Consider the following 230,686-nt stretch of genomic DNA (forward strand, 5'->3'; position numbering starts at 1 on the left):
AAACGCAAACCCGACCTCGGCGCCACGGGCGCGGATCATTTCGCGGTTCTTCTGGGATTGCTCGGGGGTCGAGCCGTATTTTTCGCTGATGTGTTCGGTGATGTTCTGCCCTTCGGGGCCCATCTTCGGGTTCAGCTCGAATGGCTGGAAGCGGATCTCGGCCTGGACCTCATCGCGCAAAATTTCCAGCGCCCGGGTCAGGCCGTACAGGCCGACAACGCACCAGGGGCAGGACACGTCGCTGACGAAATCAATTTTCAAAGGGGTACTCATCACACACCTCGCTGGCTGGATCGCGCGGGAAAGCTGGAACGATACACCCGACAGGCCCACGGTGGCAGCCATACCACAATCCCCTGTGGGAGCGGGCTTGCTCGCGAAGGCGTCGTGTCAGTCAACATCTGCTTTGACTGATACACCGCCTTCGCGAGCAAGCCCGCTCCCACACTAGATCTGCGGTGTTTTTGGGGGCGTGTTTAGTTCTGTTTAAGGTTACTTCCTGAAAGCTACAGTGCCTTGCGCCATCGCCTACAACCACGTCAGAATCCGCCGGCTTGTGCGCCTGGAGGCCCGTCGGTAACTTGGTCCTGTCACTGATTTCCAGTGATCGGGTTTAGTAGCCCGGGTAGGTTTTATCGGATGCACAAGTGTCATTCAGTCAGGTATCCGCCTGCACTTGATGGTGGCTGTGCGCTTGGCGCCCTCGGGCGCGCCGGTTTGATTCCTCCCGGTCTACTAACCTGCGCACAGCCGCCACCCATTCCGTTTAGTAGCGAGAGGGTTGCGGCTCTACTAGAGGAATGCACTTATGTTCAAAGTTACGCCGAACCCACCGGAAACCGACGACGTTTCCCCCTACGAAACCCCAGAGTCCAAAAAGCTCAACAAAGCCGCCGACCGCGCCCTCGATTACTACCTCAAACCGGTCATCCCCAAAGACACTCCGCGCAAACCCAGCACCATCTACTTCGTCGCCCCCGACACTGATCACGAAACCCTGTTGGTCAACGCCAGTGAGACGTTGGCGTCAGCGAGTGTGATGTTGAGTGATTTCGCGGGGCAGTTGAACGGCACACAGCGTCACACGCTGCTGGGGATTCAGCACTCCGTCATGCTCGGCGAACTGGCGGTGAACCGGATGCTGGATAACGTCGTCCCGACGTAATCCCCAAGCTGTAGGAACACCTAAAACCTGTGGGAGCGAGCCTGCTCGCGAAGAGGCCATCACATTCAACAGTGATGTTGACTGACAGGCCTCTTTCGCGAGCAGGCTCGCTCCCACATTGGGTTTTGAGGGTTACAGAAGATTCGGGGACGGCACCGGATCGATCTGCGCCCAATGCGAAGTGTCTTCGCGATGGGCCTGCAAGTACGGCAGCACTGCCGACAGCAACGGTGCCTTGAACGCTTCCTGGAAGCGATGCGCCAAGCCCGGGATCAGCACCAACTGACTGCCACGAATGTGCGCCGCCAGATGCACACCATGCATCACCGGCAACAACGGATCGGCCGTGCCGTGCACCACCAGCGTCGGCACGCGTAACTGGTTGAGCAAATCCACACGACTGCGCTCGGCGAGGATCGCCATGATCTGGCGCTTCACGCCTTCGGGGTTGAACGCCCGGTCGTAGGACTGCGCCGCTTGATGCAGCAACGCCTGCCGATCATCCGTCACCGATGGGCTGCCCAAGGCTGCCAACAAATCCGCCTGTTGTTCCAGCGCCACTTCGCGATTCGGCGCGCCACGACGCGACAGCAATTGCACCAGCGCCGCACTTGGCGCCGGCAAGCCTTCGGCCCCGGAACTGGTCATGATCAGCGTCAGGCTTTCCACCCGCTGCGGCGCCATCGCCGCCATGTGCTGGGCAATCATCCCGCCCATGCTCGCGCCCAATACGTGGAATTGCTCGACGTGCAAGGCGTCCATCAGGCCCAACGCATCGTCGGCCATGTCGGTCAGGGTGTACGGCGCCGACACCGGCAAGCCGAGTTTGTAGCGCAAGGCTTCGAACGTCAGGTTGGCCTCGGCCGGGGTTTGCCGCCAGGTGGACAGGCCGACATCACGATTGTCGTAACGAATCACCCGGAAACCCTGCTGACACAGCGCCACCACCACCTCGTCCGGCCAGTGAATCAACTGCCCGCCCAGGCCCATCACCAGCAACAAGGCAGGGTCCGACGCACGGCCGATGCTCTGGTACGCCAGGCTCACCTGCGCCAGATCGACGTGTTCGGTTGGAACGTTGATATCACAACGAGACGCCGCAAAGGACGGTAGGCCAAACAACAACGCGGCCAGAAAGGCCGCTGTTGATAAAAATCGTGCACGCATGAAAAACACCGAAACGCAGAACCCCAGTAGAGCGCGAGTCTGATGAAGTTTGTTCAAGCGCGCTGCCACAGTTGCGTGACAGTTTCGTGAATCTCGCCCAATGGTCGATGCGATAACTATGTAGTGCCATGGACCGTGGCAGATTTCTTTTAATGCAGCGCTTCAAGAGCGGATACGCCGCTCCCTGCACAGAGCCACGTTGCCATGAAAGAAAGCGCGTTCAGTCCCCTGCCTGTCTCCCCGCCAATCACGATGGCGACCCATCCGCCCCTGAAGAACAACCCCGATGAAAGCCTGTTACTCAGCGCTACGGCACGCTGGCGCGACAGCAGCCAGGGCCTGCAAGCGATGTTCACCGCCGCGCCGTTGCGAACCCGACTCACTGACCCCTCGCTCAACCAACGCTGGACGGCCTATTGGGACGCCCGGGCACCCGGTACGCCGGTGTCGCGACGCGAGCGGGCGGCTCAGTTGTACCGCAGCCATTTCGAGGCCTGCGCTCAAGTGGCCTTCGCGCGCAGAACCCTGACGGCAGAGCAGTTGCAGACGCTATTGTTGATCCCTTCCCCTCCCGATTCCGGTCTGCGCCTGAACGATCAACCCCTCCACATCGAGCAGTTGACCCTGATACTGAGCGACAGCGGCACGCTGAAACTCCCGGCGGCCTGGGTCATCAGCGTGGGCGAACGCCAACCCGTCACGCAGTGGCTGTATTTGCCGAGCCGGGCTGTTCCCGTTCAGGTCTTCAACCAGCGCAGTGACATGGAAGACTGGTTGTCTGAACAATCTCTCGTCCCGCAGGGCCTGCCCGATGATGACGTGCGGTTTGAATACGCCGCGAAAGATCAGCCTCTGACGGTCGGCATCACTGAGCAGCTGTTACGCCCGCAGTACGCGAACGCCATCGTTTTCGCTTTACCTCCAGACCTTGAAACCCTGCTGCCAGACAACCCTGTTGGGGAGGATGAACAGTCGCTGTTCGACAGTCTGTTTGCCGATATCCCCTGGCCCCAGCGCCAGGCCTCGCTGAACCGGCAGCGCGATGCACTCGAGACGCTGCTGGGCGATGAACTCGAAAGCGATCGTCAACAAACATTCAAAGAGGCATTGAAGACGCTGGAGACGGCAGAGCAAGTCGCCGATACGGCCGCGTCCGCCCTGCTTTACAGGGCGCGCACCCTCGACTTCGTGACCATCAATCGCGAGTTCAGTGCGCTCTATCAGGCGCACAAGGATGGCCTGCGTGCCGAGGCCCAGCTTCAACTGGCGCTCAAACAGCTCGACAGCGATGAATTCAGCCTGGTTGAAGCGGTGTTGGACTCGCCGCTCGCGGCCGATCGTGACGCGGCCATTACCGTCGCCAGCGTGACGCTGTCGATGACTGAGGCAAACACCGGCGTCAAAACCGAAGCACTCATCGGCCCTTTCGTCATCTCCCGAGCGCCGCTCGATGCCCCATCGACGCACAGTCTGTTGCTGTACTGGCCCGGCGCCGGCGGCGGTTTGCAACGGTTCGCCAATTGCGCAGAACTGGAACGGCAGGTGTTCAGGATTCAGGACGGGGACACGGTTCTGGCCTTGAGAATGAGCAAAATCGAGACCGATCCGCTGCAGTACAGCCTCAATAAACAAACGAGCCATTTCGAAGAACAAGCAGCGCACATACGCCAACAGTTTCCTGATGCAGCCCAGGCCCGGCAGCGTGCAGATGAACTGGAAAAGCTGCGCAAAAAAACGCTGGCCGCCTTGCAAGTCCCGGTGCCGGCCGCCAGGAGCCTGGCCTTCTCGCACCTGCTGGAACAAAGCCGTAGCGCGACCCTTTTTTCTTTGCTGCCCAGCTGGCTGGCCAGGTTATCGGGCGCCGAACGCGTTGAGCTCAAGGGTTTGTTCCAGGGCTACATTCTGGCAATGCGCCGTAGTCATGAACAGCTGGAGATCGCCCTTCCCTCCCGTGACGATTTCACCCGCCAGCAGGTGCAAGCCCGTCTGCGCAAAGACTTCTCGCTCAATGGGCATTTTGTCGTGCAATTGGATCTGCCCGACTCGGTGACGCTGCAAAAACAATTATCCGATGGCGCGGCCCCTGGAACCCCGCAGAAACTCGTCGCAGTGCCCAGTGCAAGCCGCAGCAAAATGTCACTCGAAGAACTTGTCCAGCTCAACGTCGACCCTACGCCCTCGATGCAGCTGGAACCCCTGTCACTGCGATTGGGATTTATGCGACTTGAAGTCACGGCGACGGATGAAACCGAACGCCAGGCGTTGGCAAGGGGTATCACCCAGCCTTGGTTGCGCAAGACGCTGCCCGAGCTGGACTTGTCCCAAGCCTACGAAAACCTGATTCGCGACGCCTTCATGGGCTCGGCCAGCGAGACCGCTTTCGTGAAAGAGTACCGGCGTGAATGCCTGATCGAGCCCTGGCGCCTGATGCTGCAATTGCAGGGGACCTGCGCACGCCTGCAAAAGCTGATCAATCAACACGAATGGCAGATTTTGAACATCGCCATTGATGCCGACACCCCGCAGGCCTGGAACGTTGAAAGCAAGCGCATTGTGCTCCTGCCGGCGTACCTGAGCGCCGGTGGCAAGGACACGCCGAACGAGGGCCCCACCACGTTGTCGGGGGTGACGTTCATTCAAGAGCAAGTCAGCGGGACAACCCTGCTGTATCTGCCGGACAGCCCCGACGGCCAGTGCCTGCGTCGCTACGACAATCTTGAGACGGCTCGCCGGGCCTTGTTCAATGCGTGCCTGCGCAGCGAGATGGTCAGTTACCTGGCAGGACGCGCCTTGCATGGCACAGTGAGAGCTCATGAAAGCCGCATCAACCAGGCCGTGCTCAAGCATTTCAACGCGATGATCGGGATTGGCCTGCCCTGGCCGAAAACCACCTCACTGTCGGCCCATTTGCTCAATGCGCACATGGGGCGACTGATCGAAGCGCATCGCGCAACCTCCCGCTCCAACAATGCCTTGTACCTGGAACGCTACGCGCTCAGCGGTCCGAGGGCGTTCAACTACATGAAAATGGCCTTGGGCATGGTGCCCTTTGTCGGCGCGGGCATTGCTCTCTACGATGCCTGGCACAGCGCCAACCAAGCCGTCGCGGCCCTGTTGCGTGGTGAGGCAGGCGACGGCCTGACGGAGATTGAATCGGCGGTGCTGTCACTGATCGATGCCGCCATGGACCTACTTCCTGGCGCGTCCGCAGGATCCCGGTCAGCCAAGGGCGCACGTTCACTGACCCGGCTTCGTCAACTCAACGCATTGGGCAAAAGCGCGGGGGCGCTGCAAGGGAAGTCAAGGCGCCAGGCGCGGCATGGCTTCAATCGCTTCGCCGGTTACGATTACCAAAAGCCGATCTCTCTTGCCGGCTTGCAACCGGCCACCCACGGGATCTACCGCAACATTTACCGGCACGCAGACGGCGACTTTATCGTGCGCCAGGGGCGCATCTTCCAGGTTGAACGCAGTACGGATTCACGTAACTGGCGACTGACCGGCACTCATCAAAAAACCTATAAACAACCCATCGGCCTTGATGAGGCGGGCCGTTGGGACACTTACTTCGGTGTCTACGGAGTGACCTTTGAGGGTGGCGGACTGGGCGGCGGTGGGGTGCTCGGGCACCTGGCGGACGGGCTGGACCCGCTCTGGCCGGCGGCCATTCGCGCACGCCTGCCACGCTGGTGGGCCGATCATGCCTTTCGCCGCCATCACCAATTGACCGAAGCCGCCGATGACTTCGCCCCGAAACTCGACACCCAAGTCCCGCGGACCAATGCCCTGATCGAAGAGTACAACGCCAGTACCGAAGCTCATCGCCCGACGCTGATGCCCGCGATAGAAGCCGCGTGTATCGGCGACATCGAACTGGCCGGCAGGCGCTACCAGACGCTGGTTGAACTTTCGCCCCTCACTCACGGCAACAAAAAACGCGTGCTGCGGGACATGCAGAGCCATGACGCCTTGTTGATCGCTGACCGGTACAAACAACGGGTGTACTTTGCCAACCGTCGGACAAACCCGCTGATCGACAGCATCGACGCGCTTGTCGAGCACCTTGATGAACTGCCGGACGACGCGCTCAGTGAGCGTTTCCAGATGCTGCGAGACATCCGCAAGTTACGTGTGGATTTTGTACGCGAGCTGGATCAAGTCGATGCAGGTATGCGCAATCTCAACCTGTGGTACGAACGCATAACGGTCAGCAGCCACAAGGCACAACTGACCGGCGAAGTCATGATGTTGAACAAGCGGCTCAGCGAGACCAACCTGCTCTACTTGAGAACCGGCCACCTGCTGGAAATCGTCAAACGCTTTGACACCACCCCGGATATCTCCTGGTTCTATCTGCAAGGACAGGCGGAGAATCTGCGGGCCAAAGTCGATCGCGCGTTGTTCACCCAATACAGCCTGCCGGAAGTCACCGCCACCAGAGCCCAGCGCAACCAGATATTGCAGGAGTGCCTGGATCTGTATGGGCAGTTTCGCCGCGACATGAATGCCTGGACCGCGAGCTATCCGCAGCACTTCCATCTGGACGCCGTCGCCCCACTGCTGGAGGGTATCGAGAAAATGGCCGAACGAGCGCGCAGGGCCATCGATCAGCCGGCCCCTCCTTCCCCCGGCGGGCAACGCAGTAAAAAAGTTTTCACCACCGAAGATGATCATTTGCTGATCGGGGTGGAGCATTGGGAGTCGACTACCCAGACGCACCGATACACGGTGACAGGTCGGGGCGGATACGAGGAAATCTGGGAACTGGGCGCCAACGGCAAGTCTCGCCTGCTGAACCCGCAGACACAGACGTCTGGAGCGCCACAAAGAAACCTTCAGGCCTTGGTCGAAGATGCCAATAACCGTCTGCGATCCCAGGAAACCTACAAGGCCAGGGTTCAAGCCTATGCGGCTCAGGACATGCTTGGGGTCGATCTGGAGCACGTGATGGTCAGCGAGGCCAGCGAGCTGAACCGTCGCGCCCTCACTATCGAAGAACTTGCCCCGCACAATCCCCTCATTGAGCAACTGCGCGACAAGGCCACTGAACTCACGGCTACCGGGCGTCAAATGCGTACCCTCCAGTCGATACGAACGCAAAAACCTACCGATGGCATGCTCGACGACCTGGTCAGCCAAAACGCGGTGCAGATCCGTAAAACGGCGCCGATGAAAAATCTCGGCAAACGCCCTGGCGGACGGATCGATTACCTGCAGGAGTACCAAGTGTGGGACCTGACGGCCACGCCGCCCAAGGTGCTGTGGTACGCCCACTTCCACTACGGCAAGCCCGCACCGGCATTCGCCGAATTCGAGAAAGCCCACTTGAAACTGCCCGAGCACCGGTATCTGACCCACGCCGACAACGCGGCCCTTCCCTACGCCGATATCGGCAAAAGATCAGTCGCGCTAAAGCACTTCGAGCCGCTGTAGAGCGCAAAACGGGAGCGGTTTGGCCGCTCCCGTTTTGGGCTTTTTTTAGGCCAACTGGCTGCGCAGTTGTCGCGCCGCCGCCACCATATTGACCAACGCCGCCTCTGTCTCCGGCCACGCCCGGGTTTTCAATCCACAATCGGGGTTCACCCACAGGCGCTCGGCCGGAATCCGCTTTACGGCTTTGCTCATCAACTTGACCATTTCCGCGGTGTCCGGTACCCGTGGCGAGTGGATGTCGTAGACGCCCGGGCCGATGTCGTTCGGGTAGTCAAAGGCTTCGAACGCTTCCAGCAACTCCATGTCCGAACGCGAGGTTTCGAGGGTGATCACGTCGGCATCCATGTCTGCGATGGCCTTGATCACGTCGTTGAATTCGCTGTAGCACATGTGGGTGTGGATCTGGGTTTCATCCCGTACACCGCTGGCACTCAAGCGGAAGGCGTGTACCGCCCAATCTAGGTATTCCTGCCACTGCGCCTGGCGCAACGGCAAGCCTTCGCGGAACGCTGCTTCATCGATCTGGACGATTTTGATGCCGGCGTTTTCCAGGTCCACCACTTCGTCACGCAGGGCCAGCGCCAACTGCTGCGCCTGGATTTTGCGCGACACGTCTTCACGGGGAAACGACCACATCAGCATGGTCACGGGACCGGTGAGCATGCCTTTCATGACCTTGTCGGTCAGGCCCTGTGCATAAGTGATCCAGACGACGGTCATGGCCTTCGGGCGGCTGAGGTCGCCGTAGATGATCGCCGGTTTCACACAGCGCGAGCCGTAGCTCTGCACCCAGCCGAAACGGGTGAACAGGTAGCCGTCGAGTTGCTCGGCGAAGTATTCGACCATGTCGTTGCGTTCGGCTTCACCGTGCACCAGCACGTCCAGCCCAAGGCGTTCCTGTATTTCAACGGCATGGCGGATTTCGCTGTGCATGGCGTCGGTGTAATCGTTGGCCGACAGCTTGCCTTGCTTGAACGCCTGACGCGCCAGACGGATCGAACCGGTCTGTGGGAACGAACCGATGGTGGTGGTCGGGAATGCCGGTAATTTCAGGCGAGCGCGCTGCTGTTCGATGCGTTGGGCAAACGGCGAATGGCGTTGGCTGTCCGCTGCGCCGATGGCGTTGATGCGCGCCTGCACGGCGGCTTTATGGATACGCGGCGACTCGGCGCGACTGACCTGAATCGCTCGGCTTTCGGCCAGCGCGGCGCGTACGTTGGGCGATTGCGGATCGTTGAGGGCGTCGCGCAGCACGGCGATTTCGCCACACTTCTGCACGGCAAACGCCAGCCAGCTTTTCAGCTCCGGGTCGAGTTTGTCTTCGCGCTCCAGGTCCACCGGGCTGTGCAGCAGCGAGCAAGAACTGCTGACCCACAGGTTGTCGCCAAAACGTTCCTGGGCCGGTTGCAGTTGCGCCAACACTTGCTCCAGTTCACAGCGCCAGACGTTGCGACCGTTGACCAGCCCGACCGAGAGAATCTTGTAGGTCGGCAGACGATCGAGCACCTGGCCCAGTTGATCCGGCGCACGCACGGCGTCGATGTGCAGGCCTTGCACCGGCAGGCCGACGGCCAGGCCAAGGTTGTCTTCCAGGCCGCTGAAGTAGGTCGCCACCAGTTTTTTCAGCGGCGAATACTGAAGGATGTGATAAGCGCGTTCGAACGCATTTTTCCACGCTTGCGGCAGGTCGAGGGTCAGGATCGGTTCGTCGATCTGCACCCATTCCACGCCTTGCGCGGCGAGGCGCCCGAGGATTTCGTTGTACACCGGCAGCAGACGTTCCAGCAGGTCGAGTTTGTCGAAGTCGTTGCCACCGCCCTTGGATTTGCCCTTGCCCAGCCACAGGTAAGTCAAAGGGCCGATGATCACCGGTTTGACGTTGTGACCGAGGGCCTTGGCTTCGTCGACTTCATCGAACAGTTGCTCCCAACTCAGCTTGAATTGCTGGTCAGCGCTGAATTCCGGGACCAGGTAGTGGTAGTTGGTGTCGAACCACTTGGTCAGTTCCTGGGCGTATTGCGCGGTGCCGTGGTCGCCGTCGCAGCAGCTCGCGGTGGCGCCTCGGGCCATGGCGAACAGGGTGTCGAGGGTCGACTGGCCGCTGGCATCCCTGGCGCTGTCGAAACGCTCGGGGATCACGCCGAAGGTCAGGGAATGGGTCAGCACCTGGTCGTACCAGGCGAAGTCGCCGACCGGCAACAGGTCGATGCCGGCGTCTTTCTGCAATTGCCAGTGGGTGGCGCGCAGTTGCCGACCGACACGGTTCAGCGCGTCCTGATCGAGGTCGCCCTTCCAGTAGGATTCGAGGGCTTTTTTCAGTTCGCGGTCAGCGCCGATGCGTGGGAAACCGAGGGTGTGGGCCAGCGCCATGGTGAATTGCTCCTGTAAAAGATGGCGCTATTGTCGACAGCCAAGCCAACATGAGACAAACTCAACCTTTTCGTGTTGATCACAAGTTTTCCTCATGGAGCCATCCGGTGCTTGAAATCCGCCACCTCAAGACCCTGCACGCCTTGCGCGAAGCCGACAGCCTGGTCGATGCCGCTGACCGTTTGCACCTGACGCAATCGGCCCTGTCCCACCAGTTCAAGGAACTGGAGGAGCGCATGGGCATGCCGCTGTTCGTGCGCAAGACCAAACCGGTGCGCTTCACCAGTGCCGGCCTGCGCCTGCTGCAACTGGCCGACGCCACCCTACCGCTGCTGCGTGGCGCCGAGCGTGACATCGCGCGATTGGCGGGCGGCACGGCCGGACGGCTGCACATGGCGATCGAGTGCCACAGCTGCTTCCAGTGGCTGATGCCGACCATCGACCAGTTCCGCGATGCGTGGCCGGAAGTCGAACTGGACCTGGCGTCGGGCTTCTCCTTTGCCCCGCTGCCGGCGCTGGCCCGTGGCGATCTGGACCTGGTGGTGACTTCCGATCCGCTGGACATCGCCGGGATCACCTACGTGCCGTTGTTCACCTATGAAGCCATGTTGGCGGTGGCCAACCAGCACCGTCTGGCGAACAAGGCGTATATCGTCCCCGAAGACTTGCTCACGGAAACCTTGATCACTTATCCGGTGGAACGTGATCGACTGGACATCTTCACCCGTTTCCTCGAACCGGCCGACATCGAACCGGCACAGGTCCGCACTTCGGAACTGACGGTGATGATGATGCAACTGGTGGCCAGCGGTCGCGGCGTGTGCGGCATGCCGCATTGGGCGCTGCATGAATACAGCTCACGGGGTTATGTGAAGGCCAAGCGGCTGGGCGAGAAGGGATTGTTTGCGACGTTGTACGCGGGGATCCGCGCGGACATGCTGGATGCGCCGTACATGCGTGATTTCTTGCTGACGGCGAAGGATACGTCGTTCTCGACACTGGATGGTGTTAGCGCTGTTCGCTGATCAATTTTTCTGACAGCCCCCATTTACTGTGGCGAGGGGGCTTGCCCCCGTTCGGCTGCGCAGCAGTCGTAAATCTGGGGAATGCGGTTTACTTGAGGAAATCGGTGGATGGTTTTAGGGCTGCTTCGCAGCCCAACGGGGGCAAGCCCCCTCGCCACAGTAGCGTTTACACTTCAGGTTCCGCAGAGATCTCACGCCACATGTGGATCTTGTCGAAGTAGTCCTCGCCCACCCGCACCGCCAGCGGTTCCAGGCCGAACTGGATGAAGCCGCAGCGCTGGTACAGGTTGAACGCCGCGTCATTACCGGCGGTGACGGTCAGCTGAATCACCTTCAGCGCCGGATGCTGCTGCGCCTCGGCCAACGCTGCCTGCACCAACTGATACCCCAACCCGCGCTGACGAACCGTGCCGGACACGTACATGCCAAACAGGGTCGCCTTGTGCCGGGCCTTTTCCCGAGGTTCGAAGGCGAGACCGACGATGCCAACCAACCTGCCCTCCTCGAATGCGCCGAACACCACATCCAGCTTGCTGGTCAACCGCCCCTCCCACCAGCTCAACGGCATGGCGGCACGTTCGCGCACACTCGACGTAAACGCCTGCGGATGCCGGTCATAGGCTTCGAGCATCAGTTCCCGGTAAGGCAGCGCATGACTGGCGTCCAGCCGCTCAATCCACATGATCAAGCCGTCCTGCGTTGCTCAAGCATCAGCCGCACCGCCAGCGCCGCCAACACAAAACCCATGACATAACGCTGCACCGCCAGCCAGGTCGGGTTCCTGACGAACCACGAGGCGATGCCCGCCGCGAACAATGCGATCAGCAGGTTGACGCAGAAGCTGACGCTGATCTGGGTCAGGCCCAGAATGATGCTTTGGCTGAACACCGAGCCGTGTTCGGGGTTGATGAACTGCGGAAACACCGACAGGTAAAACACCGCAATCTTCGGGTTCAGCGCGCTGGTGAGAAAACCCATGGTGATCAGTTTGCGCGACGAGTCCGGCGGCAACTGCTGCGCTTCGAATGGCGACCGGGCACCGGGTTTGACCGCCTGCCAGGCCAGCCACAGCAAGTACAACGCCCCCGCCCATTTCAACACCTCATAGGCCATTGGCACCGCCAGGAACACCGCGGTCAAACCGGCCGCCGCAGCGAACAAATGCACGAAGAAGCCCGCGACCACGCCCAGCAAAGATGTCACGCCGGCCTTGCGCCCCTGACAGATCGAACGGGAGATCAGGTAGATCATGTTCGGCCCCGGCGTCAGCACCATCAGCAACGCGGCGGCGGCGAAAATCAGCAGGTCTTGAAGCGGGATCATGGGCAATCCTTCGTCCGGAAATGATCAGGCAGGCTCAGTCAGCGATGCTCGATAAAACGGCAGGATCAGGTCCCGTGTCAAGGGTGCCAGCGTGACACCGCCGTCGGTGGCCGGGTCGATCCAGATCACTTCTTCGATCTCGGCAGCCGGGGTGACGTCGACATCGATGGTCAGCAAAAACAGCTCGGCCTGTACGACAAAACCCGGCTCATTGGCCGCCGGTGCCGAGAATTGCCCAAGGTAGCTGACGTGCGCGGGGTCGATGATCAATCCCAGCTCTTCTTCCAGCTCGCGGGCCAGGGCGTGAACCGGTTGCTCATGGGCTTCGATCTTGCCGCCCGGTTGCATGAAGGCTTGGGTGCCGCGCTTGCGCACCAGCAATGTACGGCCGTCGGGGCCGATCAACAGGGCGGCGGCGATGCGGATGATGCGTGGCGAATCAGTAGATGGAAGGGTCATGGATCAGCAATGGCCTTGAATGCAAAGGGGCCAAGGATCACATGAGTATCGGTGCGTCGTCACGCCGAAAAACCCGTTCAAAGCACCGCCCGCCCCTTGCAGGAGCGAGCTTGCTGGCGATGAACCTGAGAACCTAACCTGCTTCGAGAATCGCGCCAGCGTCTTCTTCCGGGACTTTTACGAAAATGCTGTATTTCGCGCCTTCCATGGCTTCGAAGGCGATCAGCTTTTCCACCAGGGGGCCGTTCAGCACCTTACCGGCGTTGAGCAGCAGCATGCCATTGTCGGCGTTGAGGTTACGCGCCAGGATCATCCCCGCCGCCAATTCTCGTGTGGTCAGCACCTTGACCGTCGGGTCGGCCAGGGAGACATCGCTCAAGTACGCGGCGCAGACCTGAATGAAATCCTCCACCAGCCCGGGGTCGTAAAGTCGACCGGCGTAGCTGCGGATATAGACCAGCGCTTCACCGCTGTTCATCTGGCGCTCCAGGATCAGCCCGCGCTGCAATTCGATGAAATCCACCGCCAGTTTCAACAGCCGCGACCCGAGCGGGATCGCCTCGCCTTTGAGCTTGTCGGGAAAACCGCTGCCGTCCCAGCGCTCCTGATGGTGAAGTATCAGACGGGCGGCATCCTTCATTGGATCGAGCGTCATCAACAGCGATTCGCTCTGCTTTGGATAACTGCGATAGCGCTCGCGATCGTTGTGGTGCAGCAGGTCCGAAGGCGCAGTCATCATGCTGTCGGTCCAGCTCAACTTGCCGATGTTGTAGAGCGCCGCGGCCATGCTCAAGTCGCGGCTGGTGCCTTCATCCAGGCCATGCAGTTTGCAGTACACCCGCACCAGTTCGATGATCTGGCGGTTGGTCTGCTTGGCCGGCGGCAGACGCAAGTTGGCCAGCAACGAGAACACCTCGGTGCCGGTGACGTAGCTGCGCTTGAGTTCTTCGTAGGCCAGGTCGAGCATGTCGGCGGTCTGCTGGAGCTCAGCGGTGCGGGCCGCGACGTGTTTTTCCAGGGTGGTATTGAGCGATTTCAGCTGGTCGTTCTGCTGCCGCGTCAACTGCAACAGGCGTTGGCGTTCGCGCTCGGAATGCTGATGAGCCAAGGCCTGGCGCAAAGTCAGGAGCATTTCCTCGTCGTTCCAGGGTTTGCTGATATAGCGGTGGATCTGCCCTTCATTGATCGCTTTGACAATCGTCGGCAGATCGGCGTAACCGGTGAGCAGGATGCGGGTGGTTTGAGGGTGGTGCTGGTGGATATGCGCCAGCAGCGTGGCGCCGTCCATGTTGGGCATGCGTGCGTCGCTCATCACCAGGTCGATGGGTTGTTGCGCCATGATTTCCAGCGCCTGGGCACCACTGGTGGCCAGCAGCACGTCGTAGGACTGGCCACGTAACAGGCGGCGCAGGCTGTTGAGGATCGACTCCTCATCATCGACCAGCAGCACCTTGGGTTTTTCGATCAACGGTGTGTGGGTTTGCTCTTCCATGGCATGACCTCAAGTGAAACGGTACAGCAACGTGAAAAGCGCCGGGCAAACATCCCCTATTGCCCGAACCTGACCTACAGGCTAGATGATTTCTCGTCCCTCAACGAAATGATTCGTCTCAGCCAGCCCCACGAAGTCGTGGTCAGACGACTATGCTCAGTTCACTCGGATCCATTATCTGTACCCGTTCGGCCAGGTGATCAGGGAAAGGATGCCCAATGAAAACACCGCACAAAACCATTCTCGACTCCCACGCATGTCGATGAATACGCTGCTGGCGCGGGCCAACCGCCGGATTCTTATCGTCGACGACACGACTTCGATCCATGAGGACTTCATCAAGATCCTCAGCCCGCCATCGTTCTGTGACGACAGCCTGACCAGCGCTGAACACGCCCTGTTCGGCACGGCTGCGGCGATATCGTTGCAAAGCTTTGTGCTCGACTCGGCGTTTCAGGGCCTCGAAGCCCTGGACAAGGTCGAGACGGCGCTGGCCAACGACCTGCCCTACGCGATGGCCTTCATCGACATGCGCATGCCACCGGGCTGGGACGGCCTGGAGACCATCGAACGGCTGTGGCAGGTCGATCCCAAACTGCAAGTGGCTCTCTGCACGGCCTATTCCGACTATTCCTGGGAAGACATCGACGAGCGCCTGGAACTGGGCGATCGCCTGCTGATTCTAAAGAAGCCCTTCGATGCCATCGAAATCCGTCAGATGGCCAGCACGCTGACCGCCAAGTGGCAAATGACCGAAGACGCGGCGCTGAAAATGTCACTGCTGGAACAAGCGGTCGAGGAACGCACCCGGGAGCTGTCCGATGCCAACATTATTGTGCAGAACAGCCCGACCATACTGTATCGGCTGCGGGGCGAGCCATCGTTTCCGCTGATGTATATCTCGCACAACATCACCAAATACGGTCACATCGCGGCAAACCTCGTGGCGTCGGCCAACTGGGCCCAGGAGCTCATTCATCCCGACGATCAATCCAAGGTCGACACTGCCATGGCCCGGGTGCTGGACCGCCATGCGGCAGGTGCTTCCATCGAATTTCGGATGCGCACCGCAGACGGAGCCTGGCGCTGGGTCGAAAACCGCTATATCCCGGTGCGCGACGATGAAGGCCGCCTGCTGGAAGTCGAAGGCATCATCATCGACGTCACCGAGCGCAAGCTGGCCGAGGAGAAAATCGCCCTGCTGGCGCGCACCGACGGGCTGACCGGGCTGGCCAACCGCGCGACACTGATCGAGCGACTTCACCAGGCTTTCGCTGCTGCGCGTCGGGGCGCGTCACCGTTCGCCATGTTTTACCTGGACCTGGACCACTTCAAACGCATCAACGACACCCTCGGTCACCCGGTAGGGGACTCGTTGCTGCAGGAAGTCTCCCGGCGGATCAAGGCCTGTGTGCGCGAAAACGATGTGGTCGCCCGCCTCGGTGGCGACGAGTTTGCGATATTGCAACTGGACGTCAGCGACCCGACCCACTCCGCAGCCCTGGCCACCAAGGTCCGCGATGCACTGGTGCTGCCCTACTCCCTGGCCGGCAACGATGTGCGGGTCTCCGTCAGCATCGGCATCAGCAGTTACAGCCCGGCCAGCACTAGCGCCGACGGCCTGTTGACCCAGGCGGACATGGCGCTTTATCGCTCCAAGGAAAAGGGCCGCAACCAGTACCACTTCCACTCCGAGGAGATCAATCAGGAGGTGGTCGAACGTATGGCCATCGCCAGCGACTTGAGAGCGGCCATCGAACACGAAGAACTTGAACTGCATTACTGGCCGGAAGTGGACCTGGCGACCGGTAAAATCCTCGGCATGGAGGTGGTGGTGAGCTGGAACCACCCCGAACGTGGTTTGCTGGAAGCCCCGGCGTTCCTCCCGGCCGCCGAAAAGACCGGCACGATCATCGCCCTCGGTCATTGGGTCCTGGATCGAGCCTGCCGGCAAATGCGCCAGTGGCGTGATGAAGGCGTCGCGCCACCGGTGATTGCGATCAAGCTGTCGTTGGCTCAGCTCAAGAGTGGTCCGGAACTGATCTATGACGTGCTGCGCACCACCGCACGCTGGGAGCTCTGCGCCTGGGACCTGCGTTTCGACGTCACCGAAGCGACGCTGGCCCAGACCAAATGGACCCACAACGATGTGCTGCCGCGCTTGCGTGAACTGGGGGTGAAGATCGCCATCGACGACTTCGGCACCGAATATTCATCGTTCGACTACCTCAAGACCTACCAGGTCAATCACCTGAAACTCGCTCAGGCCTTCATCGACACCGCCGCCCGCGACCCGGCCAGCGCCAACACCCTGCGCGCCATCATCAACTTCGCCCGGGATGTCGGCATCGGCATCATCGCCGAAGGCATCGAAACCCAGGAACAACGCAGTTCGCTGATGGCCACCGGCTCACCCATGAACGCGCAGGGTTACTACTTCAGCAAAGCCGTCAGCAGCCAGCAGGCCGTCGAGTTGCTGAAGGCCGGCAGCATCGTACCGCCGAGCCACGACATCGGGCCGATCCGGGACAACCCGCAACGGTCCACGGAGGACAAAGGATGAAAGCGCCTTTCGTGCGGACCAACCGGCGCGTTCTGATCGTCGACGACACGCCTTCGATTCATGATGATTTTCGCAAGATCCTCGGCCCCGAGACCGAAGATGAACAGACCCTGGCCGGCACTGAAGAAGCCCTGTTCGGCACGCAACAACCGGACAGGCTGACGTTCCAGCTCGACTCGGCCTATCAGGGTCAGGAAGCCCTCGAACTGGTCAAGCTCGCACTGGCCGAAGGACGCCCCTACGCCCTGGTGTTCACCGACATGCGCATGCCGCCGGGCTGGGATGGGCTGGAAACCATCGAACAACTGTGGAAGGCCGACCCGCACCTGCAAATTGCGCTGTGCACGGCGTATTCGGATTACTCGTGGGAGGCCATGGCCGAGCGGCTGGAGTTCGGCGATCAGTTGCTGGTGCTGAAAAAGCCCTTCGACAGTCTGGAAATCCGCCAGATGGCCAGCGCCTTGACCTGGAAGTGGCAGATGACGCAGGACGAGGCGATGAAGGTGCTGAGCCTGGAGCAAACCATCGAGGCCCGGGTTCACGAATTGCTCAAGGTGTCGCACCTGTTGCAGTACGACGTATTGACCGAACTGCCCAACAGCACCTTGCTCGGTGACCGGTTGAACCAGTCACTGGCCCTGTCCCGACGCCATGACAAACAGCTGGCGGTGATGTTTCTGGGGCTCGATCGCTTCAAGCGCATCAACAATGCCCTGGGCCATCCGGCCGGTGACGAAATCCTCAAACGGGTCGGGAGAAACCTGGTGGCCACGGTGCGCGAGTCCGATTCGGTGTTTCGCTACGGTTCCGACGAATTCGTGGTGATCCTCGCCGACATCCGCCATCCGCAGCAGACCAAGGGCATCGCTGAAAAGCTCTTGAATGCCATCCGTACGCCCCAGCACATCGCCGGCCACGATCTGAGCGTGACCGCCAGCCTGGGCATCAGCATTTACCCCGAAGACGGTTTCGATGCCATCGCACTGATCAAGAAAGCCGAAACCGCGATGCGCAACATCAAGGAAATCGGCCCGAACGATTTCAGTTTTTTCATCGACGAAATGAACCAGCGCGCACGGGATCAGCAAAGCATTGAAACGGGCATTCGCCTGGGGCTGGAAAGGAAGGAATTTGTCCTGCATTACCAACCCAAACTGGACCTGGTCAGCGGCCAGGTGGTGGGTGCCGAGGCCTTGATCCGTTGGCAAAAACCGGGCGTCGGCCTGGTCTACCCGTCGGAGTTCATCGGTGTGGCCGAAGACAGCGGGTTGATCGTGCCGTTGAGCAAATGGGTGCTCGCCGAGGCCTGCCGACAAGCCTGTGCCTGGCAGGCAGACGGGCTGCCGAAAATCTGCATGTCGGTGAATATGTCGGCCATCGATTTCCGTCAACGGGACTTTGTCGACGGTATCGAACAGACCCTCGAACAAACCGGTCTGGAGCCCGCCTTGCTGGAGCTGGAAATCACCGAAGGCGTGTTAATGCAAAACATCGATGCCACCGTCACCTCCCTGAATCGGCTCAAGGCATTGGGGGTGCGGCTGGCCATCGATGACTTCGGCACGGGTTACTCCAGCCTGAGTTACCTGCGCCGGTTTCCCATCGATGTGCTGAAGATCGATCAGTCGTTCATTCGTGGTTTGAGCAACGACAGCAATGACGCCGCCCTCGTCAGCACCATCATCAGTATGGGCCGCAGCCTCAACCTGACCATCATCGCCGAAGGGGTGGAGACCCTTGAGCAATTGGACTTCCTAAAGGCGCATCAATGCGAGGAAGGCCAGGGTTACTACTTCAGCAAAGCCGTGGAGCCGAGTGCCTTCGTCCAGTATCTGAGGTCGTTAAACCCGCCACCACCCACCGTCTCGTGAACGATACGCAACGATACTCAGGCCGTCAGCCAAGGAATCACCCGATGTCGCTCTCCTTCCACCGCCTGCTCCTGGTGCCGCTGATCGGGCTTTGTCTGAACGCCGTCGGCGCGCCGCTGGATGAACCGCTCAAACCGCTGCCGGCGGTGCCACCGCTAGATCCGCAGCGGGTCGAACTCGGTCGCCAGTTGTTCAACGAACCCCGCTTGTCGGTCAACGGCAGCCTGTCCTGCGCCAGTTGTCATCGACTGGAAAACGGTGGCGCCGACAACAAGGCGTTTTCCATCGGCTTCGCCGGCCTCCCGGTGACGGTCAACACCCCCAGCGTGTTCAACGCCAGTCTGAACTTCCGGCAATTCTGGAACGGTCGCTCCGACACCCTGGAAAACCAGGTCCACGAAGTGGTACAGAGCCCCGGCGAGATGGGCAGCAACTGGGAACATGTGGTGCAGACGCTGTCTGCCGATCCGGCTTATCAGACCTCATTCGGCCACGCCTACCCGGACGGCGTGACCATGAGCAACGTGCAAAACGCCCTCGCGAGCTATGAACGCACGCTGATCAGCGCCAACTCGCGTTTCGACCAATACCTGCAAGGCAACACCGAGATTCTCACGACCGACGAAAAGTACGGTTATCAACGCTTCAAGGAGTACGGCTGCATCGCCTGCCATCAGGGGGTGAACATCGGCGGCAACATGTACCAGAAGTTCGGTGTGATAGGCGACTACTTCCAGGCCAGGGGCCACCCGACCGAATCGGACCTTGGACGTTACCTGGTGACCAAGGATGAAGAGGATCGCTATGTGTTCAAGGTTCCGAGCTTGCGCAACGTCGCCGTGACCGCGCCGTACTTTCACGACGGCTCGGCCAACACCCTGGAAGACGCGGTGGACGTGATGTTCAAGTTCCAGCTCGGGCGTGTCCCGACGGACGAGGACAAGACCCTGATCGTCAAATTCCTCAAGACCCTGACCGGTGAATGGGAAGGCAAACCGTTATGAAAATGTCCCGCCGCCGCAGCCTTGCGCTGCTGAGTGTCGTGGCCCTGATGCTGGCCTCGACGCTGCTGTTCCTGTACCTCAAGTCCAACTCGAACCAGACAACCAGCTATACCGAATCCCGAGACCTGATCGGGCGCATCAAACAGTTGAACGCGCAATGGGAAACCGAGATCCTCAAGGCCCGGATCGCCGCCCAATACAACTACGATTCGCTGGTCACGCCCCAGACGGAGATAACGCAGCTGTGGGAGCGGTTCACCCGCCTCGAATCGCACCACGGCCGCAACGAGTCACCCGTCTGGCAAGACAGCCATGAAGCGTACCTGACAGCCATCCAGGAAAAGACCCGGTTGGTGGAACAGTTCAAGTCGCACAACGCGGTGCTGCGCAACTCCCTGGCCTACCTGCCAAATGTCGAAGACGACATCCAGCAGCAATTGGCCCAGTTGGTGGATGGCGACAAACTGCAGTTGCAAAATATCGCCACCGACACCTACGATTTGTTGCTCAGCAGTCTGGAATTTTCACAGCTCACTTCTGACGACAGGGCGGCCGATATCCTGTTGGGCCTGAACAAACTCGGGGTGAACAAGCAGCGATTGCCGGAGCCGTTCCACGCGCCGATCGATGTGCTGAGCAACCACATCGCGTTGATCCTGCGTGAACAACCGGTGGTGAATCGCTTGCTGGAAAACATCGAGGCCATCCCCGTGGCCGAACGCCTGGACGACATAACCCGACTGCTGAACACCGACCAGCAGCAAGTCGTCGCGGTCGACCAGCGCTATCACTTTTATATGCTGGTGTTTTCAACGTTGTTGGTGCTGTTGCTGGTGTATCTGGCCATTCACCTGATGCGCAGTTTCACGGTGATCAATCGCGTCAATAAAGCCCTGCACACCGCCAATGACGACCTTGAGCTACGCGTTGAAGAGCGCACCCGTGAACTCAGGGATACACAGAGCGAACTGCTCGACTCCGCGCGCCAGGCGGGCATGGCCGAGATCGCCACCAATGTGCTGCACAACGTCGGCAACGTGCTCAACAGCGTCAACATCTCGGCCGACCTGGTGAGCCGCAAACTGCGCGCGAGCAAGGCGCAGGGCCTGCGCAAGGCCATGCAGTTGATCAACGAGCATCCCGATGACCTCGGTGCCTTTCTGACTCAGGACCAGAAAGGCAAGTTGCTGCCCGGCTACCTCAATCAACTGGTGGAGGCCATTGCCCTGGAACAACAGGGCATGACCGACGAACTCGCCCAACTGAGCAAAAGCGTCGACCACATCAAGGACATTGTGGCCACTCAGCAATCCTACGCGGGCGCCAACAGCCTGCTGGAACCGCTGCACATCAGCGAACTGCTGGAGGACGCCCTGCGCATGAACTCCGGGGCACTCACCCGTCATCACGTCAGGGTGATCAAGGAGTACGGCGAGGTGCCGCTGTTCATGGGCGACAAGCACCGCTTGCTGCTGATTTTGATCAACCTGATCAGCAACGCCAAATACGCCATGTCCGGCCTCAGCAACCGTCCGCGACAAATGACCCTCGGGGTCAAGATCGTCGACGACACGACCCTGCAAATCAGCGTCAAGGACGACGGCGAAGGTATCGCCGAGGAAAACATGACGCGCATCTTTGCCCACGGTTTTACCACCCGCAAGGAAGGCCACGGCTTTGGCCTGCACAGCTGCGCCCTGGCCGCCATCGAGATGAATGGCCACCTCACCGCCCACAGCGACGGGCCGGGCAAGGGGGCGCAGTTCACGTTGCAGATCCCGTTGAAAACCGTCATGGAGCAAGCATGAGCGAGCTTTCCAACCGACGCATTTTGCTGATCGACGATTCCCCATCCATTCACGAGGATTTTCGCAAGATCCTCACGCCCACGCCGGCCCGGCACGTCGAACTGGATGTGATGGAGGCCGCGCTGTTCGGCGCAGAAGCAAAATCTGCCAGTGTCCTGTTCGAGCTGGATTCGGCGTATGGCGGCCGGGAGGGGCTGGGCAAACTTAACCAGGCCTTACAGGACAAGCAGCCCTATGCCATGGCCTTCGTCGACATGCGCATGCCTGACGGCTGGGACGGCGCGCAGACCATCGAACACTTGTGGCAGGAGGACCCGCGCCTGCAAGTGGTGGTGTGTACCGCCTACTCTGACTATTCCTGGGATGAACTGCTGGACCGTTTGCAGGCGCATGACCGGCTGCTGATTCTGAAAAAACCGTTCGACAACATTGAAGTCCAGCAAATGGCCAACACCTTGCTGACCAAATGGGACATGACCGAACGGGCCTGTGTGCAGATGAGCCATCTGGAGCAGATGGTGGACCAGCGAACGACTCAATTCAAACAGGCCAGCGAGGCGCTGCAACGGGAAATCGACGAGCGCAAACAGCTTGAATCCCAATTGGTGCAATCGGAAAAACTCGCTTCACTGGGGCAATTGGCGGCCGGCGTCGCCCATGAAATCAACAACCCCATCGGCTTCATTTCCTCCAACCTCGGCACCCTCGAGGGCTATTTCAAACAGCTGCAGGAAATGCTCGATGCCTATCGGGAAGCAGAAGAGGCGATTGGCTCCAGCGAGCTCCTGGTGCGTCTGCGTGACTTGCGTGACCGGGTCGAACTGGAATTCCTGCGCGAAGACATTCCGCTGCTGATCAAGGAATCCAAGGAAGGCATCAGCCGGGTCGGGCAAATCGTCAAAGACCTGAAGGACTTCTCGCGGGTGGACTCGAACCAGGAATGGCAGTGGGCCAATCTGCAGCAAGGCATCGAATCGACGCTGAACATCGTTGCCAATGAACTGAAGTACAAGGCCGATGTGGTGAAGGATTATCAGGACCTGCCCGACATCGAATGCCTGCCTTCGCAAATCAACCAGGTGATCATGAACCTCATCGTCAACGCGTCACAGGCCATCGGCCCGGATCGCGGCACCCTCACCCTGCGCACAGGGCTTGAAAATGAAACCGTGTGGATCGAGGTCGCCGACACCGGCGCCGGCATCCCGCCGGGTAGCCTGCAGAAAATTTTCGACCCGTTCTTCACCACCAAACCGGTGGGCCAGGGGACAGGGCTGGGGTTGTCCCTGTCCTATGGCATCGTGAAGAAACACCGGGGAAATATTTCGGTGGTGAGTGAAGTCGGGGTGGGCAGCACGTTTCGCGTCGAACTGCCGATTCACCAGACAAAACCAGCCGCCTGAACACCAGCGCATCCCTGTGGGAGCTGGCTTGCCAGCGAAAGCAATCTCAAGAGCAATGCAACTCTCCAGGCTCCTACAAGGGGTTCGGCCTGCCTTAGATGGCTTCCTGAAAATCCATTTCCGGTGGCTGGCGACGGAAACCGCCGGTCAGCACCGCCAGGTACACCACGCCAATCGCCAGCCAGCTCAGGCCCAGGTAAATCGCCAGGTGATCGAGGCTGACCATCAGCCACAAATCCGCCACCAGGCCGATGAACGGGAACACCAGGAACAACAGCAGCTCACGCGGGCCTTTTTTCTCGCCGCCGATCCAGTAGTGAAAGATCACCGACAGGTTGACCAGGCTGAAGGCGAGGAACGCGCCGAAGTTGATGAACGAGGTCGAGGTGGTGACGTCCAGTTTCAGCGCCAGCAACGCGACGACGGCGCACAACAGGATGCTGTTGACCGGCGTGCCAAAGCGTTCGTGCAAGGTGCCGAAGAACGATTTCGGCAGCACACCGTCGCGGCCCATGGCGAACAGCAGACGCGAACCACTGGCCTGCGCCGACAGACCCGAGGCGAACTGGCCGACGATCAGGCCGATCAGGAAGATCGACACGAACAGGTCGCCACCGATGTTGCGGGCGATTTCATAGGCCGCCGAGTCGACGTTGTCGAACTGGAACGACGGGTGCGCGATCTGCACGAAGTAGGAGACGCTGACGAAGATCAGCCCGCCGATCAGGGTGATCAGCATGATTGCCCGCGGGATGGTGCGGCGCGGGTCGCGGGTTTCTTCGGTCAGGGTGCTGACCGCGTCGAAGCCGAGGAACGAGTAACAGGCGATGGCCGCGCCGCTCATGATCAGCGGCATCTGCATGTCGCCGTTGAAGAACGGTTTGATCGACCACAATGGCGTGCTCGCATCGCCGCCGACGTAGTGGATGCACAGCACCACGAAAGCGATCAGCACCAGGGCTTGCACCAGCATCAGCAAGGCGTTGATGCCGTTGGCCAGTTTCAGGCCGACGATGTTGATTGCGCTGGTGATGCCGATGAACGCCAGCACCCACAGCCATTGCGGCACGGCCGGGAACGCGGAGTTGAGGTAAGCGGCGCCGATCAGCCAGATCGCCATCGGCAGGAACAGGTAATCGAGCAACACCGCCCAACCGGCGATGAAGCCGAGTCTCGGGCTGATGGCTTTGCGCACGTAGCTGTAGGCAGAGCCCGCGACGGGGAACGCCGAGGCCATTCGGCCGTAGCTCATGGCGGTGAAAAACATTGCCACCAGCGCCGCGAGGTACGCGGCCGGCACCATGCCGGCGGTGGATTGAGCGAGGATGCCAAAGGTGCCGAGCACAATGATCGGCGTCATGTAGGCAATGCCAAACAGCACCACCGAACCCAATGACAGGGTGCGTTGCAAACGAGCCATGAGCGACTACTCCGAATTTATTAGATTTATGGCAGAGCCGAGTTCGGCGCTAAATTTCGGGGGTTACTTTGTTGTTTTTGGTTCAAGGGACAAACAGGTGTGTCGTCTGTCAGGGCCTCATCGCGGGCAAGCCCGCTCCCACAGGGATCCTTGTGGATACAGATTTTGTGAACGACATAAATCCTGTGGGAGCGGGCTTGCCCGCGAAGGCGTCAGTCCCGACAACACAGAATCCGGATCAACGCGAAGGAATCAGCAGCTCCCGAACCCCGCAAGCCCGCTCAATAATTTCCCCCGGCAACTTCAGCCGTTGATCATCCAGGTACCGGTAGTCCTTGCGTGCCGCCTCCAACCGGTTGAAATCCAGCTCAACCGTAAATTGCCCTTCATCGCGCCCCGCTTCGAACACCAGCGTGCCCAGCGGATCCACCAGCGCGCTGCCGCCGGCGAACATCAAGCCGTCATCGCCCGGTTCCACTCGATTGACCATCAGCGCAAACGCCTGGTTTTCCTGGGCACGGGCCATGATCGCGGTGCGATGCGTCGGGCCGTAGGGGTCCATGTTGCCGTTGGTGACGATCAGCAATTCGGCACCCAGTTGCGCCAGGGCGCGGGCGGTTTCCGGGAATTCGATGTCGTAGCAGATCAGCAGGCCGACCCGCACACCGTTCCACTCGCAAGTGGCGTATCGGTCGCCGGGCTCGAACACGCCGCGATCCGAGGCCCACAAATGCGTCTTGCGATACTTCAGCGCGATGCCTTCGGGGGTGATCAGCAGCGTGGTGTTGTAGAAGCGGCCGTTGTCGTTCTCGGCCATGCCGATCACTACGGCGATGTTGCGCTCGCGGGCGGCGGCGAGCACTGCGCTGACGGTCGGGCCGTCCAGTGGCTCGGCGGTTTGCGCCACGGTGTCTGCGGTCGGGAAGCCCATCAAGTGGGTTTCCGGGAAGACGATCAGTTGCGTGTCGGCGGCGCAGGCCGCAATCGCCGCCAGGGCGCGTTCGAGGTTGTACGCGGTGCCGTTGTCACGGCCCGCCAACTGGGCGAGTTCGACTTTCATCGGTATTCCTTGTTCTTGGGGACGCCGGGCGGCAGAAAGATTGCCCGGCCGGTTTCTGTGCGCCAGTATGCGCAGCAAGCCAGCGGCCGGGGAATCACGCCGCTGGGGTAACCCGATAGGGGTAGAGGCATGACACTTTCGCTGGACGACATCGCTTGGCACCGCTCGGTCGGGCAACTGATCGACGCACTGGACAAGCCCAATTTCTGGACGCAGCTGGTGCGTCTGCTGGATCAGTACGTGACCTTCGACAGTTGGGTGGCCCTGCTTTTCAGTGCCGACCAGCACCCGCACGTGTTCGCCGAATGCCCGGGCGAGGACGGCAGCCCGGATCAGTTGTTTCAGGATTACCTGCGCGGTTTGTACCTGCTGGACCCGTTCTACATCGCCTGCCGCGAGCAATCGCGCACCGGCCTCTATCGCCTGTCGGAAGTGGCGCCCGAGCACTTCGAGCTGACCGAGTATTACCAGCGCTACTTTCGTCTGAATGTGGTCGCCGATGAAATCCAGTTCAATTGCCAGCTCGAAGGCGACCGCACGTTGTGCCTGTCATTGGGCAGCAAGCAGCGTTTCAGTGGCCAGCAGATTGCCTTGCTGTCGCTGATCCAGCCGTGGGTGCTGGGCCTGTTGCGCCAGCGCCTGCCCTACGAAATCAACGAAGTCGTGGCCCTCGCGCCGTCGCCGCCGCAACCTGACTGGCGCGTGCAGCTGGAAGCGTCGGTGCAGCAACTCAAAGGCGCGCAACTGACCGCTCGGGAACTGGATGTCGGGCGGTTGATGCTCAGCGGTTGCTCCAGTAAAGAAATCGCCCGTAAGCTGGAAATCTCCGTGGAAACCGTGAAAGTCCATAAGAAACACATGTACAGCAAGCTGGGGATCAAATCCCAGTCCGAACTGTTTTCGATTTTTCTCCAGGCGCAGAATGCCTGACTGAAACGTGGAGTGCTTTTTACTGTGGGAGCGAGCCTGCTCGCGAAAGCGGTCCGTCATTCAGCATTGATGTCGACTGGACCACCGTCTTCGCGAGCAGGCTCGCTCCCACAGGGATCTGTGTGCATCCAAACACCTGCTGCGTTGAAATTATTGAGTTCGAACCCAAGGAAACCGTATGAGCCTGTCACTCCTGAGCCGCTACGCCTTCTTTGCCGCTTGCGTGATTTTCACCCTCGCCAGCCTGCCTTTCCTCGAATACGACTGGCTCTGGCCTATCACCGCCGTTACCGGCGTACTCAGCCTGATCGGCCTGTTCGATCTGCTGCAAAGCCCGCACGCGGTGCGCCGCAATTACCCGATCCTGGGCAACATTCGTTATCTGGTGGAAGGCATTCGCCCGGAAATCCGCCAGTACCTGCTCGAATCCGACAGCGATGCCCTGCCCTTCTCCCGGGCCCAGCGTTCGCTGGTCTATTCGCGGGCCAAGAACGAAAGTGCCGACAAGCCCTTCGGCACACTGATCGATGTGTATCAGTCGGGTTTCGAGTTCATCGGCCACTCGATGCGTCCGGCGCCGTTGAGCGATCCGAGCGCCTTTCGCGTGATCGTCGGCGGTCCGCAGTGCACCCAGCCGTACTCAGCCTCGGTGTTCAACATCTCGGCCATGAGTTTTGGCTCGCTCAGCGCCAACGCGATTCGGGCGTTGAACCAGGGCGCCAAGCTCGGCAACTTCGCCCATGACACCGGCGAAGGCAGCATCAGCGCTTACCACCGGGAAAACGGCGGCGACCTGACCTGGGAACTCGGCAGCGGCTACTTCGGCTGCCGAACCGCCGACGGCCGCTTCGACCCGGAGCGCTTTGCCGCCCAAGCGCAAACCCCGCAAGTGCGCATGATTGAAATCAAGATGAGCCAAGGCGCCAAACCCGGCCACGGCGGGATTTTGCCCAAGCACAAAGTCACCAAGGAAATCGCCGAAACCCGCGGCATCATGATGGGCGAAGACTGCATCTCGCCATCACGCCACAGCGCGTTTTCCACACCGATCGAGCTGATGCACTTCATCAAGCAACTGCGAGAACTGTCCGGCGGCAAACCGGTGGGTTTCAAGTTCTGCCTCGGTCACCCATGGGAATTCATGGGCATCGCCAAGGCCATGCTGGAAACCGGCATTCTCCCGGACTTCATCGTCGTCGACGGCAAGGAGGGCGGCACCGGCGCCGCGCCGGTGGAGTTCACCGACCACATCGGCGTGCCGATGCGCGAAGGGTTGTTGTTCGTGCACAACACGCTGGTCGGCCTGAACCTGCGAGACAAAATCAAACTCGGTGCCAGCGGCAAGATCGTCAGCGCCTTCGACATCGCCAGCGTCCTGGCCATCGGCGCCGACTGGGCCAACTCGGCTCGCGGCTTCATGTTCGCCATCGGTTGCATCCAGTCGCAAAGCTGCCACACCAACAAATGCCCGACCGGCGTCGCCACCCAAGACACCTTGCGCCAGCGCGCACTGGTGGTCCCGGACAAGGCCCAGCGGGTGTTCAACTTCCACCGCAACACACTCAAGGCCCTGGCCGAAATGCTCGCGGCAGCCGGTCTCGATCACCCGTCACAACTGTCGGCCAAGCATCTGGTACGGCGCATGTCGGCGACCGAGATCAAGCTGTTCTCGCAGTTGCATGTGTTCCTGAAACCGGGGGAGTTGCTCACTGGTGAAGTGAATGGCGAGTTTTACTCGCGGATGTGGCAGATGGCGCGGGCGGACAGTTTTGAGCCTAATGAAGTGGCGGCTGCGTAAGAGCGGCTCCGTATGCCGGCCTCACGGGGAGGCTGGCATTCTTCACGCCTCGCGCTCGTGGAACAGGATAAATCTCGAAAAGATAATGCCGCAGATCAGACTCAAGGCCGAAAACGAAGCGACGGTCACTAGTCCGTGGAGTTTCCAGATATCGGCGAAATGCCCGACGACGAAACTCATTACGCCCATGAAGAAGATGTACAACAGATAACGAAGCACCGACGCCCCGGCTTCAAATGTGTACAGCGAATGCACGTAGAAAGAGAACATCGCCGCCACACTGAACCCCATCACATTACTGGCCGCCTGACTAAATCCGGCAGCAGTGTTCAGTACATAAAAAAGCTGCCAATGAATGACCGTATTGGCCACGCCTACCACCGCAAAGGTGGAAAACTCTTTCCATAAGACTTTCATGTCCGTTCCCTGGTTGACTGCTGTGTCAGGCGTCAACCTAAAGTCAGCGCCAGGGATGCGTCTACTGTCAGAACTATCAGGTTACGCCGCCTTCCAGACCAACGGTCAATTACCACTGCAGCGTAGTGAACCGGGACGGTTCTTTCATGACGATAAAGCCGTAATCCCCCAGCAGATAAATGCGATAGAACAGGCTGTCCACCAGCGGTGGATAACCCTGGTATCCCACCCGCGTGGCGTTGCGCCGTTCCTTTTCCCTGACCACGTTGGTGATGCCGGTTTTCGGCAGGTTTTCCGCGAGCATGTAGAAGTCGATGTTCAACAGGTAGTGCAACACTGGCATTTGCCTGAATGACCCGGCGGCCGCCACCAGCCAGTGATCCGAATAACTGATCGACAGGTAAATGCGCTTGGCGTTGCGCAATGCCGGGCGGGAGGCGATGTCGGCACTCAAGGCATACAGCGCGTTGGTCGTGAAGGTCTTTTGCAAGGTCAGTACGCGACCATAGGCGAAGGACAACGAGAGGGTTGCCAACAGCGGGATCAACAACAGCAATGGCAGCTTTCCATGCAATGACGCCAGCACCCGATGACTCAGGTAAAACAGCAAAACCAGGACGACGCCAAAGCCCATCAAGGTTCGGGCGCCTTCATTGAAGTCGCGGAAAAACAACGAGGCGCCGGGCACCAGCAACAGCAAAACCGGCAGGATTAAAAGACACGCGATACCGATCACCGCTTTGTGCAGGCCTGAGTCCCACCGCGCCAGCACACCCCGCCCCACGCACACCCCACCGGCGATGGCGCACAACAACAGCGCCCCGAACACCCAGGCAAACCCACCATGAAACAGCAGCATGATGTTTTCCAGGACCCGGCCGGCATTGATTTCAACTTGCAGCAGCGGTGCCGCCGCGCCGTTCAACATCGAGGTACGGGTTTGACTCATGAAAGCAAAAGCCGTGGCGAAATAGATCAAGCCTGCCAGCAGCAACTGCGCGACTTTCCAGCCAAGCAATCGGCACCACGCGGGCCACGCTAATCGGTCGTTGGCACCCCGCAGCAGCTCCAGGCAACAGAGCCCGAGAAACACATTGATGCTGACCTGATAAAGGCCGATGGCCAATGCGATCAGCAGCGCCGGAACGATGAGTTGCTGGACGCGAGAAAGGCTGCGAAAGGTGATTGCGTAGATCACCGCCACCACGCTCAGCGCCATGGTCGGCCCGTCGTATTGGTACGACAGGTTTTGCAGGAAAAACGGGTTGTACCAAAGTGGCAGCAACACCAGGCAATGGCCGAATGTCGGTTCGGGAAAATAGTGGAACGTCAGGCGTGTCAGGGCAGCGCTCATGGCCAGCGTGGCGATCAGCAGTGGCAACGGGAAAATATTGGGCGCGGCACCGCTGAAGGTCAGCAGGTAATAGAACCACTGCGCGAACAGGCGGCCCTCCTCCGTCCACGCCGTACCGGCGGCGAGGGAACGCCAGTTGTCGTCGATGTAGGGGTAATCCGCAAGGATCATCGGCAGGACGTACAGCAGCGTCGCGAGAAGAAACAGCAACCAGACCTGGCGGCCTGCGAGTTCTTTGTCGAGCCAATCGCTGATCTTCATGCCGGCGCCTCATGGGAATTCCGCCTTCAATCGATAAAGCTTTGATCCCGACGGTGGTCAGAGATCGTGTGGCTGCCGGGCTTTTAGACCAGCGGTTGTCCTTTGGCAACGTTTGAGACATTCCGTAATACCCACGTTTTGCAATTGCCAGCGAATCCCTGCACCCTGCGCGCCGCCGATGAGCGGCGTACAACCCTTGGTGATGCCGCTCGCTCCTGTTTCAAAACCGTTCAAGAGCCCGCTGCCATGACGACTGAACGCGATCACCGAATCGACTTTTTCCGTGGCTTGGCACTGATCTTCATTTTCTGGGATCACGTGCCCCACAACCCCTTGGGTCAAATCACCCTGCGTAATTTCGGCTTCAGCGATGCGGCGGAAATCTTCGTGTTTCTGGCCGGTTATGCGGCGGTCCTGGCCTACGGCAAGATCCTCGCGCGCGACGGTTATCTGATCGCCTGCGTGAAGATCCTGCGTCGCGCGTGGGTGCTGTACGTGGTGCATATTTTCCTGTTGGCGATGCTGATGGGCATCGTGTTTTTCGCCAACAGCCACGTGGAAACGCGGGATCTGGTCGAGGAAATGGGCTTGCGCCACTTCATCACCAACCCGCAGCAGGCGTTGACGGATGAGTTGCTGCTGCGCTTCAAACCGAACCTGATGGACCCGTTGCCGCTGTACATCGTGCTGCTGGCCGGGTTGCCGCTGGTGCTGCCGATGCTGGTGCGCAAGGCGTGGGCGGTGGTGGCGGTGTCGTTGACCGTTTACCTGCTGGCGCCTTCCTTTGGCTGGAACCTGGCCGCGATAAAGGACGGCGTCTGGTACTTCAACCCGGTCACCTGGCAACTGCTGTTTGTGCTCGGTGGCGCGGCGGCGATTCACGGGCAGAAGCCCCGGTCGGCCGAGACGCGTCCGCTACTGCGCCAGCCGTTGTTTGTCAGTGCCGCGATTTATGCGGTGCTGGCCGGAGTGATTACCGTGTCCTGGCGCTGGCCGCAAATACATGACGCGCTGATGCCCTCCCAACTGAGCAACCTGCTGTACCCGATCAGCAAGACCGACCTGTCGCCGGTACGCCTGCTGCACTTTCTGGCGCTGGCGTATGTCACGGCGAAACTGTTGCCGGACACGGGCTGGACGCAACACTGGCTGGCCCGGCAATGCTCGCGCATGGGGCGTTACTCGCTGGAGGTGTTCTGTCTCGGCGTGTTGCTGGCGCCGTTGGCGGACATGGTCAATGCCCTGACCGACGATGCGTTTGCCATGCAGGTTTTCACTGCGCTGGTGGGCGCCGGGTTGATGGGGTTGTTGGCGGTCTGGCTGGAGTTCAATAAACGCCTCAACTCACCGAACTTTTGTGGCGAGCGAGCTCGCTCGCCACAGTAGATTTCGCCAGCCAATAAAAAGCCCCGGTCAATGGACCGGGGCTTTTTGCATTTCAAGCGTTACGTCTTAAGAAGCCGAACGCACCGCACCGTGCGACACATTGGTCGGTTGCAACTTGAACACATAGAACAACACCGTCAGCAGCACCAGGAACGCCGGGCCGACATACAGCGCCACGCGGGTGTCCGGGAAGTACGCCATCAGGCCGACCACCAGCACCAGGAACGCCAGCGCCAGGTACGAGCTGACCGGGTACAGCCACATCTTGTATTTGAGCCCGGCACGTTCGCTGGCGCTCAGGCCTTGGCGGAATTTGAGCTGGGCCAGCAGGATCATCACCCAGGTCCAGATCGCGCCGAAGGTGGCAATCGCGGTGACCCAGACGAAGACTTTTTCAGGCACCAGGTAGTTGAGCAACACGCCGAGCAGCAACGCCCCCATCGACAGCAGCAAGGCACGACGCGGTACGCCGTTGCTCGAGGTCTTGGCGAAACCGGCCGGGGCCTGGCCGTTCTGCGCCAGGCTGTAGAGCATGCGCCCGGTGCTGAAGATGCCGCCGTTGCAGGACGACAGCGCGGCGGTGATCACCACGAAGTTGATGATGCCGGCGGCGGTCTTGATGCCCAGACGCTCGAACGTCATCACGAACGGACTGCCCTGGGTGCCGATTTCGTTCCACGGGTAGATCGACAGAATCACGAACAGTGCACCGACGTAGAACAGCAGGATCCGCCAGAACACCGAGCCGATGGCATCCGGGATGGTCTTCTGCGGGTTCTTGGCTTCACCGGCGGTCAGGCCAATCATCTCGACGCCAAGGTAGGCGAACATGACCATTTGCAGCGACATCAACACGCCTTGCACGCCATTAGGCATGAAACCGCCGTGGGCCCAGAGATTGGAAACCCCCAGCGCCACACCGTCGTTACCAAAGCCGAACGCGATCACACCGATGCCGCCGACCACCATCGCAATGATGGTGACGATCTTGATCAGGGCGAACCAGAACTCGAATTCACCGAAGGCTTTGACCGCGATCAGGTTGATGGTGCCCATGCTGATCAACGCCGACAGCGCCCAGATCCAGCGCGGCACATCGGGGAACCAGACGCCCATGTACACCGCCACGGCAGTGATTTCCGCGACGCAGGTCACCAGCCACAGGAACCAGTAGTTCCAGCCAGTCAGGAAGCCCGCCAAGGGGCCGAGGTAGTCTTGGGCGTAACGGCTGAACGAGCCGGCGACCGGGTTGTGCACGGCCATCTCGCCGAGGGCGCGCATGATTACCAGAATCGCCAGACCACCGATGATGTACGAGAGCATGATCGCCGGGCCGGCCATTTCGATGGCCTTGGCCGAACCCAGGAACAGGCCGACGCCGATACAGGCACCGAGTGCCATCAAGCGAATATGCCGTTCGCCGAGTTCGCGTTTAAGCGGGCCGCCCTGAGCGGTCTCGCCGTGGGGCAGGTGATTGCCAGCAGGCATAGGGACATCCTCGTCTTGTTATTGGATATAGCCACCGAGTGTCGAAGCGCTGACGGATAAGCCATTGCTTGCCTGAAACCGGCCTTACTTCGTGAGCAGGACCGTCCTGTAGGACAAAACCTCGAGGATCAGCGGGACGTGCAGTATAAAAAGCATTGCTCAGGTGTTTTCACTCTATAAACCACAAATTACAGCCACAACTCTCGGTAAAAGACGGATTTATGGAGAGGCTTTAACTGGCTAAAAGTGATTTCACCCGTTGCAGAAAACGGCGCCGAGTATTGCACAGCATTGGTGCATCGTCATGCCCAGACCTTCTCCGAATTTACCCGACCAGGTGTCTAGTACAGCTATTTCAGACCACAGAAACTGTTCCTTCAGTTGTTTCAGACATTTCACTCATAAGTTGAAGCCACGCAGAAACGAAGGCATGGCTAAGGTGAATTGGACTATCAGCTCAAGGACGCAAAGGAATGCATCCACGCCCAAATTCGCACCTGCTGCGCCATGGACGCTGTTCGGAGCCCGACAGGGCCTATCTCATCACTGCAGTTACTCATCAGCGCCGTTGCATCTTCACCGACTGGCAAATGGGCCGTTTGTTGGTCGCCGAGCTCAGGCGAGCCCACGAAGAGAAATGGGTCAATTCGATAGCCTGGGTTGTCATGCCGGATCATTTCCATTGGCTGGTGCAACTCAAACAACGCACCCTGGCGCAACTCATGCAAGCCATCAAATCACGCAGCACACTCACCATTAACCAGGCATCAAATTGTCGAGGAGCCTTCTGGCAAACCGGCTATCACGACCGTGCAATCCGCGATGGCGAGGAACTCCTGCCGTTCGCCCGATACATAGTTGCCAACCCGTTGCGTGCAGGACTAGTGGAAAAAATGGGTGATTACCCGCTATGGGATACCTGCTGGTTGTAACACCTACCAAAGGTCACCTAACCCCCTGTGGCGAGGGAGCTTGCTCCCGCTCGGCTGCGCAGCAGTCGTAAAACCTGCGACCCCATTTGCCTGAAAAACCACGATTGCCTGGGTTAGGGCCGCTTCGCAGCCCAGCGGGAGCAAGCTCCCTCGCCACAAAAAACAAAAAAGATTGAAAAATTATGCACTCACAATTTTTTCACCATCGCCAACCACCGTCTAAGCTTCAGACAAGTCAGATCAATCTGCGTGAATGGATCAATCGACTATGGGCGCTTTGTGGCAAACCGATACGAGTAAAACTGTGGTCCCGACTGAACGTGTGGATGAAGCGCCATCACCTGAAAAACCTCGCACCAGTCGTGTCAAACACGGCTGGAAGGCGTTCTGGTTGTTGCTGCTGATTATCGCGATTGTCGTGGGATTGGCGGCCGCCAAGGAAATGCGCACCTCGAAATTTCAATCCCGCGAAGTCAGCAAATTTGCCGCATCCCTGAGCTACAAATTGGAGCCAGGCCCCAGCGACGCCATTCGTTACCCTGGCGCCGGGCCTTTTGATTTGCGTCTGGGCTACAGCTCACTGGATGAGTTCCTGCCCCGGTTGCTCAAGCGCGATTATGTGATTTCAGCCCAAACCCGTTTTTCCCAAAAGTTGATGGATTACAGCGGCAAGGGCCTTTTCGTGCCCTACTCCGAGAAAATCCAGGCCGGCCTGTCGATCACCGACTGCCGTGCCTTGCCGCTGTACCAGTTCAAATACCCACAACAGCTTTATTCAAGCTTTGATGCGATCCCGCCAGTGGTGGTCAGCAGCCTGTTGTTCATCGAGAACCGCTTCCTGCTCGACCCCAAGCAACCCCTGGCCAACCCCGCCGTGGACTGGCCGCGCTTCGGCATGGCCGCATGGTCGCAGGTGGCCAAGTTGATTCACCTGCCGGGCCAGTCGGCGGGCGGCAGTACTCTGGCGACACAGCTTGAAAAGTATCGGCATTCGCCCGATGGCCTGACCGTGTCGGGCGCGGAAAAGATCCGGCAGATGATTTCCGCCACCGTGCGCGCCTATCAGGCCGGTCCGGAAACCCTCGACGCCCGGAAAAATGTGGTGCGCGACTACCTCAACAGCGTGCCGCTGTCCGCCGTGCCCGGCCACGGTGAAGTGCATGGCATGGCCGAAGGGTTGCGCGTCTGGTATGGCGCCGACTTCGACAAGGCCAACGAGACGCTGAACAGCCCTGACACCGACCCAAAGACCATGGCCGCCAAAGGCCTGGCCCTGCGTGAAATGCTCTCATTGATGATTGCCCAGCGCCGCCCTTCCCACTACCTGACCAAGGGCCGTGATGAACTGGCCGATCTCACCGACAGCCACATTCGCCTGCTGGCCCAGAACAACGTGATCGATGCGCCTTTCGCGGCGGCGGCGTTGGCCAGCAAGGTCACGTATCGCGACTGGCAAACCCAGCCGACCATTCAACCGATCGAAACCAACAAAGGCATCAGCGTGGCGCGCAGTCGCCTGGGCGGGTTGCTCAATCGTCCGCTGTACGACCTTGATCGCCTCGACCTGTCCGCCACCAGCACCCTGCAAGGCGACCTGCAAACCAAGGCCACCGAGTACCTCAAGCATCTGGCCGACCCGGCGTTTGCCACGCAGATCGGCTTGATGGGCGAACGCCTTCTCACCCCCACCAGCACCACTCAGGTGCGCTACAGCTTCACCCTGTTTGAACTGACGCCGGACGGCGCGCGCGTACGCATCCAGACCGACAGCACCGACCAGCCGTTCGATATCAACGAAGGCAGCAAGCTGGAACTGGGCTCCACGGCGAAAATGCGCGTACTCACCACCTACCTGCAAATCATCGCCGAGCTGCACGATAAATATGCCGGGATGACCGTCCCTGAACTGAAAAAACTCGACGTCCCCGACCAGGACCGCCTGAGCCGCTGGGCCGTCGACTACCTGATCGAGAACAAAGACCGCAACCTGCCGGCGATGCTCGGCGCGGCGCTGGATCGCAAATACTCGGCCAGCCCTGGCGAAGCGTTTTTCACCGGGGGCGGCTTGCACGTGTTCCATAACTTCCGCAAGGAAGATAACGGCCGCATACCGACCTTGCGCGATGCCCTGCGCGAATCCATCAACCTGCCGTTCATCCGGCTGATGCGCGACCTGGTGCGCTACACCACCTATTCCGGCCCCAACAGCAGCGCCGAACTGCTCAAGGACGACCGAGACCCACGGCGTCAGGAGTACCTGGCCAACTTCGCCGACCGCGAAGGCACCTCGTTCCTGCTGAAATTCTGGAAAAAGTACAAAAACAAGGACACCCAGGCACGGCTCGACACCTTCCTCGACGGAATGCGCCCGACGCCGATCCGCATGGCAGCGGTGCACCGGTATCTGCGGCCACAGGCCAGCCAGGAAAGCTTCAACACCTTTGTGCGCTCGCACCTCAAAGGCGCCAAGCTCACCGAAAAACTCACTGACGAACGCCTGCAACGGCTGTACGAAAGTTACAGCCCTGGCGCCTACGACTTGCCGGACCAGGGCTTCATCGCCAAGGTTCACCCACTGGACCTGTGGCTGATGGGCTATCTGCTGAACAACCCTGACGCCAAGTGGAGCCAGATCGTAAAAGCCAGTCAATTCGAACGTCAGGAAGTCTATAGCTGGCTGTTCAAAAGCCGGCACAAGGGCGCCCGCGACAGCCGTATCCGCACCATGCTCGAGATCGAAGCCTTCCTCGACATCCACCAGCGCTGGCAGAAAGTCGGCTATCCGTTCGATCACCTGGTGCCGTCGCTGGCCACGGCCATCGGCAGCTCCGGCGACCGTCCGGCAGCGTTGGGCGAGTTGATCGGCACCATTCTCAACGATGGCGTGCGCATGCCGACACTGCGCATCGACACGCTGCATTTCGCGGCTGATACGCCGTATGAAACCAAACTGATCAATGACCCGGTCGCGGGCAAACGGGTGATGCCGTCCGAAGTCGCCGCCGCCATGCGCGAAGCCCTGTCGCAAGTGGTAGACGCCGGTACAGCGAAACGTGTGTCCGGCAGTTTCACCCTGCCCGATGGCAAACCGTTGGCAATGGGCGGCAAGACCGGCACCGGCGACAACCGCATTTCAGCCATCGGTTCCGGCGGGCAGGTCATCAGTTCGAAATCCCTGAACCGCACGGCGACCTTCGTGTTCTACATCGGCGATCACCATTTCGGCACCCTCACCGCTTTCGTACCGGGTCGTTCGGCCGAAACGTTCACCTTCACCTCGGCGTTGCCGGTGCAGGTACTCAAGGGCATGGCGCCGATTCTGACGCCTTACCTGCAACCCGCCAGCAACACCGGTTGCCTGCCCGTTGAAGTCGTACGGCGTTAACAGAACCGGCTGTGTTTGAAGGGGTGGTAATTAATTATTTTCGGCATTGATAATTCCAATGTCTTGAAGGGACAAACACTGACTTAACAGCAGTAATTCAAACTTTTACTTTGAGCCTCGGGCGTTAGGCTGGTCACTCCACTTAACGCTCAAGGTTCATTAAAAGCATGACTGACTTACACGGACGTATATCAGCGCTACCGATACCGGGGGCCGATGACGATAAAGGTCGCCACTACGCGTTTATCAAGAGCCGTATCCATCCCGCGTTCAAGGACGCTTCAGTGCGACGGATTCGGGAACTGAGCCTCACACAAACGGCTTCAGGGTATTGGGTACAGGCCACCAGGGATTTCGATCACACGCCGTTACAAGAAGCCAACCTCAAACTCTGGGCCGCTCAAAACACCGTCGACCGGGTGTTGGACAAGGTGCAAGGCGTTTACGAATTCGCAGAACCGTTGCTGACCGAGGCGTTGCTGAAACAGTACGGTGTCGACGTCGATGTAAAGACCACTTACCTGCACCTTTATCTACCCAAAGCGCTTCCCTGGTATGCCAGCAACATCAACGGTGTAGTGACCCGAACCGTTTCACTGCTGGACGCGGCCCTGCATAATTTCTCGAGCAAGGAAACCTGCGAGGTCGACTCGAACTTCATCAGCCAGCCCGATGCCCGCGGGCATTTCGACATCCTGCCGATCAAACGTAAAATGTCCATCGCCCGGTTTCAGGCTCTGTGCCGCGAGCTGGACATTGGTGCGCGGTACACGAAATACCTCGAAGAGCAGTTGCGGCCCAGGGATGGCCTCGCCCAGTTTGTTTTGAAACACAAGATTGTCGAGAGCGAGAAATCCGCGTTTAAAGCGGCCGCCAGACTGGCTGTCCTGAAGGGCGACATCGACGCCGATGCCGGTGACCTGATCCTGATGATGCTCGACGGCCAGCGCAACCTCACCCGCAAAGGCCGAATCATGCAATTCGCCAACCTGTCGATTCTCGACAGCGTGCTGACCGGGATCGTATTGATTACCCCGGATCTGGACCGGGCCCGTGAGGTTGTGCCGATATTCGCTTACGTCCCGCAAGACCCTGAGCACCCACTGAAAGAGTACCCCTCGACCGTCGCTTTCATGGATGAAATGACACGTCAGCTGCGCGACAACAACGTCATATCGTCCACCGGCATGACCTACCAGCAATATTTCAGCCGGTTCGTCGATCAATCCGATCGAGGGCACTTTTTCGGCGGGCTGCAACAACGTCTGTTCGAAGTGAAATGGCATCAGAAAGAACCGCTGGACCAGAGACCGAGCTGGCGGGAAGTGGCCGTCACTGACCCTCATCTGCATTTCAGTATCGCACCGTTCACCGGTGAGCTCTGGGAGTACTTGTTTGAGCAAAAGCTCAACAAGGTCCTCAATGACGCCCGGCACATCGCCGTGTCCACCGCCGATGCCGATACCAAAGCCCGATGGGCCTGGTGGGAGAATTTCAAGAAAATCGTCTCGGACATCTTCAACATCGCTCTGATGGTCGTAACGCCGTTCGTTCCCGGACTCGGTGAGCTGATGATGGGCTACATGGCTTATCAGATGGCCAGCGACACCATCGAAGGTATCGTCGACATGACCCTGGGGCTGTGGACCGAAGCCACCGAACACATCGTCGGCGTGGCCACGGATTTTCTTCAGCTCGCAGCATTTGCCGCCGGCGCGCAGATCGGCGCGCTGGTACGCCTGAAACTGTCGCCGCTGATCGAAGGCATGAAACCGGTCACGCTGCCCAACGGCGAACCCCGGCTATGGAACCCCGACCTCAAACCTTATGAGTGGCCCGATGTGCAGTTATCGCAGGACTCCAGACCCGACGCGCAGGGGCTGCATGCCCACGAAGGCGAGGATGTTCTGCCACTAAATGGCAAACACTACGCCGTGCAAAAGGATCCGCAAACCGGCAACTACCGCGTCAAACACCCGCATCGCGACAATGCTTATCTGCCCGAGCTGAAACACAACGGCCTCGGCGCGTGGACTCATGAAGCCGAGAACCCGCGAACCTGGGATCGCCCGACGTTGATGCGCCGTCTCGGCCACGCCGTGAAGGGCTTCAGTGACGCGCAGCTCGAAGACGTTCGCATCGCCAGCGGCACCGACGACGGTGCGCTGCGCCGGATGTACGTCGACAACACGGCCCCGCCACCGTTACTGGACGACAGCCTCACCCGTTTGAACATCCAGCGCCAGGCCCGCCAGGCCATCGAAAGGATTCGATCGGGTCAGCCCCTGGATCCTTCCTCCTACTGGTTTGAACCGCTGGTGACTTACCTGGACGGCTGGCCTGCGGATAAAGCCCTGAAGGTCTACGAAAACGCTGACAGGAGCGGCCGGTTCCGTCAGTACGGCAATGCCGATGCGACCGACGAGCAAACGCTGTCCACCAGTTTGTCCAACCTCATGAGCGACCGATTTGCGCCAGGTCTTGTCGAGTTTCTCAGCGAAGAAGAGCTGCAAGCCATGCTCGGCCGGTCCACCGCCAAACGTGAACGGGTGCAAGCATTGCGTAATCGACTGGCGGATGAAGCCAGTCGAATGGACGCTGACATCGTCAATCAGCTTTACCAAGGGGCTCAGGCGTCCAACGATCCGCAGCTAAGACTCATACGCCAGACCTTTCCCGAGCTGCCGTCCCGCGCGGCAGAATCGCTGCTGAACAGTGCCGACGCTGCCGACCTCAAGCGCATGGCCCAAGAGCAGCAACTGCCGTTGAGCCTCAAGAGCCGCGCCCGTGAGGCGGCATTCGAAGCCCGGACCAATCACGCCTACGAAGGATTCCACGACGGCGCGCAGTGGGTGGCGGAAACCGAAAGCCTGGTGCTGAACGCCTTGAGGATTCATACCGACACGTTCGCGCAATTGCGCATCGAGGTTCGCGAAGGCAACGATGCCGGCCCCTTGCGCAGCCGTGTGGGTGTCGAGAACGCATCGATGGTCCGGGTGCTGGTCAAGGATGATGTCAACCGGTTCGAAGTCTGGGACGGCGACAACCACAAACTGCACGACGCCACTGATTTTTACGAAGCCGTCCTCAACGCCATGCCGAAAAACAAACAGGCGCAGCTGGGCTATCGGCCCGGCCAGGGCGCCTTTTTCAAGCAATGGGTGATGGCCAAGACCGAGACACCGGCGCAGCGCCGCACCGCGCTCGCCGCACCACCGATCCGTCCGATGGCTGACCGTGAAGACATGATGCTGTTGCGCGGCCCCGGTTTCTCCACCGTCGCCCGCACGCTCACCGAACGGGTGCAGGATATCTACCCCCACTTCAACGAACGCGAGGTCAATACCTTCGTTCGATCCCTCGGTTCGCAGGAGCAAGGGCACCAGACCCTGACCCGCCTGGACCGCGAACTGGAGGATTTGCGTGTGCTGTTCAATCGCTGGCGCTACCAGCAGCCGGATACCTGGGGCCCGGATCAACGCGGGTTCGTCAACAGCGGCGGTTTGCACATTGCCGAACGCCTCATCGATTGTTTCAAACGCAAGCCCACGGTCTTTGGCGAGCGCAGCATCACGGCGGACGGCGGTTATGCGCTGGATCTGTCCACAGAATTTGAGGTGCTCGACCTCGAACGCTGGTGGAAGGAGCTGCCGGATATCAAACGCTACCTCGATCAGATCAGCACTTTGAACCTGGACCGCACGAGCTTTTCCGAATCCGCCTCTGGCCTGTTGGGTGACTTCCCTCATCTGCGGCAACTGAGCGCCCGCAGCTGCGGCTTGACGCGACTCCCCGACCCCATCGGCAAGATGCACCACCTGCGCACGTTGCGACTGATGAACAACGACATCACATTGACGCCGTCGGCCGTCGAGCAACTGCGAAACCTGACGCGCATGGAAACCCTCAGGCTCGATGACAACACGCACCTGGGCCGACTCCCGGACGTCGGGCGCATGCCCAGACTTAGAATCCTGAGCTTAAGCAACACGGGAGCCACCACCTGGCCCGATGGCCTGTTCGGTCCCTTCAACAAACGTCGACCGCGCGGCTTCTTTCTGGATTTGCAGGAAAACCCGATCAGCGTCATTCCGAAAGTCGTACCCGGCTCGGAAGATGCCTTTCTCCTGGCGCGGACCCGTTTGTACGAAAAGCAACTCTCGGACGCCAACCTGGTGACTTTCAAAGAGTATCGACGATCCGTCGGCATCTCACCCAAGCAGGTCTACGCCGACGCGGCACGAGACGCGTCGAACCAGTGGCCAATGAACGACGACTCGGTATGGTGGAGTGCCGAAGTCTCAGGGTTGGGTACTTTCCGGGAGGAAGCCTGGCACGATTTGATGACCGAGCCCGGCTCTGAAGATTTTTTTGCCCTGATCCAGAAACAGACCCGCTCGGCCGATTACAAGGCCGGTGGTGATTTGCGTCGACAGCTCAGCAGCCGGGTATGGCGCATGGTCGAAGCCATCGACATGGACACAGGGTTGCGCAAGGATCTGTTCGAAATGGCCAAGGCCCCTACCACCTGCGCCGATGCCGGGGCCCAGGTGTTCAACCACATGGGCATCAAGGTGCTCGCCTCCGAAGCCTATGCCTTGTCGACGTCCAACGCCGTCCTTGAAAGCAAACTGGTGAACCTGGCCAGGGGTGCCGCTCGCCTCGCCCGCGTGGATGACATTGCCCGCGCCGATTTCGGCAGCCGGCCGGGCAATCCCGATGAGGTCGAGGTGTACCTCGCCTACGAAACCGGCCTGGCTCAACGCCTGGGTTTACCGTGGCAATCGGAGTCGATGCTGTTTCGCACCATGGCCGGCGTGAACGCCAAAACCCTCGACACCGCCTTCGATACAGTGATGTCCATGGAGGCCGGCGATGGCTTGATCAACGACATGATCGAACAGCCGTTCTGGCAGAAATACCTGCAGGAAACGTACCCGAACGAGTTCAGGCGCAATGCCAGGTTTTACGAAACCAAGAGCGAATTGCTGGATGAGTTACGCGAAGTTCAACACGCCTGGGCCAGTTCCAAAGGCCAGCAAATTGCACAACGACGAGCACTCAAACAACGTCTGCAAGACCTCGCCCGGCGGCTGAATGTCGATGAAAAGGTGGTGTTGACCGATCAAGACATGACCGATGAGGTCTACGGCGGATTGCTTCACGACATGGGTTACGAAGAAAAAGAGCTGAGCAGGAAGCTGACCCGCGCAGCGCTGCAAAAAGACGCACAGCCGTAATCGGCAAACCCTGATGCATCGGATGATGCATCAGGGTTCAACCCTTAGCCCACTTCCGAATCCCAAATCACCGATACAGTGCCCGAGTACGATCTGGCGGCACCCGGATTGATCATTTCTTCGACCTCGTCCTGCGCAATCTCGAAATGCAACGTTCCCGGTTTGCGATCGACATAAAAGCGTGGCTGGAATAGCTCGGTACCACTGCCGTCGCGCCGCAACGGCCGGCGACTGACGGGTTGACCGGCGGCATCCACCAGACCAGTGGGCAGGGTCAGGCTGACGTCGAGCGGCACGACGTGACCCGAAGCCTGATCGCGCACCGAGCAGCGATTGCCATCGGTGCTGTACTGGCAGTCCAGGCTCATCTTGAAGCGACTCGACGAAGAGAGATTGAACGTTTGATCACGAAACAACCGCGTCGGCTTGCGCCCCTGTGTCAGCCAGGCTTGCCAGCCGCCCTGCGGGACCAGTTCAACGCGATTGCCGCCGGGAGGAATGTCGACCTTGAGGGTGTGCCGAACATCCAGGGAGAAGTTGAGGGTCAGTTGGTTGTCGTCGGGAATCATGACATCGCCCATGTCGAAGTCCTGATGAGGGCCGACCGAGTAGGTAATGGAGCCTTTGTATTTTCCCGCGACCATGTTCAACGGATCGGGTGTGCGCAGTTCATAGGCGAAAACGAAATACAGATACCGGAAGGACATCGGAATGTCGAAAAGCGCCTTTTTGCTGCACACGCCCGCACCGATCGGAACTCTCCAGAAACTGTTGTAGCCTTGGGCGCCATGGGAATACCAACCAACACCCTGGCAAGGACTCGGGGCATAAACCCAGCCCCCTCCTTCCCAAAGCTGATCCCAATATCCACCCCCGGTCAACTCGGTAACGGGGCGTGGAACTCTTGCTTCGTGACCAATGCCTCCGATCCGAATGGAAAGCACTTTTGAATCACCCGATTCATGCGTAACACGGACCTCTCTCCACTCTGAGGGAACCCTGGTCATACCGCCCTGGCGAGGATCCGCATGATTGGCAAGGATCGGTGCGTTGGCCTCAAAGGCGATGCGCGGGCCGAGGCTGAAAAGTCCGTAGGGTTCACAGGCTTGAGGTACCTGGCGGCAAAACCCCTCGGACGGTGTCATGTTGACGAACACGTTCTTATTCGGCTTCGAAGAGTCCGGCTCGAACACTGCTTCGATCTCCAGGACAGCTGCCTGTACGGGCAGGGCAAACACAGCACACATCAGGCTGGCCAATGCAAATCCATTCAATGTCCGGACTGATTGCTTATTCAATAAACTCGTCATTTCGGCAACACCGCGTTGAAGACCATGTTGACGCTGCCAAAATAGCTGCCGGGCTTATAAACCCCATCAGCAGGTGGGAAAGGCAGCACTTCCAGTAAAACCCGCTTGCCGTGCGCCGCGTCGATCAGAGAAACCACCTCGCGGCTTTCCCCCTCGCTCAACAACTTATCGTTGAACAGCACACGCAAACCAATGTCATGGGCATCCGTCCCGTTGGACAAATACGGCCTGCCCTCGAGGCGCGCTTCGATGGAGCCGGCTTCATTCTTCACATCGAAATACTTGCGCAAGCCGCCCAGGGTCGAGGTCGCCAGATTCCACGGCAGTTGCTGTTCGCGGTGAATCCAGCCGGGGTCTGCGGGAATGACATAAAACGCCTGGCTCGGGATCGTTACGAACACTTCGAAGTGCTGCACTTCGCGGGCGGCATACGCTGAATGGCAGGCCATTGCGAACATCATCAGGACCGTCAGTTTTCTGAACATAGTCATCAGCCTTTCACATCGAGTTTCTTGCGGCTCTCGCCTTCAATCAACGTGAAGCGGTACTCGCGGCCAGCCTGTTTCTCGAACTCGAAGTTGCGGCCGGCCAGAATGTGATGCTTGGTGGTCGGCTGGCAGTCCTGGTCGTTCTTGACCGAGCAATCCTTGAACTCGTCGATCACCACCACGGTGTTGCCGGTATTGCGGACCCGGTACCTGGCCGCCTCGTTTTCGATCACGCTGGCGTAACGCGGGTCCTTGGGGCGGACGAAAAACACAGCGCCATAACCGGCCAGCACCGTGACCCCGGCGGACAGCGTTTTCTTGTACGCCTCACGCTCTTCAACGGAGACCGCGAACTCGTCTTCTTTCTCAGGCACCACCGGCACGAAGCGCACGCGGAAATAGCGCTCTTTATCGCGCTCGCCCATGTACAGCAATCGCGTGCCTTGCATGCCACTGGCGGGCACGATCAGCCTGGCCGGGCTGGCCATCAAGCCATCCCTTGAATGGCCGTCGGCATTCGATTTGAGTGGCACTTCCTGCGATTTTCCGTCGGCGTCGTAAAGGATTTCCAGGATGTTGACCTTGACGAAAGCGGTGCTGTCGCCGCCGTTGTAGACGCGTTTCAAAAAGGTACTTTTGTCGCCGTCCAGGTAGTCGTAGACCGTGCCGATATTGATGCTCGGTCCGGCATGCGCCGTCTGGGTGAACAAACAAAAACCAATCAGTGCCAACCGACGTTTCATCGTCATTTACCTCATAAAAAAGTGCGGGGTGCCGGGCATCAGCCTGCCGTCGGCGTCTCAAGCGTCAGGTCCGCCAATGTGTCTGGCGTGCAGCGCAGATCGCCGATCATCAGCACGTTGTTTTCCGTGCGCCCGCTGCTCGGGTCCAGGCGGAACTGGCACAGCAGCTGGTTGCCGTGGCGCACTTCCAGGGTCGGTGAACCGGCGTTCATTTCCATGGAGAAGAAGCCGTCCACCTCACTCACCCCGCGACTGGCGTGGTTGATGATGTGATGGCCCTTGAGCGGGTTGCCCTGGGGGTCGATCAGGCGGCCGAGGACGGTGAGGGTTCGCATCACGCGAATCTGCCGATAATCCACGCCGCCCTTGTTCAGGTGATAACTGGAACGGGCCGGCTGGATGGTCGCGGCCGGCACGTGGTTGCCTTCGAAATCGAAACTGACGGAGCTGCTTTTGTAGGCCGTGATCGGCACAAAATTGCGCCCGGGCTTGAGAACTGCGCTGCCGCCACTGAGATCGTCGGCACGCAGGGCGATGTCCTCGATGTCCGACTCCACATCGATGATCATGCCCGCGCCGTTGCGATGGTATTGGCTGGTCACGACCATTTTCCGTGCGCCGACGGCCACGGTGCTGTCCAGGTTCAGGCCACCGGTAAAGTTGTTGTTGAAGGACGAGCGTTGAATGAAACCATCGGCATTGACCAGGTCCGATTGCATCGTTGCCATGGTGTTCAGACCGATGCCGTAGGTGTCCGTGATGGCCGTGGCGGACACGTTTTGCAGAATGTGATCCTGCAGGTCTTTGCGGTAAGTGATCGAGGCGTTGTTATCCCGGCCACCGTCGCGGGCCGTGCGGGTGCCGAGGCTGCCGGAGATCTGTTCACCGGGGCCGCCCAGGGCAATGCTGACGCTCAAATCGACACCCCGGTTGCGGTCGTTATCGGAACTGATGCTGCCCGGCCGATCGAACAGTGACAGGCGCCAATTGGCGTCGCTGCCAAACAACGTTGTGCGCTGGGCCCACCCCAGGTCCACACCCGTGCCATTGGTGTTGCCCTCGCTGTGGGACACCCGCGCATTGATCGAGCTTTTGCTGGTCAGTCGATGGTTGATCGACAACGAAGAGTTGCTGGTTTGCCCGATAAAGACGTTGGGCTGGCGCACCCGCGTGCCATCGGGCAGGGTGTCATACAGTTTTGTGGTGTCGAGCCAGCTGCGGTTATAGCTGGCGACGAGGCTGCCGCTGGCGTAGGAATACAGGCCCTGCACGTCGAGACCGGTGCCGTAGTCTTCGGTCTGGTAGACGTTGGCATACAGGCTGGCGTTATTGACGATGGCCCAGTCGACCGACGTACCGAGTTGCAGGCTATCGCTCACTTGTCGACCGCTCAGGCCGAGAATCACTCGCGGGTGCAGCAAGTAGTTGAGCGACGCGCCGGCGGTCATATCGCCATCGTCGGGTTGATCCCAGTTGCTGAGCAAGCCCGATTCACGGCCGGCGAACAGGTTGTAGCGCCAGAGCTCGTCATGATTGCGCCAGTTGTTCGGCTTGTAGACCAGCTCCTGAGTGCTGGAGGTGATCTGGCCGTCCTCGATCAGGCGCACTTCCACTTCATAAATGCCCCCCGGCAGTGGGCGGGTATCGAGGGTCTGCAAACCGGCAGGCATCGCCTGGGTATTGATCAGCAGACCGTCGCGATAAACCTCCACCGCCCCCTGGCGATTGGCGGTGACATAAATCGGATAAACCGCCGGCTTCGGGTTGTTGATGGCCAAACTGTCGGAGCTGCCATACATCACACCCAGCGCCGTATCGGGACTGGTACCAAAGGTGCGCGGTTGGCGAGTCAGGCCTTCGGATGAGGGGGTGAAATAGCCCAGGCGCAGAAAATTGCCCTCCAGTTCACGCTGGGTATAAAGCTCATTCACCGCGTGGTAGAGCTGGTCATCCATGCCGCCCAGTCGCGACAGCTGAATGTTGACCGCTTGGGTCCAGTTGCCGAGGCTGCTGCTGGCTTCCAGACCGTAGCGCCCACCGAGGTCCTGGTCCTGGCCGCCGTTGAGGTTCAACTGGTTGCGCACGATCAATCCGGTGCTGCCCCCCTCAGGCAGGTTGTAATAGCGTTGCACCTGATCGTCACGCTCAGCATTTTGCGTGAGAATCGAGACCAAGGAGTTTTCGAGGCTGTAGTGCACGGCCAGCAATTGCTCGGGGCAGTTGGCTTTGCAGGCGCCGAGGTTCACGCCCTGCTTCAGATAGCTCGACCAAATGTCGCGCTCACTGGGCTTGATCTGGCTGTCGCTAATATCAGTGAAGTCAACGAGGGTAATGCGATCATCGCGCGTTAACACGACCATCGCCTCACCGAGAAACTGTTTATCAAGTTCCACGCGCACCGCCAACGGCACATCAAAGAAGTGCTCTTCGAACTCGGTCGGCAAACCCTTGGCCTGGGCCAACAGACTTCGAGGGGTGTACGCATTATCTGCAGGCGCGGCCAAAGCGGTTGCGCAACAAAGCAGGGCAAGCGCCGTCGCGATGGGGGACATCGGGAACATGAACGAAATACTCTGAATACAAGTACGTTAAAACCCGATCGACAGGCAGAAGTTTCCTGTCGACCGGCAAGTGTTATCTAAATAAGAACGAGCCTTACTTCATAACCGTATTACTGGACGCGCGGAACGGCATCGAAGACCACGACCGGATTGGCCGTGTAAAAACCCGTCTGAGCAGCGGTCGGTTTGGCGGCGGCAATCACCAGATCAGCCCGCATCCCCCCATTGGATTCGGTATCGCCGACCACTTCCTGGGACGCGCCAGTCAAGGTTACGCCGTTGAAAGAGTAGGTCAGCGCGATGTTGTTGGTACCGTTGAACAGGGGTTGCGGACCACCTTCTACGTAAGCGTTGACCGAACCGTTGGTGTGGCGAATATCGTAAGTCGCACGCAGCGGGCTCAAGGTGCCAGCCACCAGGTTGTAGGCCATTTTTTCATCTTTACCGAAGTCAGGATCCACCGGTTGGGCATGGAATACCTGGGTGGGGATCGTGGCGCTGATATTGATGGAGGTGCGTGCTTCTTCTGCAGCGAACGCCACCGAAGAGCTGAGCGCCAAGAGGGTCATCGGGACGGCGATTGCAAACTTATTGAGCATTGTTGAGTACCTGTCTTTTCAAAGGATTGGGCCGAAAAATCTGAACAAGCCAGTGCGAATCATCGTGTGCCGGCTTAACTTTCGACGCCGGAGCATGATCGACCAATCACCAAAGAAAGTAAGTACGTAAGTTCCGAAGAACATGTAGTAACAACGGCCTTCGAACAACAGGAAAAAAGACAGAAATAAACTAATTGCGCTGTATGACCCTCAGAGAAGTACTACACACAGCCTTGACTAAAAAACCACACAGACGACAACTAATTAAACTTCCGTAAGATCAATACTACTAACACACTAATAAGCCCTTGATAAGCTTCAAACTCGCCGGATTAGTTTTATTACTCTAAAAGAGCAGGATTTCTGCCAGCCCGGTCCTTGCACGCGCCTCCCTCACCATGACCGTTCGTCCTGCGACCTTGCTCTCGCCATAAGATATATCTTACGTTATATCTAAACACGACGAGAGAAGACGCAAAATGAGAGACCATCATTCCCATCGAGAACACGGCGATAGCCGCGACGGCTTCGAAAAACGCCCCGGCCCCGGCCGTGAACGCGGCGGACGCGGGCCACGGGTGTTCGCCCCCGGAGATCTGAAATTACTGCTGTTGGCGCTGATCGCCGAGCAGCCCTGCCACGGCTATGACCTGATCCGCCAGATCGAAAGCATGTTCGACGGCGCGTACAGCCCCAGCCCCGGCGTGATCTATCCGACCCTGACGTTCCTGGAAGAAAGCGAAATGATCCTGGGCGACGCCGAGGGCGGTAAAAAACGCTACAGCATCACCGACGCCGGACGTCTATCACTGACGGACCAAGCAGTTGCGCTGGACGGCGTGCGGATGCGCATCGACGTCAGCAAGCGTTCGCTGCGCGGCCACGACCGCCCGGCCGAGATCCACGAGGCCGTGCACAACTTGCGTCACGCCTTGCAGATGCACCACGGCCGCTGGAGCCCCGAAGAAATCCTGCGGGTGCGTGACCTGCTCAACAATACCGCCAAGGCCATCGTCGACGGCCCTGCCGTTTCACCCGTTCAGGAGAACGCCGAATGACTGAAGTGATCGTGCAATCCATCCACCGCGTCATGCATGAAATCAAACGCCGTCGTCTGCAAGTGTTGCGCGTGGTCGACCTGACGCCGCGCATGCGCCGGATTACCTTGGGCGGGCCGGAGCTGGCCGGCTTCGTCAGCCTCGGCACCGACGACCACGTCAAACTGCTGTTCCCGCAGAACGCAGCAGAACAAGCGGCACTGGAAACGTTGGTGCTCGGCGCAGGCAAGGACAACGGGCCGATGCCGGCGATGCGCGACTACACGCCTCGTCGCTACGACCTCGACACGCTGGAGCTGGACATCGATTTCGTGCTGCACGGCGACGGCCCTGCCTCGACCTGGGCCGAGCAAGCCAAACCCGGCCAGTTCCTGCACATCGGCGGGCCACGCGGTTCGATGATCGTGCCGGACATGTTCGACAGTTACTTGCTGATCGGCGACGAAACCGCCCTGCCCGCCATCGCCCGTCGCCTCGAAGGCCTGGCGGCCAATCGCCGTGCGCTGGTGGTTGTGGAAGTGGAGAACGGCGCTGAACAACAACGTCTGGAAAGCGCAGCGCAGGTCGATGTGATTTGGGTGCTGCGTGAAGGGGGTAAAGACAATCTGCTGACCACCGTGAAGCAACTGCAAGTGCCGAGCGGCGATCTGTATGCGTGGGTGGCGACCGAGACCAAAGTGTCGCGGCAGATACGGCGGGTGTTGCTGGATGAGCATGGGCTGAATGAGCAAATGGTCAAAGCGGTCGGCTACTGGCGATTGGATGCAAACGACGATGAATAACTAAAAGTTGCCAACCTTCCTGTGGCGAGGGGGCTTGCCCCCGTTGGAGTGCGCAGCGCTCCCGGACTTTGGGGCCGCTTCGCAGCCCAACGGGGGCAAGCCCCCTCGCCACAAAAGCCCCCTCGCCACAGTTCAGGTTCGCTTTCGGGCCTGCCATCTGTCCAGCCCGATCACCATCAGCGCAACCGCCACAAACCCCACCAACAATCCCCCCGCATTCACAAACACCTGTGGATAACCCAACTTATCCACATCAATGAACGGATACGGATAAACCGCCAGCAGATGCCCGCGCCACAACGCATAGGCGAAATACCCCAGCGGATAAATCACCCACAGGCCAATGTGCCGCAGCCGTAACGTGCCTTTGGGCACGCACCACCACCAATAGGCCAGAAACAGCATCGGCATGATGTCGTGGAGCAATTCATCCGCCAGGAACTGCCAGCCTTCGGGGTGCCACAAATGCCGCAGTAGCACGCTGTACACCAATCCCACCACGGCGATGCTCACGGCAATCGCGCTGCTCACCCACGGTTGTAAAAACCAGCGTCGAGCCGCGGACTCACGGGACGTCCATTCGCAAGTCAGTACCGTCGCCACCAGCGTGTTGGTCAGCACCGTGAAATAGCTGAAAAAACTCACCAGACCGCCGATCAACCGGGCGTCCAGCGTCCAGCGTGAATACAGGATCAGGTACAGCTGAATGGCCAGTCCGGCCCAGCCCAGTACCGCCGCAGTGGCTACAAAACGACGCCTCGCGACCGAGCCTGGCATGTTCAGACCGGTCGCTTGGTGCGCATCAACTTCACGTACAGACGCTCGACCTTCTCCCGGGCCCACGGGGTTTTGCGCAGGAACGTCAGGCTCGACTTGATGCTCGGGTCGCTCTTGAAGCAGCGGATATCAATGCGCTCGGCCAGCCCTGACCATTCGTAATGTTCAACCAGGGCGTTGAGGATCTGTTCCAGCGTCACGCCATGCAGCGGGTTGTTGTTCTGTTCGGTCATGCCGGGCCTTCGAGCGATGTAAGGAGTGGGAAGCCGCGCACCTTAGCCGAGGGTGTGATCGGGTGGAAGCGCTCTGTGCGCTATCAATCAATGTAGGTGACGTTGAAGGTCGCCGCCCGGCACTGTTACCAAATCTGAAACGATCCATGTCCATAAAAGCCCTTTCTCTATTTGTAACAGAACATTATCCTTGCGCCGCCAAGCTGAAACGCTTCTGCAAACGGCTTCTTGCCCTGCTGCACTCCGTATCTTCCCTAGAAAAAGACCCAGAATTTCTTCTCTATGCCTTACTTTCAAACTTCGCGAGACAGCGCTGTCTGCACAGCTATCGCCAGCCGAAAAGCCCTGAACCTGATCGGTGGATTCACCGCACTGGGCTTCGCCACCTGCACCCAGGCGGCGCCCGCCTTCGATAGCGACTCACCGTGGATGCTCGGCGACTGGAACGGCACGCGCACCGAACTTGCGGGAAAAGGCTACGACTTCAAAGTCGATTACACCGGCGAAATGGGCAGCAACCTGCACGGCGGCTACGACCATGACCGCACCGCGCGCTACAGCGACCAGTTCGGTCTCGGCACGCACCTGGACCTGCAGAAAATCCTCGGTTGGGACGACGCCGAATTTCAGCTGACCATCACCGAGCGCAACGGCAACAACATCAGCAACGACCGCATCAATGATCCGCGGGTGGGCGGCTTTACCTCGGCCCAGGAAGTCTGGGGCCGTGGGCAAACCTGGCGCCTGACGCAGATGTGGTATCAGCAGAAATTCTTCGACCAGAAACTCGACATCAAGGCCGGTCGTTTCGGCGAAGGCGAAGACTTCAACAGCTTCCCCTGCGACTTCCAGAACCTGGCGTTCTGCGGCTCGCAGGTCGGCAACTGGGTTGGCGACATCTGGTACAACTGGCCAGTCAGCCAATGGGCGTTGCGCGTTAAATACCACCTCACGCCGCAGCTGTACGCGCAGGTCGGTGCCTACGAGCAAAACCCGTCGAACCTGGATCGCGACAACGGCTTCAAGCTCAGTGGCAGCGGCACCCAGGGCGCGATTTTGCCGGTGGAGCTGGTGTGGACGCCGAAGCTCAACGGTCTGCCGGGCGAATACCGCGCCGGTTATTACTACAGCAGCGCCAACGCCACCGACGTCTATAAGGACAGTAATGGTCATCCAGCGGCCCTGAGTGGCGAAGCGTATCGCAGTGCATCGAGCAAACACGGTGTGTGGCTCGGCATTCAGCAGCAGATCACCAGCGTCGCCAGCGATAACAGTCGTGGCTTGAACGTGTTCGCCAACGGCACGATGCACGACAAGAAGACCAACGCCATCGACAACTACGTCCAGGCTGGCGTGGTCTACAAAGGCTTGTTCGATGCGCGCGCCAAAGACGACATCGGCTTCGCCCTGGCCCGGGTTCACGTCAACCCGGCCTACCGCAAAAACGCCGAGGCGACCAATCAGGCCCGCGCCGTCTTCAACTACGACGACCCGACGTTCCTGCCGCCGCAAGACACCGAATACAGCGCCGAGCTCTATTACGGCGTGCATGTGACGAACTGGCTGACCGTGCGCCCGAACCTGCAATACATCCGCCATCCCGGTGGCGTGGACCAGGTCGATGACGCCCTGATTGGCGGGATCAAGATCACTTCATCCTTCTAAAACACACACAGAACCTGTGGGAGCGGGCTTGCTCGCGAAGGGGCCGTCAGCCTCAACATCACTGTTGACTGACACATCGCATTCGCGAGCAAGCCCGCTCCCACAAGGGAATGCATCAACCGAACAGATTTCAACTGAACCATGCCCACGCCTGATCGTCATCTACAGTGAACTTGCGCGGGACTACTTAAAACGTCACGGAGAACCACACTATGAGCACTGATGGTGCTTTGAGTCGAAGCCGTCTGTTGCCGAGCCTGCTCGGCATCCTGCTTCTGCTAATGGGCCTGGCCATGCTGGCCGGCGGGATCAAGCTGAGCATGCTCGGCGGCTCGCTGTATTACCTGCTGGCCGGTATCGGCCTGACGCTGACCGGCGTGCTGCTGCTCCTGGCCCGCCGCGCTGCGCTGGGCCTGTACGCACTGGTGCTGTTCGCCAGTACCATTTGGGCATTGTGGGAAGTTGGCCTCGACTGGTGGCAACTGGTGCCGCGCCTGGCGCTGTGGTTTGCGCTGGGTATCGTCATGCTGCTGCCCTGGTTCCGTCGCCCGCTGCTGCGCGAAGGCGCTGCACCGATGGGCACCGGCGCCCTGAGCGTCGCCGTGGTCGTGGCAGGCGTGGCCGCATTGGCCAGCCAATTCACCAACCCGGGTGAAATCAAGGGTCAACTGGACCGCGACAGCGTGCCCGGCATGACCAACACCGCGCCGGCCATGCCCGACGGTGACTGGAATTCCTACGGCCGCAGCGCCCACGGTGATCGTTACTCGCCGCTGGCGCAGATCACCCCGCAAAACGCGCACAAACTGGTCCCGGCGTGGACTTACCGCACCGGCGACCTGCCGGGCCCGAACGATCCGGGCGAGACCACCGCTGAAAACACCCCGCTGAAAGTCAACGGCATGCTCTATGTGTGCACGCCGCACAGCAAGGTGATCGCGCTGGACCCGGACACCGGCAAGGAAATCTGGCGTTTCGACCCTAAGCTCTCCACGCAAAACGCGGCGAATTTCAAGGGTTGGGCGCACATGACCTGCCGTGGCGTGTCGTATCACGATGACGCCGTCTACGCCTCCGAGCAGAGCCCGACCGGCAGCGCCAGCGCCGCCGTGACCAATGCCTGCCCACGCCGGATCTTCCTGCCGACCGCCGACACCCGTCTGATCGCCCTCAACGCCGACACCGGCAAGATGTGCGAAGACTTCGGCGACAAGGGCCAGGTTGACCTGCGCGCCAACATCGGCGGCTTCACTGCCGGCGGTTACTACTCCACCTCGCCTCCAGCGGTCACCAAAGACCTGGTAGTGATTGGCGGCCACGTGACTGACAACGTCTCCACCGACGAGCCAAGCGGCGTGATCCGCGCGTTCGACGTGCACACCGGCAAACTGGTGTGGAACTGGGACAGCGGCAAACCGGACGACACCACGCCGATTGCCGAAGGCCAGACCTACACCCGCAACTCGCCGAACATGTGGTCCATGTTCGCGGTCGACGAAAAACTCGGCATGCTTTACCTGCCGATGGGCAACCAGACCCCGGACCAGTTCGGTGGCGCTCGCACTCCAGAATCGGAACTGCACGCCGCCGGCCTGACCGCACTGGACATCGCCACCGGCAAAGTGCGCTGGCACTTCCAGTTCACCCACCATGACCTGTGGGACATGGACGTCGGCGGCCAGCCAACCCTGATGGACCTGAAAACCGCTGACGGCGTGAAGCCGGCGGTGCTCGCGTCCACCAAGCAAGGCAGCATCTACGTGCTGGATCGCAGCACCGGCAAGGCCATCGTGCCGATCAACGAAGTGCCGGTGCCGCAAGGCGCTGTCGCCGGTGATCACACCTCGCCGACCCAACCCAAGTCCGACCTCAACTTCATGCCGCCGCCGTTGAAAGAACGCGACATGTGGGGTGTGACGCCGTTCGACCAACTGGTCTGCCGGATCACCTTCAAGTCCCTGCGCTACGACGGCCCGTTCACCCCGCCATCGCTACAAGGTTCGATCGTTTATCCGGGTAACTTCGGCGTGTTCGACTGGGGCGGTGTCTCGGTGGATCCGGTGCGTCAGATCCTGTTCGTGAACCCGGACTGGATGGCCTTCAAATCGAAAATGATCCCGGCGGCGGAAATCGCCGCCCAAGGCCCGCGCAAAAGCGAAACCGAAGGCGTGCAGCCAAACAAAGGCGCGCCGTACGGCGTGGTCCTCGAACCCCTGCTGTCGCCAATGGGCCTGCCGTGCCAGGCACCGGCGTGGGGCTACGTGGCCGCAGTCGATTTGACCACCCATGAAAAAATCTGGATGCACAAGAACGGCACCGTGCGCGACAGCTCACCGGTTCCAATCCCATTGAGCATGGGCGTTCCAAGCCTGGGCGGCACCTTCGTCACTGCTGGCGGCGTTGGTTTCCTGAGCGGCACCCTCGACCAGTACCTGCGCGCCTATGACGTGAAAAACGGCAAGCAACTGTGGGAAGGCCGCCTGCCAGCAGGCGCGCAAACCACACCGATGACCTACACCGGCAAGGACGGGAAGCAATACGTGCTGGTCGTTGCGGGCGGTCACGGGTCGCTGGGCACCAAGCAAGGTGACTATGTGATGGCGTACAAACTGTCCGAGTAAGGTTTAGCGGCGGTTAAAGCGAAGGCGACTCCTGTGAGGGGGTCGCCTTTTTTGTGGCCGCGATTTTCACTACAACACCAATCAAATGTGGGAGCGGGCTTGCTCGCGAAAGCGGTGTTTCAGTCGATAAAAATGTTGAATGTTAAACAGCCTTCGCGAGCAAGCCCGCTCCCACATTTCGATTGTGATCAGTCTGAAAACTTTGCGCTGGTCCTACAGCCGAGGCGGTTTTTGAGGGGGATTCCGACAGGCTGTGTCGGTTGTCGTGTCGGAAGTCATGGGGATAGGATCTGCCCGTCGCTGCAAATTCAGCGACCGGGTTTGGTCGCCCAGGTTTAGAATGACGCACTTTTCGTGCTTGCTTCATGGCGAGCTGTGCGTGGGAGGGCTTCGGCCCTGCCGGGTCCATTCCCTGGTCGACCAACCTGCGTACGGTTTGCCACCCAACTGCTTGGTCGCAGTCGTGGCGAACTCCCTATTTTCGAATGGAGCTTCACCATGATCAAAGAAACACCAAATCCCCCGGAAACCGACGACGTTTCCCCCTACGAATCCGTCGATTCCAAAAAATTCCACGACGCTGCTGAACGCGCGCTGAATCACTACCTCAACCCCGCAGCCCTGAAATCACCACCCACCCGCAAACCCAGCACCATGTTCATGCTTGCACCGGACCTCAAAGACGAAGACCTGCTGGCCCACACCTGTGAAACCCTGGCCCAGGCCAGCGTCATGGCCGGCGATTTTGCCGCCTACCTGGAAGGCCCGCACCGCAACACCGCCATGGCCATCCAGCAAATCGTCATGCTCGCCGAACTGGCCGCGAACCGGATGATGGACAACCTCGAACTGCCCAAACCGGCGCCACACCGCTAATCCCCCAGTAAGCTCGCTCCCACAGTTTGATCTGGGTACATCTGATGGAGATTGGTCGGCTGTGAGGCCGTCTTCGCGAGCAAGCCCGCTCCCACATTGAATCGGCCTACAGCCGTTGCTTCTCACCACTCAACAGGCCGAGCGTTAGCTCGCCTGCAGCTCTTGATCTGCCCGCCCCTTCGGGAGGCTGAGTGGAGGTGTTCATCCGGGGAGTGGCGCGTAGCGCCGTTCGACGCAGTCGAACACGCTGCATGTAGGTCGTAGCGAAGCAGACCGGAGGGCAGTGTCCCCGGATGGATACCGGAGCGAAGGAACGCCGAGCCCTGGCGAGGGGCCGGACGCTCGGGGCGAGCCTTTTTTTGCTTACTTTTTTTTGGCGTTTGAAAAAAATAGTGAGTCGCCGTAAGGGCGAAACCCTAAGCAGCCGTTACCGCAGCAACGGATATGTACACCAAAAACAACAACATGGTCGGCCCAGAGGCCGCCACGTCACCAGCACCTGTCCAAACCCTGAACACACAACTTGAAATATCCCGTGCCATTGAAACCACCCCCCACCTGCCCCATCTAACACCCATACCCCATTGCGCAGGTGCCCCATGAGCGACCAGCAAGAATTCCCCGAAGACCCGAGCGAGTACGACGAAGCAGAGCAAATCGAACACCACGCCACCGGCAAAGGCCTCGCCCTGCCCGGCCAGAACCTACCGGACAAGGTCTACATCATCCCCATCCACAACCGCCCGTTCTTCCCGGCCCAAGTCCTGCCGGTCATCGTCAACGAAGAACCGTGGGCCGAAACCCTCGACCTGGTCAGCAAAGCCGATCACCACTCCCTGGCCCTGTTCTACATGGACACGCCCCAGGAAGACCCGCGCCATTTCAACACCGGCGCACTCCCCGAGTACGGCACGCTGGTCAAGGTTCACCACGCCAGCCGTGAAAACGGCAAACTGCAATTCGTCGCCCAGGGCCTGACCCGGGTGCGCATCAAGACCTGGCTCAAGCACCATCGCCCACCGTACCTGGTGGAAGTCGAATACCCGCACCAGCCCACCGAGCCGACCGACGAGGTCAAGGCCTACGGCATGGCGCTGATCAATGCGATCAAGGAACTGCTGCCGCTCAACCCGCTGTACAGCGAAGAGCTGAAAAACTACCTCAACCGCTTCAGCCCCAACGACCCGTCGCCGCTGACCGACTTCGCCGCCGCCCTGACCTCCGCCACCGGTGGCGAGTTGCAAGAAGTGCTCGACTGCGTGCCCATGCTCAAGCGCATGGAAAAAGTCCTGCCGATGCTGCGCAAGGAAGTCGAGGTTGCGCGCCTGCAAAAAGAGATTTCTGCCGAAGTTAACCGCAAGATCGGCGAGCATCAGCGCGAGTTCTTCCTCAAGGAACAACTCAAGGTCATTCAGCAAGAGCTGGGCCTGACCAAGGATGATCGCAGCGCCGACATCGAGCAGTTCGAGCAACGCCTGACCGGCAAAGTGCTCTCGCCGCAAGCGCAGAAACGCATCGAAGAGGAAATGAACAAGCTGTCGATCCTCGAGACCGGCTCCCCGGAGTACGCGGTCACCCGCAACTATCTCGACTGGGCGACCTCGGTGCCGTGGGGCGTGTACGGCGAAGACAAACTCGACCTCAAGCACGCGCGCAAGGTGCTCGACAAGCACCACGCCGGCCTTGACGACATCAAGGACCGCATCCTCGAATTCCTCGCGGTCGGTGCCTACAAAGGCGAGATCAGCGGCTCCATCGTGTTGCTGGTCGGCCCGCCGGGCGTAGGTAAAACCAGCGTCGGCAAGTCCATCGCCGAATCCCTCGGCCGGCCGTTCTACCGCTTCAGCCTCGGCGGCATGCGCGATGAAGCCGAGATCAAGGGCCACCGCCGCACTTACATCGGCGCGCAACCGGGCAAACTCGTGCAGGCGTTGAAAGACGTCGAAGTGATGAACCCGGTGATCATGCTCGACGAGATCGACAAGATGGGCCAAAGCTACCAGGGCGACCCGGCCTCGGCGCTGCTGGAAACCCTCGATCCGGAACAGAACGTCGAATTCCTCGACCATTACCTGGACCTGCGCCTGGACCTGTCGAAAGTGCTGTTCGTATGCACCGCCAACACCCTGGACTCGATCCCCGGCCCGTTGCTTGACCGGATGGAAGTGATTCGCCTGTCGGGTTACATCACCGAAGAAAAAATCGCCATCGCCAAGCGTCACCTGTGGCCCAAGCAGCTGGAAAAGGCCGGCGTGTCCAAAGGCAGCCTGAGCATCAGCGACAGCGCCCTCAAAGCGTTGATCGACGGGTACGCCCGCGAAGCCGGCGTGCGTCAGTTGGAAAAACAACTGGGCAAACTGGTGCGCAAAGCCGTGGTGAAATTGATCGACGAACCGAAAGCGGTGATCAAAATTGCTCCGAAAGACCTTGAAGCCTCACTCGGTCATCCGGTCTTCCGCAACGAGCAAGTGCTGTCCGGCACCGGCGTTATCACCGGTCTGGCCTGGACCAGCATGGGCGGCGCGACCTTGCCGATTGAAGCGACGCGGATCCACACGCTGAACCGTGGTTTCAAACTCACCGGGCAACTGGGTGATGTGATGAAAGAGTCGGCGGAAATCGCCTACAGCTACGTCAGCTCAAATCTGAAGTCGTTTGGCGGTGATCCGAAGTTCTTCGACGAAGCCTTCGTCCACCTCCACGTCCCGGAAGGCGCCACCCCGAAAGACGGCCCGAGCGCCGGCGTGACCATGGCCAGCGCCCTGCTCTCGCTCGCACGCAACCAGCCGCCGAAAAAAGGTGTGGCCATGACGGGTGAACTGACGTTGACCGGGCATGTACTGCCGATTGGCGGGGTCCGCGAGAAGGTGATTGCGGCGCGGCGGCAGAAGATCTTTGAATTGATCTTGCCGGAACCTAACCGTGGCAGCTTTGAGGAACTGCCGGATTACCTGAAGGAAGGGATTACCGTGCATTTCGCCAAGCGTTTTGCGGATGTGGCGAAGATTTTGTTCTGACAGCCCTGTAACGCCGGTACTACCGCCATCGCGAGCAGGCTCGCTCCCACAGGGATCGAGTGTGGTCACACATTTGTGATCACCTCAAAACCTGTGGGAGCGAGCCTGCTCGCGATAGCGTCGGCACTGACAACGACGGCCCCGCCGCTGTCACACTTTGTCTCATCTTCAGTTATGCTCGCCGTTCGTCGTGAACGCCGGAGCCGCTGACCTTATGTCCCCCACTCGCTTGTTTGTCCCCCTCGCCCTTTCCTTGCTGGCCGCCTGCGCCACGCAGCCGAAACAGAACGTGACCGTGGAAAAACAAAGCCAATGTCCGGTGAAACTCAACAGCGGGCAAAACCTGATCCTGACCCTGCCAAGCAACCCAAGCACGGGTTACCGCTGGGCGATCCAGGATTCGGCAGGTGGTGTCCTGCATGCGCTCAGCCCTGAGGTGTACAGCAATCCGGAAGATGCCGGCATCGTCGGCAGCGCCGGTATTTCGACCTGGCGCTTTCAGGCCTTTACCGCCGGTACCGGGCGCTTGCGCTTGACCTCGCAACAACCCTGGGCCCCGGAAGTGTTGCCGGTGGAAACTTTCGACTGCGCAATCTCGGTTAACTGATCGTGGGCTGGCTGATTCTGGCGCTGATGGGTGCCGTGACCTTCCTGTATGGCGTGAGCGTGCACGCGACGTTGCTTTGTCTGTTGGTCAAACCATTGCCCGTACTGGCCCTGCTCGGCTGGTTGCACGACGCGCCGCCCAGCGACTATCGGCGCTGGATCAGCCTTGGCCTGATTTTCTCGCTGCTCGGCGACGTGCTGCTGGCGTGGCCGGGGGATCTGTTTGTGTTTGGTCTCGGGGCGTTTCTGGTCGCGCATCTGGCTTATCTCAAAGCCTATTTGAGCGATTGCCGGCGGTTGGCGGCGTTGCCCTTGGTGATTGCCCTGGGCGTCGGCGCGGTGTTGTTGGGGATTCTGATTTCCCACGGCCTCGGCCCGTTGCTGATCCCGGTGATCGTTTATGGCATGGCCATCAGCGCAATGCTCTGGCGGGCACTGGCTCGCTTGGGCACGGATGTGCCGAAACGCTCGGCGGTGCTGGCGGCGGCAGGTGCGCTGGCGTTTGTGTTCTCCGACAGCGTGATTGGCATCAGCCGCTTTGTCGCGCCGTTTGATGCAGCGCCTTATGTGATCATCCTTAGTTACTGGCTGGGGCAATGGGGAATTACGGCGTCGGCGTTCACCCAGAAACCGCGCTGAATCTGTGGTGAGGGGGCTTGCTCCCGCTCGGCTGCGCAGCAGTCGTGAAGTCGGTGAGTGCGGTGAGTGCGGTGAGCCTGAAGGAATACACGGGAGCGCTTCGCACTCCAGCGGGAGCAAGCTCCCTCGCCACAACAGCCCTTTCATCTTTCAAACTGCATGAACCCAGCGGTTTATCAGACAACCCGCGCATCCCCCCGTCAATTTGGCTAAAATGCCGGCCTTTTCCACCCATGCCGCTGGAACCGCCGTGAGCAAAGAATCCGATCGCCTTTTCGCCCAGCCTTTGGCCCAGGTGCCTGACTTCGCCTTTAACGAGGACGTGGTGCGGGTGTTCCCGGACATGATCAAGCGCTCGGTGCCGGGTTATCCGACCATCGTGGAAAACCTCGGCGTGCTCGCCGCGCAATTCGCCCAGCCCAACAGTGTGCTCTACGACCTTGGTTCGTCCCTGGGCGCTGTGACGCAGGCGCTGCGCCGGCACGTGCGCACCGACGGTTGCCGCGTCATCGCGGTGGATAACTCTGCGGCGATGGTCGAGCGCTGCCGCGAATACCTCAACGGTCAGGACTCGATGTTCCAGGAGTTGCTGCCGGTGGAAGTGATCGAGGGCGATATCCTCGCCCTTGAGTTTCAGCCGGCCTCGGTGGTGGCGCTGAACTTCACCCTGCAATTCATCGCCCCGGAGCAGCGCACTGCATTGCTGTCGCGCATCCGCCAGTCGTTGTTGCCGGGCGGCGCGCTGATCCTGTCGGAGAAGCTGCGTTTCAATGACCCTGGAGAACACGCGTTGCTCACCGACCTGCACGTCGCCTTCAAACGCGCCAACGGCTACAGCGAACTGGAAATCGCCCAGAAGCGCAGCGCCATCGAAAACGTCATGAAGCCCGACAGCCTCGAAGAACACCGCGACCGCCTGCTGGCCGCCGGGTTCTCGAAAGTCGTGCCGTGGTTCCAGTGTCTAAACTTTGCCTCGTTGATTGCCTTGCCATGATTGATCTGTCCCCCCTCGCCCGCCGTCTGGCCGGTACACCACTGGCCGCTTGGGCCAACACCCTGCAAGCGCAACTCGACAAAAAAATGGAGAAGGGTCACGGCGACCTTGAGCGCTGGCAAAGTGCGCTGGATGCATTGCCGAAGATCCAGCCGAGCGACGTCGACTTGCTCAATGGCCTGATACTGGACACCGAGTGCGACGACGAAACCCGTGCGCAGATGCGTACCGCGCTGATGGGGTTGTCGCCATGGCGCAAAGGTCCGTTTGATTTGTTTGGCGTACACGTCGACACCGAATGGCGTTCGGACTGGAAGTGGTCGCGCGTTGCACCGCACCTGGATCTGAAGGGCAAACGCATCCTCGATGTCGGCTGCGGCAACGGCTACTACATGTGGCGCATGCTCGGCGCCGGTGCCGATAGCGTGATCGGCGTTGACCCGAACTGGCTGTTCTTCTGCCAGTTTCAGGCGGTGCAGCGTTACCTGTCCGAACCGAATGCCTGGCACCTGCCATTCCCGTTCGAAGACCTGCCGCCGGAGCTGGAAGGCTTCGACACGGTTTTTTCCATGGGCGTGTTCTACCATCGTCGTTCGCCGATCGAGCATTTGCTGGCGCTGAAGGATTGCCTGGTCAAGGGCGGTGAACTGGTGCTGGAGACGCTGGTGATTGAAGGCGATCAGCAGCAAGTGCTGGTGCCGGAAGACCGCTACGCACAGATGCGCAACGTATGGTTCCTGCCGTCGGTGCCGGCGTTGGAGCTGTGGTTACGGCGTGCCGGGTTCACCGATGTGCGGTGCGTGGACGTGAGCGTAACCACGGTCGAGGAACAGCGCGGTACGGAGTGGATGAAGTATCAATCGCTGAGCGACTTCCTCGATCCGGACGATCACAGCAAGACGATTGAAGGGCTGCCGGCGCCGATGCGTGCGGTGATCGTCGCCCGAAAGTAAGTCGAAGCTTTCAGCAACAACGAAGATCAAATGTGGGAGCGGGCTTGCTCGCGAAAGCGGTGGTTCAGTCAACATTTTAGTTGAATGATATTCCGCATTCGCGAGCAAGCCCGCTCCCACATTGGTTCGGTGTTCAGTCTGTAGGTTTTGCGCGTCTAGCCTTGAAGAACTCGCTAAGCACCGCCCCGCACTCCTGCGCCAACACCCCGCCTTCAAACAACACCCGGTGATTCAAAAACCCTTGGGTGAAGAACTGCCCCTGACTCTGCACAATCCCCGCCTTGGGCTCCAGCGCGCCATACACCACACGCGCAATCCGCGAATGCACGATCAGGCCGGCGCACATGCTGCACGGCTCCAGCGTCACGTACAGCGTGCTGCCCGGCAGGCGATAGTTGCTCACGGCCAGGGATGCGGCGCGGATCGCGACCATCTCGGCATGGGCGCTCGGGTCGTTGCCGCTGATCGGGCAATTGAAGCCGCGACCGATGATTTCGCCGTCCTGCACCAGCACCGCGCCCACGGGCACTTCGCCCAGCGCGGCACCTTGAGCCGCCAGGGCCAGGGCTTCGCGCATGAAGTCGCGATCACGGCTGCGGTCGATGATGGCAGCGGGACGAATCTGACGCATCACGCCACCTCGATGGCGGCCATCAGGCCGGTTTCCATGTGATCGATCACATGGCAGTGGAACATCCAGATGCCCGGGTTATCCGCCACCAACGCCACTTGCGCACGCTCGTTCTTGCCCAACAGATACGTGTCGGTGAAATACGGAATGACCTTGTGCCGGTTCGAGGCGATGACCTTGAAACTCATGCCGTGCAAGTGAATCGGGTGCTGATACTGAGTCATGTTCTTCAATTCGAAAATGTAGCTCTTGCCCTTCTCAAGCTTGGCAATCGGGCGATCGGCGCAGGTCTTGTCCGTGATGTCCCAGGCCTTGCCGTTGATTTGCCACAGGCTCGGTGGTTTGCCGTTGTCGACGTTCACCGACACCGAACCCACCCATTCGAAATTGAAGTTGAGTTTCTCGGCATTGGCCAGGTCCGGCTCGGCGATCGGGTTGGCCGGCAGCGCCGGCGGCCATGGTGTCGGTGCGTCGGTATTCGCCACTGAACGCAAGGTTCCCAGGCGAACCGGGCCGTTGCGCAGGGACAATTCCTCACCGGCCGGCGGCGCCTTGATCGCCAGGCAAATACGCATGCCGGGGCCCAGCCAGTATTCCTTGCCCAGCGGGCGCGGCTCGATGGGATTGCCGTCCAGTGCGTAGATCTGCGCTTCGACACCGGGGATGTTGAGTCGATAGGTCAGCGTGTTATCGAGGTTGAGCACGCGCACTCGGGTGATCTGCCCGGCGGGCAACTCGATCACCGCTTGCGAGACGCCATTGATGGTCGACAAGCGTCCCGCCGTACCGCCGCGCGCGGCTTCACGAGGAATGCTGAACGCGACGAAAGCGCCTTCTTCATCGACGTGCCAGCTCTTGAGGCTCAGGGTTTTCTCGTACTTGAAACCGGTCGGCTCACGCTCTTCGATGATCAGCGGGCCGACCAGCCCGCGACCGAGCTCTTCGCTGCTGTTCACATGCGGGTGATACCAGTAGCTGCCCGCATCGGGCACGCGGAATTTGTAATCGAAGTATTCACCCGGCAGCACCGGCAGTTGCGAAACGTAAGGCACGCCATCCATCTCCAGCGGCAGGCGGATGCCGTGCCAGTGAATGGTGGTCGCGACCGGCAGGTGGTTGATGAAACGCACTCGCAGCCAGTCGCCCTGGCGAACCCGCAACTCGGTGCCCGGCGCCGACGGGCCGAACGCCCAGGCTTCGGTCTTGTGCCCGGCCACCAGTTCGACGTCCAGCGGTGCTGCGATCAGCTCGTAGTCGTGACCTGCGTCAGCGTCGGCCATCTTGCCCAACCAGTAACGCGACGCGCCCCCCGCTCCGACACCAACGACAACAAGACCGGCCAGGCCACCGAGGATTTGGCGACGGGTAAACGACATGAACTTGACTACCTCACGTATCAGCGACAGGCACGAGGGCCTGCAAAAGGCGAATACGATACACCTGCGGTTGAGAAACAGTAAGGGTGGGCCGGTGGATGGTCGCAGCAGATGCGATCGTCGCGTGACCCTACACGGTCACGAAAGGCATGTGGGCATAACTATGTAGTGCACTTGCCTTGAGCAAACGGGTCATCCTCACGGCCCATTTCTCAAGGAGCGAGAGCATGCCTGTTGATAAGAATACCGAAGCGTTACCCAATGCTGCCGACAAGGAGAAGCTGAAAACGATTGCCCCCGTCGTTGTGACAGCCTGCCCGGGTTTGAAGGAAGAAGCCCACGCGGTCGCCAGCGAAATCCTGAACAAACACGGCATCACTGGCATGGACCCGGATGAGGTCTGGTGGCATCGGTTCGACAACGTCTCGGCCAGCAGCACCACAGCCTTTCTGAGTTGGGAGCACGCCCCCAAACCCTGTGAATCATTGACCCTGACGCAACTGGTGATCCAGGGATACCGCGTGACCGATCAAGACGACGCCCTCGAACTGAACAGTAACGGCGGGTTTTACACTGAGGATGCAAGCGCCAGCATTTTCAATGAAACCAATGAAGTGCGGATGTACCCCAGCAAGGTTCTCGCGGACCTGTGGGAGATGAACCTCAGTGAACGCTATCTGAATAAACTGAACGCGTTCTGGGCGACTCATTTCGATGACTTCCGGACCCTGGCCAAATCCAACTACCTCAGCAAAGCCGTTGAAGCGCGGCAAAACGGTCAACTGGAAGAGGAGGATTTTCAGACCGTCGTCAGGGCCGTCGTCGGTGATGCGACCTGGCCGATCACCCTGGCAACCCTGCAGTCCCAAACCAATCCGCCTGCAGATCTTCGTGTTTGCGCATTGGATGTCGCAGGGCATGTCGCCACCGACATCCTGCGCATCGTTGACCGCAACGGTCGGCAGATCACTTACGTTCCCGGCGCCGCACCGGCTTTCCACGTGCACCCGACACTGACGGACATGCACTGGTGGACCTTGCTGCACATGAATGAAGAGCAGCCGCGCACCGAGTTCATGACCCATTTCCCGCTGTCGGTACGCAAGGAAGTCCACGACAACATCACCCCGCTGATGAACCAGTTGGTCGGCACCTGGGGAAAATACGACCACCATTTGATCAATCAGAAAAACATCACCATCAGCGGCGATCCCTTCACCTGGCAGAGCCGGGCGGTCCAGAGCACGATGCTGGAAGAGGCGGATCTGACGCTGGTGACCCACGGACAAATGCGCGAACAGCTTTGGCTGGGTTACCTGACTGCCGGGCTGCATGTGTTTGGCCCCTTGGCGGTGATGGGCTGGCCAATCGCGTTGCCGGTGATCGGGGCCAGCATCGCCGCGATGGGCTTGAACATCGACAAGGCGGTTAATGGCAAAACGGCGGCGCAACGCAAGGCTGGCGTCATCGGCGCGGTGCTCGATGGCATCAATGCCCTGTTCAATATCCCGATGCTCAAGGAAGCCAGTGTTCTGGAAGAAGTCGGGGCTTCTGTGGATGCCGCCGAAGCCGCCGAAATGGCTTCGCTGAGAGAGTCGGACAGTGCCGCTGAATCTACCGTAACGGAAGATCCGCGTGAGCCCGACAGCGCAGAGTCGAGTCACCCTCAACCCGACGGGTCACCTGTATCGCCGATAGAACCGGTTGTAGTGCCTGAACAATGGCAATGCCATGAGCCGCTGGAAAGCGAAATGCTGTCTGCCCAGAGCGGAAAATTTCAGGGGATCTATTCGCTCAATTCCAACCCTGCGAACGCGATCAGGATGAACGACGCAGCCTATTACGTGCGCTTCGAAGCCGACGCCAACGGTGGCGGCAAATGGGCAATTATTGATCCAGAAAACCCCGACGCTTTCTCGGGCTCGCTTCCCGTTCGCCTGAACGCTGACGGTCAGTGGGAACTGATGCCCCGGACGGGACTGAAGGGCGGAATGCAATCGCCGCCCACCAGCCAGTCGGGTGAGTCCTCTCTACCCCAAGACGGGGCATGGGCGCAGGAACCCGGCACTTATGTAAAAAAACTGCGAACTCCCCGCATGAGGGAATGGGCCCTGGGCGGTCCGGATGAGTTTATTACGGTTATTGAGGAAGAAGGACAGGAAGTACGGACCAGTCGATTTGCCTGGCATCAGCGCATTGCACGTAACCGGCTGATACACGACGCCGAAGTCCACTACGAAGCTCATCCACCGCTGACGCCCGTGCAAACTTCTTCCCCCCCTCCGTTCAAAACGGCGACAGAGCTGTTTCAAACAGTATCCGAACAAAAGTCCGGGTTGGTCCTGGGTCAGACGCCGGGCAGCATCGCCGGTAGAAAATTTTTGATCGAATATATGCCAACAATGGCGAAACTTGGGTTCAAGAGGCTCTATCTGCAAGAGCTGCTGACCAACGCCAATCAAATGGATCTGGACACTTTCGCTCGCACCGGGGAAATGCCCGCAGAGCTCGAAGACTACCTGCAGAAACTCGATCTCAAGACGGGTCAGGACCCGGAGGGCAAGTTCACTTCCCTGGAACTCGTGAAGGCCGCCAATGCGCAGCATATCCGCGTTCAAGCCGTCGACTGCGCGATTACTTACAACATCAATGGTCATGTCAGCCTTGAGCCGCAACAACAAATGGCACGAAGTTTTTTTGCCAGCGAAGTCATTCAACTGAATGAGCAAGCGCACGGATCAGCCAGTTGGGTGGCGTTGGTCAATCGGGAAAACATGAGCACCTTCAGGAGTTATCAAGGCATCAGTGAACAGGTGGGCGCTGTGAGTGTGCGCATCGATGAGGTGAGCCCCGGACTCGCGGAGCCCATTGCAGCCGATCCCGGAGCAGCGGTGGTGTATGAGGACTCTCCGGACACGCCTGTCTATGATCTTCAGGAAGCCCCCTTTGAGGGCTCGAACACCGTAACGTCATCCATCAAAGGCGATTGGCGGTTGCAAGTGGAAAACCCGTGGACCTATAGATCCTCTACAAACCTCAAAGCCCTGTTGCCGGAGTCAGGCATGTACACCTTTCAGCGTTCGGACAGTGCCGTGCTTCTGGTCTATCGCAATGGCAACAAGCAGATAGAAGAAACCATTATCAAAACGATGCCCGGCGGATACATCGAACTCGATTCCCCTATATGGCCGGACTTCGTCTTCAAGCCTTTCAATAATCTTGAAGCGTTGAAGAATGCACTGGCCGCAAAGGGTTTGAGACTCATGGGTTGGCCTGCTCAACCGTCCGAAGCGATGGATACCGTTGAACAAGCCGTAACCCAGAACATAACCTCCGAGGCATCAGGGACAAGCGAGGTGCTCGAAAAGCTCATTCCGACTCTGCCTGATATCGAGCCACAGACCTCGGTGCCGGAGCACTGGCAGAGTAATGAAATTCTGGAAAGCCAGGCCCTTCTGGCCACCGACGGAAAATTCAAGGGCATTTATTCGCTGAACTCAAACCCGTCCACCGCGATCCTCATGAACGATCAGGCTTACTACGTTCGCTACGAAGCCGATATCAATGGCGGCGGCACGTGGGCCATCATCGACCCGGCTAACCCGCATGCCTCCACGGGGTCAATGCCCGTGCGATTGAATGGCGAGGGCGAATGGGAGCTGGCGCCAACTGCCAAATTAACGGGTGGCGGCAAGGGCCTTGTCGACCCCGTTCCCGGATCCTCCACAGGGACCACCCACGCCCGCCCACCGGCCAAGTTTTTCAGACACTTGACTAAATACGACGCCCCCAATGGTCGTTCCTTGAACTTCCTGGCACTGGGAAAAAAAGAAACGCACATCAAAATTGTCAACCTGCCCGATGGAACCCTGAAAGGGGTGACGTCTTACGAGGAGTTCATCGCCGAACGGCGTACTTCACTGGTGAGAGATGCGCGCGCATTCCATTCCCCAAAAAACTTCTTCGCCTCATTGCCCGCGCGTCCGGTACAGCCTGTTATCACGCCGTCCATGACGCCCTCGGAACTCATTGAGAAAATATTCGATGCTGCACCCGGGTTAGTCGTCGGTGAAAGTCAGGATCGCATTGCCAGCATGCGGTTCCTCATCGAGTACATGCAGACACTGGCAAAGCATGGCGTCAAGACGATCTACATGCACCGTCTGCTAAACGACTTCATTCAGGTCGACCTGAATATTTTTGCTGAAACAGGGCAAATGGATGGCATGCTGGAACTCTATTTGAAACAGCTCCAGACCGATCCTGCCGGTCAGTTCACCCCCCTTGAGGTTGTCCGAACTGCGCGTCAGTACGGTATTCGAATCCAGGCCACTGATTGCTTCGCAAGCTATCGGTATGAAGGCGCTTCCTTTGGCGCCACATCACAACAATCCATCAAAAATTACCTCACTCATACGATCATCCAGGCCAACGAAGCCTACAGTCCTGGGAAGTGGGTAGTGCTGACCGGCCAGGAAAACACCAACACGTTCAGGGGCATTGCCGGCATCAGCGAAACAGAGGGAGGGATCGGTTTGCGGATTGAAGAGGTACGTCCTGATCAGAGTCTGCGCATCGAGATAGACCATGGAATCGAGGTGGGCCGTGACGTTCCGCAGGCACAACCGCAAATGAGCGGAGACTTTGATACTTTATATGCCGACGTCAGCCTGGAGATGCCCACTCCTGCAATTCAACGAACCCAGGAAGCAATCCTTCGACTCCTTTACCGTGCAGGCATGTTCACCATCGAGCGATCAGAAGATACCTGGACGTTGATCCATCGCAGCAGGACCGGTGAGATTGTACGCACGATGATTGAGCGAACGGAGGGTGGCGGCTTTCTGATCAACCGTCCTGCCTGGACCGATATGCATCAAGTCAGCTACCAAAATATTGGCCTACTTGTGCGAGCGCTCAACCGCATGGGTATGACGCTTGAAGGGCGTCTGCCCGTGTAACCAAGCAAAACCTGATACGCAAAAGGCCCCGTGAACTTAAGCTCACGGGGCCTTTCAAGTGTTACGGGCGATCAATCAGACCGGGATCATTCCCACTCAATCGTCGCTGGCGGCTTGCTCGACACGTCGTAAGTGACGCGGGAGATGCCTTCGATTTCATTGATGATGCGGCCGCTGACGGTTTCCAGCAGTTCGTAAGGCAGGTGAGCCCAACGCGCGGTCATGAAGTCGATGGTTTCCACGGCACGCAGGGCAACAACCCAGGCGTAACGACGGCCATCGCCTACAACGCCAACCGATTTCACTGGCTGGAACACCACGAAGGCCTGGCTGACCTTGTGGTACCAGTCGGCTTTGCGCAGTTCTTCGATGAAGATGTGGTCGGCACGACGCAGCAGGTCGGCGTATTCCTTCTTCACTTCACCAAGGATGCGCACGCCCAGGCCCGGGCCCGGGAACGGGTGACGGTAGACCATGTCGTACGGCAGGCCGAGTTCCAGGCCCAGACGACGGACTTCGTCCTTGAACAGTTCGCGCAGTGGCTCGACCAGTTTCAGGTTCATTTCTTCCGGCAGGCCGCCCACGTTGTGGTGCGACTTGATCACGTGAGCCTTGCCGCTTTTGGCGCCAGCCGACTCGATCACGTCCGGGTAGATGGTGCCTTGGGCGAGGTACTTGATGTTGTCCAGTTTGTTGGACTGGGCATCGAAGACGTCGATGAAGGTACGGCCGATGATCTTGCGTTTCTTCTCTGGGTCGGACTCGCCGGCCAGGTTGTCCAGGAACTGGTCTTCAGCGTTGGCGCGGATCACCTTGACGCCCATGTTTTCGGCGAACATGGCCATCACTTGCTCGCCTTCGTGCAGACGCAGCAGGCCGTTGTCGACGAAGACGCAGGTCAGTTGGTCGCCAATGGCTTTGTGCAGCAGCGCGGCAACCACCGAGGAGTCAACGCCGCCGGACAGGCCGAGCAGTACGTTGTCGGTGCCGACCTGGGCGCGGATGTTGGCAATGGCGTCTTCGGCAATCTTCGAAGGTGTCCACAGGGCTTCGCAGCCGCAGATGTCGAGGATGAAGCGCGACAGGATGCGACCGCCCTGCTTGGTGTGGGTCACTTCCGGGTGGAACTGCACGCCGTAGTAGCCGCGAGCGTCGTTGAACATGCCGGCGATCGGGCAGCTTGGGGTGCTGGCGAGGATGTGGAAGTCCTGCGGCATTTTGGTGACTTTGTCACCGTGGCTCATCCACACGTCAAGGCCGAACAGGCCGTCGGCGTCAATGTGGTCTTCGATGCCGTCAAGCAGGCGGCTCTTGCCGACTACGTCAACGCGGGCGTAACCGAACTCACGCAGCTCGGAACCTTCGACCTTGCCACCCAGCTGTTCAGCCATGGTCTGCATGCCGTAGCAGATACCGAAGACCGGTACGCCCAGGTCAAACACCGCTTGCGGGCAGCGCGGGCTGTCAGCGACGTGCACGGACTCGGGGCCGCCGGCGAGAATGACGCCTTTTGGAGCGAATTCGCGGATCGCTTCGTCGTCCATGTCGAACGGATGCAGTTCGCAGTACACACCGATTTCACGCACGCGGCGGGCAATCAGTTGGGTGTACTGCGAACCGAAGTCGAGGATCAGGATGCGGTGGGCGTGAATGTCGAGGGCCATGATTCAGTCTCGTCTAAGTAATTCAGAAACAGTCGTGATTCAGAAACAACTCGGGGCTGAATAAAACAGCCCCGGTTACTTAACTTTTTGCTTGAAGCCTCAACCTACGCGGTAGTTTGGCGCTTCTTTGGTGATTTGTACGTCGTGCACGTGGGACTCGGCCATGCCAGCGCCGGTGATCCGCACGAACTCAGGCTTGGTGCGCATTTCTTCGATGTCGGCACTGCCGGTGTAGCCCATCGAGGAACGCAGGCCGCCCATCAGTTGATGGATGATGGCGCTCAGGGTGCCCTTGTAAGGAACACGCCCTTCGATACCTTCCGGAACCAGTTTCTCGGCGCCTGCCGAGGAGTCCTGGAAGTAACGGTCGGAGGAACCTTGAGCCTGGGACATGGCGCCCAGCGAACCCATGCCGCGGTAAGCCTTGTACGAACGACCCTGGAACAGTTCGATCTCGCCCGGTGCTTCTTCAGTACCGGCGAACATCGAGCCCATCATCACGCAGGAAGCACCGGCAACGATGGCCTTGGACAGGTCACCGGAGAAACGGATGCCGCCGTCGGCGATCAACGGAACGCCTGTGCCTTCAAGGGCAGCGGCGACGTTGGCGATGGCACTGATTTGCGGGACGCCGACACCGGCGACGATACGGGTGGTGCAGATCGAGCCAGGGCCGATACCGACCTTGACCGCATCGGCGCCAGCTTCGGCCAGGGCCTTGGCGGCAGCGCCGGTGGCGATGTTGCCGCCGATGACCTGCACTTCAGGGAAATTCTGTTTGACCCAGCGAACGCGGTCGATCACGCCTTTGGAGTGACCGTGAGCGGTGTCGACCACCACCACGTCAACGCCGGCATTGACCAGGGCAGCGACGCGGTCACCGGTGTCTTTACCGGTGCCGACCGCAGCGCCCACACGCAGACGACCTTGATCGTCCTTGCTGGCCAGCGGGTAAGCCTTGGCTTTTTCGATGTCGTTGACGGTCATCATGCCTTTGAGGGCGAATTTGTCGTCGACGATCAGTACGCGTTCGATGCGGTGTTTGTGCAACAGCTCGCGGACGTCGTTCTTGTCGGCGCCTTCCTTGACCGTGACCAGACGCTCTTTAGGCGTCATCACTTCACGGACGGAGACGTCCAAGCGGTTCTCGAAGCGCACGTCACGGGAAGTGACGATGCCGACCAGGTCGCCATTGTGCAGTACCGGAACGCCGGAGATGTTGTGCATGCGGGTCAGTTCGAACAGTTCACGAACCGTGGCGTCAGCCTCGATAGTGATCGGGTCCTTGACCACGCCGGCTTCGTAACGCTTGACCTTGCGAACTTCGGCAGCTTGCTGCTCGATGGTCATGTTCTTGTGGATGATGCCGATGCCACCTTCCTGAGCCATGGCGATTGCCAGACGGGCTTCAGTTACGGTGTCCATGGCGGCAGAAACCAGAGGAATGTTCAGCTCGATGCCACGGGTTAGGCGGGTCTTGAGACTGACTTCGTTAGGAAGTACCTCGGAATAACCGGGCACTAGGAGAATGTCGTCGAATGTCAGAGCTTCTTGGCTGATACGCAGCATCGCGGGGGCTCCCGAGCGGGAAAATGGAAGCGCGCCATTATAGTCAGACACCCCCTCGGGTTCAATGTAAAACTCTGTCTATTATTAGCATTACTGATATACGGGAATTCTCGCCCCCTACAACTCGACTTTGACCCAACTCACCGGCTGATCCAGCCAATCGGCAAATTCGTCGATAAAGCTCTGCTTGAACCCGGCCTCGGCCCAGTTATTGAAGATGAACCCAAGGTTGGAAAAGCCGCATTCCTGCAGGAACAGGAAGCCGTTGATGTCATCTTCATGCCCGCATTCGGGACAAGTGAAGTTGTCGGTGCGGCCGGGCATCCAGTCTTCCAGGCTTTCAAACAACGCTTCGCCGACTTCCTTGCGGCACTCGGCGCAGCCCGCCTCGCTCAGGAAACCTTTGGCCGGCGTGTAGATGCAGCGTTTGGTGATGATCTCCAGGCCATTGACCGGCTCGCCAAAGGGCAGCGCTTCGGGGTGCAAGACCACCGCACGAGCACCGTCGGCGATGGCGTGGCCCATACGATTGCCGGTGCGACCGCAGGTGGTCAGTTCTTCCTTGATGATGTTCTTGCGCACCAGCCACCGCACGACCGCCCGGGCTCGAGGTTCGTGCACTGGCAACGTGGAGATTTTCGGGACGATGATGCTTTGAGAGTTCATGGTGCGGCCCTGCAAATTCTGAATGATCACCCTTGTGGCGAGGGAGCTTGCTCCCGCTCGGCTGCGCAGCAGTCGTATCCAACGCATGCGGTGTGCCTGACACACAACACTGCAGGTATTGGGGCCGCTTCGCAGCCCAGCGGGAGCAAGCTCCCTCGCCACAGGGACTGCGCCGGGCAGCTTAATCCCTGAGATGTTCCGGTCAAGTGCTCAGGTAACGCCCGATCAATGCAATCCCGCTGGCCAGTACCAACCAGGTCACCAACCGCACAAACGCCTCGCGCGACAACCTCATGGTCAATCGCCGCCCGATCCACAGCCCCAAGGCCATGGCCGGCAACAAACACAGGGCCAATACCAACAAGGGTAGCTCGGCATACACACCTGCGACGGCAAACAGGCTCAAGCGCACCACCGTGCTGCAACTGATCAGCGCGCTCTGGGTCGCGCGGGCCGCCTCTTTGGGCAGGCGACTGTTCAAATAGATCGCATACAAGAAACCGCCACTGCCGAACAACGCCCCGAACATCCCGCCCACCGTGCCCATCGGCACCGCCCACGCGGCGGATAACTGCGTCGGACGGGTTTTGACCCACAGGCTGTAAATCGCATAGGCGCTGATAAACAGCCCCATCAGCAGCAGCAACACGTCGGATTTCAGGTTCAGCAGAAAGATCACCCCCAACGTGCACCCCACCGCCATGCACGGCAGCAACCGCAGCAGTTCAGGTTTCGCCACATCACGTCGCGAGGGCAGCAGATTGCCGAACGCCGCGACGAAATCCAGCAGCACCAGTAACGGCACGATCTTCGACAGCGGCATGAACAGAATCAGAATCGGCCCCGCCACCAGCGCGGTGCCGAAGCCGGCGATGCCAAACACGATATACGCTAGAGCGATGCCCAGCCCGATGATCAGCCAATCCGTTGTTCCGAAGGGCCATTGGTGCAACATCTCGAATGCGTTCATTCCATGTCTTCCTTGAGTCCGGGCCCCGACTTTACCCTGCAGGCTCATTCCTACAGGGGATTTTTGTTGATGCATGGAGATTGATCGCCGAATGCCTTTAAACTGCGCCCCATGATTAAAGATCCCTTTGCAAGACTCGGCCTGGACCGTGAAGTCCTGACTGTCAGCCAGCTCAACGGCCGCGCGCGGGTGTTGCTCGAAGACGTGTTCAGCAATATCTGGGTCGAAGGCGAAATATCCAACCTCGCCCGCCCGGCGTCCGGCCACGTGTACTTCACCCTCAAGGACAGTGGCGCCCAAGTGCGTTGCGCGTTGTTCCGGCAGAACGCCGCACGGGTTCGCCAAGCCTTGAAGGATGGCCTGGCGGTCAAAGTCCGCGGCAAGGTTTCGCTGTTCGAGGGACGTGGCGACTATCAGCTGATCCTCGACACCGTGGAGCCGGCAGGAGACGGCGCGCTGCGCTTGGCCTTCGATGCCTTGAAGGAAAAGCTCAGCGCCGAAGGCCTGTTCAGTGCCGAGCGCAAAGTGCCGCTGCCGGCGCATCCGCAACGCATCGGCATCATCAGCTCGCCAACCGGCGCGGTGATTCGCGACATCATCAGCGTGTTCCGCCGCCGTGCTCCGCAGATCCAGCTGACGCTGATCCCCACCGCCGTACAAGGCCGCGAGGCCACTGCGCAGATTGTCCGCGCGCTGAAACTGGCGGACGCCCGGGGTTTCGACGCATTGATCCTGGCCCGTGGCGGCGGCTCGCTGGAAGACCTCTGGTGCTTCAACGAAGAAGCGGTAGCCCGCGCCGTTGATGCCTGTGTCACGCCGATTGTCAGCGCCGTCGGCCACGAAACCGATGTGTCGATCAGTGACTTTGTCGCTGACGTTCGCGCCCCGACACCGTCCGCTGCCGCCGAACTGCTCGCCCCGGATTCCAGCGATCTGGTGCGCCGGGTCGAAAGCCTGCATCGCCGGCTGGTGATGCGCATGCGCGACCGTTTAATGCGCGACCGCCTGCGTCTGGAGGGCATTTCCCGCCGCCTGCGCCATCCCGGCGAACGTCTGCGCCAGCAAGCGCAACGTCTGGATGACCTGGACATGCGTATGCGCCGCGCCTTCGAGCGCAGCCTCAACACCCGTCGCGAACGCTTGATTCGCCTGGAAACCCGCCTCGCCGGGCAACATCCCGGTCGGCAACTGGCGATGCTCCGCCAGCGCCTCGACAGCCTCGCCGAACGCCTGCCCCGTGCCATCCGTGAAGGCCTCAAGTCGCGGCGATTGCAACTGCAAAGCCAGGTGCAGACGTTGCAGGTGGTCAGCCCCCTGGCGACACTGGCCCGTGGCTACAGCATTCTGCTGGACGAACGCGGCAACGCGATCCGCAGCGCCGAACAAACCCACAACGGTCAGCGCCTCAAGGCCAAACTCGGCGACGGCGAACTGCAAGTGCGGGTCGAAGACAATCACCTGACGCCTGTCACCCTTTCTTTACTGGATTGATCCATGCCGCGTTTTTTAGCTCCGCTGCTGTTGCTGTGCCTGACCTTCAACGCCCACGCTGACAGCTACATCACTCGCCTGTTGAACAAACCGGTGCCGGGCGGCGTGGCCGTAGTGGACCTGGGCGCCGCGGCCCAGGCGCCGAAAGCCAGCTATCAAGGCAAACCGGTGCTGGTGGTCAAGGAACAGAACAACTGGCTGGCGATTGTCGGTGTGCCGCTGACCGTGAAACCGGGCACGCAGCAGATCAGCAGCGGCGGTCGCAGCCTGAACTTCACCGTCGGCAACAAGAAATACCCGGAACAACACATCACTCTGAAAAATACGCAGCAGGTCAATCCGAACCCGGACAACCTCAAGCGCATCGAAGGCGAACTGGCCGAGCAGATCCAGGCCTACCGCAGCTTCAGCCCCAACACTCCGAGCAACCTGCTGCTGGACAAACCGGTCAACGGACCGCTGTCGAGCAAGTTTGGGGTGCGCCGTTTCTTTAATGGAGAAGAGCGCAATCCGCACGCCGGATTGGACTTCGCTGTGCCGGCGGGTACGCCGATCAAGACGCCGGCGGCGGGCAAGGTGATTCTGATCGGTAACTACTTCTTCAACGGCAACACGGTGTTTGTCGATCATGGGCAGGGCTTTATCAGCATGTTCTGCCACATGTCGAAAATCGATGTGAAGGTTGGGCAGCAATTGGCGCGTGGTGGGGTGGTGGGCAAGGTCGGTGCTACTGGCCGGGCGACCGGGCCGCATATGCACTGGAATGTCAGCCTGAATGATGCGCGGGTGGATCCGGCGATTTTTATTGGGGCGTTTCAGCCTTAGATAGTTGTAGTGGCTACCGGCCCCTTCGCGAGCAAGCCCGCTCCCACATTGGATCTGTGTACGCCGCAGATCCAATGTGGGAGCGGGCTTGCTCGCGAAGGCGGCATCAAAGGCACCGCTATTCAGCCTCAAGATCCTCGATCCCATGGGCCTCCCGATCCGCCAGGCAATGCCTGACCCACTCCTGCGTCTCCGCCGAAAACCCCGCCAACTCCTCCGCTGTGATCAACTCCCGCGCGCACAACCCAAGCAAGTGCGACCGCGCCTCATGCCGTGAAAACCTGAACACGCCAAACGCCCAATACAGCTCCTTTTGCCTGGACTGCAACAGCTCTTCCGTGGCTTCAATCCGCTCGTAAGGCGCCAGGCTTTTATCCAGCACGGTGCGCTCGACCTCCTCCATGATCCGGATACACATCCGCTCATGGGCCAACGGCCGCAACGCGCTGTAACGCTTCCAGTCCGACTCGTTCATGTCTGACTCCTGCTTTGTTCAAGGCTTTAAGCATAGCTGCGCTCCGAGAGCCATCACCCCAATCCTCAAATTGCGCAGTGCTCAAACCTCGCGCAATCATCAAAACAATCACCGCCATTAACAGCAATAAAATCTCGATAAATTCGACTTTCCGGGTATTCCTCTCAATTTTTTTCGACTGCTTGCCATCCTTCACCCCCGCGGTTAGGGTTGAAGGCATGAAAACCTTTCACACCCTCATTCAGCTTCGCCAGCACCGCAGCCTGTGCCTCGTCAGCGCACGACTGCCAGGCTGAATCGCGGTGCCTCGCCCCACGCTTTTCCCCAAGAACATTTGATCCACCGGCAGGCCGCCTTTTTTCGGCCAACACAATAAGGATTCCCCCGATGAGCATGCTCAAAGACCCGTCTTCGAAATACCGCGCGTTCCCGACCATCGACATCCCGGACCGCACCTGGCCGTCGAAGACCATCACCGCCGCGCCGATCTGGTGCAGTTCTGACCTTCGTGATGGCAACCAGTCGCTGATCGAGCCAATGGACGCGGTCAAGAAACTGCGCTTCTGGAAAACCCTGGTGTCGGTCGGTGTGAAAGAAATCGAGGCGTCGTTCCCGGCCGCTTCGCAAACCGACTTCGACTTCGTGCGTACCCTGATCGAAGGCAAGCACATCCCGGATGACACCACTATTCAGGTGCTGACCCAGGGCCGTGAAGACTTGATCGAACGCACCTTCGAATCCCTGCGCGGCGCGAAGAAAGCCATCGTTCACCTGTACAACGCGACCTCCCCTTCTTTCCGCCGGATTGTCTTCAACCAGGACAAGGACGGGATCAAGGAAATCGCTGTCAGTGCGGCCAAGCTGTTCGTCAAATACGCTGCCATGCAACCGGACACCGAGTGGACCTTTGAGTACTCGCCAGAGACCTTCAGCGCCACCGAACTGGAATTCGCCAAAGAAGTCTGCGATGCCGTGATCGAGGTCTGGAACCCGACGCCTGAGCACAAGATGATCCTCAACTTGCCTGCCACCGTCGAATGCGCCACCCCGAACATCTATGCCGACCAGATCGAATGGTTCGGCCGTCACATCAACCGTCGTGACAGCGTGATCATCAGCCTGCACACCCACAACGACCGTGGCACCGGTGTTGCCGCTACCGAATTGGGCCTGATGGCCGGTGCCGACCGTGTCGAAGGCTGCCTGTTCGGCAACGGCGAGCGTACCGGTAACGTCGACCTCGTGACCGTGGCGTTGAACCTCTACACCCAGGGCGTGCACCCTGAGCTGGACTTCTCCGACATCGACGGCGTGCGCAAAGTCGTCGAAGAGTGCAACCAGATCCAGGTGCACCCACGTCATCCGTACGTTGGCGACCTGGTGCATACTGCGTTCTCCGGCTCCCACCAGGATGCGATCCGCAAGGGCTTCGCTCAGCAGAAACCGGACGCCTTGTGGGAAGTGCCGTACTTGCCGATCGACCCGGCCGACATCGGTCGCAGCTACGAGGCGGTGATCCGCGTCAACAGCCAGTCGGGCAAGGGCGGTATCGCTTACCTGCTGGAACAGGAATACGGCATCAACTTGCCACGCCGCATGCAGATCGAGTTCAGCCAGGTGGTGCAGCGCGAAACCGATCGCCTGGGCCTGGAAATGACCGCTCAGCAAATCCACGCGTTGCTGCACAGCGAATACTTGCAGGCCAACACCCCGTACGCGCTGGTCAGCCATCGCTTGCAGGAAGAAAACGGTCACAGCGCCGTGGAAGTGGAAGTCTCCAGCAAAGGTCAGGGCGAAACCAACCTGCACTGGCGCGGCAAGGGCAACGGCGCACTGGAAGCTCTGGTGGCCGGCCTGCCGATTCCGGTGGAGATCATGGACTACAACGAACACGCGATCGGCGCGGGCACCAATGCCAAGGCTGCGGCCTACATCGAGCTGCGTGTGAACGGTGAACGTGCGGTGCACGGTGTGGGTATTGATGAAAACATCACCACTGCCAGCTTCAAGGCCCTGTTCAGCGCGCTGAACCGCTCGCTGAGCCAGCCGGAAGCGAAAGCGGCGTAAGCGTTCGCTGAAATGCAAAAGGCCCCAAGGTGCGAACCTTGGGGCCTTTTTGTTTGCCTGCCTGTTTTTGTGTTACCCGTCCCGGCCTCTTCGCGAGCAAGCCCGCTCCCACAGTAGATTTGGGTGCACATAAGATTTGCGTTCACACAGATCCAATGTGGGAGCGGGCTTGCCCGCGAAGAGGCCCGGTCAGGCAGCGAGAATCTCAGGTAAATTCAAACGTATCGGCATCCAGATTCGCCGGGAAACGCGTGCGATAGGCCTGAAGGTCCGCAGCGTTCAGCACCACTTGAAACACGCCGTCGGCTTCACCGGCACTGAGCAGGGTTTCACCCTGGAAATCCAGCACCTGACTGTCGCCGGTGTAAGCGAAACCTTTGCCGTCCGTGCCGATGCGATTCACCGCGGCCACGTAGCACAGGTTTTCGATAGCCCGCGCCGGCAGCAATCGGTTCCAGTGCTGACGGCGCGCACCCGGCCAGTTGGCGGTGTACAACAGCAAGTCGGTGTCGTGCGCATCGCGGCTCCAGACCGGGAAGCGCAAGTCGTAACAAATCAGCGGCCGTACACGCCAACCCTTGAGTTCGAACTGCACCTGACGCTCGCCCGGCGTGTAGTGGTTATGCTCGCCGGCCATGCGGAACAGATGGCGCTTGTCGTAGTGCCACACCTCCCCGTCCGGTCGCGCCCACAGCAGGCGATTGCGATGACTGCCATCTGCGGTTTGAACGATAATGCTGCCAGTGATCACCGCGTCGAGTTTGGTCGCCTGAATACGCAGCCACTTGCTGGTCGGACCGTTTTCCGACTCCGCCAGCGTTTCCGACTCCATGGAAAACCCGGTGGTGAACATCTCCGGCAGGATGATCAGGTCCGCACCGCGCGCCTGCTCCAGCAACTGCTCGAAATGCTCGAGGTTGGCTTGCCGGTCGTGCCAGGCCAGCGTGGTCTGGATCAGCGCGACATTCAGGTTGGGCAGTGCACTCAGATCACGCATAGTTTTGCCGCTGCTTCACGCAGGGTCTCCTCGCGTTTGGCGAAGCACAGGCGCACCAGGCGCTGGCCTTCAGGTGGGGTCTGGTAGAACACCGAGATCGGGATGCTCGCCACGCCATGTTCGCGGGTCATCCACAACGCCATCTCGACGTCATTGAGGTCCGGGCGGATCTGCGAGTAGTCGACCAACTGGAAATAGGTGCCGGTCACGCGAGTGAAACTGAAGCGCGACGGTGCCAGCAAGTCGCAAAACAGATCCCGCTTGGCCTGATAGAAACCTGGCAACTCTTCTACGTGTTCCGGGTGCTCGGCCATGAAGTCGGCCAAGGCAAATTGCAGCGGAGTGACGCCGCAGAAACTGACGTATTGATGCACCTTGCGCAGCTCGGCGGTGAGTGCCGGCGGTGCGACCACGTAGCCGGTTTTCCAGCCGGTAACGTGGTAAGTCTTGCCGAAGGAACTGACCACGAAGGCGCGTTGATACAGCTCTTCGTGATTGAGCACACTGACGTGAGGCACACCGTCAAACACCAGGTGTTCGTAGACTTCATCGCTGACCAGATAGATGTCGCGACCGCGTATCAAATCCGCCAACTGATCCAGCTCGGCCCGGCTGATCAGCGCCCCGCTCGGGTTGTGCGGCGAGTTGAGCACGATCATCCGCGTGCGCGGCGTGATGGCATCAGCCAGTTTCTGGAAGTCGATGGAGAAATCGTCAAGCCCGAGCTGCACATGCACGCAGCGTCCACCGGCCAGTTCCACCGATGGCTCGTAACTGTCATAGCAAGGATCGAACACGATCACTTCGTCGCCGTTGTGGATAACCGCCTGAATCGCACAGAAGATCGCCTGGGTGGCGCCGGGAGTGATGGTCACTTCGTGATCGGCATCGACATTGACGCCATAGCTGCGAGCAATCTTCGCCGACACTTGCTGACGCAATGCCGGCAGGCCGGTCATAGGCGAATACTGGTTATGGCCATTGGCGATGTGCCGGCCGACTGCATCGCACAGGGCTTGCGGGGCATCGAAATCGGGAAAACCCTGAGACAGGTTGATCGCCCCGGTTTGCGCCGCGAGTTGAGACATCTGAGTGAAGATAGTGATGCCGACATTCGGCAGCTTACTGGTGATCATCGGTAGCCCCTTGCAGGTGAGCTGCAAGTTTCAAGCTGCAAGCTGCAAGTGGTCAAGCAACAAACCATCAGACACAAAAAAGGGCTCTGACTTGAGCCCTTTTCTGCAGTGACTTGAAGCTTGCAGCTCGAAACTTAAAGCTGCTTCTATTTCTTGTCGCGGCGCTTTTTGTCGGCCTTTTTGTGGTGCGACATCATGCGACGCTTCTTGTTGACCTGCCGGTCGGTCAGCGTGGTCTTTTTACCTTCGAACGGGTTCTCGCCGCCCTTGAACTCGATGCGGATCGGCGTACCGACCAGCTTCAAGACACGACGGTAAGTGTTTTCCAGGTAACGAACGTAAGACTTCGGCACCTTCTCGATCTGGTTACCGTGGATCACGATGATCGGCGGGTTCGCACCACCCAAGTGGGCGTAACGCAGCTTGATCCGGCGGTTGTTGACCATCGGTGGCGCGTGCTCACCGACCGCATCTTCCAGAATCTGGGTGAGGCGGTTGGTCGGCCAGCGGGTCACGGCGGACTTGAACGAGTTCTGTACCGAGGCGTAGAGGTTGCCCACGCCCGTGCCGTGCAGGGCCGAGATGAAGTGGATGTCGGCGTAATCAACGAAGAACAGACGACGCTGCAGCTCGACCTTCACGAAATCGCGCTCGCTCGGCGTCATGCCGTCCCACTTGTTGATCGCGATAACCAGCGCGCGACCCGACTCAATGGCAAAGCCCAGCAGGTTGAGGTCGTGGTCCACCACGCCTTCGCGCGCGTCCATGACGAAGATCACCACGTTGGCGTCTTTGATCGCTTGCAGGGTTTTGACCACGGAGAATTTTTCAACTTCTTCGTGGATCTTGCCGCGCTTGCGCACACCGGCGGTGTCGATCAGCGTGTACTTCTCTTCGTTACGCTCGAACGGGATGTAGATACTGTCGCGGGTGGTGCCGGGTTGGTCATACACGATCACCCGGTCTTCACCGAGCATGCGGTTGACCAGTGTCGACTTGCCGACGTTCGGGCGGCCAATGATGGCGATCTTGATACCGTCTTTTTCGCTTGGGCCAGGAATGCGCTTGGCTTCCTCACCTTCGGCAACGATCTCTTCTTCGCCTTCTTCCAGCTCTTCGTCGTCTTTCGGGAAGTCGCTCAGGGCGATTTCCAGCATCTGGGTGATGCCACGACCATGAGCACCGGCGATAGGGATCGCGTGGCCCATGCCCAACGGGGCGAACTCGGCGCGGGCCATTTCAGGGTCGATGTTGTCGACCTTGTTGGCAACCACGTAGGAGCGCTTGTTACGTTTGCGCAAATGCTCGGCGATCATCTGGTCGGCGGCGGTGAAACCGGCCTTGGCATCTACCAGGAACAGAACGACATCCGCTTCTTCAATGGCCAGCAGCGACTGCTCGGCCATTTTTTCGTCCATACCGTGCTCGTCACCGGAGATACCGCCGGTGTCGACCAGAATGTAGGAACGCCCTTGCCACTTGGCCTCACCGTATTGGCGATCACGGGTCAGACCGGACAAGTCGCCGACGATGGCGTCACGAGTCCTGGTCAGGCGGTTGAACAAGGTGGACTTGCCGACGTTCGGTCGGCCCACCAGGGCGATTACGGGAACCATGCGGCTCTCCACTTCGTTATTTCAGAAAATACAAAAGCCGCTGCGAGGCAGCGGCTGGTGCTCGGGGCAGCGCTTGTGGGCGCTGCGAACCCCGTGTTACGGGGCTGCCTGGGGATTAACCCCAAGCATAGTCAAACCTTTACTTAATGGTCAGGGCTTCCAGTTTGCCGCTGTTGCCATACACATAAATCGTGTCACCCACCACCAGCGGACGGGCACGCAGGCCGTCGCTGTCGATCTTTTCGCGGCCGACGAAACGACCGTCCACCTGGCTCAGCAGGTGCAGGTAGCCTTCCATGTCGCCGACTGCAACGTAGCTGGAGAACACTTCCGGAGCCGACAGTTGACGACGGGCCAGCGAGTCGTTGCTCCACAATGCCGTGGTGGAACGCTCATCGACGCCTTCAACCGTGCCCGCGGACAGGCTCACGTAGACGTTGCCAAAACCCTGGGCGACACCGGCATAGCTGGAAGCATCACGCTGCCAGAGCTGACGACCGCTTTCCAGATCCAGTGCCGCAACGCGCCCCTGATAGCTGGCAACGTACAAAGTACCGCCGGACAGCAGCAAGCCGCCGTCGATATCAACCACACGTTCCAGCTCCGAACGACCTTGTGGAATCGCTACTCGCTGTTCCCACACCGGCACGCCGTTGGTGATGTCCAGAGCGACCACTTTACCGGTCGACAGGCCAGCCAGCGCAAGGCGGTTGGTCACGATCGGTGCGCTGGTGCCGCGCAGGGTCAGGACCGCAGGGGTGCTGTCATACAACCAGCGCTGGTTGCCGGTCGCAGCATCCAGACCGATCAGACGGTCGTCCTGAGTCTGAACGACAACCACGTCACCATTGTTGGCCGGCGGTGCGAGGACTTCACTGGTCACGCGAGCGCGCCATTTCTCTTCACCGTTGATCGCGTCCAGGGCAACGATTTCGCCTTTGAGCGTGCCGATCATGACCAGCCCGTAACCCACGCCAACGGCGCCGGAAACTGGCAGTTCGAGATCTTTCTTCCATTTGACGTCGCCATTGCTGCGATCCATCGCGACCACCACGCCAGTGACGTCGGCCGCATAGATGGTGTCGCCATCGATCGCCGGTACCAGCATGTTGTAGGTTTCGCCCTGACCGTCACCGATCGAACGACTCCACTGCTTGTGCAAGACCACTTCTTCTTTGAAGTCGACGAGCTCGGCAGGCGGCAATTCTTTTTTGCTGTTGCTGCTGCAACCCGCGGCCAAAATGGCCAGGGCCAGCAATGCTGCATGTTTCCAACGAATCACGTCACGCATCCCCTTTGGCCAGATCGTCCAGCTTGATTTGTAGGCCGCCGACCGCCGCTTCATCCGACAGGGCTGCCTTGGCTTTTTGATACGCCTTGTTCGCTTCGTCGGTACGACCCAACTGCACCAGCAGGTCGCCTTTGAGTTCTTCACGAGTGGCCAGGAATGCTTTGTCGGCATCGCCTTCAAGCAGTTTCAGGGCTTCATCGGCCTTGTTCTGCGCGGCCAGTACCTGCGCCAGGCGCTGACGGGCGATTTCACCCAGCGCCGGGTTGGCCGGTTTGGCGATAATGGCTTTCAGCTCGGTGGCGGCGTCGTCCAGCTTGGCGCTGTCGACCGCGACTTTCGCCACGAACAGGCTGCCGTATTGTGCGTAGGCACTGCCGGCGAACTCGCTGTTGAGCTTGCCAGCCAGGTCGGCAACACGGGCTGCGTCAGGCTTGCCGTCAGGCGTCAGCGTGGTTTCAAGCAGTTGCTGATAGAGCATCGAGGCGCCTTGCGACTGATTGCTCTGATACTTGTGAAAGGCTTGCCAGCCGAACACGATGACCAGCGCCAGCAGGCCGCCAGTAACCAGGGGCTTGCCGTTGCGTGACCACCAGTCCTTCAAATCCGCCAGTTGTTCGTCTTCGGTACTCGACACCCCAATACTCCTTAATCGCTAAATCGGCTGTTTGACAGCTTCAACCCTGCACGACGCAGGTGGCCAGGTGTGCAGCAAGCGCATCCCAGGCAATGCTTTGTTGTTCGCCCTGGCCACGCAGGGGTTTGAAACCTACCACTTGCTGGGCCATCTCATCGTCACCGAGGATCAGCGCATACAGCGCACCGCTCTTGTCGGCCTTCTTGAACTGGCTTTTGAAGCTGCCGGCGCCGGCATTGACTTGCAGGCGCAGGTTGGGCAATTGATCACGGACACGTTCGCTCAGGGTCAGGCCGGCGAGTTCCGCCGCTTCGCCGAAGGCGCAGAGGTAGACGTCGACCTGACGGGAGATTTCTTCCGGGATCTGCTCCAGGGTCTCAAGCAACAGCACCAGGCGCTCGATACCCATGGCGAAACCAACGCCCGTGGTCGGCTTGCCGCCCATCTGCTCGACCAGACCGTCGTAACGACCACCGGCACACACGGTGCCCTGAGCGCCCAACTTGTCGGTGACCCATTCGAAAACGGTCTTGCTGTAGTAATCCAGCCCGCGAACCAGCTTCGGGTTGATCACATAAGGAATGCCGGCGGCGTCCAGACGAGCCTTGAGGCCCTCGAAGTGCACGCGGGACTCGTCGTCCAGGTAGTCGGCCATTTTTGGCGCGTCGACCAGGATCGCTTGGGTGTCGGCGTTCTTGGTATCCAGAACCCGCAGCGGGTTGGTCTTCAGACGGCGCTGGCTGTCTTCGTCCAGCTTATCCAGGTGCGCGGACAGGAACTCGACCAGTGCTTCACGGTAGCGACCGCGCGATTCGGCAGTGCCCAGGCTGTTGAGCTCGAGCTTGACCGCATCACGGATGCCCAGCTCGCCCCACAGGCGCCAGGTCAGCACGATCAGCTCGGCATCGATGTCCGGACCATCGAGGTTGAACACTTCGACACCGATCTGGTGGAACTGGCGATAACGGCCTTTCTGTGGACGCTCGTGACGGAACATCGGGCCGATGTACCAGAGTTTCTGCACCTGGCCACCGCCGGTGATGCCGTGCTCAAGCACTGCACGCACGCACGCAGCCGTGCCTTCCGGACGCAGGGTCAGGGAGTCGCCGTTGCGATCTTCGAAGGTGTACATCTCTTTTTCGACGATGTCGGTCACTTCACCGATGGAGCGCTTGAACAGCTCGGTGAACTCGACGATCGGCATGCGGATCTGCTTGTAACCGTAGTTATCCAGCAGACGCGAAACGGTGCCCTCGAAATGACGCCACAGGGGCGTCTGTTCGGGCAGGATGTCGTTCATGCCACGAATGGCTTGCAGAGACTTGCTCACTTTAAATCCTTAAATTCGTTCGGCTCTTCAGTCGGGCTCAGCCGCGGGCGATAACTGCCGCGTCGGCTTCGACCTTCTCGGCCGCTTTCTGGCGGATCAAGCGTTCAAGCTCATCCACCAGATTGTCATTCGTCAGTTTCTGCGACGGCTTGCCATCGATGTAAATCAGGTTGGGCGTACCGCCGGTCAAGCCGATATGGGCTTCCTTGGCTTCACCCGGCCCGTTGACCACGCATCCGATGACCGCGACATCCAGCGGGACCAGCAGGTCTTCGAGGCGCCCTTCCAGCTCGTTCATGGTCTTGACCACATCGAAGTTCTGCCGCGAGCAGCTCGGGCAGGCGATGAAGTTGATGCCACGGGAACGCAGGTGCAGGGATTTGAGAATGTCGTAGCCGACTTTCACTTCCTCGACCGGGTCAGCCGCCAACGAGATGCGAATAGTATCGCCAATCCCTTCGGCGAGCAGCATACCGAGGCCCACGGCGGATTTCACTGTGCCTGAACGCAAACCACCCGCTTCGGTGATGCCCAGGTGCAGCGGCTGGACGATTTCCTTGGCCAGCAGGCGGTAGGCTTCGACGGCCATGAACACGTCGGAGGCCTTCACGCTGACCTTGAAGTCCTGGAAATTCAGGCGTTCGAGGTGCTCGACGTGGCGCAGGGCAGACTCGACCAGCGCTGCCGGAGTCGGCTCGCCGTATTTCTTTTGCAGGTCTTTTTCCAGGGAACCGGCGTTGACGCCGATGCGGATCGGGATCCCGCGATCACGGGCAGCATCGACTACCGCACGCACGCGGTCTTCGCGACCGATATTGCCCGGGTTGATCCGCAGGCAGTCCACACCCAATTCGGCTACGCGCAAGGCGATCCGGTAGTCGAAGTGGATGTCGGCCACCAACGGCACTTTGACCAGTTGCTTGATCTTGCCGAAGGCTTCGGCGGCATCCATGTCTGGCACGGAAATGCGCACGATATCGACGCCAGCAGCTTCCAGACGATTGATCTGGGCCACGGTGGCGGCGACGTCATTGGTGTCGCTGTTGGTCATGCTCTGCACAGCGATAGGCGCATCGCCGCCAACAGGCACGTTACCGACCCAGATCTTGCGGGATTCGCGACGTTTGATTGGAGATTCGCCGTGCATGACTTATTGACCCAACTTCAGGCGAGCAGTCTCGCCACTGGTGAACGGAGCGACATCAACCGCCTGACCGTTGTAGCTGACCTGCGCGCCACGGGCGAAGCCCAGACGCACGGCAAACGGCGGCTTGCCGCTGACGGAAACGCTATCGCCTTTACGCTTGAGACCACTCAACAGCACCTTGCCGGAGCCATCGGTCACTTGCGTCCAGCAATCGGCGGTGAACTGCAGCTGAACCTGGCCTTGGCCGGCCACTGGAGCCGTTGTGGTCGGAGCGGAAGCAGTCGGAGCAACCGGAGCGGTCGCTACCGGTGCCGGAACCGCTGGAACAGCCGGCGCCGGAGCAGTCGGTGTTGCAACCACAGGGGCAGTGCTGTGCGCTGGAGCAGCAACAACAGGCGCGGTGTTGTGCGTCGGGGCCACCGGTGCCGGTGCTACCGGAGCAGCAGGCGCGGTTGTTTCAGCTTCAGCCGGCGCTTCAGTGGAGGTCTCGGCTTGCGGCAACGCCAGCGAAGTAGAGCCTTCAGCCTGACCTTCCGCGACGGCCTGGTCTTCCGGCTCGTCCAGCGGATGGATCTGGGTGGTGCCGTCGGCGCCCTCCACTTCTACGTGTTCCGGGGCCAGGCCGATCGTTTCCTTGGTGCGCTGCGAGGTTTGATCCTGCCACCATACAAAACCGCCACCAATCACCGCGATCAGCAACAACAGACTGACGATGCGCAAAATAGTATGGGAAACCCGCACAGGCTCTTCGATACGACCCAGGCTGTGGACGCTGCTGCCCTGGGAGTCGGTACCGGTGGACTGGTCGAACTGCTGGACGAGAACGGCCTGGTCCATGCCCAGCAACTTGGCGTACGCACGGATATAACCGCGAGCAAAGGTATGCCCTGGCAGCTTGTCGAATGCGCCGGCTTCAAGATTGCTCAAGGAGGTAACGGTGAGGTTGAGCTTGAGGGCCACTTCGGCCAGCGACCAGCCATTGCTTTCGCGGGCCTGGCGCAAAGTCTCACCGGGGTTAACGCGATTCGCTGCTACAACTTCGGGATGCGCCGCTTTCATCATTGCTCCGACAGGTATTGCTGATATTCCGGCGTACCGGGATAGAGTCGTTTAAGTTGCAGGCCTGCACTTGCGGCCTTGTCGCGATCTTCGAACACGTTTGCCAGCCGAACGCCGAGCAATAGACTACGTGCATTTTGCTCGGCCAGCAGGCTAAAACGATCGTAATAGTCACGCGCGGGCACATAATGCCTGTCTTCGAAGGACAACTCAGCCATTTCGAGCAATGCACGAGGCTGTTGGCGATTCAAACGCAGGGCTTTTTCGAGTTGCTGCTGTGCAAGATCACGCTCGCCCAGCTTTGAAGCGGTCATGCCCAGGTTCTCGAATACTCGCGAACGCTCAGGATACAGCGTATCGGCGGCGGCCTGTTCAAAGCGCTCGTACGCCTCTTTGTAGCGTTTTTCCTCGAACAGGAAACTGCCGTAATTATTCAGGATTCGTGCGTCGTTGGGGCGGGAAGACAGTGCCTTGCGAAAATGCTGGTCGGCCAGTTCCGGCTCCATTTCAGCCTGGAACACCAGACCCAGCGCGGCGTTGGCATCAGGGTCCGAGTCATCCAGCTCCAAGGCCTTTTTCAGCGGGACCTTGGCGCGTTCGGTCATGCCCTGCTGCAAGTACCCCAGACCCAGCTGTACATAAGCCACACGCGCTTCATCGCGCCCCTTGCTGGTCTTCATCGGGTTGAAATCGCCCGACAGGACACAACCAGCACATAGGCTGGCCCACAGCAAAAGCAGCGCGAAGCGCAGGGACATAGAGATCCTCTCTTTAATTATTTCGCAGCGTTTGTAGCCATATCGTTTTCGGCGCTCAACTCGCGCACGGCGATATAACGTTCGCTGCGACGGGTGCGATCCAGCACCTGCCCTACCAATTGGCCACACGCGGCATCGATGTCTTCACCGCGGGTGGTGCGTACGGTGACGTTGAAGCCTGCATGGTGAAGCTGATCCTGAAACCGGCGAATCGCGTTGTTGCTCGGGCGCTCGTAACCGGAATGCGGGAACGGGTTAAACGGAATCAGGTTGATCTTGCACGGGATGTTCTTGAGCAGCTCGATCATCTCAACGGCGTGTTCAACCTTGTCGTTGATGTCCTTGAGCAAGGTGTACTCGATGGTCAGCACGCGTTTTTCGCCCAAGGACGACATGTAACGCTGGCACGACTCGAGCAGCATCTTAAGCGGATATTTCTTGTTGATCGGCACCAATTGGTTACGCAATGCGTCATTCGGTGCGTGCAGCGACAACGCCAGGGAGACGTCGATGTGCTTGGACAGCTCATCGATCATCGGTACCACACCGGAGGTCGACAGGGTCACACGGCGTTTGGAAATGCCGTAGCCCAGGTCGTCCATCATCAGGTGCATGGCCGCGACGACGTTGTCGAAGTTCAGCAGCGGCTCACCCATGCCCATCATCACCACGTTGGTGATGGCACGGTCGGCGGTTGCCGGGATGCTGCCAAACGATTTATTGGCAATCCACACCTGACCGATGACTTCGGCGGCGGTGAGGTTGCTGTTGAAACCTTGCTTGCCGGTGGAGCAGAAACTGCAATCCAGGGCACAGCCTGCCTGGGACGAAACGCACAGAGTGCCGCGTTTGCCCTGGGGAATGTACACGGTCTCGACGCAGCTGCCGGACGCCACGCGCACCACCCACTTACGGGTGCCGTCGGTGGAAATGTCCTCGCTGACCACTTCAGGACCGCGAACTTCAGCAATGACCTTGAGCTTGTCGCGCAAGGCTTTGCTGACGTTCGTCATGGCGTCGAAATCATCGACGCCAAGGTGGTGAATCCATTTCATTACCTGACCGGCACGGAAACGCTTCTCCCCGATCGAGTCGAAGAATTTTTCCATTTCCTGTTGGGTCAGACCCAGCAGGTTGGTTTTTACAGTCGATGTAGTCATGGATTCACCTTCACTCTTAAGCCAATGCTTAGCGAGTGGTTACTTCAGTAGCTGCGAAGAAGTACGAGATTTCGCGAGCAGCAGCGGCTTCGGAGTCCGAACCGTGTACAGCGTTGGCGTCGATGGAGTCAGCGAAGTCAGCGCGGATGGTACCGGCAGCAGCTTCTTTAGGGTTGGTAGCGCCCATCAGCTCACGGTTCAGAGCGATAGCGTTTTCGCCTTCCAGAACCTGGACAACAACCGGGCCGGAGATCATGAAAGCAACCAGGTCGCCGAAGAAACCACGAGCGCTGTGCTCAGCGTAAAAGCCTTCAGCTTCAGCTTTGGACAGTTGCTTCAGTTTCGAAGCTACAACGCGCAGGCCTGCTTTTTCGAAACGAGTGGTGATCTCGCCGATGACGTTTTTAGCAACAGCGTCAGGCTTGATGATGGAGAAAGTACGTTGAACAGCCATGGTGTAACTCCAGAAACGGTAATTTGTGAAAAATTAAACCCGCGAATTATACGCGGGTTCTTGGGTATTGCCTAACTGCGTACGGTGCAGACTCAGTCTGCTTCTTCGATCCAGGCGGCCTGAATGGCTTCAAGCACCTTCTCGCCACCGCGGGTCGGATCGTCACTGAACTCCGGTAATGCCAGCACCCATTTGTGCAGATCGACGAAGTTCACGTAGCGCGGGTCCACTTCCGGCTTGGATTCAGCCAGCTGGATCGCGATTTCCAGCACATCAACCCATTTCAGACTCATGTCACTTCCTTGAATCAGTGCGGCGCTTCAGCCGCATGGTTGAGCGAATATTTCGGAATTTCGACGGTCAGGTCTTCCGTACCGACAATCGCCTGACAGGCTAGACGAGATTGCGCTTCCAGACCCCATGCGCGATCAAGAAAATCTTCCTCCAGCTCATCGGCCTCTTCCAGCGAGTCGAAACCTTCGCGAATGAGGCAGTGGCACGTGGTGCAAGCGCAGACACCGCCGCAGGCGCTTTCCATCTCGATATGGTGCTCATGCGCCAAATCGAGAATGGACGTCCCGGGCTCAGCCTCCACAACCATGCCTTCCGGGCAAAACTTCTCGTGTGGCAGAAAAATGACCTGCGGCATCGTTATTCCTCAATCTCGTTCAGGTTGCGCCCCGCCAGCGCGGCTTTCACCGTCGAGTCCAGGCGGCGGGCAGCAAAGGCATCGGTCACTTGCGACAGACGCTTGGTCTGCTGCTCGATGGCGTAACCATCGGAACCTTTCATCAGTTCGGTCAATTCCTGCACCTGCATGTCGATGACCAGGCGCTCTTCGGCGTCGAGCAAGCGCTCGCCATCCGCTTCCAGAGCCGCCTGCACCGCTTCGATCAGACGCTGGGCGTCGACTTGCTGCTCACGCAGTACACGGGCGACTTTGTCGTCATTGGCGTGCTGGAACGAATCCTTGAGCATTTTGGCGATTTCGCCGTCGGTCAGACCGTAGGACGGCTTGACCTGAATGCTCGCTTCAACGCCCGAACCCAATTCACGGGCCGAAACGCTGAGCAGACCGTCGGCATCGACCTGGAAGGTCACGCGAATCTTCGCCGCACCCGCCACCATCGCCGGAATGCCGCGCAATTCAAAACGCGCCAGGGAGCGGCAGTCGCTGATCAGCTCGCGCTCGCCCTGCAACACGTGGATCGCCATGGCCGACTGGCCGTCTTTGTAAGTGGTGAAATCCTGAGCGCGAGCGACAGGGATGGTGGTGTTACGCGGAATCACCTTCTCCATCAGGCCGCCCATGGTTTCCAGCCCCAGGGACAACGGAATCACGTCGAGCAACAGCAGTTCATCGCCATCGCGCTTGTTGCCAGCCAACGTATCGGCCTGGATCGCGGCACCGATGGCCACCACTTGATCCGGATCGATTTCGGTCAGCGGCTGACGACCAAAGGCCTCAGCGACCGCTTCGCGAACGCGAGGCACACGCGTCGAACCACCGACCATGACCACCGCATGCACTTCTTCCAGCTCGACACCGGAATCACGCACGGCGCGGCGGCAGGCTTTCAGGCTGCGAGCGACCATCGGCTCGATCAGCGCATCAAAGGCTTCGCGGGTCAGTTCGGCTTTCCAGCCGCCATGAGCCACTTCCACCGACGAGGCGGTGGTCAGCGCCTCTTTGGCAGCGCAAGCCGTTTGCAACAGTTGACGCTGCGCGCCCGGATCGAGGTCGGCGGACAAACCGGCGTTCTCGATGATCCAGCCAGCAATCGCGTGATCGAAGTCATCGCCGCCCAGCGCACTGTCGCCGCCGGTAGCCAGGACCTCAAACACACCGCCGGTCAGGCGCAGAATCGAAATATCAAAGGTGCCGCCGCCCAGGTCATAAATGGCGACCAGGCCTTCAGCGTGCTGATCCAGACCGTAAGCCACAGCGGCAGCGGTCGGCTCATTGAGCAAACGCAACACGTTCAGACCGGCCAGTTTGGCCGCGTCCTTGGTGGCTTGACGCTGCGCGTCATCGAAATAGGCGGGAACGGTGATCACCGCGCCGACCAGTTCGCCACCCAAGGTCGCTTCAGCGCGCTGACGCAACACCTTGAGGATATCGGCGGAGACTTCGACCGGGCTTTTCGGCCCTTGCACGGTGTCGATGAACGGCATGTGCGACTCGCCGCCGACAAAGCGGTACGGCAGTTGATCGCCCAATTGCTTGACGTCGGACAGACCACGACCCATCAAGCGCTTGACCGACAGCACGGTGTTCAAGGGATCGGTGGCGGCAGCCAGTTTGGCGGATTCGCCGACTTCGACGCGATCAGCGTGATAGCGCACGGCAGACGGCAGGATGACCTGCCCGTCAGCGTCGGCCAGAGGCTCGGAAAGACCACTGCGCAACGCAGCGACCAGCGAATTGGTAGTGCCCAAGTCGATCCCCACAGCCAGACGACGCTGGTGCGGTTGAGGACTTTGGCCGGGTTCGGCGATCTGCAGTAGGGCCATTGGTATCAGGACTTATCTGTATATCAGGCGTGCGACCGGAGCGGCACTGGGTTAATCGTCGAGGCGCTCTTCTAACTGGCGCACTTCGTAGGTGAGCTTGTCGAGGAACTGCATGCGCCGCATCAGGCGTTCGGCCTGCTCACGGTGCGCCGCATCATTCCAACAAGCCGCGAAGCTTTGGTTCAGTACATCCTGGGCGGTTTTCAAGCGACGCTTGAACGCTGCAACACCGGCCAGATCGGCACTGTCTTGCAGGTCTTCGAGCTCTTCACGCAGCTCCATCTGCTGCAGCAAAAACTCCGGATCATGCACCGTGACCTCCAGCGGCAGCTCACCACCGTTCAAGGCGAGCAAGTAACGCGCGCGCTTGGGCGGACTTTTGAGCGTCTGGTAGGCCTCGTTGAGGCTCGCGGATTGCTCTAGCGCCAACCGCTGCTCACGCTCGGAAGCGTCAGCAAAGCGGTCCGGATGAACACTGCGCGCCAACTCACGATAGCGCGTAGCCAGCTGGTCGAGGTCCAGATTGAAACTCGGTTGCAGCTCAAATAAAGCGAAATGACAAGGAGTACCCACGACAAGCCTCAGATGTTGAAGCTTTCGCCGCAGCCACATTCACCGCGTACGTTGGGGTTGTTGAACTTGAAGCCTTCGTTCAACCCTTCCTTGACGAAATCGAGCTCGGTGCCGTCCAGGTAGGACAGGCTTTTCGGGTCGATAATCACTTTTTCACCGTGACTTTCGAACACCTGATCCTCTTCAACCACCTCGTCGACAAACTCCAGCACGTAGGCAAGGCCGGAACAGCCTGTGGTGCGAACACCCAGACGAATCCCTTCACCTTTGCCGCGCCCGTCGAGGGAGCGCCGCACGTGTCGAGCAGCCGCTTCTGTCATGCTGATAGCCATCGTTGACTCCTTACTCGTCGCCAAAACCTGAAAGTCAGATCAAGCCTTTCTTCTGCTTGTAGTCACGAACGGCCGCTTTGATAGCGTCTTCTGCGAGTACGGAGCAGTGAATTTTCACTGGCGGCAGGGCCAGTTCTTCAGCCAGCTGAGTGTTCTTGATGGTCTCGGCTTCGTCCAGGGTCTTGCCCTTCATCCACTCGGTAGCGAGGGAGCTGGAGGCGATAGCCGAACCGCAACCGTAGGTCTTGAACTTGGCGTCTTCGATGATGCCTTGCTCGTTGACCTTGATTTGCAGGCGCATAACGTCGCCGCACGCCGGAGCGCCGACCATGCCGGTGCCGACATCAGGATCTTCCGCGTCCATCTTGCCGACGTTGCGCGGGTTTTCGTAGTGGTCGATGACCTTTTCGCTGTAAGCCATGATTCTAATCCTCACTCATCAGAGAGTCGCTCTTGAGCCCTGAAAACCTGGGTTTACAGGGCCGGTTCGCGGCGACTTGAAATCAGTGTGCCGCCCACTCGATTTTCGAAATGTCGACACCGTCTTTGTACATGTCCCACAGCGGCGACAGAGTGCGCAGCTTGGTAACGGCCTCGCAGACTTTCTGCGCGGCGTAATCGATTTCTTCTTCGGTGGTGAAACGGCCGAAGGTGAAGCGAATCGAGCTGTGTGCCAGTTCGTCGTTGCGGCCCAGGGCGCGCAGTACGTACGAAGGCTCAAGGGAAGCCGAGGTGCAGGCCGAACCGGACGAAACAGCCAGGTCCTTGAGCGCCATGATCAGCGACTCGCCTTCAACGTAGTTGAAGCTCAGGTTCAGGTTGTGCGGTACGCGGGCGGTCATGCTGCCGTTGATGTACAGCTCTTCCAGGCCTTCGACCTGTTTGAAGAAGCGGTCGCTCAGGGCTTTGATGCGCACGTTTTCGGCAGCCATGTCTTCTTTGGCTACACGGAAAGCTTCACCCATGCCGACGATCTGGTGGGTCGCCAGGGTGCCGGAACGCATGCCGCGCTCGTGACCGCCGCCGTGCATGGTCGCTTCGATGCGAACACGCGGCTTGCGGCTGACGTACAGCGCGCCGATGCCTTTAGGGCCGTAGGTTTTGTGGGCAGAGAACGACATCAAGTCGACTTTCAGCTTCGACAGGTCGATGTCGACCTTGCCGGTGGACTGAGCCGCGTCGACGTGGAACAGAATGCCCTTGGAGCGGAGCAGTTCGCCGATGGCTTCGATGTCGTTGATGGTGCCGATTTCGTTGTTCACGTGCATAACCGAAACCAGGATGGTGTCGTCACGCAGTGCTGCTTCGATCATCGCCGGCGTTACCAGACCATCGGTCTGAGGCTCGAGGTAGGTGACTTCGAAGCCTTCACGCTCCAGTTGGCGCATGGTGTCGAGGACAGCCTTGTGCTCAATCTTGGTGGTGATCAGGTGTTTGCCTTTGGTCGCATAGAAATGCGCCGCACCCTTGATTGCCAGGTTGTCGGATTCGGTGGCACCGGAGGTCCAGACGATTTCACGCGGGTCGGCGTTGACCAGGTCGGCGACCTGACGACGGGCGTTTTCGACGGACTCTTCAGCTTTCCAGCCGAACACGTGGGAACGGGACGCCGGGTTACCGAAGTTTCCGTCGACCAGCAGGCATTCACTCATTTTTTGCGCAACACGCGGATCAACCGGGGTGGTCGCAGAGTAATCAAGGTAAATCGGCAATTTCATGGACTATCTCCTAAATCAGGCTGGCTGGCGTGCCGTTAGCTCTTTGGCTGTCATTCGACGGCGGACGCTTCAATCTTGTCCAGGCGTGGCGCCTTGCTGTTGCAACGGCGCTGGTCCTGACGCTGGGCTATGTCTTGTACCTCACGGCGAGTCACAAGGTCAGCCAAGCTGATACCGCTCAGAAATTCGTGAATCTGCAGGCTCAGGTCACACCACAAGTGGTGAGTCAGGCAGGTGTCGCCTGAATGGCAATCGCCTTGGCCTTGGCATTTGGTGGCATCTACTGATTCGTTCACCGCATCGATCACCTGGGCGACCTGGATGCCCTGCATCTCGCGGGACAGTTGGTAGCCGCCGCCCGGACCGCGGACGCTGGACACCAGATTGCTGCGGCGCAATTTGGCGAAAAGCTGTTCGAGGTAGGACAGGGAGATGCCTTGGCGCTCGGAGATATCGGCCAGGGACACCGGCCCGTGCTGCGCGTGCAACGCCAGATCGAGCATGGCGGTCACGGCGTATCGGCCTTTTGTAGTCAGTCGCATGGACAATTACCACGGAGTTCGGAATGGGGCGAGTATGCAATTCCCGAGTATTTAAGTCAACTATAAGACCTAGTACTTTAGTCAGGTTTACCCGCAAAAGAGCGGCCGCATCATAGCAAAGGCTGGACGGTTACAGCCAGCAATTGCACGTTATCGTTCATCGCCAGCAGGCTGGCTCCCACATTTGAAATGCATTTCCCTGTGGGAGCCAGCCTGCTGGCGATAAAGTCGACCCGGTTTAGATGGCCTGACTCTGATCCTTGTCCTTCACACAGGCGAAGTCTTCTTCGCGCAGTTCAGGCAGATCCTTGGCACAGTAGTTACTGCCCAGGTCCTTCAGTGCGCCGCACATCCCCTCCAGACGACCATCGACCGCCTGCAAGTGATCCAGCAACTGACCAATGGCACGCGCTACCGGGTCCGGCATGTCTTCGCCGACACCGTAGGCATCGAAACCGATCTTCTCGGCCATGGCCTTGCGCTTGGCATCCTGCTCATCATCGGATTTGGCGATGATCCGCCCCGGAATACCGACAACGGTTGCCCCGGCAGGCACAGCCTTGGTCACCACGGCATTGGAACCGACCTTGGCACCCGCACCGACGGTAAACGGACCGAGCACCTTGGCGCCCGCCCCCACCACCACGCCATCTTCAAGGGTCGGGTGACGCTTGCCCTTGTTCCAGCTGGTCCCGCCCAGCGTCACACCCTGATAAAGGGTGACGTCATTACCGATCTCGGCGGTTTCACCAATAACGATGCCCATGCCATGGTCAATAAAGAAGCGGCGGCCGACCTTGGCACCCGGATGGATCTCGATTCCGGTCAGCCAGCGACCGAAGTTCGATACCAGTCGCGCCAGCCACTTCAGCTCTGCGCGCCACAAGGCCGACGACAGACGATGAATCCAGATGGCATGCATGCCCGGGTAGCACGTCAGAACTTCAAAAGCGTTACGCGCCGCCGGGTCTCGATGGAATACGCTTTGGATATCTTCACGCAAACGCTCAAACATCATTAATCCTTCCGCTTTAGAAGCTCGCCACGGGCCGCTTTTTGGGTTTCCGTGAGGATGCCACGCAATATGTTCATTTCCGCCCGGCTGACCGAGCTACGTCCGTACAACCGGCGCAGGCGCGCCATCAAGTGCCGTGGCTTTTCCGGATCAAGGAATTCGATGGCCACCAGGGTTTGTTCCAGATGTTCATAGAATCGCTCCAGCTCATCCATGGTCGCCAGCTCGCCACTTTTAGTGGACGCCACTTCATCCTTCTCGACCTTGCTCGGCTGCCCTTGGGCCGCGAGCCAGGACATGCGCACTTCATAGCCCAGCACCTGCACCGCCGCCCCAAGGTTCAGCGAACTGAACTCCGGGTCTGATGGAATGTGCACGTGATAATGACATCGCTGCAGCTCTTCATTGGTCAGGCCGGAATCTTCACGACCAAATACCAAGGCAATCTCGGCGCCCTGCCCGGCTTCTTCCACCACTTTCGCGCCGCATTCGCGGGGATCGAGCAGCGGCCAGGGAATACGCCGGTCGCGAGCGCTGGTGCCGAGCACCAGGTTGCAGCCGACCAAGGCATCTTCCAAGGTGGCGACGACTTGCGCGTTTTCAAGGATGTCACCGGCACCGGAAGCACGGGCATCGGCTTCGTGATGCGGAAATAGCCGCGGTTCGACCAGCACCAGCCGCGACAGGCCCATGTTCTTCATGGCACGCGCAGCCCCGCCGATGTTGCCGGGATGGCTGGTATTGACCAGGACGACACGAATGTTATGCAGCACGGGAGGCAGTCTCGAACACAGAAATAAGGAGCCGAATCTTACAGTTCCTACTACCGTTAAGCTATGAAAGCGAACACCGACCTTCACCTGTAGAAAAGTTCTGATAGAATGCCCGGCTTTCTTTAACAACCTTAGGTGACACATCCATGCAGCCCATGCTGAATATCGCGCTGCGCGCCGCCCGCAGCGCCAGTGAATTGATTTTCCGCTCCATCGAGCGCCTGGATACCATCAAGGTCGACGAAAAAGACGCCAAGGATTACGTATCCGAGGTGGATCGCGCCGCCGAACAGAAAATCATCGATGCGCTGCGCAAGGCCTACCCGAACCACTCGATCCTGGGTGAAGAAACCGGCATGCACGCCGGCAACGGTATCGAAGGCGAAGAATACCTGTGGATCATCGATCCGCTGGACGGCACCACCAACTTCCTGCGCGGCATTCCTCACTTCGCTGTCAGCATCGCCTGCAAATACCGCGGTCGCCTGGAACACGCTGTTGTTCTGGACCCGGTTCGCCAGGAAGAATTCACCGCCAGCCGTGGTCGCGGCGCTCAACTGAACGGTCGTCGCCTGCGCGTCAGCGGTCGCACCAGCCTGGACGGCGCCCTGCTGGGTACCGGCTTCCCGTTCCGTGACGACCAGATGGACAACCTCGACAACTACCTGGGCATGTTCCGCGCCCTGGTTGGCCAGACTGCCGGCATCCGTCGCGCTGGCTCGGCGAGCCTGGACCTGGCCTACGTGGCTGCCGGTCGTTTCGACGCGTTCTGGGAGTCGGGCCTGTCCGAGTGGGACATGGCTGCAGGCGCCCTGCTGATTCAGGAAGCTGGCGGTTTGATCAGCGACTTCACCGGTGGTCACGAATTCCTTGAGAAAGGTCACGTCGTTGCCGGTAACACCAAATGCTTCAAGGCAGTTCTGACGGCGATCCAGCCGCACCTGCCGGCCTCGCTGAAGCGCTAAGCTTCAAGCGAAAGAGAAAGCACCCTTCGGGGTGCTTTTTTTATGCTTGGAATACTAACCCGCAAACACCACAAACCTAATGTGGGAGCGGGCTTGCTCGCGAAAGCGGCGTGTCAGCCACCATCAATGCTGCATGTGAAGCCGCCTTCGCGAGCAAGCCCGCTCCCACATTGGAATTGTGGTGATGCATAAATTACGGGCACAAAAAAAAGCACCCCGAAGGGTGCTTCTTTTTGAATTTCAAACCTGAAAATTTAGCGGTTCTCTTCGTTCTGCGACAGGACCAGCTTGCCTTCCTTGTCGACCGGAATCTGGTTGCCCGGATCACGATCCATCCGCACCTTGCCTTCCTTGCCATCCAGCGAATAACGAACGTCGTAACCTACGACCTTGTCACTGATGTCATTCACCGTGTTGCAGCGAGTTTGAGTCGTGGTGTAGGTGTCACGCTCTTGCATGCCTTCCTGAACCTTGTTGCCTGCGTAACCACCGCCGACAGCGCCTGCGACCGTAGCAATCTTCTTGCCGGTGCCGCCGCCGATCTGGTTACCCAGCAAACCACCTGCTAATGCACCGACCACCGTACCGGCAATCTGGTGTTGATCCTTGACCGGCGCTTGCCGAGTCACTGCGACATCCTTGCAGACTTCACGTGGCGTCTTGATCTGTGTCTTGACCGGTTCAACGGCCAGTACTTGCGCATACTCAGGGCCGCTTTTTACCAGGCTGTAGGTGGCAACAGCACCCCCGGCAGTCACACCGACAGCACCCAATACCGCACCAACCAGCAACGACTTGTTCACATGAACCTCCTGACCATCACATGCGGGAAGAACCCGCGCTTCTCCCAGCCTTGGAGCATAAAAAAAGGCGCGAGTTCAACTCGCGCCTTTTTTGGCAGACAGCTGGAAAGCGATGGCCGTTATGGACGGTCGTCGACTTCCTTCTCGGTTGCCGCAGGAGGAATCAAGTCCTCGCTGTTCAGGTTCAGCCAGATCAGCACCACGTTCGCGATGTAGATCGACGAGTAAGTACCCGCCAGAACACCGACGAACAGCGCAATGGAGAAGCCGAACAGGTTGTCACCACCGAAGAACAGCAGGGCCGCAATCGCCAGCAATGTGGAGATCGAAGTGGCCATGGTCCGCAGCAGGGTTTGCGTGGTCGAGATGTTGATGTTCTCGATCAGGCTAGCCTTGCGCAGTACCCGGAAGTTCTCACGAACCCGGTCGAATACCACGATGGTGTCGTTGAGCGAGTAACCAATGATCGCCAGTACCGCCGCCAGCACCGTCAGGTCGAAGGTGATCTGGAAGAACGACAGGATACCGATGGTCACGATCACGTCGTGGATCAACGAAACGATCGCACCGACCGCAAACTTCCACTGAAAGCGGAACGCCAGGTAGATCAGGATGCCGCCCAGCGCCATCAGCATGCCGAGGCCGCCCTGGTCGCGCAGCTCTTCACCCACCTGCGGGCCGACGAACTCGACGCGCTTGACCGTCGCCGGGTTGTCGCCGCCGACTTTCAGCAGCGCTTCTGCCACTTGATGACCCAGCTGCGGATCTTCACCCGGCATACGCACCAGCAAATCGGTAGTTGCACCGAAGCTCTGCACGATGGCTTCGTGATAACCCGATGTCACCAGCTGCTCACGCACCTTGGTGACGTCGGCCGGACGTTCGTAGGTCAGCTCAATGAGCGTACCGCCGGTGAAGTCCAGGCCCCAGTTCATGCCCTTGTGAAAGACGCTGAAAATGGCCAGCGCCGTAAGGAACAATGTGACGCCGAACGCAAAGTTGCGAACGCCCATGAAGTTGATTGTACGTAACATGGCAGCCCCTTAAATCCACAACTTCTTGAAGTCACGACCGCCGAAGATCAGGTTGACCATCGCGCGGGTCACCATGATGGCCGTGAACATCGAGGTAAAGATCCCGAGGGACATGGTCACTGCGAAGCCTTTGACTGGACCTGTGCCCATCGCAAAGAGAATCCCGCCGACCAACAAGGTTGTCAGGTTGGCGTCGAGAATCGCGGTGAATGCCCGGCCGAAGCCTTCGTTGATTGCCCGTTGTACGGTCATGCCCGCCGCGATCTCTTCACGTATCCGCGAGAAGATCAGAACGTTGGCGTCGACCGCCATACCCATGGTCAATACGATACCGGCGATACCCGGCAGGGTCAGCGTTGCACCCAGCAAAGACATCAAGGCCAGCAGCAGCACCATGTTCACCGCCAGCGCGACGGTGGCGATGATGCCGAAGAAGCGGTAGATGGCGATGATGAACAGCGAGACAAACAGCATGCCCCACAGCGATGCATCGATACCCTTGACGATGTTGTCGGCACCCAGGCTTGGACCAATGGTGCGCTCTTCAGCGAAGTACATTGGTGCAGCCAGACCACCGGCGCGCAGCAGCAGCGCCAGTTCGGACGACTCGCCCTGGCCGTTCAGGCCAGTGATGCGGAACTGAGCACCCAGCGGCGACTGGATGGTCGCCAGGCTGATGATCTTCTTCTCTTCTTTAAACGTCTGGACCGGCACGTCTTTCTCGACGCCGTTGACCATTTGTTTGGTGTAGGTGGTAACAGGGCGCTGTTCGATGAAGATCACCGCCATGCTGCGACCGACGTTGCTGCGAGTCGCACGACTCATCAGCTCGCCACCGTGGCCATCCAGACGGATGTTCACTTCTGGCGTGCCGTGCTCGCCGAAGCCAGCCTTGGCGTCAGTCACCTGGTCACCGGTGATGATCAGGCCACGCTCGATCTGAGCCGGCGGACGCTTGCCTTCACGGAACTCGAAAGTTTCGGAAGTGGCTTTCGAAGCGCCAGGCTCAGCCGCCAGACGGAACTCGAGGTTGGCCGTCTTGCCGAGGATACGCTTGGCTTCTGCGGTGTCCTGAACGCCCGGCAATTCAACCACAATGCGGTTGGCGCCCTGACGCTGAACGATCGGTTCGGCAACACCCAGCTCGTTGACGCGGTTACGTACCGTGGTCAAGTTCTGCTTGATGGAGTATTCGCGGATTTCCGCCAGCTTGGCTGGGGTCATCGCCAGACGCAGCACCGGTTGACCATTGAGGTCGGCCGGAACAATGTCGAAATCGTTGAAGTTCTTGCGGACCAGCGCGCGGGCCTGTTCGCGGGTTGCTTCATCACTGAAGCCCAGCTGAATGGCACCGTTGAGTTGCGGCAGGCTGCGATAGCGCAGTTTCTCTTTACGCAACAGACTCTTTACATCGCCTTCGTACACTTTCAAGCGTGCGTCGAGGGCTTTGTCCATGTCCACTTCCAGCAGGAAGTGCACACCACCGGACAAGTCCAGACCCAGCTTCATCGGGTGCGCGCCAAGGCTGCGCAGCCACTGCGGAGTGGTTTGTGCCAGGTTCAGTGCAACGACGTAGTCATCACCCAGCGCCTTGCGCACGACGTCTTTGGCCGGCAGCTGGTCTTCAGCCTTGGTCAGACGAATCAGACCGCCCTTGCCATTGGCCGCCAGCGTGGCTGCCTTGACGTTGATCCCGGATTCCTTGAGCGCAGTGCTCACACGATCCAGATCAGCCTGATTGACCAACAGCGCAGTACTTGCACCGCTGACCTGAATGGCCGGGTCATCAGGATATAGATTGGGAGCGGAATAAATCAGACCGACCGCCAGCACCGCCAGGATCAGAATGTATTTCCACAGAGGGTATTTGTTCAGCATCACGCCGCCCGTTTATGACGCGGGGCGCCTTGCGCGCCCCGTCGATTGAATATGAAGTTGAAACTTAGATCGCTTTCAGCGTGCCTTTTGGCAGCGTCGCGGCAATAGCGCCCTTCTGGAACTTCATTTCGACAGTGTCGGAAACTTCCAGAACAACGAAATCGTCTGCCACTTTAGTGATCTTGCCGGCGATACCACCGGTGGTCACAACTTCGTCGCCTTTCTGCAGGCTGCTCAGCAGGTTCTTCTGTTCTTTGGCGCGCTTGGCCTGTGGACGCCAGATCATCAGGTAGAAGATGACCAGGAAACCGACCAGGAAAATCCACTCAAAGCCGCCGCCCATTGGGCCTGCCGCAGGTGCAGCAGCGTCAGCCATGGCATTAGAGATAAAAAAGCTCATTTAGCACTCCAGTTGCAAATGTTGAATCTTGGGGTCAGAAAACTCAGTCCAAAGGCGGAACAGGTAACCCGCGTTTGGCGTAGAAGGCATCGACAAAGGCGGCCAATGTACCCTGTTGAATAGACTCGCGCAAACCAGCCATAAGCACCTGGTAATGGCGCAAATTGTGGATGGTATTCAACATGCTACCCAGCATTTCGCCGCACTTGTCCAGATGGTGCAGATAAGCACGGGAGAAGTTCTGGCAGGTGTAGCAATCACAGGTCGGATCCAGCGGCGAATCATCATGGCGATGGAACGCGTTACGGATCTTCAGCACGCCGGTGTCAATGAACAGATGCCCATTGCGGGCATTACGGGTTGGCATCACGCAATCGAACATGTCCACACCGCGGCGCACACCCTCAACCAGATCTTCCGGTTTGCCAACGCCCATAAGGTAACGAGGTTTGTCAGCCGGCATCTGACCCGGCAGGTAATCCAGCACCTTGATCATTTCGTGCTTGGGCTCGCCCACCGACAGACCACCAATGGCCAGGCCATCAAAGCCGATCTGGTCGAGGCCTTCCAGGGAGCGCATGCGCAGGTCCTGGTGCATGCCGCCCTGAACGATACCGAACAGTGCCGCCGTGTTGTCGCCATGGGCTTCTTTCGAGCGTTTGGCCCAACGCAACGACAGCTCCATCGACACGCGAGCGACGTCTTCGTCAGCCGGGTACGGCGTGCATTCGTCGAAAATCATCACGATGTCCGAGCCCAAGTCACGCTGGACTTGCATCGATTCTTCCGGGCCCATGAACACTTTGGCGCCATCCACGGGGGAGGCGAAGGTCACGCCCTCCTCCTTGATCTTGCGCATCGCGCCGAGGCTGAACACCTGAAAACCACCGGAGTCGGTCAGAATCGGGCCTTTCCACTGCATGAAATCGTGCAGGTCGCCGTGCTTCTTGATCACTTCGGTGCCAGGACGCAGCCACAAGTGGAAGGTGTTGCCCAGAATGATTTCCGCGCCGGTGGCGACGATATCCCGCGGCAACATGCCCTTGACGGTGCCGTAGGTGCCCACCGGCATGAAGGCCGGGGTTTCTACGGTGCCGCGTGGAAAGGTCAAACGACCGCGACGAGCCTTGCCGTCAGTAGCAAGTAACTCAAACGACATACGACTTTGGCGACTCATTCTGTTTCCTCGGGGCCACGTGGTGCGGGGTTACGGGTGATAAACATCGCATCACCGTAGCTGAAAAAGCGGTATCCATGCTCGACGGCTGCTTTATAGGCAGCCATGGCTTCGGGATAACCGGCGAACGCCGAAACCAGCATCAACAGCGTGGATTCAGGCAAATGGAAGTTGGTGACCAGGGCATCGACCACGTGAAACGGTCGGCCCGGGTAGATAAAGATATCGGTGTCGCCACTGAACGGCTTGAGCACGCCATCGCGCGCAGCACTTTCCAGCGAACGCACGCTGGTGGTCCCCACGGCCACCACGCGACCACCGCGAGCACGGCAAGCGGCGACCGCATCCACCACGTCCTGGCCGACTTCCAGCCATTCGCTGTGCATGTGGTGATCTTCGATCTTCTCGACGCGCACCGGCTGGAACGTACCGGCGCCGACGTGCAAGGTCACGAACGCCGTCTCGACGCCCTTGGCGGCAATCGCCTCCATCAGCGGCTGATCGAAATGCAGCCCCGCCGTCGGCGCCGCCACCGCGCCCAGGCGCTCGGCGTAGACCGTCTGATAACGCTCGCGATCCGAGCCTTCATCCGGGCGGTCTATATAAGGCGGCAGCGGCATGTGACCGACGCGGTCCAGCAACGGCAACACCTCTTCGGCGAACCCCAGCTCGAACAACGCATCGTGCCGCGCCAGCATTTCAGCCTCGCCACCGCCATCAATCAGGATCTTCGACCCCGGCTTCGGCGACTTGCTGGAACGCACATGCGCCAGCACGCGATGACTGTCGAGCACGCGCTCGACCAGGATTTCCAGCTTGCCGCCGGAAGCCTTCTGGCCAAACAGCCGCGCCGGAATCACCCGGGTATTGTTGAACACCATCAAATCGCCCGGGCGCAAATGCTCGAGCAAATCAGTGAATTGACGGTGTGCCAGGGCGCCGCTGACCCCATCAAGGGTCAACAGGCGACTGTTGCGACGCTCGGCCAAAGGGTGGCGGGCGATCAGCGAATCTGGGAGTTCGAAAGTAAAGTCAGCAACGCGCATGATGGGGTTCGTCTAGCAGGGCCGGGAAGTCTAGCGGAAATATCAAAAATTCTCCATGTACCTGATTGACCAACGGTTATCTCATCTCTATACTCCGCGGCCATTGAGCCCTGATGGCGGAATTGGTAGACGCGGCGGATTCAAAATCCGTTTTCGAAAGGAGTGGGAGTTCGAGTCTCCCTCGGGGCACCAAAATTAAGAAAGGTCTTGCTTAGCAAGACCTTTTTTTTCGTCTGTAGGAAAGTGAGCTTGCCCGCCGCTGTCGTGTAGCAGCTGCAGCAGGCTGCGAGCTTTTGATTTTGCTTTTCAACGCCACAACTCAAAACCGCTCGGCTAACGAATCAAGGATTCACACAATGGAATTGCCACTGGAAACCGTTGCCCTTTTCGCCCTCAAGCTGGCTTATGAGTCGGAAGGTGAAAGTCCGATTCTGCGGGATGATCCAATCATGAGTGATTATGAGCGGGAGGTTTTTGGCTTGCTCGTGCGCAGGGGCGATGTTGACTCGATCCAGTTTAGAGTGTCGCACTGCGTGGGTTTGGCGTTGGAAGCTTTAGACGGTGTTGAGACGCCAATGGGGCGGGAGCTGCACAGGTTGTCAGCTGATTTCAGCGATGCGCAGACGATGGATCAGCTTGAAGCCCCGCTCATTGCACTCAAGGATTATCTGAAAGATATTCAGTGAATGCTCGGGCTAGGAGCAAGTTCGAAACCCCTTTACCGAAGGATACTGAGCAGGGGGTTGGTTGAAATGTGAATGGACCTGTCCACTTTTCCATTGCGCCAGCAGATAACAATGTAAGACTTTTTCAGCATCACAAGGACGTATCAATGCGGCAAGTCGCACTCAGCAACAAGCCACTCAGAGGCATTCCCCGCCGCCTTCGCGCTCTGGAACGCTGGGCCTCCAGTTTTCGCGACGAGTTTTACCCGCGATCTGCGCAAATGGAGCGCTACACGCACTGGAAGATCCCGGTGCATGAGGCCCTGGTCGAAGGTCCTCACGCCAGGATCGAAGTTCAGGCCTTCTGCATTCAGCAACTGCTCGAAGCCGCTAGCCTCCTGTCCAACGCTGCTGACCGCTCTCAGGGATACTATCGGATCGCTTGCCTGCTGACGTGGCCATGGGTTCATCAGAGCGAGGTCACCGTCTTCTATGACCGGGACTATTATTTGGGTTTTCTTGGTGAAACCAACGCGCTCATGCCAGAGCTGATCAGTCATGCTCTTACGTTGCACACGCCAGCGCATTTCATCGAGCACGGACATGACGTAACTCAGTCGGACGATGAGGTCGCAGTGCAGTGGTGGTGCATTGGGGAGCCGGCCTAAGGCCTAACGGCTTTCGCAAGCAGAATCTCCCATAGAGACTGTGATGAGCTAATAGACATCTCTTGGCCCGAGTGCGTTAGTAGTAAATCTGCCCCCTTTTCTCTGTCGTAGTCCGCATTTACAGAAAGCACTTTGGCGAGAAACAAAAATCAGCGGCCGAATCGCGATCGGGTTCGGCAGCAATCGCGTGGAGAGGTGCCCGATCTGAAAAACGTCAGGCATGAGGCCCATAGCTAGCACTTGTAAGAGCTCAAGCCCTACGGCTGTCGGCTGTGATTTGCTTACCGGGCATCTCCACTATTTGACAAGCTATCAGCTTGTTACTAGACAAATGAGCGGCTACACCACAAAAGACACAGTACAAGTCTGCCTCCTCCGATATTCATGCTCACACTGGCAATCGTTTGCAAGGCTGAATACGGAATGACAGTAGGTGGTCACCCTCGCAAAACTGACTGAACACCTAGGTTCCCTAATCACTCCTTAAACAGTAGACAGCATGCTGGCAAAACAGTAGCTTAAGCTGAAAACCGGAAATCAAAAACCCTAATAAAAACGAATTAGCTCTCCAACCCAAGCAATAAACTCAAGCCTGATATGGATATTAATATGACTGACGACACCATAGATACAGAACTCGACATAGAAGAAGAACTTGAAGAAGAATCAGAAGAACCTGTTTCAATGTCATACGACATAACGTCCTACCCATCAGATTACACATTATCGGGACTAGCCCAAATGTGGGCAGATGGGGACATAAAAATCCCAAGCTATCAGCGAGAATTTGTGTGGTCAATCAAACAATCATCTTTGCTCATAGACTCTTTTCTTTGCGGACTCCCCGTACCCCCGGTATTTTTTTACATCGATGAAAAAAACAGAAATTTAGTTATCGATGGTCAGCAGCGAATACTCAGCATCGTATTTTTTATGGAAGGGTACTTTGGAAAAGAAAGCACCCATGGAAAACGTCAGGTATTTAGGCTTTCAGGACTAAACAAAAGCAGCCCATATTACAATTTAAAATTCAGCGACCTAGAAGAGTCAGATCAACGAAAACTAAAACAATCCGTACTACGGGCTATTAATATTCGTCAGATGGCACCAATTGGCGAAAGCACAAGCGCATATCACATTTTCGAACGCCTCAATACTGGTGGCACGCCCCTAAAACCGCAGGAGATTCGCAACTGTGTATTTATGGGTGAGTTTTCGGAGCAATTGAAGCAAGCTAACAACGATCCAAATTGGCGCAAAATAATAGGCCGACCACTTCTTGACAAGCATCAAAAAGATACTGAATTACTATTAAGGGTTTTTGCACTTACAGGAACTAGCGACAAATATGAAAAGCCTATGCGCGAATTCCTTAATTCAGCAATGAAAAAAAATGAAAGCGCTAATACTGCCAAGGTGAAGAATTTCTTTGAGGCATTCCCCAAAGCCACCAGCCTTATAATTGAGACCCTAGGAGAAAAACCCTTTCATTTAAGAGGCCCTCTCAATATGTCAGCATTAGATTCCGTCATGTGCGTAACCATCGAAAAAATAAAGACAATAAAACCTACAAGCATAAGCAAATCGTTTTCATCACTTTTAAAAGATGAAAGATTCCAAAACTCAACTAGCTACAACACTACCGACGCAAAAACATTACAAGAACGCTTTAATGTCGTACGCGAATACTTATAACAGGTGCGCAAATGAGTTATTCAAACCACTTCCAGCATGCGGATGACATTGTTGCACACCTAAACACGATTATGCCCACCGTCAATGATCCACTTCTGAAAGCAAAGTATGTTGGCTTTGTTGCGATTGCTGCGGTGACGGTATATGAACTTGCAGTAAAAGAAATATTCATTAAATTTGCACAAGACAAACACAAAGTACTTGGTACATTTACTGAAAGCTATTTCAATCGCATCAATGGAAAAATAGGCCTCTCAGTAATAAAAGCTGACTACATAAAGAGATTTGGTCCAAAATATCTTTCTCGCTTTGACAAAAAACTGAACCAAGCCGCACATATATACTTGCAAGCAAACAGAAGAGATATAAAAAACTCCTACTCAAACCTGATAACTTGGAGAAACGATTTTGCACACGAGGGAAAAATAAACTCCACCTCTACATACACTGAAGTAACCCAGGCTTATCAGGATGGAAAAGAAATTATAAAGTGCATCGCTGAAACAATGAAGAGATAGCACTATAGGTGCGCCGGCTACGGGACAGTCAAAATTTTTCGTCTCTAAAGGTTAGGGATAACTTTAGAGGGTTGCAGCAAAGAGGCCGGCACGATAACCTCCCACCGTCGCTGCCAATTCAGCGACCGGGTGTGGTAACCCGAGTTATTCAAGGCGCAACAGCGCCCCAGACACGTCATCAGGCGCTTTTTTTATGCCTGCGGCGTGAGTCATGGCGGCTGTGCGTGGGACGCCTTCGGGCGTGCCGGTTTCCTTGATTCCCGGTTTACCACCCTGCGCACAGCTGTCACCCATTCGTGTGGTAACGAATCTGGCAGCTCCATATATCAAGGAGTCTGATAATGCGCAGCATCAATCCGTACGAAATTTGGCATTTCCTTCAACGCGACGCCCAGTTGCGTAACGCCCCACTGTCTACCCTCTCCCACCGCATCTCCATCATCGGAGGTGGCCAATGACCGATCAATCCGAGCTGAAAACCATCGGCCTAACACCTGCCATTTACTGCGCAGACCAACCGCTTTTCCACGTCACTCGCGGCGTCCCCCTCGGCGATGCATTAGCCATGGCTTCTGACTTTCTGTTTCTCGCCAAGAAGCTGAATGAAGATGCCGCCTACGCCACGGACACCGACCGCCACGCTTGGGCTGCGCATTATTTGACGGCGATGAGTAAGGCGGTGGTTGATGATGCGGTGAAGGTGCTTGGGCGGGGTCGGGGTTCTGCGGCGGCGCCTGAGCGGACGGCGGCGACGTCTGAAGGGTAGTGGCTGAAAAATGGTTGGAGCTGGCGGCTTGTGATGATGGCGGTAGGTTCAGCATTGATGTTGGCTGGTCTGGCGCTTTCGCGAGCAGGCTCGCTCCCACATTGGATAGTATTTAGGCAGTTGGAGCCCCGAGTTTTTCGGGGCTTTTTAGTGTTTGGGTCAGAGCACGTGCTGGGAAATCAGTTTTGAGATTTCCACCATCGACGTCTTGCCGGTGAATTCGAACTTCACTTTCCCCAACGACGAAAAGTAAATCTCCAGCTCCGAATCCAGGTCAAACGTCCCGGACGTTTCCACCGAGTACGCCACGATGTTTTTGTAGGGCAGCGAGGTGAAGTCTTTTTTGCTGCCGGTGATGCCCTGTACGTTGACGGCGATGATGCGTTTGTTGGTGAACACTACGCCGTCGCGCATGGATTTGTAGGAGTCGATGACTTGCTCCCCTTCCAGCAGCAGCGCGCTGACGCGTTCGGCGTATTCTTCGTTTTGCTTGAGTTTGAAGAAGCCTTTGTTGTTGAAATCAATCATCTGTCATTCCCTTTTTTTGAATGTAAATTCCGAGTACGAACTGCGTACGACGCCTTGGGCCGGGCCTCGTCTAGACTTAATGGGTAGTCGTGGAAAGAACCGAACACGTCGCTTTGGTGCAGTCGAATCAATACCAGCGTGGCAAGCTCCCTCAATGCCCTATAAACGGTGCGGCAAAGACCGCGCCGGGCACAACAAGATGCCCGCTCAGGGTGCCCTGGCCAACGGCCTGACAATGCCACGATACCGTGACGTGGTGTGAATGCCGCAGCCGACACTTTCGGACGACCGACAACCGCCTGGTTTGTCCGTGACCGTGAGGAATGCTGTATGCCTGATGAGATGTTGCAATTGCCTATGGTTAACAGCGTGCTGGAGCGCCACAAGGGCTCTGCGGGTGCACTGTTGCCCATCCTTCATGAGATTCAGGCCGGTATCGGTTACATCCCCGATGCCGCCATCCCCGAGATTGCCCATGCCCTCAATCAGAGTCAGGCCGAGATTCGTGGGGTAATCAGCTTCTACCATGACTTCCGCACCGCACCACCGGCCCGGCATATCCTGCGTCTGTGTCGGGCGGAGTCGTGCAAGAGTCGTGGTGCCGAGCAGTTGGCCGCGCAGTTGCGTGATCGCCTGCAACTGGACGATCACGGCAGCAGCGCCGATGGCAGCATCAGTTTGCGTCCGGTGTATTGCCTTGGCGCCTGCGCCTGTTCGCCGGCCCTGGAGCTTGATGGTCAGGTGCATGCGCGGCTGAGTGCCGAGCGTCTCGATGCCCTGCTCGACGCTTGCCGGGAGGACGTATGAGCCTCTATCTATCCTGTGATTCGCTGGCCCGTGCCGTGGGTGCCGAAGCTGTGGCGTCTGCCCTTGCCAGCCAGGACCTGCAACGCACCAGCTCGCGCGGCCTGTACTGGCTGGAACCCTTGCTTGAAGTGGACACCCCGCAAGGCCGCATCGGTTTCGGCCCGCTGACCGCTGCCGATGTGCCGTCGGTGCTCGATGCACTGCAAGGCGAGCCGTCCTCGCACCCACTGGCCTTGGGCCTGGTGGAAGAATTGCCGTATCTGAAGTCTCAACAACGTTTGCTGTTCGCCCGCGCCGGCATCACCCGGCCGTTGTCGCTGGACGACTACCGCGCCCATGGCGGTTTCGAGGGTTTAACAAGGGCCGTCACTATTGGCGGCGATGAAACCGCGACTGCGGTGTTCGATTCAGGCCTGCGTGGCCGTGGCGGCGCAGCCTTCCCCGCCGGGATCAAATGGCGCACGGTGCGCGCTACCGAGGCGGCGCAAAAGTACATTGTGTGCAACGCCGACGAAGGCGACTCCGGCACGTTCGCCGACCGCATGTTGATGGAAGGCGACCCCTTCCTGCTGATCGAAGGCATGGCCATTGCCGGCATCACCGTCGGCGCCAGCTACGGCTACATCTACGTGCGCTCGGAATATCCACAAGCCATCGCCACGCTGAACGAGGCGCTGGCGATTGCCCGGACTAACGGTTACCTCGGCGCCAACGTCGGCGGCAGCGGCTTAGCCTTCGATATGGAAGTGCGCGTCGGGGCCGGTGCTTACATTTGCGGTGAAGAAACCGCGCTGCTGGACTCGCTCGAAGGCAAGCGCGGGATCGTCCGCGCCAAGCCACCGATTCCTGCGCTGAAGGGGCTGTTCGGCCTGCCGACGCTGGTGCACAACGTGCTGACACTGGCCTCGGTGCCGCTGATTCTGGCCAAGGGTGCGCAGTTCTATCGCGATTACGGCATGGGCCGTTCCCTCGGCACGATGCCTTTCCAACTGGCGGGCAATATTCGGCGTGGCGGTCTGGTGGAACGGGCCTTTGGCCTGACGCTGCGGGAATTGGTGGAAGACTACGGCGGAGGCACCGCCAGTGGCCAACCGCTGAAAGCCGCGCAGGTTGGCGGCCCGCTCGGCGCCTGGGTACCGCCGTCGCAATTCGACACGCCGCTGGATTACGAAGCGTTTGCCGGTATCGGCGCCATGCTCGGTCACGGTGGCGTGGTGGTGGCTGATGACACGCTGGACATGGCCCACATGGCGCGCTTCGCCATGCAGTTCTGCGCCGAGGAATCCTGTGGCAAATGCACGCCCTGCCGCATCGGCTCGACCCGGGGCGTCGAGGTGATCGACCGCTTGCTGGCCGCGCCGGATCAGAACGTTCGCGATGAGCAGGTGATCATCCTCAAGGACCTGTGCGACACCCTGCAATACGGTTCGCTGTGCGCCTTGGGCGGCATGGTTTCCTTTCCGGTCGCCAGCGCCCTCAAGTACTTCCCCGCCGACTTCGGTCTGCAATCTTCGGAGGCCGACCAATGATCACCCTCTTCGACCCGAACACCGACATCGATCTGGGCACTCCGGCCCGCGAAAGTCAGGTGCAAGTCACTTTGAACATCGACGGTCGCAGCATCAGCGTGCCCGAAGGCACTTCGGTGATGCGCGCCGCTGCGTTGATGGGCACCACGATTCCGAAACTGTGCGCCACCGACAGCCTCGAAGCCTTCGGCTCGTGCCGCATGTGTCTGGTAGAGATCGACGGCATGCGCGGTTATCCCGCGTCCTGCACCACGCCGGTCAGCGAAGGCATGAGCGTGCACACCCAGACGCCGAAACTCGCGACGCTGCGGCGCAACGTCATGGAGTTGTACATCTCCGATCACCCGCTGGACTGCCTGACCTGCTCGGCCAACGGCAACTGCGAACTGCAAACCGTCGCTGGTCAGGTCGGCCTGCGGGAAGTGCGTTATGGCTATGAAGGCGACAACCATCTGGCCGACGTGAAGGACACCTCCAACCCGTACTTCGAGTACGACCCGAGCAAGTGCATCGTCTGCAATCGCTGCGTGCGCGCCTGCGAAGAAACCCAGGGCACGTTTGCCCTGACCATCACCGGGCGTGGCTTTGAATCCCGCGTTGCCGCCGCCGGTGGCGATAACTTCCTCGAGTCGGAATGCGTGTCCTGCGGCGCCTGTGTGCAAGCCTGCCCTACCGCGACGCTGATGGAAAAAAGCGTGGTCGAACTGGGTCAGCCTGAACGCAGTGTGATCACCACGTGTGCCTATTGCGGCGTGGGCTGCTCGTTCCGCGCCGAGATGAAAGGCGATCAACTGGTGCGCATGGTTCCGGACAAGAACGGCCAGGCCAACCACGGCCACTCTTGCGTCAAAGGGCGCTTTGCCTGGGGCTACGCCACCCACCCGGATCGCATCACCACACCGATGATCCGCAAACACATCAACGACCCGTGGCAGGAAGTCAGCTGGGATGAAGCGGTGACCTACGCCGCCAGCGAATTCCGTCGACTGCAGCAAAAGTACGGCCGCGACTCCATCGGTGGCATCACCTCCAGCCGCTGCACCAACGAAGAAACCTATCTGGTGCAAAAACTGGTGCGCGCCGCGTTCGGCAACAACAACGTCGACACCTGTGCGCGAGTCTGCCACTCGCCGACCGGTTATGGCTTGAAACAAACCTTGGGCGAGTCCGCCGGCACCCAGAGTTTCGACTCGGTGATGCAGGCGGACGTGATTCTGGTGATGGGCGCCAACCCCAGCGACGCCCACCCGGTGTTCGCCTCCCAGCTCAAGCGCCGTCTGCGTGAAGGCGCGCGATTGATCGTCATCGACCCACGCCGCATTGATCTGGTGGACTCGGTGCATGCCCGCGCCGAACTGCACCTGGCCCTGCGTCCGGGCACCAACGTCGCGATGCTCAACGCCTTGGCCCACGTCATCGTCACCGAAGGGTTGCTCGATCAGTCGTTTATCGACGCCCGTTGCGAGGGCAGCGATTTCGCTCGCTGGAGTGAGTTCGTCAGCCGTGCGGAAAACTCGCCGGAAGTCCTGGCCGCCGTCTGCGGTGTAGACGCGGCCGACATCCGCGCCGCTGCCCGTCTGTATGCCACCGGTGGTAATGCGGCGATCTACTACGGCCTCGGCGTCACCGAACACAGCCAGGGCAGCACTGCGGTCATGGGCATCGCCAACCTGGCCATGGCCACCGGCAACATCGGCCGCGAAGGCGTGGGCGTGAACCCGCTGCGGGGGCAGAACAACGTTCAGGGTTCCTGCGACATGGGCTCCTTCCCCCACGAGTTGCCCGGCTACCGACACATCTCCAACGAGGTGGTGCGGACGCAGTTCGAACAGGCGTGGAACGTCACCCTGCAACCCGATCCGGGCCTGCGCATTCCGAACATGTTCGAGGCCGCTTTGGGTGGCAGTTTCAAGGGCCTGTATTGCCAGGGTGAGGACATCGCCCAGAGCGATCCGAATACCCAGCACGTCACCGCAGCCCTGTCGGCCATGGAATGCATCGTGGTGCAGGATATTTTCCTCAACGAAACCGCCAGGTTCGCCCACGTATTCCTGCCGGGCGCTTCGTTCCTGGAGAAGGACGGCACCTTCACCAACGCCGAGCGGCGTATCTCTCGGGTGCGCAAGGTCATGGATCCCCTGGGCGGCAAGGCTGACTGGGAAGGCACCGTGGCCCTGGCCAACGCCTTGGGCTACCCGATGAACTACAAACATCCGTCAGACATCATGGATGAGATCGCCAGCCTGACGCCGACCTTCACCAACGTCAGCTACGCCGAACTGGATCGCCACGGCAGCCTGCAATGGCCATGCAACGCCGCCGCACCGGACGGCACGCCGACCATGCACATCGAGGAGTTCGTGCGCGGCAAAGGGCGATTCATGCTCACCGGTTACGTGCCCACCGAAGAGAAGGTCAACAATCGCTATCCGCTGCTGCTGACCACCGGGCGCATCCTCAGCCAGTACAACGTCGGCGCCCAGACCCGGCGTACCGAAAACGTTGCCTGGCACGATGAGGATCGCTTGGAAATCCACCCGACCGATGCCGAGAGCCGTGGCATCAACGAGGGTGACTGGGTCGGCATCGGCAGCCGCGCCGGGCAGACCGTATTGCGCGCGCGGGTCACCGAACGGGTCGCGCCGGGCGTGGTGTACACCACCTTCCACTTTCCGGAATCGGGGGCCAACGTGATCACCACCGACAACTCCGACTGGGCCACCAACTGTCCGGAGTACAAGGTCACCGCCGTGGAGGTCAGCCGCGTTTACCACCCTTCCGAGTGGCAAAAACGCTATCAGGCCTTCAGTGATGAACAGGACCGTTTGCTCAAGGAACGCCGGCATGCCCGTGGCGCTAAAGCGGAGGCGCGCCGATGAGCACTGAAAACCTGATCAAAATGGCCAACCAGATCGCCCAGTACTTCGCCACGGAACCGGACCAGCAAGCGGCCGTGCTCGGTGTGCGCAATCATCTGCAGATGTACTGGACGCCGGGCATGCGCAAGGAATTGTTGGCCTGGCAGACGGAGCATCAGGGGGCCGACATGCATCCATTGGCGCAGGCAGCGGTCAGTGGGGCGGGCTGGGCGGCTTAGGTCCACACAATCCTTGGGGAGGATTGCCCCTTGGCCTGTTGACTGAAAACTGTGGCGAGGGAGCTTGCTCCCGCTGGGCTGCGCAGCAGTCCCCTTCTTCTTCGGAAATTAGGGGGCCGCTTCGCGACCCAGCGGGAGCAAGCTCCCTCGCCACATTGGTTTCGTGCTGCTGCTCAAACAGATCGATATAAATCCAAAACGTCCTTCAGCTCAAAGCCACTGATTTGATATCGTGCCTGCCATCGCCTCACCTCAACAAAGACCCACGACGTTGTTAACAGGGAAGATTGAATGCAGTTAATCAGTATGTTGATGTTTTTCGCTGCATCAGCAGGGATGTGGATCTGGGTCGTGAAGAGCCGTGGCCCGTTGAATATCTGGCTGGCGAACCTCGGGGGTGCCATGGCCAGTTTTATCGTCGGGACTGCGGTGCTGATTCTTTGCTCGAGCTGGTTAACCCCGGACGCCCCAGTCTCCCGAGCCCCGGCCTTTGCGCTTTATACGCTGATGGCATTTATGGGCGCTCTGATCGGGACCTGGCTCTTGGTATTCACCACGTGCAATCAGGAACAACCCCCCGCTTATCGTCATTTGGCTGCGGCGGCCTGCAGTCTGGTGGCTGCACTGGTTGCGCTGGTGGTGTCGGTCACGATCTTTCCCCTCAAGTGACCCCATCGGGCAATTGATGAAGTTCAGCCACGGCTCTGCGCTATCATCGCCGGCCTGTGCGCCAAGAGCCTTGAACCCGGATGTCCGTATCTCTGCCTTTGTCTGACGATTGCAACTCACTGCCACCGGTGCTGGTCGGCCCGCTGTTGCGGCGGCTGGAACCTGCGCGGCTGGTCATGTGGCTCGTGGGTTCCCGGGCGCTGTCGCTGACGTTGCGCCTGCAAGACTGCGCCGACATCCGACTGAATGCCGGACAGTGCACCGTCATCCCGATCGGCACTCACGCGTTTATCCACTTGATCGATGTGCCGCTGGCGACCGCCCTGCCCTGCGACACCGTGATCGAATATGACCTGTTGATCGACGGGACGGGTATCGCCGACTGGGCGCCGCATTTGCTCTACGGCGAAGCGCGCTGCCCGAACTTCGTCCTGCGCTCGCGCATTGATCAATTGCTGCATGGCTCCTGCCGAAAACCCCATCACCCGGCCACCGATGGCTTGCTCTGTGTCGACGGTCTGTTGGCAGCGGAACATGACGCATTGCAGCGCCCGGCGCTGTTGATGATGAGCGGCGATCAGATTTACGCCGACGATGTGGCGGGACCGATGCTGCGGGCAATCCATGCCTTGATCGAGCGGCTGGGCCTGTTCGAAGAACACCTCGAAGGCGCCGTGGTCAGCGACAGCGCCAGACTCTACGAACATCCGGCCAGTTACTACCACCGTGCGGATTTGTTACCGGCGCTTGAAAGCAACGAAACCCTGCGCGAGCGATTTTTCGGTGGCGCACGCAAGCCGATTTTCACCAGCAGCAGTGCCGACAATCACTTGGTGACGTTCGCTGAAGTGATGGCCATGTATCTGCTGGTGTGGTCGCCGACGCCGTGGACATTGATCGCCCCGCAACCGCCCGCGCTGACGCCTGAAAGACTCAAGCGTTATAGCGTTGAACAAACCCATATCGATGGTTTCAAGTCCGGCCTGGACGGTGTCGCCCGGGCCATGGCGCATCTGCCGTGCCTGATGATTTTCGATGACCACGACATCACCGACGACTGGAACCTTTCCGCACAATGGGAGGAAACGGCCTACGGCCATCCGTTCTCCAAGCGCATCATCGGCAATGCCTTGATCGCCTACATGCTGTGCCAGGGCTGGGGCAACAACCCCGACGCGTTCAGCGATGTGCTGGAAAAAACCCGTTTGCTCAGCGTCACCGGGGTCGACCGTTACCTCGACAGCCCGGTGCAGGATGACTTGATCGATGCACTGTTGAGCTTTCAACAGTGGCATTACGTGCTGCCGACCACGCCCGCATTGGTGGTGATCGACACCCGCACCCGGCGCTGGCGCAGCGAGATGAACCTCAAGCAACCCTCGGGCTTGCTGGACTGGGAAGCCCTCAGCGAACTGCAACAGGAACTGCTCGATCACCCGTCGGCGATCATCGTGTCACCCGCGCCGATCTTCGGCGTCAAACTGATCGAAACCGTGCAGAAAGTCTTTAGCTGGTTCGGTTATCCCCTGCTGGTAGACGCCGAAAACTGGATGGCCCATCGCGGCGCGGCGCAAGTGATCCTGAACATCTTCCGACACTCACGCACACCGGGTAACTACGTGGTGCTGTCCGGTGATGTGCACTATTCCTTCGTCTACGAAGTGCTGATCCGACACCGCAAGGCCGGCCCGAAAATCTGGCAGATCACCAGCAGCGGCATCAAGAACGAATTCCCGCCCAGACTGCTCGAATGGTTCGACCGCCTCAATCGCTGGCTCTACTCCCCGCGCTCGCCCCTCAACTGGCTGACCAAACGCCGACGCATGCGCATCGTCCCGCACATCCCCGAACACGCCGAGGCCGGCGAACGGCTATGGAACTCGGCGGGCATCGGCCAGGTGTACTTCAATGAGAAAGGGCAACCCCAGGACATTTATCAGCACAACTCAAACGGCTCGCCCAAGACCCGGATGGTTGCGCCTGAACATGACGACTGAAACGGCGAGTCACCATGAACCTCACCCGCACGCTGATCATCGGCAACTCCGGCGCCGGCAAAAGCTGGCTGGCGGAACGATTGGCCGCACAACTCAAGGCGCCATGGATCGATCTCGACCTGATTTACTGGGTCTCGGACGAACACAGCATCGCCCGCCCGCACGCCGCGGCACTGGGCATAGCGCGGGTGGCGGCCGATGAAGAGCAATGGGTGATCGAAGGTGTTTACGGCTGGATCGTCAGAGAACTTATCCACAGGGCAACGGCGCTGATCTGGTTGTGTGTGGATGACGACAGCTGTGTGGCCAATATTCGTCAGCGAGAACAAAGACCGGACAATGACGAGTTGCTTAAAGCGCTGGTGGAATGGGCCGCCAGTTACCGGATGCGCGAGGACGCCAGTGGATTTACCGTACACCGGCAATTGTTCGCAACGTTCACTGGCTCAAAAATCAAACTTATGGATCGAGGTGAGATCAGCAATTTTTTGAACACGGATAGACCATCCTATAACCCCTAACGCCGCAATACTTTTGGGGGCGAGGCTGAAGCCTGACCGTGCATTCACTATCTCCATGGGCGGCTGGGATCAAAAAGTACAAGATCTGTGGGGGTAAATCGGATTGGGACTACACCGGTCTCGGAAACGTCCTTTGGTTCGTCGATAGATACTCAGCCTCTATCGCTATCAATGGGGAGAAACCCATGCAAAACGTCAAACACCGGATAAATTGCAAAAACACTGAAGAAATCGCTGGGGCTGAATCCGAAGCAACCGATGAAACAATTTATCTTCTGAACTCCGCAGCCAACGCTGAACGTCTACTCACGTCTGTTGATAATTTTCGTGCTGGACGAACCAAAGTAAGAAGGTTAGTTACGTTGACGGAGACGCCGATTTTGTTTTGATCGTTCCCACGCTCCGCGTCCCAAGAGGCATTCCCACGCAGAGCGCGGGAACGATCGGGAACGAGTGTCAGGCAATGGTCACGGCCCGGCCAACCCCTCTAACAATCATCTCCACCTCCCGCTCATCAATCGTCAACGGCGGCAGCAGGCGAATGGTTTTCCCGCGTGTCACGTTGATCAGCAAACCATGATCCCGCGCGGCGATCAGGGTCAGGTCGCGGATCGGTTGCTTGAGTTCGATGCCGATCATCAAGCCTTGGCCACGGATTGCCAGGACGTTCGGATTGTCCGCCAACTCGCTGCGCAATCTGGCGAGCAGACGTTCGCCCTGTAGCCTGGCGTTCTCCAGCAGACCTTGTTCTTCGATGATGTCCAGCACCGTGCAACCCACACGGCAGGCCAGTGGATTACCGCCGAAAGTGCTGCCATGACTGCCCGGTGTGAACAGATCGGCGGCTTTGCCCCGGGCCAGGCAGGCACCGATGGGGATGCCGTTGCCCAGCCCTTTGGCCAGGGTCATGACGTCCGGGACAATGCCCTCGTGCTGGAACGCAAACCATTGGCCGGTGCGACCGATGCCGGTCTGGATTTCGTCGAGCATCATCAGCCACGAGCGCTTGTTGCAGAGTTCGCGCACCGCTTTGAGATAGCCCGGAGGCGCCAGCTGCACACCGCTTTCGCCCTGGATCGGCTCCATCAGGATCGCCACGATTCGTTGGCCGTGGGCTTGCTGCACGGTATCCAGTGCACTGAGATCACCGAACGGAACCTTGACGAAATCCCCCGGCAACTCATTGAACCCCAGGCGCACGGCCGGGCCATCGCTGGCGGATAACGTGCCCAGCGTCCGGCCATGAAAAGCGTTTTCCATGACCACCACCAGCGGTTGCTCGACACCTTTGTGCCAGCCATAAAGCCGTGCGAGTTTCAACGCGGTTTCGTTGGCTTCGGCACCGGAGTTGTTGAAGAACGCTCGCTCCATGCCGGACAACGTCGTCAGCCGCTGCGCCAACCGTTGTTGCCAATCGATGCTGTAGAGGTTGGACGTGTGCAACAGCAAACCGGCTTGCTCAGTGATCGCCGAGACGATCCGAGGATGGGAGTGGCCAACGTTGGTCACCGCGACACCCGCCACCGCGTCCAGGTATTCACGACCCGCCTCATCCCAAAGGCGCGTGCCCATCCCTTTGCTGAAACTCAGGGCCAACGGTTGGTAAGTACTCATCAGGCAAGCGGCGGTCATGGCATCAAGCTCCATCAATGGTCGGTGTTTTTGCAGTATGGTTAGCCACCTGAGCTGGATAAACGCTGCAATACTTCAATCATCTTAAAGCCGAGCTTGATAATGGATTTGTTCCAGGCAATGACCGTTTACGTACGCGTGGTAGAAGCCGGCAGCATGACGGCCGCCGCCCAGCAGTGCGAAATGTCCACGACCATGGTCGGCAATCACCTGCGCGCACTGGAGCAACGCCTGGGTGTGCGCTTGCTCAACCGTACGACACGGCGCCAGCGCCTGACGGAATTCGGCTCGGCTTATTACCAGCGCTGCCTTGAAGTATTGGGGTTGGTGGCCGATTCCGAACGTCTGGCCGAACAGAGTCAGGACGCGCCCAGTGGCACCTTGCGCATCACGGCACCGCTGACCTTCGGCACGGAAAGGCTCGCGCCGGCCCTCAGCGAATTTTCGCGGCAATGCCCACAGGTCAAACTGGACGTGGTGCTCACCAACGGGCGCCCTGACCTGCTCGAAAACGGCCTTGATGTGGCGTTTCGCCTGGGCGCCATTGAGCCATCCAACTTGATCGCCCGCCCGCTGATCGACTACACCCTGACCATGTGCGCCTCACCGGAATACCTGGCACGCCGATCAACGCCGGAAAAACCCGAAGACCTGCAACATCACGATTGCTTGTCTTTTGCCTACCCGGTCGGGGACGACTGGCAATCGGTGGAAAAACAATGGCGCCTGAGTGGGCCGGAAGGCGAAGTGATGGTGGCCGTCACTGGTCCGATGCTGATCAACAGTTCGGCGGGGTTGCATCAGGCGGCCCGAACCGGGATGGGCATCGTGATGCTGCCCGATGCACTAGTGGAACAGGACCTGCTCAACGGAAAACTGGTGGCATTGATGCAGAACTATCAACTGCCGAGCCGGCCCATGCACCTGGTTTATGCCCAGGACCGCTACCGGCTGCCGAAATTACGCCACTTCGTCGACTTTGCCATGGAGTTGTGGGGCAAACACTAGCCGTGGCAATGCGCCATGAACTAATCTCGACGCCAGGCGAATCAATTGATATCTGCGCGTCAGGGAGAAGCGGTGATGGGGGAAGCATCAAATATCACGCCGTTCAAATTCAATGTGTCAGATTTTAGCGAAGACCTGCTCCATACCATTCTGGAACTGGTCAGCGATGGCATTTGGGACTGGAACGCCAACACAGGTTTGGTCTATCGCAACCCCGGTTGGTACAAGATGCTCGGCTACGAGCCTCATTCCCTGGACAACACCGTATTGACCTGGGAAAACATCATCCACCCTGACGATTACCCCGGCGTCATGGCCGTGTTTGATGACTATCTGAAACAGCGCACCCCCACCTATCAAGCCGAATATCGCTGCCGCATGCGGGACGGCAGTTACACCTGGATCGAAGACCGCGGCTATGTGCTGTCGCGGAACGCCGACGGCACGGTAGCGCGGATGGTCGGCGCGCACCGCAGCATCGACGACAAACGACGTCTGCTCGAGGAACTGGAACGACGCGCTCATTCCCTTGAAGCCATCGTTGAAGAGCGCACCCGAGAGTTGTCCCGGGTCAATCAGCAGCTTCAGATTCAACTCGAAGCTAACCGCAAACTGGCGGAAACCGACACGCTCACCTCCATCGCCAATCGCTACCTGATGGAAAAAAGCCTGCCTCAGGAATGCGAACGAGCCCAACGCTTTCGACGCCCCCTGTCATTGATCGCGATGGACATCGACGACTTCAAAATCATCAACGATCACTATGGCCATGCCTTGGGTGATGCCGCCATCGTGCAGGTGGTCGAGGGCGTGAAGCACTTCGTGCGCGAAGGTGACCTGCTGGCGCGATGGGGCGGTGACGAGTTCATCATGATCCTTCCCGATACCCCGTTGGCTGACGCCAGGCTCCTGGCCGAAAAAATACGCGATGGCCTGTCGAGCCTGCCCCCGGTGGGCGAGTTTCACGTGACCATGAGTTTCGGCGTGGTCCAGCGCTTTGAGGAAGAACAGCAGACCGGGTTGCTGGCTCGGGCTGATCAGGCGCTTTATCGCTCGAAGATGGCGGGCAAGAATGTGATAACGGGGTAAACACACCCCGTTATCGCATTTCACTCACATGCCCGCCTTCACCAACACCGGTTTCTCCTGATAACGATCGGGATACAACTGCTTCAACTGCGCCACTTTCGGTAGATCGTTGATCACGATGTACGGATAGGTCGGATGCTCGGTCAGAAAATCCTGGTGCTCCTCCTCCGCCGGGTAGAAACCGTTGTAGGTTTCCAGCTGAGTCACGATGGGTTTATTGAATGAATGAGCAGCATCGAGCTGGGCAATGTAAGCCTGGGCGACGCGTTGCTGATCGGTGTTCTCAGTGAAAATCGCCGACCGGTATTGAGTGCCGCTGTCGGGGCCCTGACGGTTCAGTTCGGTGGGGTTGTGGGCCACCGAGAAATAGATCTGCAGCAATGTCCCGTAACTGACCTGAGCCGGATCGAAAGTGACTTCGACGGACTCCGCGTGGCCGGTATCGCCCTCGCTGACCCGTTCATATTGGGCGGTATTGGCCGCACCGCCGGCGTAACCGGAGATCGCTTTCTTCACGCCTTTAACGTGCTGGAAAACGCCTTGGACGCCCCAAAAACATCCGCCGGCAAACACCACTTTTTCGCTGTGGGCCTGGGTCGTTTCATCCAGCGCTGGCGGAGGGATGACGACAGCTTCTTCGGCTCCGAACGAGAACGCCGAGCACTGGCTGATAACGCCAGCAGCGGCCATTCCCAACAGGGTGCGGCGCCAGGTGAACAGGGTTTTCATGGAGCAGACTCCTCAACAAATGAAATGACTTCAACCGAACGTAAACGCGTAGGCCGAGACACCCGGATCGAGAAACTCGATGCTGAACGTCCGGTCAGTCACGCCGCCGCTCTGGCGTACCAATTGATACAAACGCTGTTCGGTCACACTGCCGCTGCCATCGGGTGCCACATCAGTGCCGTGGGCATCGCCAGGGACTTTGCCGTCAATGAGCACTTTGAATCTCACCGGTTTACCGTCGGCACCGGGGCCCAGCACCAAGTGAAGATCACGGGCATGGAAGCGATAAACGATGCGGCTGGCGGGCGCGCTGGAGGTCGCACGCTCTGAGCCGACATTCCACTTCCCGTCCAGGCTCCAGTCGTTGAGTGCCAGTTCGGCGGGAGGGCTGTAAGCGGCCACTTTGTCCGGCACCAGGCCGGTTTCGGGGACGAAGTGCTCCGCCCGCTGGAAACCGACATAGGTCTCCGGTGATTGCACTTCGCTCATGTCCGGCGCGAGTTGAACCCCTGTCGCATCCGCGTTGATCAAACCGTCCGCGACTTTCACCGCACCCGCTTCACGCAGCAGTTGCTGGATGACCTTTTCCGATTCGGCGTAATCGCCTTCACCAAAGTGGTGATAACGAATGCGCCCCTGAGCATCGGCAAAGTAGTGGGCCGGCCAGTATTCGTTGTTGAAGGCGCGCCAGATTTTGTAGTCGTTATCGATGGCCACCGGGTAGTTGATGCCCAGGTCCTTCATGGCCTTGGTGACATTGCCGACGTCGCGCTCGAAGGCAAATTCAGGGGCATGGACGCCGATCACCACCAATCCCTGATCGCGATACTTCTCAGCCCAGGCTTTTACATACGGCAAGGTGCGCAGGCAGTTGATGCAGGAGTAAGTCCAGAAATCCACCAACACGACTTTGCCCTTCAAGGCCTGCGCGGTCAGGGGTGGGGAATTGAGCCATTGCACCGCGCCATCCAGCGGTGGGAGATTGCCTTCAATCGGCAACGCGCCCGATGCCTTGTTACTCGCTTTCATCGCGCCACCCGCGGCCATCATCGCCCCGCTGTTGTTCGGCGACTTGCCGGCCAACCGGCCCACCAGGGCTTGCTCGATTCCACCGGTGGACGCGGTCGAAACCCGTGCCAGAATCCCCGTGTCCAGCCCCAGGGCAATCGCGGCAACCCCCGCCAGCATGGCCGCCCCCAGACCGCGCCGAACCCATTCGCCGGCGCCAATAGAGCGCTTCATCGCCGCGAAGACTTTACCGCCGAGCAACAGCGCCACGGCCAGCGATGTGGCGGCACCGGCCGCGTAAGCCAGCAGCAACAGCGTGGTTTCGATGCTTGCCCCTTGCAGCGCTGCCCCGGTCAGCAACAGGCCCAGAATTGGCCCGGCGCAAGGCGCCCAGAGCAGGCCCGTGGCGACGCCGATCAGGAACGAAGCGCCGGGACGCGGCCGGGCATCGGCGCCTGCGGCTTCCGACAGTCGGCTGCCGGCCGCCACCAGTGGTCGTGTCAGACGCTCGGCCAGTTGCGGCAGCAGCAGCGTCAGCCCGAACAGTGCTACGAACAGCAACGCGAGCCAGCGACCGTACTGATTGACTTGCACCACCCAACCGCCGCCCACCGCCGCCAACGTGGCGACCAGGGCGAAGGTCAACGCCATCCCCGCCAACAGCGGCAAGCCACTCTTCATAAACGGCTGCCCGGTTCGAGCGAAGACAAAGGGCAGCACCGGCAGAATGCAGGGGCTGACAATCGTCAGAACACCACCGAGATAAGCGAGAACCAAAAGCCACATAGCGTCGACCTGCATCAAGTGAGTGAAAGGAAATGCCCATGAATCAAGCCGCCTGTGGCTCGAACGTCAGCGCCAGACCGTTCATGCAATAACGCAGGCCGGTAGGCTTGGGCCCATCATCGAAGACATGCCCCAGATGACCGCCACAGCGCCGGCAGTGGACTTCTTCACGCAGCACGCCAAAGGACTGGTCCTGACGAGTGGCCACCGCTTTGTCCAATGGCGCCCAGAAGCTGGGCCAACCGGTGCGACTGTCGAACTTGGTATCGGATGAGAACAGCGGCAGATCACACCCGGCGCAGGCGAAAACGCCTTCGCGATGTTCATTGTTCAAGGGGCTGCTGTAGGCACGCTCAGTGCCCTCTTCACGGAGGATTTCGTACTGCTCGTCGCTGAGCATGGCGTGCCATTCGCTGTCGCTGTGTGTCACCTCGAATACCTGCGCAGCACTGGCATCACTGACCAGTGCGGTACTGGCGGCAAATTTTGGCAACACACCAATCACCAAGGCTGCAGCGCCCAGCCCGCCGCCCGCTACAAGAAACTGTCGCCGTGAAAACATGGCCTTCTCCAAAATTCCCGATGCCTGATAAGGAACACAGCCTAGGCTTGGGTTGATCGCCAAATCCTCACGAGCAGTTAAACAATTCGTGATAACTCGGACTGAGGAAAACCCGCACAATGTGCCCATTGCGCTACAAAGGATTGAGCTTTATGGAACAGACCAAACGCGTCCTGGTGGTCGAGGACGACCTGCACATCGCCGACCTTATCTGCCTGCATCTTCGCGATGAGCAGTTCGAGGTGGTGCACTGCGCCGACGGTGACGAAGGCATGCGCCTGTTGCAGCAAGGAAGCTGGGACGCGCTGATCCTCGACCTGATGCTGCCCGGTGTCGACGGCCTGGAAATCTGCCGTCGGGCACGGGCGATGGCCCGCTACACCCCGATCATCATCACCAGCGCACGCTCCAGCGAAATGCACCGCATCCTGGGGCTGGAACTGGGTGCCGACGATTACCTCGCCAAACCCTTTTCGATGCTGGAGCTGGTCGCCCGGGTCAAAGCCCTGCTGCGCCGCGTCGACGCCATGGCCCGCAACCTGAAGATGGATTCGGGCAGCCTGATGACGGATGGGCTGTCCATCGACCCGATCACCCGCGATGTCTCGCTCGACGGGCGTCGCCTGGACCTCACGCCACGGGAATTCGACCTGCTGTATTTCTTCGTCCGCCAACCCGGCAAAGTTTTCTCGCGCATGGATTTGCTCAACGCGGTCTGGGGTTACAGCCATGAAGGTTACGAACACACGGTTAATACCCACATCAATCGACTGAGGGCCAAGATCGAAGCCGATCCGGCGCTACCCGCACGCATCCTCACGGTGTGGGGCCGAGGCTACAAATTCGCCGTCAAGGAGGAGCAGCCATGAGGCTGACCCTGACACAACGCCTGTCCCTGGTGTTCGCCGTTCTGTTGCTGGTGTGCTGCGGCACATCGGCATGGATGCAAGTGCGGTCCAACAAGATGCATGAGCTGGAAGTGGTGCAGGGGCTGTCGCGCGATCTGGCGCAACACATCGCCCATGACACGGTGCTGATGGACAGCAGCGGCCTGATGCCCAATGCCATTCGAGAACTGTTCAGCAAACTCATGCAGGTCAATCCCAGTGTTGAGGTTTATCTGCTGGACACCGAGGGCAAGATTGTCGGAAGCGCCGCACCGGAGGGCCGTATACATCGGGAGCAAATCGATCTGGCCCCCGTCCAGCGCTTGCTCAAAGGCGATGCCCTGCCGATTCTCGGTGATGACCCGCGCAGCGTCGATGGTCGCAAGGTGTTCAGCGCCGCACCGTTACGCGTCAACGGCCAGCCCGCCGGTTATCTGTATGTGGTACTGCTCAGTGAAGAACACGACCGCTTCGCCGAACGCGGTGCCACCAGCGCCGCGCTCAATACCGCCCTGTTGTCCATCGGTCTGGTGGCGTTGCTGTGCCTGATTGCCGGCCTCACGGCATTTGCCCTGATTACCCGACCGCTGCGACGCTTGACCGAAAGAGTCAGTCAGTTCGACATCGACGGCGTGCCCTCTTCACCCCCTCCATCGGAACCGGTGGAAAAAGCCGCCAGTCACGATGAAATTGCCGTGCTGGACGCCGCCTTCCGGCAGATGCAAAGCCGCCTCAATGAACAGTGGCGCTCCCTGACTCGTCAGGACCAGGAGCGCCGCGAACTGGTGGCGAACATTTCCCATGATCTGCGAACGCCACTGGCTTCACTGCATGGATACCTGGAAACCCTGTCGCTCAAGGACGCCACGTTATCCCCCGCCGACCGGCGTCGCTATCTGGGCATCGCCCTCGATCAAAGCCGCAAGGTGGGAGGCCTGGCGCAATCGCTGCTGGAACTGGTCAGGCTGGAACACGGTTTTGTGCAACCGGTGCTGGAGCGCTTCTCACTGACCGATCTGGTGCAGGACATTTTCCAGAAATTCGAACTGACCGCCGAAGCGCGCCAGATCGAACTGAAGGCCACTTTCGCCCCCAACGTTTCCGCAGCCTGCGCCGACCTGGGATTAATCGAACGGGTGCTGACCAACCTGTTCGACAACGCCCTGCGCGATACCCCTCAAGGTGGAGAAATCGAGCTGAGTCTGCGCCCTCAAGGGCCGTTTATCGAAGTCACCGTCAGCGACACCGGCCCCGGCATCGCTGCGCCACTGCGCGAAGGCCTGTTCCTGCGCCCTTTCAACATCGGTGGCGCACGGCGTGATGGCGGCTTGGGCCTGAGGATCGTGCATCGGATCCTGCAATTGCACGGTCGCGAGATTCAGCTGATCGATCTGCCCGGGCGAGGCGCGACTTTCCGCTTTTCCTTGCCGGTGGATCAGCAAACGGCGGAACAATGGGCGGTTCACTCAATGAACCTGAATTCGATGGGGAAATAGCCGACGGCATACCTTCCGACAACGGCTATTATCCCGGCACTTGTTTTTCGGCATGGACGCTGCGTGATGCTCAACACCTTGCAACACACCCCGCTGTGGGTTTATGCGGTATTCCTGGTGCTCTGCTACTACGGAATCAAAGCGCTATCGCCGACTGAGGAAAGCAAAACCTCGCTACGGGTGACTCCGCCGATCTTGCTCGGCTGGTCGCTCTACTCACTGAACCTGTCGTTGAACCCCACCGCCTCCCTCGGTTGCTGGTTGATCGCCGTTGTTCTGGGAGGACTGGCCGCGTTGGTGATTTTCCAAAGCAAGTCTCTCGAACTCAATAAGCCGAAAACCGGACTGGTCGTACCGGGAACAGCGAAAACCCTGGTGCTCTATCTGCTGTTTTTCGCCGCGAACTACTACTTCGGCTACCAGGATGATGTTCATCCGGAACAGGCCGCCACGCTTGAGATGTTACTGCTCAAGGCCTCCGCTTCCGGGTTTGTCTGCGGATTGATCAGTGGTCGATCATTGACGTTTTATCGGGTGCTGTCAGCGCTTCAGTCACAACGACCGCAAATGGCCATCGACTGATGCCTTCTCGCAAAAATCATGACCAACCGCCTGTTCATCCGTGACAACTCAGCGTGGGTCCAATAGATTAGGCGACCTGAAAAGGCCCTGTGCTTTCTCGCCTCAATTCAAGTTAAAAGAAGTAGTGAAATTTCAATGTCCGATTCCAACACCGCTGAATCCGTAGTCACCCTGTCGTCCAAAGCGGAATACGAAAACTCCATCAATCTTTCACAGCATGTGCCTCAGGCCAAGACCATCAGCGAGATGGTCCTGGACGCTTTTCAATCCACCCGGGAAAGCGACCAGATCCGCGAACTGCGCACCGCGATTCGCCAGGCACATGACAGCTTCGACGACGATAAAGCCTATGAACTGATGGGCGAACTCAAGCAACTCAAGGACGCGGAAGCGGCCGACATTGCCGCTCTCGAAGACCTAGGCAGCAAATTCCCGATCAGCCGGATTCTCTCCAACTTCAAGGATGACCCGGCGTTTCAGGAAATCGTCTACGGCTTGGCGCTAAAAGTGTTGAACCAGACTCACCAGGCCATCAGCAACCCGAGCAGTGGCAAGAGCAAAGTGGCTCGCGCCAAGAAAGACCTCGAGGTGTTCACCATCAGCAAGGACGGCATAAACGTCACCCTGCCACTGCGCACCCCGCGTTCAAGCCTGAACGTTGACCGCAAAGCGCTGGAGTTCCTCGGCTTTACCTTCGTCGGCGAAGGCGAAGACGCAGTGATTGAAAGCGAGACGTTCCTCGATAACGCCGGCGTGGAACAAGCGGTCAACCGCAAGAACATCATCACCGCATTGCAACAACAAACCGCGTTCGACGGCTACAGCATCGCCGCGCAGTAACACGCTTTACCCGGAGCCCCGCCCTTGCAGCGGGGCTTTTTATTGCCTGAAAAAATCAGGAAATCGAAGGATGCAGCGCCGCGATCATGTCCACTTCCACCGGCGCGTTTTTCGGCAACTGGTAAACACCCACCGTCGTCCGTGTATGTTTGCCGGCCTCGCCCAACACATGGGTGAAGACATCCGATGCACCGTTGGCCACCTCACTGAGGTCGACGAAATCGAACGTGGATTTCACATAAACGGTGACACGAAGCAGGGCCTTGACGTTATCCAGTGAACCGACGGCCTCGCGGATCAATGCCAGACCGCGTATCGCGCTGATGCTCGCGGCCTCTTGGGCATCGGCCAGATTGAGCTCCAGGCCCACCCGGCCCGGGTACTGAATTTTGCCGTTCATGCGCGGCACCAGGCCACTGACATACAGCTCATCGTCATGCCGAAGCAGTGGCGCGTAATGCCCCCCGGCCGCGTTCTCGTCGTAGATATCGAAGCCGTGCTCTTTCGCCATCTCGAGGAAACGTTCGTCGCGGGTTGTTTGCCTAATCATCTACTGAGTCCTCTTGATCCACCATGCATACGCGATTTTGATGGTAGTGACAGACGCTTCTCTTGATCAGGGCAAGTTCGTATAGAATCCAGCGAACTTTACTGCCAGGGAGACCAGTAAAATGCAGGCTCAGCGCGCTGTGATCGCCGCCATCGAGTTCCAGCCGGGAGTGCCGCTTGTGCAGCAGATTGTCGATCAGCTGTCCGAGGCCATCAGCCAGGGAGGCCTGCCGCACGGGGCCAAGTTGCCGCCGATTCGCGAACTCTCCGAGTTGATGAACGTCGGAAAATCCACCGTAGTCGACGCCCTCGACCGATTGCGGGCCAAGGGGCTGGTGGTCTCACGCCAGGGCTCGGGGCATTACGTCCACCGGGCAGGTACTCAGCCCCCAACCGCTGCTGCCCCGGACCTGCAACCGCAAGACACCCTCAGCCGTGTCCGCCGTGCGATTCTTGTGGATAACGGCGCGCTGCGTCCCGGTTGTGGATTTCTGCCCGGCTCATGGTTGCCCGCCGAAGATCTGCTCAAAGCCGTGCGCGGCACCCTTCGTGCGACATCACTGCGCATGGGCGAATACGGTGAGGTCGGTGGTTATCGGCCGCTGCGCGAGGCATTGCGCGTAAAACTGTCGACCGTCGGCATCGAAGTGCCTGTGGAACAAATCATCACCACGGCCAACACCATGCAGGCCATCGACCAACTGATGCGCCTGCTGATAAAACCCGGCGATACGGTGCTGCTCGACGATCCGTGCTACTTCAACCTGCACACCAATCTGGCGTTGCACGGCGCCAAGGTCATCACCGTTCCCCGCGATTGCACCGGGCTGGATCTGGAGACGTTCGAGCGCATGCTGATCGCCCATCGCCCCGTGCTCTACATGACCAACAGCACCCTGCATAACCCGACCGGGCACTCGTTTTCGGCGGCGCAGGTGTATCGCCTGCTGGAGTTGAGTCACCGCTACGGTTTCCACATTGTTGAAGATGACCTGTACGGCGATCTCCAGCAACGACGCACCCCGCGCCTGGCCGCCAGCGGGCTGGACAATGTCAGTTACGTGTCCGGGTTCTCCAAGACCCTGACGGCCAACAGCCGGGTCAGCTACGCCGTGTTGTCACCACAACTGGCGGCCAGAATGATCAACCTGAAGATGAGCATCGGTGGCGTGACCTCGGAATTGGCGGAACAGATCACCTGCACCATGCTCAGCAACGGCAGCTACGCCAAGCACATCCGGCGCACGGTGGATCGCTTGTATGAATCGAGCAGTCGTGTGGCGCGCTGGCTGGCGGAGGCTGGGTGCTCGGTGTCGTCGGTGCCGGGCGAGGGGTTGTTTATCTGGGCTCGTTTACCGAACGGATTGCATGCCGAAACCCTTGCTGACAAAGGCCTCAAGAATGACCTGGTGCTGGCACCGGGGGCCATGTTGAGTAAAGCGGCCGACGCCAATAGTTTTCTGCGCTTCAATGTTGCGCATAGCGATGATCCGCAGGTGCGCGAGCGGTTTTTCCGGTTGCTGGATACCTGAGTTTTTTTGATAAACCGAGGTGCGGCTTTCGCGAGCAAGCCCGCTCCCACATTTGACCGCATTCAAACTGGAGAAACCCGGTCAAATGTGGGAGCGGGCTTGCTCGCGAAGGGGCAACTCGGTCCAAAAGAAAGCCCCAACAAAAAGCCCCGCACTTCTCTCGAAGGCGGGGCTTTTGTTCTCAACATCCGACGCTTAAGGCGCGTACGTCAGCAGCAGCTCGCTCGGCACTTTGAAGTCCAGGGACATCATCACGCTCAACGCGGTAATGGTGAAGATCGAAAACACGAACAGCTTGCGTGCCCAGACCGTGTCATCCACTGCCTTGTAACCGGTCCAGGCCATGTACAACCAGTACATGCCCATGGCCGCGGCGACGGCGAGGTAGCTCATGCCGGCGTAGCCACTGAAGGTCAGCATCAAGGTCGCCACGAGGAAGGCCAGGATGTAGATCAGGATGTGCTTCTTGGCCACCTGGATTCCGCGCTTCACTGGCAGCACCGGGATCGATGCGGCCAGGTAATCGTTGAAGCGGAAAATCGCGATGGCGTAGGAATGCGGCATCTGCCACAGGCTGAACATCACCAGCAACGTCAGTGCGGCCATGTCGAAGCTGTTGGTCACAGCGACGTAGCCAATCACCGGCGGCATGGCGCCCGACAGACTGCCCACCAGCGTGCCGTGAACCGACTTGCGCTTGAGATACAGGCTGTAGAAGCCGACGTAGATGACAAAACCGATCACCGCGAACAAAGCGGCCAACGGGTTAGCCACCTTGTACAACAACGCAACGCCGGCAACACCCAGGACGGTCGCAAAGGCCAGGGCCAGTTTCAGGGAGATCAAGCCCTGCACCAGCACCCGGTTCTTGGTGCGTTCCATCTTCAGGTCGATGTCGCGGTCGATGCAGTTGTTGAACACGCAACCGGAAGCCACCACCAGGGACGTGCCGATCATGGCGGCCAGGAAGATGGCCAGATCGACATGCCCTTTCGAGGCCAGGAAAAATCCGCCCGCCACAGAAAGCACGTTACCGAAAATGATCCCCGGTTTGGTGATTTGGATAAAGTGCTTAAAGGACATCCGGACTTTCCTCAGTGCGCCATCATGACGGTGTGGATGCTGAACATGATCCACAGCGACAGACCTACCAACAGGACGATTACCAAGGCAGCGAAGACAAACGCGATCACGTTGTTACGCTGGGCAGCGGAGCGGTCCAGGTGGAGGAAGTACACCAGGTGCACGAGCACCTGGATGACTGCGAAGGCCAGTACGATCCACAGGGTCATGGCTTTCGGCAGCGACGGGTACATCACCAGGCCGAAAGGAATGATCGTCAGGATCACCGACAGGATGAAGCCAATGGCGTACGACTTGACGCTGCCGTGGCTGTCGTCGTGGCCGTGGCCATCGTGGGAGTGTGCGTTAGCCATTACAGGGTCCCCATCAGGTAAACAACGGTGAATACGCAGATCCACACCACGTCCAGGAAGTGCCAGAACAGGCTCAGGCAGCTCAGACGGGTCTTGTTGGTCGCCGTCAGGCCGTTTTTCTGGACCTGATACATCATGATCGCCATCCAGATCAGACCGCTGGTCACGTGCAGACCGTGGGTGCCGACCAGGGTGAAGAACCCGGAGAGGAAGCCGCTGCGGTTAGGACCGTAGCCTTCGGAGATCAGCATGTGGAACTCGTTGATCTCCATGCCGATGAAGCCCAGGCCGAACAGGAAGGTGATGGCCAGCCAGCCCAGTACCGCCTTCTTGTTGCCCTTGAACAACGCCAGCATGGCGAAGCCGTAGGTGATCGAACTGAGCAACAGGCAGGCGGTTTCGCCCAGCACGTATGGCAGCTCGAAGATGTCGTGGCCCGACGGGCCACCCGCTACGTTGTTAACCAGTACCGCGTACACCGCGAAGATCGACGCAAACAGAATGCAGTCGGTCATCAGGTAGAGCCAGAAACCGAATACGGTCATCTCGCCCGAGTCGTGGTGATGGTCATCGTGCCCATGTCCATCGACATGGGTGTGTCCAGCATTGGTCACTAAGTTCGACATGGTTTAAGCCTGTTCCAACGAGGTTTCAACACGGGTGGCAGTGGCCGGGATTTTCCCTGCGGCTACCAGACGTTTGCGCTGCTCGGCTTCGGTGCGCTCGATCACGTCGACCGGCACCATGTAGCCCTGGTCATCACGGGCAGCGTGGATCACGAAGTAGATCACGGCGCCGGCGAGGCCGAAGATGGCCATCCACCAGATGTGCCAGATCATCGCGAAACCGAACACGGTCAACAGAGCACCCATGACCAGGCCGGTCGCGGTGTTGTTTGGCATGTGGATCGGCTCGTACTTGACCGGAGTCTGGTACGCAGTACCGTCTTCCTTGGCTTCAGTGAACGGGTCGATGCAGTCGGCTTTCGGCAGTACGGCAAAGTTGTAGAACGGTGGTGGCGACGAGGTCGACCATTCCAGCGTGTGGGCATTCCACGGGTCACCGTGTTCGCACATGTTTTCCGGCTTGTTACGGTCACGAACACTGACGTACAGCTGGATCAACTGGCAGGCAATACCGCAGGCGATCATGACCGCACCGAACATGGCAACGTACAGGTACGGCACCCACTCAGGGTTGGTGGTGGCGTTCAGACGACGGGTCATGCCCATGAAGCCCAGTGCATAGAGCGGCATGAACGCGACGAAGAAGCCCGAGATCCAGAACCAGAACGCTGCCTTGCCCCAACCTTCGTGCAGCTTGAAGCCGAACGCTTTAGGGAAGTAGAAGCCGAAACCAGCGATGTAGCCGAACACGGCGCCGCCGATGATCACGTTGTGGAAGTGAGCAATTACAAACAGGCTGTTGTGCAGGACGAAGTCAGCACCCGGGATGGCCAGCAGTACGCCGGTCATGCCGCCGATCGCGAAGGTCACCATGAAGCCCAGGGTCCACAGAACCTGGCTGGTCATGCGCAGACGGCCCTGGTAGATGGTGAACAGCCAGTTGAATAGCTTCACCCCCGTCGGGATCGAGATTAGCATCGTCGCCAGACCGAAGAAGGCGTTGACGTTGGCACCCGAACCCATGGTGAAGAAGTGGTGCAGCCAAACCATGAAGCCCAGGATCGAGATCGCGCCCGAGGCGTAGATCATCGAGTGGTGGCCGAACAGTTTCTTGCCGGAGAACGCCGAGATGACTTCGGAGAAGATCCCGAACGCCGGCAGAATCAGGATGTAAACCTCGGGGTGACCCCACGCCCAGAACAGGTTGACGTACATCATCGGATTGCCACCAAGTTCATTGGTGAAAATGTGGAAATCCATGTAACGGTCAAGCGTCAGCAGTGCCAGGGTAGCGGTCAGGATCGGGAAGGAAGCGACGATCAGTACGTTGGCCCAGGTGCAGGTCCAGGTGAAGATCGGCATGTCCATCAGTTTCATGCCCGGGGTACGCATTTTCAGCACGGTGGCCAGAAAGTTGACCCCGGTCAGCGTCGTACCTAGCCCGGATAGCTGTAGCGCCCAGATGTAGTAGTCCACACCCACGCCAGGGCTGTAGCCCAGTTCCGACAGCGGTGGATACGCAACCCAACCGGTACGGGCGAATTCGCCGACACCCAGGGACACGTTCACCAGCACGACGCCAGACATCAGCAGCCAGAAGCTCAGGGAGTTCAGGAACGGGTAGGCAACGTCACGCGCGCCGATCTGCAGCGGCACTGCAAGGTTCATCAGGCCGGTGAAGAATGGCATCGCCATGAAGATGATCATGATCACACCGTGAGCGGTGAAGATCTGGTCATAGTGTTCAGGCGGCAGGTAGCCGGGCGAACCTTCGGTGGACAGGGCCAACTGGGTACGCATCATGATGGCGTCGGCAAAACCGCGCAGCAGCATGACCATGGCGACGATGATGTACATCACGCCGATTTTCTTGTGGTCGACCGAAGTCAGCCACTCGGACCACAGGTAGGTCCACTTCTTGAAATAGGTGATTGCAGCGAACACGCCCAGACCGCCGAGCGCGATCATGGCGATGGTCACCATCACGATCGGTTCGTGGAACGGGACCGCTTCCCAACTTAATTTACCAAACATCGTTTACTCCTCTGCCCCGGCAGCTGAATGCGAACTCATGTCCATCCCTTCCATCTGGGCCACTTCTTTCTCTTTCTTCTCGTGGTCCACTTTCGGACCTGCTTTCATGCCTTCGTACTTGTCGACGATGGTCTGGAACAGGTTCGGCGTGAACGAGGAGTAGAGCGCTACTGGATTGTTCTGGCTTGGTTTGGAAAGGGCTTCGTATTCAGCTTTTTCAAGCTGTTTAGGTGCCTTCTTGACATCACTGACCCAGGCATCGAAGTCCGCCTGAGAGGTGGCGATTGCTTTGAACTTCATGCCGGTGAAACCCGCGCCGCTGTAGTTGGCGGAGATCCCGTCGAATTCAGCATTCTGGTTGGCGATCAGGTGCAGCTTGGTCTGCATGCCCGCCATCGCGTAGATCTGACCGCCCAGGCCCGGAATGAAGAACGAGTTCATCACGGTGTCGGAAGTGATCTGGAAGTTGATCGGCGTGTTGGCCGGGAAGACGATCTTGTTGACCGTGGCAATCCCTTGTTCCGGATAGATGAACAGCCATTTCCAGTCCATCGATACCACTTGAATGGTGATCGGCTTGACGTCGGATTCCAGTGGCTTGTACGGGTCCAGAGCGTGGGTCGACTTGTAGGTGACATAACCCAGGGCAATGATGATCAGCACTGGAATGGCCCACACCGCGATTTCAATCTTGGTGGAGTGCGACCACTTCGGCGTGTACACGGCGTCGGTGTTGGAGGCGCGATATTTCCAGGCGAACAGGAAGGTCATGACGATGACCGGTACCACGACAAGAAGCATCAGCAGCGTTGCGGTGATGATCAGGTTTCGCTCGTCCAGGCCAACCTGGCCCTTGGGATCGAGCAAGGTCATGTTGCAGCCTGACAGCAACAATGTGCCAATCAGCGGCAATAAGCCTAGTAGTCTGGGGTACCTGTTTTTACTCATCTCACGACCTCTAAAGCAGCTTGCGCAATGCAGTTGGGTTTTGATCGCCAACACTTCACCCTGCCAAGGGTTGGCATTTTTCTTGGATTGAATAAGGGCCGCCCGTCGCGCGTCAGACGCTGCTCGACAAATCCTGGGACAGCGGTAAGTTCTTATTCGAATTCGTGGTCAAAGGCCTTGTTACAGACCAATTCCATTTGGTGCGGATAGTTGGAAGGCTCCGACACCTGGGAGTCGCATGAGGCGTTCAAGCCTCTCGACGCCCTACTTTCTGCTCATGCTGAGCAGTGCCGGGAATTCAGTGCGGGCGATTGTAGATATGTAACGATTCATAAACCATGTCTCATCCCGAAATAATTTTTATCCATTCCAGCAACAATCATTAACGGATTTCGCAAAAGTCCGGCATGGTATCGAAATCGATTCTCAACAAAAACACCAAAATTAGTAGGTCTACCTTGCGCAGTTCAGACAGCTTCGAGGCGACTGCGCCCTCCCCCGACACTGCTCAACCCCCTATGAGACAAGGGCTAGGGCAATTCGCCAGGCCCTGTTAAAACTGCCTGTTCCAGCATTTCCTGGTTCAGATGATGAGACGCCGCAACAGACCAATTTTGTTGCCCGGCCCCATGCCAATTCAGCCCCTTGAAATGCCTTGCGACACTCGCGCTGTGACAACATGTCGCACACGTGTCGCACCCTTGCTTGCCGCACATCACGGTCTCGTCACCCGGCCTCTGAAAATGCAAAACGCCCCGGCCCCCTCAACGAGGGCCGGGGCGTTTTCATGGATGACGCAGCGGTGCGGCGAACCGCCTCAGCGCAGCGCTTTACGGTTACGCGAAGTGAGCAGCGGCACCAGAATCACGATCAGCACGAACGCTACCAGCGCCCACTGCGCCAGCGACAGACCGAGGATCGGCGGGTACGGCGTGGAGCAGAAGCCATCCACCTGGAAACCCAGCGGGAAGATCTTCGCCAGCGGCAGACCATCGACAATCGGCTGCAGCACATCGATGCCGCAACTGACTGCAGGGTAGAACTGGGTGTAGACGTGATGCCCGGCCACCGCTGTGCCTGCCAAGGCACTGATGACCACCAGCGTCTCGAACACGGTAATGCTGCGACGGGTGCGCGTGGCCGCGCCGATGAAGGCAAACACCGCGATAAACAACAACGCGTAGCGCTGGAGAATGCACAGCGGGCATGGCGCCTCGCCCAACACAATTTGCATGTACAGCGCGCCGCCGATCAGCGCCAGGCAGATGATGCCCAGTAACACCAGATAGCGCCGTTCGCGCCCCAATCGCATTGTTTCCTCGCTCATCGCGTTTCCCTTTTAGATAGCAGTTGCCGCCAGTCTACACGCAGGCTCGCAGGTTTAAGAGCCTGGCGCGTGCCGGTGGATTTGGGGGAATAAACGATAAGCCGGTTAAGAAGGGATTAACTTTTCTAACAGTCTTCAAGAATTGAGACCGAGGTGCGGCCATTCGCGAGCAAGCCCGCTCCCACATTAGATTGTGTCGTACACAAGTTTTGTGTCCGACCCGGTCAAGTGTGGGAGCGGGCTTGCTCGCGAAGCAGGCGACTCGGTCTCCCGAGTCGCACCACTGAATTACTCCAACGCCGAAGCCGGCCCGAAGAACTCATAACGGCTCTGCTTCTCCGGAACCCCCAACGCCTTCAGGTGACGCTTGATCGCCGCCATGAACCCTTTCGGCCCCAGGAAGTAAGCATCCAGGTCGCGCTGCTCAGGCAGCCACTCGCCCAGTTGCTCCCGACTCAACAACCCGACCTTGTCCGCTGCCGGACTCACACCGTCATCTTCGGCGTAGCAATAGAAGCGCTTGAGTTGCGGATGACGCTCAGCCATCCCATCGATCCAGTCACGGAAGGCATGCACGCTGCCGTTGCGCGCGCAGTGGATGAAATGCACCGGGCGCTCGGTGGCCAGCGCGGCTTCGAGCATCGCCAGTGTCGGCGTGATGCCGACACCGCCGCTGATCAGCACCAGCGGCTTATCACTGGCCGTCAGGGTGAATTCGCCCGATGGCGGGAACAGCTGGATGCTCGCCCCGACATGCAGTTGATCGTGCAAGTGGTTGGACGCCCGCCCACCGGTTTCACGCTTGACGCTGATGCGGTACTCGCCTTTGTTTGCCAGCGCCGACAGCGAGTAGTTACGACGGATCTCTTCGCCGTCGAGGATCAGTTTCATGCCGATGTACTGGCCAGGCTCTGCCTCCAGAATCGGGCCTTTGTCGGCAGGTTCGAAGTAGAACGAGGTGATTTCCGCGCTTTCCTCAACCTTGGCCGTGACGATGAATTCCCGTGCACCGCGCCAGCCGCCGGGCGCCTGTTCTTTCTGATCGTAGATGCTGGTTTCGGCACCGATCAGAATCTCGGCGAGTTGCCCGTAAGCAGCGCCCCAGGCCGCAATGACTTCCGGGGTGGCGATTTCTTCGCCCAGCACTTCGGCGATGGCACGCAGCAGGCAGGTGCCGACAATCGGGTAGTGTTCCGGCAGGATCTGCAGGGCCACGTGCTTGTTGATGATCTTGGCCACCAGGTCGCCCAACTGGTCGAGCTGGTCGATGTGTCGCGCGTACATCAACACACCGTTGGCCAGCGCGCGCGGCTGATCACCGCTGGCCTGGTGGGCCTGGTTGAACAGCGGGCGGACTTCCGGGTATTCGGAGAGCATCATGCGGTAGAAGTGAGTAATCAGCGCTTCGCCGCCGCTTTCCAGCAACGGTACGGTGGATTTGACGATGGCACGGTCTTGAACGCTCAGCATAAGGACGACTCCGGAGCTTGATGTGTATTTCCTTAGCCTTATCAGTTTCTGTGCCAAGTAGTAAAACTATACAAATCAACAACTTAAAAACAACGTAGTCATATCGACACAGGCTGATTTATAGTCATGTCGACTACACGGAGTCACTATGACTGCAAAATCCCTGCTCACCGCCCTGCTGCCACTGGTTTCTGATCTGTCCCGCGAACTGCCCGAAGGCGAGCGCTATCGACGCTTGCTCGAAGCCATGCGCGCCCTGCTCCCCTGCGATGCCGCGGCCCTGCTGCGCCTTGATGGCGAATGGTTGGTGCCATTGGCCGTCGACGGCTTGAGCACCGACACCCTGGGCCGGCGCTTCAAAATCAGCGAGCACCCGCGCTTCGAGGCCTTGCTCAGCAGCCACGGCCCGACCCGCTTCGCCGCTGACAGCGACTTGCCCGACCCTTACGACGGACTGGTCGAGGGTCTCGACGATCATCTGGAAGTCCACGACTGCATGGGTTGCCCGCTGTTTATCGACGAGCGCCCATGGGGCTTATTGACCCTCGATGCCCTCGATCCGGAACAATTCGAACCGATCGAACTGGACGCCCTGCAAGCCTTTGCCAGCCTCGCGGCGGCCACGGTCAACGCCGCCGAGCGCATCGAGCGCCTGGCCAATCGCGCCGAAGACGAACACCAGCGCGCCGAGGTTTACCGCCAGGCCAGCGGCCAACAGAACCGCGAGATGATCGGCCAGAGCAAGTCCCACAAACGCTTGGTGGAAGAGATCAACCTGGTGGGCGGCAGCGACCTGACCGTGCTGATCACCGGCGAAACCGGGGTCGGCAAAGAGCTGGTCGCGCAGGCGATTCACGCAGCCTCTGCCCGAGCTGACAAACCGATCATCAGCCTCAACTGCGCGGCGCTGCCGGACACTTTGGTCGAGAGCGAGTTGTTTGGTCACGTGCGCGGCGCGTTCACCGGCGCGATGAATGATCGTCGCGGCAAGTTTGAACTGGCCAATGGCGGCACGCTGTTTCTCGATGAAGTCGGTGAGCTGTCACTGACGGTGCAAGCCAAGTTGCTGCGCGTCCTGCAAAGCGGTCAGTTGCAGCGCCTCGGCTCGGACAAGGAACACACGGTGGACGTGCGCCTGATCGCGGCGACCAACCGTGATCTGGCCGAAGAAGTGCGCAACGGTCGCTACCGTGCCGACTTCTACCATCGCTTGAGCGTTTACCCGTTGCTGGTCCCGGCACTGCGCGATCGCGGGCGGGATGTATTGCTGCTCAGCGGCTTCTTCCTGGAGCAAAATCGCTCACGCATGGGCCTCAACAGCCTGCGTTTGAACAGCGACGCCCAGGCCGCCTTGCTAGCCTACAACTGGCCGGGGAATGTGCGGGAGCTGGAGCATTTGATCGGTCGCAGCGCGCTTAAAGCACTGGGCAATTGCAAGGAGCGACCGAAGATTCTGAGCTTGAGTGCGGCGGATCTGGATTTGCCTACTGGCAGTATTGAGGTGCTTACCGAACAACCAGCCGTCAGCCCTGTGACTTTGGTAGCCGGTGATCTGCGTGAAGCCACCGAGAGTTATCAGCGGCAATTGATCAGCGCTTGCCTGGAGCGGCACCACAACAACTGGGCCAGCGCGGCGCGTGAGCTGGGTCTGGACCGGGCGAATCTTGGGCGCATGGCCAAGCGATTGGGGATGAAATAATCTAATTATTAAGGTCAATGAAACCTTGTGGCGAGGGGGCTTGCCCCCGTTCGGCCGCGAAGCGGTCGTGAGACAAGCGACCAGGTCTTTCCGGGAAAAGCTGGGAGTGCTTCGCACTCCAACGGGGGCAAGCCCCCTCGCCACAGGCAAGCTCCCTCGCCACAGGGTTCACCGCTTGGCTGACGGCAGGGAATGTTTCTAAAGCCTGCCCGCTACAAGTCGATAACCCGACATCGATAGTATTTGGCAATCCCGCGATCGCCCATCACCTTTTTCCAGAAGGTACATATGTCTTCCAACAAAGCCCGCGCAGATTCACTTTCGCTTTTGCTGTTTACCTTGCGCAGCGGCAAGCTGATGGCGATCAACCTGCTCAAAGTCAGCGAAATCATTCCCTGCCCGCCGCTGACCCGGCTGCCGGAGTCGCATCCCCACGTCAAAGGCATCGCCACCCTGCGCGGTGCTTCGTTGTCGGTGATCGACCTGAGCCGTGCCATTGGCGAGCGCCCGCTGGAAGACCCGAACGGTGGCTGCCTGATCGTCACTGACGTCAGTCGCTCCAAGCAGGGCCTGCATGTTCAGGCCGTGAGCAAGATCGTCCACTGCCTGACCACCGACATCCGTCCGCCACCCTTTGGTTCCGGTGGCGTGCGTTCGTACATCACTGGCGTGACCTCGGTCGACGGCACGCTGGTGCAAGTGCTGGACATCGAAAAAGTCATCCACGGCATCGCCCCGGCACAGATCGAAACGGCCCCGACCGAACTGAGCATGGAAGACGCCGAAGTCCTGGGCAGCGCGCGCATTCTGGTGGTCGATGACAGCCAGGTCGCCCTGCAACAATCCGTGCACACCCTGCGCAACCTCGGCCTGCAATGCCATACCGCCCGCAGCGCCAAGGAAGCCATCGACTGCCTGCTCGACCTGCAAGGCACGGCCCAGCAGATCAACCTGATCGTCTCGGACATCGAAATGTCGGAGATGGACGGCTACGCCTTCACCCGCACCCTGCGCGAAACCCCGGACTTCTCGCACCTGTACGTGCTGCTGCACACCTCCCTGGACAGTGCGATGAACAGCGAAAAAGCGCGTCTGGCCGGGGCTAACGCGGTGCTGACCAAGTTCTCTTCGCCAGAACTGACCCGGTGCCTGATCGAAGCGGCCAAAGCCGTCGCCGAACAAGGTCACTGAGTCATGGCCGAAGGCTTTTGCTTGCTGATGCGGCGCAACCTTGCCGAGGCTGTGCCCGCAATCACGTGGCCGGTCGGCATTGAATTGATCCAGTACCGTCCCGAAGTCGCCCAGGCGGTCCATCACGTGATGGAGCTGGGTCATCTTGAAGGCGGTGGCCGCGTACCGGAATTGGCGATCTGGCAGCGGCGTTTTGAAACCGATCCTGAATATGACCCAACGCTTTGCTTCATCGCTCAAGATGCCGAAGGGATCGTCGGCGTCGCGCAGTGCTGGACCAGCGCCTATATCAAAAAGCTGATGGTGCACCCACGGGCGCAGCGACGCGGGATTGGCCGCGCTTTACTGCTTCACGCATTCAAGGTGTTTCAGGATCGCCGGGAAGGCTTTGTGGATTTGAAGGTATTGGAAGACAACCTCCGGGCGCAGCGGCTGTACGAAAGCGCCGGAATGTATGTTGTCCGCCGGGAACCGGTTCCCGCCTGACCCACCGCCTTCGCGAGCAGGCTCGCTCCCACACTTGATCTGCGAAAAACATAGACCCCCTGTGGGAGCGAGCCTGCTCGCGAAGGGGCCAGCATTAACAATATCAACCCTTCAGGCATACTCGGCTTATCAAGCCAACGGATGCCCGAACAATGAAAGCCGCCACCCTGACCTTCCTCTGCCTCACCGCCCTCGCCTCCCAGGCCCACGCCTCCAGCCCCGACGCCTGGGCCGCCTACGACAAAGCAGTCCTCACCAGCTGCACCAAAGCCAGCGGCCTGAAAAACGCCAAGCCCGTCGGCAACCCTGCGCAATTCGATGACCGGGTCGACTACACCGCCCTCCTGCTGCAAGGCCAATACCCGCAAAAACACATGAAAGGCCAGCAAGGCACCGAGCTGTGCCTCTACAACAAGAAGACCAAAACCGCCTACGTGACCGAATGGGACTCCGTTCGCCCGACCGCCAAGGCCCAGTGAATGGCGCATAACTTGCTTCATCGCTGAGCAATGCGGTGACATTCTGTCGCCGTTTCTTGCCCTCACATGCGACCCGGCGATCAATGAATACAAGGTTTTCCTGCGTAGGTTGCGGCAAGTGCTGCAATGACCACCACGTCCCTCTGACCTTGGCGGAAGCCCGCATGTGGGCGGCCGATGGCGGTCAAGTGATCGTGCTGGTCGAGGGCTTTCTGGGTAACGGCCTGGGCCTGCCGGTGCAGCAACGCGAACACGCCGAACGCCGTTCGGTGGTGGTTCGAAGCGGCACGTCCGAGGCGTACGTGGCGATCACCTTTGCCGCCTATAACGTCGGTCCCTGCCGGAATCTTGACGAAGACGATCGCTGCAGCATCTACGAGCGCCGACCGCTGGTGTGCCGCATCTACCCTGCGGAAATCAACCCGCACATCCCGCTGAACACAGCGACCAAGGATTGCCCGCCCGAATCATGGGAACAGGGCCCGGACCTGATCATCGGCGGTCAATGGGTCGATCAGGAGCTGGCGGAGTTGATCCAGCGTTCTCGCCAGGCGGATCGCGATGACGTTCAGGCCAAGGACGCGATTTGCAGGATGTTGGGGATTCGCACGACTGCGCTGAAGGGTGACGGGTTTACCGCTTATCTGCCGGACATGAACGCGTTTGCCGCGGTTATTGATCAGGTGTCAGCGCAACCACTGGCGGCGCCGGAGGGTGAGTGGCTGTTTCATGTGTCGGGGGATGACGTTGCCGGGCAAGTGCAGGCGGCGGGTGCGCAACTGGTGACTGAAGCGCCGGTGAACTATGCGTTTATTTCGTTGCGGGCGGCTTGATTCAAAATTGATGTCGCCGGGTATGGCCCCTTCGCGAGCAAGCCCGCTCCCACATATGATCTCCATCTGACACAGATTTTGTGTATGTCGACGATCCACTGTGGGAGCGAGCCTGCTCGCGAAAGCGGCAGATCAGGCACCGCAGAAATTAAATCCTAGCGCTTACCCATCGAACGACGCGTACCCGGAGGCGCCGCCCCAGGCGTCTTGGTATGGCCATTCTTCGCGCCATTCTTGTACCAAGGCTGACTGGCGTTCTTCGCGGCCGCCAGATCACCCGGTTTGAACGGGAACTTGAACGCCGGGATGGCGGCTTTGGTTTCGCTGTCTGCGCTGGAGTCGACGCTGTCTGGCAGGTCTGCCTGGTCGTCGCTCAAGGCGTCGGCAACCGGCGGTTGTGTCGGGGAAGTCATGAAAGCTCCGGGTGATGCACATAGAGTCGGGCCCGGTCAGCGAGCCGCGAAAGGCGGCAGTATACCTGTGTCGAGAGCCGCAAGCTTCACACCGCGCGTGAGTCCGTCGGGTTTGTGTTGGCGAACCCTCCGTCACTGAATCTCAAACTGACAGCCCCGTCAGTTAGCAGTCACCTTCCTGACGGGCTGACAGGGTTATAAAGAAGGGTATAAACCTGAAATACCCCAACCTCTCAGCCCGGCGCCCCACTCGCATGCGAATTCAGAAAAAACCCGCCTTGATCGCAGGTCTGCTAATTGCCTTGGCAGCGCTGGGCACCTGGTACCTCGTCAAACCGGCCACGGCCAAGCTCGCTGCCCCGACCGCCATTCCGGTGCGCGTGGTCAACGTCGTGGAGAAAGACGTGCCGCGTTATGTCAGCGGTATCGGGTCGGTGTTGTCCTTGCACAGCGTGGTGGTGCGTCCGCAGATCGACGGCATTCTCACCAAAATCCTGGTCAAGGAAGGCCAACTGGTGAACAAAGGTGACCTGCTGGCCACCATCGACGATCGCTCGATCCGCGCCAACCTCGATCAGGCCCGCGCCCAACTGGGCGAAAGCCAGGCGCAGCTGCAAGTGGCGCAGGTCAACCTCAAGCGCTACAAGTTGCTGACGGTCGACGACGGCGTCTCCAAGCAGACTTACGACCAGCAACAAGCGCTGGTCAATCAACTCAAGGCCACCGCCCAGGGCAACCAGGCTTCGATCGACGCCGCTCAGGTGCAACTCTCCTACACGCAGATTCACTCGCCGGTCACCGGGCGCGTCGGTATTCGTACAGTCGATGAAGGCAACTTCCTGCGCATGACCGACGCCCAGGGCCTGTTCACCGTGACGCAGATCGACCCGATCGCCGTCGAGTTCTCCCTGCCGCAACACATGCTGCCGACCCTGCAAGGGCTGATCGGTGACCCGCAACGCGCCCAAGTGAAAGCCTACATTGGCGCCGACACCGACGGTGAAACCGGCAATCTGCTGGGCGAAGGTCACTTGACCCTGATCGACAACCAGATCAACGCCAACACCGGGACCATCCGCGCCAAGGCCGAATTCAACAACCCCGGGCAGAAACTCTGGCCGGGCCTGCTGGTGACAGTAAAAATTCAGACAGCCTTGGAGAAAGATGCGCTGGTGGTACCGCCCACCGTCGTACAACGGGGCCTCGATCAACACTTCGTGTATCGGGTCAACGGTGACAAAGTGGAAACCGTGACCGTGCAGGTGGTTGCCCAAGGCAGCGGCCAGGACATCATCAAAGGCGTGAAACCGGGGGATGTGCTGGTCAGTGATGGCCAGTCGCGGCTCAAGCCGGGGTCGACCGTGCAGGTCATGACCGATCCGCCACAAGTGGTGCAATCGGAGTCGAAGCCATGAAGGGCCACGGCTCGGTCTCTGCCTGGTGCATCGATCACCCGGTCGCCACCATCCTGCTGACCTTTGCCCTGGTATTGCTCGGCGCCATCGCTTTCCCGCGCCTGCCGATTGCACCGCTGCCGGAAGCCGAATTCCCGACCATTCAGGTGGCCGCGCAATTGCCCGGCGCCAGCCCGGAAACCATGGCGTCGTCAGTGGCCACGCCACTTGAAGTGCAATTCAGCGCCATCCCCGGCGTGACCCAGATGACGTCGAGCAGCGCCTTGGGTTCGACCAACCTGACCCTGCAATTCACCCTCGACAAAAGCATCGACACCGCCGCCCAGGAAGTCCAGGCCGCGATCAACACCGCCGCCGGCAAGCTGCCCAAGGACATGCCGACGCTGCCGACCTGGCGCAAGGTCAACCCGGCCGACAGCCCGGTGCTGATCCTCAGCGTCAACTCCACGCAAATGCCCGGCACTGAACTCAGCGACCTGGTCGAAACCCTGCTCTCGCGTCAGATCAGTCAGATCGATGGCGTAGGCCAAATCAACATCACCGGTCAGCAACGTCCCGCGATTCGCGTGCAAGCCTCGGCGGACAAACTGGCAGCCATCGGCCTGACGCTGGCGGACATTCGTCTGGCGATCCAGAACACCAGCCTCAACCTGGCCAAAGGTGCGCTGTATGGCGAGTCGAGCATTTCTACGCTGTCGACCAACGACCAGTTGTTTCACCCCGAGGAATACAGCCAACTCATCGTTTCCTACAAGGACGGCGCCCCGGTTCACCTGCGTGATGTCGCCAAAGTCGTCAACGGTTCGGAAGATGCCTACGTTCAGGCCTGGGCCGGCGACAGGCCCGGGGTGAACCTGGTGATCTCCCGGCAACCGGGCGCAAACATCGTCGAGACGGTGGATCGTATTCAAGCCGCGCTGCCGGCACTTGAAGCGATGCTCCCCGCCTCAGTGCAAGTCAAGGTACTGGTCGACCGCACCCAGACCATCCGCGCGTCCTTGCATGAAGTGGAAATCACCCTGCTGATCGCGATCATGTTGGTGGTGGCGGTGATGGCGCTGTTCCTGCGCCAATGGTCGGCGACGCTGATCGTGTCCGCAGTATTGGGCGTTTCGCTGATCGCCAGCTTCGCCCTGATGTACATCATGGGTTTCAGCCTGAACAACCTGACCCTGGTGGCGATTGTGGTGGCCGTGGGGTTTGTGGTCGACGATGCGATTGTGGTGGTGGAGAACATTCACCGACACCTTGAGGCCGGCGACGGCATGCGCGAAGCGGCGATCAAGGGCGCGGGCGAGATCGGTTTTACCGTGGTCTCGATCAGTTTCTCGCTGGTGGCGGCGTTCATTCCGCTGCTGTTCATGGGCGGCGTGGTCGGGCGGCTGTTCAAGGAATTCGCCCTGACCGCGACGTCGACGATCATGATTTCGGTGGTGGTGTCGCTGACCCTGGCGCCGACGCTGGCCGCGCTGTTCATGCGTGCGCCGGTGCATCACGCCCACAGCAAACCGACCTTCGGCGAACGCTTGGTGGCGGGTTACGAAAAACTCCTGCGCCGCGCCCTCGCCCATCAGAAATTGATGATCGGGGTATTTGGTCTATCCCTGTGCCTGGCCATCGTCGGTTACATCTTCATTCCGAAAGGTTTCTTCCCGGTGCAGGACACCGGTTTTGTCCTCGGCACCACCGAAGCCGCCGCCGACATTTCCTACGGCGACATGGTGAAAAAACACTTGGCGATGGCCGAAATCGTCGCGGCGGATCCTGCGGTTGCGGCATTTTCCCACTCGGTCGGGGTGTCGGGCAGTAACCAGACCATCGCCAACGGCCGCTTCTGGATTTCCCTGAAAAAACGCGGCGACCGCGACGTCTCGGCCAGTCAGTTCATCGACCGGATTCGCCCGCAATTGATGAAAGTCCCGGGCATTGTGTTGTACCTGCGCGCCGGTCAGGACATCAACCTCAGCTCCGGCCCGAGCCGCGCCCAGTACCAATACGTGCTCAAGAGCAACGACGGCGCGACCCTCAGCACCTGGACCCAGCGCCTCACGGAAAAACTGCGCAGCAACCCGGCGTTCCGCGACATTTCCAACGACCTGCAACTGGGCGGCAGCATCACCCACATCAGCATCGACCGCAGCGCCGCTGCGCGTTTCGGCCTGACCGCCAGTGACGTCGACGAAGCACTGTACGATGCGTTCGGTCAGCGTCAGGTCAACGAATTCCAGACCCAGATCAACCAGTACAACGTGATTCTGGAGCTGGACACCCAGCAACGCGGCAAGGCCGAAAGCCTCAACTACTTCTACTTGCGCTCGCCGCTGAGCGGGGAAATGGTGCCGCTGTCGGCACTGGCCAAATTTGACGCGCCCACGGTCGGTCCGTTGTCCATTGCCCACGACGGCATGTTCCCGGCCGCCAACTTGTCGTTCAACCTCGCGCCCGGCGTGGCGCTGGGCGATGCGGTGATCATGCTCAACCAGGCCAAGGCCGACATCGGCATGCCGGCGGCCATGAGCGGCAACTTCCAGGGCGCAGCCCAGGCGTTCCAGAGTTCGCTAGCCAGCCAGCCGTGGCTGATTCTGGCGGCGCTGGTGGCGGTGTACATCATTCTCGGCGTGCTCTACGAGAGCTTCGTCCATCCGCTGACCATCATCTCGACACTGCCGTCGGCAGGGCTCGGGGCGGTGATCATGCTGTGGATCTGCGGCCAGGACTTTTCGATCATGGCGTTGATCGGGCTGGTGCTGCTGATCGGTATCGTGAAGAAGAACGGCATCCTGATGATCGACTTCGCGCTGGACGCCCAGCGCAACCGTGGCTTGCCGCAGGAAGAGGCGATCTTCCAGGCGTGTATCACGCGGTTCCGGCCAATCATCATGACCACCCTCGCCGCCCTGCTCGGTGCGCTGCCGCTGATGCTCGGCTACGGCACCGGCGCTGAACTGCGCCAGCCACTGGGTATCGCGGTGGTCGGCGGCTTGCTGGTGAGCCAGGCGCTGACGCTGTTCACCACTCCGGTCATATACTTGTGGCTTGAGCGGCTATTCCATCGGCCCAAACCAGCTCCGACACCGGTGCTGGCGACCACAGACTGAGGCGGGGTCATGCGCGTTCTGATTATCGAAGACGAAGAAAAAACCGCGGACTATTTGCACCGCGGCCTGACGGAACAGGGTTACACCGTGGACGTGGCGCGCGAAGGCGTTGAAGGCCTGCACCTGGCGCTGGAAAGTGACTACGCGGTGATCGTCCTCGACGTCATGCTGCCAGGCCTCGACGGCTTCGGCGTGCTGCGCGCCTTGCGTGCGCGCAAGCAAACCCCGGTGATCATGCTCACCGCCCGCGAGCGCGTCGAAGATCGCATCAGAGGCTTGCGCGATGGCGCAGACGATTACCTCGGCAAACCGTTTTCCTTCCTTGAACTGGTGGCGCGCCTGCAAGCGTTGACCCGGCGCAGCGGCGGTCATGAACCGGTGCAAGTGAGCATCGCCGACCTGTGGATAGATTTGATCAGCCGCAAAGCGACCCGCGCCGGCACACGCCTGGACCTGACCGCCAAAGAGTTTTCTCTGCTGAGCGTGTTGGCCCGTCGGCAAGGCGAAATCCTCTCGAAAACCGCGATTGCCGAGATGGTCTGGGACATCAATTTCGACAGCGACGCCAACGTCGTCGAAGTCGCGATCAAGCGTCTGCGGGCCAAGCTCGACGGGCCGTTCGACGAGAAACTGCTGCACACGATTCGTGGCATGGGTTATGTGCTGGAGAGCCGTGGTGTCCAGTAACTCCATCGCACTGCGCCTGAGCGGGATGTTCACGCTGGTGGCGCTGTTGGTGTTTTTGTTGATCGGCTGGGCGTTGTATCAGCAGGTCGACAAGGGCCTGGGTCTGCTGCCCGAAGCCGAGCTGGATGCGCGCTACAGCGTGCTCGAATCCACCGTCGGCCGTTACGGCACGCCCGAGCATTGGGTGAAGATCAACAACAAGCTCAAGCTGCTTGGCGAGGAAGACAAGCGCATCAGTTTCTGGATTATCAGCGGCGATCCACAGTACGAATATGGCAACCCGACGCCGCAGATCCGCGCCTTCGCCGAAGGGCCGCTGGGCATGCGCGACTTGCAGTTGCCGGATCATCCTTATCCACTGAAAGTGCTGGTGAGCCAGTTCCCGGCCAAGGATCAACGCCCCCCGCTGCGCTTCATGATCGGCATCGACACCGAGACGTTTTTCGAGACTCAGCATCACCTGCTGATCGCGCTGATCAGCCTGGCGATTATTGGCGTGTTGCTGGCGTCTGCGTTGGGGTATTGGGTGGCGCGCATTGGCCTCAAACCCTTGATCAAGTTGTCCCAGGAAGCCCAGCGCCTGGCGCCGCCGCTGCGTTCCGGGCGCTTGCGCTTATCGTCGCTGCCGCCGGAGTTGAATCAGTTCGTCAATTCGTTCAACTCCACGCTGGAGCGGGTCGAGCAGGCGTATTCACGGCTGGAGTCGTTCAACGCCGATGTCGCCCATGAACTGCGCTCGCCGCTGACCAATCTGATCGGCCAGACCCAGGTCGCACTGACACGCGGGCGCTCCGCCGAACATTATTTCGAAGTGCTGCAATCGAACCTCGAAGAACTGGAACGGCTGCGCTCGATCATCAACGACATGCTGTTCCTCGCCAGCGCGGATCAGGGCAGCAAGGCCACCAAACTGACGTCCACGTCGCTCGCCGATGAAGTGGCGACGACGCTGGAGTACCTGGATTTCATTCTTGAGGATGCGCAGGTTCAAGTGCAGGTCAGCGGTGATGCGCAAGTGCGGATCGAGATCGCGCATCTGCGCCGGGCGTTGATCAATTTGCTGAGCAACGCGGTGCAGCACACGGAGCCTGGGCAAGTGATTCAGGTGCGGATCGAGGTCGAGGAGCATCAGGTGAGCATTGGTGTGGCCAACCCTGGATCGCCGATTGCCAGCGAGCATTTGCCGCGGTTGTTTGAGCGGTTTTATCGGGTGGATGCGTCGCGCAGCAACAGTGGCAACAATCACGGATTGGGGCTGGCGATCGTCAAGGCGATTGCGCTGATGCATGGCGGCGATGTGTTTGTGCGCAGCGACCACGGCATGAATACCTTCGGCATTCACCTTCCCGTTTAGCCCACCCACTTCCCTGTGGCGAGGGGGCTTGCCCCCGTTCCAGTGCGCAGCACTGGCGCTTTTTCACAAACGCTACAAGAAGGGGCCGCTTCGCAGCCCAACGGGGCGGTGCGGCGTTCCGACAAGCCCCCTCGCCACAAAAAGCCGTCCACTTACCGAGAGTACTGTTGCTTCTGGCGCAACAGTCCTTTCTTCGATTGGCTCTGTTTCCCATCGGCCAAGATCCTTATCTTTGCCCGCACCAAACAGCACTTGCCAAGCAAGAAGGTTTAAAAGATGTCCAACATTACGGGTATTGCCAGCGCTTTCGTTTTGTCCTCATTGTTTCTGTCTCCGTTCGCAATCGCGGAAGAGTCGCAGACGTTCGTCGCGCAAAATGCTGCACGCGCCGCCGCCTACGATCAGAGCGAAATGACGGCCAAGGCTCAAGACGCCACGCAAACCCCTCAAGCGTCCACTTCTGCCACCCAGCAACGGGTTGAGAAAGACAGCTGACTCACCGAACACCTGTTTCCCTCGACACTTTTCATTGGCTCTTCCCTTTGAAAAGTTGTCTTCAAAGCCGCTGCCATCAGCGGCTTTTTTTCATTGGGGGCTGGCGCAAGTGCGTTCCCGCTCAATGTCTTCTACGCTTGAATAAGTAAAGGCCAGCGCGTTTTGCTGGCCTTTTTTATGCGCCTCAAGCAGACAGCCACCCCATGCCAGTGAGCCACCCCCAACACCTTTCAGGCAAGACCGGTCGACCTGAGCTCATGGTGATGCTTGGCAGCTTGCTGACGGTGATCGCGATTCTCAGCATCGTCGCGTTCCTGCTGATCCGCGAACACGCCAACGCCCAGCAGGCCGCCACCCGCAGCGCGACGACCATTGCGCAATTGATCGATGCTGATGTGCTGCGCACTGTCGAGCTTTACGATTTGACCTTGCAAGGCCTGATTGCCGCTTCGCAGCGCGAGGACCTGAAACAGGTTTCGCCGCAGATCCGCCATCTGGTCCTGTTCGATCGCTCCACCACGGCGCGCTTCAAGGGCGACATCCTGTTATTGGACAAGCACGGGGAAGTGCTCGCCGATTCATCGCTGATCGAACCCAAGCCCGGCAACTTCGCGGACCGCGACTATTTCCTCGCCCATGCGTTTAACAGTGACACCGGCATGTTCATCAGCCGGCCATTCAAGCCGCGCTGCGACTGCGACGACAGCGAGGAATGGCGGATCAGCTTCAGCCGACGCATCTCCTCGTCGACTGGCGAGTTTCTCGGCGTCGCCGTGGCATCGATGCGCCTCACCTACTTCGAACAATTGTTCAACAGCCTGGACATCGGCAACGACAGCACCCTGAGCATCATCAATGACGACGGCATTCTGCTGGCGCAAAAGCCTCATCTGATCAACGACCCCATCGGCAAGAACTTCGCCAGCCGACCCAATGTCGTGCGCATCCTGCGTGAGGGCGCGGGCAGTTTCGACAGCGTGTCGAGCGTCGATCATCTACAACGCCTGTACACCTTTTCCAGGGTCGGCAACCTGCCGTTGACGGTCATCGTCGCCCTCTCCGGCAACGAAGTGTTCGCCACCTGGAAGCGCACCGCGATTGTCATCAGCGGTGCCACCGGCGTGCTGTGCATCGGCCTGCTCTGGCTGACCTGGTTGCTGTGCCGCGAGCTACGCCTGCGCCATCACGCCGAACAGGAACTGGCGCTGTTGGCCGCCACCGATGCCCTGACCGGTGTCGCCAACCGCCGGACCCTGGACCAGACCCTGCGCCATGAGTGGTTTCGCGCTCAACGTTCGGGTAAGCCGCTGTCGGTGCTGATGGTCGATGCCGACCATTTCAAGGCGTTCAACGATCGTCATGGCCATCAGGGTGGCGACGATGCATTACGGGCGGTGGCCACGGTGATCTGCGCCAATGTCCGACGGCCCGGGGACCTGGTGGCGCGGTATGGCGGTGAGGAGTTTTCGGTGATCCTGGCGGAAACCGACAACGCGGGGGCTCGGCAGATTGCTGAAAAGATCCGGCTGTCGGTGGAGCAAATGCCGCTGGTGGCGGGGGCTGAAACACCGATCACTGTCAGTATCGGGATCAGTACCTGGACGACGGAGAAAGAAATCAGTCTGGAGCAGTTGCTGTTTATGGCGGACAAGGCGTTGTATCAGGCCAAGGAAGGTGGGCGCAATCGCGTGGTGGCTGCGCAGTGAGTCCTTCATTGCGGCGGCTGCCCCCTTCGCGAGCAGGCTCGCTCCTACAGTTGATCGCATTCCAATGTGGGAGCGAGCCTGCTCGCGAAGGGGCCAGTATGGACACCACAAAGTTTGAGGCATAAAAAAAGGCCACCCGAAGGCAGCCTTTAAAAACTAGAGAGGTTTTTTGCTTACACGGCCGCGACGGGACGCATGTAAGAGATCGGTGCAGTGCTGGCGTCTTCGAAAGTCACGACTTCCCAAGCATCTGTCTGCTCAATCAACTTGCGCAGCAGCTGGTTGTTCAATGCATGTCCGGACTTGAAGCCCTTGAACTCACCAATCAGGCTATTGCCCAGCAGGTAGAGGTCACCAATTGCATCGAGGATCTTGTGCTTCACGAATTCGTCTTCATAGCGAAGGCCGTCTTCGTTCAGTACACCATCCGCGTCGACCACAATAGCGTTTTCAACACTGCCGCCGAGTGCGAGGTTGTGCTTGCGCAGGTACTCGATATCACTCATGAAACCAAAGGTACGGGCGCGGCTGACTTCTTTTACGAACGAAGTGCTGGAAAAATCCACGCTTGCACTTTGTGTGCGGTTACGGAAAACCGGGTGATCGAAATCGATCTCGAAACTCACCTTGAAGCCTTCGAAAGGGACGAAAGTGGCGCGCTTGTCGCCGTCTTCCACTGTCACTTCCCGCAGGATCCGGATGAACTTCTTCGGTGCGTCCTGTTCTTCCAGGCCGGCCGACTGAATCAGGAATACGAAAGGTCCAGCGCTACCATCCATGATCGGTACTTCGGACGCGGAGAGCTCGACGTAGGCGTTATCGATGCCCAGGCCAGCCATGGCCGAGAGCAAGTGCTCCACCGTGTCCACTTTGACGTCACCGTTAACCAGTGTGGTCGACATAGTGGTTTCGCCAACATTTTCTGCGCGAGCAGGAATCTGCACCACAGGATCGAGGTCAGCACGACAAAACACGATGCCGGTGTCGATAGGCGCGGGCTTGAGGGTCAGGTATACCTTCTCCCCGGAGTGCAGGCCTACACCTGTGGCACGGATAATATTTTTCAGTGTGCGTTGTTTAATCATGGCTTGGGCCGCTTCAGCGCAAATTGCGAACTGGTATCAACAAAGGCTGGCGATGATAGCAGACCAGACCTTTGCTGAACACCAATCAACTTCATAGCCCTGATACATTCCATCAATCAGCCTGACGACGCAGGAAAGCCGGGATGTCCAGGTAGTCCAGATCATCTTGCGGATTCATCTTCGCGGCAGTCGCAGCACCGGCCTGAGCCTGGTTGCGCATGACGGTCGGACGGTCCAGGTCACGGTAGTTCACCGCTGGCTGTTCCTGACGAGCGGGTGCCGATTGTTGTGGCTGGGAGGCCATCGAAGTGTGAACGGTGTTGTCGATGACCTTCACAGGCTTCTCGATTTTCGCGCCCAGACCGGTAGCAACCACAGTCACGTGCAGCTCGTCGCGCATGTCCGGATCGATAACGGTACCGACCTTGACCATGGCGTGCTCGGAAGCGAAGGCTTCGATGATGCTACCCACGTCGGAGTACTCACCCAGGGACAGGTCAGGACCGGCGGTGATGTTCACCAGGATGCCGCGTGCACCTTGCAGGTTCACGTCTTCGAGCAACGGGTTGCGAATGGCCGCTTCGGTGGCCTCGCGTGCACGGTTCGGACCGCTGGCGCAGCCAGTGCCCATCATCGCCATGCCCATTTCGCTCATCACGGTACGCACGTCGGCAAAGTCGACGTTGATCATGCCAGGACGCTTGATGATGTCGGAGATACCGCGAACGGCACCGGCCAGTACATCGTCAGCCTTGGCGAATGCGGACAGCAGGCTTGCGTCCTTGCCAAGGATGGTCAGCAGCTTCTCGTTGGGAATGGTGATCAACGAGTCGACGCTTTCAGACAGCAGACGGATGCCTTCGTCGGCGATCTGCATGCGCTTGCGACCTTCAAACGGGAACGGACGAGTCACCACCGCAACGGTGAGGATCCCCATTTCCTTGGCCACTTCGGCAATGATTGGCGCCGCACCGGTACCGGTACCGCCGCCCATGCCAGTGGTGATGAACACCATGTTGGTGCCCTGCAGGACTTCGGCAATGCGCTCACGGTCTTCGAGAGCGGCCTGACGACCTACTTCAGGGTTGGCGCCGGCGCCCAGACCTTTGGTCACACCGGTACCCAGTTGCAGGATGGTCCGCGCGCCGATGGATTTCAGCGCCTGGGCATCAGTGTTGGCGCAGATGAATTCAACGCCTTCAATGTTGCTCTTGACCATGTGGTTGACAGCGTTGCCGCCGCCTCCGCCAACACCGATAACTTTAATAACCGGGCTTGCGGGGATGTTGTCTACGAGTTCGAACATTTTCCCTCTCCTTTACGTTCTCTAGTTTTTTCGCCTACTGCCTGTATCTACAACGGTGCTGCGATAAATCTTCAGAAGTTGCCTTGTACCCAGCTCTTGATGCGATCGAGCAAGGCGGCTTTCGGTTCTTCATTGCTGTAGCTGTCGCGGCTGCTGATGCCCGAGAACGAAATCCCGTCGGACTGCTTCTGCAGGCCGTACATCAACAGGCCAACGCCAGTGGAATAAATCGGGTTGCGGACCACGTCGTCCAGGCCCTTGACGCCATGCGGAACGCCCAGGCGGACCGGCATGTGGAAGATTTCCTCGGCCAGTTCGGTAGCGCCTTCCATCTTCGACGTGCCGCCGGTCAGCACGATGCCGGCCGGGATCAGGTCTTCGTAGCCGCTGCGACGCAGTTCGGCCTGAATCAGCGTGAACAGTTCGTCGTAACGCGGCTCTACCACTTCGGCCAGGGCCTGGCGGGACAGCTCGCGCGGTGGACGGTCGCCAACGCTTGGCACCTTGATGGTTTCACCGGCACCGGCCAGCTTGGCCAGGGCGCAGGCGTAGCGAATCTTGATTTCTTCGGCGTACTGGGTCGGGGTGCGCAACGCCATGGCGATGTCGTTGGTCACCTGGTCGCCCGCAATCGGGATCACCGCGGTGTGGCGGATTGCGCCTTCGGTGAAGATGGCGATGTCGGTAGTACCGCCGCCGATGTCCACCAGGCACACGCCCAGCTCTTTCTCGTCGTCGGTCAGCACCGAGTAGGCCGAGGCCAGTTGCTCGAGAATGATGTCGTCGATTTCCAGACCGCAACGGCGCACACATTTTTCAATGTTCTGTGCAGCATTGACGGCGCAGGTGACCACGTGGACCTTGGCTTCCAGACGCACGCCGGACATGCCCAGTGGCTCACGAACGCCTTCCTGGTTATCGATCACGTAATCCTGCGGCAGGGTGTGCAGCACGCGCTGGTCAGCCGGGATCGCCACAGCCTGGGCAGCGTCGAGGACGCGCTCAAGGTCGGCCGAGCTGACTTCGCGATCACGAATCGCCACGATGCCGTGGGAGTTCAGGCTGCGGATGTGATTGCCGGCCACGCCGACAAACGCCGAGTGAATGCGGCAACCGGCCATCAGCTGCGCTTCTTCGATAGCGCGCTGGATCGACTGAACGGTGGACTCGATGTTCACCACCACGCCTTTCTTCAGGCCACGGGACGGATGGGTACCGATCCCGACGATTTCCAGCGTGCCGTCGTCCGCAACCTCGCCGACCAGCGCCACCACCTTGGAGGTGCCGATATCGAGACCGACGATCATTTTGCCGCTTTGCACGTTTGCCATGGGTCCTGCCTCTTCTTAATTCTTCGCGACAGCGGGTTGGGCTGTCGTGGGCGCTACAGGTTCCCGCCAGCCAACAGCGAGGCCGTTGGCGTAGCGCAGATCGATGCGCGCAATGTTCGTAATCTGTTCTTTGAGCGTCTTGTCATAGATGGCAATGAAACGGCGCATCTTCTCCACCAGGTTGCCGCGCCCCAGCAGCAGTTCGATCCCGGGACCGGCACTGCCGGCGCCGGTGGTCAGGAACCAGCTGCCGCGTTCACGCAATTCCAGGCGTGCAATCGAGAAGCCCAACGGCCTGAGCATCTGGCTCAGCACCTGGTATTGCTGCATGACCTGCTGTTGAGCCCGTTGTGGGCCGAACAGCTGTGGCAAGTGTTCGTAATTCGCCAGTTCACGCGGGGTGAACGCCTGGCCCTGGTTGTTCAACAGCGATTCATCGCCCCAACGGGCCACCGGCAGTTGTTCTTCCAGGCGGATCACCACTTGATCCGGCCACACCCGACGCACTTCGGCGTGGGCAATCCATGGCATCGTCTCAAGCTCGGTGCGCATGCTCTCCAGGTCGATGGTGAAGAAGCTCGACGCCACGTACGGGGCGATCCGCTGCTGCACGGCTTGCTGGCTGATGTAACTCAAATCACCCTGCACGTTGATCTTGGTGATCGGCCGGTCAGCGTACGGCAGCAAACGCTGCGCGCCTTCGTAAGTGCCGAACCCCAGTGCAACCAACAGCACCGGCCAGAACAACGCTTTGAGAAAACCAAAATTGGCTTTCGGCAGGCGCATCGACATCGGCTCTTTGGCCACCATTCGGCTGGCACCCCGTGGCACCGGCTTGCGGCCGGGTGCGGGTGGAGGCTGATGTCTTAGCTGCGCGCCTTGCATGGTCTTACCCTCGCGGCTCGTTGTTGCCGGTAATGCTGGCGGCCAGAATCGCCAGAACCAGTTGCTGGAAATCCAGACCGGCGGCACGGGCCGCCATCGGCACCAGGCTGTGATCGGTCATGCCCGGCGCGGTGTTCACTTCCAGGAACCAGAACTGCCCGTCGGCGTCCTGCATCACGTCTGCCCTGCCCCAACCGGCGATACCCAGCGCCTCGCAGGCTTTCGCCGTGAGGTCCATGAGTTCCTTTTCCTTGGTGCTGTCGAGCCCGCACGGAATGCGGTACTGGGTATCGTTGGCGATGTACTTGGCGTCGTAGTCGTAGAAGCTGTGCGTCGTGCCCAGGGCAATCGGAGGCAACACCTGGTCACGCAGGGTGGCGATGGTGAACTCCGGACCGTGAATCCATTGCTCGACCAACACTTGCGAATCGTAGGTACTGGCCGCTTTCCAGGCGTCGATCAACTCGGACGCAGAACTCACTTTGGCCATACCGATACTTGAACCTTCATGCGCCGGTTTGACGATCAAAGGGAAGCCCAGTTCCGTCGCTGCCGAAATACAATCAGCCTCGCTGCTCAGGACGGCGTGACGCGGCGTCGGAATACCCAGGCTGTGCCAGACCTGCTTGGTGCGCAGTTTGTCCATGGCCAGCGCCGACGCCAGAATGCCGCTGCCGGTGTAGGGAATGCCCAGGCATTCGAGCAAGCCCTGCATGCTGCCGTCTTCACCGCCACGACCGTGGAGGATGACGAAGGCGCGGTCGATCTTTTCGTTGAGCAAACGCTGCAACAGGTCATCGCCGACGTCGAGGCCGAACGCATCCACACCAGCACTTTGCAGTGCAGCGAGGACCGCGTTACCGGACTTCAGCGAAACCTCACGCTCGGCACTCTTGCCGCCGAACAGCACGGCGACGCGGCCGAAGTCTTTCGGCGCGACGGTGGAGACGAGGTTGGCGTAAGCAGCAGTCATTTCAACTTCCCCACGGCAGGCGCAGCAACGGCACCGGCGAACAACGGACTGTTCAACAGTTTTGGCGCGAGACCGCCGATATCACCGGCGCCCTGGCACAGCAGGATGTCGCCGGCACGCAGCAGCGGCTTGACCAGCGGCGCAAGGTCGACACCGCGCTCGATGTAGATCGGGTCCAGCTGACCGCGTTGACGAATGCTGTTGCACAACTTGCGGCTGTCGGCGCCCGGGATCGGCTCTTCGCCGGCCGGATACACTTCCATCAGCAGCAGGACGTTGGCGTCGGCCAGGACATTGACGAAATCGTCGTACAGGTCGCGGGTGCGGCTGTAACGGTGCGGCTGGTAAACCATCACCAAACGGCGCTCCGGCCAGCCACCGCGTACGGCCTTGATCACCGCAGCGACTTCGGTCGGGTGGTGACCGTAGTCGTCGACCAGCATCACGCTGCCGTCGTCGACCGGCAGTTCGCCGTAGACCTGGAAGCGTCGACCGACACCCTGGAACCCGGACAGGCCCTGGACGATGGCTTCATCGCTGACGCCCTCGTCAGAGGCGATGCAGATGGTCGCCAGCGCATTCAATACGTTGTGGTTCCCCGGCATGTTCACAGAAACATCCAGCGGCTCGCGCTCAGGGCGCAGCACGGTGAAGAAGGTCTGCATGCCCTGCTGACGCACATTGATCGCGCGCACGTCGCAGTCATCGCCGAAGCCGTAGGTAACGGTCGGGCGCTTGACCAGCGGAAGGATTTCACGCACCACCGGATCGTCCAGGCACACCACCGCCAGACCGTAGAACGGCAGGTTGTGGAGGAACTCGACGAAGGTTTTCTTCAGTTTGTTGAAGTCACCGTCGTAGGTCGCCATGTGGTCGGCGTCGATGTTGGTGACCACGGCCACCAGCGGCTGCAAGTGCAGGAAACTGGCGTCGCTTTCGTCGGCTTCGGCGATCAGGTAACGGCTGGTGCCGAGCTGGGCATTGGTGCCCGCGGCATTCAGACGGCCACCAATGACGAACGTCGGGTCCAGGCCACCGGCAGCGAACACCGAGGCGATCAGGCTGGTGGTGGTGGTCTTGCCGTGGGTACCGGCGACGGCGATGCCGTGGCGGTAGCGCATCAGCTCGGCCAGCATCTCGGCGCGTGGTACCACCGGGATACGGCGTTCCAGCGCGGTCGCGACTTCCGGGTTGGAGGTGTTGACGGCGCTCGATACCACCAGCACATCGGCAGAGGAAGCGTTCTCGGCACGGTGACCGATGAAGATATGCGCGCCGAAAGACTCCAGGCGCTCGGTGACCGGCGACGCTTTCAGGTCGGAACCGGAGACGTCATAGCCCAGGTTCAACAACACTTCGGCAATCCCGCACATGCCCACGCCGCCGATACCGACGAAGTGGATTTTACGGATGCGGCGCATTTCCGGTTGCGGCATGGCTTTCTGATTCTCAACCATGGGCCACCTCCAGGCAGGTATCGACCACGTTACGGGTGGCATCGGGTTTGGCCAGGCGGCGTGCCGCAGTAGCCATATCGTTGAGTCGTTGTGGTTGCATCAGGACCTCTGTCAGGCGAGCGGCAAGATCCGCTGCGCCAGTCGTTCTTTGCGGCATCAGGAAGGCAGCGCCTTCACGGGCCAAATAATCGGCGTTGCGGGTCTGGTGATCGTCGATCGCGTGGGGCAAAGGCACCAGCATCGAGGGCAGACCGGCGGCGGCCAGTTCACTGATGGTCAGCGCGCCTGCGCGGCACACCACCAGGTCGGCCCAGCCATAGGCTTGGGCCATGTCTTTGATGAAAGGCTGCACTTGCGCCTCGACGCCAGCCGCGCGATAGCGCTCTGCAGTCACTTCATCGTGGTTTTTACCGGCCTGATGGAACACTTCCGGACGCAGGTCGGGGGCGACTTGCGACAGGGCTTCAGGCAGCAATTTGTTCAACGGTTCTGCGCCCAGGCTTCCACCCAGGATCAGCAAACGCGCCTTGCGACCGGCCAGGGCTGGTCGTGCCGTTTCGAGGAACAGCTCGGTGCGCACCGGGTTACCGGTGGTCCGACGGCTGTCCGACAGGGTAAAGGTGTCGGGGAACGCTTCACAGACTCGGGCGGCCAACGGCACCAGCAACCGATTGGCGGTACCGGCCACGGCGTTCTGTTCGTGAACGATCACCGGCACACCGGCCAGTTTGGCGGCAACACCGCCAGGGCCGGTCACGTAACCACCGAAGCCGACCACGCACACCGGCCGCAGCTGACGAATGATCGCCCGCGCCTGCCAGACGGATTTGAGCAACATGAACGGCGCCTTGAGCAGGGACAATTTGCCCTTGCCGCGCAAGCCGCTGGCGTTGATTCGATGCAACTCGATACCGGCCATCGGCACCAGGTCGTTCTCGATGCCGCGCGGCGTCCCGAGCCAATGCACGGTGTAACCGCGGGCCTGGAATTCGCGAGCGCAAGCCAGTGCCGGGAACACGTGGCCCCCGGTGCCGCCCGCCATGATCAATACGTTAGCGCCCATGGGGTGGCTCCTCGGCGAAGTCACTCTCATGGAACTCCATCTCTTCGCTGCCCAGGTGGGTTCGACTCTCCCACTCGATGCGCAGCAACAAGCCGAGACAGGCACCGCAAATCACCAACGAACTGCCGCCGTAGCTGAGGAATGGCAGGGTCAGGCCTTTGGTCGGCAGCAGGCCGACGTTCACGCCGATGTTGATCAAGAACTGACCAATCCACAGGAACGACAGGCCGTACGCAATGTAGGCGGCGAAGAACTGCTTGGCCTTCTCGGCCCAATAACCGATGTACATGCCACGAATACAGACAAACACGAACAGCGCCACGGTGCACAACGAACCCACGGCCCCCAGTTCTTCAGCCAGCACCGAGAACACGAAGTCAGTGTGGGCTTCCGGCAGGTAAAACTGTTTCTGCACGCTGTTGCCCAGGCCAACGCCCAGCCATTCGCCGCGACCAAACGCGATCAATGCCTGAGACAACTGATAACCGGCACCAAACTGGTCGGCCCATGGGTCGGCAAAGTTGGTCAGACGCGCCATTCGATACGGCTGCACTTGAATCAACAACACCACCGCCGCGACGGCCAGGACCACCATCAAGGAAAACCGGAACAGCCCGACCCCGCCCAGGAACAACATCGCCGCCGCCGCCCCCATCATCACGACGGTGGCACCGAAGTCCGGTTCCATCAGCAACAGGCCGGCCATTGGCAGCAGCACGATGAATGGCTTGAAGAAGCCCATCCAGCTTTCGCGCACTTCTTTCTGGCGACGCACCAGATAGCCGGCGAGGTAGATCACCACGAACACCTTGGCGATCTCGGAAGGCTGAACGTTGAAGAAGCTGAAACCGATCCAGCGCATCGAACCGTTCACTTCACGGCCGATCCCCGGAATGATCACCATCACCAGCAAACCGAACGCACCCAGCAGCATCAGCCAGCCAAGGCGTTGCCAGGTGGCGATCGGGATCATCATGGTGATGACGCAGGCACCCAGGCCCAGAACGATGTAGATAAGGTGGCGGATCATGTAATACAGGGCACTGCCCGATTGCACTGCGGCAACTTCGGTCGAGGCCGATGCAATCATGACCAGGCCCAGGCCGATCAAGGCCAGGCAACCGGCGAGCATCGGGAAGTCGAGGTCGACCCCGCGCCCGGTGATGATCGGCGACGGATAAGGCTTGATGATATTTCTCAGGCTCATGCCAGTTCCTCCACAGCTTGGACGAACTGGTGACCACGGTCTTCGTAGTTCTTGAACATGTCGAAACTGGCGCAGGCCGGTGACAGCAACACCACGTCTCCGGGGTGGGCGGCCGCGCGGCATTGCTCCACGGCTTCGACCAGCGAACCGACGCGGATCAGCGGCACGGCATCGCCGATGGCCTGGCCGATCTTGTCGGAGTCACGCCCCATCAGGATCACGGCGCGGCAGTTGGCCGCCACCGGATCACGCAGGTCATTGAACTCGGCACCCTTGCCGTCGCCACCGGCGATCAGCACGATCTTGCCGTCGATGTCTGCACCCAAACCTTCGATGGCCGCCAGTGCGGCACCGACGTTGGTGGCTTTGGAATCGTTGTAGTAGCCGACGCCGTCCAGATCACGCACCCACTGACAGCGATGCTCGAGGCCGGCAAAGCTGCGCAGGGCCGTGAGCATGGCGTCGAATGGCAGACCGACGGCGTGGCCCAGCGCCAATGCCGCGAGGGCGTTGGACTGGTTGTGGGCGCCACGAATTTTCAACTCGCGCACCGGCATCAGGTTCTGGAATTCGAAGGCCAGGAACTTCTCGCCGTCTTCTTCGCGGATACCGAACGCCTTGAAATCAGGTTTGCTCAAACCGAAGGTCCAGCACGGCTGGCCCTCGCCCATCAACGGACGGCTCAGGGCGTCCTGACGGTTGACCACAAACTGCCTGGCGCCACGGAAGATCCGGTGCTTGGCCAGGTGATAGGCCGGCAGACCGCTGTAACGGTCCATGTGGTCTTCGCTGACGTTGAGCACAGTCGCCACTTCGGCGTTCAGTTGATCGGTGGTTTCCAGCTGGAAACTCGACAGCTCCATCACGTACAGCTCGATGTCATCGCCCAGCAGGTCCAGCGCCGGCGTACCGAGGTTGCCGCCGACCGCCACACGCTTGCCCGCCGCGACGGCCATCTCGCCGACCAGGGTAGTGACGGTGCTTTTCGCATTGGAACCGCTGATGGCGACAATCGGCGCCTTCGCGTTACGCGCGAACAGCTCGATGTCACCGGACAATTTCACGCCACGGGCGGCGGCAGCCTGCAGGGCCGGGGTCGCCAGCGCCAGGCCGGGGCTCACGTAGAGCTCGTCGGCACGGCACAGGAACTCGACGTCCAGCTCGCCACAACGCACTTCCACGTGCGGATAGTCACGCTTGAGCGTGGCCAGTTCCGGTGGATTTTCCCGCGTATCGGCCACGGCAAACGACGTGCCCCGGTTCGCCAGGAAGCGAACCAGGGACATGCCGCTCTTGCCGAGGCCGACAACGATGCGGAAGTGGTCAGAAGCGATCAGAGACACGAGTTTCTACCTCAGCTTCAGGGTGGCAAGGCCGACCAGTACGAGAATCACGGTGATGATCCAGAAACGGACGATCACGCGTGGCTCAGGCCAGCCCTTGAGTTCAAAGTGGTGGTGAATCGGTGCCATGCGGAACACGCGGCGACCGGTCATCTTGAAAGAAGCCACCTGGATGACCACCGACAGGGTCTCCATCACGAACACACCGCCCATGATGAACAGGACGATTTCCTGACGGACGATCACCGCGATAGTGCCCAGCGCGGCGCCCAGCGCCAGTGCGCCGACGTCGCCCATGAACACCTGGGCCGGGTAAGTGTTGAACCAGAGGAACCCGAGGCCCGCACCGATCAGCGCGCCGCAGAACACGATCAGCTCACCCGCGCCCGGTACATAAGGAATCAGCAGGTATTCAGCGAATTTCACGTTACCCGACAGGTAGCAGAAGATCCCCAGGCCGCCGCCGACCATCACGGTCGGCATGATTGCCAGGCCATCGAGGCCGTCAGTCAGGTTGACCGCGTTGCTCGAACCGACGATCACGAAGTAGGTCAGGACGATGAAGCCTGCGCCCAGCGGAATGCTGTAATCCTTGAGCATCGGCAGGATCAGGGTGGTTTCCACCGGAGTGGCGGCAGTCATATAAAGGAAGATCGCTGCGCCCAGGCCGAACACCGACTGCCAGAAGTACTTCCAGCGGCTCGGCAAGCCACGGGAGTTCTTCTCGATCACTTTGCGGTAATCGTCGACCCAACCGATGGCACCGAACAGCAAAGTCACCAGCAGCACAGTCCAGACATAACGGTTGCTCAGGTCAGCCCAGAGCAAGGTGCTGACGCCGATGGACGACAGAATCAGCGCGCCGCCCATGGTCGGCGTACCCGACTTGGACAAGTGCGACTGTGGACCGTCGTTGCGAACGGATTGACCGATCTGACGGTTCTGCAGGGTGCGGATCATCCACGGGCCATAGCACAGCGACAAGACCAGCGCGGTCAGCACACCGAGAATCCCGCGCAGGGTCAGGTACTGGAAGACCGCGAAGCCTTTGTAGAACTGTTGCAGATACTCCGCTAGCAGCAGCAGCATTAATGTTTCTCCAGACTGGACCCGCACAAAGCGGCGACGATGTTTTCCATCGCAGCGCTGCGCGAACCCTTGATCAAAATGGTGGTGTTGGTGTCCTGCTCGGCGCCCAGGGCCTTGATCAGTTCAGCCTGAGTGCTGAAGTGAAAGGCCTGTGGACCGAAAGCGTTTACGGCGTGAACCATCATCGGTCCGACGGCATACAGCGCGGATACTTTGCCGCGAGCGTATTCGCCCACATCGCGGTGCCCCTGCTCCGCCCAATCGCCCAACTCGCCGATATCCCCGAGCACCAGAACGGTGCGACCGGAAAAGCCGGCGAGTATATCAACAGCGGCGCACATGGAGGTCGGGTTTGCGTTGTACGTGTCATCGATCACGCGCATGCCGTTGGTGGCCAATTGCGCGACAGTGCGACCCTTGACCGGTTGCACGGCGGCCAGGCCCGTGGCGATGCCGAACAGCGACACGCCCAAGGCATGCGCGCCAGCGGCAGCGGCCATGGCGTTGGCAACGTTATGCGTGCCGAGCAGGTTCAGTTGAACGCGCTCTACACCTTCAGGCGTGTGCAGGTTGAACGCCGGGCAACCGCGAGCGTCGCGGTCCAGGTCGCTGGCGTAGAAATCGGCGCTGAGGTTGCTCAGGGCGAACGTCAATACTTTGCGACCTGCCGCGCGGGTCTTCCAGATTTCAAACGCCTTGTCGTCGAGATTAAGAACGGCGATGCCATCGGCCTCGAGCCCTTCGATAATTTCGCCTTTGGCTTCAACGATTTTTTCCGGCCCGCCAAACTCGCCAACGTGGGCAGTCCCGGCGTTGTTGAGGATGGCCACGTGGGGTTTGGTCATGGCCACGGTGTAGGCAATTTCGCCAAGGCGCGAGGCACCGAGTTCGATCACGGCGGCGGTGTGTTCCGGCGCGAGTTCGAGCAAGGTCAGCGGCACGCCGAGGTCGTTGTTCAGGTTGCCACGGGTCGCCAGCACCGGACCGCGCGTGCGCAGGATGCTCGCGAGCATTTCCTTGACCGTGGTCTTGCCGCTGGAACCGGTGATGGCTGCGACCGGGTGAGTGAACGCCGCACGGTTCAGCGCGCCCAGTTGGCCGAGGGCCTGACGAGTGTCCTTGACCAGCAGTTGTGGCAACGCGCTGGCGGCGACTTCACGCTCGACCAGTGCGGCCACCGCGCCTTTGTTGGCCACGTCGTTCAGGTAGTCATGACCGTCGAAACGCGGGCCGGTCAGGGCAATAAACAGTTGGCCAGGCTTGATCGCACGACTGTCGATGCTGACGCCATCGAACGTCGCATCGGCAGCGAGCAGTTGGCCGTTCAACGCGCCGGTCAGTTCGCTCAGTTTCAAGGCTTTAAGCATGAGCCACCTCCCATGCGGTCAGGGCGTGATCGGCCTCGACCAGATCGGAGAAGTCGTGACGCTCGCCGTTGATCTCCTGATAGTCCTCGTGACCTTTACCGGCCAGGACGATCACGTCATCCGCCGAAGCGCTGGCGATCAATTGGGCAATCGCCTGGCCACGGCCAGCGACGAACGTCACTTTATCCACAGCCGTGAAGCCGGCGCGGATGTCATCGAAGATCACAGACGGGTCTTCGGTGCGAGGGTTGTCATCGGTGACCAGTACGCCATCGGCCAGACGCTCGACCACTTCGGCCATCAGCGGACGCTTGCCGCGATCACGATCGCCGCCGCAGCCGAACAGGCACAGCAAGCGACCCTTGGCGTGTGGACGCAGGGCCATCAAGACTTTTTCGAGCGCGTCCGGGGTGTGGGCGTAATCGACCACCACCAGCGGCTGAGTACCGCCACCGAGGCGCTGCATGCGACCGGCCGGGCCTTCGAGTTTCGGCAGGACGTTGAGAATTTCGTCCAGCGCATAATCCAGACCGAGCAACGCGCCGACGGCGGCCAGGACGTTGCTCAGGTTGAAGCGACCGAGCAAGGTGCTGCGCAAATGGTGTTCGCCCTGCGGCGTCACCAACGTGGCGCGCACACCTTCGTCGTCGAATTGCGCTTCACGGCAATACAGGTAGGCGCTGCTGTCTTCGAGGCTGTAGGTGATCAAACGCGACTCACGCTTTTCGGCAGCCAGTTGCCGGCCGAAGTCGTCGTCGAGGTTCACCACCCGGCACTTCAAATCGTTCCAGGCAAACAGCTTGGCCTTGGCCTCGCCGTAGGCCTGCATGGTGCCGTGGTAATCGAGGTGATCGCGGGACAGATTGGTCATCACCGCCACATCAAACGCCAACGCGGTGACGCGACCCTGATCCAGACCGTGGGACGAGACTTCCATGGCGACCGCTTTGGCGCCGGCCTTTTTCAGGTCGGCCAGGGTCGCTTGCACGGCGATTGGATTCGGTGTGGTGTGCAGGCCGCTTTGCAGCGCGCCATGGAAACCGGAGCCCAACGTGCCGACGATGCCGCAATGTTGGCCAAGCAGATCGAGCGCCTGGGCAACCAATTGGGTCACGCTGGTTTTGCCGTTGGTGCCGGTCACGCCGACCAGATTCAGGTGACGGCTCGGGTCGCCATAAAAGCGCCCGGCGATGTCCGACAGCTGTGCGGCCAGGCCTTTGACCGGAATCATCGGCACGTCAGTGATCGGCAATACGGTCGAGCCTTCGACTTCATACGCCACGGCGGCCGCGCCGCGTTGCAGCGCGTCGGCGATGTGCGCGCGACCGTCAAAACGCCCGCCAGGAACAGCGAGAAACAAGTCGCCAGCGCGCACGTTGCGGCTGTCGAGCGCCAATTCGCGGATCAACAGATCGCGGCCAGCGTGGGCGAAAATTTTATTCAGACTTAGAGACATCAGCCGCGCCCTCCATTGGCTTTCAGCGGAACAACAGGGGTCGCGTTCGCGGTTTGCGTCGGCGGCAGGTTGTCCGGCGTGATGTTCATCAGGCGCAGCGTCCCGGACATCACTTTGCTGAACACTGGCGCCGAGACCAGACCACCGAAGTAACCGGCCTTGGTCGGTTCATCGATCACCACGACGATGGCATAACGCGGATCGCTCATCGGGCCGAAGCCGGCGAACAGCGAGCGGTACGAGTTCTCGGCGTAGCCCTTGGTGCCCACCGACGTTTTACGTGCAGTACCCGACTTGCCGGCCACGTGATACGCCGGCACCTGCGCACGGAACACACCGCGCGGTGCTTCGATCACTTGGGTCAGCATGCCTTGCATGGTTTTGGCGACGGCTTCCGGCAGCACTTGCGTGGTCTGCGGTGCCTTGTCGGTTTTGATCAGGGTCAGCGGCGCGAGACGACCGTTGTTGGCCAGCGCCGAGAAGGCGTGAACCAGCTGGATCGCGGTCACGGAAATACCGTAGCCGTAGGACAGCGTCGCGGTTTCAGCCTTGCGCCATTCACGGTAGTTCGGCAGGTTGCCGACGCGCTCGCCCGGGAAGCCGAGGCCGGTGTCCTGGCCGAGGCCGACTTTTTGCGCCAGACGGAAAATCGTTTCGCCACCGATATCGAACGCGACCTTACTCATGCCGACGTTACTGGAATTGATCAGAATCCCGGTCAGGTCGAGCACCGGGCCTTCGGTCTTCGATACGTCCTTGATGGTGTACTTGCCGATCTGCAAGGAGCCCGGGTACACCTCGACGGTATCGCTCGGTTTCCAGCGACCGGTTTCGATGGCGGCGCTCATCGAGATCGCCTTCATGGTCGAACCCGGTTCGAACACGTCGATCATCGCGCGGTTACGCATCATCGCCGGTTGCAGGTTGCGACGGTTGTTCGGGTTGTAGGTCGGCTGGTTGACCATGGCGAGGATCTCGCCGGTCTTCACGTCCATGATCACCAGGCTGCCAGCCTTGGCGCCGTTCTCGATGATCGCGTTACGCAGTTCGCGGTTGGCCAGGTATTGCAGGCGCAGGTCAATGGACAACGCCAAGGGCTTGCCGGCCTTGGCGTTTTTGGTGACCTGGACATCCTTGATCAGCCTTCCGCGCCGGTCCTTGATGACCTGACGCTTGCCGGCGACCCCGGCGAGCCATTCGTCATAAGCCAGTTCGACGCCTTCACGACCGTGGTCATCGATGTCGGTAAATCCGACCATGTGCGCGGTGACTTCACCGGCCGGGTAGAAGCGCCGGAACTCTTCAATGCCGTAGACGCCCGGTACTTTCAGGTCGAGCACCGACTGGCCCTGCTCGGGGGTCAGCCCGCGCACCAGATAGATGAATTCTTTGTTGGCCTGGGCTTCGAGACGTTCAGTCAAGGCTTTCGGGTCCTGACCCAGCGCCGCCGCCAGTGCCGGCCATTTTTCCTTGGCCGTTTGCATTTCCTTGGCGTTGGCCCACAGCGTGGTGACCGGCGTACTCACGGCCAAAGGCTCGCCGTTACGGTCGGTGATCAGACCACGGTGAGCCGGAATAGGAATATGACGAACACTGCGCGCATCACCCTGACCTTTAAGGAAGGCACGGTCGATGACTTGCAGGTCGATGATGCGCCAGGAGATCGCCGCGACCATGATGCCGAGCAACCCCAGTACCAGGCGGAAACGCCATGGGAACATTGCCCCTTCGAGTTTCATCATGGCGTCACCATCTGCACTTCAGCGGCACCAGGAATGCGCATCTTCAGCTGTTCGGTGGCCAGCACTTCGATACGGCTGTGGGCGGTCCAGGTGCTCTGCTCGAGAATCAGGCGTCCCCACTCGGCCTGCGCCTTGTCGCGCACGCTCAACTCGTTGTAAAGCGAGTTCAACAGCTGACGGTTCCAGTGGGCGCTGTAAGACACACCGATCGCCGAAACGAGCACGGCCAGAAACAGCAGCAGCATGAAAAAGCTTCCGCCGGGCAGTGGCTTGGCGAAAAGCTTGCTCACCGCAGCTTCTCCGCGACGCGCATGACGGCGCTACGGGAACGTGGGTTGGCTTTGAGTTCGGCCTCGGAGGCGGACTGCGCTTTGCCATGGATCTTGATGATCGGTTCGAATGCGACGTGACGCACCGGCAGATTGCGCGGCAGATTGTCGGCCTCACCTTTTACCAGTTTGCGCATGAACAGTTTGACGATGCGGTCTTCCAGCGAGTGGAAGCTGATAACGACCAGGCGGCCGCCGACTTCCAGGCATTCCAGAGCGGCTTCGAGGCCGGCTTCCAGATCGCCCAATTCGTTATTGACGTGAATACGCAAGCCCTGGAACGCGCGGGTCGCCGGGTTCTTGCCCTTTTCCCACGCCGGGTTGGCGACTTTCAGGACTTCGGCCAGATCAGCGGTGCGTTCGAACGGCTTGATGTCGCGGCGCTCGGCCACGGCACGGGCCATACGACCGGAGAAACGTTCTTCGCCGTACTCTTTGAACACACGAGCGATTTCTTCCACCGGCGCAGTGTTGACGAATTCGGCAGCGCTGATCCCGCGGGACGGGTCCATGCGCATGTCCAGCGGGCCGTCATTGAGGAAACTGAAGCCGCGCTCAGGGTCGTCGAGCTGCGGCGAAGACACGCCGAGGTCGAGCAGAACGCCGCTGACCTTGCCGGCCAGGCCGCGGTCGGCAACTTCCGAACCGAGCTCGGCAAAGCTGCGCTGCACAACGACAAAGCGGCCGTCTTCGGCCGCTAGCGTCTGCCCGGTGGCAATGGCTTGAGGATCCTTGTCAAATCCGAGCAACTGGCCATCAGGCCCCAGCTGACTCAAGATCAGCCGGCTGTGACCGCCGCGCCCGAACGTACCGTCCAGATAGCAGCCATCAGGACGTACGGCGAGAGCCTCGACGGCTTCGTCAAGCAGTACGGTGATGTGGTTAAAGCCGCTATCAATAGTCACAGGATCAAATCACGCAGTTCATCAGGCATGGCGCCCGGTTGTTGAATAGCAGCCAGGTCAGCGGCAGAAACCGCATCCCAGGCATCCTCGTCCCACAATTGGAACTTGTTCAGTTGGCCTACCAACATCGCGCGCTTATCCAACTTGGCATATTCACGAAGACGCGGTGGAACCAGAAAACGACCACTGCCATCGAGCTCGAGGTCGACGGCATTACCAATCAGTAAACGTTGCAGGCGGCGGTTCTCTTCGCGAAGCGAAGGCAGTGCGCGCAGTTTGGTTTCAATAATTTCCCACTCATCGAGGGGGTAAACACACAAACATGGATCAACGGCATCGATTGTGACGATTAACTGACCGGAACTACGCGAAACGAGCTCGTCACGGTACCGGCTCGGCATGGCGAGACGGCCCTTTGCATCGAGACTGATAGCGTTAGCTCCGCGAAACACGTCAGCGTTTCTCCAAATTTTAGCGTTTTACGTTCAAAAAACCCACTTCATGCCACTTTCCGCCACTTGCGCACACTATAGGAATGCGGCCACCGCACCGTCAAGGCGCGGATTAAAGGAAAACCCTTACAGAACTGAGATTTAGGAGCACAGGAGGAGGTGTTACGGGAATCTGACGTGTCATTCGACTCAATAACTTGAATCAGCACGGAAGGCTGCGCTCGAAAGTTAAAGTAGTTTGTTAAGAGTAAGATTTTTTTGGTATTACGAAAGTGCTTCTGCTGATGATTCTGAACGGAGGGAAACTGCCATCACTGGCGCCCTGTTCAACGATTCAAACAGGGAGGGGGAAAAAGGTGGAGAGTCGATCTGTAAGCCGGGTTCTGTCTTGAACAGTCATTCGTCTACGATGGCCATCACTGGACATCTTTAGCAACCTACCCGGTCCCAGCGCGGGCCACGCCTTGGGACCCTATTTGGTCTTGCTCCAAGTGGGGTTTACCTAGCCACGAACTGTTGCCAGACGTGCGGTGCGCTCTTACCGCACCTTTTCACCCTTACCGGCGCCGAAGCGCTTAGGCGGTTATTTTCTGTGGCACTTTCCGTAGGCTCACGCCTCCCAGGCATTACCTGGCACTTCGCCCTATGGAGCCCGGACTTTCCTCCCCCCCCTAATTTTCATAGAGGGCAGCGACTGTCCGATCGACTCTCCGCCGCGAAGGTTAACGGCAGAGCGGCCGAAGAACAAGCGCTAAACGCCTTCGACCCCTCCAGCACGTCGGGTTTTACTCGCCCTTCTGCTTATCCAGTGCGACCTGATACAGCACATTCTTGCGCTCGCCGGTGATTTGCGCCGCCAATGCCGCTGCACGCTTGAGCGGCATCTCCTCCAGCAACAGGTTAAGGATGCGCATCGCTTCGCTGCTGACGGCGTCTTCGGTCTCGGGCGCAGCCCAGCCAGCCACCAGCACCACACACTCGCCGCGCTGCTGATTGCTGTCCGACTCGACGAACTCGCGCAACTCGGCCAGCGGCAGGCCTTTAAGGGTTTCAAAGGTTTTAGTGATTTCCCGAGCCAGCAGCGCCTGACGCTCGCCACCGAACACCAGCTCCATGTCTTGCAGGCATTCAAGGATGCGGTGCGGCGCTTCGTAGAAAATCAGCGTGCGCGGCTCTTCCTTTACCAACTCGAGACGAGCGCGGCGCCCGACAGCCTTGGCCGGCAGGAAGCCCTCAAAAATGAACCGGTCAGATGGCAAACCCGCCGCCGACAACGCTGCGATCAATGCACAGGCTCCCGGCACCGGCACCACATTGATCCCCGCAGCACGAGCCTGACGCACCAGGTGATAACCGGGATCGGAAATCAGCGGCGTACCGGCATCGGAGATCAGCGCCACATCGTCACCGGCCAGCAGACGGGTGATAAAGCGGCTACCTTCATCCCGTTCGTTGTGTTCGTGACAAGCTGCCAACGGTGTCGGGATGCCGAAATGCTGCATCAAACGCTGGGAGTGACGCGTGTCTTCGGCGGCAATCAACGCGACGTCGCGCAGGATCTTCAGTGCACGCGCACTGATGTCGTCCAGGTTGCCGATGGGCGTCGCCACCACATAAAGCGAGCCAGCAGCGGAATTCAAAGCACCTGGAGCAGTCAAAGCGCACACCTCATGATCGGTAAAAGGCGACATTGTAGCGCGTAGCGGCGCTTGCGATACGCTTGGCCCTTGCCGGGTTTTTCCGCCATTTGTGCAGTACTGCAACATTTACACGAGCTAAATTGATCGATTCACGCCAGTAACATCGCGCCCCGGCCAGTGCTTGGGTACAATTCCACGCTAATTTGATCGAGTATCAGGAACACTACATGATCGCTTGCCTGCGGCTGTTCACTGCCCTCTGCCTCGCTGCCTTGCTGGCGGCTTGCGCCAGCTCGCCCTCTTCCAGCCTTGGCGAACTTCCACGGACCCCGGATGCCAGCATCGAGCAACTGCTCGAGCAGGCGAATCAAAGCAAGGATCCGGAAAAAGCCGCCCTGTTGCGCTTGAGCGCTGCGGACGTGGCCTACCGCCAGGGGAATGCCGGTCAGTCCGCGCAAATCCTGCAGCTGGTTCCGGTCGAGCAACTCAAGCCAGGCCCACAAGTCTTCGCCAGCACGCTGACGGCGGAACTGGCGATGGTGCGCAACCAGCCCAAAGCGGCGCTGACCGCCTTGAGCCACCCGAGCCTGCAACACCTGAGTGAATTGCCCGTCGAGCAACAGGTTCGCACCGGCACTGTTCACGCTCGCGCCCTTGAAGCCGATGGCCAGACGCTGGCTGCCGCACGGGAGCGTATTTTCATCGCGCCTATGCTGAGCGGTGAAGCGGCCAGCAAAAACCACGAAGCGATCTGGACCCTGATCGCCTCGCTGCCTACCGAGCAACTGCAACCCACCACCTCCGACGACCTCGGCGGCTGGATGGGTCTGGCGCTGGCGGTGAAATCGGCCGGTACGCTGGAACAACAGCAGGCCGCGATTGATAACTGGCGCGCGCAAAACCCTAAACACCCAGCCGCCGTTCATCTGCCGCAGGCACTGACCAACCTCAAGGAACTGGCCAGCCAGCCCCTGAGCAAGATCGCCCTGCTGCTGCCACAGGACGGCCCGCTGGCCTCGGTCGGCAAAGCATTGCGCGAAGGTTTCATGGCGGCTCACTACCAGGCTCAACAGGCCGGGCAGAAGCCACCCGCCATCGAGTTTTATGACAGCTCGAAGCTGACGTCGATGGACGAGTTCTATCGCAAGGCCCAGGCCGATGGCGTGCAACTGGTAGTAGGCCCGCTGGAAAAACCGCTGGTCAAACAACTCAGCTCGCGTCCGCAATTGCCCATCACGACGTTGGCGCTGAACTACAGCGAAGGCGAACAAGGCCCGGCCCAACTGTTCCAGTTTGGCCTGGCGGCTGAAGACGAAGCCCGCGAAGTGTCTCGCCGCGCACGTGCCGATGGCCTGCATCGCGCCGCCATCATGGTGCCGAAAGGCGAATGGGGCGATCGTGTACTCCGCGCATTCAGCCAGGACTGGCAAGCCAACGGTGGCACCATCGTCGCCACTGAACGCGTAGACCAACCGGTTCAACTGGCCCAGCAGATTGCTGACATGTTCCAGCTGCGCCAGAGCGAAGGCCGCGCGAAAAGCCTGCAAAGCACTGTCGGTTCGCAGGTAGCAGCCCAGCCTTCGCGTCGTCAGGACATCGAGTTCATCTTCCTGGCCGCCACACCGCAACAGGCCCAGCAGATCAAACCGACCCTGAACTTCCAGTACGCAGGTGATGTGCCGGTTTACGCCACCTCCCACGTGTTCAGCGCCAGTGGCGACGTCAATCAGTACAACGACATGAACGGCATTCGCTTCTGCGAAACCCCATGGTTGCTGGACGCCAATGATCCATTGCGCAAACAAGTGACGGCGCAATGGCCACAAGCCGGCGGCAGCCTCGGTCGCCTGTACGCCATGGGCGTCGATGCTTACCGCCTGGCGCCGCGCCTGGGCCAACTCAAGGCCTTGCCAGACAGCCGCATCTCGGGCCAGTCGGGCAGCCTGGGCATGACTCAGAACCAACGCGTCGTGCGTCAGTTGCCTTGGGCCCAGTTCGTCAACGGTCAGGTTCAACGCCTGCCGGACACCCCGAACTGATGCCTGACAGGTCACGCCAGCAAAGCGGTCAAGATGCCGAGCGCCATGCGCTCGAGCATCTTCAACAACACGGTCTGCGCCTGCTGGCGCAGAACTGGTTGTGTAAACGCGGCGAGCTTGATCTGGTCATGCTTGATGGCGATACAGTAGTATTCGTTGAAGTCCGCTACAGAAAAAACACCCAATGGGGTGGCGCGCTCGATAGCATCGATGAGCGCAAACGGCAAAAACTGATTTTCGCCGCGCAGTATTTTCTTCAGCGCGAGTCGCGTTGGGCCAATTCCCCTTGCCGTTTCGACGTGGTTGCCATCGACAGCAACCTTGATCAGTTGAACTGGATTCAGAATGCCTTCGACAGCTGATCGCTTGCGCCCCGAAACGGACACCTACACCCAACACTTTTGCTCTTTGCTTTGCGGGCTGCACATTCATGTGCCGAGTAGCCGCGCTAATTAAGGTCACACAGATGGACATGCAATCCCGAATTCGCCAGCTTTTTCAGGCCAGTATCGACACCAAGCAAATGGCGATGGACGTACTTGCACCGCACATCGAGCAAGCCAGCCAAGTGATGGTCAACGCCCTGCTCAATGAGGGCAAAATGCTTTCCTGCGGCAACGGCGGTTCCGCCGGTGACGCCCAGCACTTTTCGTCGGAACTGCTCAACCGCTTCGAGCGTGAACGCCCGAGCCTGCCAGCCATCGCGCTGACCACCGACAGCTCGACCATCACCTCGATTGCCAACGACTACAGCTACAACGAAATCTTCTCCAAACAGATCCGCGCCCTTGGCCAGCCAGGCGATGTATTGCTGGCGATTTCCACCAGTGGCAACTCGGCAAACATAATTCAAGCGATCCAGGCCGCACATGACCGCGAAATGATTGTCGTAGCATTGACCGGTCGCGATGGCGGCGGCATGGCCTCGCTGCTATTGCCGGAGGACGTCGAGATTCGCGTACCAGCCAATGTCACCGCACGTATTCAGGAAGTCCACCTGCTGGCGATCCATTGCCTTTGCGATCTGATCGACAGCCAACTGTTCGGGAGTGAAGAATGACCCCTAATCGCCTTGGCCTGATGGCCTTGACCCTGTGCCTGATCGGCATCAGCGGCTGCACCTCGGTGGTTAACGCCAGCCGTGAAGCGCCGATTGAAGATGACCGTGGCACGCGCACCTTCGGCAGCAAGATCGACGACTCCCTGATTGATACCAAAGTCGGCGTCAACGTGGCCAAGGCCGACCCGGCCCTGGACAAGGATTCGCACATTGTCGTCACCAGCTTCAACGGCGTGGTACTGCTCGCCGGACAGACGCCTCGTGAAGACCTCAAGGCCAAGGCCGAACAGGCCGCTGCCGCTGTGCAACGGGTAAAAACCGTGCACAACGAATTGCAGATCCTGCCGCCCTCCTCGCTGCTGGCTCGCCAGAACGACGCCTGGCTGACCACCAAGATCAAGACCCAGATGCTCGCAGACGCCAACATCCCCGGTTCGCGCATCAAGGTGGTGACCGAGAACGGCATCGTCTATTTGCTGGGCCTGCTGACCAAACAGGAAGCCACTCAGGCGACCAATCTGGTACAGGGCGTTTCCGGTGTGCAGAAGATTGTGAAGCTGTTTGAGTACATCGACTGACACCCAAACCGCAGGCACAAAAAAGGCGATCCATCCGGATCGCCTTTTTTATTACTTCACCACTTTCAAACTGGGTCGACCGCTGGGACGCGGCGGCTCGCTGTCGGGTGGCGGAATATCATCATCCAGCTCGATCTCTTCCTCGTCTTCCATAGGCGATTCCAGATCGAACACCATGCCCTGACCGTTCTCCCGGGCGTAAATCCCCAAGATCGATGCGATAGGCACGTACAGGGTGTGCGGCACGCCACCAAAGCGCCCTTCGAAGCTGACCGCCTCATTGTCCATGTGCAAATGGCGCACGGCTTGTGGCGACACGTTCAAGACGATTTGTCCGTCACTGGCAAAACCCTGAGGCACCTGCACCGACGGATATTCCGAATTGACCAGCATGTGCGGGGTGCAATCGTTGTCCACAATCCACTCGTAGAGCGCGCGGACCAGATAAGGTCGACTGGAGTTCATAGCGGCTCCTTAAGCCTTAGCGCATATCGCGTTCGACGCCAGACAGACTTGCCTGGAAAGCCTCACGCGCAAACGAGCGCTCCATATAATCAAGCAGCGGCTTGGCAGGCCGCGGCAGTTCAATACCCAAAATCGGCAAGCGCCAGAGTATGGGTAGTAGGCAGCAATCCACCAGACTTTGTTCCTCGCTGAGGAAAAACGGCTTGTCGGCGAACAACGGCGACACGCCTGTCAGGCTCTCGCGCAGCTCTTTACGAGCGACAACGCGGGCTGCTTCCTTGGTCTTCGAATCCAGGATCAGATCCACCAGGCCACACCAGTCGCGCTGAATACGATGAATCAGCAGACGGCTGTTTGCACGCGCCACAGGATAAACCGGCAGTAAGGGCGGGTGCGGGTAACGCTCATCCAGATATTCCATCACCACGGTCGACTCCCACAACGCCAGGTCACGATCGACCAGGGTGGGCAGGCTTCCGTAAGGGTTCACCTCAATCAGTTTAGGCGGCTGACGACCAGCTTCCACGTAAATGATCTCGGCGCTGACACCCTTCTCTGCAAGTACGATACGCACTCGGTGGGAATAGTGGTCGGCGGGGTCGGAGTAACAGGCCAACCGATTGGTCACGCCCATGGCGGTCCTCCTCGCTTGTTGAAATTATCGAAAGCGGAAAAACGAGCGCGCCCAGAGGGCGCCTCCCGTAACGCCTGGATCACCCAGACTCGTTACACCTTCAGAGGCGCCCTTGGGCGCGCGCGATTAACAGCAACTGCTTGAATCTTTATCAGTGCACATCTTTCCAGTATTCGCGCTTGAGCAGATAAGCGAACACGAAGAAGAACGCCAGGTACAGCAAGACGTAAGTACCAATGCGCTGATGTTGCAACTTAACCGGGTTAGCCGAGTAAGCCAGGAAGGTTACCAGATTCTTGACCTTCTCATCGAACTGCTCTTCGGTCAGGGCACCCGTTTTCGGCACGATGGTCATTTGATCACATGCTTCATGTGTCAAAGGTGTACCGGTCAGCGGGTCAAACTGCTTCTTGCCGTCTTCGACGATCTGAACCTGCTTGCAACCGATGATCTGACGACCTTGCAGGCCCGCCAGGACGTTAGGCATACCGACGTTCGGGAAAACCTTGTTGTTCACGCCCCATGGACGCGACGGGTCTTCGTAGAACGACTTCAGGTAGCCATAGAGCCAGTCAGTACCGCGAACACGAGCCACCAGCGTCAGGTCGGGCGGCGCCGCGCCGAACCAGGCCTTGGCGTCTGCCGGCTGCATGCCGATGCTCATGTGATCACCAATCTTGGCGCCAGTGAACACCAGGTTCGACAGCATCAGATCATGGGGAATGCCCAGGTCATCGGCGACGCGCTCATAGCGCTGGAACTTGGCGCTGTGGCAACCCATGCAGTAGTTGGCAAAGGTACGTGCGCCATCTTGCATGGCAGCCTTGTCGGAAACGTCGATGTCGACCTTTTCCAGCTCAGGACCACCGTGTTCAGCCGCAAAGGACAAGACAGGCAGAGCAGCAAAAATCAGTGCAAAAAATAACTTTTTCATCAGCCAGTCACCCTTTCCGGAACCGGTTTGGTCTTCTCGAGCCTGGTGTAGAACGGCATCAGAATGAAGTAGGCGAAGTACAGGAAGGTGCATACCTGCGACAGCAACGTCCGCTCAGGAGTCGGGGCCAACACGCCCAGCACGCCCAGGATCACGAACGAAATGCAGAACACCCACAACCAGATCCTGCTCATCCAGCCTTTGTAGCGCATCGACTTGACGGGGCTACGGTCCAGCCACGGCAGGACGAACAGCATGGCAATCGACGCCCCCATGGCGATAACACCCATGAGCTTGTCCGGGATGGCCCGCAGAATCGCGTAGAACGGAGTGAAGTACCAGACCGGAGCGATGTGCTCTGGGGTCTTGAAGGCGTTCGCCACTTCGAAGTTCGGCTTCTCGAGGAAGTAACCGCCCATTTCCGGGAAGAAGAACACGATCGAGCAGAAGATGAACAGGAACACCACCACACCGACGATATCTTTCACGGTGTAGTACGGGTGGAAGGCAATGCCGTCCAGCGGTACGCCGTTTTCGTCCTTGTGTTTCTTGATGTCCACACCGTCCGGGTTGTTCGAACCGACTTCGTGCAACGCCAGAACGTGCAGCACCACCAGACCGAGGATCACGATCGGCAACGCAACAACGTGCAGGGCGAAGAAGCGGTTCAGGGTAATACCGGAAATCAGGTAGTCACCACGGATCCACTGGGTCAGGTCGTTACCGATGACCGGGATCGCACCGAACAGCGAGATGATCACCTGGGCACCCCAGTAGGACATCTGGCCCCACGGCAGCAGGTAACCCATGAAGGCTTCAGCCATCAGCGCCAGGTAGATCAGCATGCCAAAGACCCACACCAGCTCACGCGGCTTCTGGTACGAACCGTAGAGCAGGCCACGGAACATGTGCAGATAAACCACGATGAAGAACGCCGAAGCGCCGGTGGAGTGCAGCAGACGCAGGATCGAGCCGTACTCGACGTCGCGCATGATGTATTCGACGGAAGCAAACGCCTCTTCTGCCGACGGGGTGTAGCTCATGGTCAGCCAGACACCGGTAACGATCTGGTTGACCAGAACGAGCAGCGCCAGGGAACCAAAGAAATAGAAGAAGTTGAAGTTCTTCGGGGCGTAGTACTTGCTGAGATGGTCTTCCCACATTTTGGTCGCGGGAAAGCGCGCATCAACCCAATCCATGAACTTGCTCATCACGCTTTCTCCGTATCGACGCCGATGACAATGATGTCGTCGGTCTCATAGGAATGCGGGGGAACTGGCAGGTTCAAAGGCGCAGGTTGCGACTTGTAGACGCGGCCAGCCAGATCGTAGTGGGAACCGTGGCACGGGCAGAAATAGCCGCCTACCCAGTCCTTGCCCAGATCAGCAGGTGCCACTTCGGGACGGAAGGTTGGCGAGCAACCCAGGTGTGTGCAGATACCGATCAGCAGCAGTACTTCTGGCTTGATCGAACGCGTTTCCGGGTCGACATAAGTCGGTTGTGTCGAGTTCTTGGAGTCCGGGTCAGACAGCTGGCCCTCGATCTTTTTCAGATTCCCCAGGATTTCCGGAGTACGGCGGACAATGAATACCGGCTGGCCGCGCCACTCAGCAATCATCTGCTGGCCTGGCTCGATTTTGCTGACATTCACTTTCACCGGTGCACCCGCGGCTTTCGCCTTGGCACTGGGAAACCATGACCCCACGAACGGGACCGCAGCCCCCACCGCTCCTGCAGCACCCACCACGGATGTGGCTGCTACCAAGAAGCGACGCCGGCCTGCATTCACGCCGTCATTGCTCATTCAGTCCTCTCCCATCAGCTTTTGTGGCCTGTTAAATCAGGCATCTACTAAGTAAATCTATGTACTTATAAAAATTTTGCCGAATGGTAATGAAAAGCCCCAATTCTGACAAGGTAATTACCCAAGGGCTCCACTGCCAAGCCTTGCAGTATAGGGGCTCTACGGCTGTGGCAAGTTGTCACAGCGCAATTCTTTGATAAATCGCACGCATAAAAAAACGCCCAGCTCCGTGAGGAGGCTGGGCGTTCTTTTTTGAACGTGAAAGCGAATTAACGCTTCGAGTACTGCGGACGCTTACGCGCTTTACGCAGACCGACTTTCTTACGTTCAACTTCACGAGCATCGCGAGTAACGAAGCCAGCTTTGCGCAGAGCGCCACGCAGGGTTTCGTCGTACTGCATCAGTGCGCGAGTGATACCGTGGCGGATTGCGCCAGCTTGACCACTTACACCACCACCGATCACGGTGACGTAGATGTCGAACTTCTCGACAGTCTCAGTCAATTCCAGCGGCTGACGAACTACCATGCGGGCAGTTTCGCGGCCGAAGAAATTATCCAGCGAACGGTTGTTGATGGAGATGTTACCAGTACCCGGACGCAGGAAAACGCGTGCGGTTGCGGTCTTGCGACGGCCAGTGCCGTAATTTTGAGTCGCCGACATAATGAACTATTCCGTTAAAACTTCAGTTCTTGGGGCTGCTGAGCAGTATGAGGGTGTACAGCGCCCGCATAGACTTTCAGCTTACGATACATGTCGCGACCCAGCGGGTTCTTAGGCAGCATGCCTTTGACCGCGGTCTCGATCACGCGCTCAGGGGCTTTAGCGATCAGCTTTTCGAAGTTGATCGACTTGATGCCGCCCGGGAAACCGGAGTGGGAGTAGTAGATTTTGTCGGTGGTTTTAGCACCGGTTACACGAATCTGCTCGGCATTGATAACGACGATGTAATCGCCGGTGTCAACGTGAGGAGTGTACTCAGCTTTATGCTTGCCACGCAGACGGCTCGCGATTTCGGTGGCCAGACGACCCAGGGTCTGACCTGCAGCGTCGACGACAAACCAGTCGCGCTGTACTGTTTCCGGTTTAGCAGTAAAAGTTTTCATTCTTTATAGCCTCAGGGGCCGCCCTGTAAATTAGACGGCGGATCTTACTGAATAGTGCGTACTTTGACAAGTCAAAGGCAGCCGGATACAGACGCTTTCGGGGGCTCGGGTCGGCGCGTCCGTTCAACGGCAAGATTCTTCGGCGGCGGCGCATCACTTCCACTGCAGAAAGAGGTGCGCAATTATGCAGATTGCGAAAAATAATTCAACCTGCTTTTATGATTGTTTTGCCCAAGGAGTACCTGATGGACTATCGCCAGCTAGGCAGAACCAATCTGAACGTGAGCGCCATCTGCCTCGGAACCATGACCTGGGGCGAGCAAAACAGCGAGGCTGAAGCCTTCGCGCAGATTGAACGGGCCAAAAGTGCCGGGATCAATTTCATCGACACGGCCGAGATGTACCCGGTGCCGCCCAAGGCCGAAACCTACGCCACCACCGAGCGCTACATCGGCAATTACTTCAAAAGCCGCGGCGATCGCGCCGACTGGATTCTCGCCAGCAAGATCGCCGGCCCGGGCAACACCATCGACTACATCCGCGACAAAAACCTGCGTCACAACCGCCAACACATCACCGAAGCCGTGGATGCGAGCCTGAAACGCCTGCAAACCGACTACATCGACCTTTACCAACTGCACTGGCCGGAACGCAGCACCAACTTCTTCGGCCAGCTGGGTTACAAGCACAAGAGCGAAGCCAACCTCACGCCGCTGGAAGACACCCTCGAAGCGCTGGACGAACAGGTCAAGGCCGGCAAGATCCGCCACATCGGCCTGTCCAATGAAACGCCGTGGGGCACCATGCGCTTCCTCGCCCTGGCCGAAGCCCGTGGCTGGCCACGCGCCGTGTCGATCCAGAACCCGTACAACCTGCTCAACCGCAGCTTCGAAGTCGGCCTGGCAGAAATTGCCATTCGTGAACAATGCGGCTTGCTCGCGTATTCGCCGCTGGCGTTCGGTTTCCTGTCGGGCAAGTACGAAGGTGGCGCGCGCCCACCAAAAGGCCGCCTGAGCCTCTACAGCCGCTTCAGCCGCTATTTCAACCCACAGTCGGAAGCAGCATGCAGCCGTTACGTGGCACTGGCCCGTGAACACGATCTGGACCCGGCGCAGATGGCGCTGGCATTCGTGACTCAGCAACCGTTCGTCACCAGCAACATCATTGGCGCGACGACGATGGAGCAACTAGAGAGCAATATCGCCAGCTTCGAGCTGAAGCTGTCGGATGAAGTGCTGGAGGGGATTGAGGCGATTCACAAGGATCACCCGAACCCTGCGCCTTGATCGCCTGATAAAAAGCCTTCGCGAGCAAGCCCGCTCCCACATTCGACCGCATTCTTATGAGAGAACTCGGTTAAATGTGGGAGCGGCGGTGCGACGACTCGACTTGCTCGCGAAGGCGTCAGTCCAGTCACCGCAAATTACAGCGACCGCGCAATAATCTCCTTCATGATTTCATTGGTCCCCGCATAAATCCGCTGCACTCGCGCATCTGCCCACGCCCGGGCAATCGGGTATTCCCACATAAATCCATAGCCGCCATGCAGCTGCACGCACTCGTCGAGCACCTTGCATTGCAGGTCCGTGCCCCAATACTTGGCCATCGCCGCCGTCGGCACGTCCAGCTTGCCTTGCAGGTGCAGTTCCAGGCAGCGGTCGACGAAGACCCGGCCAATCTGAATCTCGGTCGCCATCTCCGCCAGTTTGAAGCGAGTGTTCTGGAAATCGGCAATCGCCTTGCCGAACGCCTTGCGCTCACGGGTGTAGTCCAGCGTCCATTGCAGTGCAGCTTCTGCCGAAGCAAGCCCGCCGATGGCCACGGTGAGGCGCTCTTGCGGCAACTCCTGCATCAGGTAAGCGAAGCCCATCCCGGCTTGCCCCAACAGGTTCTCCTTGGGTACCCGAACGTCCTGGAAGAATAGTTCCGACGTGTCCTGGGCCTTCATCCCGACCTTTTCCAGACGCTTGCCCTTGTCGAAACCGGGGGTGTCGGCCTCGACCAGAAACAGGCTGGTACCCTTGGCGCCAGCCTTCGGATCGGTCTTGGCCACCACGATCACCAGGTCCGCCAGAAAGCCGTTGGTGATGAAGGTTTTCGAACCGTTGATGACGTACTCGTCGCCATCCAGCACCGCCGTGGTCTTCACCCCTTGCAGGTCGGAACCGGCCCCCGGCTCGGTCATGGCAATCGCCGTAACCATCTCGCCGGACACCAGTTTCGGCAGGTACTTGTGCTTCAGCGCCTCACTGCCGTAATGCAGGATGTACGGCGCCACAATGTCCGAATGCAGGGAAAAACCGATCCCGGTCAACCCCAGGCGCCCGACCTCTTCGATCACCACCGCGCTGTACAAAAAGTCTGCGCCCAACCCGCCGTATTCCTCCGGCAGATGCGAACACAACATCCCCGCCTCCCCTGCCTTGTTCCAGAGTTTGCGGTCGATATAGCCTTGTTTTTCCCATTGCGCATGGAACGGAACAGCCTCTTTTTCCAGGAACGTTCGCACGCTGTCGCGGAAAAGTTCGTGCTCGGAACTGAACAAGGTTCTGGGGATCATGCGGCACCTGTGGTTATTGTTAGAGGAATGGCCCCTCAGAGACTAAGCCTCACATCCGACACAGGACACTGGACACATCAGACAAAAAATAAGACGATCCAGCCGTTTGATGACCACTTTCCCTTATAAAAATAAAGTTGAATTATGTCTAAGCAAGTCTCCACGCCCCTGCGGCGCGTCAGCATCCTGGCGATCGACCGGGTTTTCGCTTCCACCCTCCTGCAAGCCAAAGATTTCTTCCATCTGGCCAGCCTGCGCTATGGGAAACAGTTGGGCCAGGGCCTGACGCCAGCGTTTGAAACCCGGTTGGTCAGCCCCGACGGCAAGCCGGTGAACAGCTTCAGCGATGTGATCATCCCGGTAGACGGCGGCCTGGAAAACGCCGACATCATCATCCTCCCCGCCTTCTGGGACGACTTCGAGACGCTCTGCAAACGTTATCCACAGGTCCTGCCATGGCTGCGCGAGCAACATGCCCGCGGTGCGGTGTTGTGCGGTGAAGCAACCGGGGTGTTCTGGCTCGCCGAAGCCGGCCTGCTCAATGGCAAGGAAGCGACCACGTACTGGCGCTTCTTCAACGCGTTCGCCGAGCGCTACCCACAGGTTCAGCTGAATCAGGACAAGCACCTGACCGACGCCGACAACCTGTATTGCGCCGGTGGCACCACGTCGGCCTGCGACCTCTATATCTACCTGATCGAGCGCTTCTGCGGCGCCAACGTATCGCAGGCCGTGGCGCGGGATATCCTCTACGAAGTCCAGCGCAGCTATTCCCCGGGTCGGATCGGTTTTGGCGGCCAGAAGCTGCACCAGGACGTGATCATCCTGCAGATCCAGCACTGGCTCGAAGAGCACTTCGCCGACAAATTCCGCTTCGAAGACGTCGCCCGCGAACACGGCATGAGCATCCGCAATTTCATGCGCCGCTTCCAGACCGCGACCGGCGACAAGCCGCTGCATTACCTGCAACGCCTGCGCATCGAAACCGCCAAGGGCCTGCTGTCCGGCAGCCGCAAGAGCATCAAGACCATCAGCTATGAGGTGGGTTACGACGATGCGAGCTTCTTTGCGCGGCTGTTCCGCCAGCACACCGAGTTGTCACCGAACCAGTATCGGCAGCAGTTTCAGCAGGCCGCGTAAACCTTAGAGCCCATCACAATCCAAATGTGGGAGCGGGCTTGCTCGCGAAAGCGATATGTCAGTCGACATCAATGTTGAATGTCAGACCGCATTCGCGAGCAAGCCCGCTCCCACATTGGATCTGCGCTGGATTCGAGGTCTGTTCAAGGCATAAAAAAAGGGCCTGCAAATGCAGGCCCTTTTTTTGTTTCCGAATCGTCCTACGGCTTATGCGCCCGGGACAGGAATTCGTGCGACTGCATTTCCAGCAGACGGCTGAGCGTGCGCTGGAATTCGAAGTTCAGGCGACCGCCGGTGTAGAGGTCTTTGAGCTCGACTTCGGCGGAAATGATCAACTTTACGTTACGGTCGTAGAACTCGTCGACCATGTTGATAAAGCGACGGGCGATGTCGTCGGTGGTGACGCTCATCTGCTCGACACCGCTGAGCAACACGGCGTGGAAGATCTTGCCCAGTTCGATGTAATCGTTCTGGCTGCGCGGGCCGTCGCACAGTTCGCGGAAGTCGAACCAGGCCACGTCATCACACGTACGTACCGCGCGGATGGCGCGATTCTCGATCATCAGCACGTCGTTCTCGACCGCGGCCGTGCACTCCGGCGTCAGCGCACGGAAGCTCTTGCGCAGGCTTTCCTCAGCGGCTTCGTCCAGCGGGAAGTGGAACAGCTCTGCTTGCTCAAGATGACGCAGACGGTAATCGACGCCGCTGTCGACATTGACGATGTCGGTGTTCTGCTTGATCAGCGCGATGGCCGGCAGGAAGCGCGCGCGTTGCAGGCCGTCCTTGTACAGACCGTCCGGCACGATGTTCGAGGTCGCGACCAGGGTCACGCCATTCTTGAACAGCTCTTCCATCAGCGTGCCGAGAATCATCGCGTCGGTGATGTCGGAGACGAAGAATTCATCGAAGCAGATCACTCGCGACTCGTCGGAGAAACGCTTGGCGATGATGGTCAGCGGGTTCTTTTCGCCGCCAAGGGTCTTCATCTCTTCGTGCACACGCTTCATGAAGCGGTGGAAGTGAGTCCGGGTCTTTTCCTTGAACGGCAGCGCTTCGAAGAAGGTGTCGACCAGGTAAGTCTTGCCGCGACCCACGCCGCCCCAGAAGTACAGGCCCTTGACCGGCGCCTGCTCTTTCTTGCCAAACAGTTTGCCGAACAGGCCCGGCTTGCTCTGCGAGGCCGCGACCAGATCGTCGTACAGACGCTGCAAATGGCGCACGGCAGTTTCCTGCGCGGCATCATGGAAGAATTCCGGGCGCTTCAGATCAGCTTGATATCGTTCTAGGGGCGTCATAATTCGTTAGCAAGGCAACAAAAACGGGCCGTCACTGTAGCGACGGCCCGGGGGAATGGCAATCGGCCCTTGGTCGGGTCGAGCCGCTGATTTATTCCTGAACCGGCGTCAACGCGACGCGCAGGGCGTCGATGGCGACGTCACGCGCGGTGCTGTCGACGAATGCCGGGCTGTCTGCCACGCACTCACCTTCCAGCCAGACGCTGAAGTTCAGGTCTTCGCTGCGCACGTCCAGAGGCTGGCCCGCTTGCAGTTGCTTGGTCACTTGCCCGGCGGTTTTGCCGTCGGCGAAGTTGCGCGACAACAGCAGTTGCTCGCCATCGGCTGCCAGCAGACGGAAGCGGAAACTGCCGTCGTCTTCACGGAAGCTGACAAAACGTGCGGCTTTCGCGGCTTTTTTCTTGGTGGTGGCGGCGACTTGAGTCTGCGCCACGAAAGAACGCAGGCCGACCGCTTCACGCAGTTCGTTGAGGAACGGCGTCGCGACTGCACGGGCTTTTTTGGCGCCCACTTGCAGCATGTCTTCCAAGTCCGCCGGGCGTTCGATCAACTGGTGATAACGCTCGCGGGACTCGCCCAGCTCGCTGTCCAGCAACTGGAACAGGCGATTCTTCGCCTCACCCCAACCCAGGCCCTGCAACAGTTCGCTGCGGAATTCATCGGACTGAGCCGGCGTAGCAAACGCCTGGAACAAGGTGAACAGGTGCGAGTTGTCCGGGTCCTTGGCTTCGCCCGGCGCGCGCGAGTCGGTGACGATCCGCGAAATGGCGTCCTTCATCTCTTTGGCGCTGCTGAACAACGGGATGGTGTTGTCGTAGCTCTTCGACATCTTGCGACCGTCGAGGCCTGGCAGTGTGGCAACGCTTTCTTCAATCAGCGCTTCAGGCATGGTGAAGAATTCTTTGCCCTGACCGAACAGATGGTTGAAACGCTGGCCGATGTCGCGGGCCATTTCGACGTGCTGGATCTGGTCACGACCGACCGGCACCTTGTGCGCGTTAAACATCAGAATGTCCGCCGCCATCAGCACCGGGTAGCTGTACAAGCCCATGGTGATGCCGGCGTCCGGGTCTTCGCCGGTCTCGACGTTCTTGTCCACCGAAGCCTTGTAGGCATGGGCGCGGTTGAGCAGGCCCTTGGCGGCTACGCAGGTCAGCAGCCAGGTCAGCTCGGGGATTTCCGGGATGTCGGACTGGCGGTAGAACGTCACGCGGTCCACATCCAGGCCACCGGCCAGCCAGGTCGCGGCGATTTCCAGACGCGAGCGCTGGATGCGCAGCGGGTCATCGCATTTGATCAGGGCGTGGTAGTCGGCCAGGAAGTAGAACGAATCGGCATTGCTGTCACGGCTGGCAAGGATCGCCGGGCGGATGGCGCCGGCGTAGTTGCCCAGGTGCGGCGTGCCGGTGGTGGTGATGCCGGTGAGGATACGGGTACGAGTCGTCATGGGTAATCGCTTGTCAGACTGCAATCAATTCGAAAGACGCGGCAGGATCAGATCCTTGAGATCGGTCAGCTTGCCATGAAAAAAGTGTCCGCATTCTGCCACTTTCAGCAGCTCATGGGGACGCTCGAGTTTTTCGGACCAGTCATAGACGGCTTGCGGGTCGATCACTTCGTCGGTTTCCGGCTGGATCAGGGTCAACTCGCCGTGTTGCGGCAGTTGATCCTGATCGCCCAGACGCATGACAGCGGGCGCGACCATGAACACATGTTTCAGCTGTTCGCCCTTGGCTTCCAGGCGTCCGCCGAGACTGGCAGCAACAAAACCGCCGAAGGAGAAACCAAACAGGGTCAGTGGCAAATCCGGATGTTTTTCCCGCAGCCATTCGGCAACCGCCTGGGCGTCGTCGACTTCACCAGTGCCCATGTCATGGGTACCTTCGCTGGCACCGACGCCACGGTAATTGAACCGCAAGGTAATCAAACCGGCGTCGCGCGCGGTACGCTGCAGGGTCGAGACCACTTTGTTGAGCATGGTGCCGCCTTGCACCGGGTTCGGATGGCAGATCAGCGCGATGCCGCGTGGCTGCTCATTATCCAGGTACAAAGCTTCCAGTTGACCCACCGGGCCATCAATCACTACAGGGGTTTCGCGCATAAGCAAGGAAGGAACTCCGTGACCTCGAATCGGGTCGACTCGTCTAGCAAATTGTCTGTGCCAATCTATTGCGAGTGAATCGCGGTATACAGCGCAGGTTCGAGCCGTTAACGTAAAGCAAAGCCGTTTATAGAGGAAGGACTCGTGGAACACTCGCTCTTAGTTTGGTTGTTACCGACTCTTGCCCTGGTTGTGGGTGTCGCCATTGGATTCCTGATCGCTCGCTTGGTGCCGAATGCCGCGCCGAGCAGCACGCAACGTCAGCTGGACGACATTCAGGAACGTTTCGACAGTTATCAGAACGAGGTGGTGACCCACTTCAACAGCACTGCCACCCTGGTCAAGAAGCTGACTCAGAGCTATCAGGAAGTGCAGGATCACCTCGCCGAGGGCGCCAACCGCCTGGCCCTGGACGAGCAGACTCGCCAACGCCTGCTGGCCTCGCTGCACGCCGACGCGGCCGTAGCCCCACGTGAACGCCTGACGCCACCGCGCAACCAGGAGCCGCCTCGCGACTACGCACCCAAATCCCCGAACGCACCGGGCATGCTCGATGAGCATTACGGCCTGAAGAAGTAATCAGGTTTCGCGCAGTATAAAAGCCCTCGGACGAGTGATTGTCCGGGGGCTTTTTTGTTCTGGAGGTGCGGTGTCTGTTCTGGCCCCTTCGCGAGCAGGCTCGCTCCCACAAGGGGAACGCGATCAATTGTGGGGGCGAGCCTGCTCGCGAAGGGGTTAGAACGGATGACACAAAAAAGCCCGCCCGATCTGTTGAGGATCGGGCGGGCTTTTTTTACGCCTGGGGTTCAGTCAGGTTGGTAAAGGTAAAACGGTTATTGCTGAGGATATTGCTGACCCGGAATCGCTTTCAAGTTGACTTCAACGCGGCGGTTCTGTGCCCGACCATTGGCATCACCGTTGCTGGCAATCGGGTTATCGGGGCCGGCACCGCGAGCCGACAGGTTGGCACCGCTCACGCCTTGCGACGTCAGGTAGGTCGCCACGCTCTGCGCACGACGTTGGGACAGGTCCATGTTGTGCTGACGCGCACCGGTGCTGTCGGTATAGCCGACGATCTCGATCTGGTTCTGGTTGAACTCCTTGAGCGAGCCCGCCAGGTTGTTCAACGGCTGATAGAAACTTGGAGCGATGTTCGCCGAATCGGTGGCAAACGTGATGTTGCCCGGCATGATCAGCTTGATCTGATCGCCCTGGCGCTGCACTTCAACCCCGGTGTTGGCCATGCTGGCGCGCAGCTTTTTCTCTTGCTGGTCGGCGTAGTAACCGTAACCGGCGGCGGAAGCACCCACCACCGCTGCGCCGATCAGCGCGCCCTTGCCACGGTTATCGTGGTTGATCGCGGCACCGGCCAAAGCACCCGCCAAGGCACCGAGACCACCGTATTTAGCGGTTTTGCTCATGCCTTCGGAGCCGGTATCAGCCTGCCCCTGAGGCTGGCCATTGTAAGGGTTGGGCGAAGCACAGCCAGACAGCAAGGCCACTGCGGTAGCGACAATAATCAAAGGACGCATGGTGAACATTAAGAGCTCCTACTTTTTGCATTCTGTGGTGCAACGGACTTAAGCATTGGACCTTTGCGGGCGTTGGATCGTCGCGCCGGTCAAAAATTCCCTGTGTTACAAATCAGGCCCGCACGAACGGGTTCTCGCGCATTTCATCGCCCAGACGCGTGTCCGGACCGTGCCCGGTGACCACGGTCGCTTCTTCGTCGAGGGTATACAGCCGCTGCTTGATCGACCGCACGATGGTCGCCTGGTCGCCGCCCCACAAATCCGTGCGCCCTACCCCGCGCCGAAACAGCGTGTCACCGGCTATCAGCAGCTTGGCCTCTGAAAACCAGAAGCTCATGGAACCTGGCGTATGCCCTGGCGTGTGGATCGCCACTCCGCAACCGCAGGCGAGTTCTTCGTCATCGGCCAGCCAACGATCCGGCGATGGCACCGGCGTGTAAGGCACACCGAACATCTGGCATTGCATCTCCAGGTTGTCCCAGAGGAACTGATCTTCTTTGTGCAGGTGCAAGGTCGCGCCGGTTTTCTCCTTCAACTGACCGGAGGCCAGGAAGTGATCCAGGTGCGCGTGGGTGTGAATGATGCTGACCACCTTCAAGCCCAAGGCATCGAGGCGCGCCAGGATCAATTCATGATTGCCGCCCGGGTCAACCACGATCGCTTTTTTGCTGATCGGGTCGCCGATGATGGTGCAGTTGCACTGCAACGGGCCGACGGGGAAGGTTTCGCGGATCAGGGCGGGGCTTGTCACGGTCATGGGAAATCGATGGCCTGTATTAGACAGAAGGCAATGAACGGTGCTCAGGATTCTACGCCACTCGCCGATACAGATCGCCAGGCCAATTACTTGACGTCAGCAAAAGAAAAGTAGTGGCAAAATGATGTCAACTGTGCCGATTCTGGTGCAGAATTGTACTTTTGTAGCGGCCGCATCCAGGAAGGGCCGCAGCGCACTCAGGAATTTCGCATGCCTACTCCTTCTGGTTTCTCGTTTAGCTTAACTTCTTCACTGACCGGCGTTAAAGCAGTCGACAGCCTGCTGGCCGGATCCTATTGGCTGGGGTCCAACTGGCCCATCGGCGGAACGACAAACCTGAGCTACAGCTTTGTTGCGCCGAACACGTCTTACTTCGTGACCAACTACAGCCCGGATAACGAGTACAAGGCGATCTACACCCTGAGTTCCGATCAACGCGGTGCGATTATCAATGCACTGGCGACCTGGAGTTCCGTTGCAAATATCAGCTTCACACAGACCACCGATGACATTACCAATGTCGGTGATTTGCGATTTGGTGGTTACTCGCTGATGAAGGACCAGGCGGCTGCCTGGGCCTACATTCCGTCCAATTCGCCAAAGGGTGGTGACGTGTGGATCGGCGATCCAAGCGATCCATACCCGATTAAAGGTTCTTACGACTACCTGACCTTCATCCACGAAATCGGTCATGCCATCGGGCTCAAACATCCGTTTTCGCCTAACGCCCTGAACTCCACGATTCTCGACCCGTCGCTGGACGATGTGCGTTACACCGTCATGAGTTACAACAGCAACTACTCCTATCTGCCGACGACACCGATGGTCCTGGACATCCTGGCCATCCAGTCGCTGTATGGGGCCAACACCCATTACCAGGCGGGCGACACGGTCTATCGCTGGGACTCCTACAAAAGCGTTTTCGAGACCATTTGGGATTCGGGTGGCACCGACACGATCGATGCGAGCAACCAACTGAGCGGTGTCAGCCTGGACTTGAATGAGGGCGCCTTCAGTTCGATCGGTATCGCCTTCGACTATTACGCAGACGGGACCACTTACGCCTTCAACAGTGGACTTGCGATTGCTTTCGGCAGCCAGATCGAAAACGCCACAGGTTCAACCTTCAACGACATTTTGAAAGGCAACGCCCTGAACAATGTCCTGGATGGCGGAACAGGTGCAGACATCATGTCTGGCGGCGCCGGTAACGATACTTACTACGTAGACAATGTCGGTGATGTCGTCAGCGAGACAGGGACTTCCCCCACGGAAATCGACTCGGTCATTTCCACTGTCAGCTACAACCTCACCTTCAGCCCCAATGTCGAAAACCTGACGTTGCTGACCAATGGCAACCTCAATGCGTACGGCAACGCTTCGAACAACACGCTCACGGGTAATGCCGGCAACAACATCCTTGATGGTGGCACAGGCGTCGACACGCTCATCGGTGGCGCCGGGAATGACACTTACATTGTCGACAACACCAACGATGTCATCATCGAAACCAGCACCCAGGTGAGCGAGATCGACACCGTGCAGGCCTCGGCGAGCTTTACCCTGAGCGCCAACCTGGAAAATCTGACGCTCACCGGCACCGATACCATCTACGGCATCGGCAACACCCAAAACAACGTACTGATCGGCAACACCGGCAATAACATCCTCAACGGTGGCGCCGGTCTCGACACGATGATCGGCGGCAGGGGCAATGACGAGTACATCCTTGACCAGAGCGGTGAACTGTCCCTGATTCAGGAAAATGCCAACGAAGGGAACGACACGCTTTATCTCACTTACAACGCGACCGCCCAAGACAGCACCGTCAATCTGGGTGTCGGCAACCTGCAAAATTTCGAAAACGTCCAGGTGCTGGGGACCGGTGCATTTAATGTGATCGGCAACGACCTGGACAACGTTCTGACCGGCAACGCGTCGGTCAACACACTGCAAGGCGGTTTGGGCAACGACACCCTCAATGGTGGTGCCGGCGCCGACCTGCTGGTCGGTGGAGTCGGCAACGATACCTACGTCGTTGACGACGCTGCAGACTCGGTGGTCGAAGCGGCAAACGAAGGCACCGACCTGGTCCAGACCAGCATCAGCTACACCTTGGCTGCCAACGTCGAGAACGGCCAACTGTTGGGCAACGCGCAAATCAACCTGACCGGTAACGAACTGAACAACAGCCTTGCCGGCAACAGCGCAAACAACATCCTCGATGGCGGTGCCGGCGCGGACATCATGGAAGGTGGTGCCGGTAACGACACCTATTACGTGGATAACGTCGGCGACGTGGTCACCGAATACATTGTCTTCCCCGATCAGGTCGATACGGTTATCGCCTCTATCGATTACACCCTGGGCAATAACGTCGAGTACCTGACCCTCACCGGCAGCACCAACCTCAATGGCACCGGCAACAGCCTCAACAACGTCATCACCGGCAACTCCGGCAATAACATCCTGGATGGCGGCGCGGGCACCGACTGGTTGATCGGCGGCACTGGCAATGACACCTACGTTGTCGATAGCACCTCCGACACAATCATCGAGACCAGCACCCTGGTCGGCGAGATCGACAGCGTGCTGGCCTCCGCGACCTTTACACTGGGCGCCAACCTGGAAAACCTGACCCTCACCGGCAACGCCAACATTGATGCGGTCGGCAACACCCAGAACAACGTGCTGACCGGCAACGCCGCCAACAACACCCTCAACGGCATGGAGGGTGCAGACACCATGAACGGCGGCGCCGGCAACGACGCCTATGTGGTCGACAACATCGGCGACGTGGTCATCGAGCAAGGCACCTCGCCCTCGGAAGTCGACACGGTCTACTCCTACATCGATTACACCCTGGGCACCAACGTCGAGAACCTGACCCTGATCGGCGCCAACGTCAACGGCACCGGCAACAGCCTCAACAACACACTCAAGGGCAGCGCCGGCAATAACGCCCTGGATGGCGGCGCAGGCGCCGACTTCATGGCCGGCGACACCGGCAATGACACTTACATTGTCGACAACATCGGCGATGTGGTCAGCGAAACCAGCACCCTGGCCAGCGAAATCGACACCGTGCAGTCCTCGGTGACCTTCTATCTGGGCGCCAACCTGGAAAACCTGACGCTCACCGGCAACGGCAACATCAATGGCACCGGCAACAACCTCAACAACACGTTGATCGGCAACGCCGGCAACAACGTTCTATTCGGCGGAGCAGGCGCCGACTTCATGGCCGGTGGCGCCGGCGAAGACCTTTACTACGTCGACAACGTCGGTGACGTGGTCAGCGAAACCAGCACCGTGGTCGGTGAAATCGACACCGTGTCTTCCATAGTGACCTTCACCCTGGGCGCCAACGTCGAGAACCTGGTCCTCGGCGGCAATGCCAACCTCAACGGCTATGGCAACAACCAGAACAACGCAATCTACGGTAATGCCGGCGACAACATTCTCGACGGCATGGGTGGCGCGGACACTCTGGATGGCGGCGCCGGCAACGATAGCTATGTGGTGGATAACGTCGGCGACGTGATTATCGAGCAAGGCACTTCGACTTCGCAAATCGATACCGTCTACGCCTATGTCGATTACACCCTGAGTGCCAACGTCGAGAACCTGACCCTGATCGGCGCCAACGTCAACGGCACCGGCAACAACCTGAACAACACACTCAAGGGCAGCGCGGGCAACAACATCCTGGATGGCGACGCGGGTGCCGACTTCATGGCCGGCGACACTGGCAATGACACCTACATCGTCGACAACGTCGGCGATGTGGTCAGCGAAACCAGCACCCTGGCCAGCGAGATCGACACCGTGCGCGCTTCGGTGAACTGGACCCTGGGCGCCAATCTGGAAAACCTGACGCTCACCGGCAGTGCCAACCTCAACGGCAGCGGCAACACCCTGAACAACGTGCTGACCGGTAACGATGGCAACAACATTCTGGACGGTGGCCTCGGCATCGACACGATGATAGGCGGCAAGGGCAACGACGCCTACGCCCTGGATCAGAGCGCTGAGCTGACGCTGCTACAGGAAAACGCCAACGAAGGGACCGACACGCTTTACCTCGCGTACAACGCCACCGCCCAGGACAGCGTGGTCAATCTGAGCGCGGGCAATTTGCAGAACGTCGAAAACGTCGTGCTGGTGGGGACCGGGGCCTTTACCGTCATTGGCAACTCGCTCGACAACACCCTGACCGGCAATGCCTCCAGCAACACACTTCAGGGTGGTGCAGGTAACGACATACTGGATGGTGGCGCAGGCGCAGACAGCTTGCAGGGTGGCACGGGCAACGATATCTACCTTGTCGATAACATTGCCGATACCGTGGTCGAAGGCGCCAATGAAGGGACCGACCTGGTAAAAACCACGGTCAGCTATACCCTTTCCGACAACGTCGAGAACCTGACCCTCACCGGCAATGCCAGCCTCAACGGCTATGGCAACAGCCAGAACAACGTGCTGACCGGCAACGCCGGCGACAACATCCTCGACGGTATGGCCGGCGCGGACACCCTGGACGGCGGTGCCGGCAACGACGCCTACGTGGTGGACAACATCGGCGACGTGGTCATCGAGCAAGGCACTTCGGCCTCGGAAATCGACACGGTCTACTCCTACATCGATTACACCCTGGGCACCAACGTCGAGAACCTGACCCTGATCGGCGCCAACGTCAACGGCACCGGCAACAGCCTCAACAACACACTCAAGGGCAGCGCCGGCAACAACCTCCTCGATGGCGGCGCGGGCGCCGACTTCATGGCTGGCGACACTGGCAATGACACCTACATCGTCGACAACGCCGGTGATGTGGTCAGCGAAACCAGCACCCTGGCCAGCGAGATCGACACCGTGCGCTCGTCGGTTAACTACGCCCTGGGCGCCAACCTGGAAAACCTGACCCTCACCGGCAGTGCCGACCTTAACGGCAGCGGCAATACCCTGAACAACGTGCTGACCGGCAACGACGGCAACAACATCCTCGACGGTGGCCTCGGCATCGACACCATGATCGGCGGCAAGGGCAATGATGCCTACGCCCTGGACCAGAGTGCCGAACTGACCCTGCTTCAGGAAAACGCCAACGAAGGGACCGACACCCTTTACCTCACCTTCAATGCGACCCAGGGCAGCGTGGTCAACCTGGACCTGAGCAACCTGCAAAACGTCGAAAATCTCCTGTTGCTCGGCACCGGCGCTTTCACGGCCTACGGCAACAGCCTGGACAACACCATCACCGGCAACGCCAGCGACAACATCCTCGACGGCAAGGCCGGCGCGGACACGCTGATCGGTGGTGCCGGCAACGACGCCTACGTGGTGGATAACGCCGGCGACGTGATCGTCGAGCAAGGCACCTCGGCCTCGGAAATCGACACGGTCTACTCCTACATCGATTACACCCTGGGCACCAACGTCGAGAACCTGACCCTGATCGGCGCCAACCTCAACGGCACCGGCAACAGCCTCAACAACGTCCTCAAGGGCAGCGTCGGCAACAACCTCCTGGACGGCGGCGCGGGTGCCGACTTCATGGCTGGCGACACCGGCAATGACACCTACATCGTCGACAACGTCGGCGACGTGGTCAGCGAAACCAGCACCCTGGTTGGCGAGATCGACACCGTGCGGTCCTCGGTAAGTTTCACATTGGGCGCCAACGTCGAGAACCTGACCCTCACCGGCAATGCCAGCCTCAACGGCTATGGCAACAGCCAGAACAACGTGCTGACCGGTAACGCCGGCGACAACATCCTCGACGGCATGGGCGGCGCGGATACCCTGGACGGCGGTGCCGGCAACGACGCCTATGTGGTCGACAACATCGGCGACGTGGTCATCGAGCAAGGCTCTTCGGCCTCGGAAATCGACACGGTCTACTCCTACATCGATTACACCCTGGGCACCAACGTCGAGAACCTGACCCTGATCGGCGGCAACCTCAACGGCACGGGCAACAGCCTCAACAACACACTCAAGGGCAGCGCCGGCAACAACATCCTCGATGGTGGTGCGGGTGCCGACTTCATGGCCGGCGACACTGGCAATGACACCTACATCGTCGACAACGCCGGCGATGTCGTCAGCGAAACCAGCACCCTGGCCAGCGAGATCGACACCGTGCGCTCTTCGCTGAACTGGACCCTGGGTGCCAACCTGGAAAACCTGACCCTCACCGGCAGCGCCAACCTCAACGGCACCGGCAACAACCTCAACAACGTGCTGATCGGTAACTCGGGCAACAACATTCTTGATGGCGGTGCAGGCGCCGACTTCATGGCCGGCGATACCGGCAATGACACTTACTTCGTCGACAACGTCGGCGATGTGGTCAGCGAAACCAGCACCCTGGTCGGCGAGATCGACAGCATAGTGTCGTCGGTGACCTTCGCCCTTGGTGCCAACGTCGAGAACCTGACCCTCACCGGCAGTGCCGGCATCAATGCGATCGGCAATACCCAAAACAACGTGCTGACCGGTAACGCCGGCGACAACATCCTCAACGGCATGGAGGGTGCTGACACCATGGACGGTGGTGCCGGCAACGATGCCTATGTGGTGGACAACGTCGGCGACGTGGTCATCGAGCAAGGCACTTCGGCCTCGGAAATCGACACGGTCTACTCCTACATCGATTACACCCTGGGCACCAACGTCGAGAACCTGACCCTGATCGGCGGCAACCTCAACGGCACGGGCAACAGCCTCAACAACACACTCAAGGGCAGCGCCGGCAACAACCTCCTCGATGGCGGCGCGGGCGCCGACTTCATGGCTGGCGACACTGGCAATGACACCTACATCGTCGACAACGTCGGCGATGTGGTCAGCGAAACCAGCACCCTGGCCAGCGAGATCGACACCGTGCGCTCGTCGGTTAACTACGCCCTGGGCGCCAACCTGGAGAACCTGACCCTCACCGGCAGTGCCGACCTTAACGGCAGCGGCAATACCCTGAACAACGTGCTGACCGGCAACGACGGCAACAACATCCTCGACGGTGGCCTCGGCATCGACACCATGATCGGCGGCAAGGGCAATGATGCCTACGCCCTGGACCAGAGTGCCGAACTGACCCTGCTTCAGGAAAACGCCAACGAAGGGACCGACACCCTTTACCTCACCTTCAATGCGACCCAGGGCAGCGTGGTCAACCTGGACCTGAGCAACCTGCAAAACGTCGAAAATCTCCTGCTGCTCGGCACCGGCGCTTTCACGGCCTACGGCAACAGCCTGGACAACACCATCACCGGCAACGCCAGCGACAACATCCTCGACGGCAAGGCCGGCGCGGACACGCTGATCGGTGGTGCCGGCAACGACGCCTACGTGGTGGATAACGCCGGCGACGTGATCGTCGAGCAAGGCACCTCGGCCTCGGAAATCGACACGGTCTACTCCTACATCGATTACACCCTGGGCACCAACGTCGAGAACCTGACCCTGATCGGCGCCAACCTCAACGGCACCGGCAACAGCCTCAACAACGTCCTCAAGGGCAGCGTCGGCAACAACCTCCTGGACGGCGGCGCGGGTGCCGACTTCATGGCTGGCGACACCGGCAATGACACCTACATCGTCGACAACGTCGGCGACGTGGTCAGCGAAACCAGCACCCTGGTTGGCGAGATCGACACCGTGCGCTCGTCGGTAAGCTGGACCCTGGGTGCCAACCTGGAAAACCTGACCCTCACCGGCAGCGCCGACCTCAATGGCAGCGGCAACACCCTGAACAACGTGCTGACCGGCAACGACGGCAACAACATACTGGACGGTGGCCTCGGCATCGACACGATGATCGGCGGCAAGGGCAACGATGCTTACGCCCTGGACCAGAGTGCCGAACTGACGCTGCTACAGGAAAACGCCAACGAAGGTATCGATACGCTTTACCTCACCTTCAATGCCACCGCTCAGGACAATGTGGTCAATCTGGCGACCAGCAACCTGGTCAACGTTGAAAATATCCTGCTGCTGGGAACCGGGGCTTTTACTGCGTTGGGCAATAGCCTGAACAACTCGATCACCGGCAACGGTCAAAACAACATCCTCGATGGTGGCGCGGGCGTCGACACCCTGACCGGCGGCGCGGGCTCCGACACGTTCGTGTTCGGTGCTGTCAATCAGATGGGCACCGGCGCCAACCGCGATGTCATCACCGACTTCAGCAGCCTGCAGGGCGATAAAATCGATCTGACCAAATTCGATGCCGACCTGTTGCAAAGTGGTTTCAACGGTTTCACCTTCATCGGTGCCAATGAATTCACAGGCGCAGGACAAGTGCGTTTTGTCGACCACGTTCTGTCGGGCAACGTCAGCGGCAACGCAGGTGCCGACTTTGAAATCCAGCTGGTGGGCGTCAACACCTTCAGCGCCAATGATTTGGTGGCATAACGGTGTAATCGCGCTGGAACCTCCCGGCCTGTCAAACAGGTCGGGGGATACAAACAAAAACGCCCCGACTGGTTCGGGGCGTTTTTTGTTTTCAGATATCCGTACAGATATCCCCTAGGCCAGCACGCCCAACGCCTTCGCCCGAGCCACGGCTTGCGTGCGCCGCTCAACCCCGAGCTTGCTGTTGATGTGGCTGGCGTGGGTCTTGACCGTGTGCAACGAGATGAACAGTTGATCGCTGATTTGCTGGTTCGAACAACCTTGGGCAATCAGTCGCAGCACCGCCAGTTCACGGGCGCTGAGCTGTTCTGCCCCCGCACATGACTCCACGGCCGGGCGAACGGCCACGATCGGTAATTGTTCCGCAAGGTTCTGCGAAAAAGCAGTTGGGGGACAGGTTTGAAGTTGCCCACGCAGCCATTCCGGATGTTCAGCGAGCAACCCGTCGAACGGTTGCAACACGCCGCCCGCCGCCGCTTCCAGCGCCTGAACCAGCGCCTTGCGGGCCTCGGGCTCGCGTCCGCTGGTCAGCAACAAGGTTACTTTTTGAGTCAGCGCCATTGCGCAGAGCAATTGCCGTCCGGTTTGCTGTCCATGTTCAAGCAACGCATTCAACCGGCCCTCGGCGAGCATCGGTTGCCCTTGAATGACTTCCAGCAAGGCCTGCTGCAACTCGATATGCAGCGGCAGCTGTGGATGAAACTCCGGCGGCGCGGCGGCGTGCTCGCCATTGTAGGTCTGGCCGAGACGCGCCAGCCAGGCCTCGGCCAGATCGGTGCGCCCCTGGGCCAGCCAGAGTTCGCATTTGACCAGGGTGATCATCGCCAGATAGTAAATCGGTGGCACGTCCCAGATGTGCATCAGCCGCTCGGCTTCGGCCAGTTCGGCGAAGGCTTTGGCAAACTCGCCACTGTTGCCCTCAAGCCGGGCGATCACGCAATGGCCGAGCAATACGCTGATATCGCGACAGGCCCGTGCTTCACTCAAACCGGCTTGCAAGCGTGCCCGCGCGACCTGCGGTTGCAGGTGCATGGCCAGCAGGAAACCCTCATACATGGTCAGCCGGGCGCGTACGGCATAAAGCCGTTGCGGGGACAGCCCTTGCAAGCGTTGCAGGCCCTGACGGACCTCTTGCAGCGAACGCAGGATTTCCCCGCGCGCTTGCAGCACACGGGCGCGGTCGTAATGGGCCAATGCTTCAAACAACGGATTACCGACCCGCTGCGCCAATTCCAGCGACTCGCGGTTCAAGTTGCGCGCACGCCACAAATCACCGTCGGCGATGGCCAGGTTGGACAAGGTCGACAGGCACATCAGCCGTTGCCCGTAGCGTTTGGCCGGCAGGCTCTGCAGCGCTTCAGAGCAATAAAGAAGCGTCAGGTCACGGTTGCCGCGCCCGCGAGCGATGATGCCGCTCAGGGCCAGCCACTGCGCCAGCATCGACTTCTGCGCGGTGGCCGAAGGGGCCGGCAGGAAGCGGCTTAAATAGGCAGCCAGTTCCTCGGCGGCGTCCAGTTGACAGGCCAGCCCCAACGCCCAGCTGTAGAGCACGATCAATCGGGGGGTGCTGATCAGCAAACTGTCGGGCAGGTCCATTTTCCAGCGCAACAACATGCCGACATTTTGCTCGGCGAGCAGTTGTTCTTCGGAGAGGTTTTGCACCAGGTTGGCCGCAACGTCCAGATGCCCGGCACGCAACGCCTGCTCCACCGCTTCGTCGAGCAGCCCCTGTGCATTGAACCAGCGACATGCACGCAAATGCAGGCTGGCCGCAGGCACTATCGTCTGTGCGGTGGGCCGGGTGCGCAGCAGGTCGGAAAACAGATGGTGATAGCGATACCAGTGGCCGTGCTCGTCCAGCGGTACCAGGAACACTTGATGTGCCTGGAGGAAACGCAGGATTTCGGCACTGTCATGAGCTTCGCGGACCGCGTCGCAGAGCTCGCTGCAAAAACGCTCCTGGGGTGCCGTGTCGTAAAGGAACTGCTGCACTTCGGCCGGCAGGCAATCGATGACCTCTTCGAGCAGGTAATCGCGAATCAGCCCTTCCCCACCGTGCAGCGCCTGCGGCAACGCACCGTCGGTGCCCGCCTCGGAGGCTGCCAGCAACCAGAATCGCAGCCCAGCGACCCAGCCTTCACTGCGTTGAATCAGGCTTTCCAGCGCCTCGCCACGCAATGAACTGCTGTGGCGATCAAGCAACGTGAGGGCTTCATCGTGGGTCAGTCGAAGGTCCTGCTCATGCAGTTCGAGCAGTTGGCGCGACAGGCGCAAACGGGCCAGGTGCCAGTCCGGGCGCTGTCGACTGGTGACCATGACCAACAAGCCATCGGGCAAATGATTGAGGAAAAACTGCAGGCAACGATCGAGCACCGGGCCTTGCGCAAGGTGGTAATCGTCGAGCACCAGCAGCAAAGGCGTACTCGTCGACAGGTGAACGGCCAATTCGTCCAGCAACCCGTCCAGCCATTCTTCAAAGGCGAACGGCTGATGGCGCTGGCGCATTTTCAGCAGTCCCAGCGCCTGGCTGCCCAGTGTCGGAAAGTAATCCTGGAGCCCTTCGAGCAACCGCTCAAGAAAACGCCCCGGGTCGCTGTCTCGAGGACTCAACCCCAGCCACAGGCTTTGCCAATGAGGTGGCAAGCCCTGACAGAACTCCACTGCCAATGAACTCTTGCCGAACCCGGCGGGTGCGCTGACCAGCAACAGCCTGCCACCGAGACCGGCACTCAGGCGCTCGCACAAACGAGGCCGCAGCACATGGCCGTCGGGCAACGGGGGCCGAAAAAAGCGCCCGTCCAATGCGGCGATGGAAACGCTTGCGGGGCCCGGGGGTGGGGACAGATCAGTCATGGCCGGCTCTTGTTTGAATTGCGGATGGCGGCGTTGCAGATGTCCGCAGACTAGCGGTAAACGGATAGGGAATGAAGGTTATTGCTACAAATGGCTACAAAAAGTCTACAACCAGACGTTGCGGGGCCAGGGATGGCGTTTTCCTTTTAGACCGAGTTGCCCCCTTCGCGAGCAGGCTCGCTCCCACACTGGATCTGCGCAGCCCACACATTTCTATGCCTGCTGAAAACCAACTGTGGGAGCGAGCCTGCTCGCGAAGGGGCCATAGAAGGCGCCGAAAATTCATTGTCCAAATGCCAGACAAAAAAACGCCCCGAACCAGTCGGGGCGTTTTCGAGGATGCGGCCTCTGTTCAGTATGGGTTAACGAACCCCGTCCTGACGCAGTGCGGCCGGTGTGAAGTCACTGGTGGTGGCGGTGAAGCCGAAGTCATACGCCTGTTTCTCTTCGTTCTTCATGCCCAGCGCCAGGTAACGGCCCGATTGCAGGTCGTACAAGGTTTCCAGGGTGTACCACGGCACTTGCACGTTGTAGTACTGCTGGGAGTGAGCTTCCGCCACACGCCACAGCTGGTTACGACCGTCGTAGTGATCGATCACGGCGGCTTGCCAGGTGTCTTCGTCGATGTAGAAGTCACGTTTGGCGTAGATGTGACGCTGACCTTCCTTCAGGGTAGCCACGATGTGCCAGACACGGCGCAGCTCGTAACGGCTCAGGTCCTGGTTGATGTGACCGGCCTTGATGATGTCGGTGTACTTGAGGTTCGGCGAGTCGAGTTTGTAGCTGTCGGAGGCGATGTACATCTCTTTCTTGCCTTCGAGCTTCCAGTCGTAGCGATCCGGTGCACCGTTGAACATGTCCAGGTTGTCGGAGGTACGCAGGCCATCCGCCGCGGTACCTGGCCCGTCATAGGACACTTGTGGCGCACGACGCACACGACGCTGACCGGCGTTGTAGACCCACGCCGAACGCGGCTCCTTCACTTGGTCGAGGGTTTCGTGCACCAGCAGCACACCACCGGCCAGACGTGCCGGCGCGGTCACTTTCTGCTTGAAGTAGAACAGGATGTTGCCCGGGTTTTTCGGGTCGTAGTCCTTCATCTTGTCGCGGAACACGAACTGGTCCTGGAAGTACACCAGGCTGAACGAGCCGTTCGGCTGTGGCGTAGCCTGGGTTACCAGACGGGTCACGCTGCCACCGCGATAGCGGGTGATGTGGTTCCAGATGACTTCGACGCCGCTTTTCGGAATCGGGAACGGTACGGCGGTTTCGAAGTTTTCCAGGCCGTTGCCGCCGGACACGAGGGTTGTCGTGGTGGCGTTCTTCTTGATGGCGGCGAACACGTCATCCGGCACAGTGGAACCGCGATGGGACGGGTAAACCGGCATCTTGAAGGTTTCCGGGTAGCGCTTGAACATCGCGTACTGGCCCGGGGCAAGTTTCTCTTTGTACTGGTCGACGTTCTGCGCGGTGATGGTGAACAGTGGTTTTTCACTGGCGAACGGGTCGGACAGGAACCCTTTGCTGTCGACCGTGCCGGCGTTTTTCGGCATGGGTTTCCAGGCCGGAATCGAACCGTCGGCGTTGCCCGCCATCTCGGCACCCATCGGCGTCAGGCTCTTGCCCAGTTTGTCGGCTTCGGCCGCAGGGACCGCCGCCATCACGCTGGTCGCCAGCAGCGAAAGCCCCAAGACACCGGCGTGGAACAGACTCTTTGTTATTTTCATATGTGTGTTCGTCCTGAATAAACAGTGCTTAGAAGTTCACGCCGACGCTGAGCGCAACAAAGTCGCGATCATCTACGGTGGTGTACTTGCCGTCGAAGAAGTTGGTGTAGGCCAGGCTCGCGGTGTAGGTGTTCTGGTATTCGGCATCGACGCCCAGGCTCACCGCTTTACGACCTTCTTCGAAGTTGCCGCCAGGGCCAGGCGAGTAACCGTCCACGTCGTGGGACCAGGCCACGTTCGGCTTGAGGTTCACGCCGGCGAACACGTCGTTGTATTCCCAGATCGCACGACCGCGGTAGCCCCACGAAGTCGCCGTGGTGAAGCCGTCGTTGTCGCAGTTGCGGCTGCGGTTATTGGTGGCAGCGCCGGGGCCGGCCCCGTTGATGGTGCTGGTGTTGAGTGCAACACAGGTGTCCAGAGCGCCCGAGGCGGGCAGACTGCCAGGACCGTAGACCGGATCGCGGCCATAACGAACGTCAGAGGTGCTTTCCAGGCCGCCAACATGGGTCACGCCCACTTCGCCGACCAGCGTAAGACGGCTGGCACCCATGACCTGATCAAAGAAGTGCGTCAGGGTGGTCTGGAACTGGGTGACTTCCTTACGACGATAACCGTTCAGGTCAGTGCCCGGCGCGGCGGACAGCAACGAAGCGTTGGTCAACGGATTATTCGCGTTGCCGTTGCCCAAAGGACGAATGCCGGCGAACAGAATGTCGGTGGAGTTCAACTGCACCGGTGCGTTCGGACGGTAGCTGATCTCACCGCTCCACGCCGTACCGGTAGGCAGGGTGGTGGAGAAGCTCAAGCCGTACAGGCGAATGTCTTCAGGGTATTCGATGAAGTATTTCGAGTTACCCGCGACCAGCAGCGGCCCCAGTGCCTGGAACGGGCCTGGCAATGCCGCCACGCCGTTGTAGACCGATTGCGGTGCACCCGTGGCGCTGAAGATCGGCGCACGGCTGTGGTAGTTCATGAAGTAGGCACCGAACTCGGTGTCCAGCGGGTCGAACATGTACTTGAAGGACGCGCCCCACTGGCCGCTGTCACGTGCATCACGATCGCCGCCACGCTGGACCAGAACACCTTCTTCGTTGACGTTGACACCGTTGGCTGCCAACGGGCCCAGCGCGATGGCCGGAATCTGCGAGCGCTTGTTCAGCACGCGCAGGTTGTTGTCGCAACCGTCGGCGACGATGTCTGGCTGAGAGAAGAACGTGCCGCAGTTATCGACAACGGTCTGGTCCCATTCCAGCTGGTAGAACGCTTCGGCCGAGAGGTTTTCGGTCAGGCTCTGGGACACGTAGAACATGTTGACCGGGATCAGGCCTTCCTTGATCTCGGCTCCCGGACGACGGAACGCGGACACGTCGATCGGGTTGATCGAGTTGATGCCGCCGCCGATGAATGTACTTTCACCCCAGCTCACGACCTGCTTGCCCAGACGCACGGAGCCCGGCTCATCGGCAACGGTGTAGTTGTGGTAGATGAAGGCGTCGAGGATTTGCCCGCCAGAGGACTTGGCGCCCTCTTTGCGACCGTCGTTTTCGACGTTCTTGAATTCCAGGTTGGTATCTTGCAGTGCGAAGTCGTACCAGTATTTGCCCCGGACAAACACGCCGGTATCGCCGTATTTCAACTCAAGGTCATGGATGCCCTTGAAGATCTTCGAGAACGCTTGCCCGCTCTTGAAGTTCAAGTGTCCGTCATCGGAGGTCTGGGACAGGCCATGCCCGCCGTTGTTGACGCCGATCAGGTTCTTGTTCGGCTGCTGGGTCGAGACGCTCATACCCAGGGACAGCGACGAGTCGAACTGACCTTCGATTTCACCAACGTTGAAACTGACGCCGAATGCAGGCCCGGCGAGCGAAGAGGCGAGACTGACCGCCAGGGGCAATTTCGCCCGGCGCCAGAACTTGTTTACTGATGTCATCGACGCTACTCCATGTGCATTATTGTTATGGCAGTGAGCACTTCTAAAAACGTTGTGGGTGACGGGGAGCCAAGGCGTCCCGAAGTCACTCCAAAATTGCATCGCCCCGTTTTGTGCGTTTGCTCCGTTCTTAAAAATCCTTGAGCGGACTATAGCCAGCAGGTAGTAGAGCTTGATCCCTCTAAAGTGTGATTTGCAGCTGCCGGCCACTCTGGAACAGTCCTTTCGCCAGTCCGACACATGTCGGCACGGCAAGGATGGCTGAAAATTCGGATTACACAAGCCAAGCGCTTGCTTGGTGGGGCTGGCGTGCCCTTTCGGGCACACCAGAGGACGCTTAAAGCGTCGAGAGGAACGCGCTGTTGTTGGCCTGCCATTCAGTGATGTCGAGGCGGATACGCTTCTTGTCGAGCTTGCCGACACTGGTCTTGGGAATTTCAGTAACAAGCGCAATCTGGCTAGGAATTGCCCACTTGCTCAGGTGCCCCAATTCCACGAATGGCTTGAGGTGTTCCTTGAGTTCCCGGGCCCCGATCTCATGCCCTTCGCGAAGAACCAGCAGGGCGAATGGGCGCTCGCCCCATTGCGGATCGGCGATGCCCACCACTGCTACTTCGCGTACCGAAACGTGGCGACTGATCAAGTCTTCGAGGTCCAGGGACGAGATCCACTCGCCACCGGTCTTGATCACGTCCTTGATGCGGTCACGAATGTCGATCACGCCCATGGCGTCCAGCGTCGCCACGTCGCCGGTATGCAGCCAGCCTCCGGCCCAGAGCTCGGCGCCCTTCTGCGGTTCGTTGAAGTAGCCCTCGGTGAGCCAAGGCGCACGCAGCACTAGCTCGCCCTGGGTCTCGCCATCGGCGGGCAGGAAATTGCCGTCGGTGTCGACGATCGCGGCCTCCACCAGGGGCCCCGGCACGCCGGCCTTGATGCGATACGTGGTGCGTTCGTCTTCGCTGCCGGCCATCAATTCATCGTTGAGGTGAGCACACGACACCAGCGGCCCGGTTTCCGACATGCCATACGCCGCCGTCAACTGGATGCCCTTGGCCTTGGCCGCTTCGTACAGCGTGCGGTTCAGCGCACTGCCGCCGATGACGATTTTCCAGCCGCCGAAATCCGTGCCTTGCGCCGCTTTGGCGTTGAGGATCATTTGCAAAATGGTCGGTACGCAGTGAGAAAAGGTGACCTTCTCCTTGTGCCACAGCTCCACCAGGTATTCCGGGTCGTAACGGCCAGGATAAACCTGCTTGAGCCCGAGCATGGTCGCCACATACGGCAAGCCCCAGGCATGCACATGGAACATCGGGGTGATCGGCATGTACACGTCACTGGTGCCCAACAGCCGCACGCTGTCGATGGAGCCCATGATGGTCGACACGCCCATGGTGTGCAGCACCAGTTGCCGGTGGGTGAAATACACACCTTTGGGATTACCGGTGGTACCGGTGGTGTAGAACGTGGTCGCGACGGAGTTTTCGTCGAAGTCCTGGAAGTCGTATTGCGGGCTGGCGGCCGCCAGCAACTGCTCGTACTCGCCGATCAGGTTCGGCAGGTCGGCGGTTTTTTCCGGCAGGTCGGTCAGCAGCAGGGTTTTCTCGACCGTGGTCAGGTGCCCGGCAATCGCCTGGTAAAGCCCCACGAACTCGCTGTTGACCAGCACAAAGCGGTCCTCGGCGTGGTTCATGGTGTAGAGGATCTGTTCCGGCGACAGGCGCACGTTGATGGTGTGAATCACCGCGCCGATCATCGGGATGGCGAACATGCATTCCAGGTAGCGATGGCTGTCCCAGTCCATCACCGCCACGGTATCCCCGGCCTTGACGCCGGCGGCCGTCAGCACGTTGGCCAGCCGGGCGACCCGTTCGATCAGGGTCGGATAGCTGTAGCGCAGCTGGTCGCGGTAAATGATCTCGCGGGTTTTCTCATAACGAGCGCCGGACATCAGCAGCCGCTTGATCAGCAGCGGATACTGGTAAGCGCCTTCGGCTGGGGGGATAACGCGAGTCTGCAACATATGAATCCCTTTTCTGGCTGCACGGTGTTGGCTGAATGAAAGCACTTTAGTGCCCTTCAATGTCAGCCAAATCAGCCAAAGGAATGATTTGCAGAGCCGTACAAATGCTAGCTTTGCGCCAGCATTTGCAGGATATCGAGGATCAACCCGCTATCAATGCATCTCGGTGAACGCGAGTTTCACGCCGATGGCGATCAGCACCACGCCCATGGTGCGGTCGAACCAGTGGCCCATGCGGGCGAAACCGGCGCGCACACGCTGTTGGCTGAACAGCCGCGCCACCAGGCAAAACCACAGCGCCGTCGCTGCCGCGAGGTAAACCCCGTAACCGGCTTGCACCGCCAGTGGCGTGTGCGGATTGATGACCACGGTGAACAACGACAGGAAGAACAGCGTGGCTTTCGGGTTCAGGCCGTTGGTCACGAAACCGGAGGTGAACGCGCCACGGGCGGTGCGCTCGCCGGTTTCCTTATGCAGGTTGTCATCGACAGCCTTGGCCGGTTGCGCGCGCAGGGCCTTGTAGCCGATGTACAGCAGGTACGCGGCGGCGGCCCATTTCAGCGCGTTGAACAACACGATCGACTGGGACACGATCAGGCCGATGCCGAGCAGCGAATAACCGACGTGCAGGAAAATGGCGGTGCCGACGCCCAGCGCCGTCCAGGTGCCGGCCCGCCGACCGTGGGTCACGCTTTCACGCACCACCACGGCAAAGTCCGGGCCTGGGCTGGCCACGGCGAGCAAGTGAATCAGGGCAACGGTCAAGAACTCTGTCCAGTACATAGGGGCTCCTTAGGGCGGATCGAAAGAAAAAATCTGTAGCGAACTTCTCATTGTGGCGAGGGGGCTTGCCCCCGTGCGGCTGCGCAGCAGTCGTAAAAACGGATGACGCGGTATGTCTGACAATTCATAGCCACTTGGGCTGGGGCCGCTATGCGACCCAACGGGGGCAAGCCCCCTCGCCACAGGTTTTGTCGTGGCCCGGCCAATGGGTAACCATTTGTTTCATCTGGTAGGCTCGGCAGATTACGCCTTCAGTTCAATGCACAAAAGGTACAGTTGATGACGAACTCTCGCCGCGCCGTTTTCCTCGACCACCCGTCCCTGGATCTCGGCGACCTCGACCTCCACCCGCTGCGTGATTGCTTCGACGAGTTGCAGCTGTTTGCGCAGACCCTGCCGGATCAAGTGATCGAGCGCCTCAAGGGCGCCACGGTGGCCATCAGCAACAAGATCCTGATCAACGCCGACGCCATCGCCGCCAGCCCCGACCTCAAGCTGATCCTGATCACCGCCACCGGCACCAACAACGTCGATCTCGCCGCCGCCCGCGCCCATGGCGTTACCGTTTGCAACTGCCAGGGTTACGGCACGCCGTCGGTGGCGCAGCACACGATCATGTTGCTGCTCAACCTGGCGACGCGCCTGGCCGACTATCAAAAAGCCGTGGGTGAAGGTCGCTGGCAGCAGGCGAAACAGTTCTGCCTGCTCGATTACCCGATCGTCGAGCTGGAAGGCAAAACCCTCGGCTTACTTGGCCATGGCGAACTCGGCGGCGCCGTCGCACGACTGGCCGAAGCATTCGGCATGCGCGTGCTGTTGGGGCAGATCCCGGGGCGCCCTGCCCGGCCGGATCGTTTGCCGCTGGATCAACTGTTGCCGCAGATCGACGCCCTCACCCTGCACTGCCCGCTCAACGAACACACCCGCCACTTCATCGGCGCCCGTGAACTGGCTTCGATGAAACCCGGCGCCTTCGTGGTCAATACCGCGCGCGGGGGCTTGATCGATGAGCAAGCGCTGGCCGATGCCCTGCGCAACGGCCATCTGGGCGGCGCGGCCACGGATGTGCTGAGCGTCGAGCCACCGACGGCGGGCAATCCTTTGCTGGCCGCTGACATCCCGCGTTTGATCGTCACCCCGCACAACGCCTGGGGCAGTCGCGAAGCACGGCAGCGAATCGTGGGGCAGCTGACCGAAAACGCGCAGGCTTTCTTCAGCGGTACAGCGCTGCGGGTCGTCAGTTGATAAACTGCCGCACTTTTTTTCAAGGAGCAGAGTATGGATCCGCGCAGTGAAGTACTGCTTCGTCAGCCCGAGTTGTTCCAGGGTTCGGTGTTGTTGGCCGGTTTGCCCGCCGACGATCTGCTGGGCCGACTGCCCGCTGCCCACGGTTGGTGCTGGCACGCCGGCGACCAGGCCGCGCTGGACGCCCGTTTCGCCGAGCGCAGCCATTTTGGCGTGAACGCACCCGAGCGTGAGTTCGAGACGGCGGTGGTGTTTTTGCCCAAGTCCAAGGACCTGACCGATTACATCCTCAACGCCCTCGCCTCGCGCCTGGCCGGGCGTGAGCTGTACCTGGTCGGTGAAAAACGCAGCGGCATCGAAGGTGCAGCCAAACAACTGAACCCGTTCGGCAAGCCGCGCAAGCTCGACAGCGCCCGTCACTGCCAGCTCTGGCTGGTCACCGTGGCCAACGCGCCAGAAGCCAAGTCGCTGGAAAGCCTGGCACAGACCTACGAATTGCCACTGGCCGAAGGGCCATTGAAAGTCATCAGCCTGCCGGGCGTGTTCAGCCACGGTCGGCTGGATCGCGGCAGTGCGCTGTTGCTGGAGCATCTGGACAAGCTGCCGAGCGGCCACTTGCTGGACTTCGGTTGCGGCGCAGGCGTGTTGGGCGCGGCGGTGAAGCGTCGTTATCCGCACAATCAGGTGACCTTGCTCGACGTCGATGCGTTTGCCGCGGCCAGCAGTCGCCTGACCCTGGCTGCCAATGGTCTGGAAGCCGAGGTGATTACCGGCGACGGGATCGACGCCGCGCCGATGGGTTTGAGTGCGATCTTGAGCAACCCGCCGTTCCATGTCGGCGTCCATACCGATTACTTCGCCACGGAGAACTTACTGCGAAAAGCGGCCAAACATCTGAAAAACGGCGGCGAACTGCGCTTGGTTGCCAATAGTTTCCTGAAGTACCAACCGCTGATCGAAGAGCACCTCGGCGTGTGCGCCATCAAGGCCGAGGGGCAGGGTTTCAGAATCTACCGGGCCAAACGCGGCTGACAAATAAGTGCTTGCCTAACGGATTTTGCCTAGGCAGAATCCGCTCCGTCCTAGGGGAGTAGTCTCCCACGAGCGCCATGCTCGTCCGGCATACGTCAACATACTTGGTCCTCAGACCATGGCGTATGCGACCCAAGCGTCCGCATCAGACGGATCGCAGGGTTTGACAAGACCTATGACACGAACACCTTACCCGGGGCGGGAAGGCTGTACGTGTCATAGCCGTGTCGACCCGCCCCTTAGGAAAAACCCTGATGATGCTGGATTCACTTCTCGTTCCTACCGCAATCGTTGCCTTGGCCGAAATCGGCGACAAGACGCAACTGCTCGCGCTCATTCTCGCTGCCCGCTTCCGCAAGCCATGGCCGATCATCGCCGGCATCGTCGCCGCGACCCTGGCCAACCACGCGGCCGCCGGTGCGGTCGGTGCCTGGGTCGGCAGCTTCTTCTCGAATGCGACATTGCACTGGATCCTGGCCGCCAGCTTCACCGCGACGGCCTTGTGGACCCTGGTCCCGGACAAGATGGACGACGACGTCAGCACCGCGCGCAAGTTCGGGCCATTCCTGACCACGCTGATTGCGTTCTTCCTGGCAGAAATGGGTGACAAGACCCAGGTCGCCACCGTGATGCTGGCGGCGCAATACCCGGATCTGTGGCTGGTCATCATCGGCACCACCGCCGGCATGCTGATTGCCAACGTACCGGTGGTACTGGCCGGTAACTTTGCGGCGGACAAACTGCCATTGACCCTGATCCGTCGACTGGCGGCGTCGGCGTTCTTCATCCTGGCGATTGTTGCGGTGTACAAGGCTATGCAGAGTAGCGGCTGGGTTTAACCCGGTAGACCGCGTTATCGTTCTTCGTCGGAACGCCGCCCGGAGCCGGCTCGCTCCCACAGTTGACCGCGGTCTAATGGGAGCGGGCTTGCTCGCGAAGGCGTCAGCAGCCTCACAACAGCTTCAAGATTTACGCGCATTCTCATACAACGGCATCACCTTCGGAATCGCCCCTTGCAACGCCGCAGTCCGGCTGCTGGAAGATGGGTGAGTGCTGAGAAACTCCGGTGGTGCCCCCTCGTCAGCCTTGCTCATTTTTTCCCACAGGGTGATCGCCGCATTCGGGTTGTAACCCGCACGCGCCGCCAGCTCCAGGCCGATCAGGTCGGCTTCGTTTTCATTGGTGCGACTGTTGGGCAAGGTCATCAACAGGTTCACGCCGTTATTCCCCACCTCGACAATCGACGCCGGCGCACCCGCCGCTATCGCCACTTGCTGCGCGATATTCAAGCCATAGGATTTGGAGAGTGCTTCACGGCCATGCTCGCGCAAGGCGTGGGCGATTTCATGCCCCATCACCGCGGCCAGTTCATCGTCCGTCAGTTGCAGCTTGTCGATGAGCCCGGTGTACACAATGATCTTGCCGCCAGGACCGCAGTTGGCGTTGAGGTCATCACTCTTGATCAGATTGACCTCCCACTGCCATTGCGCCGCATCCGGGCGAAATGTGGGTGCCTGGGCAATCAGTCGATCGGCAATCGCCTGCACGCGCACGGCTTCGGTACTGGTCTTGTCGAGGATGTTTTTGTTGCTCGCATCCCCCACGGTCTGCTTGTAGTCCTGCGCGTAGGCCTGATTGACCTGTGCGCTCGACAACAATGTGGTCATGTGTTGCTTGCGCACCACACCCACTTCACCCGCACTGGTTGTGTTGACGGTCTCGCAGCCGTTCAGCAGCAAGGCCGAACCCAACACGCACGCCACCAGAGACTTGTTCATCACGGCACTCCTATAAAGCCGCAACCCGACTCGGGACGACGGCAGTAGCAAAAAATTCATACAGCACTGACTGCCTTGCCGCACAAAGGTTCGGCACCTTTCTGATTGCGACACGGGCACGTCCAAAACAGTCATTTCACCCGCCCCCGCTCATGGCTATCCACCCCGCTGCCGATACACCAGCGCAGACGTCCTCTTGCGTGCGGAGCACCCATGAAATTCAAGTCGATCCAGTTTTCCGTGGCCGCCCTCGCCGGCGCCATCGTTCTCAGCGTAGTCGCCGCACTGGTGCTGTACGCGCTATTTTCCGGCGCACGAACGCAAGACATGGTCCAGCAACGGACCCAGGCACAATTCGAGCAAGTCATCGAACAGCGCCTGACCTCCCTGGCGCAAACCCAGGTCAGCCAGATCCAGCGTGAACTTGAAGCGCCGCTGCTGATTGCCGGCGGACTGGTGCGGGTCAACGCCCTGATCGGCACGCCGGGGCCGGACGGCCAGCCGCAGCTGAATGTGAGCCGTGAGCAGTTGATCAGCCTGATCAAGGAAAACGTGGCCAAGAACCCGAAGATCCTCGGCACTTACATCGGCTGGGAAAAGAACGCCCTCGACCAAAACGATGCCGCCTACGTCGACACCAAAGTGACCGGCATCGACGCCAGCAACGGACGCTTTCTGCCGTGGTGGTTCCGCAACGATGACGGCACCCTCGGCCTGGACAAACTGGTGGACGTCGACGACCAGAAAACCCTGTCCACCGGTGTGCGCGCCAGCGAGTACTACCTGTGCTCCAAGGAAACCAAAAAATCCTGCGTGATCGATCCGGCGCCCTACAAGGTCGGCGACAAAATCGTCATGCTCGCCTCCTTTATTGAACCGATCATGCTCAACGGCGCCTTCCAGGGCATCGTCGGCGCCGACCTGTCGGTGAACTTCATTCAGGAAATGCTCCTGGGCGCGAACCAGAAACTGTACAGCGGCGCAGGGGAAATGGCCTTGATCGGCGGTAACGGACGGATCGTTGCCTACACCAAAGACCCAAGCAAATTCGGCGAGAAGGTCAGCGACATCCTCGACAGTCAGCAAATCGCCAACATGAGCAATCTCAAGCGCGGCGAAGTGACCTACACCGTCGACAAGGCCCACGACCGGATCGAGTTGTACCTGCCGTTCGGCATCGGCCAGACCGACGCGCGCTGGACCCTGATGCTGCAATTGCCGCTGAACGCGGTGATGGCCGACCTGCAAAAACTCCAGGGCGACCTCGACGCCCAACGCAAATCCGACACCTTCGGCATGGCCATGGTTGGCTTGTTGATCGCCGGTATCGGCTTACTGGTGATCTGGCTGGTGGGCCACGGCATTGCCCGGCCGCTCAAGCAAATGGTCGCCATGCTCGATGACATCGCCAAAGGCGAAGGCGACCTGACGCGCCGCCTGACCAGTGATCGCGCAGACGAACTGGGCTCGATTGCCAAAGGCTTCAACACGTTCCTCGCCAAGTTGCAGGCGATGATTACCCAAGTCGTGACGTCGGTGCAGAGTGTCAGCGATTCGTCGGAACACACCGCCGACATCGCCATCCGCACCAACATCGGCGTGCAGAAACAAATGGCCGAGATCGATCAGGTGGCCACGGCGGTACATGAAATGACCGCCACCGCCCAGGACGTGGCGCGCAACGCAACCCAGGCCGCGCAAGCCGCCAGCCATGCCGACCAGGCGGCGGCGCAGGGCATGCAGATCGTGCGGGATACCTCGAACTCGATTGGCGTGCTGGCCGTGGAAATCGGCAAAGCTGTGGGTGTGGTGCAAACCCTGGCCAAGGACAGCGAAAACATCAACGCGATCCTTACGGCCATTCGCGGGATCGCCGAGCAGACCAACCTGCTGGCCTTGAACGCGGCCATCGAAGCGGCCCGTGCCGGTGAACAGGGCCGTGGTTTTGCGGTGGTGGCCGATGAGGTGCGCAACCTGGCGCAGAAAACCCAGAAGGCCACCGAAGAAATCCAGACCATGATCCAGCAACTGCAACAAGGCACCCGCGACGTGGTGCGGGTCATGGAAGACAGCCAGAACCGCACGGACGAAAGCGTGCAGCACGCGGCGAAAGCCGCCGAAGCGCTGGAGACGATTACTCAGGCGGTGTCGGTGATCAACGACATGAACACGCAGATTGCCAGTGCGGCCGAGGAACAGAGCGCGGTGGCGGATGACATCAACCGTAACGTGATCAACATCGGGCAAGTGGCCAATGAAGTGGCTGGCGGGGCAGATGAATCGAGCGCGGCGAGTGCCGACCTGACCAAGCTGGCTGAACAGCAGCGGCGGTTGATCAATCAGTTCAAGGTCTGATCCGAAGGCCCCTTCGCGAGCAAGCCCGCTCCCACAAGGGATTTGTGAACGACACAGATCCAATGTGGGAGCGGGCTTGCTCGCGAAGGGGCCGGCACAATCACCACATCACTCAGCCCGGGGTAAGACACTCCGGCGCATTCAGCTTCGGATCATTCACCAGGTTCGCCAGCACCCGCTCGCGCAACGCCGCCGGTTCACTGGCAAGCAAGGCCTGCAAGGTATGCAACGGCGTCTGCGGATCGAGCCACGCCGCCTGCCCCGCCTCATCCAGAATCAATGGCCGACGCTGACTCGCCGCCGGCTGCGTGATCACCGCCGTGCTCAACCACACCTGCTCCTGCACCGGGTACGCTTCCCAAATTGCGGCAAAAAACAGCGAAGAACCTTCGCCCGGCGTCAGCCAGTACGGGCGCTTGCGCGTAGTGCCGCGCCATTCATAGAAACCGTTGGCCGGCAGCAGGCAGCGACGCTCACGAAAGGCCTGGCGAAACATCGGTTGCTCGGCAACGGTTTCGGCCCGGGCATGGGCCGGGGTGCGGGACAGGTCGGTCAGCCACGGTGGCGTCAGGCCCCAGCGGGCGCGGGCCAGTTCACGCTGGCCGTCGGCACCGGCACGCAGCATCAACACCGAATCGTTGGGGGAAATATTCCACTGGGCATGCTGATCGGCAGGGAAACCGGGCAGGGCCGCGAAGGCGGGGTTCCAGCGAAACAGGGCATAACGTCCACACATGGGGCAACACGACTCTGAATAAAACGAACGTCAGCCTAACAGACCAGCGTGCCGGGAAAGCTTTCTGGTTCATCACCGGGCAGCGGCAGCGCGGCATTGTACGCGGTGATCAGCTCGCGGGCGTATTCGGCCTGGTCGTTATCCACCGACAACCCCAACAGGCCGAAGATCGGCAGTTCACCGGTGCCACCGAGCAAATCGCGCCCCACCAGATGCGCCTCGACGCCCTCGCTCGCCAGCATGCTTTGCAGTAACTCGCCTTCCATCAGATTTTCCGGCTCGTAGATTCGCTGCATCGGGTGCCCCTTTCATTCGTTTTCACTGAAAACTTCGAGGTGCCATTCCTCACCATGAACCTGCAACACGAAGGTGATCGGCCGGCAACACACCTGGCAGTCTTCTATGTAGGTCTGATCGCCCCCGGACAGGTCCACCGTCGTCTCGACCCCTTCACCACAATACGGACATTCATACAGTGCGCTTTCCAGCATCGCGGTCTCCCAGGTGACTTGTGCGTATAATCGCCGGTCTATTTGCAGGGCTATTTTTGTCTGGCTATTTTTTCAGACCGTGCCCCGCCGGTTTTTGATCAAAACCTTTACTTACCCTAGCCGTTTCTAACAAGAGAGCATGATGGGCGAATTCGATGCCATCCGACCTTACGACGACAGCGAAGTCCCAGCGGTACTGGACAGGTTGCTTGGCGACAAGGCGTTTCTAGATATCCTCACCCACTTCCGCTTCCCGCGTTTTGCCGGTGCTTTCGGCTGGATGCTCAAACCTCTTATAGCTCATCGGCTGCGCCGCGAGTTCGCTGGCGTGCATTCGGTGGCCACGTTGCAGGACAAGGTCGAGATGTACGTCGACCACACGATTGAGCGCGCCACAGACGGTGTCACCTACACCGGCGTCGAGCAGTTCAAGTCCGGCAGTGCCTATCTGTTCATCGCCAACCACCGCGACATCGTGATGGACCCGGCCTTCGTCAACTACGCCGTGTACCACGCCGGCCTGCCGACACCGCGTATCGCGATTGGCGACAACCTGCTGCAAAAGCCTTTCGTCAGCGACCTGATGCGCCTGAACAAGAGCTTTATCGTGCACCGTTCGATCACCGGTCGGCGCGAGAAGATGGCGGCGTATCAACTGTTGTCGGCCTACATCAACCACTCGATCCGCAACGATTGCGCGTCGATCTGGATCGCCCAGGCTGAAGGCCGGGCGAAAGACGGCGACGACCGCACCGAGTCGGCCATCCTCAAGATGTTCCACATGAGCCGCAAGGACGAGCCGTTCGGCGAAGTCATTCAGTCGCTGAACCTCACCCCGGTGTCGATCAGCTATGAATACGACCCGTGCGATCAGGCCAAGGCCCGCGAATTGTTCATCCGCGCCACCACCGGCAGCTACACCAAAGTGCCGGGCGAGGACGATGTGAGCATTGCCAAGGGCATCACCGGCTACAAGGGCCGGGTGCACGTGAACTTCGCTGCGCCGATCACCGAGCTGTTCGAAGACACCAAGCTATTGGCGATCGAGATGGACAAGCAAATCCTCGGTGGCTATCGCCTGTTCCCGGTGCATTACCTGGCCTACGCCCAATGGCAAGACGCCGACCCGCAATTGCAGGTGCCAAAAGCGTCTGAAGTGTTTGCGGCCGACGAACTGGCCAAGGCGCAGGAAGAATGGAACAAGCGTCTGGAGGGTTGCCCCGAGGAACATCGCCCGTTTCTGGTCCTGCAATATGCGACGCCGGTGCGCAATCAGTACCGGGTGAAGGCCGGGTTGCCGCTGTAAGGCTTACGACTGGATACGACAACGGCGCCCTTGTGTGGCGAGGGGGCTTGCCCCCGTTGGACTGCGCAGCGGTCCCTACTTAGGGTCGCTTCGCAACCCAACGGGGGCAAGCCCCCTCACCACAGATCCCATGCCAGACATTCAGACCCGCGTGCTGATCCACGACACCAGCAACGCCAACCCCAGGCAGGCGAAACCGAAGCGATAGAAAAAACGGTTCATGCGCAAGGTCGCCCAATCCAGGGTCGGCTCGACGTTGGGCTGGCTCTGGCGCTGGGACACGATACTGGCCATGGCGCGCTGTTCGCGGCGACGAGTGGCGTGCAGCAGCCAACTGCCGGGGAAGGCCAGTAGCAAGGCCAGCAGATTGACCAGTTTGGCGGGATGGGCGGTAAACAGCGTCATCAAATGCAGCGACATCACGGACCTCAAACAAAACAGGTGTGGCAGACGCCGAACCGACGACTGCGGCGCGGATTCTACCGAAAGCCTCCCCTGCTGCACCCGCTTTACGACAAATAACTGACCTTTTGGCAGATTCCTGACCTGAGTCACAGCTTCGTCATCTGAATCCGTCAGTCTCCCGCCCCACGAAAACAGACACGGATATCGTCATGCTTCACGCTGAAAACCAGGATCGTCTCTACCTCATCGCCCCGAGCGACGAACAACAAAACCTAGTGGGAAGCCTCGCCTTCAATGTTCAGGACCGTCACTGGCTGGTGTATTGCGCACTGGGCGGGCATCAACATGCGGATTTGCCGGAAGCGGATTTGCTGACCGGAGTGAGTGTGCTGGACTTCTACTCCGAAGCCGCCTGAATAGGTCTGTGCAACACCGCCGAACCCATGTGGGAGCGGGCTTGCTCGCGAAGGCGATATGTCAGTCAACCTCAATGTTGAATGTCAGGCCGCCTTCGCGAGCAAGCCCGCTCCCACATTTGATCGGTGTGAATCCGATATAGATTGATGAACATTAAAAAGCCCGGGGCCATTGCTGGCTCCGGGCTTTTTTGATTTCGGCGGAAATTTATTCGCCGAGAACCTGACCCACGGTCGGATCCTTGAACAGACGCGTCAACGCATCGCTCAACACGTCACTGACCAGCTTGGTGTTGGTTTCCTGGTTCGGCGCCATGCCGAAACGCTGGTCCAGCGATGCACCGTAACGGCCGCTGTAACGACGATTGGCGTTCTGCACATCGGAACGGAAGGTCGCGCCGATAGTCGCTTCGGTCACGTACATGCCTTCTTTAGGCGACTGATATTTCAGCTCGGCCAAGGTCACGGTGATTTGCGGGGCGTTCGGTGCATTGTTGGTCGGGGTAAAACCCAGCAACCGCACGGCCGCTTCAGCCTGCGCTTGCAGCTTCGGCAGAATCTGCGCGCCCTGCACGGTGATCGCGCTGGTTTCCGGGTACAGGCCGCCGCGCGTGCCCAGGGTTGGCGACGGACGACCGTCGACCACACGCACCACCACTGGCTGGCCATGGCCGACCGGCGCCAGCTGAGTCGTCAGCTTGGGCTCAGGGTTCAGTTGTTGCGGGCTGTGGGCGCAGCCGACGAGGGTCAAACTGGTCACAGTGATCAAACCGAACAACAGGCGTTGCAACATGCGCTTCTCTCCAGAATCAGGCACAAACAGGCCCGCAGTATAGCGGTGGGCCACTGCGGCTAACCAGTGGCCTTCAATCAATACTGAAATGTCTGACAAACCCTTGGGAAAGCGGTTCCTGTCACACATCTGTCATCGCCCATACACTGGCACGTAACGGCTAGTGGGCAATCTTCACGGCAGCCCCCCCATCAGGTACTTCGCCATGCGCTACCTCATCTCCTTGTTCGCACCACGCCCGTTGCACCGTTGCTTTGCCCTGCTCGACAGCAATGGTCATTGCCAGGCGTTCAAGCAGTGCAGCCTCCAGCCGATGGGCGATAGCTGGGTCGAAATCGAAGAAATCCGCCTTAACTGGTTGCATCAACCCCTGCCCCCTAGCGCCCGCGTGAGCACCCGCCAGCCACGCGCACGGGTGCAACATCTGTTGACCACCTGACCGAACGCCTAATAAAAGTCATTAAACACGTCCATTTCCCTGCGTTTCTTAGATACAATCTCCCCCCGATTATAAGGACGTCTCCTGATCGGGCCTCGCAGCATCGTCAATGCCCTGGTATTGACACCCCGCACCGCCCACAGAGAGCCGCCCACACAGATCGAGTGAAGCTGGCGCGCTTGCTGTTCCCTGAGCAAAAACCCCGCTTTTCGCGAATCTGCAGAGCTGTCATAACGCTCGGTCACTGAGCTGTCTGCCCGTTTTGCCGGTCATGTATCCCATGACGGCAATGCTCGCGGGCACAGTGCCAGGCAGGGACAGCCCTTTTTTGAGGTTCACGTCTTCAAAAGAGCGTGAAAAAAACGGGTTTTCACAACTTCACAAGAGTGTGGCGAGCAAATGAATAGTTTTGCGTCTGAACATGCACCATTAGCGTCTGAAACAGCCCAACGACACAGGACCGAGCGTTCCTCGAATACCGGAGCCTGAAGCCTGTCCGCTACGGATTTGGTTGCACAAACGGATGTATCGACCATAAGTCGAATTGCCAGTCGCGCGTTGAAATGAGTTCATAACCCTCATTGACCCGGCCGGTAGCGTCCGTCGAAGTTGCAAAAAATTGCGAAGATTCGGACATGGCAATACTGCCATGGGTACCTGGGGCATCACTGACACGCCCCTGAACGCCTGGCAGCCATGCCGACAATTTGGTGCTGCAGATTTTGGAGACGCGTTAAATGGCGCATAACGAAGCAGTCGACGTAGTACTGGTTGGGGCCGGCATCATGAGTGCCACCCTCGCTGTACTGCTCAAAGAGCTCGACCCCGCGATCAAGCTGGAAGTCGTCGAGCTGATGGATTCCGGTGCCGCGGAGAGTTCCAACCCGTGGAACAACGCCGGTACCGGTCACGCCGGGCTGTGTGAGCTCAACTACACGCCACAGGCTGCCGATGGCACCGTCGACATCAAGAAAGCCGTGCACATCAACACTCAGTTCGAAGTGTCGAAGCAGTTCTGGTCCTACCTGACCAAGAAAGGCACGTTCGGCTCCTGCAAGTCGTTCATCAGCCCGGTGCCGCACCTGAGCTTCGTGCAAGGTGACAGTGGCGTTTCCTTCCTCAAGGAACGCTTCAAGGTGCTGAGCAAGCACCACGCCTTCGCGGACATGGAATACACCGAAGACAAAGCCAAGATGGCCGACTGGATGCCGCTGATGATGCCAGGCCGTCCGGCCGACGAAGTCGTCGCGGCAACCCGCGTGATGAATGGCACAGACGTCAACTTCGGCGCCCTGACCAATCAACTGCTCAAGCACCTGACCAGCGCGCCCGACGCACAGGTCAAGTACTGCAAGCGCGTGACCGGCCTGAAGCGCAACAACGGCGGCTGGACCGTCAGCATCAAGGACGTCAACAGCGGCAACACCCGTGACGTCGACGCAAAGTTCGTCTTCCTCGGCGCAGGCGGCGCGGCATTGCCGCTGTTGCAGGCTTCGGGTATTGAAGAAAGCAAAGGCTTCGGCGGCTTCCCGATCAGTGGCCAATGGCTGCGTTGCGACAACCCGGAAGTGGTCAAGCACCACCAGGCCAAGGTGTACAGCCAGGCCGCCGTGGGTTCGCCACCGATGTCCGTGCCGCACCTGGACACCCGTGTCGTCGATGGCAGCAAGTCCCTGTTGTTCGGACCTTACGCTGGCTTCACCACCAAGTTCCTCAAGCACGGTTCCTTCATGGACCTGCCGATGTCGGTTCGTGCCGGCAACATCGGCCCGATGCTGGCCGTGGCGAAAAACAACATGGACCTGACCAAGTACCTGGTCAGCGAAGTGATGCAATCGATGGAACAGCGCCTGGAATCCCTGCGTCGTTTCTACCCTGAAGCGAAAGCCGAAGACTGGCGCCTGGAAGTGGCCGGCCAACGGGTGCAGATCATCAAGAAAGACCCGAAAAAGGGCGGCGTCCTGCAGTTCGGTACCGAACTGGTCGCGGCCAAGGACGGTTCCCTTGCAGCCCTGCTTGGTGCTTCCCCAGGAGCGTCGGTGACGGTTTCGATCATGCTTGAGCTGATCGAAAAATGCTTCCCGGGCAAGGCTTCCGGTGAGTGGGCGGCCAAACTGGCCGAAATCTTCCCGGCTCGTGAAAAGGTCCTGGAAACCGATGCGGCGCTGTATCGCAAGATCAATGCGCACAACAACGTCGCGCTGGAACTCGTTGAAGCCAGTAACGAGACCGAAAGCTACGCTTGATTCGGTCCCATAAAAAAACGCCCCGCTCTCAGTGAGAGCGGGGCTTTTTTTTTATGGCCGGTGATACGGATGATCCAAGATCTTCATCACTTGTGCCGGCCTCTTCGCGAGCAAGCCCGTTCCCACATTAGATAGGCGTACACAAATCAAATGTGGGAGTGGGCTTGCTCGCGAAGGGGTCAGCACAAACACCACAGATTCAGGGCAATAGGTTAACCGCGGGCCTTGGCAATCAGCTCGATGTACTCGGCTGCATTGCGCTGATCCTTGATCAGGGCGACGAAGTCGTTGCCGTGCTCATCCTTGCCGTCCAGGTCCAGGCCGGCTTCAACGAAGAACGTCAGAAAACGCTCGAAGTCATCGATACGCAGGCCGCGGTAAGCCTTGATCAACTTGTGCAGCGACGGCGAAGTGGCGTCGACTGGCTCGAAATCGAGGAACAACTTGATCTGCTCGTCGCCGATCTCGTCACCAATCACTTGTTTCTTATCTTTACGCATTGCCGACTCCAGCTCGCAGACATTACACGGGGCGGGCAGTTTACCCCTCCCTTGACGCCGGGCTCAACGCGCGCGAGCGGCCCCGGTGTGCAAATCAGCCCAGACATGGCCGTTGGCATAGCTGAGGAACTGGCAATACACCGTGTCATTGCGCAACAAGTCGATCACCACCCGGTACTGCGCCATCGGGTAAAACAGCGTCAGGGTTTTGCTCTTGTCGTCGTAGACCGGTTTTTTCAGGCTTTTGCTTTCGCCATCGAAGTTGACCAGTACCTGGCTGATGGTCGCGCCCTTGTTCAAGGATTTGCCTTTAAGGCGGATCAGCACCGGTGACGTGACGGGAATCGGCTGTTGGTTGGACTGGCGCTGACTGCCGACGACCACGGAATACTCGGTGACCTGCAGGAGCTGTTGCTGCTCGGGCTCGGCGTCGCGCAGGGTCAGGTCATCGAGTGGCAGAAACTGTGCGTGCATCGGCGCCGGGGCTGCCGCCAGTGGCAGGCTGAGGGTCAGCAACAGGGCGGCGCAGCTGCGGATCAAAAGGCTCATGACAGGCTCCGAAGGCGAGGCCGGGCACTTTATCACGAGCCTAAGAAAATACTGCCGTGGACGCAATCCATTGTAGGAGTGAGCCTGCTCGCGATTGCGTCGGCACATCCAGCACAGATGTGTCAGTCTGACTGCTATCGCGAGCAGGCTCACTCCTACAGGGGGTGAACATCAGTCGAACTGCGCGCGCATCCACGCCTGATACTCAGCCACACCCGGCTCACCTTCGCGGGGCGCCCAGTCAGCCAGCTCACCCTCACCCACAGGGCGATACGGGCCAGCCTTGCACTCGAACATCACGCTGTCGGCGTCCAGCACCGCGATGGAGTGGAACATACCGCCTGGCAGGTCCACGCCAACACAATCACCGCCGGCCTGCAGGATGTGCTTTGTCAGCAGCGTGCCGGACTCGTCGAAGATCAATACCCCAAGCCGCCCCTTGAGGACCAGCAAGGTTTCATCCTTGTTTTCGCCCAGGTGCCGGTGCGGCGGGATGTAGGTGTTCGGCTGCAACCCCACGGCCATCCGATGACAGGCATCTTCCATCTGATGGAAGTTGTGATGCTGACGCCCACGAGGATTAGCCGCAGCTTTCTCGGCCAGCTCCGTGAACAGGGTTTGATCCAGAAAGCGCGGCGTAGTCATGCATTACATGCCTTTAACAGCAAAGATCCCGTTAGCGTTACGCCAGTAGCCTTTGTAGTCCATGCCGTAACCGAAGATGTAACGGTCGATGCACGGCAGGCCGACGAAATCGGCTTTCAGGTCCGGGCGGGCCTTGCGGTCGTGGTCCTTGTCGATCAGCACGGCGGTGTGCACCTTGCGCGCGCCGGCGTGTTTGCAGAAGTCGATGATCGCGCCCAAGGTGTGACCTTCATCGAGGATGTCGTCGATGATCAGCACGTCACGGTCGATGAACGACACTTCCGGCTTGGCTTTCCAGAACAGGTCGCCGCCGCTGGTTTCGTTGCGATAGCGAGTGGCGTGCAGGTAGGACGCTTCCAGCGGGAAGTTCAGATAGGTCAACAGTTTGCCGGAGAAAATCAGGCCGCCGTTCATCACACAGAACACCACCGGATTGCTTTCAGCCATCTGGTCGTTGATTTGTGCACCGACGCGGGCGATGGCCGCCTCGACTTCAGCTTCGGTGTACAGGCAGTCAGCCTCTCGCATGATTTGACGGATATGCTCGAGATCAGCGGACATGGCGCTCTCCAAGGGGGTGGCGGACAGGAAAAGCGGGCAAAGGTACGCATCCCGCACGGCCAGATCAAGCGTTTGTGGACTAACGTACTGTATGTCTATAGGACAACACCCTCGGATAGATTAATCTAGGCCGGTTTTTTTGCCCGCCGCCGGAGCCTTTCCCATGCCCATCCTCGAGATCCGCCATCCGCTGATCCGTCATAAACTTGGCCTGATGCGCCGTGCAGACATCAGCACCAAGAATTTCCGTGAGCTCGCTCAGGAAGTCGGCGCCCTGCTGACCTATGAAGCCACCAAAGACTTGCCGCTTGAAGCCTACGACATCGAAGGCTGGTGCGGCACCGTGTCGGTCGAGAAAATCGCCGGCAAGAAGATTACTGTAGTCCCGATTCTGCGTGCCGGTATCGGCATGCTCGAAGGCGTACTCAGCCTGATCCCGGGCGCCAAGGTCAGCGCCGTGGGCGTGGCGCGCAACGAACAGACGCTGCAAGCCCACACCTACCTGGAAAAACTGGTCCCGGAAATCAACGAGCGCCTGGCGATGATCATCGACCCGATGCTCGCCACCGGCAGCTCCATGGTCGCCACCATCGACCTGCTGAAAAAGGCCGGTTGCCGCGACATCCGCGCCATGGTCCTGGTCGCCGCGCCGGAAGGCATCGCCGCTGTCGAGAAGGCTCACCCGGACGTGACCATCTACACCGCCTCCATTGATGAAAAACTGAACGAACACGGTTACATCATCCCGGGCCTGGGCGATGCCGGTGACAAGATCTTCGGTACCAAGCAGAAGGACGCTTGAGCATGCAGCAAGAGTTCAACGATCCGCTCTGGCGCACGGTGCTGTCGGGTGCACAGATGCTGTTCGTAGCCTTCGGCGCCCTGGTATTGATGCCTCTGATTACCGGCCTCGACCCGAACGTCGCGCTGTTCACCGCGGGCCTGGGGACGATTCTGTTTCAGATCGTCACCGGGCGTCAGGTGCCGGTGTTCCTGGCATCGAGCTTTGCCTTCATCACCCCGATCATTCTCGCCAAGGGCCAGTTCGGCCTCGCCGCGACCATGGGCGGCGTGATGGCGGCCGGTTTCGTCTACACCTTCCTCGGCCTGGCCGTGAAGATCAAAGGCACCGGGTTCATCGACCGTCTGCTGCCACCGGTGGTGATTGGTCCGGTGATCATCTCCATCGGCCTGGCCATGGCGCCGATTGCCGCCAACATGGCGATGGGCAAGGCCGGCGACGGCACTGAGCTGATTCCTTACCAGACGGCGATGCTGATCTCGATGCCGGCGCTGCTGACTACCCTGATCGTCGCGGTGTTCGGCAAAGGCATTTTCCGCCTGGTGCCGATCATTTCCGGCGTGCTGGTCGGTTTTGCCATGGCCTTCTATTTCGGCGTCGTGGATACCGCAAAGATTGCCGCTGCTCCGTGGTTCGCCATTCCGCACTTCACCGCGCCGGAGTTCAACTGGCAGGCGATTCTGTTCATCGTTCCGGTAGCCCTGGCCCCGGCCATCGAGCACATCGGTGGCGTGATTGCCGTCGGCAGCGTGACCGGTCGCGATTACCTGAAGAAGCCCGGCCTGCACCGCACCCTGCTCGGCGATGGCATTGCCACCACCGCAGCCGGCCTGTTCGGCGGTCCACCCAACACCACGTACGCCGAAGTGACGGGCGCGGTGATGCTGACCAAGAACTACAACCCGAAAATCATGACCTGGGCGGCGATCTTCGCCATCAGCCTGGCGTTCATCGGCAAGTTCGGCGCGCTGCTGCAAAGCATTCCGGTGCCGGTGATGGGCGGGATTCTCTGCCTGTTGTTCGGTTCGATTGCGGCCGTGGGCATGAACACGTTGATTCGCCACAAGATCGATCTGGGCGAAGCGCGCAATCTGGTGATTGTGTCGGTGACCCTGGTGTTCGGGATTGGTGGCGTGCTGGTCGGCACCGGGACTGGCCCGGACGACTTCGGCCTCAAAGGCATCGCGCTGTGCGCGGTGGTTGCGATTGCGCTGAACCTGTTGCTGCCGGGGAATGACAGCTGGAAGCACAAGAAGGCGGATGAGCCTCTGATCTAAAGCCTCACGCAATACTCTTGTGGCGAGGGGGCTTGCCCCCGTTCGGCTGCGAAGCAGTCGTAAATCCAGCGAACGCGGTCTGCCAGGAGACTCGCGGTTGAAGGATTCAGGGTCGCTTCGCGCCCCAACGGGGGCAAGCCCCCTCGCCACAACAGCCCGTCAACCCACAGGTTGTATCCCTACAGAGCCAACGGCGCTCTTTCGCACAGTGCACTCAACGCCCGCGCCCATTGCGGGTCATCGTTCAGACACGGCACCAGCACCAATTCCTCCCCTCCCGCTTCGCGGAATTGTTCCCGCCCGCGATCACCGATCTCTTCCAGCGTCTCGATGCAATCAGCCACGAACGCCGGGCACATCACCAGAATCTTCTTCACACCGCTCTTGGCCAGTTCATCCAGGCGCGCTTCGGTGTAGGGTTCGATCCACTTGGCCCGACCCAGACGCGACTGAAACGACACCGACCATTTGCCGTCCGGCAAGCCCATGCGCTTGGCAAACTCCGACGCCGTGCGCAGGCATTGCGCGCGATAGCAGGTGGCTAATACCGCGGGCGTTGCGTTCTTGCAGCAATCCTCGTTCTTGAAGCAATGCTTCCCCGTCGGATCGAGCTTGGTCAGGTGTCGCTCCGGCAAACCGTGGAAGCTCAGCAGCAAGTGATCGTGATCCTGCTCCAGATACGGCTTGGCCGAGGCAACCAAGGCGTCGAGGTATTCCGGCTGATCGTAAAACGGCTGGAGAATCGACAGTTGTATGTCGAGTCCTTTCTCGCGCAGCACGCGCTTGGCTTCTTCGATCACTGTCGTGGTGGTGCTGTCGGCGAACTGTGGATAAAGCGGCGCCAGGGTGATTCTTTTGTGGCCCTGAGCCGCCAGTTGCACCAGTTTCGTTTCAATCGACGGCTCGCCATAACGCATCGCCAGCTCGACCGGACCGTGGGTCCACTGCATCGTCATGGCCTGTTGCAGGCGACGGCTGAGCACCACCAGGGGCGAGCCCTCCTCCCACCAGATCGACGCGTAGGCGTGGGCTGACTGCTCTGGGCGCTTGATCAGGATCAGCGACACCAGCAACCGGCGCACCGGCCATGGCAGGTCGATCACATACGGGTCCATCAGAAATTGATTGAGATAGCTGCGCACATCCGCCACCGAGGTGGAGGCCGGTGAACCCAGGTTAACCAAAAGCAATGCGTGATCGGTCATGCAACGTCCTATTTCAAAGGCGGCTGGACAGATCGTCCAGGGCCGCGCGCAAATCGGTGAACTGGAAAGTGAAACCCGCGTCCAGCGCGCGAACCGGCAGGGCCTTCTGCCCACCCAGTAACAACAATGACAACTCGCCAAGCCCCACTTTCAACGCCAGGGCCGGCATCGGCATAAACGCCGGGCGGTGCAGCACGCTGCCCAGCGTCTTGGCAAATTCGCGATTGCGCACCGGTTTTGGCGCGCAGGCATTATAAGGACCGCTGGCGTCATTCTGATGCAGAAGAAAATCAATCAGGGCGATTTGATCGTTGATATGAATCCATGGCATCCACTGCCGACCATTGCCGATCGGCCCGCCCAGCCCCAGTTTGAACGGCAGCAACAGCCGCGACAAAAAGCCGCCCTCGGCCGACAATACCAACCCGGTCCGAATGAGCACGACGCGAACTCCCAAGGCCTCGGCACGCTGGGCAGTTTCTTCCCAGGCGATGCACAACTGACTGGCGAAATCATCGATGACCGGGGGCGAAGCCTCGGTCAGCTCACGCTCTCCTCCGTCGCCATACCAACCCACCGCAGAACCGGAGATCAACAGCGAAGGCTTTTGCTCGCGCTTTTCCAGCCACGCCAGCAGCGTTTCCGTCAGGGTGATGCGGCTGCTCCAGAGCAACGCCTTGCGCTTGTGCGTCCAGGGCCGATCGGCAATCGGTGCGCCCGCCAGATTGATAATGGCGTCCAGCGGCATCTGGTCGAGGTCCTCGAGCCGGGCAATCCCCCTGACTTGGGGGCCGCAGATTTTTGCGACTTTTTCAGGCTTGCGACTCCAGACCGTCAGGCTGTGTCCCTGACTCAACCAGTGTCTGCAGAGCTGACGTCCTATCAAACCAGTACCGCCGGTCAGCAATATGTGCATGACTTCTTCCTCGCGTGGCGTTTAACCCTGATCACTAGTCTATTTTTATAAGCAGGGATCTTTGGTATCGGGCAGGCTCTGTGTTTAACAATAGGCCAAGCTGTCAGATCGAGAACGCTAAAAGTTATACCAAAAAACAATATTGTACAGGTTTGAACCACGGCGTAGTCTGTACAGAAAGGTAAACGAGGCCCCTATGACTGTACCTATCGCAATCATCGGCACCGGCATCGCCGGGCTCTCAGCCGCGCAAGCCCTGACAGATACAGGGCATGTCGTGCAACTTTTTGATAAAAGCCGCGGCAGTGGCGGACGCATGTCGAGCAAGCGCAGTGATGCGGGTGCCCTGGACATGGGCGCGCAATATTTCACTGCCCGCGACCGGCGCTTCGTCACTGAGGTCCAGCGTTGGCAAGCCAACGGCTGGGTCGCCGAATGGACACCGCAGCTCTACACCTACCACGGCGGCCAGCTCAACCTGTCGCCGGACGAACAGACACGCTGGGTCGGCACGCCGCGCATGAGCGCCATCACCCGCGGCCTGCTCGGAGACCTGGAAGTACAGTTCGCCTGCCGGATCACCGAGGTCTATCGCGGTGAAGAACACTGGCACTTGCAGGACGCCGAAGGTTTCACTCACGGTCCGTTCAGTCATGTGGTGATCGCCACGCCAGCGCCTCAAGCCACCGCATTGCTGGCCGCGGCATCGAAACTGGCCGGGGCTGCCGCCGGGGTGAAAATGGACCCGACCTGGGCCGTCGCCCTGGCGTTCGAAACACCGCTGGAAACGCCCATGGAAGGCTGTTTCGTACAGGACAGCCCGCTCGACTGGCTGGCCCGCAACCGCAGCAAACCGGGACGCGACAACACCATGGACACCTGGGTACTGCACGCGACCAGCGCCTGGAGCCGGCAACACATCGACCTGTCCAAGGAAGCGGTGATCGAGCAACTGCACGGTGCATTCGCTGAACTGCTGCACGATTCCATGCCCGCCCCGAGCTTCAGCCTCGCCCATCGCTGGCTCTATGCCCGTCCCGCCAGCAGCCACGAATGGGGCGCGCTCGCCGATGCTGACCTGGGCCTGTATGTGTGCGGCGACTGGTGCCTGTCCGGGCGAGTCGAAGGCGCCTGGCTGAGCGGTCAGGAAGCTGCTCGCCGATTGCATGAACATTTGCAGTGAACCGCATCAATCCCGGTAAATTGCTGCTGTCGAAATGGACAGCAGCCCATCCGCAACACCGCGAAAAACACTTTCTGGTGACCGCGTTATTCCGCGACGAGGAAGGCACGGTGCTGGAAGTCGAGTTACAGGCGGTGCTGACCCAGCGCAGTGAACGCCTCGATTGGCGAACCCTCAAGAACAGCGACACCTGGCAATTGGGCTGGAAGTAGAACCACAAAACTTATACAAATAATTTGACTTGTACACCTTTGAATCTATGATGAGGATTATGTTGTACAGAGAACAATCTCTGTACAAGTTTAGATTCGAGGTGCTTCGATGCGCGATCAGCCAGCGACCCGACCAAAAATCGCCATCAGCGCCTGCCTGATGGGCGCCGAGGTTCGTTACAACGGCGGGCACAAGGAATCACGTCTGTGCAGTCGCACCCTCGCTGATCATTTCGATTTTGTCCCGGTATGCCCGGAAGTTGCCATCGGCCTCGGCATTCCCCGTGAACCGATCCGTTTGGTGGGCGACCCGCAACATCCGCAAGCGGTCGGCAGTGTTCACGCCGAGCTTGACGTCACCCGACAGCTCACCGAATACGGCCAGACAATGGCGGGTCAGTTGAGCGACATTTGCGGCTACATCTTTATGCAAAAGTCCCCGTCGTGCGGCCTGGAAAGGGTCAAGGTCTATCAGGCCAACGGTGTACCGGTGGAGGGCGGCGGACGCGGTCTCTATGCCGAGGCCTTCTGTGCACGGCACCCTGACCTGCCGGTAGAAGAAGACGGCCGGCTCAACGATCCGGTGCTGCGGGAAAACTTCCTGACGCGCGTGTTTGCCTACAGCGCCTGGCAGCAATTGCTGCAAAAA

Annotated in this window: 195 protein-coding genes, 1 tRNA gene, 1 other RNA gene, 2 pseudogenes and 1 riboswitch (2 of these 200 cut by a window edge); of the genes and pseudogenes, 84 read left to right on the forward strand and 115 right to left on the reverse strand. The window is 59.4% G+C overall.

All coding sequences use genetic code 11. The features are described 5' to 3' along the window. On the reverse strand, nt 1–273 hold the 5' end (the start) of the coding sequence (locus tag BK660_RS21310) for a DsbA family oxidoreductase (RefSeq protein ID WP_123434964.1). 393 nt of this gene lie to the left of the window's left edge; 273 of the gene's 666 nt are visible here — the first part of the coding sequence; its start codon is at nt 271–273; the stop codon falls past the left edge of the window. A 535-nt stretch (nt 274–808) separates the two neighbouring features. Here BK660_RS21310 and BK660_RS21320 point away from each other — a divergent pair. Then, nucleotides 809–1,165: a DUF6124 family protein gene (locus BK660_RS21320; RefSeq protein ID WP_123434965.1), complete on the forward strand. Its 357-nt coding sequence runs from the start codon at nt 809–811 to the stop codon at nt 1,163–1,165. Between the two features lie 132 nt (nt 1,166–1,297). Here BK660_RS21320 and BK660_RS21325 read toward each other — a convergent pair whose 3' ends face one another. Next, nucleotides 1,298–2,332, reverse strand: coding sequence for an alpha/beta fold hydrolase (locus BK660_RS21325; protein WP_123434966.1), 1,035 nt, complete (start codon nt 2,330–2,332; stop codon nt 1,298–1,300). A 204-nt stretch (nt 2,333–2,536) separates the two neighbouring features. Here BK660_RS21325 and BK660_RS21330 point away from each other — a divergent pair, with 204 nt between their 5' ends. Continuing rightward, nucleotides 2,537–7,765 (forward strand): dermonecrotic toxin domain-containing protein, encoded by a 5,229-nt coding sequence (locus BK660_RS21330; protein ID WP_123434967.1) that lies wholly within the window; start codon nt 2,537–2,539, stop codon nt 7,763–7,765. A 45-nt stretch (nt 7,766–7,810) separates the two neighbouring features. Here BK660_RS21330 and metE read toward each other — a convergent pair whose 3' ends face one another. Further along, complete coding sequence (gene metE / locus BK660_RS21335) at nt 7,811–10,135, reverse strand: 5-methyltetrahydropteroyltriglutamate--homocysteine S-methyltransferase (RefSeq protein WP_123434968.1); 2,325 nt, start codon at nt 10,133–10,135, stop codon at nt 7,811–7,813. 107 nt (nt 10,136–10,242) lie between these two features. On the opposite strand from metE, the gene metR reads away from it, so the two are divergent. Next, nucleotides 10,243–11,160 (forward strand): transcriptional regulator MetR, encoded by a 918-nt coding sequence (gene metR, locus BK660_RS21340; protein WP_123434969.1) that lies wholly within the window; start codon nt 10,243–10,245, stop codon nt 11,158–11,160. A 166-nt stretch (nt 11,161–11,326) separates the two neighbouring features. Here metR and BK660_RS21350 read toward each other — a convergent pair whose 3' ends face one another. The 4 genes from BK660_RS21350 to nosR form a co-directional block, all read right to left on the reverse strand. Continuing rightward, entirely contained in the window at nt 11,327–11,842 is a 516-nt protein-coding gene (locus BK660_RS21350; protein WP_123434971.1) for a GNAT family N-acetyltransferase, read from the reverse strand. 2 nt (nt 11,843–11,844) lie between these two features. Continuing rightward, the gene (locus BK660_RS21355) at nt 11,845–12,483 is read right to left on the reverse strand and encodes a LysE family translocator (protein WP_123434972.1); all 639 of its coding nucleotides are present in this window, start codon (nt 12,481–12,483) and stop codon (nt 11,845–11,847) included. Between the two features lie 24 nt (nt 12,484–12,507). Beyond that, on the reverse strand, nt 12,508–12,942 hold the full coding sequence (locus tag BK660_RS21360) for an NUDIX hydrolase (protein WP_123434973.1): 435 nt from the start codon (nt 12,940–12,942) through the stop codon (nt 12,508–12,510). Between the two features lie 133 nt (nt 12,943–13,075). After that, nucleotides 13,076–14,434, reverse strand: coding sequence for a response regulator c-di-GMP phosphodiesterase, NosR family (nosR, locus tag BK660_RS21365; RefSeq protein ID WP_123434974.1), 1,359 nt, complete (start codon nt 14,432–14,434; stop codon nt 13,076–13,078). Nucleotides 14,435–14,690: 256 nt separating this feature from the next. Here nosR and BK660_RS21370 point away from each other — a divergent pair, with 256 nt between their 5' ends. From BK660_RS21370 to BK660_RS33640, 6 genes and pseudogenes are all read left to right on the forward strand, one after another. Next, entirely contained in the window at nt 14,691–16,997 is a 2,307-nt protein-coding gene (locus BK660_RS21370; protein WP_123434975.1) for an EAL domain-containing protein, read from the forward strand. Continuing rightward, nucleotides 16,994–18,868, forward strand: a complete 1,875-nt coding sequence (locus BK660_RS21375) for a putative bifunctional diguanylate cyclase/phosphodiesterase (protein WP_123434976.1) — start codon at nt 16,994–16,996, stop codon at nt 18,866–18,868. The genes BK660_RS21370 and BK660_RS21375 overlap by 4 nt, the downstream gene beginning before the upstream one ends. Nucleotides 18,869–18,912: 44 nt before the next feature. Then, nucleotides 18,913–19,872 carry a cytochrome-c peroxidase gene (locus tag BK660_RS21380; protein ID WP_123434977.1) on the forward strand — a complete coding sequence of 320 codons (960 nt, stop codon included), beginning with the start codon at nt 18,913–18,915 and terminating at the stop codon, nt 19,870–19,872. Next, entirely contained in the window at nt 19,869–21,680 is a 1,812-nt protein-coding gene (locus BK660_RS21385) for a DAHL domain-containing protein (protein ID WP_123434978.1), read from the forward strand. The genes BK660_RS21380 and BK660_RS21385 overlap by 4 nt, the downstream gene beginning before the upstream one ends. Nucleotides 21,681–22,270: 590 nt before the next feature. Further along, nucleotides 22,271–22,357 (forward strand): annotated as a pseudogene (locus BK660_RS33635) (hypothetical protein); the annotation flags it as partial. Nucleotides 22,358–22,414: 57 nt separating this feature from the next. Then, nucleotides 22,415–23,083 (forward strand): ATP-binding protein, encoded by a 669-nt coding sequence (locus BK660_RS33640; protein WP_404942950.1) that lies wholly within the window; start codon nt 22,415–22,417, stop codon nt 23,081–23,083. Between the two features lie 94 nt (nt 23,084–23,177). On the opposite strand, the gene BK660_RS21395 is transcribed toward BK660_RS33640, so the two are convergent. Together BK660_RS21395 and BK660_RS21400 are read right to left on the reverse strand one after the other, a co-directional pair. Next, nucleotides 23,178–24,503: an APC family permease gene (locus BK660_RS21395; protein ID WP_123434980.1), complete on the reverse strand. Its 1,326-nt coding sequence runs from the start codon at nt 24,501–24,503 to the stop codon at nt 23,178–23,180. A 238-nt stretch (nt 24,504–24,741) separates the two neighbouring features. Continuing rightward, the gene (locus tag BK660_RS21400) at nt 24,742–25,563 is read right to left on the reverse strand and encodes a carbon-nitrogen hydrolase family protein (protein ID WP_123434981.1); all 822 of its coding nucleotides are present in this window, start codon (nt 25,561–25,563) and stop codon (nt 24,742–24,744) included. 129 nt (nt 25,564–25,692) lie between these two features. Between BK660_RS21400 and BK660_RS21405 the strand changes: the two genes are divergently transcribed. Both BK660_RS21405 and BK660_RS21410 read left to right on the forward strand, forming a co-directional pair. Then, nucleotides 25,693–26,493 carry a helix-turn-helix transcriptional regulator gene (locus BK660_RS21405; protein WP_123434982.1) on the forward strand — a complete coding sequence of 267 codons (801 nt, stop codon included), beginning with the start codon at nt 25,693–25,695 and terminating at the stop codon, nt 26,491–26,493. A 178-nt stretch (nt 26,494–26,671) separates the two neighbouring features. Further along, entirely contained in the window at nt 26,672–28,291 is a 1,620-nt protein-coding gene (locus tag BK660_RS21410; RefSeq protein WP_123434983.1) for an FMN-binding glutamate synthase family protein, read from the forward strand. A gap of 42 nt (nt 28,292–28,333) precedes the next feature. On the opposite strand, the gene BK660_RS21415 is transcribed toward BK660_RS21410, so the two are convergent. Beyond that, the gene (locus BK660_RS21415) at nt 28,334–28,708 is read right to left on the reverse strand and encodes a GtrA family protein (RefSeq protein ID WP_123434984.1); all 375 of its coding nucleotides are present in this window, start codon (nt 28,706–28,708) and stop codon (nt 28,334–28,336) included. A gap of 109 nt (nt 28,709–28,817) precedes the next feature. Then, nucleotides 28,818–30,323, reverse strand: a complete 1,506-nt coding sequence (locus BK660_RS21420; protein ID WP_123434985.1) for a glucosyltransferase domain-containing protein — start codon at nt 30,321–30,323, stop codon at nt 28,818–28,820. Nucleotides 30,324–30,569: 246 nt separating this feature from the next. Between BK660_RS21420 and BK660_RS21425 the strand changes: the two genes are divergently transcribed. After that, complete coding sequence (locus BK660_RS21425) at nt 30,570–31,709, forward strand: OpgC family protein (protein WP_123434986.1); 1,140 nt, start codon at nt 30,570–30,572, stop codon at nt 31,707–31,709. Nucleotides 31,710–31,775: 66 nt separating this feature from the next. Here BK660_RS21425 and BK660_RS21430 read toward each other — a convergent pair whose 3' ends face one another. Next, nucleotides 31,776–33,197 (reverse strand): amino acid permease, encoded by a 1,422-nt coding sequence (locus tag BK660_RS21430; RefSeq protein ID WP_123434987.1) that lies wholly within the window; start codon nt 33,195–33,197, stop codon nt 31,776–31,778. 473 nt (nt 33,198–33,670) lie between these two features. Between BK660_RS21430 and BK660_RS21435 the strand changes: the two genes are divergently transcribed. The 3 genes from BK660_RS21435 to BK660_RS21445 all read left to right on the forward strand — a co-directional run bounded on the left by BK660_RS21435 (nt 33,671) and on the right by BK660_RS21445 (nt 42,754). Beyond that, the gene (locus tag BK660_RS21435; RefSeq protein WP_123434988.1) at nt 33,671–34,129 is read left to right on the forward strand and encodes an REP-associated tyrosine transposase; all 459 of its coding nucleotides are present in this window, start codon (nt 33,671–33,673) and stop codon (nt 34,127–34,129) included. Between the two features lie 268 nt (nt 34,130–34,397). Next, on the forward strand, nt 34,398–37,514 hold the full coding sequence (locus tag BK660_RS21440; protein WP_123434989.1) for a transglycosylase domain-containing protein: 3,117 nt from the start codon (nt 34,398–34,400) through the stop codon (nt 37,512–37,514). 167 nt (nt 37,515–37,681) lie between these two features. Next, on the forward strand, nt 37,682–42,754 hold the full coding sequence (locus BK660_RS21445; RefSeq protein ID WP_123434990.1) for an NEL-type E3 ubiquitin ligase domain-containing protein: 5,073 nt from the start codon (nt 37,682–37,684) through the stop codon (nt 42,752–42,754). A gap of 44 nt (nt 42,755–42,798) precedes the next feature. On the opposite strand, the gene BK660_RS21450 is transcribed toward BK660_RS21445, so the two are convergent. From BK660_RS21450 to BK660_RS21470, 5 genes are all read right to left on the reverse strand, one after another. Next, nucleotides 42,799–44,064 carry a hypothetical protein gene (locus tag BK660_RS21450; RefSeq protein WP_123434991.1) on the reverse strand — a complete coding sequence of 422 codons (1,266 nt, stop codon included), beginning with the start codon at nt 44,062–44,064 and terminating at the stop codon, nt 42,799–42,801. Then, complete coding sequence (locus BK660_RS21455) at nt 44,061–44,549, reverse strand: CS1 type fimbrial major subunit (RefSeq protein WP_123434992.1); 489 nt, start codon at nt 44,547–44,549, stop codon at nt 44,061–44,063. Before BK660_RS21455 ends, BK660_RS21450 begins: the two co-directional genes overlap by 4 nt. A gap of 5 nt (nt 44,550–44,554) precedes the next feature. After that, nucleotides 44,555–45,295 (reverse strand): molecular chaperone, encoded by a 741-nt coding sequence (locus tag BK660_RS21460; RefSeq protein WP_123434993.1) that lies wholly within the window; start codon nt 45,293–45,295, stop codon nt 44,555–44,557. Between the two features lie 38 nt (nt 45,296–45,333). Further along, nucleotides 45,334–47,856 (reverse strand): TcfC E-set like domain-containing protein, encoded by a 2,523-nt coding sequence (locus BK660_RS21465; RefSeq protein ID WP_123434994.1) that lies wholly within the window; start codon nt 47,854–47,856, stop codon nt 45,334–45,336. A gap of 110 nt (nt 47,857–47,966) precedes the next feature. Then, entirely contained in the window at nt 47,967–48,455 is a 489-nt protein-coding gene (locus BK660_RS21470) for a CS1 type fimbrial major subunit (protein WP_123434995.1), read from the reverse strand. Between the two features lie 479 nt (nt 48,456–48,934). Here BK660_RS21470 and BK660_RS21475 point away from each other — a divergent pair, with 479 nt between their 5' ends. Both BK660_RS21475 and BK660_RS21480 read left to right on the forward strand, forming a co-directional pair. After that, nucleotides 48,935–49,513, forward strand: a complete 579-nt coding sequence (locus tag BK660_RS21475) for a PadR family transcriptional regulator (protein WP_123434996.1) — start codon at nt 48,935–48,937, stop codon at nt 49,511–49,513. Then, complete coding sequence (locus BK660_RS21480) at nt 49,510–50,295, forward strand: siderophore-interacting protein (protein WP_123434997.1); 786 nt, start codon at nt 49,510–49,512, stop codon at nt 50,293–50,295. The genes BK660_RS21475 and BK660_RS21480 overlap by 4 nt, the downstream gene beginning before the upstream one ends. 132 nt (nt 50,296–50,427) lie before the next feature. On the opposite strand, the gene BK660_RS21485 is transcribed toward BK660_RS21480, so the two are convergent. Together BK660_RS21485 and BK660_RS21490 are read right to left on the reverse strand one after the other, a co-directional pair. Further along, a complete protein-coding gene (locus BK660_RS21485) occupies nt 50,428–51,072 on the reverse strand; it encodes a Pr6Pr family membrane protein (RefSeq protein WP_123434998.1) in 645 nt (214 codons plus the stop codon). 2 nt (nt 51,073–51,074) lie between these two features. Further along, nucleotides 51,075–51,305, reverse strand: a complete 231-nt coding sequence (locus BK660_RS21490; protein ID WP_007944895.1) for a VF530 family protein — start codon at nt 51,303–51,305, stop codon at nt 51,075–51,077. Between the two features lie 282 nt (nt 51,306–51,587). On the opposite strand from BK660_RS21490, the gene BK660_RS21495 reads away from it, so the two are divergent. The 8 genes from BK660_RS21495 to cmoB all read left to right on the forward strand — a co-directional run bounded on the left by BK660_RS21495 (nt 51,588) and on the right by cmoB (nt 62,676). After that, on the forward strand, nt 51,588–52,970 hold the full coding sequence (locus tag BK660_RS21495) for a carbohydrate porin (RefSeq protein ID WP_123434999.1): 1,383 nt from the start codon (nt 51,588–51,590) through the stop codon (nt 52,968–52,970). Between the two features lie 212 nt (nt 52,971–53,182). Then, a complete protein-coding gene (locus BK660_RS21505; protein WP_123435000.1) occupies nt 53,183–55,591 on the forward strand; it encodes a glucose/quinate/shikimate family membrane-bound PQQ-dependent dehydrogenase in 2,409 nt (802 codons plus the stop codon). 498 nt (nt 55,592–56,089) lie between these two features. Continuing rightward, the gene (locus BK660_RS21510; protein ID WP_123435001.1) at nt 56,090–56,467 is read left to right on the forward strand and encodes a DUF6124 family protein; all 378 of its coding nucleotides are present in this window, start codon (nt 56,090–56,092) and stop codon (nt 56,465–56,467) included. Nucleotides 56,468–57,066: 599 nt separating this feature from the next. Beyond that, nucleotides 57,067–59,484: an endopeptidase La gene (lon, locus tag BK660_RS21515; RefSeq protein WP_123435002.1), complete on the forward strand. Its 2,418-nt coding sequence runs from the start codon at nt 57,067–57,069 to the stop codon at nt 59,482–59,484. Nucleotides 59,485–59,698: 214 nt separating this feature from the next. After that, on the forward strand, nt 59,699–60,091 hold the full coding sequence (locus tag BK660_RS21520) for a protease inhibitor I42 family protein (protein WP_123435003.1): 393 nt from the start codon (nt 59,699–59,701) through the stop codon (nt 60,089–60,091). A gap of 2 nt (nt 60,092–60,093) precedes the next feature. Beyond that, nucleotides 60,094–60,729, forward strand: a complete 636-nt coding sequence (locus BK660_RS21525; protein ID WP_123435004.1) for a lysoplasmalogenase — start codon at nt 60,094–60,096, stop codon at nt 60,727–60,729. Nucleotides 60,730–60,943: 214 nt separating this feature from the next. Next, nucleotides 60,944–61,723 (forward strand): carboxy-S-adenosyl-L-methionine synthase CmoA, encoded by a 780-nt coding sequence (gene cmoA / locus BK660_RS21535; RefSeq protein WP_185045165.1) that lies wholly within the window; start codon nt 60,944–60,946, stop codon nt 61,721–61,723. Beyond that, nucleotides 61,720–62,676 (forward strand): tRNA 5-methoxyuridine(34)/uridine 5-oxyacetic acid(34) synthase CmoB, encoded by a 957-nt coding sequence (gene cmoB / locus BK660_RS21540; protein ID WP_123435007.1) that lies wholly within the window; start codon nt 61,720–61,722, stop codon nt 62,674–62,676. Before cmoA ends, cmoB begins: the two co-directional genes overlap by 4 nt. 133 nt (nt 62,677–62,809) lie before the next feature. Here the strand turns inward: cmoB and tadA are convergent, their stop codons facing one another. After that, nucleotides 62,810–63,307, reverse strand: coding sequence for a tRNA adenosine(34) deaminase TadA (gene tadA / locus BK660_RS21545; RefSeq protein WP_123435008.1), 498 nt, complete (start codon nt 63,305–63,307; stop codon nt 62,810–62,812). Then, on the reverse strand, nt 63,307–64,683 hold the full coding sequence (locus tag BK660_RS21550; RefSeq protein ID WP_123435009.1) for a multicopper oxidase family protein: 1,377 nt from the start codon (nt 64,681–64,683) through the stop codon (nt 63,307–63,309). The genes tadA and BK660_RS21550 overlap by 1 nt, the downstream gene beginning before the upstream one ends. Nucleotides 64,684–64,910: 227 nt before the next feature. Between BK660_RS21550 and BK660_RS33645 the strand changes: the two genes are divergently transcribed. Continuing rightward, nucleotides 64,911–69,644, forward strand: a complete 4,734-nt coding sequence (locus BK660_RS33645; RefSeq protein WP_123435010.1) for a membrane-targeted effector domain-containing toxin — start codon at nt 64,911–64,913, stop codon at nt 69,642–69,644. An 86-nt stretch (nt 69,645–69,730) separates the two neighbouring features. Here the strand turns inward: BK660_RS33645 and guaA are convergent, their stop codons facing one another. From guaA to BK660_RS21575, 4 genes are all read right to left on the reverse strand, one after another. After that, nucleotides 69,731–71,308 carry a glutamine-hydrolyzing GMP synthase gene (guaA, locus tag BK660_RS21560; RefSeq protein ID WP_123435011.1) on the reverse strand — a complete coding sequence of 526 codons (1,578 nt, stop codon included), beginning with the start codon at nt 71,306–71,308 and terminating at the stop codon, nt 69,731–69,733. 99 nt (nt 71,309–71,407) lie between these two features. Beyond that, entirely contained in the window at nt 71,408–72,877 is a 1,470-nt protein-coding gene (guaB, locus tag BK660_RS21565) for an IMP dehydrogenase (RefSeq protein ID WP_027922772.1), read from the reverse strand. Nucleotides 72,878–72,994: 117 nt separating this feature from the next. Next, complete coding sequence (locus tag BK660_RS21570; protein ID WP_123435156.1) at nt 72,995–73,543, reverse strand: sugar ABC transporter ATPase; 549 nt, start codon at nt 73,541–73,543, stop codon at nt 72,995–72,997. 202 nt (nt 73,544–73,745) lie between these two features. Continuing rightward, nucleotides 73,746–74,513, reverse strand: a complete 768-nt coding sequence (locus tag BK660_RS21575; protein ID WP_123435012.1) for a sulfite exporter TauE/SafE family protein — start codon at nt 74,511–74,513, stop codon at nt 73,746–73,748. Nucleotides 74,514–74,624: 111 nt separating this feature from the next. On the opposite strand from BK660_RS21575, the gene xseA reads away from it, so the two are divergent. Further along, nucleotides 74,625–76,004 carry an exodeoxyribonuclease VII large subunit gene (gene xseA / locus BK660_RS21580; RefSeq protein ID WP_123435013.1) on the forward strand — a complete coding sequence of 460 codons (1,380 nt, stop codon included), beginning with the start codon at nt 74,625–74,627 and terminating at the stop codon, nt 76,002–76,004. Between the two features lie 3 nt (nt 76,005–76,007). Next, complete coding sequence (locus BK660_RS21585; protein ID WP_059182206.1) at nt 76,008–76,829, forward strand: peptidoglycan DD-metalloendopeptidase family protein; 822 nt, start codon at nt 76,008–76,010, stop codon at nt 76,827–76,829. Nucleotides 76,830–76,947: 118 nt separating this feature from the next. Here the strand turns inward: BK660_RS21585 and BK660_RS21590 are convergent, their stop codons facing one another. Further along, entirely contained in the window at nt 76,948–77,304 is a 357-nt protein-coding gene (locus tag BK660_RS21590) for a hypothetical protein (RefSeq protein WP_123435014.1), read from the reverse strand. 387 nt (nt 77,305–77,691) lie between these two features. Here BK660_RS21590 and leuA point away from each other — a divergent pair, with 387 nt between their 5' ends. Continuing rightward, the gene (gene leuA / locus BK660_RS21605; RefSeq protein ID WP_123435017.1) at nt 77,692–79,371 is read left to right on the forward strand and encodes a 2-isopropylmalate synthase; all 1,680 of its coding nucleotides are present in this window, start codon (nt 77,692–77,694) and stop codon (nt 79,369–79,371) included. A gap of 205 nt (nt 79,372–79,576) precedes the next feature. On the opposite strand, the gene BK660_RS21610 is transcribed toward leuA, so the two are convergent. The 21 genes from BK660_RS21610 to trmJ form a co-directional block, all read right to left on the reverse strand. Beyond that, the gene (locus tag BK660_RS21610; protein ID WP_123435018.1) at nt 79,577–80,368 is read right to left on the reverse strand and encodes an amidohydrolase; all 792 of its coding nucleotides are present in this window, start codon (nt 80,366–80,368) and stop codon (nt 79,577–79,579) included. After that, nucleotides 80,356–81,504, reverse strand: a complete 1,149-nt coding sequence (locus BK660_RS21615; protein ID WP_123435019.1) for a pyridoxal phosphate-dependent aminotransferase — start codon at nt 81,502–81,504, stop codon at nt 80,356–80,358. The genes BK660_RS21610 and BK660_RS21615 overlap by 13 nt, the downstream gene beginning before the upstream one ends. A 146-nt stretch (nt 81,505–81,650) precedes the next feature. Further along, nucleotides 81,651–83,120, reverse strand: a complete 1,470-nt coding sequence (der, locus tag BK660_RS21620) for a ribosome biogenesis GTPase Der (RefSeq protein ID WP_123435020.1) — start codon at nt 83,118–83,120, stop codon at nt 81,651–81,653. Nucleotides 83,121–83,259: 139 nt separating this feature from the next. Next, nucleotides 83,260–84,411, reverse strand: coding sequence for an outer membrane protein assembly factor BamB (gene bamB / locus BK660_RS21625; RefSeq protein ID WP_123435021.1), 1,152 nt, complete (start codon nt 84,409–84,411; stop codon nt 83,260–83,262). Then, nucleotides 84,404–85,045 (reverse strand): tetratricopeptide repeat protein, encoded by a 642-nt coding sequence (locus BK660_RS21630; RefSeq protein ID WP_123435022.1) that lies wholly within the window; start codon nt 85,043–85,045, stop codon nt 84,404–84,406. The genes bamB and BK660_RS21630 overlap by 8 nt, the downstream gene beginning before the upstream one ends. 40 nt (nt 85,046–85,085) lie before the next feature. Next, nucleotides 85,086–86,375: a histidine--tRNA ligase gene (hisS, locus tag BK660_RS21635; RefSeq protein WP_059182204.1), complete on the reverse strand. Its 1,290-nt coding sequence runs from the start codon at nt 86,373–86,375 to the stop codon at nt 85,086–85,088. Nucleotides 86,376–86,412: 37 nt separating this feature from the next. Then, nucleotides 86,413–87,522, reverse strand: coding sequence for a flavodoxin-dependent (E)-4-hydroxy-3-methylbut-2-enyl-diphosphate synthase (gene ispG / locus BK660_RS21640; protein ID WP_007944259.1), 1,110 nt, complete (start codon nt 87,520–87,522; stop codon nt 86,413–86,415). A gap of 3 nt (nt 87,523–87,525) precedes the next feature. After that, nucleotides 87,526–88,581, reverse strand: a complete 1,056-nt coding sequence (locus BK660_RS21645; protein ID WP_123435023.1) for a RodZ domain-containing protein — start codon at nt 88,579–88,581, stop codon at nt 87,526–87,528. Next, nucleotides 88,581–89,339, reverse strand: a complete 759-nt coding sequence (gene pilW / locus BK660_RS21650) for a type IV pilus biogenesis/stability protein PilW (RefSeq protein ID WP_059182202.1) — start codon at nt 89,337–89,339, stop codon at nt 88,581–88,583. Before pilW ends, BK660_RS21645 begins: the two co-directional genes overlap by 1 nt. 17 nt (nt 89,340–89,356) lie before the next feature. Further along, on the reverse strand, nt 89,357–90,499 hold the full coding sequence (gene rlmN, locus BK660_RS21655; protein WP_027922755.1) for a dual-specificity RNA methyltransferase RlmN: 1,143 nt from the start codon (nt 90,497–90,499) through the stop codon (nt 89,357–89,359). Nucleotides 90,500–90,527: 28 nt separating this feature from the next. Continuing rightward, a complete protein-coding gene (ndk, locus tag BK660_RS21660) occupies nt 90,528–90,953 on the reverse strand; it encodes a nucleoside-diphosphate kinase (protein ID WP_007916882.1) in 426 nt (141 codons plus the stop codon). A 92-nt stretch (nt 90,954–91,045) separates the two neighbouring features. Beyond that, the gene (gene iscX, locus BK660_RS21665; RefSeq protein ID WP_017340315.1) at nt 91,046–91,246 is read right to left on the reverse strand and encodes a Fe-S cluster assembly protein IscX; all 201 of its coding nucleotides are present in this window, start codon (nt 91,244–91,246) and stop codon (nt 91,046–91,048) included. 14 nt (nt 91,247–91,260) lie between these two features. Next, nucleotides 91,261–91,602, reverse strand: a complete 342-nt coding sequence (fdx, locus tag BK660_RS21670; protein ID WP_123435024.1) for an ISC system 2Fe-2S type ferredoxin — start codon at nt 91,600–91,602, stop codon at nt 91,261–91,263. A 2-nt stretch (nt 91,603–91,604) separates the two neighbouring features. Next, nucleotides 91,605–93,467 (reverse strand): Fe-S protein assembly chaperone HscA, encoded by a 1,863-nt coding sequence (gene hscA / locus BK660_RS21675; protein ID WP_123435025.1) that lies wholly within the window; start codon nt 93,465–93,467, stop codon nt 91,605–91,607. A gap of 51 nt (nt 93,468–93,518) precedes the next feature. After that, entirely contained in the window at nt 93,519–94,040 is a 522-nt protein-coding gene (gene hscB / locus BK660_RS21680) for a co-chaperone HscB (RefSeq protein WP_027922751.1), read from the reverse strand. Nucleotides 94,041–94,048: 8 nt separating this feature from the next. Continuing rightward, nucleotides 94,049–94,372 carry an iron-sulfur cluster assembly protein IscA gene (gene iscA, locus BK660_RS21685; RefSeq protein ID WP_123435026.1) on the reverse strand — a complete coding sequence of 108 codons (324 nt, stop codon included), beginning with the start codon at nt 94,370–94,372 and terminating at the stop codon, nt 94,049–94,051. 34 nt (nt 94,373–94,406) lie between these two features. Then, nucleotides 94,407–94,793, reverse strand: coding sequence for a Fe-S cluster assembly scaffold IscU (gene iscU, locus BK660_RS21690; RefSeq protein ID WP_003443374.1), 387 nt, complete (start codon nt 94,791–94,793; stop codon nt 94,407–94,409). An 82-nt stretch (nt 94,794–94,875) separates the two neighbouring features. Further along, entirely contained in the window at nt 94,876–96,090 is a 1,215-nt protein-coding gene (locus BK660_RS21695; protein WP_007948176.1) for an IscS subfamily cysteine desulfurase, read from the reverse strand. A 50-nt stretch (nt 96,091–96,140) separates the two neighbouring features. After that, complete coding sequence (gene iscR, locus BK660_RS21700) at nt 96,141–96,632, reverse strand: Fe-S cluster assembly transcriptional regulator IscR (protein WP_027922748.1); 492 nt, start codon at nt 96,630–96,632, stop codon at nt 96,141–96,143. A 238-nt stretch (nt 96,633–96,870) separates the two neighbouring features. Continuing rightward, nucleotides 96,871–97,647, reverse strand: a complete 777-nt coding sequence (gene cysE, locus BK660_RS21705) for a serine O-acetyltransferase (RefSeq protein WP_123435027.1) — start codon at nt 97,645–97,647, stop codon at nt 96,871–96,873. 2 nt (nt 97,648–97,649) lie between these two features. Further along, nucleotides 97,650–98,420 (reverse strand): tRNA (cytosine(32)/uridine(32)-2'-O)-methyltransferase TrmJ, encoded by a 771-nt coding sequence (gene trmJ / locus BK660_RS21710; RefSeq protein ID WP_123435028.1) that lies wholly within the window; start codon nt 98,418–98,420, stop codon nt 97,650–97,652. A gap of 146 nt (nt 98,421–98,566) precedes the next feature. On the opposite strand from trmJ, the gene suhB reads away from it, so the two are divergent. Continuing rightward, nucleotides 98,567–99,385 (forward strand): type III secretion system regulator SuhB, encoded by an 819-nt coding sequence (suhB, locus tag BK660_RS21715; protein ID WP_027922744.1) that lies wholly within the window; start codon nt 98,567–98,569, stop codon nt 99,383–99,385. 254 nt (nt 99,386–99,639) lie between these two features. On the opposite strand, the gene BK660_RS21720 is transcribed toward suhB, so the two are convergent. The 6 genes from BK660_RS21720 to queA all read right to left on the reverse strand — a co-directional run bounded on the left by BK660_RS21720 (nt 99,640) and on the right by queA (nt 105,723). Beyond that, nucleotides 99,640–100,188 (reverse strand): glycine zipper 2TM domain-containing protein, encoded by a 549-nt coding sequence (locus BK660_RS21720; RefSeq protein WP_027922743.1) that lies wholly within the window; start codon nt 100,186–100,188, stop codon nt 99,640–99,642. 119 nt (nt 100,189–100,307) lie between these two features. Further along, on the reverse strand, nt 100,308–101,222 hold the full coding sequence (secF, locus tag BK660_RS21725) for a protein translocase subunit SecF (protein ID WP_123435029.1): 915 nt from the start codon (nt 101,220–101,222) through the stop codon (nt 100,308–100,310). A gap of 9 nt (nt 101,223–101,231) precedes the next feature. Then, a complete protein-coding gene (gene secD / locus BK660_RS21730; protein WP_123435030.1) occupies nt 101,232–103,100 on the reverse strand; it encodes a protein translocase subunit SecD in 1,869 nt (622 codons plus the stop codon). A gap of 64 nt (nt 103,101–103,164) precedes the next feature. After that, nucleotides 103,165–103,500, reverse strand: coding sequence for a preprotein translocase subunit YajC (yajC, locus tag BK660_RS21735; protein WP_007982729.1), 336 nt, complete (start codon nt 103,498–103,500; stop codon nt 103,165–103,167). Between the two features lie 43 nt (nt 103,501–103,543). Continuing rightward, complete coding sequence (gene tgt / locus BK660_RS21740) at nt 103,544–104,659, reverse strand: tRNA guanosine(34) transglycosylase Tgt (RefSeq protein ID WP_172825974.1); 1,116 nt, start codon at nt 104,657–104,659, stop codon at nt 103,544–103,546. Between the two features lie 14 nt (nt 104,660–104,673). Beyond that, a complete protein-coding gene (gene queA, locus BK660_RS21745) occupies nt 104,674–105,723 on the reverse strand; it encodes a tRNA preQ1(34) S-adenosylmethionine ribosyltransferase-isomerase QueA (RefSeq protein ID WP_027922739.1) in 1,050 nt (349 codons plus the stop codon). A gap of 107 nt (nt 105,724–105,830) precedes the next feature. On the opposite strand from queA, the gene BK660_RS21750 reads away from it, so the two are divergent. The 6 genes from BK660_RS21750 to BK660_RS21775 all read left to right on the forward strand — a co-directional run bounded on the left by BK660_RS21750 (nt 105,831) and on the right by BK660_RS21775 (nt 110,035). Beyond that, a tRNA-Leu gene (locus tag BK660_RS21750) sits at nt 105,831–105,915 on the forward strand. A gap of 164 nt (nt 105,916–106,079) precedes the next feature. Continuing rightward, nucleotides 106,080–106,409 carry a hypothetical protein gene (locus BK660_RS21755; protein ID WP_123435031.1) on the forward strand — a complete coding sequence of 110 codons (330 nt, stop codon included), beginning with the start codon at nt 106,080–106,082 and terminating at the stop codon, nt 106,407–106,409. A gap of 146 nt (nt 106,410–106,555) precedes the next feature. Then, entirely contained in the window at nt 106,556–107,056 is a 501-nt protein-coding gene (locus tag BK660_RS21760; RefSeq protein WP_123435032.1) for a DUF3916 domain-containing protein, read from the forward strand. 609 nt (nt 107,057–107,665) lie between these two features. Then, nucleotides 107,666–108,751, forward strand: a complete 1,086-nt coding sequence (locus tag BK660_RS21765) for a GmrSD restriction endonuclease domain-containing protein (RefSeq protein WP_123435033.1) — start codon at nt 107,666–107,668, stop codon at nt 108,749–108,751. Between the two features lie 11 nt (nt 108,752–108,762). Further along, nucleotides 108,763–109,269, forward strand: coding sequence for a HEPN domain-containing protein (locus BK660_RS21770; RefSeq protein ID WP_123435034.1), 507 nt, complete (start codon nt 108,763–108,765; stop codon nt 109,267–109,269). Nucleotides 109,270–109,723: 454 nt separating this feature from the next. Then, a complete protein-coding gene (locus BK660_RS21775; RefSeq protein ID WP_123435035.1) occupies nt 109,724–110,035 on the forward strand; it encodes a DUF3077 domain-containing protein in 312 nt (103 codons plus the stop codon). 159 nt (nt 110,036–110,194) lie between these two features. Here BK660_RS21775 and BK660_RS21780 read toward each other — a convergent pair whose 3' ends face one another. Then, a complete protein-coding gene (locus BK660_RS21780; RefSeq protein WP_007948195.1) occupies nt 110,195–110,563 on the reverse strand; it encodes a PH domain-containing protein in 369 nt (122 codons plus the stop codon). 330 nt (nt 110,564–110,893) lie between these two features. Between BK660_RS21780 and BK660_RS21785 the strand changes: the two genes are divergently transcribed. From BK660_RS21785 to BK660_RS32480, 8 genes are all read left to right on the forward strand, one after another. After that, nucleotides 110,894–111,370: a formate dehydrogenase subunit gamma gene (locus BK660_RS21785; RefSeq protein WP_027922733.1), complete on the forward strand. Its 477-nt coding sequence runs from the start codon at nt 110,894–110,896 to the stop codon at nt 111,368–111,370. Further along, the gene (locus BK660_RS21790; protein WP_123435036.1) at nt 111,367–112,899 is read left to right on the forward strand and encodes a formate dehydrogenase beta subunit; all 1,533 of its coding nucleotides are present in this window, start codon (nt 111,367–111,369) and stop codon (nt 112,897–112,899) included. Before BK660_RS21785 ends, BK660_RS21790 begins: the two co-directional genes overlap by 4 nt. After that, nucleotides 112,896–115,778, forward strand: coding sequence for a formate dehydrogenase subunit alpha (fdhF, locus tag BK660_RS21795; RefSeq protein WP_123435037.1), 2,883 nt, complete (start codon nt 112,896–112,898; stop codon nt 115,776–115,778). Before BK660_RS21790 ends, fdhF begins: the two co-directional genes overlap by 4 nt. After that, a complete protein-coding gene (locus tag BK660_RS21800; RefSeq protein ID WP_027922730.1) occupies nt 115,775–115,996 on the forward strand; it encodes a formate dehydrogenase subunit delta in 222 nt (73 codons plus the stop codon). The genes fdhF and BK660_RS21800 overlap by 4 nt, the downstream gene beginning before the upstream one ends. Before the next feature lie 291 nt (nt 115,997–116,287). Continuing rightward, complete coding sequence (locus tag BK660_RS21805; protein ID WP_123435038.1) at nt 116,288–116,665, forward strand: hypothetical protein; 378 nt, start codon at nt 116,288–116,290, stop codon at nt 116,663–116,665. Nucleotides 116,666–116,745: 80 nt separating this feature from the next. After that, nucleotides 116,746–118,662 (forward strand): alkaline phosphatase D family protein, encoded by a 1,917-nt coding sequence (locus BK660_RS21810; RefSeq protein WP_123435039.1) that lies wholly within the window; start codon nt 116,746–116,748, stop codon nt 118,660–118,662. Between the two features lie 14 nt (nt 118,663–118,676). Next, on the forward strand, nt 118,677–119,183 hold the full coding sequence (locus BK660_RS21815) for a P-loop NTPase family protein (protein WP_123435040.1): 507 nt from the start codon (nt 118,677–118,679) through the stop codon (nt 119,181–119,183). A gap of 185 nt (nt 119,184–119,368) precedes the next feature. Further along, the gene (locus BK660_RS32480) at nt 119,369–119,572 is read left to right on the forward strand and encodes a type II toxin-antitoxin system Phd/YefM family antitoxin (protein WP_148057454.1); all 204 of its coding nucleotides are present in this window, start codon (nt 119,369–119,371) and stop codon (nt 119,570–119,572) included. A 67-nt stretch (nt 119,573–119,639) separates the two neighbouring features. On the opposite strand, the gene BK660_RS21820 is transcribed toward BK660_RS32480, so the two are convergent. After that, nucleotides 119,640–120,815 carry an aspartate aminotransferase family protein gene (locus BK660_RS21820; RefSeq protein ID WP_123435041.1) on the reverse strand — a complete coding sequence of 392 codons (1,176 nt, stop codon included), beginning with the start codon at nt 120,813–120,815 and terminating at the stop codon, nt 119,640–119,642. A 102-nt stretch (nt 120,816–120,917) separates the two neighbouring features. Here BK660_RS21820 and BK660_RS21825 point away from each other — a divergent pair, with 102 nt between their 5' ends. Next, nucleotides 120,918–121,823, forward strand: coding sequence for a LysR family transcriptional regulator (locus tag BK660_RS21825; RefSeq protein ID WP_123435042.1), 906 nt, complete (start codon nt 120,918–120,920; stop codon nt 121,821–121,823). Between the two features lie 75 nt (nt 121,824–121,898). Further along, nucleotides 121,899–122,912: a sensor domain-containing diguanylate cyclase gene (locus BK660_RS21830; RefSeq protein WP_123435043.1), complete on the forward strand. Its 1,014-nt coding sequence runs from the start codon at nt 121,899–121,901 to the stop codon at nt 122,910–122,912. 24 nt (nt 122,913–122,936) lie between these two features. Here the strand turns inward: BK660_RS21830 and msrA are convergent, their stop codons facing one another. From msrA to msrB, 3 genes are read right to left on the reverse strand one after another with little or no spacing between them, the layout of a single operon-like run. Beyond that, nucleotides 122,937–123,641, reverse strand: a complete 705-nt coding sequence (gene msrA / locus BK660_RS21835) for a peptide-methionine (S)-S-oxide reductase MsrA (RefSeq protein ID WP_123435044.1) — start codon at nt 123,639–123,641, stop codon at nt 122,937–122,939. Nucleotides 123,642–123,671: 30 nt separating this feature from the next. Beyond that, nucleotides 123,672–125,435 carry a cytochrome c biogenesis protein DipZ gene (locus BK660_RS21840; RefSeq protein WP_123435157.1) on the reverse strand — a complete coding sequence of 588 codons (1,764 nt, stop codon included), beginning with the start codon at nt 125,433–125,435 and terminating at the stop codon, nt 123,672–123,674. Nucleotides 125,436–125,478: 43 nt separating this feature from the next. Beyond that, nucleotides 125,479–125,997 carry a peptide-methionine (R)-S-oxide reductase MsrB gene (gene msrB, locus BK660_RS21845; RefSeq protein ID WP_123435045.1) on the reverse strand — a complete coding sequence of 173 codons (519 nt, stop codon included), beginning with the start codon at nt 125,995–125,997 and terminating at the stop codon, nt 125,479–125,481. Between the two features lie 152 nt (nt 125,998–126,149). Between msrB and BK660_RS21850 the strand changes: the two genes are divergently transcribed. The 4 genes from BK660_RS21850 to BK660_RS21865 all read left to right on the forward strand — a co-directional run bounded on the left by BK660_RS21850 (nt 126,150) and on the right by BK660_RS21865 (nt 129,802). After that, nucleotides 126,150–126,866, forward strand: a complete 717-nt coding sequence (locus tag BK660_RS21850; protein ID WP_123435046.1) for a response regulator transcription factor — start codon at nt 126,150–126,152, stop codon at nt 126,864–126,866. After that, nucleotides 126,863–128,380, forward strand: coding sequence for a sensor histidine kinase (locus tag BK660_RS21855; protein ID WP_123435047.1), 1,518 nt, complete (start codon nt 126,863–126,865; stop codon nt 128,378–128,380). The genes BK660_RS21850 and BK660_RS21855 overlap by 4 nt, the downstream gene beginning before the upstream one ends. Before the next feature lie 66 nt (nt 128,381–128,446). Continuing rightward, nucleotides 128,447–128,962, forward strand: coding sequence for a hypothetical protein (locus BK660_RS21860; RefSeq protein ID WP_123435048.1), 516 nt, complete (start codon nt 128,447–128,449; stop codon nt 128,960–128,962). A 135-nt stretch (nt 128,963–129,097) separates the two neighbouring features. After that, a complete protein-coding gene (locus BK660_RS21865; RefSeq protein ID WP_123435049.1) occupies nt 129,098–129,802 on the forward strand; it encodes a hypothetical protein in 705 nt (234 codons plus the stop codon). Between the two features lie 55 nt (nt 129,803–129,857). Here the strand turns inward: BK660_RS21865 and BK660_RS21870 are convergent, their stop codons facing one another. Continuing rightward, nucleotides 129,858–130,352 (reverse strand): RidA family protein, encoded by a 495-nt coding sequence (locus BK660_RS21870; protein ID WP_123435050.1) that lies wholly within the window; start codon nt 130,350–130,352, stop codon nt 129,858–129,860. A 121-nt stretch (nt 130,353–130,473) separates the two neighbouring features. Between BK660_RS21870 and BK660_RS21875 the strand changes: the two genes are divergently transcribed. After that, nucleotides 130,474–131,883 (forward strand): aminotransferase-like domain-containing protein, encoded by a 1,410-nt coding sequence (locus BK660_RS21875; protein WP_123435051.1) that lies wholly within the window; start codon nt 130,474–130,476, stop codon nt 131,881–131,883. A gap of 195 nt (nt 131,884–132,078) precedes the next feature. Here BK660_RS21875 and cyoE read toward each other — a convergent pair whose 3' ends face one another. The 7 genes from cyoE to hmpA all read right to left on the reverse strand — a co-directional run bounded on the left by cyoE (nt 132,079) and on the right by hmpA (nt 139,724). Beyond that, entirely contained in the window at nt 132,079–132,966 is an 888-nt protein-coding gene (gene cyoE / locus BK660_RS21880; protein WP_123435052.1) for a heme o synthase, read from the reverse strand. A gap of 11 nt (nt 132,967–132,977) precedes the next feature. Further along, the gene (cyoD, locus tag BK660_RS21885; protein WP_027922712.1) at nt 132,978–133,319 is read right to left on the reverse strand and encodes a cytochrome o ubiquinol oxidase subunit IV; all 342 of its coding nucleotides are present in this window, start codon (nt 133,317–133,319) and stop codon (nt 132,978–132,980) included. After that, entirely contained in the window at nt 133,319–133,945 is a 627-nt protein-coding gene (locus BK660_RS21890) for a cytochrome o ubiquinol oxidase subunit III (protein WP_123435053.1), read from the reverse strand. Before BK660_RS21890 ends, cyoD begins: the two co-directional genes overlap by 1 nt. Nucleotides 133,946–133,948: 3 nt before the next feature. Next, nucleotides 133,949–135,979 (reverse strand): cytochrome o ubiquinol oxidase subunit I, encoded by a 2,031-nt coding sequence (gene cyoB / locus BK660_RS21895; RefSeq protein WP_123435054.1) that lies wholly within the window; start codon nt 135,977–135,979, stop codon nt 133,949–133,951. A 3-nt stretch (nt 135,980–135,982) separates the two neighbouring features. Then, on the reverse strand, nt 135,983–136,927 hold the full coding sequence (gene cyoA, locus BK660_RS21900) for a ubiquinol oxidase subunit II (protein ID WP_123435055.1): 945 nt from the start codon (nt 136,925–136,927) through the stop codon (nt 135,983–135,985). Between the two features lie 817 nt (nt 136,928–137,744). After that, nucleotides 137,745–138,254 carry a disulfide bond formation protein B gene (locus tag BK660_RS21910; RefSeq protein WP_123435056.1) on the reverse strand — a complete coding sequence of 170 codons (510 nt, stop codon included), beginning with the start codon at nt 138,252–138,254 and terminating at the stop codon, nt 137,745–137,747. 288 nt (nt 138,255–138,542) lie between these two features. Beyond that, complete coding sequence (hmpA, locus tag BK660_RS21915) at nt 138,543–139,724, reverse strand: NO-inducible flavohemoprotein (protein WP_123435057.1); 1,182 nt, start codon at nt 139,722–139,724, stop codon at nt 138,543–138,545. A gap of 148 nt (nt 139,725–139,872) precedes the next feature. Between hmpA and norR the strand changes: the two genes are divergently transcribed. The 5 genes from norR to BK660_RS21940 all read left to right on the forward strand — a co-directional run bounded on the left by norR (nt 139,873) and on the right by BK660_RS21940 (nt 144,412). After that, on the forward strand, nt 139,873–141,423 hold the full coding sequence (gene norR, locus BK660_RS21920) for a nitric oxide reductase transcriptional regulator NorR (protein ID WP_123435058.1): 1,551 nt from the start codon (nt 139,873–139,875) through the stop codon (nt 141,421–141,423). Nucleotides 141,424–141,711: 288 nt separating this feature from the next. Next, nucleotides 141,712–142,614: a chemotaxis protein CheV gene (locus tag BK660_RS21925; RefSeq protein WP_123435059.1), complete on the forward strand. Its 903-nt coding sequence runs from the start codon at nt 141,712–141,714 to the stop codon at nt 142,612–142,614. A gap of 27 nt (nt 142,615–142,641) precedes the next feature. Then, the gene (locus BK660_RS21930) at nt 142,642–143,100 is read left to right on the forward strand and encodes a GNAT family N-acetyltransferase (protein ID WP_123435158.1); all 459 of its coding nucleotides are present in this window, start codon (nt 142,642–142,644) and stop codon (nt 143,098–143,100) included. A 152-nt stretch (nt 143,101–143,252) separates the two neighbouring features. Beyond that, the gene (locus BK660_RS21935; protein WP_123435060.1) at nt 143,253–143,579 is read left to right on the forward strand and encodes a hypothetical protein; all 327 of its coding nucleotides are present in this window, start codon (nt 143,253–143,255) and stop codon (nt 143,577–143,579) included. Nucleotides 143,580–143,662: 83 nt separating this feature from the next. Next, on the forward strand, nt 143,663–144,412 hold the full coding sequence (locus BK660_RS21940; RefSeq protein ID WP_123435061.1) for a YkgJ family cysteine cluster protein: 750 nt from the start codon (nt 143,663–143,665) through the stop codon (nt 144,410–144,412). Nucleotides 144,413–144,567: 155 nt separating this feature from the next. Here BK660_RS21940 and BK660_RS21945 read toward each other — a convergent pair whose 3' ends face one another. Then, complete coding sequence (locus BK660_RS21945) at nt 144,568–144,825, reverse strand: hypothetical protein (RefSeq protein WP_007943495.1); 258 nt, start codon at nt 144,823–144,825, stop codon at nt 144,568–144,570. A gap of 254 nt (nt 144,826–145,079) precedes the next feature. Between BK660_RS21945 and BK660_RS21950 the strand changes: the two genes are divergently transcribed. The 6 genes from BK660_RS21950 (at nt 145,080) to BK660_RS21975 (ending at nt 153,580) form a co-directional block, all read left to right on the forward strand. Next, the gene (locus BK660_RS21950; RefSeq protein WP_123435062.1) at nt 145,080–146,240 is read left to right on the forward strand and encodes an efflux RND transporter periplasmic adaptor subunit; all 1,161 of its coding nucleotides are present in this window, start codon (nt 145,080–145,082) and stop codon (nt 146,238–146,240) included. Beyond that, nucleotides 146,237–149,338, forward strand: coding sequence for a multidrug efflux RND transporter permease subunit (locus tag BK660_RS21955; protein WP_123435063.1), 3,102 nt, complete (start codon nt 146,237–146,239; stop codon nt 149,336–149,338). Before BK660_RS21950 ends, BK660_RS21955 begins: the two co-directional genes overlap by 4 nt. Nucleotides 149,339–149,347: 9 nt before the next feature. Then, nucleotides 149,348–150,025, forward strand: a complete 678-nt coding sequence (locus BK660_RS21960) for a heavy metal response regulator transcription factor (protein WP_123435064.1) — start codon at nt 149,348–149,350, stop codon at nt 150,023–150,025. Continuing rightward, nucleotides 150,015–151,379: a heavy metal sensor histidine kinase gene (locus BK660_RS21965; RefSeq protein WP_123435065.1), complete on the forward strand. Its 1,365-nt coding sequence runs from the start codon at nt 150,015–150,017 to the stop codon at nt 151,377–151,379. The genes BK660_RS21960 and BK660_RS21965 overlap by 11 nt, the downstream gene beginning before the upstream one ends. 276 nt (nt 151,380–151,655) lie before the next feature. Continuing rightward, nucleotides 151,656–151,874 carry a hypothetical protein gene (locus BK660_RS21970; protein ID WP_123435066.1) on the forward strand — a complete coding sequence of 73 codons (219 nt, stop codon included), beginning with the start codon at nt 151,656–151,658 and terminating at the stop codon, nt 151,872–151,874. A gap of 257 nt (nt 151,875–152,131) precedes the next feature. Next, nucleotides 152,132–153,580 carry a sensor domain-containing diguanylate cyclase gene (locus tag BK660_RS21975; protein WP_185045167.1) on the forward strand — a complete coding sequence of 483 codons (1,449 nt, stop codon included), beginning with the start codon at nt 152,132–152,134 and terminating at the stop codon, nt 153,578–153,580. Nucleotides 153,581–153,753: 173 nt separating this feature from the next. Here BK660_RS21975 and lpxC read toward each other — a convergent pair whose 3' ends face one another. The 18 genes from lpxC to rsmI all read right to left on the reverse strand — a co-directional run bounded on the left by lpxC (nt 153,754) and on the right by rsmI (nt 173,261). Then, nucleotides 153,754–154,665: a UDP-3-O-acyl-N-acetylglucosamine deacetylase gene (gene lpxC, locus BK660_RS21980; RefSeq protein ID WP_007943488.1), complete on the reverse strand. Its 912-nt coding sequence runs from the start codon at nt 154,663–154,665 to the stop codon at nt 153,754–153,756. Nucleotides 154,666–154,777: 112 nt separating this feature from the next. Then, nucleotides 154,778–155,971: a cell division protein FtsZ gene (gene ftsZ, locus BK660_RS21985; protein ID WP_007943486.1), complete on the reverse strand. Its 1,194-nt coding sequence runs from the start codon at nt 155,969–155,971 to the stop codon at nt 154,778–154,780. Nucleotides 155,972–156,042: 71 nt separating this feature from the next. Further along, nucleotides 156,043–157,302, reverse strand: a complete 1,260-nt coding sequence (gene ftsA / locus BK660_RS21990) for a cell division protein FtsA (RefSeq protein ID WP_123435068.1) — start codon at nt 157,300–157,302, stop codon at nt 156,043–156,045. 15 nt (nt 157,303–157,317) lie between these two features. After that, complete coding sequence (locus BK660_RS21995) at nt 157,318–158,187, reverse strand: cell division protein FtsQ/DivIB (RefSeq protein ID WP_027922694.1); 870 nt, start codon at nt 158,185–158,187, stop codon at nt 157,318–157,320. Between the two features lie 4 nt (nt 158,188–158,191). Next, nucleotides 158,192–159,160, reverse strand: coding sequence for a D-alanine--D-alanine ligase (locus BK660_RS22000; RefSeq protein ID WP_123435069.1), 969 nt, complete (start codon nt 159,158–159,160; stop codon nt 158,192–158,194). Continuing rightward, nucleotides 159,157–160,617 (reverse strand): UDP-N-acetylmuramate--L-alanine ligase, encoded by a 1,461-nt coding sequence (murC, locus tag BK660_RS22005; protein ID WP_123435070.1) that lies wholly within the window; start codon nt 160,615–160,617, stop codon nt 159,157–159,159. Before murC ends, BK660_RS22000 begins: the two co-directional genes overlap by 4 nt. Beyond that, complete coding sequence (murG, locus tag BK660_RS22010; RefSeq protein WP_123435071.1) at nt 160,610–161,680, reverse strand: undecaprenyldiphospho-muramoylpentapeptide beta-N-acetylglucosaminyltransferase; 1,071 nt, start codon at nt 161,678–161,680, stop codon at nt 160,610–160,612. The genes murC and murG overlap by 8 nt, the downstream gene beginning before the upstream one ends. Further along, entirely contained in the window at nt 161,670–162,887 is a 1,218-nt protein-coding gene (ftsW, locus tag BK660_RS22015) for a putative lipid II flippase FtsW (protein WP_027922690.1), read from the reverse strand. Before ftsW ends, murG begins: the two co-directional genes overlap by 11 nt. Continuing rightward, a complete protein-coding gene (murD, locus tag BK660_RS22020; RefSeq protein WP_123435072.1) occupies nt 162,884–164,230 on the reverse strand; it encodes a UDP-N-acetylmuramoyl-L-alanine--D-glutamate ligase in 1,347 nt (448 codons plus the stop codon). The genes ftsW and murD overlap by 4 nt, the downstream gene beginning before the upstream one ends. A gap of 6 nt (nt 164,231–164,236) precedes the next feature. Beyond that, complete coding sequence (gene mraY, locus BK660_RS22025; RefSeq protein ID WP_123435073.1) at nt 164,237–165,319, reverse strand: phospho-N-acetylmuramoyl-pentapeptide-transferase; 1,083 nt, start codon at nt 165,317–165,319, stop codon at nt 164,237–164,239. Further along, nucleotides 165,319–166,686 carry a UDP-N-acetylmuramoyl-tripeptide--D-alanyl-D-alanine ligase gene (locus BK660_RS22030; RefSeq protein ID WP_123435074.1) on the reverse strand — a complete coding sequence of 456 codons (1,368 nt, stop codon included), beginning with the start codon at nt 166,684–166,686 and terminating at the stop codon, nt 165,319–165,321. The genes mraY and BK660_RS22030 overlap by 1 nt, the downstream gene beginning before the upstream one ends. Continuing rightward, complete coding sequence (locus tag BK660_RS22035; RefSeq protein WP_123435075.1) at nt 166,679–168,142, reverse strand: UDP-N-acetylmuramoyl-L-alanyl-D-glutamate--2,6-diaminopimelate ligase; 1,464 nt, start codon at nt 168,140–168,142, stop codon at nt 166,679–166,681. Before BK660_RS22035 ends, BK660_RS22030 begins: the two co-directional genes overlap by 8 nt. Further along, the gene (locus BK660_RS22040) at nt 168,142–169,881 is read right to left on the reverse strand and encodes a peptidoglycan D,D-transpeptidase FtsI family protein (RefSeq protein ID WP_185045177.1); all 1,740 of its coding nucleotides are present in this window, start codon (nt 169,879–169,881) and stop codon (nt 168,142–168,144) included. Before BK660_RS22040 ends, BK660_RS22035 begins: the two co-directional genes overlap by 1 nt. Beyond that, nucleotides 169,881–170,174, reverse strand: coding sequence for a cell division protein FtsL (gene ftsL, locus BK660_RS22045; RefSeq protein ID WP_123435077.1), 294 nt, complete (start codon nt 170,172–170,174; stop codon nt 169,881–169,883). The genes BK660_RS22040 and ftsL overlap by 1 nt, the downstream gene beginning before the upstream one ends. After that, the gene (gene rsmH / locus BK660_RS22050; protein WP_404942949.1) at nt 170,171–171,118 is read right to left on the reverse strand and encodes a 16S rRNA (cytosine(1402)-N(4))-methyltransferase RsmH; all 948 of its coding nucleotides are present in this window, start codon (nt 171,116–171,118) and stop codon (nt 170,171–170,173) included. The genes ftsL and rsmH overlap by 4 nt, the downstream gene beginning before the upstream one ends. Beyond that, nucleotides 171,115–171,570, reverse strand: coding sequence for a division/cell wall cluster transcriptional repressor MraZ (gene mraZ, locus BK660_RS22055; protein WP_008147486.1), 456 nt, complete (start codon nt 171,568–171,570; stop codon nt 171,115–171,117). The genes rsmH and mraZ overlap by 4 nt, the downstream gene beginning before the upstream one ends. A 356-nt stretch (nt 171,571–171,926) precedes the next feature. Beyond that, an RNA gene (gene rnpB, locus BK660_RS22060) (RNase P RNA component class A) lies at nt 171,927–172,280 on the reverse strand. A gap of 75 nt (nt 172,281–172,355) precedes the next feature. Continuing rightward, nucleotides 172,356–173,261, reverse strand: a complete 906-nt coding sequence (rsmI, locus tag BK660_RS22065; RefSeq protein ID WP_170219129.1) for a 16S rRNA (cytidine(1402)-2'-O)-methyltransferase — start codon at nt 173,259–173,261, stop codon at nt 172,356–172,358. A gap of 176 nt (nt 173,262–173,437) precedes the next feature. On the opposite strand from rsmI, the gene BK660_RS22070 reads away from it, so the two are divergent. The 4 genes from BK660_RS22070 (at nt 173,438) to BK660_RS22085 (ending at nt 176,887) form a co-directional block, all read left to right on the forward strand. After that, nucleotides 173,438–175,249: a penicillin-binding protein activator gene (locus BK660_RS22070; RefSeq protein ID WP_123435078.1), complete on the forward strand. Its 1,812-nt coding sequence runs from the start codon at nt 173,438–173,440 to the stop codon at nt 175,247–175,249. Next, nucleotides 175,249–175,611, forward strand: coding sequence for a YraN family protein (locus tag BK660_RS22075; RefSeq protein ID WP_081743924.1), 363 nt, complete (start codon nt 175,249–175,251; stop codon nt 175,609–175,611). The genes BK660_RS22070 and BK660_RS22075 overlap by 1 nt, the downstream gene beginning before the upstream one ends. Before the next feature lie 104 nt (nt 175,612–175,715). Continuing rightward, nucleotides 175,716–176,309, forward strand: coding sequence for a phosphoheptose isomerase (locus BK660_RS22080; RefSeq protein ID WP_008025961.1), 594 nt, complete (start codon nt 175,716–175,718; stop codon nt 176,307–176,309). Continuing rightward, complete coding sequence (locus BK660_RS22085) at nt 176,306–176,887, forward strand: BON domain-containing protein (protein WP_123435079.1); 582 nt, start codon at nt 176,306–176,308, stop codon at nt 176,885–176,887. Before BK660_RS22080 ends, BK660_RS22085 begins: the two co-directional genes overlap by 4 nt. 51 nt (nt 176,888–176,938) lie before the next feature. Here BK660_RS22085 and BK660_RS22090 read toward each other — a convergent pair whose 3' ends face one another. The 7 genes from BK660_RS22090 to rplM form a co-directional block, all read right to left on the reverse strand. Beyond that, a complete protein-coding gene (locus BK660_RS22090) occupies nt 176,939–177,352 on the reverse strand; it encodes a ClpXP protease specificity-enhancing factor (RefSeq protein ID WP_123435080.1) in 414 nt (137 codons plus the stop codon). Between the two features lie 16 nt (nt 177,353–177,368). Beyond that, a complete protein-coding gene (locus BK660_RS22095) occupies nt 177,369–177,986 on the reverse strand; it encodes a glutathione S-transferase N-terminal domain-containing protein (protein ID WP_027922678.1) in 618 nt (205 codons plus the stop codon). A gap of 151 nt (nt 177,987–178,137) precedes the next feature. After that, nucleotides 178,138–178,920: a cytochrome c1 gene (locus BK660_RS22100; RefSeq protein ID WP_123435081.1), complete on the reverse strand. Its 783-nt coding sequence runs from the start codon at nt 178,918–178,920 to the stop codon at nt 178,138–178,140. After that, nucleotides 178,920–180,131, reverse strand: a complete 1,212-nt coding sequence (locus BK660_RS22105; protein WP_123435082.1) for a cytochrome b — start codon at nt 180,129–180,131, stop codon at nt 178,920–178,922. The genes BK660_RS22100 and BK660_RS22105 overlap by 1 nt, the downstream gene beginning before the upstream one ends. Continuing rightward, nucleotides 180,131–180,724 carry a ubiquinol-cytochrome c reductase iron-sulfur subunit gene (gene petA, locus BK660_RS22110; protein ID WP_123435083.1) on the reverse strand — a complete coding sequence of 198 codons (594 nt, stop codon included), beginning with the start codon at nt 180,722–180,724 and terminating at the stop codon, nt 180,131–180,133. Before petA ends, BK660_RS22105 begins: the two co-directional genes overlap by 1 nt. Before the next feature lie 269 nt (nt 180,725–180,993). Further along, entirely contained in the window at nt 180,994–181,386 is a 393-nt protein-coding gene (gene rpsI / locus BK660_RS22115) for a 30S ribosomal protein S9 (protein ID WP_002555064.1), read from the reverse strand. Between the two features lie 14 nt (nt 181,387–181,400). Next, nucleotides 181,401–181,829, reverse strand: a complete 429-nt coding sequence (rplM, locus tag BK660_RS22120; protein WP_007905295.1) for a 50S ribosomal protein L13 — start codon at nt 181,827–181,829, stop codon at nt 181,401–181,403. A 245-nt stretch (nt 181,830–182,074) separates the two neighbouring features. Here rplM and BK660_RS22125 point away from each other — a divergent pair, with 245 nt between their 5' ends. Beyond that, a complete protein-coding gene (locus BK660_RS22125; protein WP_123435084.1) occupies nt 182,075–183,115 on the forward strand; it encodes an NADP(H)-dependent aldo-keto reductase in 1,041 nt (346 codons plus the stop codon). Between the two features lie 137 nt (nt 183,116–183,252). On the opposite strand, the gene BK660_RS22130 is transcribed toward BK660_RS22125, so the two are convergent. Next, entirely contained in the window at nt 183,253–184,389 is a 1,137-nt protein-coding gene (locus tag BK660_RS22130; protein WP_123435085.1) for an acyl-CoA dehydrogenase family protein, read from the reverse strand. Between the two features lie 243 nt (nt 184,390–184,632). Between BK660_RS22130 and BK660_RS22135 the strand changes: the two genes are divergently transcribed. After that, nucleotides 184,633–185,529, forward strand: coding sequence for a GlxA family transcriptional regulator (locus tag BK660_RS22135; RefSeq protein ID WP_185045179.1), 897 nt, complete (start codon nt 184,633–184,635; stop codon nt 185,527–185,529). Nucleotides 185,530–185,729: 200 nt separating this feature from the next. Here BK660_RS22135 and zapE read toward each other — a convergent pair whose 3' ends face one another. From zapE to BK660_RS22155, 3 genes are all read right to left on the reverse strand, one after another. Further along, a complete protein-coding gene (zapE, locus tag BK660_RS22145; protein ID WP_123435087.1) occupies nt 185,730–186,824 on the reverse strand; it encodes a cell division protein ZapE in 1,095 nt (364 codons plus the stop codon). 91 nt (nt 186,825–186,915) lie between these two features. Then, complete coding sequence (locus BK660_RS22150; protein WP_123435088.1) at nt 186,916–188,271, reverse strand: tryptophan--tRNA ligase; 1,356 nt, start codon at nt 188,269–188,271, stop codon at nt 186,916–186,918. Nucleotides 188,272–188,295: 24 nt separating this feature from the next. Next, the gene (locus BK660_RS22155; protein WP_123435089.1) at nt 188,296–188,925 is read right to left on the reverse strand and encodes an alpha/beta hydrolase; all 630 of its coding nucleotides are present in this window, start codon (nt 188,923–188,925) and stop codon (nt 188,296–188,298) included. A 144-nt stretch (nt 188,926–189,069) separates the two neighbouring features. Here BK660_RS22155 and BK660_RS22160 point away from each other — a divergent pair, with 144 nt between their 5' ends. Further along, nucleotides 189,070–189,504 carry a Z-ring associated ZapG family protein gene (locus BK660_RS22160; protein WP_123435090.1) on the forward strand — a complete coding sequence of 145 codons (435 nt, stop codon included), beginning with the start codon at nt 189,070–189,072 and terminating at the stop codon, nt 189,502–189,504. Nucleotides 189,505–189,758: 254 nt separating this feature from the next. Here BK660_RS22160 and BK660_RS22165 read toward each other — a convergent pair whose 3' ends face one another. Both BK660_RS22165 and BK660_RS22170 read right to left on the reverse strand, forming a co-directional pair. Then, nucleotides 189,759–190,466: a YiaD family glycine zipper/OmpA-like lipoprotein gene (locus BK660_RS22165; RefSeq protein WP_123435091.1), complete on the reverse strand. Its 708-nt coding sequence runs from the start codon at nt 190,464–190,466 to the stop codon at nt 189,759–189,761. Between the two features lie 103 nt (nt 190,467–190,569). After that, entirely contained in the window at nt 190,570–191,214 is a 645-nt protein-coding gene (locus BK660_RS22170; protein ID WP_123435092.1) for an MBL fold metallo-hydrolase, read from the reverse strand. A 210-nt stretch (nt 191,215–191,424) separates the two neighbouring features. Here BK660_RS22170 and BK660_RS33130 point away from each other — a divergent pair, with 210 nt between their 5' ends. Beyond that, nucleotides 191,425–199,632 carry a M10 family metallopeptidase C-terminal domain-containing protein gene (locus BK660_RS33130; protein ID WP_259698523.1) on the forward strand — a complete coding sequence of 2,736 codons (8,208 nt, stop codon included), beginning with the start codon at nt 191,425–191,427 and terminating at the stop codon, nt 199,630–199,632. Between the two features lie 114 nt (nt 199,633–199,746). On the opposite strand, the gene BK660_RS22185 is transcribed toward BK660_RS33130, so the two are convergent. The 5 genes from BK660_RS22185 to BK660_RS22205 form a co-directional block, all read right to left on the reverse strand. Beyond that, nucleotides 199,747–202,485 (reverse strand): winged helix-turn-helix domain-containing protein, encoded by a 2,739-nt coding sequence (locus tag BK660_RS22185; protein WP_123435093.1) that lies wholly within the window; start codon nt 202,483–202,485, stop codon nt 199,747–199,749. A gap of 362 nt (nt 202,486–202,847) precedes the next feature. Then, nucleotides 202,848–204,212 (reverse strand): DUF1329 domain-containing protein, encoded by a 1,365-nt coding sequence (locus BK660_RS22190; RefSeq protein ID WP_123435094.1) that lies wholly within the window; start codon nt 204,210–204,212, stop codon nt 202,848–202,850. Between the two features lie 28 nt (nt 204,213–204,240). Continuing rightward, entirely contained in the window at nt 204,241–206,142 is a 1,902-nt protein-coding gene (locus tag BK660_RS22195; RefSeq protein WP_123435095.1) for a DUF1302 domain-containing protein, read from the reverse strand. 337 nt (nt 206,143–206,479) lie between these two features. Next, the gene (locus tag BK660_RS22200) at nt 206,480–208,162 is read right to left on the reverse strand and encodes a fatty acid--CoA ligase (protein ID WP_123435096.1); all 1,683 of its coding nucleotides are present in this window, start codon (nt 208,160–208,162) and stop codon (nt 206,480–206,482) included. Between the two features lie 153 nt (nt 208,163–208,315). Next, nucleotides 208,316–208,945: a LysE family translocator gene (locus BK660_RS22205; RefSeq protein ID WP_027925991.1), complete on the reverse strand. Its 630-nt coding sequence runs from the start codon at nt 208,943–208,945 to the stop codon at nt 208,316–208,318. A gap of 279 nt (nt 208,946–209,224) precedes the next feature. On the opposite strand from BK660_RS22205, the gene BK660_RS22210 reads away from it, so the two are divergent. The 3 genes from BK660_RS22210 (at nt 209,225) to BK660_RS22220 (ending at nt 212,061) form a co-directional block, all read left to right on the forward strand. Further along, nucleotides 209,225–210,190, forward strand: a complete 966-nt coding sequence (locus tag BK660_RS22210) for a 2-hydroxyacid dehydrogenase (protein WP_123435097.1) — start codon at nt 209,225–209,227, stop codon at nt 210,188–210,190. Nucleotides 210,191–210,223: 33 nt separating this feature from the next. Next, on the forward strand, nt 210,224–211,222 hold the full coding sequence (locus BK660_RS22215) for a class I SAM-dependent methyltransferase (protein ID WP_123435098.1): 999 nt from the start codon (nt 210,224–210,226) through the stop codon (nt 211,220–211,222). Nucleotides 211,223–211,262: 40 nt separating this feature from the next. Then, nucleotides 211,263–211,387: riboswitch (yybP-ykoY riboswitch) on the forward strand. 92 nt (nt 211,388–211,479) lie between these two features. Beyond that, entirely contained in the window at nt 211,480–212,061 is a 582-nt protein-coding gene (locus BK660_RS22220; protein ID WP_123435160.1) for a TMEM165/GDT1 family protein, read from the forward strand. Nucleotides 212,062–212,184: 123 nt separating this feature from the next. Here the strand turns inward: BK660_RS22220 and BK660_RS22225 are convergent, their stop codons facing one another. After that, a complete protein-coding gene (locus BK660_RS22225) occupies nt 212,185–213,000 on the reverse strand; it encodes a M48 family metallopeptidase (protein WP_123435099.1) in 816 nt (271 codons plus the stop codon). A gap of 1,302 nt (nt 213,001–214,302) precedes the next feature. Here BK660_RS22225 and BK660_RS33650 point away from each other — a divergent pair. Together BK660_RS33650 and BK660_RS33655 are read left to right on the forward strand one after the other, a co-directional pair. Continuing rightward, nucleotides 214,303–214,500: pseudogene (locus tag BK660_RS33650) on the forward strand (HAMP domain-containing protein); the annotation flags it as partial. 111 nt (nt 214,501–214,611) lie between these two features. Further along, on the forward strand, nt 214,612–215,355 hold the full coding sequence (locus BK660_RS33655; RefSeq protein WP_371916308.1) for a methyl-accepting chemotaxis protein: 744 nt from the start codon (nt 214,612–214,614) through the stop codon (nt 215,353–215,355). A gap of 112 nt (nt 215,356–215,467) precedes the next feature. Here BK660_RS33655 and BK660_RS22235 read toward each other — a convergent pair whose 3' ends face one another. Genes BK660_RS22235 through BK660_RS22245 form a run of 3 tightly spaced genes read right to left on the reverse strand, consistent with a single transcriptional unit; the run spans nt 215,468 to nt 216,582 of the window. Then, on the reverse strand, nt 215,468–216,091 hold the full coding sequence (locus tag BK660_RS22235) for an SOS response-associated peptidase (protein WP_123435101.1): 624 nt from the start codon (nt 216,089–216,091) through the stop codon (nt 215,468–215,470). A gap of 35 nt (nt 216,092–216,126) precedes the next feature. After that, a complete protein-coding gene (locus BK660_RS22240; RefSeq protein WP_123435102.1) occupies nt 216,127–216,387 on the reverse strand; it encodes a putative signal transducing protein in 261 nt (86 codons plus the stop codon). 12 nt (nt 216,388–216,399) lie between these two features. Beyond that, entirely contained in the window at nt 216,400–216,582 is a 183-nt protein-coding gene (locus tag BK660_RS22245) for a CPXCG motif-containing cysteine-rich protein (RefSeq protein WP_123435103.1), read from the reverse strand. 142 nt (nt 216,583–216,724) lie between these two features. Between BK660_RS22245 and BK660_RS22250 the strand changes: the two genes are divergently transcribed. Next, nucleotides 216,725–217,888, forward strand: a complete 1,164-nt coding sequence (locus tag BK660_RS22250; protein WP_185045169.1) for a 1-acyl-sn-glycerol-3-phosphate acyltransferase — start codon at nt 216,725–216,727, stop codon at nt 217,886–217,888. Between the two features lie 141 nt (nt 217,889–218,029). Here the strand turns inward: BK660_RS22250 and BK660_RS22255 are convergent, their stop codons facing one another. Then, a complete protein-coding gene (locus tag BK660_RS22255) occupies nt 218,030–218,308 on the reverse strand; it encodes a hypothetical protein (protein ID WP_123435105.1) in 279 nt (92 codons plus the stop codon). Between the two features lie 194 nt (nt 218,309–218,502). On the opposite strand from BK660_RS22255, the gene BK660_RS22260 reads away from it, so the two are divergent. After that, nucleotides 218,503–218,709, forward strand: coding sequence for a hypothetical protein (locus BK660_RS22260; RefSeq protein ID WP_046030206.1), 207 nt, complete (start codon nt 218,503–218,505; stop codon nt 218,707–218,709). A gap of 208 nt (nt 218,710–218,917) precedes the next feature. On the opposite strand, the gene BK660_RS22265 is transcribed toward BK660_RS22260, so the two are convergent. Then, on the reverse strand, nt 218,918–219,502 hold the full coding sequence (locus BK660_RS22265) for a YajG family lipoprotein (RefSeq protein WP_027925980.1): 585 nt from the start codon (nt 219,500–219,502) through the stop codon (nt 218,918–218,920). Between the two features lie 205 nt (nt 219,503–219,707). Here BK660_RS22265 and BK660_RS22270 point away from each other — a divergent pair, with 205 nt between their 5' ends. Continuing rightward, nucleotides 219,708–219,941: a hypothetical protein gene (locus tag BK660_RS22270; RefSeq protein ID WP_027925979.1), complete on the forward strand. Its 234-nt coding sequence runs from the start codon at nt 219,708–219,710 to the stop codon at nt 219,939–219,941. A gap of 737 nt (nt 219,942–220,678) precedes the next feature. Then, entirely contained in the window at nt 220,679–222,187 is a 1,509-nt protein-coding gene (gene mqo, locus BK660_RS22275; RefSeq protein WP_123435106.1) for a malate dehydrogenase (quinone), read from the forward strand. 212 nt (nt 222,188–222,399) lie between these two features. Here the strand turns inward: mqo and BK660_RS22280 are convergent, their stop codons facing one another. From BK660_RS22280 to BK660_RS22295, 4 genes are all read right to left on the reverse strand, one after another. Beyond that, nucleotides 222,400–222,687, reverse strand: coding sequence for a PA4642 family protein (locus BK660_RS22280; RefSeq protein ID WP_090180157.1), 288 nt, complete (start codon nt 222,685–222,687; stop codon nt 222,400–222,402). A 63-nt stretch (nt 222,688–222,750) separates the two neighbouring features. Next, complete coding sequence (locus BK660_RS22285) at nt 222,751–223,236, reverse strand: hypothetical protein (RefSeq protein ID WP_123435107.1); 486 nt, start codon at nt 223,234–223,236, stop codon at nt 222,751–222,753. A 171-nt stretch (nt 223,237–223,407) separates the two neighbouring features. Beyond that, the gene (locus tag BK660_RS22290; protein ID WP_123435108.1) at nt 223,408–223,881 is read right to left on the reverse strand and encodes a WbuC family cupin fold metalloprotein; all 474 of its coding nucleotides are present in this window, start codon (nt 223,879–223,881) and stop codon (nt 223,408–223,410) included. Nucleotides 223,882–223,884: 3 nt separating this feature from the next. Beyond that, nucleotides 223,885–224,442, reverse strand: coding sequence for a hypoxanthine-guanine phosphoribosyltransferase (locus BK660_RS22295; RefSeq protein ID WP_123435109.1), 558 nt, complete (start codon nt 224,440–224,442; stop codon nt 223,885–223,887). 163 nt (nt 224,443–224,605) lie between these two features. Between BK660_RS22295 and upp the strand changes: the two genes are divergently transcribed. Both upp and BK660_RS22305 read left to right on the forward strand, forming a co-directional pair. Next, nucleotides 224,606–225,244: a uracil phosphoribosyltransferase gene (gene upp, locus BK660_RS22300; protein ID WP_027925972.1), complete on the forward strand. Its 639-nt coding sequence runs from the start codon at nt 224,606–224,608 to the stop codon at nt 225,242–225,244. 2 nt (nt 225,245–225,246) lie between these two features. Then, nucleotides 225,247–226,521 carry a uracil-xanthine permease family protein gene (locus tag BK660_RS22305; protein ID WP_123435110.1) on the forward strand — a complete coding sequence of 425 codons (1,275 nt, stop codon included), beginning with the start codon at nt 225,247–225,249 and terminating at the stop codon, nt 226,519–226,521. Between the two features lie 179 nt (nt 226,522–226,700). On the opposite strand, the gene hemH is transcribed toward BK660_RS22305, so the two are convergent. Then, the gene (hemH, locus tag BK660_RS22310; RefSeq protein WP_123435111.1) at nt 226,701–227,726 is read right to left on the reverse strand and encodes a ferrochelatase; all 1,026 of its coding nucleotides are present in this window, start codon (nt 227,724–227,726) and stop codon (nt 226,701–226,703) included. A 13-nt stretch (nt 227,727–227,739) separates the two neighbouring features. Continuing rightward, the gene (locus BK660_RS22315; protein WP_123435112.1) at nt 227,740–228,642 is read right to left on the reverse strand and encodes a TIGR01777 family oxidoreductase; all 903 of its coding nucleotides are present in this window, start codon (nt 228,640–228,642) and stop codon (nt 227,740–227,742) included. Between the two features lie 196 nt (nt 228,643–228,838). On the opposite strand from BK660_RS22315, the gene BK660_RS22320 reads away from it, so the two are divergent. The 3 genes from BK660_RS22320 to BK660_RS22330 all read left to right on the forward strand — a co-directional run. Then, the gene (locus BK660_RS22320) at nt 228,839–229,825 is read left to right on the forward strand and encodes an NAD(P)/FAD-dependent oxidoreductase (protein ID WP_123435113.1); all 987 of its coding nucleotides are present in this window, start codon (nt 228,839–228,841) and stop codon (nt 229,823–229,825) included. Then, nucleotides 229,822–230,037 carry a TIGR02450 family Trp-rich protein gene (locus BK660_RS22325; RefSeq protein ID WP_123435114.1) on the forward strand — a complete coding sequence of 72 codons (216 nt, stop codon included), beginning with the start codon at nt 229,822–229,824 and terminating at the stop codon, nt 230,035–230,037. The genes BK660_RS22320 and BK660_RS22325 overlap by 4 nt, the downstream gene beginning before the upstream one ends. 109 nt (nt 230,038–230,146) lie before the next feature. Further along, on the forward strand, nt 230,147–230,686 hold the 5' portion of the coding sequence (locus BK660_RS22330; RefSeq protein ID WP_123435115.1) for a YbgA family protein. Its footprint extends 423 nt past the window's final position; only the first 540 of its 963 coding nucleotides appear in the window; the start codon lies at nt 230,147–230,149; its stop codon lies beyond the right edge, outside the window.

It is taken from the genome of Pseudomonas brassicacearum (assembly GCF_003732265.1).
GTDB lineage: Bacteria > Pseudomonadota > Gammaproteobacteria > Pseudomonadales > Pseudomonadaceae > Aquipseudomonas > Aquipseudomonas brassicacearum_D.

Excerpts from the sequence above, each read along its gene's own strand:
- BK660_RS21320 (WP_123434965.1), top strand. The coding sequence starts at position 809 with ATGTTCAAAGTTACGCCGAACCCACCGGAAACCGACGACGTTTCCCCC.
- BK660_RS21325 (WP_123434966.1), bottom strand. The coding sequence starts at position 2,332 with ATGCGTGCACGATTTTTATCAACAGCGGCCTTTCTGGCCGCGTTGTTG.
- BK660_RS21330 (WP_123434967.1), top strand. The coding sequence starts at position 2,537 with ATGAAAGAAAGCGCGTTCAGTCCCCTGCCTGTCTCCCCGCCAATCACG.
- metE (WP_123434968.1), bottom strand. The coding sequence starts at position 10,135 with ATGGCGCTGGCCCACACCCTCGGTTTCCCACGCATCGGCGCTGACCGC.
- BK660_RS21350 (WP_123434971.1), bottom strand. The coding sequence starts at position 11,842 with ATGTGGATTGAGCGGCTGGACGCCAGTCATGCGCTGCCTTACCGGGAA.
- BK660_RS21355 (WP_123434972.1), bottom strand. The coding sequence starts at position 12,483 with ATGATCCCGCTTCAAGACCTGCTGATTTTCGCCGCCGCCGCGTTGCTG.
- BK660_RS21360 (WP_123434973.1), bottom strand. The coding sequence starts at position 12,942 with ATGACCCTTCCATCTACTGATTCGCCACGCATCATCCGCATCGCCGCC.
- nosR (WP_123434974.1), bottom strand. The coding sequence starts at position 14,434 with ATGGAAGAGCAAACCCACACACCGTTGATCGAAAAACCCAAGGTGCTG.
- BK660_RS21370 (WP_123434975.1), top strand. The coding sequence starts at position 14,691 with ATGTCGATGAATACGCTGCTGGCGCGGGCCAACCGCCGGATTCTTATC.
- BK660_RS21375 (WP_123434976.1), top strand. The coding sequence starts at position 16,994 with ATGAAAGCGCCTTTCGTGCGGACCAACCGGCGCGTTCTGATCGTCGAC.
- BK660_RS21380 (WP_123434977.1), top strand. The coding sequence starts at position 18,913 with ATGTCGCTCTCCTTCCACCGCCTGCTCCTGGTGCCGCTGATCGGGCTT.
- BK660_RS21385 (WP_123434978.1), top strand. The coding sequence starts at position 19,869 with ATGAAAATGTCCCGCCGCCGCAGCCTTGCGCTGCTGAGTGTCGTGGCC.
- BK660_RS33640 (WP_404942950.1), top strand. The coding sequence starts at position 22,415 with ATGCTCGATGCCTATCGGGAAGCAGAAGAGGCGATTGGCTCCAGCGAG.
- BK660_RS21395 (WP_123434980.1), bottom strand. The coding sequence starts at position 24,503 with ATGGCTCGTTTGCAACGCACCCTGTCATTGGGTTCGGTGGTGCTGTTT.
- BK660_RS21400 (WP_123434981.1), bottom strand. The coding sequence starts at position 25,563 with ATGAAAGTCGAACTCGCCCAGTTGGCGGGCCGTGACAACGGCACCGCG.
- BK660_RS21405 (WP_123434982.1), top strand. The coding sequence starts at position 25,693 with ATGACACTTTCGCTGGACGACATCGCTTGGCACCGCTCGGTCGGGCAA.
- BK660_RS21410 (WP_123434983.1), top strand. The coding sequence starts at position 26,672 with ATGAGCCTGTCACTCCTGAGCCGCTACGCCTTCTTTGCCGCTTGCGTG.
- BK660_RS21415 (WP_123434984.1), bottom strand. The coding sequence starts at position 28,708 with ATGAAAGTCTTATGGAAAGAGTTTTCCACCTTTGCGGTGGTAGGCGTG.
- BK660_RS21420 (WP_123434985.1), bottom strand. The coding sequence starts at position 30,323 with ATGAAGATCAGCGATTGGCTCGACAAAGAACTCGCAGGCCGCCAGGTC.
- BK660_RS21425 (WP_123434986.1), top strand. The coding sequence starts at position 30,570 with ATGACGACTGAACGCGATCACCGAATCGACTTTTTCCGTGGCTTGGCA.
- BK660_RS21430 (WP_123434987.1), bottom strand. The coding sequence starts at position 33,197 with ATGCCTGCTGGCAATCACCTGCCCCACGGCGAGACCGCTCAGGGCGGC.
- BK660_RS21435 (WP_123434988.1), top strand. The coding sequence starts at position 33,671 with ATGCATCCACGCCCAAATTCGCACCTGCTGCGCCATGGACGCTGTTCG.
- BK660_RS21440 (WP_123434989.1), top strand. The coding sequence starts at position 34,398 with ATGGGCGCTTTGTGGCAAACCGATACGAGTAAAACTGTGGTCCCGACT.
- BK660_RS21445 (WP_123434990.1), top strand. The coding sequence starts at position 37,682 with ATGACTGACTTACACGGACGTATATCAGCGCTACCGATACCGGGGGCC.
- BK660_RS21450 (WP_123434991.1), bottom strand. The coding sequence starts at position 44,064 with ATGACGAGTTTATTGAATAAGCAATCAGTCCGGACATTGAATGGATTT.
- BK660_RS21455 (WP_123434992.1), bottom strand. The coding sequence starts at position 44,549 with ATGTTCAGAAAACTGACGGTCCTGATGATGTTCGCAATGGCCTGCCAT.
- BK660_RS21460 (WP_123434993.1), bottom strand. The coding sequence starts at position 45,295 with ATGAAACGTCGGTTGGCACTGATTGGTTTTTGTTTGTTCACCCAGACG.
- BK660_RS21465 (WP_123434994.1), bottom strand. The coding sequence starts at position 47,856 with ATGTTCCCGATGTCCCCCATCGCGACGGCGCTTGCCCTGCTTTGTTGC.
- BK660_RS21470 (WP_123434995.1), bottom strand. The coding sequence starts at position 48,455 with ATGCTCAATAAGTTTGCAATCGCCGTCCCGATGACCCTCTTGGCGCTC.
- BK660_RS21475 (WP_123434996.1), top strand. The coding sequence starts at position 48,935 with ATGAGAGACCATCATTCCCATCGAGAACACGGCGATAGCCGCGACGGC.
- BK660_RS21480 (WP_123434997.1), top strand. The coding sequence starts at position 49,510 with ATGACTGAAGTGATCGTGCAATCCATCCACCGCGTCATGCATGAAATC.
- BK660_RS21485 (WP_123434998.1), bottom strand. The coding sequence starts at position 51,072 with ATGCCAGGCTCGGTCGCGAGGCGTCGTTTTGTAGCCACTGCGGCGGTA.
- BK660_RS21490 (WP_007944895.1), bottom strand. The coding sequence starts at position 51,305 with ATGACCGAACAGAACAACAACCCGCTGCATGGCGTGACGCTGGAACAG.
- BK660_RS21495 (WP_123434999.1), top strand. The coding sequence starts at position 51,588 with ATGCCTTACTTTCAAACTTCGCGAGACAGCGCTGTCTGCACAGCTATC.
- BK660_RS21505 (WP_123435000.1), top strand. The coding sequence starts at position 53,183 with ATGAGCACTGATGGTGCTTTGAGTCGAAGCCGTCTGTTGCCGAGCCTG.
- BK660_RS21510 (WP_123435001.1), top strand. The coding sequence starts at position 56,090 with ATGATCAAAGAAACACCAAATCCCCCGGAAACCGACGACGTTTCCCCC.
- lon (WP_123435002.1), top strand. The coding sequence starts at position 57,067 with ATGAGCGACCAGCAAGAATTCCCCGAAGACCCGAGCGAGTACGACGAA.
- BK660_RS21520 (WP_123435003.1), top strand. The coding sequence starts at position 59,699 with ATGTCCCCCACTCGCTTGTTTGTCCCCCTCGCCCTTTCCTTGCTGGCC.
- cmoA (WP_185045165.1), top strand. The coding sequence starts at position 60,944 with ATGCCGGCCTTTTCCACCCATGCCGCTGGAACCGCCGTGAGCAAAGAA.
- cmoB (WP_123435007.1), top strand. The coding sequence starts at position 61,720 with ATGATTGATCTGTCCCCCCTCGCCCGCCGTCTGGCCGGTACACCACTG.
- tadA (WP_123435008.1), bottom strand. The coding sequence starts at position 63,307 with ATGCGTCAGATTCGTCCCGCTGCCATCATCGACCGCAGCCGTGATCGC.
- BK660_RS21550 (WP_123435009.1), bottom strand. The coding sequence starts at position 64,683 with ATGTCGTTTACCCGTCGCCAAATCCTCGGTGGCCTGGCCGGTCTTGTT.
- BK660_RS33645 (WP_123435010.1), top strand. The coding sequence starts at position 64,911 with ATGCCTGTTGATAAGAATACCGAAGCGTTACCCAATGCTGCCGACAAG.
- guaA (WP_123435011.1), bottom strand. The coding sequence starts at position 71,308 with ATGGCCCTCGACATTCACGCCCACCGCATCCTGATCCTCGACTTCGGT.
- guaB (WP_027922772.1), bottom strand. The coding sequence starts at position 72,877 with ATGCTGCGTATCAGCCAAGAAGCTCTGACATTCGACGACATTCTCCTA.
- BK660_RS21570 (WP_123435156.1), bottom strand. The coding sequence starts at position 73,543 with ATGAACTCTCAAAGCATCATCGTCCCGAAAATCTCCACGTTGCCAGTG.
- BK660_RS21575 (WP_123435012.1), bottom strand. The coding sequence starts at position 74,513 with ATGAACGCATTCGAGATGTTGCACCAATGGCCCTTCGGAACAACGGAT.
- xseA (WP_123435013.1), top strand. The coding sequence starts at position 74,625 with ATGATTAAAGATCCCTTTGCAAGACTCGGCCTGGACCGTGAAGTCCTG.
- BK660_RS21585 (WP_059182206.1), top strand. The coding sequence starts at position 76,008 with ATGCCGCGTTTTTTAGCTCCGCTGCTGTTGCTGTGCCTGACCTTCAAC.
- BK660_RS21590 (WP_123435014.1), bottom strand. The coding sequence starts at position 77,304 with ATGAACGAGTCGGACTGGAAGCGTTACAGCGCGTTGCGGCCGTTGGCC.
- leuA (WP_123435017.1), top strand. The coding sequence starts at position 77,692 with ATGAGCATGCTCAAAGACCCGTCTTCGAAATACCGCGCGTTCCCGACC.
- BK660_RS21610 (WP_123435018.1), bottom strand. The coding sequence starts at position 80,368 with ATGCGTGATCTGAGTGCACTGCCCAACCTGAATGTCGCGCTGATCCAG.
- BK660_RS21615 (WP_123435019.1), bottom strand. The coding sequence starts at position 81,504 with ATGATCACCAGTAAGCTGCCGAATGTCGGCATCACTATCTTCACTCAG.
- der (WP_123435020.1), bottom strand. The coding sequence starts at position 83,120 with ATGGTTCCCGTAATCGCCCTGGTGGGCCGACCGAACGTCGGCAAGTCC.
- bamB (WP_123435021.1), bottom strand. The coding sequence starts at position 84,411 with ATGCGTGACGTGATTCGTTGGAAACATGCAGCATTGCTGGCCCTGGCC.
- ispG (WP_007944259.1), bottom strand. The coding sequence starts at position 87,522 with ATGCACGGCGAATCTCCAATCAAACGTCGCGAATCCCGCAAGATCTGG.
- BK660_RS21645 (WP_123435023.1), bottom strand. The coding sequence starts at position 88,581 with ATGAAAGCGGCGCATCCCGAAGTTGTAGCAGCGAATCGCGTTAACCCC.
- pilW (WP_059182202.1), bottom strand. The coding sequence starts at position 89,339 with ATGTCCCTGCGCTTCGCGCTGCTTTTGCTGTGGGCCAGCCTATGTGCT.
- rlmN (WP_027922755.1), bottom strand. The coding sequence starts at position 90,499 with ATGACTACATCGACTGTAAAAACCAACCTGCTGGGTCTGACCCAACAG.
- ndk (WP_007916882.1), bottom strand. The coding sequence starts at position 90,953 with ATGGCTGTTCAACGTACTTTCTCCATCATCAAGCCTGACGCTGTTGCT.
- iscX (WP_017340315.1), bottom strand. The coding sequence starts at position 91,246 with ATGAGTCTGAAATGGGTTGATGTGCTGGAAATCGCGATCCAGCTGGCT.
- fdx (WP_123435024.1), bottom strand. The coding sequence starts at position 91,602 with ATGCCGCAGGTCATTTTTCTGCCACACGAGAAGTTTTGCCCGGAAGGC.
- hscA (WP_123435025.1), bottom strand. The coding sequence starts at position 93,467 with ATGGCCCTACTGCAGATCGCCGAACCCGGCCAAAGTCCTCAACCGCAC.
- iscA (WP_123435026.1), bottom strand. The coding sequence starts at position 94,372 with ATGGCTATCAGCATGACAGAAGCGGCTGCTCGACACGTGCGGCGCTCC.
- iscU (WP_003443374.1), bottom strand. The coding sequence starts at position 94,793 with ATGGCTTACAGCGAAAAGGTCATCGACCACTACGAAAACCCGCGCAAC.
- BK660_RS21695 (WP_007948176.1), bottom strand. The coding sequence starts at position 96,090 with ATGAAATTGCCGATTTACCTTGATTACTCTGCGACCACCCCGGTTGAT.
- iscR (WP_027922748.1), bottom strand. The coding sequence starts at position 96,632 with ATGCGACTGACTACAAAAGGCCGATACGCCGTGACCGCCATGCTCGAT.
- cysE (WP_123435027.1), bottom strand. The coding sequence starts at position 97,647 with ATGTTTGAGCGTTTGCGTGAAGATATCCAAAGCGTATTCCATCGAGAC.
- suhB (WP_027922744.1), top strand. The coding sequence starts at position 98,567 with ATGCAGCCCATGCTGAATATCGCGCTGCGCGCCGCCCGCAGCGCCAGT.
- secF (WP_123435029.1), bottom strand. The coding sequence starts at position 101,222 with ATGTTACGTACAATCAACTTCATGGGCGTTCGCAACTTTGCGTTCGGC.
- secD (WP_123435030.1), bottom strand. The coding sequence starts at position 103,100 with ATGCTGAACAAATACCCTCTGTGGAAATACATTCTGATCCTGGCGGTG.
- yajC (WP_007982729.1), bottom strand. The coding sequence starts at position 103,500 with ATGAGCTTTTTTATCTCTAATGCCATGGCTGACGCTGCTGCACCTGCG.
- tgt (WP_172825974.1), bottom strand. The coding sequence starts at position 104,659 with ATGTCGTTTGAGTTACTTGCTACTGACGGCAAGGCTCGTCGCGGTCGT.
- queA (WP_027922739.1), bottom strand. The coding sequence starts at position 105,723 with ATGCGCGTTGCTGACTTTACTTTCGAACTCCCAGATTCGCTGATCGCC.
- BK660_RS21755 (WP_123435031.1), top strand. The coding sequence starts at position 106,080 with ATGGAATTGCCACTGGAAACCGTTGCCCTTTTCGCCCTCAAGCTGGCT.
- BK660_RS21760 (WP_123435032.1), top strand. The coding sequence starts at position 106,556 with ATGCGGCAAGTCGCACTCAGCAACAAGCCACTCAGAGGCATTCCCCGC.
- BK660_RS21765 (WP_123435033.1), top strand. The coding sequence starts at position 107,666 with ATGACTGACGACACCATAGATACAGAACTCGACATAGAAGAAGAACTT.
- BK660_RS21770 (WP_123435034.1), top strand. The coding sequence starts at position 108,763 with ATGAGTTATTCAAACCACTTCCAGCATGCGGATGACATTGTTGCACAC.
- BK660_RS21775 (WP_123435035.1), top strand. The coding sequence starts at position 109,724 with ATGACCGATCAATCCGAGCTGAAAACCATCGGCCTAACACCTGCCATT.
- BK660_RS21780 (WP_007948195.1), bottom strand. The coding sequence starts at position 110,563 with ATGATTGATTTCAACAACAAAGGCTTCTTCAAACTCAAGCAAAACGAA.
- BK660_RS21785 (WP_027922733.1), top strand. The coding sequence starts at position 110,894 with ATGCCTGATGAGATGTTGCAATTGCCTATGGTTAACAGCGTGCTGGAG.
- BK660_RS21790 (WP_123435036.1), top strand. The coding sequence starts at position 111,367 with ATGAGCCTCTATCTATCCTGTGATTCGCTGGCCCGTGCCGTGGGTGCC.
- fdhF (WP_123435037.1), top strand. The coding sequence starts at position 112,896 with ATGATCACCCTCTTCGACCCGAACACCGACATCGATCTGGGCACTCCG.
- BK660_RS21800 (WP_027922730.1), top strand. The coding sequence starts at position 115,775 with ATGAGCACTGAAAACCTGATCAAAATGGCCAACCAGATCGCCCAGTAC.
- BK660_RS21805 (WP_123435038.1), top strand. The coding sequence starts at position 116,288 with ATGCAGTTAATCAGTATGTTGATGTTTTTCGCTGCATCAGCAGGGATG.
- BK660_RS21810 (WP_123435039.1), top strand. The coding sequence starts at position 116,746 with ATGTCCGTATCTCTGCCTTTGTCTGACGATTGCAACTCACTGCCACCG.
- BK660_RS21815 (WP_123435040.1), top strand. The coding sequence starts at position 118,677 with ATGAACCTCACCCGCACGCTGATCATCGGCAACTCCGGCGCCGGCAAA.
- BK660_RS32480 (WP_148057454.1), top strand. The coding sequence starts at position 119,369 with ATGCAAAACGTCAAACACCGGATAAATTGCAAAAACACTGAAGAAATC.
- BK660_RS21820 (WP_123435041.1), bottom strand. The coding sequence starts at position 120,815 with ATGACCGCCGCTTGCCTGATGAGTACTTACCAACCGTTGGCCCTGAGT.
- BK660_RS21825 (WP_123435042.1), top strand. The coding sequence starts at position 120,918 with ATGGATTTGTTCCAGGCAATGACCGTTTACGTACGCGTGGTAGAAGCC.
- BK660_RS21830 (WP_123435043.1), top strand. The coding sequence starts at position 121,899 with ATGGGGGAAGCATCAAATATCACGCCGTTCAAATTCAATGTGTCAGAT.
- msrA (WP_123435044.1), bottom strand. The coding sequence starts at position 123,641 with ATGAAAACCCTGTTCACCTGGCGCCGCACCCTGTTGGGAATGGCCGCT.
- BK660_RS21840 (WP_123435157.1), bottom strand. The coding sequence starts at position 125,435 with ATGTGGCTTTTGGTTCTCGCTTATCTCGGTGGTGTTCTGACGATTGTC.
- msrB (WP_123435045.1), bottom strand. The coding sequence starts at position 125,997 with ATGTTTTCACGGCGACAGTTTCTTGTAGCGGGCGGCGGGCTGGGCGCT.
- BK660_RS21850 (WP_123435046.1), top strand. The coding sequence starts at position 126,150 with ATGGAACAGACCAAACGCGTCCTGGTGGTCGAGGACGACCTGCACATC.
- BK660_RS21855 (WP_123435047.1), top strand. The coding sequence starts at position 126,863 with ATGAGGCTGACCCTGACACAACGCCTGTCCCTGGTGTTCGCCGTTCTG.
- BK660_RS21860 (WP_123435048.1), top strand. The coding sequence starts at position 128,447 with ATGCTCAACACCTTGCAACACACCCCGCTGTGGGTTTATGCGGTATTC.
- BK660_RS21865 (WP_123435049.1), top strand. The coding sequence starts at position 129,098 with ATGTCCGATTCCAACACCGCTGAATCCGTAGTCACCCTGTCGTCCAAA.
- BK660_RS21870 (WP_123435050.1), bottom strand. The coding sequence starts at position 130,352 with ATGATTAGGCAAACAACCCGCGACGAACGTTTCCTCGAGATGGCGAAA.
- BK660_RS21875 (WP_123435051.1), top strand. The coding sequence starts at position 130,474 with ATGCAGGCTCAGCGCGCTGTGATCGCCGCCATCGAGTTCCAGCCGGGA.
- cyoE (WP_123435052.1), bottom strand. The coding sequence starts at position 132,966 with ATGTCCTTTAAGCACTTTATCCAAATCACCAAACCGGGGATCATTTTC.
- cyoD (WP_027922712.1), bottom strand. The coding sequence starts at position 133,319 with ATGGCTAACGCACACTCCCACGATGGCCACGGCCACGACGACAGCCAC.
- BK660_RS21890 (WP_123435053.1), bottom strand. The coding sequence starts at position 133,945 with ATGTCGAACTTAGTGACCAATGCTGGACACACCCATGTCGATGGACAT.
- cyoB (WP_123435054.1), bottom strand. The coding sequence starts at position 135,979 with ATGTTTGGTAAATTAAGTTGGGAAGCGGTCCCGTTCCACGAACCGATC.
- cyoA (WP_123435055.1), bottom strand. The coding sequence starts at position 136,927 with ATGAGTAAAAACAGGTACCCCAGACTACTAGGCTTATTGCCGCTGATT.
- BK660_RS21910 (WP_123435056.1), bottom strand. The coding sequence starts at position 138,254 with ATGAGCGAGGAAACAATGCGATTGGGGCGCGAACGGCGCTATCTGGTG.
- hmpA (WP_123435057.1), bottom strand. The coding sequence starts at position 139,724 with ATGCTGAGCGTTCAAGACCGTGCCATCGTCAAATCCACCGTACCGTTG.
- norR (WP_123435058.1), top strand. The coding sequence starts at position 139,873 with ATGACTGCAAAATCCCTGCTCACCGCCCTGCTGCCACTGGTTTCTGAT.
- BK660_RS21925 (WP_123435059.1), top strand. The coding sequence starts at position 141,712 with ATGTCTTCCAACAAAGCCCGCGCAGATTCACTTTCGCTTTTGCTGTTT.
- BK660_RS21930 (WP_123435158.1), top strand. The coding sequence starts at position 142,642 with ATGCGGCGCAACCTTGCCGAGGCTGTGCCCGCAATCACGTGGCCGGTC.
- BK660_RS21935 (WP_123435060.1), top strand. The coding sequence starts at position 143,253 with ATGAAAGCCGCCACCCTGACCTTCCTCTGCCTCACCGCCCTCGCCTCC.
- BK660_RS21940 (WP_123435061.1), top strand. The coding sequence starts at position 143,663 with ATGAATACAAGGTTTTCCTGCGTAGGTTGCGGCAAGTGCTGCAATGAC.
- BK660_RS21945 (WP_007943495.1), bottom strand. The coding sequence starts at position 144,825 with ATGACTTCCCCGACACAACCGCCGGTTGCCGACGCCTTGAGCGACGAC.
- BK660_RS21950 (WP_123435062.1), top strand. The coding sequence starts at position 145,080 with ATGCGAATTCAGAAAAAACCCGCCTTGATCGCAGGTCTGCTAATTGCC.
- BK660_RS21955 (WP_123435063.1), top strand. The coding sequence starts at position 146,237 with ATGAAGGGCCACGGCTCGGTCTCTGCCTGGTGCATCGATCACCCGGTC.
- BK660_RS21960 (WP_123435064.1), top strand. The coding sequence starts at position 149,348 with ATGCGCGTTCTGATTATCGAAGACGAAGAAAAAACCGCGGACTATTTG.
- BK660_RS21970 (WP_123435066.1), top strand. The coding sequence starts at position 151,656 with ATGTCCAACATTACGGGTATTGCCAGCGCTTTCGTTTTGTCCTCATTG.
- BK660_RS21975 (WP_185045167.1), top strand. The coding sequence starts at position 152,132 with ATGGTGATGCTTGGCAGCTTGCTGACGGTGATCGCGATTCTCAGCATC.
- lpxC (WP_007943488.1), bottom strand. The coding sequence starts at position 154,665 with ATGATTAAACAACGCACACTGAAAAATATTATCCGTGCCACAGGTGTA.
- ftsZ (WP_007943486.1), bottom strand. The coding sequence starts at position 155,971 with ATGTTCGAACTCGTAGACAACATCCCCGCAAGCCCGGTTATTAAAGTT.
- ftsA (WP_123435068.1), bottom strand. The coding sequence starts at position 157,302 with ATGGCAAACGTGCAAAGCGGCAAAATGATCGTCGGTCTCGATATCGGC.
- BK660_RS21995 (WP_027922694.1), bottom strand. The coding sequence starts at position 158,187 with ATGCAAGGCGCGCAGCTAAGACATCAGCCTCCACCCGCACCCGGCCGC.
- BK660_RS22000 (WP_123435069.1), bottom strand. The coding sequence starts at position 159,160 with ATGACTGCTGCTTACGCCAACCTCGTCTCCACCGTCGCGCCGAAAGAC.
- murC (WP_123435070.1), bottom strand. The coding sequence starts at position 160,617 with ATGGTTGAGAATCAGAAAGCCATGCCGCAACCGGAAATGCGCCGCATC.
- murG (WP_123435071.1), bottom strand. The coding sequence starts at position 161,680 with ATGGGCGCTAACGTATTGATCATGGCGGGCGGCACCGGGGGCCACGTG.
- ftsW (WP_027922690.1), bottom strand. The coding sequence starts at position 162,887 with ATGAGCCTGAGAAATATCATCAAGCCTTATCCGTCGCCGATCATCACC.
- mraY (WP_123435073.1), bottom strand. The coding sequence starts at position 165,319 with ATGCTGCTGCTGCTAGCGGAGTATCTGCAACAGTTCTACAAAGGCTTC.
- BK660_RS22030 (WP_123435074.1), bottom strand. The coding sequence starts at position 166,686 with ATGCTTAAAGCCTTGAAACTGAGCGAACTGACCGGCGCGTTGAACGGC.
- BK660_RS22035 (WP_123435075.1), bottom strand. The coding sequence starts at position 168,142 with ATGTCTCTAAGTCTGAATAAAATTTTCGCCCACGCTGGCCGCGATCTG.
- BK660_RS22040 (WP_185045177.1), bottom strand. The coding sequence starts at position 169,881 with ATGAAACTCGAAGGGGCAATGTTCCCATGGCGTTTCCGCCTGGTACTG.
- rsmI (WP_170219129.1), bottom strand. The coding sequence starts at position 173,261 with ATGTCGCCTTTTACCGATCATGAGGTGTGCGCTTTGACTGCTCCAGGT.
- BK660_RS22070 (WP_123435078.1), top strand. The coding sequence starts at position 173,438 with ATGATCGCTTGCCTGCGGCTGTTCACTGCCCTCTGCCTCGCTGCCTTG.
- BK660_RS22075 (WP_081743924.1), top strand. The coding sequence starts at position 175,249 with ATGCCTGACAGGTCACGCCAGCAAAGCGGTCAAGATGCCGAGCGCCAT.
- BK660_RS22080 (WP_008025961.1), top strand. The coding sequence starts at position 175,716 with ATGGACATGCAATCCCGAATTCGCCAGCTTTTTCAGGCCAGTATCGAC.
- BK660_RS22085 (WP_123435079.1), top strand. The coding sequence starts at position 176,306 with ATGACCCCTAATCGCCTTGGCCTGATGGCCTTGACCCTGTGCCTGATC.
- BK660_RS22090 (WP_123435080.1), bottom strand. The coding sequence starts at position 177,352 with ATGAACTCCAGTCGACCTTATCTGGTCCGCGCGCTCTACGAGTGGATT.
- BK660_RS22095 (WP_027922678.1), bottom strand. The coding sequence starts at position 177,986 with ATGGGCGTGACCAATCGGTTGGCCTGTTACTCCGACCCCGCCGACCAC.
- BK660_RS22100 (WP_123435081.1), bottom strand. The coding sequence starts at position 178,920 with ATGAAAAAGTTATTTTTTGCACTGATTTTTGCTGCTCTGCCTGTCTTG.
- BK660_RS22105 (WP_123435082.1), bottom strand. The coding sequence starts at position 180,131 with ATGAGCAAGTTCATGGATTGGGTTGATGCGCGCTTTCCCGCGACCAAA.
- petA (WP_123435083.1), bottom strand. The coding sequence starts at position 180,724 with ATGAGCAATGACGGCGTGAATGCAGGCCGGCGTCGCTTCTTGGTAGCA.
- rpsI (WP_002555064.1), bottom strand. The coding sequence starts at position 181,386 with ATGTCGGCGACTCAAAATTACGGCACTGGCCGTCGCAAGACCGCAACC.
- rplM (WP_007905295.1), bottom strand. The coding sequence starts at position 181,829 with ATGAAAACTTTTACTGCTAAACCGGAAACAGTACAGCGCGACTGGTTT.
- BK660_RS22125 (WP_123435084.1), top strand. The coding sequence starts at position 182,075 with ATGGACTATCGCCAGCTAGGCAGAACCAATCTGAACGTGAGCGCCATC.
- BK660_RS22130 (WP_123435085.1), bottom strand. The coding sequence starts at position 184,389 with ATGATCCCCAGAACCTTGTTCAGTTCCGAGCACGAACTTTTCCGCGAC.
- zapE (WP_123435087.1), bottom strand. The coding sequence starts at position 186,824 with ATGACGCCCCTAGAACGATATCAAGCTGATCTGAAGCGCCCGGAATTC.
- BK660_RS22150 (WP_123435088.1), bottom strand. The coding sequence starts at position 188,271 with ATGACGACTCGTACCCGTATCCTCACCGGCATCACCACCACCGGCACG.
- BK660_RS22155 (WP_123435089.1), bottom strand. The coding sequence starts at position 188,925 with ATGCGCGAAACCCCTGTAGTGATTGATGGCCCGGTGGGTCAACTGGAA.
- BK660_RS22165 (WP_123435091.1), bottom strand. The coding sequence starts at position 190,466 with ATGTTCACCATGCGTCCTTTGATTATTGTCGCTACCGCAGTGGCCTTG.
- BK660_RS22170 (WP_123435092.1), bottom strand. The coding sequence starts at position 191,214 with ATGACCGTGACAAGCCCCGCCCTGATCCGCGAAACCTTCCCCGTCGGC.
- BK660_RS33130 (WP_259698523.1), top strand. The coding sequence starts at position 191,425 with ATGCCTACTCCTTCTGGTTTCTCGTTTAGCTTAACTTCTTCACTGACC.
- BK660_RS22185 (WP_123435093.1), bottom strand. The coding sequence starts at position 202,485 with ATGACTGATCTGTCCCCACCCCCGGGCCCCGCAAGCGTTTCCATCGCC.
- BK660_RS22190 (WP_123435094.1), bottom strand. The coding sequence starts at position 204,212 with ATGAAAATAACAAAGAGTCTGTTCCACGCCGGTGTCTTGGGGCTTTCG.
- BK660_RS22195 (WP_123435095.1), bottom strand. The coding sequence starts at position 206,142 with ATGACATCAGTAAACAAGTTCTGGCGCCGGGCGAAATTGCCCCTGGCG.
- BK660_RS22200 (WP_123435096.1), bottom strand. The coding sequence starts at position 208,162 with ATGTTGCAGACTCGCGTTATCCCCCCAGCCGAAGGCGCTTACCAGTAT.
- BK660_RS22205 (WP_027925991.1), bottom strand. The coding sequence starts at position 208,945 with ATGTACTGGACAGAGTTCTTGACCGTTGCCCTGATTCACTTGCTCGCC.
- BK660_RS22210 (WP_123435097.1), top strand. The coding sequence starts at position 209,225 with ATGACGAACTCTCGCCGCGCCGTTTTCCTCGACCACCCGTCCCTGGAT.
- BK660_RS22215 (WP_123435098.1), top strand. The coding sequence starts at position 210,224 with ATGGATCCGCGCAGTGAAGTACTGCTTCGTCAGCCCGAGTTGTTCCAG.
- BK660_RS22220 (WP_123435160.1), top strand. The coding sequence starts at position 211,480 with ATGCTGGATTCACTTCTCGTTCCTACCGCAATCGTTGCCTTGGCCGAA.
- BK660_RS22225 (WP_123435099.1), bottom strand. The coding sequence starts at position 213,000 with ATGAACAAGTCTCTGGTGGCGTGCGTGTTGGGTTCGGCCTTGCTGCTG.
- BK660_RS33655 (WP_371916308.1), top strand. The coding sequence starts at position 214,612 with ATGGCCGAGATCGATCAGGTGGCCACGGCGGTACATGAAATGACCGCC.
- BK660_RS22235 (WP_123435101.1), bottom strand. The coding sequence starts at position 216,091 with ATGTGTGGACGTTATGCCCTGTTTCGCTGGAACCCCGCCTTCGCGGCC.
- BK660_RS22240 (WP_123435102.1), bottom strand. The coding sequence starts at position 216,387 with ATGCAGCGAATCTACGAGCCGGAAAATCTGATGGAAGGCGAGTTACTG.
- BK660_RS22245 (WP_123435103.1), bottom strand. The coding sequence starts at position 216,582 with ATGCTGGAAAGCGCACTGTATGAATGTCCGTATTGTGGTGAAGGGGTC.
- BK660_RS22250 (WP_185045169.1), top strand. The coding sequence starts at position 216,725 with ATGGGCGAATTCGATGCCATCCGACCTTACGACGACAGCGAAGTCCCA.
- BK660_RS22255 (WP_123435105.1), bottom strand. The coding sequence starts at position 218,308 with ATGTCGCTGCATTTGATGACGCTGTTTACCGCCCATCCCGCCAAACTG.
- BK660_RS22260 (WP_046030206.1), top strand. The coding sequence starts at position 218,503 with ATGCTTCACGCTGAAAACCAGGATCGTCTCTACCTCATCGCCCCGAGC.
- BK660_RS22265 (WP_027925980.1), bottom strand. The coding sequence starts at position 219,502 with ATGTTGCAACGCCTGTTGTTCGGTTTGATCACTGTGACCAGTTTGACC.
- BK660_RS22270 (WP_027925979.1), top strand. The coding sequence starts at position 219,708 with ATGCGCTACCTCATCTCCTTGTTCGCACCACGCCCGTTGCACCGTTGC.
- mqo (WP_123435106.1), top strand. The coding sequence starts at position 220,679 with ATGGCGCATAACGAAGCAGTCGACGTAGTACTGGTTGGGGCCGGCATC.
- BK660_RS22280 (WP_090180157.1), bottom strand. The coding sequence starts at position 222,687 with ATGCGTAAAGATAAGAAACAAGTGATTGGTGACGAGATCGGCGACGAG.
- BK660_RS22285 (WP_123435107.1), bottom strand. The coding sequence starts at position 223,236 with ATGAGCCTTTTGATCCGCAGCTGCGCCGCCCTGTTGCTGACCCTCAGC.
- BK660_RS22290 (WP_123435108.1), bottom strand. The coding sequence starts at position 223,881 with ATGACTACGCCGCGCTTTCTGGATCAAACCCTGTTCACGGAGCTGGCC.
- BK660_RS22295 (WP_123435109.1), bottom strand. The coding sequence starts at position 224,442 with ATGTCCGCTGATCTCGAGCATATCCGTCAAATCATGCGAGAGGCTGAC.
- upp (WP_027925972.1), top strand. The coding sequence starts at position 224,606 with ATGCCCATCCTCGAGATCCGCCATCCGCTGATCCGTCATAAACTTGGC.
- BK660_RS22305 (WP_123435110.1), top strand. The coding sequence starts at position 225,247 with ATGCAGCAAGAGTTCAACGATCCGCTCTGGCGCACGGTGCTGTCGGGT.
- hemH (WP_123435111.1), bottom strand. The coding sequence starts at position 227,726 with ATGACCGATCACGCATTGCTTTTGGTTAACCTGGGTTCACCGGCCTCC.
- BK660_RS22315 (WP_123435112.1), bottom strand. The coding sequence starts at position 228,642 with ATGCACATATTGCTGACCGGCGGTACTGGTTTGATAGGACGTCAGCTC.
- BK660_RS22320 (WP_123435113.1), top strand. The coding sequence starts at position 228,839 with ATGACTGTACCTATCGCAATCATCGGCACCGGCATCGCCGGGCTCTCA.